The sequence below is a fragment of the Massilia sp. BSC265 genome (assembly GCF_000740675.1).
GTDB lineage: Bacteria > Pseudomonadota > Gammaproteobacteria > Burkholderiales > Burkholderiaceae_D > Telluria.
Map to the genome: position 1 here is coordinate 1 of NZ_JPXI01000037.1, position 226,568 is coordinate 226,568.

General features: G+C 65.6%; 198 protein-coding genes, 1 tRNA gene and 1 pseudogene. 90 read left to right on the plus strand and 110 right to left on the minus strand.

The window, feature by feature from the left end; genetic code table 11:
• Window positions 1-248: 248 nt before the first annotated feature.
• From MA09_RS16865 to MA09_RS16905, 9 genes and pseudogenes are all read right to left on the minus strand, one after another.
• The gene (locus MA09_RS16865) at window positions 249-1,274 is read right to left on the minus strand and encodes an IS110-like element ISMass1 family transposase (RefSeq protein WP_036251053.1); all 1,026 of its coding nucleotides are present in this window, start codon (window positions 1,272-1,274) and stop codon (window positions 249-251) included.
• 126 nt (window positions 1,275-1,400) lie between these two features.
• Window positions 1,401-2,504, minus strand: a complete 1,104-nt coding sequence (locus MA09_RS16870) for a ribonucleotide-diphosphate reductase subunit beta (RefSeq protein ID WP_036251056.1) — start codon at window positions 2,502-2,504, stop codon at window positions 1,401-1,403.
• A gap of 115 nt (window positions 2,505-2,619) precedes the next feature.
• On the minus strand, window positions 2,620-5,544 hold the full coding sequence (locus tag MA09_RS16875; protein ID WP_036251059.1) for a ribonucleoside-diphosphate reductase subunit alpha: 2,925 nt from the start codon (window positions 5,542-5,544) through the stop codon (window positions 2,620-2,622).
• Between the two features lie 504 nt (window positions 5,545-6,048).
• A complete protein-coding gene (locus MA09_RS16880) occupies window positions 6,049-7,503 on the minus strand; it encodes a sigma-54 dependent transcriptional regulator (protein WP_036251060.1) in 1,455 nt (484 codons plus the stop codon).
• A 35-nt stretch (window positions 7,504-7,538) separates the two neighbouring features.
• Window positions 7,539-9,191, minus strand: coding sequence for a nitrogen regulation protein NR(II) (locus tag MA09_RS16885; RefSeq protein ID WP_036251065.1), 1,653 nt, complete (start codon window positions 9,189-9,191; stop codon window positions 7,539-7,541).
• A gap of 8 nt (window positions 9,192-9,199) precedes the next feature.
• Window positions 9,200-9,451, minus strand: coding sequence for a PP0621 family protein (locus MA09_RS16890; protein ID WP_036251068.1), 252 nt, complete (start codon window positions 9,449-9,451; stop codon window positions 9,200-9,202).
• Entirely contained in the window at window positions 9,448-10,251 is an 804-nt protein-coding gene (locus MA09_RS16895; protein ID WP_036251070.1) for an inner membrane protein YpjD, read from the minus strand. Before MA09_RS16895 ends, MA09_RS16890 begins: the two co-directional genes overlap by 4 nt.
• Before the next feature lie 70 nt (window positions 10,252-10,321).
• Window positions 10,322-10,552: pseudogene (locus MA09_RS16900) on the minus strand (ABC transporter ATP-binding protein); the annotation flags it as partial.
• 90 nt (window positions 10,553-10,642) lie between these two features.
• Window positions 10,643-11,608: an ABC transporter substrate-binding protein gene (locus MA09_RS16905; RefSeq protein WP_036251075.1), complete on the minus strand. Its 966-nt coding sequence runs from the start codon at window positions 11,606-11,608 to the stop codon at window positions 10,643-10,645.
• A 221-nt stretch (window positions 11,609-11,829) separates the two neighbouring features.
• Here MA09_RS16905 and MA09_RS16910 point away from each other — a divergent pair, with 221 nt between their 5' ends.
• The 3 genes from MA09_RS16910 (at window position 11,830) to MA09_RS24220 (ending at window position 15,182) form a co-directional block, all read left to right on the plus strand.
• Window positions 11,830-13,065, plus strand: a complete 1,236-nt coding sequence (locus tag MA09_RS16910; protein WP_036251078.1) for a hypothetical protein — start codon at window positions 11,830-11,832, stop codon at window positions 13,063-13,065.
• Between the two features lie 132 nt (window positions 13,066-13,197).
• Window positions 13,198-14,565, plus strand: coding sequence for a signal recognition particle protein (ffh, locus tag MA09_RS16915; RefSeq protein ID WP_036251080.1), 1,368 nt, complete (start codon window positions 13,198-13,200; stop codon window positions 14,563-14,565).
• 233 nt (window positions 14,566-14,798) lie between these two features.
• Window positions 14,799-15,182 (plus strand): SWIB/MDM2 domain-containing protein, encoded by a 384-nt coding sequence (locus MA09_RS24220; RefSeq protein ID WP_081897653.1) that lies wholly within the window; start codon window positions 14,799-14,801, stop codon window positions 15,180-15,182.
• A 200-nt stretch (window positions 15,183-15,382) separates the two neighbouring features.
• Here the strand turns inward: MA09_RS24220 and MA09_RS16925 are convergent, their stop codons facing one another.
• From MA09_RS16925 to MA09_RS16940, 4 genes are all read right to left on the minus strand, one after another.
• Window positions 15,383-16,762: an alkaline phosphatase gene (locus MA09_RS16925; RefSeq protein WP_036251085.1), complete on the minus strand. Its 1,380-nt coding sequence runs from the start codon at window positions 16,760-16,762 to the stop codon at window positions 15,383-15,385.
• 10 nt (window positions 16,763-16,772) lie between these two features.
• Complete coding sequence (locus tag MA09_RS16930; protein ID WP_036251088.1) at window positions 16,773-18,263, minus strand: alkaline phosphatase; 1,491 nt, start codon at window positions 18,261-18,263, stop codon at window positions 16,773-16,775.
• An 81-nt stretch (window positions 18,264-18,344) separates the two neighbouring features.
• Complete coding sequence (locus MA09_RS16935) at window positions 18,345-18,956, minus strand: lytic transglycosylase domain-containing protein (protein ID WP_036251090.1); 612 nt, start codon at window positions 18,954-18,956, stop codon at window positions 18,345-18,347.
• Between the two features lie 11 nt (window positions 18,957-18,967).
• Window positions 18,968-20,686 (minus strand): proline--tRNA ligase, encoded by a 1,719-nt coding sequence (locus tag MA09_RS16940; protein ID WP_036251092.1) that lies wholly within the window; start codon window positions 20,684-20,686, stop codon window positions 18,968-18,970.
• Window positions 20,687-20,902: 216 nt separating this feature from the next.
• Between MA09_RS16940 and MA09_RS16945 the strand changes: the two genes are divergently transcribed.
• The 3 genes from MA09_RS16945 to MA09_RS16950 all read left to right on the plus strand — a co-directional run bounded on the left by MA09_RS16945 (window position 20,903) and on the right by MA09_RS16950 (window position 22,284).
• The gene (locus MA09_RS16945) at window positions 20,903-21,547 is read left to right on the plus strand and encodes an RNA pyrophosphohydrolase (RefSeq protein WP_036251095.1); all 645 of its coding nucleotides are present in this window, start codon (window positions 20,903-20,905) and stop codon (window positions 21,545-21,547) included.
• Between the two features lie 101 nt (window positions 21,548-21,648).
• The gene (locus tag MA09_RS24895; RefSeq protein WP_161783233.1) at window positions 21,649-21,819 is read left to right on the plus strand and encodes a hypothetical protein; all 171 of its coding nucleotides are present in this window, start codon (window positions 21,649-21,651) and stop codon (window positions 21,817-21,819) included.
• A 36-nt stretch (window positions 21,820-21,855) separates the two neighbouring features.
• Window positions 21,856-22,284, plus strand: coding sequence for a DUF1841 family protein (locus MA09_RS16950; RefSeq protein ID WP_036251097.1), 429 nt, complete (start codon window positions 21,856-21,858; stop codon window positions 22,282-22,284).
• 68 nt (window positions 22,285-22,352) lie between these two features.
• Here the strand turns inward: MA09_RS16950 and MA09_RS16955 are convergent, their stop codons facing one another.
• The 3 genes from MA09_RS16955 to MA09_RS16965 form a co-directional block, all read right to left on the minus strand.
• Window positions 22,353-23,882, minus strand: coding sequence for a SulP family inorganic anion transporter (locus MA09_RS16955; protein ID WP_036251100.1), 1,530 nt, complete (start codon window positions 23,880-23,882; stop codon window positions 22,353-22,355).
• Between the two features lie 102 nt (window positions 23,883-23,984).
• A complete protein-coding gene (locus MA09_RS16960) occupies window positions 23,985-24,335 on the minus strand; it encodes a cytochrome c (protein WP_036251103.1) in 351 nt (116 codons plus the stop codon).
• A 9-nt stretch (window positions 24,336-24,344) separates the two neighbouring features.
• Window positions 24,345-24,692, minus strand: coding sequence for a cytochrome c (locus MA09_RS16965; protein WP_036251105.1), 348 nt, complete (start codon window positions 24,690-24,692; stop codon window positions 24,345-24,347).
• 177 nt (window positions 24,693-24,869) lie between these two features.
• Here MA09_RS16965 and MA09_RS16970 point away from each other — a divergent pair, with 177 nt between their 5' ends.
• The 5 genes from MA09_RS16970 to MA09_RS16990 all read left to right on the plus strand — a co-directional run bounded on the left by MA09_RS16970 (window position 24,870) and on the right by MA09_RS16990 (window position 29,990).
• Window positions 24,870-25,724 carry a MoxR family ATPase gene (locus MA09_RS16970; protein WP_036251107.1) on the plus strand — a complete coding sequence of 285 codons (855 nt, stop codon included), beginning with the start codon at window positions 24,870-24,872 and terminating at the stop codon, window positions 25,722-25,724.
• On the plus strand, window positions 25,721-26,326 hold the full coding sequence (locus MA09_RS16975; protein WP_036251109.1) for a GNAT family N-acetyltransferase: 606 nt from the start codon (window positions 25,721-25,723) through the stop codon (window positions 26,324-26,326). The genes MA09_RS16970 and MA09_RS16975 overlap by 4 nt, the downstream gene beginning before the upstream one ends.
• A gap of 11 nt (window positions 26,327-26,337) precedes the next feature.
• Window positions 26,338-27,507: a VWA domain-containing protein gene (locus MA09_RS16980; protein WP_036251110.1), complete on the plus strand. Its 1,170-nt coding sequence runs from the start codon at window positions 26,338-26,340 to the stop codon at window positions 27,505-27,507.
• A 151-nt stretch (window positions 27,508-27,658) separates the two neighbouring features.
• Entirely contained in the window at window positions 27,659-28,855 is a 1,197-nt protein-coding gene (locus tag MA09_RS16985) for a cation:proton antiporter (protein ID WP_036251113.1), read from the plus strand.
• Window positions 28,845-29,990 carry a YbdK family carboxylate-amine ligase gene (locus tag MA09_RS16990; RefSeq protein ID WP_036251115.1) on the plus strand — a complete coding sequence of 382 codons (1,146 nt, stop codon included), beginning with the start codon at window positions 28,845-28,847 and terminating at the stop codon, window positions 29,988-29,990. Before MA09_RS16985 ends, MA09_RS16990 begins: the two co-directional genes overlap by 11 nt.
• 52 nt (window positions 29,991-30,042) lie before the next feature.
• Here the strand turns inward: MA09_RS16990 and MA09_RS16995 are convergent, their stop codons facing one another.
• The 3 genes from MA09_RS16995 to MA09_RS17005 all read right to left on the minus strand — a co-directional run bounded on the left by MA09_RS16995 (window position 30,043) and on the right by MA09_RS17005 (window position 32,532).
• A complete protein-coding gene (locus tag MA09_RS16995) occupies window positions 30,043-30,390 on the minus strand; it encodes a hypothetical protein (RefSeq protein WP_036251117.1) in 348 nt (115 codons plus the stop codon).
• Between the two features lie 97 nt (window positions 30,391-30,487).
• Window positions 30,488-31,489 (minus strand): gamma-glutamyl-gamma-aminobutyrate hydrolase family protein, encoded by a 1,002-nt coding sequence (locus tag MA09_RS17000; RefSeq protein WP_081897654.1) that lies wholly within the window; start codon window positions 31,487-31,489, stop codon window positions 30,488-30,490.
• Window positions 31,490-31,659: 170 nt separating this feature from the next.
• Window positions 31,660-32,532, minus strand: coding sequence for a hypothetical protein (locus MA09_RS17005; RefSeq protein WP_036251119.1), 873 nt, complete (start codon window positions 32,530-32,532; stop codon window positions 31,660-31,662).
• 153 nt (window positions 32,533-32,685) lie between these two features.
• Here MA09_RS17005 and MA09_RS17010 point away from each other — a divergent pair, with 153 nt between their 5' ends.
• Both MA09_RS17010 and parC read left to right on the plus strand, forming a co-directional pair.
• On the plus strand, window positions 32,686-34,683 hold the full coding sequence (locus tag MA09_RS17010; protein ID WP_036251750.1) for a DNA topoisomerase IV subunit B: 1,998 nt from the start codon (window positions 32,686-32,688) through the stop codon (window positions 34,681-34,683).
• A gap of 11 nt (window positions 34,684-34,694) precedes the next feature.
• Entirely contained in the window at window positions 34,695-37,055 is a 2,361-nt protein-coding gene (parC, locus tag MA09_RS17015; RefSeq protein WP_036251122.1) for a DNA topoisomerase IV subunit A, read from the plus strand.
• Window positions 37,056-37,146: 91 nt separating this feature from the next.
• Here the strand turns inward: parC and MA09_RS17020 are convergent, their stop codons facing one another.
• Window positions 37,147-37,635: a hypothetical protein gene (locus MA09_RS17020; protein ID WP_036251125.1), complete on the minus strand. Its 489-nt coding sequence runs from the start codon at window positions 37,633-37,635 to the stop codon at window positions 37,147-37,149.
• 148 nt (window positions 37,636-37,783) lie between these two features.
• On the minus strand, window positions 37,784-39,223 hold the full coding sequence (locus MA09_RS17025) for an IgA Peptidase M64 (RefSeq protein ID WP_036251752.1): 1,440 nt from the start codon (window positions 39,221-39,223) through the stop codon (window positions 37,784-37,786).
• Between the two features lie 116 nt (window positions 39,224-39,339).
• Here MA09_RS17025 and MA09_RS17030 point away from each other — a divergent pair, with 116 nt between their 5' ends.
• Window positions 39,340-40,383, plus strand: coding sequence for an alpha/beta fold hydrolase (locus MA09_RS17030; protein ID WP_036251127.1), 1,044 nt, complete (start codon window positions 39,340-39,342; stop codon window positions 40,381-40,383).
• A gap of 3 nt (window positions 40,384-40,386) precedes the next feature.
• Here MA09_RS17030 and MA09_RS17035 read toward each other — a convergent pair whose 3' ends face one another.
• The 3 genes from MA09_RS17035 to MA09_RS17045 form a co-directional block, all read right to left on the minus strand.
• Window positions 40,387-41,682, minus strand: a complete 1,296-nt coding sequence (locus MA09_RS17035) for a cyanophycinase (RefSeq protein WP_051933545.1) — start codon at window positions 41,680-41,682, stop codon at window positions 40,387-40,389.
• Between the two features lie 68 nt (window positions 41,683-41,750).
• The gene (locus MA09_RS17040; RefSeq protein ID WP_036251130.1) at window positions 41,751-42,188 is read right to left on the minus strand and encodes a GNAT family N-acetyltransferase; all 438 of its coding nucleotides are present in this window, start codon (window positions 42,186-42,188) and stop codon (window positions 41,751-41,753) included.
• A gap of 107 nt (window positions 42,189-42,295) precedes the next feature.
• Window positions 42,296-42,883 (minus strand): hypothetical protein, encoded by a 588-nt coding sequence (locus tag MA09_RS17045; protein ID WP_229440770.1) that lies wholly within the window; start codon window positions 42,881-42,883, stop codon window positions 42,296-42,298.
• A gap of 142 nt (window positions 42,884-43,025) precedes the next feature.
• Between MA09_RS17045 and argH the strand changes: the two genes are divergently transcribed.
• Window positions 43,026-44,423 (plus strand): argininosuccinate lyase, encoded by a 1,398-nt coding sequence (argH, locus tag MA09_RS17050; RefSeq protein WP_036251132.1) that lies wholly within the window; start codon window positions 43,026-43,028, stop codon window positions 44,421-44,423.
• Between the two features lie 117 nt (window positions 44,424-44,540).
• Here the strand turns inward: argH and rsgA are convergent, their stop codons facing one another.
• The gene (gene rsgA, locus MA09_RS17055; protein ID WP_036251134.1) at window positions 44,541-45,575 is read right to left on the minus strand and encodes a ribosome small subunit-dependent GTPase A; all 1,035 of its coding nucleotides are present in this window, start codon (window positions 45,573-45,575) and stop codon (window positions 44,541-44,543) included.
• A gap of 328 nt (window positions 45,576-45,903) precedes the next feature.
• Here rsgA and MA09_RS17060 point away from each other — a divergent pair, with 328 nt between their 5' ends.
• Both MA09_RS17060 and MA09_RS17065 read left to right on the plus strand, forming a co-directional pair.
• Window positions 45,904-46,587 (plus strand): HAD-IA family hydrolase, encoded by a 684-nt coding sequence (locus MA09_RS17060; protein WP_036251137.1) that lies wholly within the window; start codon window positions 45,904-45,906, stop codon window positions 46,585-46,587.
• 70 nt (window positions 46,588-46,657) lie between these two features.
• Window positions 46,658-46,885, plus strand: a complete 228-nt coding sequence (locus tag MA09_RS17065; protein ID WP_036251760.1) for a hypothetical protein — start codon at window positions 46,658-46,660, stop codon at window positions 46,883-46,885.
• Window positions 46,886-46,889: 4 nt separating this feature from the next.
• Here MA09_RS17065 and MA09_RS17070 read toward each other — a convergent pair whose 3' ends face one another.
• The 13 genes from MA09_RS17070 to paaA form a co-directional block, all read right to left on the minus strand.
• Entirely contained in the window at window positions 46,890-47,363 is a 474-nt protein-coding gene (locus MA09_RS17070; RefSeq protein ID WP_036251139.1) for a cupin domain-containing protein, read from the minus strand.
• A gap of 45 nt (window positions 47,364-47,408) precedes the next feature.
• Complete coding sequence (paaZ, locus tag MA09_RS17075) at window positions 47,409-49,460, minus strand: phenylacetic acid degradation bifunctional protein PaaZ (RefSeq protein WP_036251141.1); 2,052 nt, start codon at window positions 49,458-49,460, stop codon at window positions 47,409-47,411.
• A gap of 25 nt (window positions 49,461-49,485) precedes the next feature.
• Window positions 49,486-50,085 (minus strand): phenylacetic acid degradation protein PaaY, encoded by a 600-nt coding sequence (gene paaY, locus MA09_RS17080; protein ID WP_036251144.1) that lies wholly within the window; start codon window positions 50,083-50,085, stop codon window positions 49,486-49,488.
• Window positions 50,086-50,087: 2 nt separating this feature from the next.
• Window positions 50,088-51,293 carry a 3-oxoadipyl-CoA thiolase gene (gene pcaF / locus MA09_RS17085; RefSeq protein ID WP_036251146.1) on the minus strand — a complete coding sequence of 402 codons (1,206 nt, stop codon included), beginning with the start codon at window positions 51,291-51,293 and terminating at the stop codon, window positions 50,088-50,090.
• Window positions 51,294-51,323: 30 nt separating this feature from the next.
• Entirely contained in the window at window positions 51,324-52,637 is a 1,314-nt protein-coding gene (paaK, locus tag MA09_RS17090; protein WP_036251147.1) for a phenylacetate--CoA ligase PaaK, read from the minus strand.
• Between the two features lie 28 nt (window positions 52,638-52,665).
• Window positions 52,666-53,115 (minus strand): hydroxyphenylacetyl-CoA thioesterase PaaI, encoded by a 450-nt coding sequence (gene paaI / locus MA09_RS17095; protein WP_036251150.1) that lies wholly within the window; start codon window positions 53,113-53,115, stop codon window positions 52,666-52,668.
• Complete coding sequence (paaH, locus tag MA09_RS17100) at window positions 53,108-54,658, minus strand: 3-hydroxyacyl-CoA dehydrogenase PaaH (protein ID WP_036251153.1); 1,551 nt, start codon at window positions 54,656-54,658, stop codon at window positions 53,108-53,110. Before paaH ends, paaI begins: the two co-directional genes overlap by 8 nt.
• Window positions 54,659-54,660: 2 nt before the next feature.
• A complete protein-coding gene (gene paaG / locus MA09_RS17105; protein WP_036251154.1) occupies window positions 54,661-55,452 on the minus strand; it encodes a 2-(1,2-epoxy-1,2-dihydrophenyl)acetyl-CoA isomerase PaaG in 792 nt (263 codons plus the stop codon).
• A gap of 58 nt (window positions 55,453-55,510) precedes the next feature.
• Window positions 55,511-56,587, minus strand: coding sequence for a 1,2-phenylacetyl-CoA epoxidase subunit PaaE (paaE, locus tag MA09_RS17110; RefSeq protein WP_036251156.1), 1,077 nt, complete (start codon window positions 56,585-56,587; stop codon window positions 55,511-55,513).
• A 1-nt stretch (window position 56,588) separates the two neighbouring features.
• A complete protein-coding gene (paaD, locus tag MA09_RS17115; protein ID WP_036251158.1) occupies window positions 56,589-57,101 on the minus strand; it encodes a 1,2-phenylacetyl-CoA epoxidase subunit PaaD in 513 nt (170 codons plus the stop codon).
• A complete protein-coding gene (paaC, locus tag MA09_RS17120) occupies window positions 57,101-57,871 on the minus strand; it encodes a 1,2-phenylacetyl-CoA epoxidase subunit PaaC (protein WP_036251161.1) in 771 nt (256 codons plus the stop codon). The genes paaD and paaC overlap by 1 nt, the downstream gene beginning before the upstream one ends.
• Before the next feature lie 11 nt (window positions 57,872-57,882).
• Entirely contained in the window at window positions 57,883-58,167 is a 285-nt protein-coding gene (paaB, locus tag MA09_RS17125; RefSeq protein WP_027865558.1) for a 1,2-phenylacetyl-CoA epoxidase subunit PaaB, read from the minus strand.
• 74 nt (window positions 58,168-58,241) lie between these two features.
• A complete protein-coding gene (gene paaA, locus MA09_RS17130) occupies window positions 58,242-59,231 on the minus strand; it encodes a 1,2-phenylacetyl-CoA epoxidase subunit PaaA (protein ID WP_036251162.1) in 990 nt (329 codons plus the stop codon).
• Between the two features lie 91 nt (window positions 59,232-59,322).
• On the opposite strand from paaA, the gene paaX reads away from it, so the two are divergent.
• Window positions 59,323-60,249, plus strand: a complete 927-nt coding sequence (paaX, locus tag MA09_RS17135; RefSeq protein ID WP_036251164.1) for a phenylacetic acid degradation operon negative regulatory protein PaaX — start codon at window positions 59,323-59,325, stop codon at window positions 60,247-60,249.
• On the opposite strand, the gene MA09_RS24900 is transcribed toward paaX, so the two are convergent.
• Window positions 60,222-60,398, minus strand: coding sequence for a hypothetical protein (locus MA09_RS24900; RefSeq protein WP_161783234.1), 177 nt, complete (start codon window positions 60,396-60,398; stop codon window positions 60,222-60,224). The genes paaX and MA09_RS24900 overlap by 28 nt on opposite strands.
• Window positions 60,399-60,491: 93 nt before the next feature.
• Here MA09_RS24900 and MA09_RS17140 point away from each other — a divergent pair, with 93 nt between their 5' ends.
• The gene (locus tag MA09_RS17140) at window positions 60,492-61,634 is read left to right on the plus strand and encodes a M14-type cytosolic carboxypeptidase (protein ID WP_036251167.1); all 1,143 of its coding nucleotides are present in this window, start codon (window positions 60,492-60,494) and stop codon (window positions 61,632-61,634) included.
• Between the two features lie 2 nt (window positions 61,635-61,636).
• Entirely contained in the window at window positions 61,637-61,873 is a 237-nt protein-coding gene (locus tag MA09_RS17145; protein WP_036251170.1) for a hypothetical protein, read from the plus strand.
• A 61-nt stretch (window positions 61,874-61,934) separates the two neighbouring features.
• On the opposite strand, the gene MA09_RS17150 is transcribed toward MA09_RS17145, so the two are convergent.
• Complete coding sequence (locus MA09_RS17150; RefSeq protein ID WP_036251173.1) at window positions 61,935-62,174, minus strand: hypothetical protein; 240 nt, start codon at window positions 62,172-62,174, stop codon at window positions 61,935-61,937.
• Between the two features lie 19 nt (window positions 62,175-62,193).
• Entirely contained in the window at window positions 62,194-63,558 is a 1,365-nt protein-coding gene (pmbA, locus tag MA09_RS17155; RefSeq protein ID WP_036251175.1) for a metalloprotease PmbA, read from the minus strand.
• A 107-nt stretch (window positions 63,559-63,665) separates the two neighbouring features.
• Between pmbA and yjgA the strand changes: the two genes are divergently transcribed.
• The 3 genes from yjgA to MA09_RS17170 are packed head-to-tail and all read left to right on the plus strand — an operon-like array spanning window position 63,666 to window position 65,545.
• Window positions 63,666-64,268, plus strand: coding sequence for a ribosome biogenesis factor YjgA (yjgA, locus tag MA09_RS17160; RefSeq protein WP_036251178.1), 603 nt, complete (start codon window positions 63,666-63,668; stop codon window positions 64,266-64,268).
• Entirely contained in the window at window positions 64,246-64,863 is a 618-nt protein-coding gene (mog, locus tag MA09_RS17165; protein ID WP_036251180.1) for a molybdopterin adenylyltransferase, read from the plus strand. The genes yjgA and mog overlap by 23 nt, the downstream gene beginning before the upstream one ends.
• A gap of 16 nt (window positions 64,864-64,879) precedes the next feature.
• Window positions 64,880-65,545, plus strand: coding sequence for an alpha/beta hydrolase (locus MA09_RS17170; protein ID WP_036251183.1), 666 nt, complete (start codon window positions 64,880-64,882; stop codon window positions 65,543-65,545).
• Between the two features lie 156 nt (window positions 65,546-65,701).
• On the opposite strand, the gene MA09_RS17175 is transcribed toward MA09_RS17170, so the two are convergent.
• Window positions 65,702-67,027 carry an aspartate aminotransferase family protein gene (locus MA09_RS17175; protein ID WP_036251186.1) on the minus strand — a complete coding sequence of 442 codons (1,326 nt, stop codon included), beginning with the start codon at window positions 67,025-67,027 and terminating at the stop codon, window positions 65,702-65,704.
• A 121-nt stretch (window positions 67,028-67,148) separates the two neighbouring features.
• On the opposite strand from MA09_RS17175, the gene MA09_RS17180 reads away from it, so the two are divergent.
• Window positions 67,149-67,703 carry a carboxymuconolactone decarboxylase family protein gene (locus MA09_RS17180; protein ID WP_036251189.1) on the plus strand — a complete coding sequence of 185 codons (555 nt, stop codon included), beginning with the start codon at window positions 67,149-67,151 and terminating at the stop codon, window positions 67,701-67,703.
• A 4-nt stretch (window positions 67,704-67,707) separates the two neighbouring features.
• On the opposite strand, the gene MA09_RS17185 is transcribed toward MA09_RS17180, so the two are convergent.
• The 4 genes from MA09_RS17185 to MA09_RS17200 form a co-directional block, all read right to left on the minus strand.
• Window positions 67,708-68,556: a fumarylacetoacetate hydrolase family protein gene (locus tag MA09_RS17185; RefSeq protein WP_036251192.1), complete on the minus strand. Its 849-nt coding sequence runs from the start codon at window positions 68,554-68,556 to the stop codon at window positions 67,708-67,710.
• Between the two features lie 224 nt (window positions 68,557-68,780).
• On the minus strand, window positions 68,781-70,094 hold the full coding sequence (locus MA09_RS17190) for a sorbosone dehydrogenase family protein (protein ID WP_081897656.1): 1,314 nt from the start codon (window positions 70,092-70,094) through the stop codon (window positions 68,781-68,783).
• A gap of 84 nt (window positions 70,095-70,178) precedes the next feature.
• Window positions 70,179-71,462, minus strand: coding sequence for an MFS transporter (locus MA09_RS17195; RefSeq protein ID WP_051933546.1), 1,284 nt, complete (start codon window positions 71,460-71,462; stop codon window positions 70,179-70,181).
• A 44-nt stretch (window positions 71,463-71,506) separates the two neighbouring features.
• A complete protein-coding gene (locus MA09_RS17200) occupies window positions 71,507-72,940 on the minus strand; it encodes a KamA family radical SAM protein (RefSeq protein ID WP_036251195.1) in 1,434 nt (477 codons plus the stop codon).
• A gap of 384 nt (window positions 72,941-73,324) precedes the next feature.
• On the opposite strand from MA09_RS17200, the gene MA09_RS17205 reads away from it, so the two are divergent.
• Window positions 73,325-73,783 carry a cache domain-containing protein gene (locus tag MA09_RS17205; RefSeq protein ID WP_036251197.1) on the plus strand — a complete coding sequence of 153 codons (459 nt, stop codon included), beginning with the start codon at window positions 73,325-73,327 and terminating at the stop codon, window positions 73,781-73,783.
• A 36-nt stretch (window positions 73,784-73,819) separates the two neighbouring features.
• On the plus strand, window positions 73,820-75,559 hold the full coding sequence (locus MA09_RS17210; protein WP_051933547.1) for a methyl-accepting chemotaxis protein: 1,740 nt from the start codon (window positions 73,820-73,822) through the stop codon (window positions 75,557-75,559).
• 17 nt (window positions 75,560-75,576) lie between these two features.
• On the opposite strand, the gene MA09_RS17215 is transcribed toward MA09_RS17210, so the two are convergent.
• Window positions 75,577-76,146: a DNA-3-methyladenine glycosylase gene (locus MA09_RS17215; RefSeq protein WP_036251200.1), complete on the minus strand. Its 570-nt coding sequence runs from the start codon at window positions 76,144-76,146 to the stop codon at window positions 75,577-75,579.
• 165 nt (window positions 76,147-76,311) lie between these two features.
• Here MA09_RS17215 and MA09_RS17220 point away from each other — a divergent pair, with 165 nt between their 5' ends.
• Both MA09_RS17220 and MA09_RS17225 read left to right on the plus strand, forming a co-directional pair.
• Window positions 76,312-77,169, plus strand: a complete 858-nt coding sequence (locus tag MA09_RS17220) for an HDOD domain-containing protein (RefSeq protein WP_036251202.1) — start codon at window positions 76,312-76,314, stop codon at window positions 77,167-77,169.
• A 74-nt stretch (window positions 77,170-77,243) separates the two neighbouring features.
• Window positions 77,244-78,422 carry a tetratricopeptide repeat protein gene (locus tag MA09_RS17225; protein WP_036251205.1) on the plus strand — a complete coding sequence of 393 codons (1,179 nt, stop codon included), beginning with the start codon at window positions 77,244-77,246 and terminating at the stop codon, window positions 78,420-78,422.
• Window positions 78,423-78,725: 303 nt separating this feature from the next.
• Here MA09_RS17225 and MA09_RS17230 read toward each other — a convergent pair whose 3' ends face one another.
• The 7 genes from MA09_RS17230 to MA09_RS25075 form a co-directional block, all read right to left on the minus strand.
• The gene (locus tag MA09_RS17230) at window positions 78,726-79,268 is read right to left on the minus strand and encodes a DNA-deoxyinosine glycosylase (RefSeq protein WP_051933548.1); all 543 of its coding nucleotides are present in this window, start codon (window positions 79,266-79,268) and stop codon (window positions 78,726-78,728) included.
• A 52-nt stretch (window positions 79,269-79,320) separates the two neighbouring features.
• The gene (locus tag MA09_RS17235) at window positions 79,321-80,595 is read right to left on the minus strand and encodes an alpha-amylase C-terminal beta-sheet domain-containing protein (RefSeq protein ID WP_036251208.1); all 1,275 of its coding nucleotides are present in this window, start codon (window positions 80,593-80,595) and stop codon (window positions 79,321-79,323) included.
• Window positions 80,596-80,876: 281 nt separating this feature from the next.
• On the minus strand, window positions 80,877-82,361 hold the full coding sequence (locus MA09_RS17240) for an efflux transporter outer membrane subunit (RefSeq protein WP_036251210.1): 1,485 nt from the start codon (window positions 82,359-82,361) through the stop codon (window positions 80,877-80,879).
• Between the two features lies 1 nt (window position 82,362).
• Complete coding sequence (locus MA09_RS17245) at window positions 82,363-85,554, minus strand: efflux RND transporter permease subunit (protein WP_036251212.1); 3,192 nt, start codon at window positions 85,552-85,554, stop codon at window positions 82,363-82,365.
• A 4-nt stretch (window positions 85,555-85,558) separates the two neighbouring features.
• Window positions 85,559-86,770, minus strand: coding sequence for an efflux RND transporter periplasmic adaptor subunit (locus MA09_RS17250; RefSeq protein ID WP_036251214.1), 1,212 nt, complete (start codon window positions 86,768-86,770; stop codon window positions 85,559-85,561).
• 343 nt (window positions 86,771-87,113) lie between these two features.
• Window positions 87,114-87,950: an alpha/beta hydrolase gene (locus MA09_RS17255; protein WP_036251217.1), complete on the minus strand. Its 837-nt coding sequence runs from the start codon at window positions 87,948-87,950 to the stop codon at window positions 87,114-87,116.
• Entirely contained in the window at window positions 87,947-88,165 is a 219-nt protein-coding gene (locus tag MA09_RS25075) for a hypothetical protein (RefSeq protein ID WP_036251221.1), read from the minus strand. Before MA09_RS25075 ends, MA09_RS17255 begins: the two co-directional genes overlap by 4 nt.
• Window positions 88,166-88,305: 140 nt before the next feature.
• Between MA09_RS25075 and MA09_RS17265 the strand changes: the two genes are divergently transcribed.
• From MA09_RS17265 to MA09_RS17280, 4 genes are all read left to right on the plus strand, one after another.
• Window positions 88,306-89,265 (plus strand): LysR family transcriptional regulator, encoded by a 960-nt coding sequence (locus tag MA09_RS17265; RefSeq protein WP_036251223.1) that lies wholly within the window; start codon window positions 88,306-88,308, stop codon window positions 89,263-89,265.
• Between the two features lie 49 nt (window positions 89,266-89,314).
• Complete coding sequence (locus MA09_RS17270; RefSeq protein ID WP_036251225.1) at window positions 89,315-89,758, plus strand: DUF962 domain-containing protein; 444 nt, start codon at window positions 89,315-89,317, stop codon at window positions 89,756-89,758.
• Between the two features lie 165 nt (window positions 89,759-89,923).
• Entirely contained in the window at window positions 89,924-90,862 is a 939-nt protein-coding gene (locus tag MA09_RS17275; RefSeq protein ID WP_036251227.1) for a DMT family transporter, read from the plus strand.
• A complete protein-coding gene (locus MA09_RS17280; RefSeq protein WP_036251230.1) occupies window positions 90,859-91,347 on the plus strand; it encodes a GNAT family N-acetyltransferase in 489 nt (162 codons plus the stop codon). Before MA09_RS17275 ends, MA09_RS17280 begins: the two co-directional genes overlap by 4 nt.
• A gap of 322 nt (window positions 91,348-91,669) precedes the next feature.
• Here MA09_RS17280 and hutI read toward each other — a convergent pair whose 3' ends face one another.
• The 9 genes from hutI to ada form a co-directional block, all read right to left on the minus strand.
• Window positions 91,670-92,902 (minus strand): imidazolonepropionase, encoded by a 1,233-nt coding sequence (gene hutI / locus MA09_RS17285; RefSeq protein WP_036251233.1) that lies wholly within the window; start codon window positions 92,900-92,902, stop codon window positions 91,670-91,672.
• Window positions 92,895-93,500, minus strand: coding sequence for a HutD family protein (locus tag MA09_RS17290; RefSeq protein ID WP_036251235.1), 606 nt, complete (start codon window positions 93,498-93,500; stop codon window positions 92,895-92,897). Before MA09_RS17290 ends, hutI begins: the two co-directional genes overlap by 8 nt.
• Entirely contained in the window at window positions 93,497-94,876 is a 1,380-nt protein-coding gene (locus tag MA09_RS17295) for a formimidoylglutamate deiminase (RefSeq protein WP_036251238.1), read from the minus strand. The genes MA09_RS17290 and MA09_RS17295 overlap by 4 nt, the downstream gene beginning before the upstream one ends.
• On the minus strand, window positions 94,873-95,661 hold the full coding sequence (gene hutG, locus MA09_RS17300; protein WP_036251240.1) for an N-formylglutamate deformylase: 789 nt from the start codon (window positions 95,659-95,661) through the stop codon (window positions 94,873-94,875). The genes MA09_RS17295 and hutG overlap by 4 nt, the downstream gene beginning before the upstream one ends.
• 18 nt (window positions 95,662-95,679) lie before the next feature.
• Complete coding sequence (hutH, locus tag MA09_RS17305) at window positions 95,680-97,227, minus strand: histidine ammonia-lyase (protein ID WP_036251242.1); 1,548 nt, start codon at window positions 97,225-97,227, stop codon at window positions 95,680-95,682.
• A 23-nt stretch (window positions 97,228-97,250) separates the two neighbouring features.
• The gene (gene hutU, locus MA09_RS17310) at window positions 97,251-98,942 is read right to left on the minus strand and encodes a urocanate hydratase (protein WP_373887853.1); all 1,692 of its coding nucleotides are present in this window, start codon (window positions 98,940-98,942) and stop codon (window positions 97,251-97,253) included.
• A 234-nt stretch (window positions 98,943-99,176) separates the two neighbouring features.
• Window positions 99,177-100,847 (minus strand): amidohydrolase, encoded by a 1,671-nt coding sequence (locus MA09_RS17315; protein WP_036251247.1) that lies wholly within the window; start codon window positions 100,845-100,847, stop codon window positions 99,177-99,179.
• A 95-nt stretch (window positions 100,848-100,942) separates the two neighbouring features.
• A complete protein-coding gene (locus tag MA09_RS17320) occupies window positions 100,943-101,641 on the minus strand; it encodes a 2OG-Fe(II) oxygenase (RefSeq protein WP_036251249.1) in 699 nt (232 codons plus the stop codon).
• Window positions 101,641-102,705 carry a bifunctional DNA-binding transcriptional regulator/O6-methylguanine-DNA methyltransferase Ada gene (gene ada / locus MA09_RS17325; RefSeq protein ID WP_036251252.1) on the minus strand — a complete coding sequence of 355 codons (1,065 nt, stop codon included), beginning with the start codon at window positions 102,703-102,705 and terminating at the stop codon, window positions 101,641-101,643. Before ada ends, MA09_RS17320 begins: the two co-directional genes overlap by 1 nt.
• A gap of 152 nt (window positions 102,706-102,857) precedes the next feature.
• Here ada and hutC point away from each other — a divergent pair, with 152 nt between their 5' ends.
• From hutC to MA09_RS17365, 8 genes are all read left to right on the plus strand, one after another.
• A complete protein-coding gene (gene hutC / locus MA09_RS17330) occupies window positions 102,858-103,574 on the plus strand; it encodes a histidine utilization repressor (protein WP_051933549.1) in 717 nt (238 codons plus the stop codon).
• A 93-nt stretch (window positions 103,575-103,667) separates the two neighbouring features.
• Complete coding sequence (locus tag MA09_RS17335; protein WP_036251254.1) at window positions 103,668-104,087, plus strand: response regulator; 420 nt, start codon at window positions 103,668-103,670, stop codon at window positions 104,085-104,087.
• 239 nt (window positions 104,088-104,326) lie between these two features.
• Window positions 104,327-104,653: a thioredoxin TrxA gene (gene trxA / locus MA09_RS17340; protein WP_036251255.1), complete on the plus strand. Its 327-nt coding sequence runs from the start codon at window positions 104,327-104,329 to the stop codon at window positions 104,651-104,653.
• Window positions 104,654-104,795: 142 nt separating this feature from the next.
• Entirely contained in the window at window positions 104,796-106,058 is a 1,263-nt protein-coding gene (gene rho, locus MA09_RS17345) for a transcription termination factor Rho (RefSeq protein WP_005665081.1), read from the plus strand.
• Between the two features lie 184 nt (window positions 106,059-106,242).
• On the plus strand, window positions 106,243-106,512 hold the full coding sequence (locus MA09_RS17350; RefSeq protein ID WP_036251257.1) for a type B 50S ribosomal protein L31: 270 nt from the start codon (window positions 106,243-106,245) through the stop codon (window positions 106,510-106,512).
• Between the two features lie 127 nt (window positions 106,513-106,639).
• Window positions 106,640-108,361, plus strand: a complete 1,722-nt coding sequence (locus MA09_RS17355; RefSeq protein ID WP_036251259.1) for a glycosyltransferase family 39 protein — start codon at window positions 106,640-106,642, stop codon at window positions 108,359-108,361.
• Window positions 108,362-108,609: 248 nt separating this feature from the next.
• Complete coding sequence (locus tag MA09_RS17360; protein ID WP_036251260.1) at window positions 108,610-109,077, plus strand: hypothetical protein; 468 nt, start codon at window positions 108,610-108,612, stop codon at window positions 109,075-109,077.
• Between the two features lie 133 nt (window positions 109,078-109,210).
• Window positions 109,211-109,295 (plus strand) — tRNA-Leu (locus tag MA09_RS17365).
• A 219-nt stretch (window positions 109,296-109,514) separates the two neighbouring features.
• Here the strand turns inward: MA09_RS17365 and MA09_RS17370 are convergent.
• On the minus strand, window positions 109,515-110,219 hold the full coding sequence (locus MA09_RS17370) for an ABC transporter substrate-binding protein (RefSeq protein WP_229440771.1): 705 nt from the start codon (window positions 110,217-110,219) through the stop codon (window positions 109,515-109,517).
• Window positions 110,220-110,540: 321 nt separating this feature from the next.
• Between MA09_RS17370 and MA09_RS17375 the strand changes: the two genes are divergently transcribed.
• Together MA09_RS17375 and MA09_RS17380 are read left to right on the plus strand one after the other, a co-directional pair.
• Window positions 110,541-113,861 (plus strand): MHYT domain-containing protein, encoded by a 3,321-nt coding sequence (locus MA09_RS17375; RefSeq protein WP_036251261.1) that lies wholly within the window; start codon window positions 110,541-110,543, stop codon window positions 113,859-113,861.
• A 20-nt stretch (window positions 113,862-113,881) separates the two neighbouring features.
• A complete protein-coding gene (locus tag MA09_RS17380; RefSeq protein ID WP_036251263.1) occupies window positions 113,882-114,874 on the plus strand; it encodes a two-component system response regulator in 993 nt (330 codons plus the stop codon).
• Between the two features lie 45 nt (window positions 114,875-114,919).
• Here the strand turns inward: MA09_RS17380 and MA09_RS17385 are convergent, their stop codons facing one another.
• The 5 genes from MA09_RS17385 to MA09_RS17405 all read right to left on the minus strand — a co-directional run bounded on the left by MA09_RS17385 (window position 114,920) and on the right by MA09_RS17405 (window position 121,905).
• Entirely contained in the window at window positions 114,920-116,089 is a 1,170-nt protein-coding gene (locus MA09_RS17385; RefSeq protein WP_051933550.1) for a glycosyltransferase family 4 protein, read from the minus strand.
• A 9-nt stretch (window positions 116,090-116,098) separates the two neighbouring features.
• Entirely contained in the window at window positions 116,099-117,232 is a 1,134-nt protein-coding gene (locus tag MA09_RS17390) for a glycosyltransferase family 1 protein (RefSeq protein ID WP_307183950.1), read from the minus strand.
• A gap of 2 nt (window positions 117,233-117,234) precedes the next feature.
• Window positions 117,235-118,167, minus strand: coding sequence for a GDP-mannose 4,6-dehydratase (locus MA09_RS17395; RefSeq protein WP_051933579.1), 933 nt, complete (start codon window positions 118,165-118,167; stop codon window positions 117,235-117,237).
• Between the two features lie 12 nt (window positions 118,168-118,179).
• On the minus strand, window positions 118,180-119,223 hold the full coding sequence (gene gmd / locus MA09_RS17400) for a GDP-mannose 4,6-dehydratase (protein ID WP_036251268.1): 1,044 nt from the start codon (window positions 119,221-119,223) through the stop codon (window positions 118,180-118,182).
• A 369-nt stretch (window positions 119,224-119,592) separates the two neighbouring features.
• Window positions 119,593-121,905, minus strand: a complete 2,313-nt coding sequence (locus MA09_RS17405) for an NADP-dependent malic enzyme (protein WP_036251271.1) — start codon at window positions 121,903-121,905, stop codon at window positions 119,593-119,595.
• Between the two features lie 207 nt (window positions 121,906-122,112).
• On the opposite strand from MA09_RS17405, the gene thiL reads away from it, so the two are divergent.
• On the plus strand, window positions 122,113-123,075 hold the full coding sequence (thiL, locus tag MA09_RS17410) for a thiamine-phosphate kinase (protein ID WP_036251782.1): 963 nt from the start codon (window positions 122,113-122,115) through the stop codon (window positions 123,073-123,075).
• Window positions 123,076-123,151: 76 nt separating this feature from the next.
• Here thiL and MA09_RS17415 read toward each other — a convergent pair whose 3' ends face one another.
• Both MA09_RS17415 and MA09_RS17420 read right to left on the minus strand, forming a co-directional pair.
• Entirely contained in the window at window positions 123,152-125,779 is a 2,628-nt protein-coding gene (locus MA09_RS17415; protein WP_036251272.1) for an EAL domain-containing protein, read from the minus strand.
• Entirely contained in the window at window positions 125,776-127,818 is a 2,043-nt protein-coding gene (locus MA09_RS17420; protein ID WP_036251274.1) for an ATP-binding protein, read from the minus strand. The genes MA09_RS17415 and MA09_RS17420 overlap by 4 nt, the downstream gene beginning before the upstream one ends.
• Before the next feature lie 480 nt (window positions 127,819-128,298).
• On the opposite strand from MA09_RS17420, the gene MA09_RS17425 reads away from it, so the two are divergent.
• Genes MA09_RS17425 through MA09_RS17435 form a run of 3 tightly spaced genes read left to right on the plus strand, consistent with a single transcriptional unit; the run spans window position 128,299 to window position 132,596 of the window.
• Window positions 128,299-128,781, plus strand: a complete 483-nt coding sequence (locus MA09_RS17425) for a CinA family protein (protein ID WP_036251785.1) — start codon at window positions 128,299-128,301, stop codon at window positions 128,779-128,781.
• Window positions 128,782-128,803: 22 nt separating this feature from the next.
• Window positions 128,804-129,721, plus strand: a complete 918-nt coding sequence (locus MA09_RS17430) for a metallophosphoesterase (RefSeq protein WP_051933551.1) — start codon at window positions 128,804-128,806, stop codon at window positions 129,719-129,721.
• Between the two features lie 52 nt (window positions 129,722-129,773).
• Window positions 129,774-132,596 carry a pitrilysin family protein gene (locus MA09_RS17435; RefSeq protein ID WP_036251277.1) on the plus strand — a complete coding sequence of 941 codons (2,823 nt, stop codon included), beginning with the start codon at window positions 129,774-129,776 and terminating at the stop codon, window positions 132,594-132,596.
• Between the two features lie 22 nt (window positions 132,597-132,618).
• Here MA09_RS17435 and MA09_RS24905 read toward each other — a convergent pair whose 3' ends face one another.
• Window positions 132,619-132,777 carry a hypothetical protein gene (locus tag MA09_RS24905; protein WP_161783235.1) on the minus strand — a complete coding sequence of 53 codons (159 nt, stop codon included), beginning with the start codon at window positions 132,775-132,777 and terminating at the stop codon, window positions 132,619-132,621.
• Window positions 132,778-133,151: 374 nt separating this feature from the next.
• Between MA09_RS24905 and MA09_RS24225 the strand changes: the two genes are divergently transcribed.
• Together MA09_RS24225 and MA09_RS24230 are read left to right on the plus strand one after the other, a co-directional pair.
• The gene (locus MA09_RS24225; RefSeq protein WP_081897659.1) at window positions 133,152-133,787 is read left to right on the plus strand and encodes a bifunctional 2-polyprenyl-6-hydroxyphenol methylase/3-demethylubiquinol 3-O-methyltransferase UbiG; all 636 of its coding nucleotides are present in this window, start codon (window positions 133,152-133,154) and stop codon (window positions 133,785-133,787) included.
• A 140-nt stretch (window positions 133,788-133,927) separates the two neighbouring features.
• Window positions 133,928-134,734, plus strand: coding sequence for an IS5 family transposase (locus MA09_RS24230; protein WP_081897660.1), 807 nt, complete (start codon window positions 133,928-133,930; stop codon window positions 134,732-134,734).
• Here the strand turns inward: MA09_RS24230 and MA09_RS24675 are convergent.
• Window positions 134,731-134,973, minus strand: coding sequence for a hypothetical protein (locus tag MA09_RS24675; RefSeq protein WP_152594696.1), 243 nt, complete (start codon window positions 134,971-134,973; stop codon window positions 134,731-134,733). The two genes, MA09_RS24230 and MA09_RS24675, sit on opposite strands and share 4 nt — an antisense overlap.
• Window positions 134,974-135,908: 935 nt before the next feature.
• Here MA09_RS24675 and soxC point away from each other — a divergent pair.
• The 4 genes from soxC (at window position 135,909) to MA09_RS17465 (ending at window position 139,139) form a co-directional block, all read left to right on the plus strand.
• Window positions 135,909-137,129 carry a sulfite dehydrogenase gene (gene soxC / locus MA09_RS17450; RefSeq protein ID WP_051933553.1) on the plus strand — a complete coding sequence of 407 codons (1,221 nt, stop codon included), beginning with the start codon at window positions 135,909-135,911 and terminating at the stop codon, window positions 137,127-137,129.
• On the plus strand, window positions 137,122-137,658 hold the full coding sequence (locus MA09_RS17455; RefSeq protein WP_036251284.1) for a c-type cytochrome: 537 nt from the start codon (window positions 137,122-137,124) through the stop codon (window positions 137,656-137,658). The genes soxC and MA09_RS17455 overlap by 8 nt, the downstream gene beginning before the upstream one ends.
• Before the next feature lie 159 nt (window positions 137,659-137,817).
• The gene (locus MA09_RS17460; protein WP_036251287.1) at window positions 137,818-138,144 is read left to right on the plus strand and encodes a helix-turn-helix transcriptional regulator; all 327 of its coding nucleotides are present in this window, start codon (window positions 137,818-137,820) and stop codon (window positions 138,142-138,144) included.
• Complete coding sequence (locus MA09_RS17465) at window positions 138,141-139,139, plus strand: cation diffusion facilitator family transporter (protein ID WP_036251290.1); 999 nt, start codon at window positions 138,141-138,143, stop codon at window positions 139,137-139,139. Before MA09_RS17460 ends, MA09_RS17465 begins: the two co-directional genes overlap by 4 nt.
• A gap of 171 nt (window positions 139,140-139,310) precedes the next feature.
• Here MA09_RS17465 and cysK read toward each other — a convergent pair whose 3' ends face one another.
• From cysK to tcdA, 3 genes are read right to left on the minus strand one after another with little or no spacing between them, the layout of a single operon-like run.
• Entirely contained in the window at window positions 139,311-140,243 is a 933-nt protein-coding gene (cysK, locus tag MA09_RS17470; protein WP_036251302.1) for a cysteine synthase A, read from the minus strand.
• Between the two features lie 28 nt (window positions 140,244-140,271).
• Window positions 140,272-140,811, minus strand: a complete 540-nt coding sequence (locus tag MA09_RS17475) for an FKBP-type peptidyl-prolyl cis-trans isomerase (RefSeq protein ID WP_036251305.1) — start codon at window positions 140,809-140,811, stop codon at window positions 140,272-140,274.
• A gap of 35 nt (window positions 140,812-140,846) precedes the next feature.
• On the minus strand, window positions 140,847-141,752 hold the full coding sequence (gene tcdA, locus MA09_RS17480; RefSeq protein ID WP_036251306.1) for a tRNA cyclic N6-threonylcarbamoyladenosine(37) synthase TcdA: 906 nt from the start codon (window positions 141,750-141,752) through the stop codon (window positions 140,847-140,849).
• Between the two features lie 89 nt (window positions 141,753-141,841).
• Between tcdA and pdxH the strand changes: the two genes are divergently transcribed.
• Together pdxH and MA09_RS17490 are read left to right on the plus strand one after the other, a co-directional pair.
• Window positions 141,842-143,035, plus strand: a complete 1,194-nt coding sequence (gene pdxH, locus MA09_RS17485) for a pyridoxamine 5'-phosphate oxidase (RefSeq protein ID WP_036251308.1) — start codon at window positions 141,842-141,844, stop codon at window positions 143,033-143,035.
• Window positions 143,036-143,097: 62 nt separating this feature from the next.
• On the plus strand, window positions 143,098-144,279 hold the full coding sequence (locus MA09_RS17490) for a cyclopropane-fatty-acyl-phospholipid synthase family protein (protein WP_036251310.1): 1,182 nt from the start codon (window positions 143,098-143,100) through the stop codon (window positions 144,277-144,279).
• Between the two features lie 133 nt (window positions 144,280-144,412).
• On the opposite strand, the gene msrA is transcribed toward MA09_RS17490, so the two are convergent.
• Window positions 144,413-144,952: a peptide-methionine (S)-S-oxide reductase MsrA gene (gene msrA / locus MA09_RS17495; RefSeq protein ID WP_036251313.1), complete on the minus strand. Its 540-nt coding sequence runs from the start codon at window positions 144,950-144,952 to the stop codon at window positions 144,413-144,415.
• Between the two features lie 119 nt (window positions 144,953-145,071).
• On the opposite strand from msrA, the gene MA09_RS17500 reads away from it, so the two are divergent.
• From MA09_RS17500 to MA09_RS17520, 5 genes are all read left to right on the plus strand, one after another.
• Window positions 145,072-145,578 (plus strand): flavin reductase family protein, encoded by a 507-nt coding sequence (locus tag MA09_RS17500; protein WP_036251315.1) that lies wholly within the window; start codon window positions 145,072-145,074, stop codon window positions 145,576-145,578.
• Between the two features lie 133 nt (window positions 145,579-145,711).
• Window positions 145,712-146,548 carry an SDR family NAD(P)-dependent oxidoreductase gene (locus MA09_RS17505; RefSeq protein WP_036251793.1) on the plus strand — a complete coding sequence of 279 codons (837 nt, stop codon included), beginning with the start codon at window positions 145,712-145,714 and terminating at the stop codon, window positions 146,546-146,548.
• A gap of 43 nt (window positions 146,549-146,591) precedes the next feature.
• Complete coding sequence (locus MA09_RS17510) at window positions 146,592-147,581, plus strand: AraC family transcriptional regulator (protein ID WP_051933580.1); 990 nt, start codon at window positions 146,592-146,594, stop codon at window positions 147,579-147,581.
• Between the two features lie 173 nt (window positions 147,582-147,754).
• The gene (locus MA09_RS17515) at window positions 147,755-148,948 is read left to right on the plus strand and encodes an acyl-CoA dehydrogenase (RefSeq protein ID WP_036251317.1); all 1,194 of its coding nucleotides are present in this window, start codon (window positions 147,755-147,757) and stop codon (window positions 148,946-148,948) included.
• 196 nt (window positions 148,949-149,144) lie between these two features.
• Window positions 149,145-151,250 (plus strand): bifunctional diguanylate cyclase/phosphodiesterase, encoded by a 2,106-nt coding sequence (locus MA09_RS17520; protein WP_229440772.1) that lies wholly within the window; start codon window positions 149,145-149,147, stop codon window positions 151,248-151,250.
• Here MA09_RS17520 and MA09_RS17525 read toward each other — a convergent pair.
• The 6 genes from MA09_RS17525 to MA09_RS17550 form a co-directional block, all read right to left on the minus strand.
• Window positions 151,247-152,179, minus strand: a complete 933-nt coding sequence (locus MA09_RS17525; protein WP_036251800.1) for a cupin-like domain-containing protein — start codon at window positions 152,177-152,179, stop codon at window positions 151,247-151,249. The two genes, MA09_RS17520 and MA09_RS17525, sit on opposite strands and share 4 nt — an antisense overlap.
• An 85-nt stretch (window positions 152,180-152,264) precedes the next feature.
• Entirely contained in the window at window positions 152,265-153,164 is a 900-nt protein-coding gene (locus MA09_RS17530) for an SMP-30/gluconolactonase/LRE family protein (protein ID WP_373887854.1), read from the minus strand.
• Window positions 153,164-154,588, minus strand: coding sequence for an MFS transporter (locus MA09_RS17535; RefSeq protein ID WP_307183961.1), 1,425 nt, complete (start codon window positions 154,586-154,588; stop codon window positions 153,164-153,166). The genes MA09_RS17530 and MA09_RS17535 overlap by 1 nt, the downstream gene beginning before the upstream one ends.
• Before the next feature lie 100 nt (window positions 154,589-154,688).
• Window positions 154,689-156,266 carry an aldehyde dehydrogenase (NADP(+)) gene (locus MA09_RS17540; RefSeq protein WP_036251323.1) on the minus strand — a complete coding sequence of 526 codons (1,578 nt, stop codon included), beginning with the start codon at window positions 156,264-156,266 and terminating at the stop codon, window positions 154,689-154,691.
• Window positions 156,267-156,269: 3 nt separating this feature from the next.
• Window positions 156,270-157,187, minus strand: a complete 918-nt coding sequence (kdgD, locus tag MA09_RS17545; RefSeq protein ID WP_036251325.1) for a 5-dehydro-4-deoxyglucarate dehydratase — start codon at window positions 157,185-157,187, stop codon at window positions 156,270-156,272.
• A 119-nt stretch (window positions 157,188-157,306) separates the two neighbouring features.
• Entirely contained in the window at window positions 157,307-158,035 is a 729-nt protein-coding gene (locus MA09_RS17550) for a FadR/GntR family transcriptional regulator (RefSeq protein ID WP_036251327.1), read from the minus strand.
• A gap of 191 nt (window positions 158,036-158,226) precedes the next feature.
• On the opposite strand from MA09_RS17550, the gene MA09_RS17555 reads away from it, so the two are divergent.
• The 8 genes from MA09_RS17555 to MA09_RS17595 all read left to right on the plus strand — a co-directional run bounded on the left by MA09_RS17555 (window position 158,227) and on the right by MA09_RS17595 (window position 170,710).
• Window positions 158,227-158,946, plus strand: a complete 720-nt coding sequence (locus MA09_RS17555) for a rhamnogalacturonan acetylesterase (protein WP_036251330.1) — start codon at window positions 158,227-158,229, stop codon at window positions 158,944-158,946.
• The gene (locus tag MA09_RS23800; RefSeq protein ID WP_051933554.1) at window positions 158,943-162,161 is read left to right on the plus strand and encodes a pectinesterase family protein; all 3,219 of its coding nucleotides are present in this window, start codon (window positions 158,943-158,945) and stop codon (window positions 162,159-162,161) included. Before MA09_RS17555 ends, MA09_RS23800 begins: the two co-directional genes overlap by 4 nt.
• Window positions 162,162-162,264: 103 nt before the next feature.
• Window positions 162,265-162,687, plus strand: a complete 423-nt coding sequence (locus MA09_RS17570; protein WP_200883086.1) for a BlaI/MecI/CopY family transcriptional regulator — start codon at window positions 162,265-162,267, stop codon at window positions 162,685-162,687.
• Between the two features lie 93 nt (window positions 162,688-162,780).
• Complete coding sequence (locus MA09_RS17575) at window positions 162,781-163,479, plus strand: FadR/GntR family transcriptional regulator (RefSeq protein WP_051933555.1); 699 nt, start codon at window positions 162,781-162,783, stop codon at window positions 163,477-163,479.
• Window positions 163,480-163,904: 425 nt separating this feature from the next.
• Window positions 163,905-166,727, plus strand: a complete 2,823-nt coding sequence (locus MA09_RS17580) for a TonB-dependent siderophore receptor (RefSeq protein ID WP_036251335.1) — start codon at window positions 163,905-163,907, stop codon at window positions 166,725-166,727.
• 106 nt (window positions 166,728-166,833) lie between these two features.
• A complete protein-coding gene (locus MA09_RS17585; RefSeq protein ID WP_036251337.1) occupies window positions 166,834-167,973 on the plus strand; it encodes a polysaccharide lyase family 1 protein in 1,140 nt (379 codons plus the stop codon).
• Window positions 167,974-167,984: 11 nt separating this feature from the next.
• On the plus strand, window positions 167,985-169,826 hold the full coding sequence (locus tag MA09_RS17590) for a glycoside hydrolase family 28 protein (RefSeq protein WP_036251339.1): 1,842 nt from the start codon (window positions 167,985-167,987) through the stop codon (window positions 169,824-169,826).
• Between the two features lie 89 nt (window positions 169,827-169,915).
• The gene (locus tag MA09_RS17595) at window positions 169,916-170,710 is read left to right on the plus strand and encodes a YdcF family protein (RefSeq protein ID WP_036251342.1); all 795 of its coding nucleotides are present in this window, start codon (window positions 169,916-169,918) and stop codon (window positions 170,708-170,710) included.
• Window positions 170,711-170,734: 24 nt separating this feature from the next.
• Here MA09_RS17595 and MA09_RS17600 read toward each other — a convergent pair whose 3' ends face one another.
• From MA09_RS17600 to garD, 7 genes are all read right to left on the minus strand, one after another.
• Window positions 170,735-171,091: a translation initiation factor Sui1 gene (locus tag MA09_RS17600; protein ID WP_036251345.1), complete on the minus strand. Its 357-nt coding sequence runs from the start codon at window positions 171,089-171,091 to the stop codon at window positions 170,735-170,737.
• Window positions 171,088-171,546 carry a hypothetical protein gene (locus tag MA09_RS23805; RefSeq protein ID WP_051933556.1) on the minus strand — a complete coding sequence of 153 codons (459 nt, stop codon included), beginning with the start codon at window positions 171,544-171,546 and terminating at the stop codon, window positions 171,088-171,090. Before MA09_RS23805 ends, MA09_RS17600 begins: the two co-directional genes overlap by 4 nt.
• A 39-nt stretch (window positions 171,547-171,585) precedes the next feature.
• Entirely contained in the window at window positions 171,586-171,963 is a 378-nt protein-coding gene (locus tag MA09_RS17610) for a cupin domain-containing protein (protein WP_036251350.1), read from the minus strand.
• Window positions 171,964-172,041: 78 nt separating this feature from the next.
• Complete coding sequence (locus MA09_RS25080) at window positions 172,042-174,489, minus strand: family 43 glycosylhydrolase (RefSeq protein WP_161783236.1); 2,448 nt, start codon at window positions 174,487-174,489, stop codon at window positions 172,042-172,044.
• Complete coding sequence (locus MA09_RS17620; RefSeq protein ID WP_051933557.1) at window positions 174,486-175,373, minus strand: aldose 1-epimerase; 888 nt, start codon at window positions 175,371-175,373, stop codon at window positions 174,486-174,488. The genes MA09_RS25080 and MA09_RS17620 overlap by 4 nt, the downstream gene beginning before the upstream one ends.
• Before the next feature lie 15 nt (window positions 175,374-175,388).
• A complete protein-coding gene (locus MA09_RS17625) occupies window positions 175,389-176,207 on the minus strand; it encodes an NAD(P)-dependent oxidoreductase (protein WP_036251352.1) in 819 nt (272 codons plus the stop codon).
• A gap of 113 nt (window positions 176,208-176,320) precedes the next feature.
• The gene (gene garD, locus MA09_RS17630) at window positions 176,321-177,862 is read right to left on the minus strand and encodes a galactarate dehydratase (RefSeq protein ID WP_036251355.1); all 1,542 of its coding nucleotides are present in this window, start codon (window positions 177,860-177,862) and stop codon (window positions 176,321-176,323) included.
• Between the two features lie 269 nt (window positions 177,863-178,131).
• Here garD and MA09_RS17635 point away from each other — a divergent pair, with 269 nt between their 5' ends.
• From MA09_RS17635 to MA09_RS17650, 4 genes are all read left to right on the plus strand, one after another.
• Window positions 178,132-179,547 carry a glycoside hydrolase family 105 protein gene (locus tag MA09_RS17635; protein ID WP_036251357.1) on the plus strand — a complete coding sequence of 472 codons (1,416 nt, stop codon included), beginning with the start codon at window positions 178,132-178,134 and terminating at the stop codon, window positions 179,545-179,547.
• 23 nt (window positions 179,548-179,570) lie between these two features.
• The gene (locus MA09_RS17640; RefSeq protein WP_081897662.1) at window positions 179,571-180,785 is read left to right on the plus strand and encodes a DUF4861 family protein; all 1,215 of its coding nucleotides are present in this window, start codon (window positions 179,571-179,573) and stop codon (window positions 180,783-180,785) included.
• A 7-nt stretch (window positions 180,786-180,792) separates the two neighbouring features.
• Window positions 180,793-182,607 carry a glycoside hydrolase family 28 protein gene (locus MA09_RS17645; protein WP_036251360.1) on the plus strand — a complete coding sequence of 605 codons (1,815 nt, stop codon included), beginning with the start codon at window positions 180,793-180,795 and terminating at the stop codon, window positions 182,605-182,607.
• A 158-nt stretch (window positions 182,608-182,765) separates the two neighbouring features.
• Window positions 182,766-185,711: a TonB-dependent receptor gene (locus MA09_RS17650; RefSeq protein WP_051933558.1), complete on the plus strand. Its 2,946-nt coding sequence runs from the start codon at window positions 182,766-182,768 to the stop codon at window positions 185,709-185,711.
• A gap of 207 nt (window positions 185,712-185,918) precedes the next feature.
• Here the strand turns inward: MA09_RS17650 and MA09_RS17655 are convergent, their stop codons facing one another.
• From MA09_RS17655 to MA09_RS17705, 11 genes are all read right to left on the minus strand, one after another.
• The gene (locus MA09_RS17655) at window positions 185,919-186,602 is read right to left on the minus strand and encodes an OmpW family protein (RefSeq protein ID WP_036251363.1); all 684 of its coding nucleotides are present in this window, start codon (window positions 186,600-186,602) and stop codon (window positions 185,919-185,921) included.
• 54 nt (window positions 186,603-186,656) lie between these two features.
• Complete coding sequence (locus tag MA09_RS17660; RefSeq protein WP_036251365.1) at window positions 186,657-188,027, minus strand: SGNH/GDSL hydrolase family protein; 1,371 nt, start codon at window positions 188,025-188,027, stop codon at window positions 186,657-186,659.
• 240 nt (window positions 188,028-188,267) lie between these two features.
• The gene (locus tag MA09_RS17665; RefSeq protein WP_036251366.1) at window positions 188,268-189,311 is read right to left on the minus strand and encodes an L-threonylcarbamoyladenylate synthase; all 1,044 of its coding nucleotides are present in this window, start codon (window positions 189,309-189,311) and stop codon (window positions 188,268-188,270) included.
• A gap of 2 nt (window positions 189,312-189,313) precedes the next feature.
• Complete coding sequence (locus MA09_RS17670) at window positions 189,314-190,510, minus strand: 5-(carboxyamino)imidazole ribonucleotide synthase (RefSeq protein WP_036251369.1); 1,197 nt, start codon at window positions 190,508-190,510, stop codon at window positions 189,314-189,316.
• Window positions 190,503-191,012, minus strand: coding sequence for a 5-(carboxyamino)imidazole ribonucleotide mutase (gene purE, locus MA09_RS17675; RefSeq protein WP_036251371.1), 510 nt, complete (start codon window positions 191,010-191,012; stop codon window positions 190,503-190,505). The genes MA09_RS17670 and purE overlap by 8 nt, the downstream gene beginning before the upstream one ends.
• 15 nt (window positions 191,013-191,027) lie before the next feature.
• The gene (locus tag MA09_RS17680) at window positions 191,028-191,924 is read right to left on the minus strand and encodes a phosphoribosylaminoimidazolesuccinocarboxamide synthase (RefSeq protein ID WP_036251374.1); all 897 of its coding nucleotides are present in this window, start codon (window positions 191,922-191,924) and stop codon (window positions 191,028-191,030) included.
• 145 nt (window positions 191,925-192,069) lie between these two features.
• Entirely contained in the window at window positions 192,070-193,134 is a 1,065-nt protein-coding gene (gene fba, locus MA09_RS17685) for a class II fructose-bisphosphate aldolase (RefSeq protein ID WP_036251375.1), read from the minus strand.
• 19 nt (window positions 193,135-193,153) lie between these two features.
• A complete protein-coding gene (gene pyk / locus MA09_RS17690) occupies window positions 193,154-194,614 on the minus strand; it encodes a pyruvate kinase (RefSeq protein WP_036251377.1) in 1,461 nt (486 codons plus the stop codon).
• Between the two features lie 77 nt (window positions 194,615-194,691).
• Entirely contained in the window at window positions 194,692-195,897 is a 1,206-nt protein-coding gene (locus tag MA09_RS17695; RefSeq protein WP_081897663.1) for a phosphoglycerate kinase, read from the minus strand.
• Window positions 195,898-195,939: 42 nt separating this feature from the next.
• Window positions 195,940-196,284 carry an AzlD domain-containing protein gene (locus MA09_RS17700; RefSeq protein ID WP_036251380.1) on the minus strand — a complete coding sequence of 115 codons (345 nt, stop codon included), beginning with the start codon at window positions 196,282-196,284 and terminating at the stop codon, window positions 195,940-195,942.
• The gene (locus MA09_RS17705; protein WP_036251382.1) at window positions 196,277-197,038 is read right to left on the minus strand and encodes an AzlC family ABC transporter permease; all 762 of its coding nucleotides are present in this window, start codon (window positions 197,036-197,038) and stop codon (window positions 196,277-196,279) included. The genes MA09_RS17700 and MA09_RS17705 overlap by 8 nt, the downstream gene beginning before the upstream one ends.
• 224 nt (window positions 197,039-197,262) lie before the next feature.
• Here MA09_RS17705 and MA09_RS17710 point away from each other — a divergent pair, with 224 nt between their 5' ends.
• The 3 genes from MA09_RS17710 to MA09_RS17720 are packed head-to-tail and all read left to right on the plus strand — an operon-like array spanning window position 197,263 to window position 199,089.
• Window positions 197,263-197,457: a zinc-finger domain-containing protein gene (locus MA09_RS17710; RefSeq protein WP_036251385.1), complete on the plus strand. Its 195-nt coding sequence runs from the start codon at window positions 197,263-197,265 to the stop codon at window positions 197,455-197,457.
• Window positions 197,458-197,489: 32 nt separating this feature from the next.
• Window positions 197,490-198,497 (plus strand): YheT family hydrolase, encoded by a 1,008-nt coding sequence (locus MA09_RS17715; RefSeq protein ID WP_036251387.1) that lies wholly within the window; start codon window positions 197,490-197,492, stop codon window positions 198,495-198,497.
• Between the two features lie 4 nt (window positions 198,498-198,501).
• Window positions 198,502-199,089, plus strand: coding sequence for a DUF2946 family protein (locus MA09_RS17720; RefSeq protein WP_036251389.1), 588 nt, complete (start codon window positions 198,502-198,504; stop codon window positions 199,087-199,089).
• 18 nt (window positions 199,090-199,107) lie between these two features.
• On the opposite strand, the gene MA09_RS17725 is transcribed toward MA09_RS17720, so the two are convergent.
• Window positions 199,108-200,649, minus strand: coding sequence for a M48 family metalloprotease (locus tag MA09_RS17725; RefSeq protein ID WP_036251391.1), 1,542 nt, complete (start codon window positions 200,647-200,649; stop codon window positions 199,108-199,110).
• Between the two features lie 136 nt (window positions 200,650-200,785).
• On the opposite strand from MA09_RS17725, the gene moaC reads away from it, so the two are divergent.
• From moaC to MA09_RS17740, 3 genes are all read left to right on the plus strand, one after another.
• Window positions 200,786-201,292, plus strand: coding sequence for a cyclic pyranopterin monophosphate synthase MoaC (moaC, locus tag MA09_RS17730; protein WP_036251393.1), 507 nt, complete (start codon window positions 200,786-200,788; stop codon window positions 201,290-201,292).
• A 387-nt stretch (window positions 201,293-201,679) separates the two neighbouring features.
• Complete coding sequence (locus tag MA09_RS25550) at window positions 201,680-203,317, plus strand: methyl-accepting chemotaxis protein (protein WP_081897665.1); 1,638 nt, start codon at window positions 201,680-201,682, stop codon at window positions 203,315-203,317.
• 31 nt (window positions 203,318-203,348) lie between these two features.
• Entirely contained in the window at window positions 203,349-204,113 is a 765-nt protein-coding gene (locus tag MA09_RS17740; protein ID WP_307183977.1) for a flagellar brake protein, read from the plus strand.
• Window positions 204,114-204,444: 331 nt separating this feature from the next.
• Here MA09_RS17740 and MA09_RS25360 read toward each other — a convergent pair whose 3' ends face one another.
• From MA09_RS25360 to recA, 6 genes are all read right to left on the minus strand, one after another.
• Window positions 204,445-204,903, minus strand: a complete 459-nt coding sequence (locus MA09_RS25360) for a pilin (protein ID WP_036251828.1) — start codon at window positions 204,901-204,903, stop codon at window positions 204,445-204,447.
• A 383-nt stretch (window positions 204,904-205,286) separates the two neighbouring features.
• Complete coding sequence (gene sucD, locus MA09_RS17750) at window positions 205,287-206,168, minus strand: succinate--CoA ligase subunit alpha (RefSeq protein WP_036213214.1); 882 nt, start codon at window positions 206,166-206,168, stop codon at window positions 205,287-205,289.
• 18 nt (window positions 206,169-206,186) lie between these two features.
• Window positions 206,187-207,356 (minus strand): ADP-forming succinate--CoA ligase subunit beta, encoded by a 1,170-nt coding sequence (gene sucC, locus MA09_RS17755; protein WP_036251396.1) that lies wholly within the window; start codon window positions 207,354-207,356, stop codon window positions 206,187-206,189.
• Between the two features lie 71 nt (window positions 207,357-207,427).
• Window positions 207,428-207,991: a DUF2889 domain-containing protein gene (locus MA09_RS17760; RefSeq protein WP_036251398.1), complete on the minus strand. Its 564-nt coding sequence runs from the start codon at window positions 207,989-207,991 to the stop codon at window positions 207,428-207,430.
• A gap of 512 nt (window positions 207,992-208,503) precedes the next feature.
• On the minus strand, window positions 208,504-208,962 hold the full coding sequence (recX, locus tag MA09_RS17765) for a recombination regulator RecX (protein ID WP_036251399.1): 459 nt from the start codon (window positions 208,960-208,962) through the stop codon (window positions 208,504-208,506).
• Window positions 208,963-208,984: 22 nt separating this feature from the next.
• The gene (recA, locus tag MA09_RS17770) at window positions 208,985-210,067 is read right to left on the minus strand and encodes a recombinase RecA (protein WP_036251402.1); all 1,083 of its coding nucleotides are present in this window, start codon (window positions 210,065-210,067) and stop codon (window positions 208,985-208,987) included.
• Window positions 210,068-210,297: 230 nt separating this feature from the next.
• On the opposite strand from recA, the gene MA09_RS17775 reads away from it, so the two are divergent.
• The 6 genes from MA09_RS17775 (at window position 210,298) to MA09_RS17800 (ending at window position 217,376) form a co-directional block, all read left to right on the plus strand.
• Window positions 210,298-210,999, plus strand: a complete 702-nt coding sequence (locus MA09_RS17775) for a response regulator transcription factor (protein ID WP_036251404.1) — start codon at window positions 210,298-210,300, stop codon at window positions 210,997-210,999.
• Window positions 210,996-212,603 (plus strand): sensor histidine kinase, encoded by a 1,608-nt coding sequence (locus MA09_RS17780; protein WP_051933560.1) that lies wholly within the window; start codon window positions 210,996-210,998, stop codon window positions 212,601-212,603. Before MA09_RS17775 ends, MA09_RS17780 begins: the two co-directional genes overlap by 4 nt.
• On the plus strand, window positions 212,581-212,898 hold the full coding sequence (locus tag MA09_RS17785) for a DUF4212 domain-containing protein (RefSeq protein WP_051933561.1): 318 nt from the start codon (window positions 212,581-212,583) through the stop codon (window positions 212,896-212,898). Before MA09_RS17780 ends, MA09_RS17785 begins: the two co-directional genes overlap by 23 nt.
• The gene (locus MA09_RS17790) at window positions 212,895-214,967 is read left to right on the plus strand and encodes a sodium:solute symporter family protein (protein WP_036251406.1); all 2,073 of its coding nucleotides are present in this window, start codon (window positions 212,895-212,897) and stop codon (window positions 214,965-214,967) included. Before MA09_RS17785 ends, MA09_RS17790 begins: the two co-directional genes overlap by 4 nt.
• 133 nt (window positions 214,968-215,100) lie before the next feature.
• A complete protein-coding gene (locus MA09_RS17795; protein ID WP_036251409.1) occupies window positions 215,101-217,137 on the plus strand; it encodes a S9 family peptidase in 2,037 nt (678 codons plus the stop codon).
• A gap of 44 nt (window positions 217,138-217,181) precedes the next feature.
• The gene (locus MA09_RS17800; protein WP_036251411.1) at window positions 217,182-217,376 is read left to right on the plus strand and encodes a hypothetical protein; all 195 of its coding nucleotides are present in this window, start codon (window positions 217,182-217,184) and stop codon (window positions 217,374-217,376) included.
• 312 nt (window positions 217,377-217,688) lie between these two features.
• On the opposite strand, the gene purM is transcribed toward MA09_RS17800, so the two are convergent.
• The gene (gene purM / locus MA09_RS17805; protein ID WP_036251413.1) at window positions 217,689-218,732 is read right to left on the minus strand and encodes a phosphoribosylformylglycinamidine cyclo-ligase; all 1,044 of its coding nucleotides are present in this window, start codon (window positions 218,730-218,732) and stop codon (window positions 217,689-217,691) included.
• Window positions 218,733-218,873: 141 nt separating this feature from the next.
• Between purM and MA09_RS17810 the strand changes: the two genes are divergently transcribed.
• The 7 genes from MA09_RS17810 to MA09_RS17840 all read left to right on the plus strand — a co-directional run bounded on the left by MA09_RS17810 (window position 218,874) and on the right by MA09_RS17840 (window position 225,904).
• The gene (locus MA09_RS17810; protein ID WP_036251416.1) at window positions 218,874-219,095 is read left to right on the plus strand and encodes a hypothetical protein; all 222 of its coding nucleotides are present in this window, start codon (window positions 218,874-218,876) and stop codon (window positions 219,093-219,095) included.
• A 31-nt stretch (window positions 219,096-219,126) separates the two neighbouring features.
• The gene (hda, locus tag MA09_RS17815) at window positions 219,127-219,810 is read left to right on the plus strand and encodes a DnaA regulatory inactivator Hda (RefSeq protein ID WP_036251418.1); all 684 of its coding nucleotides are present in this window, start codon (window positions 219,127-219,129) and stop codon (window positions 219,808-219,810) included.
• Window positions 219,807-220,481, plus strand: a complete 675-nt coding sequence (locus tag MA09_RS17820; protein WP_036251420.1) for an HAD family phosphatase — start codon at window positions 219,807-219,809, stop codon at window positions 220,479-220,481. The genes hda and MA09_RS17820 overlap by 4 nt, the downstream gene beginning before the upstream one ends.
• Window positions 220,474-221,874, plus strand: a complete 1,401-nt coding sequence (pcnB, locus tag MA09_RS17825) for a polynucleotide adenylyltransferase PcnB (RefSeq protein WP_036251422.1) — start codon at window positions 220,474-220,476, stop codon at window positions 221,872-221,874. Before MA09_RS17820 ends, pcnB begins: the two co-directional genes overlap by 8 nt.
• On the plus strand, window positions 221,871-222,344 hold the full coding sequence (gene folK, locus MA09_RS17830) for a 2-amino-4-hydroxy-6-hydroxymethyldihydropteridine diphosphokinase (protein WP_036251425.1): 474 nt from the start codon (window positions 221,871-221,873) through the stop codon (window positions 222,342-222,344). Before pcnB ends, folK begins: the two co-directional genes overlap by 4 nt.
• A 10-nt stretch (window positions 222,345-222,354) precedes the next feature.
• Window positions 222,355-222,690, plus strand: coding sequence for a DMT family protein (locus tag MA09_RS17835; protein WP_036251428.1), 336 nt, complete (start codon window positions 222,355-222,357; stop codon window positions 222,688-222,690).
• A gap of 196 nt (window positions 222,691-222,886) precedes the next feature.
• Window positions 222,887-225,904, plus strand: coding sequence for a TonB-dependent receptor (locus MA09_RS17840; protein ID WP_081897666.1), 3,018 nt, complete (start codon window positions 222,887-222,889; stop codon window positions 225,902-225,904).
• Window positions 225,905-225,916: 12 nt separating this feature from the next.
• On the opposite strand, the gene MA09_RS17845 is transcribed toward MA09_RS17840, so the two are convergent.
• On the minus strand, window positions 225,917-226,405 hold the full coding sequence (locus MA09_RS17845; RefSeq protein WP_036251432.1) for a hypothetical protein: 489 nt from the start codon (window positions 226,403-226,405) through the stop codon (window positions 225,917-225,919).
• Window positions 226,406-226,568: the final 163 nt, after the last annotated feature.

The following is a 226,568-nucleotide window of genomic DNA, read 5'->3' on the forward strand; positions in this document are numbered from 1 at the left end:
GGTCACCCTCCTTTTTGCAAGCTGATTTGTATGATGTAGTTGGCTTGCTCAAATCTATCCGGCGTCATGCTGGAGACTTGCTCCGCGCCACGATGAGAGTTCGCGCCTGATGGTCCTAAAAAAACCCGCGGCTTGATGAGCCGATTTTTTTGCCAGGTTATCCATCAGGCCGGTGTGCCGTTCACGTCATCCAGTATCAGCGTCGCAAAACCAAGTAGGTGGTTAGGTACAGCAAGCTCGGGAGGCCGTCACAGCGATGTGACGGCCTCTTGCATTTTGTATTCGGTATGGTGTGCGGCCATGGCCCAGGCCGTGCGGGCCAGCTTGTACGCCAGTGCGCACGCCACGACGTTGGAGTGTCGTCGCTCCAGCATGGAGCGGGCCCACTGCGCCAGGCGGTCGGTATGCCGGTCCAAACCGCGCATGTAGGATCGCGCGCATTGCACCAGCAGGCGTCGGATATTCTTGTCGCCACGTTTGCTAATGCCCAGCAGATTCGCTCTCCCACCAGTACTGTGCTGCTGGGGCACCAGGCCAAGCGAGGCGGCGAAATCGCGTCCGCAGCCATATTGCTTGCCGTCGCCCATCTCGGCCGACAAGGCGCTCGCAGTAATCGGTCCGACGCCAGGAATCGCCATCAGGCGCTGTCCAAGGTCGTCTTCCTGCAGTTGCCTGCCCAGCTCCTTTTCGAGCTCGTCGAGCTGCTCGTCGAGATACTTGATGTGGGCACGCAGTCTCTCGATCAGGCTGACCAGCCGTACTGGCAGAGCGTGCTCTGCCAGTACGGAAGGCAGGCGCCGTATGATTGCCGGGCCTTTGGGCAGGCCGATTCCAAACTCGAGCAGAAAGGCGTGGATCTGGTTGATTGCCTTGACCCGGTCGCGCATCAGCGACTCGCGCGTTCGGTGCAGGGCCGACAGGCATTGCTGGGCTTCAGTCTTGGGCGTGACAAAACGCATTGATGGCCGGCTGGCCGCTTCGCAGATCGCTTCTGCATCGATGAAGTCGTTCTTGTTGCCCTTGACGAAGGGCCGGACAAACTGAGGGGAAATGAGTTTGGCCTCGTGGCCAAGTGCCGACAGCTGCCGCGCCATCCAGTGGGCGCTGGCACAGGCTTCCATCACGATCGTGCAAGGCTGGAAGTTGGCGAGAAACGTGATCAGGTGCTTGCGGTCGAACTTCCTGCGCAACACCGCCTTGCCGTGCCGATCCTGTCCGTGCACGTGAAAGCCGTGCTTGCCGAGATCGATGCCGATGAGAGCGACGTCTTGCATGATGGCCTCCGTCCAAAAATGAAAACACCCTACAAGCTTAGTAACTTGTAGGGTGGAGGGTGACCATCTCATTAAACCCGGCTGCCATTGCGAGCAGCCGGGTTTCATGAAGCGGATACGGGAGAATCAGTCCCAGCTCAGCGCACCGCCAGTCTGGTACTCGGTCACACGGGTCTCGAAGAAGTTACGCTCCTTCTTCAGGTCGATCATCTCACTCATCCACGGGAACGGGTTCTCTTCGTTCGGGAACAGCGGATCCAGGCCGATCTGCACGGCGCGGCGGTTGGCGATGAAGCGCAGGTAGCCCTTGAACATCGGGGCGTTCAGGCCCAGCACGCCGCGCGGCATGGTGTCTTCGGCGTAGCGGTATTCGAGGTCGACGGCCTGCAGGAACAGCGCCTTCAGCTCTTCGCGGAAGGCCGGGGTCCACAGCTGCGGGTTTTCCATCTTGATCGTGTTGATCAGGTCGATGCCGAAGTTCACGTGCATCGACTCGTCGCGCAGGATGTACTGGTACTGTTCGGCGGCGCCGGTCATCTTGTTTTGACGACCGAGCGCCAGGATCTGGGTGAAGCCGACGTAGAAGAACAGGCCTTCCATCAGGCAGGCGAAGACGATGATCGACTTCAGCAACTTCTGGTCGTTTTCCAGGGTGCCGGTCTTGAACTCAGGATCGGTCAGGACGTTGATGAACGGGATCAGGAACTGGTCCTTGTCGTGGATCGACTCGATCTCGTTGTAGGCGTTGAAGATTTCGCGCTCGTCCAGGCCCAGCGACTCGACGATGTACTGGTAGGCGTGGGTGTGGATCGCTTCCTCGAAGGCCTGGCGCAGCAGGTACTGGCGGCATTCCGGCGCGGTGATGTGGCGGTAGGTGCCCAGCACGATGTTGTTGGCGGCCAGCGAGTCGGCGGTCACGAAGAAGCCGAGGTTGCGCTTGACGATGCGGCGCTCGTCCTCGGTCAGGCCGTTCGGGTTCTTCCACAGCTCGATGTCGCGCTGCATGTTGACTTCCTGCGGCATCCAGTGGTTGGCGCAGCCGGCCAGGTACTTGTCCCATGCCCACTTGTACTTGAACGGCACCAGCTGGTTCACGTCGGTCTGGCCGTTGATGATGCGCTTGTCGTCGGCGTTGACGCGCTTGGCGACTTCGGCGGCCGGCGCTGCGGCGTCAAGAGGGGTTTGCGGAGCGCGCGGGGCGGTGCTTGGTTCGTCGTCCCAGGAGAGCATGGTGATTTCCTTCTTTCGTGGCAGCGTCCGCGCGAGGCGGACGGTCAATCTTGTTGATTCGGTAGAGTTAACGGTGGGAGCCCGCCATCCGGCCGGCTCCACCTTCATTCTTCGCTTATTGGCAGGCTTCGCATTCGTCGAAGCCGGCGTCGCCCGGACGCAGGTAGCAGGCGGCGCCTTCCACCACTTCCGGTGCTGCTGCAGGAACCGACGCCGCCGGACCATTCGCTGCCGGAGCCGCATGGCCGGCCGCCAGGCCGCCCGAGACCGGCACAGCGTTCAGGGCGCCGGTACGGGTGGTCGACTTCTCCATGTGCGTCGCCGCGATGGTGCGCAGGTAGTAGGTGGTCTTCAGGCCGCGCAGCCACGCGAGCTTGTACGTTTCATCCAGCTTCTTGCCCGAGGCGCCGGCCATGTAGATGTTCAGCGACTGGGCCTGGTCGATCCACTTCTGGCGGCGCGAGGCGGCTTCCACCAGCCACTTCGGCTCGACTTCGAACGCGGTGGCGTAGATGTCGCGCAGGTCCTGCGGCACGCGGTCGATCTTGGAGAGCGAACCGTCGAAGTACTTCAGGTCGGCGATCATCACTTCGTCCCACAGGTCGCGCGCCTTCAGGTCGCGCACCAGGTACGAATTGATCTCGGTGAATTCGCCCGACAGGTTCGACTTCACGTACAGGTTCTGGAAGGTCGGCTCGATGCAGGCCGACACACCGATGATGTTCGAGATCGTCGCGGTCGGGGCGATCGCCACGCAGTTCGAGTTACGCATGCCGAACTGCTTGATGCGCTCGCGCACCACGGTCCAGTCCATCGATTCGCTGGTGTCCTGCTCCAGGTAGCCGCCGCGCTCTTCCGCCAGCAGCTTGATCGAGTCCTGCGGGAGGATGCCGCGGTCCCACAGCGAACCTTCGTAGGTCTCGTAGCGGCCGCGCTCTTCGGCCAGTTCGGTCGAGGCCAGGTAGGCGTAGTAGCAGACGGCTTCCATCGACTTGTCGGCGAATTCCACGGCCTTCTCGGACGCGAACGGCACGCGCATCATGTGCAGGCAGTCCTGGTGGCCCATGATGCCCATGCCCACCGGGCGGTGGCGCAGGTTCGAATTGCGCGCCTTGTCCACGGCGTAGTAGTTGATGTCGATGACGTTGTCCAGCATGCGCATCGCGGTGCGGATGGTCTTCTGCAGCTTGGCGTGATCCAGGCCCTCACCCTTCATGTGCTGCGGCAGGTTCACCGAGCCCAGGTTGCAGACGGCGATCTCGTCGGCGCTGGTGTTCAGCGTGATCTCGGTGCACAGGTTCGACGAGTGCACCACGCCGACGTGCTGCTGCGGCGAACGGATGTTGCAAGGATCCTTGAAGGTGATCCACGGGTGGCCGGTCTCGAACAGCATCGACAGCATCTTGCGCCACAGGTCGAGCGCTTCGACCTTCTTGTACACGGTCATTTCGCCGCGTGCGGCCTTGGCTTCGTAGGCGACGTACGCCTCTTCGAAGGCCTTGCCGACCTTGTCGTGCAGGTCCGGGGTTTCGCTCGGCGAGAACAGGCTCCAGTGGCCCTTCTCCATCACGCGCTTCATGAACAGGTCCGGAATCCAGTTCGCGGTGTTCATGTCGTGGGTGCGGCGGCGGTCGTCGCCGGTGTTCTTGCGCAGGTCGAGGAATTCCTCGATGTCCATGTGCCAGGTTTCCAGGTAGGCGCAGACCGCGCCCTTGCGCTTGCCGCCCTGGTTCACCGCCACGGCGGTGTCGTTGACCACTTTCAGGAACGGCACCACGCCCTGCGACTTGCCGTTGGTGCCCTTGATGCGCGAGCCCAGTGCACGGACCGGGGTCCAGTCGTTGCCCAGGCCGCCGGCGAACTTCGACAGCAACGCGTTTTCCTTGATGGCGTCGTAGATGCCTTCCAGGTCGTCGCCGACGGTGGTCAGGTAGCACGAGGACAGCTGCGAGCGGCGGGTGCCCGAGTTGAACAGGGTCGGGGTCGAGCTCATGAAGTCGAACGACGACAGCAGGTTGTAGAACTCGATGGCGCGCGCTTCGCGGTCGGCTTCGCGCAGGGCCAGGCCCATCGCGACGCGCATGTAGAAGGCCTGCGGCATCTCGATGCGGGTTTCGCGCACGTGCAGGAAGTAGCGGTCGTACAGGGTCTGCAGGCCGATGTAGCCGAACTGCAGGTCGCGGTCGGCGACGATGGCCTTCGCCAGGCGCTCGAGATCGAACTTGCCCAGCTCTTCGTCCAGCAGCTCGTTCTGGATGCCCTTGGCGATATATTTCGGGAAGTAGGTGATGTATTCGGCGGCGGCGCCGGCTTGCGGCACTTCGCGGCCGAAGACTTCCTTGCGGATGGTATGCAGCAGGATGCGTGCGGTGACCTGGCTGTAGGCCGGGTCTTTTTCCATCAGGGCGCGGGCGGCCAGGATGGCCGACTTGTGCAGCTCTTCGACCGGCACGCCGTCGTACAGGTTCTTCAGGGTCTCGGCGACGATGGCGTCGGCATCGACGTGCTTTTCCAGGCCCGAGCAGGCGGCGTTCACGAGGGCGTGGACGTCGTTGATGTCCAGCGGACGGCGCTCGCCGCCGTCGACCACGTGGATCTGCGGCGCGGCGACCGGGGTACCGCCAGCGGCTTCCTTGGCGGCGCGGCGCTCTTCCATGCGCTTGGCGCGGTACAGCACGTATTCGCGCGCGACGTCATGCTCGCCCGAGCGCATCAGCGACAGCTCGACCTGGTCCTGCACGTCTTCGATGTGGAAAGTGCCGCCGTTCGGCTGGCGGCGCACGAGGGCGGCCACCACGTTGTTGGTCAGCTGCTCCACCAGTTCGCGGATACGGGCCGATGCGGCGCCCTGCCCGCCGGCGACGGCGAGGAAGGCCTTGGTCATCGCGACCGAGATCTTGTGCGGCTCGAACGCGACCACGGCGCCGTTACGGCGAATAACCCGGTAGTCACCACGCGCGACGATCTCTGCGGGCGTGGCGTTGGCCGACGCGCCTGGGGTGACGTGCGGATTGATCGAAATGTCTTGTGCTGTTTGCATTGAGCCTCCAGTGAGCAGCGGGTACCTGCCGTCGTTTGTCTTGAGCCGGACTTGTCAACCCGACAAAATTTTAAGCAAAGCGATGCCCCGCCAGCTGGACGTTCTTACTGGCAACCAAGCAAGAGATCAATGCGGCAGGGCGGAAATCGCTGTTGAATCAGTGGCTTGCAGAGCAAGCTTCAAGTCGAACGTGAATCTAGTTGCTTTTGGGTCACTACCACTACATCTAGTGTTCGAACTTGATATGAGACTAATTGTAGTGCCTGACCTAGGTCACGGCAAGTGACGCGGCGGGTAATTTTTTGCGTTTTTTTTGGTGCGCAGGCTTGACAAGCCCATATGGCCAGAACGACGGGCGGTATGCGGTGAGTGGACACTAACCTTGTTCCAGAACGCTGCACAAGGCTTCATCAGCCACATGCGCGACGCATCAGGCTTGTACATTTTGCACTGGCGAAAAGACAACAGGATGACATGCCGTCTACCACTTTGGCAGGTAGCCGATCACGTGTGGTCGTCCGGCGCGCAGATCTCCAGTTTCTGCATCTGGTAGCGCAGCTGGCGCACGCTGATGCCGAGCAGGCTGGCTGCCTGGGTGCGGTTGAACTGGGTCTGCTGCAGGGCCCGCCCGATGATGTCACGCTCCACCTGGCTCAGGTATTCGGGCAGGTTGCTGGGCAGGCCGTTCGGGCCGAGCATGGCGGGTGCGGGCGCCGTCCCTGCCGGAAGGGGCGCCGGCGCCGGCACCGGTTCCGGCATGGGTGCCGGCGCCGGCGCGCTCACGGCCGGTTTGTGTACGGCCGCATCACCGGGCCGCGCCGCCTTGAGCGACAGGTCGGCCACTTCGATCACGCCGTCGTTGGCAAAGGCAAGCGCCCGCTCCAGCACGTTCTCCAGTTCGCGGATATTCCCCGGAAAGGAATAGGCCCGCAACGCGTCCAGCACGCCGGGCCCGAGCGAGGCCTGGCCGGGGCCGGCCAGGCGCGCCAGGATCGCGTCGGTCAGGGGCGCCAGGTCGTTAATGCGCTCGCGCAGCGGCGGCAGCGACAGTTCGATCACGTTCAGGCGGTAGAACAGGTCCTGCCTGAACCTGCCCTGCTCCACGCACTTGGCCAGGTCCTGGTGGGTGGCGCTGATGATGCGCACGTCCACCGGCTCCTCCGTGGTGGCGCCGATCTTGCGCACGCGCCGCTCCTGGATGGCGCGCAGCAGCTTGACCTGCATCGGCAGCGGCAGGTCGGCCACTTCGTCCAGCATCAGGGTGCCGCCGTTGGCGGCCTGAAAGAAGCCGTCGCGCTCCTCGGCCGCGCCGGTAAAGGCGCCCTTGCGGTAGCCGAAGAACTCGGCTTCCATCAGGGTCTCGGGAATCGCCCCGCAGTTCACCGCCACAAAGGGTTTGTTTGCCCGCGAACTCTGGGCGTGGATCTCGCGCGCGGCCAGTTCCTTGCCACTGCCGGATTCGCCGGTGATCGAGATCGGCGCGTTCGAGCGCGCCAGCCGCGCGATCTGGGCGCGCAGCGCCCCCATCGCGGCCGACGTACCGATCATGCGCGATCCGGGCGCGGCGCCGCCGGGCTGCGCCGCCGGAGCATCAAGCAATTTCAGGGCCGAGCGCACCATCACGCGCAACGCGTCCAGGGCCACCGGCTTCGAGATGTAATCGAAGGCGCCGGCCTTGAGCGCCACCACCGCGTTCTCGGCGCTGCCGTAGGCCGTGATGACGGCGATCGGCGTGCCCTTGTGCGATGCCGTCACCTCGCGCACCAGTTCCAGCCCGAGGCCGTCCGGCAGGCGCATGTCGGTCAGGATCAACGCGTAGTCGTGTTCCTCGACCAGGGCGCGCGCCTGGCGCAGCGTGGCGGCGCTGTCGACATCCAGCCCCATCTTGAGCAGGGTGATCTCGAGCAGTTCGCGCAGGTCGGCTTCGTCGTCGACCACGAGGATGCGGGGTGCGGTCATGGTTTTCTCTAACTATATATATATACGGCTGAATCTCAGGCCGGCTGCGAGAAGCTGATCACGAAACGCCCGCTCGCCCGGCGCGGCCCCGCGGCGGTGGGGTCGAAGCGGTATTCGTAGTCGAGCTTCGCGTCGTTGTTCAGGCACAGCTCGCGCGCCAGGTACAGGCCCAGGCCCGTGCCCTTGCTCGAGGTGGTGTAGAAGGGCTCGAACAAGTGAGCGCGCACTTCCGGCGTGATGCCGGGGCCGTCGTCCTGCACGTGCAGCTCGATGCGGCCGGCGGCGTCCAGGGCCGGGAAGATGCGGATGCTGCCCGGCTCGCGGCTGGCGTAACGGATCGCGTTGCCCAGCAGGTTGAGCAGCACTTCGTGCAGGTGCAGCGGATCGAAGCGCACCGCGCTCGTCCCGGCGTCCCCTACATGGACTATATCATCCGCCAGCCCATGGGTTTCGCAGAATTCGGCCTTCAGCTCGGAGAGAAAGGCTGCCAGCTGCACCGGCTCGCCGTTCGGCTGCACCTTGCGCGACAGCTGCAGGATGTCCTCGACCATGCGGTTCACGCGCGCCACGTTGTCGCCCATGATCTTCAGCAGGCGCACCTCGGCCGGGCCGTGCAGGTCTTCGGCCAGCAGCGCGGTGGCGTGGCCGATCGCCGACAGCGGGTTGCGGACTTCGTGCGCGATGCTGGCGGTGAGGCGCCCCATCGAGGCCAGCTTGAGCTGCTGCGCCTGGTTCTCGATGGCGCTGACGTCCTGCATGAACACCACGCTGCGTCCCGGCGCGACACCCAGGGTATCCACCCGCGCGAAGCGCAGCTTCAGGTGCACCGGCTGGTCGCGCCGGCCGCGCAGCGGGCCGGCATCTTCCTGGTAGGGCTTGACCGTGACGAAGGACGCGCCTTCGCCAGGGGTGCGCAGCCAGGCACTGAAGGCCTGGTCGAGTGGCTCCAGTCCCGGCGCCTCGCCGAGCCGGAACGCCGCCGCCTCCCCTTCCAGGCCGAGCATGCGGCGCGCCGCCGGGTTCCCGGTGAAGACGGTGCTGTCGTCGCCCACCACCAGGATGCCGTCGCCGACGTCGGCGATGACGATCGCGTTGATCGCCTGCTGGATGCGCAGGTCGATGCCGCGCTGCGCGGCCAGTTCTTCCTGCTTGATCAGGCGCGCCGCCAGGCGGTTCACCACGAGCACGCCGGCGAAGAAGGCCGCGCCGTACAGGCCGGCCTGCATGAGCGAGGGCTGCCGGTCCTGCATGAAGACCTGCCAGCTGGTCTCGGCCAGCAGGAACAGGGTGGCGATCGAAGCCGAGAACAAGGCCAGCGTCAACGGCGCCAGGATGGCGGCGCCGGCCAGCGGGAACAGGTACAGGATCGCGAGGCCGCTGCGCATGCCGCCCGCTTCCAGGTACAGCAGCGAGATCACGGCCAGGTCGACCGCGATCTGGCAGCCCAGCTGCAACGCGAAGCGGTGCCGCCACCAAGCGCCGAGCGCGCCGAAGAGGAGCGCCGCCGCCAGGTAGAACAGGCAGGTTGCGGCATTGGCAGTATCCAGGCGCACGCCCGCGTCGGTGATGCGCACGCCCAGGTAGAGCAGCAGCACCAGCGCGATGACGATGCGGGTGACGGTAAAGGTCTGGAGCGAGCGCCACAGGGTCGAGCGCGCTTCGGGGGACAGCACCGCTGCTGGCGACATCGGCCGGCTTACCGCGGCGGCAGGCGCACGTGGCCCGGCGAGCAGTAGTCGTGGCCGTCGGCGTGGACCGCCTCGGAGGCCGGGAAGTGGATGCCGCAGTGCGCGCACTGGGTCATGGTTTCGATTTCGGCCGGCGGCGGCTGGCGGCGCGGCTGTGCATCCAGCGGCGGCTGCTGGCGCGCGGACAGGCCCTTGAGCTTGGCGCGGATCGCGAACACGACCAGCCCGATCAGGAGGATCCAGAACACGATGCGGCTCATGCTCCCCCCCGGTGCAGGACGACTTCGAGCACGAAGCGGCTGCCGACGTAGGCCAGCGCCAGGGTGGCGAAGCCCGCCAGCGTGAAGCGCAGCGCGGTCTTGCCGCGCCAGCCCTGCCAGCGGCGGCCTGCCAGCAGCGCGGCGAACAGCAGCCAGGACAGCAGCGCGAACACGCTTTTATGGTCGAGGCGCAGGGCCCGGCCGAACAGCTGTTCGGAGAACACCACGCCCGACAGCACGGTAAGGCTGAGCAGGATAAAGCCGATCCAGATCACGCGGAACAGCAGCTTTTCCATGGTCAGCAGCGCCGGCAGCTGGTCCAGTGCGTTGCCGAGCCAGCCGCCGCTGGCGGTGCGCGTGTGCAGCCGCGCCTCCTGCAGGGCCATCAGCACGGCGTGGAAGGCGGCGATGGTGAGCGTGCTGTAGGCCAGCACCGCGACCACGACGTGCCAGCCAAAGGCGGGCGACTGGCCGCTCAGGGGCAGCAGGCTGCCGGGGAAGATCACCGGCAAGGCTGCCGCCACGACGGCGAAGGGCATGACGAGGCGGCGCATGCCGTCGAGGGCGAAATTGCGGTTCTCGAGCCAGTAGGCGGCCACCGACACCCACAGGGCGCTCGACAGCATGATGGCGAAACCGACGCGCAGCTGGCCGGGCTCGGCCACGTCGAGCCCGAGCGCGGCGCCGTGCACCGCCCAGGCCACGGCGGTGACGCTTGAGATGACGGCGCCCCGGCGCGACGGCAGCAGGGCGCACACCGCGTACAGCAGGGTCGCGGCGAGGAAGAGGGAATTCTGCATAATAGGAGTCTACACCATCGGGAAACGCCGGTGGCAGGCCCTTCCCCGCCGCTGAGACATAATGAAGCGCCTAGTCCACCGCCGCCATCCTCAACTCCTCCGTATGATGCCGCTGCTGCTCTTCCATCACCATCACTCCCAGCTCCCGCTTGAGCGCATTGAACTCCGGCGCCGCCGGGTCGCGCATGCGCGGGATATCGACCAGCAGGTCGCGCTTGACCGTGCCCGGCCGGTAGGTCATGACGACGATCCGGTCCGCCAGGTAGACCGCCTCCTCGATGCTGTGGGTGACGAACAGGATAGCCGCCACCGGCACCACCGCGCCGACCGCCATCTCCTTCCAACGTTCACGGGAATGCTTACGCCTGTTCCGAGTGTCCATGTTCGCTCCTCACTTCACGTCCAGGCTTTTCTTGGCGGCCGCCAGCAGGTCGGTGCGCACCCAGTCCTGGGCCACCGGCGGTTTCGCCATGCGCCCTACCCCGGTCCGGGCCATGATGTCGGTGGTGACCTGGATGTGCTCGGGCGTGATGTCGAAGGAATACGGCGAGTTGCGAATCGCATCCTGGAAGTCGTCGCTGGTGATCTGGTTCTTGAAGATCGCCTCGCGCACGTATTTCTCGGCCACGGCCGGCTTGTCGATGAAGGTGCGGGTAGCCTCGACGAAGCAGCGCATGAACTTCTCGGCCAGCGGACGCCGTTCGCGGTAAAACTGCTCGGTCATGACCATGGTGCGCACCGGTTCGCCGATCGGCGTGTCGTAGGGCTTCAGGACTTCGACGCCGAGGCCCTTGTTGATGGCCTGCGAGGACTGCGGCTCGGACTGCATCATGGCGTCGATCTGCTTGCCGAGCAGGGCCTGGTTCAGGTCGGCGTAGGCCAGGTACACCAGTTGCACGTCCTTGCCGGGCGTGGCGTCGGCCTTGAGGCCGTGCTTGGCCAGTTGCGCCATCAGGAGCACTTCCTGGATCGCGCCGCGGGTCACGCCGACCTTGCGCCCCTTGAGCTGGGCCACGCTGCGGATGTTCAGCTCGGGACGCGCCACCAGCCGCGCACCGCCCCTGGCGAATCCCGCCACCACGACGATCGGCGCACCGCTGGCGCGGCCCGAGATGGCCGCCTCGGAGGCGGTGGCGCCCACGTCCAGCTCGCCCGCGATAATGGCCTGCATCACGTCGAGCCCCTTGGCGAACACGCGCTCCTCGACCTTGATGCCGCATGCCGGTGCCATCTCCTTGATATAGGAAACCGCGCCAAAATGCGCCAGCTTCAAGTTGCCCAGCCTGACCACGTCCCGGGCCTGCGCCACGCCGCACAGCGCCAGCCAGGACACCATGATGATTCCAATCAGCTTCATTCCTCTCTCCTCGTTGTGAAGGAACGCGGCGGCAAGTGCCTGCGAACCAACAGGCACGATGCATTCCTAGAGGAAATTTGTCTCTGAGAAATAGCAAACGGAACGTTACAAGCTGTATATGAATGTGTCCTTCAGCAGCGCCGCCGTGACATTTGAAGATATTTGGACGCCTGACGGCTGGGATAATGTGCGTTGCCAACCCATCCATGATTCCGAATTCCATGAAGACCCTGTCTGCCCTGGCTTTGTGCGCTTTCCTGACTGCCTGCGGCGGCAGCAGCGGTGGCGGCGATGCCGCCACCGCACCGCCGATCGGCCCGATGCCGCCCGCGCCCCCGGTCCAGCCGCCACCGGTCCCGACCGCCACCCTGAACCTGTCCAGCCCGACGTTCCGCACCCTGGCGGGCGGCAGCGCCATTCCGATCACCGCCGCGCTCTCCAGCGGCGGCACCGTGCGCTGGCAGCTAGCGCCCGGCGCGCCCGGCTCGCTCAGTGCGGACAGCGGCAACGCCGTCAGCTACCGGCCGCCGGCCGACCTTGCGGCGCACACGACTGTCACCGTGACGGCCAGCGGCGACGGCGCCAGCGCGGCAATGACGCTGGCCGTGGCGCCGGATCCGGGCCTGGCCGGCTTGACCAGGATCGCGTGGCGTCCGCCTGCGGAAGAAAACGAACCGACGATGCTCCGTCCACGCGTTGTACGGGCCGACCATGCCGGCAATGTGTACATCTTGCTGCTGATCGATGCCGCGCCGCTCAGGAGAGGGCCGCCGGAGCTGGTCAAGGTCGCGCCGGACGGGACCATCACCAAGCTCATCGGTCGTATCAATAACGAGCGCATGTGGTTTGGCCAAGCGGATACGGCAAATAACGCCCAGCGGCTGTACTTCAGCGCGGGTTACGGCCTGGATCGCGCGGGCAACCTGTACTTTGCCGTCGTGCCGGGCGCTAGCATCGTCCTGCCTGGCGTGCAAACATCGTCCGGTCCGGCGATCCTGAAGATCACCCCGGCCGGCGTGATCTCCGTGCTGGCCGGCACCGAAGGCGAACAGATCGGCGCCATGCTCGATGGCACCGGCAGTGCCGCACGCTTCCTGGAGCCTAGCATCGTCGGTGTCGACCCCGACGGCAATGTGTACGTCAGCGACCGGGGCACGCCGCGCAAGGTGACGCCCGCCGGCGTCGTGACCACGCTGAGCGCCCTGCCCGCCAGCCTGAATGCGGACATGAATGGCAATACCTACCGCTGGGACGAGGCGAGCCGCAAGCTGATGCGCGTCGCGCCCGACGGGACCGCGAGCGTGGAGACGAGCGCGCCCTACTGCTCCAGTTTCGTGCCGGCGCCGCCGTTCACCTGTCTGGACGAGCGCGCGTACTACGGTGGCGCCCCGATCGACGGCGCTTCCTATGCCTTGATCAGTGATGCCGGCGTGCACCGCCTGGTGCTGCGGCGCTGAGGCTGCAACAGTGCGGCGGCCGCGGCGGTTCAGCGCGGCCGCACTGAGGTAAAATGACGGTTTCCCCCGCCACCTGGCGCCATCGCCCGGGCGGCAGCAATCATTTCCCGAAGTTTTTCCGAAGACGCAGACATGCTAGATAACCTGACCCAACGCCTTGCCAAGGTCGTCAAGACCATGCGCGGCGCGGCGCGCCTTACCGAGGCAAATACCGCCGAGATGCTGCGCGAAGTGCGCATGGCCCTGCTGGAAGCCGACGTGGCGCTGCCGGCGGTGCGCGAGTTCATCGCCAAAGTCAAAGAAAAAGCGCTGGGCGAAGAAGTCATCGGTTCGCTCAGCCCCGGCCAGGCCCTGGTCGGCGTGGTGCAGCGCGAACTGGCCGCCCTGATGGGCGCCGACCTCGGCCCGGACGCCACCCAGCTGTCCTTCGCCCAGCAGCCGCCGGCGATCATCCTGATGGCCGGCCTGCAGGGTGTGGGTAAAACCACCACCACCGGCAAGCTCGCCAAGTACCTGAAAGAGCAGAAGAAGAAGAAGGTCCTGACCGTTTCCGCCGACGTCTACCGCCCCGCCGCGATCGCGCAGCTGGAATCGGTGACCAAGCAGGTCGGCGCCGACTTCTTCCCGAGCACTGCCAACGACAAGCCGGTCGACATCGCGCGCAACGCGCTCGACTGGGCCAAGAAGCACTACCACGACGTCCTGATCATCGACACCGCCGGCCGCCTCGGTATCGACGAAGCGATGATGCAGGAGATCGCTGCCGTGCACGCTGCCGTCAATCCGGTCGAGACCCTGTTCGTGGTCGACGCCATGCTGGGCCAGGATGCGATCAACACCGCCAAGGCCTTCAACGACGCGCTGCCTCTCACCGGCGTGGTGCTGACCAAGCTCGATGGCGATTCGCGCGGCGGTGCGGCACTCTCCGTGCGCCATGTGACCGGCAAGCCGATCAAGTTCGCCGGCGTGTCCGAAAAGCTGGACGGCCTGGAAGCCTTCGATCCGACCCGCATGGCCAACCGCGTGCTGGGCATGGGCGACATCCTGGCGCTGGTCGAAGAAGCACGCAAGGGCGTGGATGCCCAGGCCGCGACCGAGCTGGCCAACAAGATCAAAGGCGGCGGCAAGTTCGACATGAACGACTTCAAGGCGCAGCTGACCCAGATGAAGAAGATGGGCGGCATGTCCGGTCTCCTGGATAAACTGCCGGCCCAGTTCCAGCAGGCCGCGGCCGGCGCCAACATGGACCAGGCCGAAAAGCAGGTGCGCCGCATGGTCGGCATCATCGACTCGATGACGCCGGCGGAGCGCGCCAAGCCGGAACTGATCAAGGCCAACCGCAAGCGCCGCATCGCGGCGGGCGCGGGCGTGCAGGTGCAGGAAGTGAACCGCATGCTGAACCAGTACGACCAGATGCAGACCATGATGAAGAAGCTCAAAGGCGGCGGCCTGATGAAGATGATGCGCGGGATGAAGGGCATGATGCCGGGCCTGCGCTGAACTTGTAGCGCCGCCTTGAAAACCGCGCGGGCACTGGCCTGGCGCGGTTTTTTCACATTCGGCAGGTCGGTTTTTTCAATTCAAGCCCTCCTAGTGTGCGACAGCTCGCATTTCAGGGCTTATCAGAGTGAAAAAATTTCGAAAAAGACTTGCATGAACAGTAAAAGGCCACCAATATAAGCCGGTGCGTCGATAACGCAACTTTCCCTGTGATCGTTTTAGGAGGCTCGAAGATGGCAACAGCCAAAAAATCCACCGCAGCGCCAGCCAAGCAAGCCGCCAAGCCGGCAGCAGCGGCCAAGCCTGCAGCAAAAAAAGCAGCTCCAGCAAAAGCAGCAGCGAAACCAGCAGCGAAGCCGGCGGCTCGCAAGCCGAACGCCGCTTTCATGAAAGAGATGACGCCATCGGGCGAACTGGCAGCAGTGGTCGGCAACAAGCCGCTGCCACGCACCGAAGTCACCAAGAAGGTCTGGGACTACATCAAGAAAGAAAACCTGCAGGACGAATCGAACCGCCGCATGATCAACGCCGACGACAAGCTGAAGGCTGTCTTCGGTGGCAAGGCCCAGGTGTCGATGTTCGAAATGACCAAGCTCATTTCGGATCACCTGAAGTAAGCACTGGCCGGCTGTCCAGTAGCCTTGCAAATGGAAAGCCCCGGGTGACCGGGGCTTTTTGTTTTCGTAGGGTGGGCGGCTCGTGATCCAAGCCACCGGCTTGGATTACCCCACGCGGTTAAATCACGGTGATACTGCCCTTACGACTATTCATACTCCAACTATCACCGCGTGGGCGGGAGACCCGCCCACCCTACGGTTTATAGGCCCGCCGCCGCCTTCATCAGGTGGAACACCTGGGTATTCTCCATGGTCCCCTTGAACGGCGCCGAACCCGCCCCGGTCGCATACAGCTTCACGTCCCCGCCACCGTGCGACTCGTACACCGTGCGCACGCCGGCCTCCTGGCGGTAGCCGTCGCTCTGCGCCACGGCGCTGTCCACGTCGGCGCGCACGTCCGGGCGCACCTTGCCGTTGCCGAACACGAGCGCGGTAAAGGTCTTGCCGTCGGCGTCCTTTTTCGGTTCGCCGCTGGCGTAGTCGTGCACGATGTCCAGCACCTTGCTGCCGCGCTTCGGGTAGCCGTTCAGGACCATCGTGTGGTCATGGTCGGCGGTCACGACGATCAGGGTGTTCTCCAGCCCCGGATCGATTTTCCGCATGCGGTCGATGGCAGCCTGGATCGCCTCATCAAAAGCGACCGTGTCGGCCAGCGCGTTCCTGGCATTGGTGTCGTGCAGCGCATGGTCGATCTTGCCGCCTTCGACCATCAGGAAGAAGCCGTCCGGGTCTTTCGAAAGCAGCTCGATCGCCTTGAGGGCCATGTCGGTCAGGGTCGGCTGCTCCGGGCGGCGCGCCAGCGAGTAGTCCATGTGATCGTCGGCGCTGTAGATGCCGACGAACTTGCGGCCCGGGCGCGCCGACATCATGCCGGCGCGGGTGTTGGCCACGGCATAGCCCTGCGCCGCGAATTCCGCCATCAGGTCGCGCCCGTCCGCGCGGCCCTTCGGGTTGGTGGCTTTATCAAAAGGCGTGAAGTGGTGGCGGCCGCCGCCCATCAGGACGTCGACGCCGTCGCCCAGCGCGTGGTTGTAGCCCTCGCCGCCCGGCACGATCTGGCGCGCGATGGTGTAGCCGGCGTCGCGGTGGCAGACGTGCGAGAAGGTCGAGGCCGGGGTGGCGTGGGTCAGCTCGGTGGTGGTTACCGCGCCCACGGCCTTGCCACGCGCCTTGGCCAGTTCGAGGATGGTCGGCACCACCTGGCCGTTGTTCTCGCCGCACCGGTCGACGGTCGGGTTGCCGTTGGCGTCCTTGCCCGGGTCGATGGCGCGCGCATCCTTCATCGAGATGCCGTCCTGGTTGATCTTCACCCCGGTCATGTAGGCGCCCATCGAGGGCGCGCTGTCGGTGGTCTGGAAATCGTTCGAATAGGTCTTGATGCGCGCGGTGCGCTCCAGCCGTTCGAAGTTCAGCAGGCCGTCCTCGCCGTGCTTGAAGATGCGCGCGGCGGTGATCGTGGTCGGGCCCATGCCGTCGCCGAGGAAGAAGATGATGTTCCTGGCCTGCGGCGCGGCAGCTACCGCGGCCGCATTGGCGCCGAACAGGGCGGCAGCCAGGAGAAGGGAAAGTCGCTTGTTCATGGTGGTCTCCTTACAGGCCGGCAGCGGTCTTGATCAGGCTGAAGACGCGGGTGTTGTCGATGGTCCCGCGGAACAGTTCCGCGCCGGCGCCGGCGGCGCCCAGGTAGACGTCGGTGCCGCCGTGCGTTTCCGCGCCCGTGCGGGTGCGCACCACCGCTTCCTGGTGGTAGTCGTCGCGCGTGACGATCTCGTCGGTGAGCGCGGGCTGGCTGGAACGCGGGCCGTTGACGCGGTTCTCGCCGTTGCCGAAGCCGATGATGGTGAAGGGACGCCCTTCCTTGTCCAAGGTCAAGCTGCCGTCGAGCTTGCGCACCAGGCCCAGCACGCCCGGGTTGGTCGGCGTGGTCTTGCCGGTGCGGACCGTATAGCCGTTCAGGAGCAGCGTGTGGTCATGGTCGGCGGTGGCGACGACCAGGGTGTTCTTCAGCCCCGGGTCGAGCGCTTCCATCTTCTCCAGCGCGGCCTGCATGGCGGCGTTGTAGGACACGGTTTCCTGCAGCGCGCGCTTGGCCAGAGTGGCGTGCAGCGCGTGGTCGATCAGGCCGCCCTCCACCACCAGGAAGAAGCCCTTGCCCTGGCTGCCTGCGTGCGGCGCCAGCAGGTCGATGGCCTTGCGCGTCATCTCGGTCAGGCTCGGCTGCTTGCTCGGGTCGCGCGTCGCGTCGTAGTCCATGTGGTTCTGCGCGAACAGGCCGATGGCCGGCTGCTGCGGGTTGGCGGCGAGTGCGTTCAGGCCTGCGGTATCAAGGGCGACGCGGAAGCCTTGCGCCTGCAGTTCGGCCAGCAGGTCGCGGTTGTCGGCGCGCTTGCCGCCGCGCGCGAAGGGCGTGAAGAACTGGGTGCCGCCGCCGAACATCACCTCGATGCCGCGCGGGCCGAGCGCGCCGTTGTAGCCGGCGGCGCCCGGCACCAGCATCGCCGCCAGATCGGTCTCGAGCTTGCGGTGGCAGGCGTGGCCGTACGCAGCGGCAGGGGTAGCATCGGTGACGCTGGTGTTGGTGACGATGCCGAGCGCCATGCCGCGCTTGCGCGCCAGTTCCAGCAGCGTGGTGGCGGGCGAACCGCTGCCGGGACCGACTTCGCACTTGCTGACCAGGGCGTTGCCGTTGGCGTCCTTGCCGGGTGCGACCGAGCGGGTGCCGAAGGACATCGAGACCACCCCGTTGTTGTGCTTCACGCCGGTCATGTAGGCGGCCATGCTGGCGGCGCTGTCGGTGACCATCGAGTCGTTCGAGAAGGTCTTCACGAAAGCCGATTCGGGCAGGCGGTCGATGGTCAGCTCGCCTTCCTCGCCGGCGTGGAAGATGCGCGCCGCAGTGAGCGTGTTCAGGCCCATGCCGTCGCCGAGGAAGAAGATCACGTTCTTCGCGCGCTGCTCGACCTGGGCGCGAGCCTGGGTTTGCGCGGAAGCCTGGGAGGGGGCCTGTGAAGCGGGCGGCACGCTGGTGCAGCCGGCCAGCGCGGCGGCGAGAATAGCGCCGGCAAGGAGGGACAATCGCATGGGAACCTCTACGTCTGGAAAGCGCAGAGTTTACACCTTGCCATATACATATGGCGGATGGATTTGTTGCGAGATTGTTCGTTACGCTGCGGGCTTGAACTCCCACTTCTTCCACGCCGCCAGCACCGCATTCGGATACTGCGGCTTGCCGCGGCTGCCGTTGTAGCGGCCGAGCGCCAGGTAGAGGTTGCCCTTCTCCATGTCGATGTACATGCGCAGGATCGAACAGCCGTAGCGCAGGTTGGTCTGCATATTGAACAGCATGCGGCGGTCGCTGTCGCCGATCACCTTGGTCCAGAAGGGCATCACCTGCATGTAGCCGCGCGCCCCGGCGATCGAGATCGCGTACTTGCGGTAGGCCGACTCGACCTGGATCAGGCCGAGCACCATGGCCGGCTCCAGGCCGGCGCGGGTCGACTCGTACCAGACCGTCTCCAGGAATTCGGTGCGCGACAGCTGGTCGGGGATGCGCTTGGCGAGGCGCTTCGACATCTCGTCGAACCAGGCCTGGTAATGCGCCCGCGCCGCGGCGTCGCGCAGCACGGGTTTGGGTGGCCTGGTGTCGTGGATGGCGTTGGCCAGCGCCAGCCGGACCGAGTCCGCCAGCGCTTCTTCTTTCTGGTTGCCGGCATGGGCCGCGCTGCCGAGCAGCAGCCCGGCAGCGAGCAGCGCACTCGCGGCCCAGGGAAGCATTGCTACCGGGTTCACTTGCCCAGCTTGCCCTTGATGAAGGCGACCATGCCGTCGACCGGCACGCTGGTGGCGGCTTCGTCGCGGCGGCCCTGGTATTCCAGGTTGCCTTCCTTGAGACCGCGCTCGCCGATCACGATGCGGTGCGGCACGCCGATCAGTTCCCAGTCGGCGAACATGGCGCCCGGGCGCAGGCCGCGGTCGTCGACGATGACGTCGATGCCCGCTGCCTGCAGTTCGGCGTACAGCTTCTCGGTTTGCTCCTTGACCATCTCGCTGCGGTCCAGGCCCATCGGGCACAGCACCAGCTCGAACGGCGCGATCGAATCCGGCCAGATGATGCCCTTGTCGTCGTAGTTCTGTTCGATGGCCGCGCCCAGGATGCGGGTCACGCCGATGCCGTAGCAGCCCATCTGCAGCGGGGCCGGCTTGCCGGCTTCGTCCAGGAAGGTCGCCTGCATCGCTTCCGAGTAGGCGGTGCCGAGCTGGAATACGTGGCCCACTTCGATGCCGCGCTCGATCGCCAGCACGCCCTTGCCGTCCGGCGAAGGGTCGCCTTCGACCACGTTGCGCAGGTCGGCCACGATCGGCTCGGCGCAGTCGCGGCCCCAGTTGGCGCCGGTGTAGTGGTAATCCGCTTCGTTCGCGCCGCAGACGAAATCGGCCATGTTGGCGACGGTGCGGTCGGCCACCACGGTAACCGGCAGCTTGGTATTGATCGGGCCGAGGTAGCCCGGCACGGTGCCGTAGGCTTCCTGGATCTCGGCTTCGGTCGAGAAGCGGAAGTCTTTCAGGCCTGCGACCTTGGTGACCTTGATCTCGTTGAGTTCATGGTCGGCGCGCAGCAGCAGCAGGAAGTAGGTCTTCTTGCCTTCGTTCTCGACGGTCAGGGCGATGCTCTTGACGTGGTGCTGCAGCGGGATGCTCAAGAGTTCGGCCACGGCTTCGCACTTCGTTTTACCCGGGGTCGAGGTCTTGGTCAGTGCCTGCGTCGGCGCGGCGCGTTCGCCGGCGGCCAGCGCTTCGGCCGCTTCGATGTTAGCCGCGTAATCCGAGGTCGGGCAGTACACCAGCGCGTCTTCGCCGGTGCTGGCGATGACGTGGAACTCATGCGAACCGGTGCCGCCGATGGCGCCGTTGTCGGCCGCCACCGCGCGAAACTTCAGGCCGAAGCGGGTGAAGATCTTGGTGTAGGCATCGAACATGGTCGCATAGGACTTCTGCATGCCGTCGACGTCACGGTCGAAGGAATAGGCATCCTTCATCGTGAACTCGCGGCCGCGCATCAGGCCGAAGCGCGGACGGCGCTCGTCGCGGAACTTGGTCTGGATGTGGTAGAAGTTGATCGGCAGCTGGCGATAGGACTTGAGCTCGCTGCGCACGACGTCGGTGACGACTTCCTCCGAGGTCGGCTGGATGGCGAATTCGCGGCCATGGCGGTCCTTGACGCGCATCAGTTCCGGGCCCATCTTGTCCCAGCGGCCCGTCTCCTGCCACAGTTCGGCCGGCTGCACCAGCGGCATCAGGAGCTCGATCGCGCCTGCCTTGTTCATTTCTTCGCGGATGATGTTCTCGACCTTGCGGATGATGCGCAGGCCAGTCGGCATGTAGGTGTAGATGCCCGAGCCAAGGCGCTTGATCATCCCTGCGCGCATCATCAGCTGGTGGCTGACGATTTCCGCGTCCGAGGGCGCTTCCTTGAGAGTTGAAATAAAAAATCGTGAGGCGCGCATATCCGTGAATTCTTTTTAAAAAGAGAGAGTTATAATCGACCTAATTTTAAAGGATTAGCTGGCTGATGCGTCCAATCTTTCTACAAATGGGTCCGGAACAAGCAGCGGAACGAGCAGTACCTGCCTCGTCGGCTACCCGCCGACCGGGCGGGCATGGCAATTTGTGGGTAAAAATATAAGGATCGTACGGCCGGCAGAAAGTTTCGAGGTGCACTTATGCTCGATCGTGAAGGGTTCCGCCCCAACGTCGGCATCATCCTGCTAAACGCCAATAACGAGGTGTGGTGGGGCAAGCGGGTGCGCGAGCACTCGTGGCAGTTTCCGCAAGGGGGTATCAAATACGGCGAGACGCCGGAACAGGCGATGTACCGCGAGCTCGAGGAAGAAATCGGTTTGCGCCAGGAGCACGTCAAGATCGTGGGCCGCACCCGCGACTGGCTGCGCTACGAGGTGCCCGACCACTTCATCAAGCGCGAGATCCGCGGCCACTACCGTGGCCAGAAGCAGATCTGGTTCCTGCTGCGCATGATGGCGCGCGATAACGACGTCAACCTGCGCCTGACCGACCATCCCGAGTTCGACGCCTGGCGCTGGCACGACTACTGGGTGCCGCTGGACGTGGTCATCGAGTTCAAGCGCGATGTCTACCAGCGGGCGCTGCAGGAGCTATCGCGCTTCATCACCTGGCCTGCCAGGGGCCAGAACGGCGAACGCCGTCACAGTGCGCGCTACCTGCGCCAGCCGCACGGCCGCTCGCAGGGCGCCGGCGGCAAGGCGCAGCAGCAGTCGGCATTGGCGGCGGCAGCCACCGCAGCCAAGCCGGCCACGCCGGATTCGCTGGTGCTGTTGCCAGACGAGTAAGTTTGCCTTACGGTGGGGAGCGATGCTCCCCGTCTTCTTCGCTCCCGCCGCCCCCGCGGTGGCTGCCATCCCTCGTCCTGCGCTTCGCGGTCCACGCGTTCATGCCGGCGGAATTATCAAAAGCGCACATCGGCGGCTGGAGCCGCATCTACCGCACCCGTTTCAAGGAGTTCCGTGCCGGCCCGGCCACCGCGAAGAACGGCACCCTCAGGGTACTCGCCGATTTCCGGCATCCGAAGCAGAGGGCGGCAAGAACCGGCAGGAAGCGCTAGAATGCCCGCTTCCTGCCCTTTTCTGCTCCCCCAGCCATGTTCACTCCGTCATCGCACGACGTGCGCCGCTTTTTCTGCGAAGCCCTGCGCAAGCAGCGCAACGGCGAGATCCTGAGCCCGATGGACGCCATCGCGGCCGACTGGATCGTCCAGCATCCCGAATACCACGCCGAACTCGAGGACGTGGAAGCGGCGATCGCCTGCGACTACTCGGTCGAGGGCGGCAAGCCGAATCCTTTTCTGCACCTGTCGATGCACCTGTCGATCGCCGAGCAGGTCTCGATCGACCAGCCGCGCGGCATCAAGGCGGCGCACGACCTGCTGGTCAGCCGCATCGGCGAGCACGACGCCCACCACGAGATCATGGAATGCCTCGGCGAGATGATCTGGAAGTCGCAGCGGGGCGGCGTGCCGCCGGATACCGAGGCCTACATCGAATGCGTGCGCCGACGCGCGACGCGCTGACGGCAAGCACGGCAACGTGATTCGAAAATGCGGCACGTGCCGCATTTTTTGTATCATGTTCTGCCGATTCAGCCCAGCTTGTCGTCGGCGACGTGGTAGCGCGGGTCCTCCGGCAGGTTCACTTCGATCATGTCCTTCGCCTTCTCCAGCAGTTCGCGGCAGTCCCGGCTCAGGTGGCGCAGGTGCAGGCGCTTGCCCAGTGCGCGGTAGCGCTCGGCCAGGGCGTCGATGGCCTGGATCGCCGAGTGGTCGGCCACGCGCGCGCGGCGAAATTCGATGACCACGTCCTGCGGGTCGTCCTTCGGCGTGAACAGCGCCTGGAAGCCGGTCACGGAAGCGAAGAACAGCGTGCCTTCCAGTTCGTAGACCTTCCATCCCTGCGCATCCAGGCTTGTCGCAACGCGGATCTGCTTCGCATGCTGCCAGGCGAACACCAGGGCCGACACGATTACCCCAAGCAGCACCGCCACCGCCAGGTCGAAGGCCAGGGTGGTGCCCGCCACCAGCACGATCACCAGCGCGTCGGCGCGCGGCACCTTGCCGAACAGGCGGAAAGTGCCCCACTCGAAGGTCTTCTCGCAGACCACGAACATCACACCGATCAGCGCCGCCAGCGGGATCTGCTCGATCCAACGGGAGCCGACCAGGATGAAGGAGAGCAGGAACAGGGAGGCCACGATGCCCGACAGGCGCCCGGTACCGCCGCTGTTCACGTTGATCATGCTCTGGCCGATCAGCGCGCAGCCGCCCATGCCGCCGAAGAAGCCGGTGACGACGTTGGAGGCGCCCAGCGCCAGGCATTCGCGGTTCGGCTGGCCGCGGGTGTCGGTGATCTCGTCGATCAGGGTGAGCGTCAGCAGCGACTCGATCAGTCCGACGCCGGCCAGCACCAGCGCATAGGGGAAGACGATGCGCAGGGTCTCCAGGTTCCAGGGCACCTCCGGCACCGCGAAGCTGGGCAGGCCGCCCGCGATCGAGCCGAGGTCGCCTACCGTCCTGGTGTCGATGCCCAGCAGCGCGCAGCCGGCGGTGGCCGCCAGGATGCCGACCAGGGTGCTTGGTAGCGCCCTGGTGAAGCGCGGCGTGATGTAGATGACCGCCATGGTGGCCGCGACCACGGCCAGCATCGTGGCCAGTTCAGGGCCGCCCATCCATTGCATGCTGCCGTCCGGACCAGCTGTCTTGAAATGGCCGAACTGGGCGACGAAGATCACCAGCGCCAGGCCGTTGACAAAGCCGAGCATGACCGGGTGCGGCACCATGCGGATGAACTTGCCCAGGCGCGCGGCGGCGAACAGCAGCTGCAGCACGCCCATCAGCACAACCGCGGCAAACAGGTATTGCGGCCCGTGCTGTACCACCAGCGCCACCATGACCACCGCCAGCGATCCGGCCGCGGCCGAGATCATGCCGGGACGGCCGCCGAAGGCCGAGGTAATGAAGGAGACCAGCACCGCCGCGTACAGGCCGGTGAGCGGCGAGACCTGGGCGACCAGGGCGAAGGCGATTGCCTCGGGAACGAGTGCGAGGGCGACGGTCAGGCCGCTGAGCAGGTTGGTTTTGATGTGGGATGGGGACGGCATGGACAGGGACGGCATCGGGGCTCCAAAAAACAAAATCCCCCGCCGGCTGCCCGGTTCGGGGGGATCGACAGTTTACCAGCCCCAGGCTGGAACCGCTTTGATGCTGTTACTTGCTGATTATTTGCTGACCACGAGTTGCGACGGCAGGCTGGCGAGATAGGCGCCGATGTCCGCCATGTCCTTGTTCGACAGCGGCTGCACCTGTCCTGCCATGATCGGATTGGCGCGGCCGTTGGAGCCGGCGCCGCGCTTGTAGGCGCGCAGGGCGTGGGCCAGGTAGTCGGCGTGCTGGCCGGCCAGCTTCGGATAGCTCGGGTCGATCGGCTTGTTATAGTCGGCGCCATGGCAGGATGCGCAGTTGTATTTCTTGGCGAGCGCTTCGCCGCGCGCGACGTCGGCCGCCGAAGCCACTGCGGCGCTACCCATGCAGAATGCGCCGGCAAGCAGCGCGGAGAACAGTTTTTTCATGGCTGGTCCTTAGCGTTTGGCGGTGGCTGGGGTCTGCTGCGCATAGTAGGCAGCGACGTCGGCGATGTCCTGGTCGCTCAGCGAGGCGGCAATGCCCATCATCGACGGGTTCTTGCGCTCGCCCTTGCGATAGGCCTTCAGTGCGCTTTCGATGTACTTGGCCGACTGGCCGCCGATCATGGGAACGCGGTAGACCTCGGGGAAGCCCGATTTGTAGCCCGGGATACCGTGGCAGCCGATGCACATCTCGATCTTGGCCGGCGCAGCCTTGGGATTGCCGACAATGTCCGCCGCGGCGGCCGCAGTGGTGGTGGCGGCACACGCTGCCACTACCAGTAGTGCTAAAGATTTTTTCATGGGTGTGGCTCGTTAGTTGTAATTCGAATACCGCAAACGCACAAAAAGTTAGCAAATGGACTACCAACCTGTCGATTCTATCTGAAGAGTTGTCACCAGTCTACAAACGCGCGCAGCCTGTCCACACGCGCGTTCTGGCATATACTCGGCTTCATTTCATTCCGATCCAGAACGCCCATGCACGCTTCCCCCCGCTTCGAAGGCAGCGACAACTACGTTGCCACCGCCGACCTGAAACTGGCCGTCAACGCCGCGCTCACGCTCGGCCGCCCGCTCCTGATCAAGGGCGAGCCGGGCACCGGCAAGACCATGCTGGCCGAAGAGGTCGCGGCCGCGCTCGACATGCCGCTGCTGCAGTGGCACGTGAAGTCGACCACCAAGGCCCAGCAGGGCCTGTACGAGTACGACGCGGTGTCGCGCCTGCGCGACTCGCAGCTGGGCGACGAACGCGTGCGCGATATCCACAACTATATCGTCAAAGGCGTGCTGTGGCAGGCGTTTACCGCACCGGAACCGACCGTCCTGCTGATCGACGAAATCGACAAGGCCGACATCGAGTTCCCGAACGACCTGCTGCGCGAACTGGACCGCATGGAGTTCTACGTCTACGAGACGCGCGAGATGGTGGTGGCCAGGCACCGTCCGCTGGTGATCATCACCTCGAACAACGAGAAGGAACTGCCGGACGCTTTCCTGCGCCGCTGCTTCTTCCACTACATCAAGTTCCCGGACCGGGACACCATGGCCGACATCGTCAAGGTGCACTTCCCGACCCTGAAGCAGGACCTTCTGGCCGCCGCCTTGCAGAGCTTCTACGAGCTGCGCGAGGTCGCCGGCATCAAGAAGAAGCCCTCGACCTCGGAATTCCTCGACTGGCTGAAACTCCTGCTGGCCGAAGATATCCCGGCCGAGGCCCTGCGCAGCCAGGATAGCAAGGCCATCGTGCCGCCGCTGCACGGCGCCCTGCTGAAGAACGAGCAGGACGTGCACCTGTTCGAGCGCCTCGTCACCATGTCGAGGACCAACCGATGAGCAAGCCGATTCGGGTGGAGCCGGTGACGCTCGAGTTCAACGGCCTGCGCCTGGAGCCGCTGGCGCCCCACCACGAGGACGGCCTGCGCGCAGCCGCCAGCGACGGCGAACTGTGGAAGCTGCGCGTGACCAGCGTGCCGGAACCGCACAATGCGGCGCAGTACATCGGCACCGCGCTGGACACGCGCGACCGCCTGGCCTTTGCCGTCATCGATGCGCGCAGTAGCACTCTGTTGGGCACCACCAGCTACCACGACATCCTCCCGCAGGTGGACCGTGTCGAGATCGGCTATACCTGGTACGCCAAGAGCGTGCAGCGCACCCACGTGAACACCAGCTGCAAGCTGCTCCTGCTGTCGCATGCCTTCGATACGCTCGGCTGTGGCGTGGTCGGGCTGCGCACCGATTGCGAGAACTTCGCTTCGCAGGCCGCGATCGAACGCCTGGGGGCGAAGAAGGATGGGGTCATCCGCCACCACGCCCTGCGCCGCGACGGCACGGTACGCGACACCGTCATGTACAGCATCCTGCGAGGCGAATGGCCGCTCATCAAGCGCGCCCTGCACGAGCGGCTGGAGCGGCACGCACGGGCTTGCGCTTAAAGCTCAACCTTATGTTGATCGATTTCTTCTACACCCTGCGTGACGCCAAGGTTCCGGTCACGATCAAGGAATTCCTGACGCTGCTGGAAGCCCTGCAGCAAGGCGTGACCGCGCCCTCGCTCGACGAGTTCTATTACCTCGCGCGCCTGACGCTGGTGAAGGACGAAGCCCACTTCGACAAGTTCGACCGCGCCTTCGGCGCCTACTTCAAGGGTGTCGATGCGGTGTTCGACGAGAAGGCCGACATCCCGCTCGACTGGCTGCTCAAGCGTTTCGAGCGCGAGCTCACGCCGGAACAGCGGGCGGCCCTGGAGAAACTCGGCTACGACAAGCTGCAGCAGCGCCTGGAAGAACTGCTGAAGGAGCAAAAAGGGCGCCACGAAGGCGGCAGCAAGTGGATCGGCACCGGCGGCACCTCGCCCTTCGGAAATGGCGGCACCAATCCGGAAGGCATCCGCATCGGCGGCCAGGGCCGCAACCGCACGGCGGTGAAGGTGTGGGAGCAGCGCAGCTACCGCGACTACGACGACGAGCGCGAACTCGGCACCCGCAACATCAAGGTGGCGCTGCGCCGACTGCGCCGCTTCGCGCGTACGGGCGCGGCGGAAGAGCTGGCGCTCGAGGACACCATCCGCGCCACCGCCAGCAACGCGGGCTACCTCGACATCCGCATGCAGCCGGAGCGCAAGAACCGCATCAAGGTGGTGATGCTGCTGGACGTCGGCGGCTCGATGGACGACCACATCGAGCGCGTGGAAGAGCTGTTCTCGGCCGCCAAGAGCGAATTCAAGAACATGGAGTTCTACTACTTCCACAACTGCGTCTACGACTACCTGTGGAAGAACAACCGGCGCCGCCACAGCGAGCGCTTCCCGACCTGGGACGTGCTGCGCACCTACCCGAACGACACCCGCGTGATCTTCGTCGGCGACGCCACCATGAGTCCTTACGAGGTGCTGGCGCCGGGCGGCTCGGTCGAGTACAACAACGAGGAAGCCGGCGCGGCCTGGCTGGCGCGCTTCACCAATGCCTTTCCCAAGTTCGCCTGGCTCAACCCGGAGCCGGAACACCTGTGGGAATACCGGCAATCGATCGCCGTCATCCGGCAGATCATGAATGGCCGCATGTTCCCGATCACCCTCGAGGGGCTGGAACGGGCCATGCGTCTGCTCAGCAAGTAGGAGCTTTCGCACATCAATCGTGCGCAGGAAGCCCTCTTGTAGAATTGCCAACACATTGTAGGGTGGTCGGGTTCCCCGACCACGCGTTCGACCAAAGCACGCGTCGTTACCATGCGTCCGGAAGTTGGACTGCTGACGAGAGGGAGAACCGATGCCGGACCTGCTGCCCATCCTGACCAGCCTCGCATGGCCGATCGCGCTTGCCGTCGCCTGGCTGGCCGGCGAATTCGGGCAGCGGTTCACCGGCCTGCCCCGCATCAGCTTCTATGGCCTGGTCGGCTTCGCACTGGGCAGCACCCAGGCCGGCGTGCTGCCGGCGCCCGATGCCGGTCCGGTGGCGCTGCTGGCCGACATCGCCTTCGGCCTGATCCTGTTCGAACTGGGTTACCGCATCAACCTGCGCTGGCTGCGCACCAATCCCTGGATCGGGGCCGGCGGGCTCGCGGGCGCCCTGCTGACCTTCGTGGCGGTCTTCCTGGTCGCCCTCGCCTTCGGCACCTCGCAACTGGTCGCGCTGATGATGGCGGCGCTGTCGATGGGCACCTCGCCCGCCACCGTCGTGCGCATCATCAACGAACAGCGCAGCTCAGGGCAGGTAACCGAGCGCGTACTGCACCTGACGGCGATGAACTGCGTGCTGGCGATATTCGCCTTCAACGCCATCGTCGGCTTCTGGATCTTCCATACCTTCGACGCGCTGGGCGACGCGCTCTGGCAAAGCCTCGTCATGCTGGCCGGATCCGCACTGGTGGGCGCCGTGTTCGGCGTGGCGGTGCCGGCGCTGCTGCGCGCCATTGGCAATCCGGACCGGGATGCGACCGTGGCCTTCGCGCTGTCCGTGCTGCTGCTGGTGGCGATCTGCGACGCCGGCGCGCTGTCGCCCTACGTGGCCACGCTGGCCTTCGGCCTGGCGGCGCGCCACCGCCGCATCGCCTTCAGTCACGCGCAGCGCAACTTCGGCGCCCTGGGTGAACTGTTGACCGTATTGCTGTTCGTTTACGCTGCCTCGACCCTCGACTGGCGGCAGCTCGCCATCGGCAGTGCACTCGGCCTCGCCGTCATCGCCGTCCTGCTGGGCGCAGGCACCAAGGTGCTCGGGGCGACGGCATTCGCCTACAAGTCGGGCATTTCGTGGCGCAAGGGTGCCCTGACAGGAATCGGTCTCGCCCCCTTGTCGGTCTTCGTGATCCTCCTGATCGAGCATGCGCGCCAGGCTGGCGTGCACGTGCCGGAGGAACTCCGTGCCATGGCGGCGGTCACGATGCTACTCGAAGTGTTCGGCCCGATCATCATCCAGCGCGCCCTGGTCTGGGCGCGCGAAGCCCCGGAGAATCCCCATGCCGCTTGAAGCCTTCAATTCGTCGCAACCGCTGACCTTCGGGGTCGAGCTGGAACTGCAGCTTGTCAGCCTGTCCGATTTCGACCTGACGCCGGTCTGTCCGGACCTGATCAGCCTGCTCAGGCGCAAGCCCTTCCCCGGCAACGTCACGCCCGAGATCACGGAAAGCATGGTCGAGATCAACTCGAGTGTGCACTCGTCCTATTCGGCGCTGCTGGCGGAACTGCACGAGATCCGCGATACCCTGGTAGCGGCCGGCGACAAGCTCAATATCGGCATCGCAGGCGGCGGCACGCACCCCTTCCAGGACTGGTCCGAGCGCCGCATTTCGGACAAGCCGCGCTACCAGTACCTGTCGCAGCTGTACGGCTACCTGGCCAAGCAGTTCACCGTCTTCGGACAGCACGTGCACATCGGCTGCGCCAATGGCGACGATGCGCTGTACCTGCTCCATGCGCTCAACCGCTACCTGCCGCACTTCATCGCGCTGTCGGCCTCCTCGCCCTTCGTGCAGGGGCAGGACAGCGGCTTCGACTCGGCGCGCCTGAATTCCGTGTTCGCCTTCCCGATGAGCGGGCGCGCGCCCTTTGTGCTGGACTGGCAGGAGTTCACCGACGTGTACTTCGCCAAGATGGAGCGCACCAACATCATCAAGAGCATGAAGGACTTCTACTGGGACCTGCGGCCCAAGCCGGAATACGGCACCATCGAGCTGCGCGTGTGCGACACCCCGCTCACGGTGGAGCGCGCGGCGGCGCTTGCCGCCTACCTGCAGGCGCTGTGCCGCCACCTGCTCGAACGCAAGGAAGAGCCGCCGGCGGAAGACGATTACCTTGTCTACAACTACAACCGCTTCCAGGCCTGCCGCTTCGGGCTGGACGGCGCCATCACGCATCCCAAGACCTACGACAGCATCGTGCTGCGCGACGACATCCTGGCGACGCTCGAAAAGATCATGCCGCATGCCGAAGCCCTCGGCAGCGCCGAGGCATTGCAGCACCTGGCGGCCGCCGCCACGGAGGGCAGCGATGCCACGCGCCTGCGCCGCTGTTACGAGCGAGAAGGCAGCGTCGAGGGAATGGTCAATGCCGCCATCCAGCAGTTCCGCGGCGAACGACGGATGCGCCCGACGCACCCATCCTGAACTCCTGGGGTAGCAGCGCAACAGCTGCCATGGCAAGCGGACCGCGCCTGACTTACTGCGCCACCGCCGCCTTGCCGCCCCGGCTTCCTTTCATGAACCTGGCCAGCAGCGGCTGCTTCACCGGCTGAGGCGGCGGCAGCTGCTCATCCACCAGCCCCGCCCAGCGCTCGGCCAGCTGTTCGCAGGTGGCGCGCAGCACCGGATCCACGTCCGGCAAGCGCGACAGCGCGCACAGGTGGCGCTCGATCACGGAAGCCAGCTTCACGCAAGGCTGCTCGCCGTCGCCGCGCGCGGTGTAGTGCGACATCAGGTGCAGCGTTGACGCCACCAGCAGCACGTGCTGGCTGCGCGCTTCCGGTGATGGCTGCGGCAACGCCGGGTCTGCGAAAGGAATAGTCATGCACGCCCTCCTCACGAATAAGATCGAATGAATGAGAATGATTCTCATTCATTATTGTCTCGTCGCGGGATGAAAGCAAGTGTTTTCGCGTGAAGGATCAGAGCCTTGTTTCGCGGGCGGCGCGCAGGAATTCGTCCAGCACCGGCGTACAGTCGAGCAGCTCGGTACCGCCGGCACGGTGGAATTCCGGGTGCCACTGCAAGCCCATGACGAAGTCGGCCCGCTCGTAGCGGATCGCCTCGACGATGCCGTCCGGGTCGGAATAGGCTTCGACGCGGATGTCGCGCCCCAATTCCTTGACTGCCTGGTGATGAATCGAATTGACGATCGGTCGCTCCAGGTGGCCGAACATCTTGCCGAGCGAGGAGCCCGGCGGGAAGCGCACCGCATGGCGGTGGGCGTCATAGATGTCGTGCACGTGGGCCAGCGCTTCCGGCACGTTGGTGGCGACATCCTGGTACAGCGTACCGCCGAAGGCGACGTTGATCAGCTGGCAGCCGCGGCAGACGCCCAGCACCGGCTTGCCGGCATCGACGAATTCATGCAGCAGCTCGAGCTCGTAGACGTCGCGCGCGCGGTCGCCCCCCCACTCCGGCCGGGTCGGGACCTCGGAATAGGTTTGCGGCGCCACGTCTGCCCCGCCCTGCAGCACCAGCCCGTCGAGGTGGCGCGCGTAGTGGCGCAGAGTGATGTTACTAGGATGAAACATTCCGTTGGTGTTCACGGTCGGAATCATGAATACCAATACGTCGCGCGACATCACCCACTGGGCAATCGATTCTTCGAGGTATTGCAGGTTCTTGCTGAGCAGGCCACGGGCGCCCGGCTCCGGATGGTAGATGCGCGCCGACACCCCGATGTGCAGGGTGCGGTTCATGAAGTCGCGGCTGAAGCGCTCGCGCAGGGCGCGCCAGCGTGAGCCGATGACCCGCCCTGCCAGCGCCAATGGCGTGTCGCCATCACGCTGGTACCTGGCATGCCCACGCATCGCCTTGCCCTCTGTCGCGCGCCGGTCCGGCACCCGCACCGGCGCCTCGGGGCGCTTTTCGATCGGGGGGCCGGGCACTTCCGGAGTTGGTTTGGGTTCGTCTTCCGCCATGACTACCAATATAGCCGCGCTATGGCCGCGCACGATTTGAAATTGTTACAAAATTCATCACCCGGCCGGACATGTTGCAAAACGTCAGCTTGCGGGATTTCCCGTTTCGGTTAATACTGTATGCAATTACAGTAGTCTTTGATGAAAGCGTGCCTTGGGGCTTTCGGCGCCTAGGTCCGGAGGGCGAGCAGCTTCTGGAAGGTAGCCAGCAGGTGGCGGTCGGCTATCGGTTTGTCGAGCAGCCCACGCACGCCGGCATCGCGGGCGCGCAGGCTGTCGTACTTGAACGATTGCCCAACAAGAAGGAGCACGGCGGTACGCCCTGCTCCTTGCTGGGACTTGATGGCGCTGCTCAGGCTGTATGGTTCGATGCCGGAAGCGCAGGTGTTGATCATCACGAGCGACACCGGCGTCTCGTCGCATAGGCGCACTGCGGCGCGGCTGCTGTCGGTCCATTCGACCGGCCGGGCGGCGGTGCCGGATGCCGAGACAGGCGTAGTACTGAAGGTATTACCGATGGTATTTGCAACGACCCGCGCCACATGGTCGCGGAAGGCGCCGCCCTTGTCGATGATGAGCACGGCGCCGTCGGGCGGTCCCTGGCGCAGGCGGGAGTAGTACTCCGGCGCCTCGGTGTCCGGCGCCAGCCTCGGCCTTCGACGCCGCTCGGGCAGGCAGCGTTCGCCCCGCGCGGCCAAGGACGCCAGCGCCTGTACACGGGTATCGAGCAGTTCGGCCAGGGCCTCGTACAGGCTGGCAGGGTTGATGGGACGCGGCAAGGTACGGCGGCTGCAGGCACCGTCGCCGCCGATCAGGAGGATCGGCTGTAGTGCGCCGGGCGGCAGGCAGGCCAGGCGCGCCAGGGCGGCCGGGTTGGCGCCATCGGCGATGTAGAGGTCGGGTTCTTGCAAACTGTCGTCGTGGAGGCAAAAATACGACGGCCCCGGCAACGGAGCCTGCGCCAGCAGGCTCTCGAGCAGGGCGCATTCAGCAGGTGCAAAGCCGACCATGCGGACGGTGAACGGATATCTGGTTGCGGGCATCGCTTTTCCAGCCTTTCCAAGGGCACTTCCGGGTCACATCGTTTTAATCTAGCACAATGGTGCGGACTAACAAGCACGTTTGGCATCTCAAAAAGGCCAACTTTCCGCGCGACAAGATAGAATGCGCAAGCATTGAACACCACCAATATCAGCATGGCTTCCAAGAAACCCGCATCTGACTACAGCGAATCATCCATCCGCGTCCTCAAAGGACTCGAGCCCGTGAAACAGCGTCCGGGCATGTATACCCGGACCGAAAACCCGTTGCACATCATCCAGGAAGTGATCGACAACGCCTCCGACGAGGCGCTGGGCGGGCACTGCAAGAACATTGCCGTCACCCTGAATACGGACGGCTCGGTCACGGTCGAAGACGACGGCCGCGGCATCCCGGTTGGACTGCACCCGGAAGAAAACGTGCCGACCGTCGAGATCGTGTTTACCCGCCTGCATGCGGGCGGCAAGTTCGACAAGGGCTCGGGCGGCGCCTACGCCTTCTCGGGCGGCCTGCACGGTGTCGGCGTGTCGGTGACGAATGCGTTGTCGACGCGCCTGGAGATCACCGTCTGGCGCAAGGACGAAAACGGCAATGGCGTGCACGAACTGGCCTTCGAGAACGGCGACCTGGTCGAGCCCCTGAGCTCGCGCCCGGCGGATCGCGGCGGCAAGAAGAACGGCACCCGCGTCACGGCCCGCCCCGACCCGAAATACTTCGATTCGCCAGCCATTCCACTGGCCGAGATGCAGCGCCTGCTGCGCTCGAAAGCCGTGCTGCTGCCGGGCGTGACCGTCACGCTCACCAACGCCAAGACCGGCGACGTCCAGACCTGGCGCTACGACGAAGGCCTGCGCGGCTACCTGCTCGAGGCCCTGAACCAGACGGCGAACGGCCAGACCGTGATTCCGCTGTTCGAAGGCGCCCAGTACGCAGGGAGCGGCGATGAAGGTTTCGCCGAAGGCGAAGGCGCGGCCTGGGTGGTGGCCTGGACCGAGGAAGGCAGCGTGGTGCGCGAGTCCTACGTCAACCTGATTCCGACCGTGAGCGGCGGCACCCACGAGTCCGGCCTGCGCGACGGCCTGTTCGGTGCCGTGAAGAGCTTCGTCGAGATGCACTCGCTGCTGCCCAAGGGCGTCAAGCTGCTGCCGGAAGACGTGTTCGCACGCGTCTCCTTCGTGTTGTCTGCAAAAGTGCTGGACCCGCAGTTCCAGGGCCAGACCAAGGAACGCCTGAACTCGCGCGACGCCGTCAAGCTCGTCTCGACCTTCACGCGGCCCCCGCTCGAACTGTGGCTGAACCAGCACGTCGAGTACGGCAAGAAGCTGGCCGAGCTCGTCATCAAGCAGGCGCAATCGCGCCTGCGCTCGCTGCAGAAGGTCGAGAAGAAGAAGTCCTCGGGCGTGGCCGTGTTGCCGGGCAAGCTGACCGATTGCGAATCGACCGATATCACCCGCAACGAGCTGTTCCTGGTCGAGGGCGACTCGGCGGGTGGCTCGGCCAAGATGGGCCGCGACAAGGAATTCCAGGCCATCCTGCCGCTGCGCGGCAAGGTGCTGAACTCCTGGGAGACCGAGCGCGACCGCCTGTTCGCGAACAACGAGATCCACGACATCGCGGTGGCGATCGGCGTCGATCCGCACGGCCCGGACGACAATCCGGACCTGAGCGGCCTGCGCTACGGCAAGATCTGCATCCTGTCGGACGCGGACGTGGACGGCTCGCACATCCAGGTGCTGCTGCTCACTTTGTTCTTCAAGCACTTCCCGGCCCTGTTCCGCAACGGCCACATCTGCGTGGCGCGCCCGCCGCTGTACCGCGTCGACGTGCCGGCGCGCGGCAAGAAGCCGCTGCAGAAGCTGTACGCACTCGACGACGGCGAGCTGCTGGCCATCGAGGACAAGCTCAAGAAGGAAGGCCTGAAGGAAGGCACCTGGAGCATCTCGCGCTTCAAGGGCCTGGGCGAGATGAACGCGGAACAGCTGTGGGAGACCACCATGAACCCGGACACCCGCCGCCTGCTGCCGGTCGCCTTCGGCGAATACAACCTGGCCGAATCGGCATCGCGTTTCAACATGCTGATGGGGAAGGGCGAAGCCGCCGCCCGCCGCGCGTGGCTCGAGGAACACGGTAACGAGACCGAAGCGGATATCTGATACGAACGACTATGACTCAAGCAAGCCTTTTTGAACAAACCAACCCAGCGGGCGGCGGTGGCGGCGACGACGACGTCGAAAAGCTCACCCTGTCCACCTTCGCCGAGCGCGCCTACCTCGACTACGCCGTCTCGGTGGTCAAGGGCCGCGCCCTGCCGGACGTCTCGGACGGCCAGAAGCCGGTCCAGCGCCGCATCCTGTATTCGATGCACGAATTGGGCCTGGGCCACACCGCCAAGCCGCGCAAATCGGCTACCGTGGTCGGCGACGTCCTCGGCAAACTGCACCCGCACGGCGACCAGTCGGTGTACGACGCGCTGGTGCGCATGGCCCAGGACTTCTCGCTGCGCTACCCGCTGATCGACGGCCAGGGCAACTTCGGCTCGCGCGACGGCGACGGCGCCGCGGCGATGCGTTACACCGAAGCGCGCCTGACGCCGGTGTCGCGCCTGCTGCTCGACGAGCTCGACATGGGCACGGTGGACTTCCAGCCGAACTACGACGGCTCCACCACCGAACCGCGCCAGCTGCCGGCGCGCCTGCCGATGGTGCTGCTCAACGGCGCCTCCGGCATCGCGGTCGGGATGGCCACCGAGATCCCCTCGCACAACCTGCGCGAAGTGGCGAGCGCCGCCGTGGCCCTGATCCGCAACCCGAAGATCACCCACGCCGAACTGATGACCCTGATCACCGGCCCGGATTTCCCGGGCGGCGGCCAGATCATCACCCCGGCCTCGAACATCGCCGACATGTACGCCACCGGCCGCGGCTCGCTCAAGGTCCGTGCACGCTGGAAGATCGAGGAACTGGCGCGCGGCCAGTGGCAGGCCGTGGTCACCGAACTGCCGCCGGGCACCTCGGCCCAGCGCGTTCTGGAAGAGATCGAGGAGCTGACCAACCCGAAGATCAAGGCCGGCAAGAAGACCTTGCTGCCGGAGCAGCTGGCGCTCAAGCAGACCATCCTCGGCGCGCTCGACACCGTGCGCGACGAATCCGGCCGCGAGGCGGCGGTGCGCATCGTGTTCGAGCCGAAGTCCAAGAACCAGGACCAGGGCGAGTTCATGCTGATGCTGCTCGCGCATACCTCGCTGGAAACCTCGAGCCCGATGAACCTGGTGATGATCGGCGGCGACGGCCGTCCGCGCCAGAAGGGCCTGCTGGAGGTCCTGCAGGAATGGATCGACTTCCGCTTCGTCACCGTCCGCCGCCGCACCGAGTTCAGGCTGGGCAAGGTCAACGACCGCATCCACATCCTGGAAGGCCGCGAGACCGTCCTGCTGAACATCGACGAAGTCATCGCCATCATCCGCAATTCGGACGATCCCAAGGCCGCCCTGATCGACCGCTTCCGCCTGTCGGAGCGCCAGGCCGAGGACATCCTCGAGATCCGCCTGCGCCAACTGGCGCGCCTGGAGGCAATCAAGATCCAGCAGGAGCTGGCCGAGCTGCGCAGTGAAAAAGAGAAGCTCGAAGACATCCTCGAGAACCCGTCCTCGATGAAGCGCCTGATCATCCGCGAGATCGAGCAGGACGCCAAGCAGTACGGCGACAACCGCCGCACCCTGATCGAGGAAGCCGAGCGCGCCGTGGCCGAGCAGAAGGTCATCGACGAGCCGGTGACCGTGATCGTTTCGGAGAAAGGCTGGGTGCGCGCGCGCACCGGCATCGGCCACGATCCGGCCCAGTTCACCTTCAAGGCGGGCGACTCGCTGCTTCAGGCCTTCGAATGCCGCACCGTCGATTCCCTGATCGGTATCGGCAGCAACGGCAAGTCCTTCTCGGTGCCGGTGGCCGCGCTGCCTGGAGCGCGCGGCGATGGCGTGCCGATCACGACCCTGGTCGACCTGTCGGGCGGCGTGGCTGGACGGCCCGTGCGCATCCTGCACTACTTCGCGGGCAATCCGGAGACGCGCCTGCTGCTGGCGACGTCGAACGGCTTCGGCTTCATCGCCAAGGCCGGCGACATGATCAGCCGACTGAAGGGCGGCAAGTCCTTCATCACGCTGGACGAGGGCGCAGTGCCGCTGCCGCCGCGCATGGTGAGCGACAGTGCCGGCGCGATCGCCTGCCTGTCCGAGAAAGGCCGCGTGCTGGTCTTCGGCATCGACGAGATGAAGGTGCTGACCAACGGCGGCCGCGGCGTGACCCTGATGGAACTGGAGCCGAAGGAAACCCTGCTGGCGGCGCAGCCGATCAACCAGAAAGGCGTGAACGTCATCGGCACCTGGGCCGGCTCGAAGCCGCGCACGGTGGAGCTGTTCGCATCGGGACTGGAGCCGCACTTCGGCAAGCGTGCGCGCAAGGGCAAGCCGCTGTCGGCGAAGCTCAAGGCGCAGGACCTGGCGATGCGGTCGACCGAGGCCAGCACGTAGCACATTAGGTAGCGTAGGGTGGTCGGCTCTGCCGACCACCCTACAACAACGCCGGCGCAAAGCCGGCGTTGTCACTTGAAGCGGCGTGAGATTAGTTCTTCGCAGCCGCCTTGTGCACCTCGGCCACCGCCTCGGCACGCGCCTGCTCGGTCTTGGCCGCCGCAGTCGCCTTGTCGGCCGCCGCCTCGACCTGGGTCTTGAGCAGCTTCTCGTCCGCCTTGATCATCTTCTTGTCGGCCTTCAGGTTGGCGTCGGCGATTTTTTCCTGTGCCTTGGCGGCCACTTTCAAACGGTCTTCCGGGTCGGCCTTGGCCACCTTCTCGACCGCATCGGCGTGCGTCTCGGCAGCCTTGTTATAGGCCTTTTCCTTTTTCTCGGTGGCGTCGGCCACGGCCTTGTTCACCTCCTTGTCGGCCTTTTCGACGACCTTCATTTCCTTCTGTTCCGCCTTGGCGATGTCTTTCTCGGCGTCGGCTTCCGCTTTCACGACAGCCTTGGTGGCGATAGGAGTGGCCGTGGTCTGGGCGTTAGCGGCGGTGGCCAGCAGGCCGGCGATGAGGGTGGCGATCAGTTTGTTCATGATGGATCCTTTCCGGTGAGTGGTCGCGCAGTCCAGCTTCTTGCGCTCATGTTTTTTGTCTGGCTACGAATCCAGAATACGGACTCACCACCCGCCGGGTCTGTTAGCCAAGCCACTTAGACCCTTGACATTTTGTAAGCAATTTTTACTATCGGGCTGCCCCCGCATACAAGTCGATGATCTCGGTAATCCCATCCTGGCACACCGGGCAGAAGGCTCCGCTGCGGTCGAACATCAGGCACTGCATTGCCGGCCGGTAGTAGCCCGTGGCTTCGTAGTTTGCCCCTTCGAAGGCCCCCACATCATGGCGGTGCGGCAGTGGCCGACCAGGCTTACCGGCGAACAGCGCGTTCGTCGCTTCGAGGTCGTCGTGGAACAAGGCATTCATCTCGCTCTCCGGCCGGTTCGCCGCGCGCAGCGCCGCACGTTTTTTCTGGTAGGCGCGCGAAGCCTCTTCATACTCGGCCTTGGGCCATGGCGTCGGCAGCGGCGTGCCCGCCTTCACGTGGCGCTTCCATTTGATGTTGGCCGGGTCGCGCAGCGCGGTGACATTGGGTTCCCACGGCTCCATGCGCGTAGAGGCGGCGGCGTAGGCGACCGGCGAGGTGTAGTACTCGTCGGCCAGGCCCGCGAAATGGTGGCCGAATTCGTGCACGAACAGGTAGTTGGCCCAGGCGTTGCCGGCCGCCGCGGTGCTGAACTGGCCGAAGATCCCGCCGCCGCCGTAGGTTTCGTTGTTGACCAGGATTTCGATGAACTCGTAGGGCGCATGCTGGGCGATGTCGCGCAGCGCGCGGTTATCCAGGGTCAGCACATAGCGCTCGCTGCCGAAGATGTCGTAGCGGGTGCCCAGCTTAGATGCACGATGGACGCCGGTGGAGGGACGGCTGATGCCGGATTCCGCGGTCGGCACGGCCAGCGCCCACACGTTGAAGTCCTTGGCGCGCTCCTTGAAGGGCGAGACCGAAAACAGGTACTTGCTCAGGCGGCGCGCATCCGCCTCGAACTTATTCAGCTCCGCAGCAGTGTAGCCGTCGCCCATGATCAGGAGGTCGACCTTGTCGCTCGAGGGGCCGCTCACGTGGACCGGGATCGGTTTGACGGGCAGGGCCGGCTGCTTCCTGACGACCTCCTGCGCATCGGTGTCCACGTCGACGCTCCAGGCTACCGAGAACTGATTGCGCTCGTCGCGCTCGAGGATGCGCACGCGCACCGGGCGGTCCGGCTTGGGAAAGCGCACCGATTCCTGGAAGCTGCGGCTCATTTTGCCCGCCTCTTCCGTCGTGCGCCATTCGCCGAAGACGGTCGAGAAGCCGCGCGAGTACAGCAGGTCGCCGGTCTTCGCATCCACCACTTCGACCCGGTTCTGGCCGCGATTGGTGTCGTCGAAGTTGCGCGCCGTGCTGCCGGGCCAGGGCAGCGGCTCGATCACCACGCGCTCGAGGGCATACTGGTCGGACAAGGCATTGCCGCTGTGGGTATAGTCGACGCGGACGGTAGCCGGCTGGGCCGCGTGCGCCGCATTTGCCAGGGCCGCGGCGGCCAGCATCAGCACGGCGGCGAAGAATCGGAATGGCAGTCGGAACATGGTCATCCTTATTCGAGCGAAAGCTGCATTGTAAAACGGCCCAGCGCTGTCAGAAATGACAGTTGTGGCGCTGATGGCCATGGAACAGAATCGCTTGACCACATACGGAGAACGACATGCACCCGTTCGACAAGCACATCCTGGCCGCGCTGGCCCTGGCTTCCCCACTGGCGCAAGCGGCTCCGCCTGCCGCCTGCAAACCGGGCCAGCCGATCCACGAGAGCGGCTATGTGAAGCTCGGCGGCATCGAGCAATGGATCTCGATCGACGGCGCCGACTGCGCCAAGCCCGCGCTGCTGCTGGTGCACGGCGGTCCGGGCAATCCGATCTCGGTCTATGAACACGATCCGTATGCGTCCTGGACCAGGGATTACGTCATCGTCCACTGGGACCAGCGCGCCGCCGGGCTGACCTGGTCGCGCAACGCTCCCGCCGAAGACACGCCCCTGACCCTGGCGCAAATGCGCGACGACGGCATCGCGTTGTCGCGCCACCTGCTCGAACGCCTGGGCAAGCGCAAGCTGGTCCTGCTGGGCAGCTCCTGGGGCTCGATCCTGGGCGGGCACATGGCCGCGCGCAGTCCGGAACTGTACTGCGCCTGGATGCCGGTGGCGCAGGTCGTCAACAGCACCGAGACCATGCGCGCCTCGCGCGAGATCATCCTGGCGCGCGCCCGCGCAGCCGGAGACGAGGCCACCGTCGAGAAAGTCGAGGCGCTCGGCACGCCGCCATGGACCAACCCGCGCAACTTCGGCATCCTGCGCCGCGCCATCCGCAAGTACGAGGCCATGGTGTCCGATCCGGCGCCCGCCGCCTGGCTGGAATGGAAGGCGGCGCGCAGCACGCCGCAGGCGCGTGCCGACTACACGGCGGGCGAGGACTATTCATACATCCAGTTCATCGGCATGAAGGGCGAGGGCATGGCCTCGCGGGTCGACATGGAGCGCCAGGCCGCCAGCTTCAGGCTGCCGGTCTACATGGTGCATGGCGAGCAGGACCTGCTGGCGCCCAAGGAGATCGCGCAACGCTACTTCGACCGGATCTCGGCGCCGCGCAAGCAGCTGGCGATCGTCCCGCGTGCCGGACACGATCCGAACCTTCCCCTGATCGATGCGCAGGCGCGCATGCTCGCCAGCCAGCTCGGCGGCCGCTGCGAATGAACCTCACCTGGCGGCATCGACCCGGCTGGCGCCGGCGCCGCCGCCCGCAATGCTCTCCCCCTGCCGGTAATGGTACAGCGGCCGCTGCACCAGGATCGGGCGGATGTCGAGCCGCATGTTGTAGACCGAGTACTGCTCGGTGAACGTGGACTGGTAGCCCACGCTGTCGCCCGTGCGGGTGAGCTTGAACTCGAAGCCGAGGTCGGGCTGGATGCCCTTGGGGCTGTCGAGCGAGAGGCCGATGGCTTCCGGCTGGTCGCTGTCGATCAGCTTGGCCATCAGGTCGACCACCGTGCTGTTGCCGAGGATGTCGGCCGAGAACAGCGGTTCGCGGTAGTAGGGCCTGGCCGGGTCGATCCGGTTGTCGAGCTTGTCGGGAGAAGGCGTGAAGGTTTGCGTGAGCAGGTTGAACCGGTCGCCGTTGTCCAGGTAGCTCAGGCGCACGTTGCTGACATGGAGCGGTCCTTCCTGCGGCACTGCCTTGGACAGGTCGACCAGCAAGGCGCCGCGATAGCCGACCACCTCCACTTCGCGGCCCGGGCCCACCACCATGGCCGTGTTCTCGTCGATGCCGAGGCCGAGCTTGTAGCCCTTCTTGAGCATGGCCGGCACCATGCGCGCGAAACGGCCGCGCACCAGCAGGTGCTGGTCGATGAAGACGTCGTCGCCGATGAAGCCGAGGCCGGGCGCGATCTCCTTGCCCTCGTCGACACCGAGCTTGAGCGTGGCGAGCACCGTCTTGGGACGGCCGAACATGGTGCTGCTCATGATGGCGGCGCCGGCGCTGGAGCCGGCGATCATGCCGCCGCCCCGGTACATGTCCCACAGGGCGTCGAGCACGCGGGTATTGCTGCCGTCCTCGCGCCGCAGGGCGCGCGTGATGCGGCCCTGGTCGCCGCCGGCGAAATAGGCGCCGCCGGCCGAGCGCACCGCGGCAGCCAGCGCCGGATCCTCGGCGGCCGCCTGGTAGTCGATGCCGGTCAGGCGCACGGCCACCGGCACGAAGAAGGCCCTGGCGCCATAGTGGTTGAAGCGCTCGACCAGGAATTTGCCGGCCTTCTCGGGGCTGGCCGATGCCGAGGCGAAGACGGCGATGCGGGCGCCCTTGCCCCCTGCCAACCGGACCATGCGCTCCCATACGGCGGCATTATCGGCACGCAAGGCCCCACCGATGATGACGAGCGAGCCCTTCGTCTGCGGAGCCTCGGCTGCAGGGAGCGACGGACTGCCCAGCAGCGCAAACGCAAGCAGGACAGGAACAACAGCGCGGATGACTGCACGGACGACGGCGCGAAGCATACGACTTCCTCCCGGTTCAGACCAATCGTAAGCCTGATTCGAGAAGCGCGTCGCCGTGTTGAGTATGCTCAGGACAAATATATGTTCGGAAAGTACCGTTCCATCATCGTATCGGGACGCTGGGGCGTGGTAAAACCGAAGCGTTCGTAGAGACTGTGCGAATCGCTCGTATGGAGCGTGAAGCGGCGCAGTTTCTGCAGGCTGGGGTGGCGCAGGACGACACCGATCAGCTGCTTGCCGTAACCGTGGCCGCGGTACTCCGGCACCACGAACACGTCCACCAGGTTGGCGAAGGTTGCGTAATCGGTGATGACGCGTGCGAAGGCGATCTGGCGCCCGTCGAGGTAGCCGCCGAAACACAGCGAATTCTCGATGGCGCGCTCGACGACCGGCCGCGAAATGCCGACTGCCCAGGTGGACTGCTCGCTCAGGAAGCGGTAGATCATCGGGATGTCCAGCCGCGACTGGTCGGTACTGACCTGGAAGCTCGAATCGTTGGTAATCATGGAAGCGATGAACCTGATTTTAATGGCTTAAAAACCAATTCTAGCGCCGTTTGCATGATGCATAATTTTCAATTGGACGGCGTCCCCGGGTATTCCCGCGCTACTGCTCAGCCGTTGCGCAGGTAGCGTTCCGGCAGTTGCAGCTTCGCGTCTTCGGCGCGCCAGATCAGGCTCAGCACATACCAGCGCTTGCCGTCGTGGATCAGCTGGATGCTGTTGATCCCGCGCATGAAAGGCTTGGCGTCATCCTTGGCGTGGCGCGCCTCGTAGGTGCTGAACACGTGGGCGATCTGGCCGAAGACCTCGAGGGTGCGTGCCTTTTCGGTTTCGAAGAAGCCTTGGGTGGCGAAGGTCTTGCTGCTGCGGGCGATGTAGTCGTCCGGCGTCATCGTGCGCAGGGCAAAGCTGCCGTCCGGTCGCGCACCCACCACGCCCATCCGTCCCTCGGATGCGAACAGCGAACGCATGCGATCCCAGTCGCGCGGCGCGCCGGCCGGGCCCGAGATCACATCGTAGAGCGCGGCGATGATGGCGTCGATCGAGGCGACGTCCGCCGCCCGAGCTGCCGGCATGCCGGCGGCTGCCGGCGCGGCCGGTGCGGCCACGGCGGTCGGCGTGGCGGGTGCCGCCTGCTGGGCCAGTGCTGCCGGCGCGGCGAATGCCAGTGCGAGGCCGAGTTGGGCCAAACGGTTCATGTCTCCCCCTTATTGTTGTCATTTGATGAATAGTGAGCACATCATTGCGCATTTCTGGTCGCTTGTCATCCACCATGGATGGGGGCCGGTCAGGATGACAAGCGTCCAGTTATAATCGTGGGATACCAAAAGGGATCCCACCATGACCGATCAATTCTCCAAGAAGGCCGAAGCCTGGTCTGCCCGCTTCACCGAACCCGTCTCCGACCTCGTCAAGCGCTACACCGCCTCGGTGTTCTTCGACAAGCGCCTGGCCCCGTTCGACATCCAGGGCTCGCTCGCCCACGCCGAGATGCTGGCCGCGCAAGGCATCATCAGCGAACAGGACCGCGCCGAGATCGAGCGCGGCATGGCCCAGATCAAGGGCGAGATCGAGGCCGGCAGCTTCGAATGGCTGCTCGACCTGGAAGACGTGCACCTGAACATCGAGAAGCGCCTGACCGAACTGGTGGGGGACGCCGGCAAGCGCCTGCATACCGGCCGTTCGCGCAACGACCAGGTCGCGACCGACATCCGCCTGTACGTGCGTGCGGCGATCGACGACATCCTCGGCCTGCTGGGGAGCCTGCGCGGCGCGCTGACAAGCCTGGCCGAGCGCCATGCGGACACCATCATGCCGGGCTTCACCCACCTGCAGGTGGCACAGCCCATCACGTTCGGACACCACATGCTGGCCTACGTCGAGATGTTCGGCCGCGACGCCGAGCGCATGCAGGATGCGCGCCGCCGCGTGAATCGCCTGCCGCTGGGCGCCGCCGCACTGGCCGGCACCACCTTCCCGATCGACCGACTGCGCGTGGCGAAAACCCTGGGCTTCGAGGACGTGTGCCACAACTCGCTGGACGCCGTGTCGGACCGCGATTTCGCGATCGAATTCACGGCCGCCGCCTCGCTGATCATGATGCACGTGTCGCGCTTCTCGGAAGAGCTGGTCATGTGGATGAGCCCGCGCATCGGCTTCATCGACATCGCCGACCGCTTCTGCACCGGCTCGTCGATCATGCCGCAGAAGAAAAACCCGGACGTGCCGGAACTGGCGCGCGGCAAGACCGGCCGTGTCTACGGCCACCTGAACGGCCTGCTGACCCTGATGAAAGGCCAGCCGCTGGCCTACAACAAGGACAACCAGGAAGACAAGGAACCGCTGTTCGACACCATCGATACGGTCACGGACACGCTGCGCATCTTTGCCGACATGGCGGGCGGCATCACGGTCAAGGCCGAGAACATGCGCGCCGCAGCGCTGCAGGGTTACGCCACCGCCACCGACCTGGCCGACTACCTGGTCAAGAAGGGCCTGCCCTTCCGCGACGCGCACGAAGCCGTGGCGCATGCGGTGCGCGCCTGCGACATCGCCGGGTGCGACCTGTCGGAGATGCCGCTCGAGAAGTTGCGCGAGTTCTCGCCGCTGATCGAGCAGGATGTGTTCGCGGTGCTCACGCTGGAAGGCTCGGTGGCGGCCCGCGACCACGTCGGCGGCACCGCGCCGAACCAGGTGCGCAAGGCGATCGAGCGCGTGCGCAAGCAGCTCGAGGGGTAATCCATAGGGTGGGCGGCTATGCCGCCCACGCGGTCAACGTCCGCCGGCACGACCGAGACATATCGTATGTCGGCGATCACCGCGTGGGCAGGAAACCTGCCCACCCTACGAAAAGCCTCATCCGCCTCGTTTATCGCGCCCGCGCTGCTTCGCTTCCTTCATCAACACCTTCCACTTCCCCCGCTCGGCAATGCGCTCCAGCGCCGTCTGCTCCGCCCGCCCCACCTCGCGCAACAGCTTGCGGTAGTTCTGCAGGCGATCGGCATCGACCACCCCGCGCACCGCGCATCCCGGTTCGCTCGCATGGCGGCAGTCGCGAAATTGGCACTGGTCCGCCAGGGCCGTGATGTCGTTGAAGGACAGTTCCAGCTCCTCCTCGTCCGCATCCGGCTGCCACGCGCGCAGGCCGGGCGTATCGATGATGCAGGCGCCGCCCGGACAGCGGTGCAGCGAGCGCGCCGTGGTGGTGTGGCGCCCGCGGTCGTCCCCATGCCGCGTGCCGCCGGTGGCTTGTCGGCTGCCGCTCAAGGCATTGGTGAGCGTGGACTTGCCCACGCCCGAGGAGCCCAGCAGCACCAGGGTCTGCCCTGCCCCCAGCCACGGGGCCAGCACGCCGGCGTCAATCTGTTCAGAGGGAATCAGCTGCAGCAGCGGCACGTCGCCGGGAATGCGCTGGCGCAGCTGCGCGATCCTGTCCTCGACCCGGCTGCCGATATCGGGCTTGGTCAGGACCATCACCGGCTCGACGCCGCAGGCCCGCACCAGCGCGATATAGCGTTCCATGCGGCGTGGATTGAAGTCGTTGTCGAGGCCCATCAGCAGTAGCGCCGTGTCTACGTTGCTGGCCAGCACCTGGCTTCCCGACGGGGTTCGCCGCGACAACCGGGTGAGGGCATCGAGGGTATGGTCGATCCACCAGTCGCCCAGGCTGGGCGAGGCAAGTACCCAGTCGCCGACCACGGGCTGGCCGCTGGAAACGAAGCGCGCGCTGCGCGCCGGGAATGCCTCGCGACCGTCGTCGAGCGTGAACCAGTCGCGCTGGACGGAGGTTACGCGGGCGAGGCGCCCGTGCGGCGATGCCGCCGCGATTTGTTGGACAAAATGCTGCTTGAAGCCGATCCCGTGCAGGGTCGGGAAATCGATGTCGATCATGACGATATGTTTTCCGATTCAATGGCGCAACAGGCGTGCGCAGGCAGCCGCACCGATGGCGCGGCAAGGTCAAGGAATGGAAGGTCGGGCGCGCTGGCGCGCTCAATGCATCGTCGTGATGCGTGTCGTGCTGGACGAGCAGGTCAGGCGGCCGACCGGAGGGCGGTATCAGGCTGGTTCATGCGGCGTCTCCTCGGATCGGTGAATGGGACCGATAGTCTCGCAGCGCACCGCTGCAAGGTCAAGGCCTGCAGAAGGAGTAGGGAGCGGAACGCTCCGCCCTTTTGCGCTATGCTGGACGATTCGATTCCCCAATGAGAGCGCATCCGTGACACCGACCAACCCATCCGTCCTGCCCTCGCGCGAATATGCCGCCTTCCTGTTCGACATGGACGGCACCATCCTCACCTCGATCAAGTCCGCCGAGCGGGTCTGGAGCGCCTGGGCGCTCCGGCACGGGCTCGACCCGGAAACCTTCGTGCCGACCGTCCACGGCAAGCGCACCGAGGACACCATCCGCCAGCTCGGCCTGCCCGGCGTCGATCCGGTGTCGGAGGCGCTGGGCATTGCGCTGGCCGAGATCGAGGATGTGGGCGACATCGAGGAAATCGCCGGCGTGGGCCGCTTCCTGGCCAGCCTGCCGCTTGAGCGCTGGGCCATCGTGACCTCGGCCTCGCGCGCGCTGGCAACGGCGCGCATTGCGGCCGCCGGGTTGCCCTTGCCGCCGCTGCTGGTGTCGGCCGACGACGTCAAGCGCGGCAAGCCGCATCCCGATCCTTTCCTGCTGGGCGCGCAGAAGCTGGGCGTGGCGCCGCAGGATTGCCTGGTGTTCGAGGACACGACGATCGGGCTGGCCGCGGCAGAAAGCGCGGGCATGGACAGCGTCGTCGTCACCGCTACGCACACGCATCCGGTCGAGACACGCTCGGCGCCGGTGGCGGACTATCTGGACCTGGTTGCCGTGCGTACGGAAAGCGGGCTGCTGAAGGTGCAGCGCAAGATCGGCCACTGAGCGCTGCCGTCTTGTCTTGCGGCGCTTGATACCCACATGTCAGGTATCGACGACAACCATGGAGGTGCACATGCACCGCTATCGCAACACGAGCGGCGAATCCGGCGTGGTCGCCTACGACATCGACAAGGACTCGATCACCATCCAGTTCACCGGCGGCGACCGCTACCTGTATACCGAGCGCAGCGCCGGGGCCGAGAACATTGCCAGGATGCAGGAACTGGCGCGCGAGGGCCGGGGGCTGTCCACCTTCGTGAGCCAGCACATCCGCAGCCGCTACGCGCGCAAGTTGAACTAATGCCTCAGCCGCGCGGTTCGCGCGGTGGATAAGGTGAGCCATCCTTGTGCAGGAAGGTCTTGGTGTCGCCGTCGTAACGCAGGTCGATGTCGGGATAGACTGCCGAATCGCCCGGGATGCGCGAGCCGACGCACAGGAACACGCCCGGCCCCCAGCTGCGGTTGATGAGATGGTGCCCGTTCGGCTTTCCTGCTGGAAAGGCTGCGCAGTCCCCTGCCCGCATGAGGGTCTCGCCTTCGTCGGTGACCAACACCAGTTCGCCCGACACGACCATCACGAATTCATCCTCGTGCGAGTGCCAGTGGCGCTGCGACGAAGCCGCACCCGGCTGCAGCTCGACCAGGTTGACGCCGAACTGGGTCAGGCCGCCGGCGTCGCCCAGGGCCTGCTTGGTGCGGCCCTCCACCAGCTCGGCGAAGGGCTCGGGATAGCCCGTGCCGCCCACCACGGGAATGCTGTTCAGGTCCAGTCTCGACATGCAAAGGGTCTCCTTGGTTGTGGTGGACGACGCACTTTCGCCATCCTAGCTGCGCTTTTGCACCAGCGTCAGGATATCGTAACTCGCCACGAGTTCGTCGTGTTGATTGGTGACTTGCACGTCCCAGGCCACCACGCCCTGGCCGCGGCCCTGCTCGTCCGTGCGGTTGCGGTCGACCTTGCGCTTGCAGGTCAGGCGGGCACGGATGGTGTCGCCGATCGCCACCGGCGCCACGAAACGCAGGTTGTCCAGGCCGTAGTTGGCCAGCACCGGACCCGGCGCCGGCGACACGAACAAGCCCGCCGCCGCCGACAGCACGAAGTAGCCGTGCGCGATACGCTTGCCGAACTGGGTGTCCTTGGCCGCGATCTCGTCGAAGTGCATGTAGAAGTAGTCGCCCGAGACGCCGCCGAAGTTGACGATGTCGGCCTCGCTCACGGTGCGGCGGTGGGTCAGCAGCGAGTGGCCCACCTCGAGGTCTTCGAACCAGCGGCGGAACGGGTGGATGTCCGTTTCCTTGACCGCGCCGCCGCGCACGTACTCGCCGGTGACGGCGGTCAGCATGGTGGGCGAGCCCTGCACCGCGGCGCGCTGCAGGAAGTGCTTGACGGCGCGGATGCCGCCCAGCTCTTCGCCGCCGCCGGCGCGGCCCGGGCCGCCATGCTTCAGTTGCGGCAGCGGCGAGCCGTGGCCGGTGGAATCCACCGCCGATTCGCGCTCGAGGATGTGGACGCGCCCGTGCGATGCGGCAGCGATCGGCACCGCGTGGGCGGCGATCGCCGGGTCCTTGGTCACCAGGGTGGTCACCAGGCTGCCCTTGCCGCGCGCGGCCAGGTGCAGCGCCTCGTCGATGTCGCGGTAGGTCATCACCGTGCTCACCGGGCCGAAGGCCTCGATGTCGTGGACGGCATCGTTGATCAAGGCGTTACGGCACAGCAGCAGGGTCGGTGCGAAGAAGGCGCCGTTGGCACAGCCCTCGCCCACCGGATTGAAACCGTCGCGGGCGCTGAACAGGATTTCGTTGCCACGTGCAAGCATCTCGACGCGCTCGGAGACGTCGCGGTGCTGGTCCATCGAGGCCAGCGCGCCCATGCGCACGCCCTCGACCTTCGGGTTGCCCACCGTGATCTTGGCTAGGCGCTCGCGCAGGCGCATGCCAACGGCCTCGGCATGCTGCTCGGGCACGATGACGCGGCGGATGGCCGTGCATTTCTGGCCGGCCTTGCCGGTCATCTCGCGCGCGACTTCCTTCACGAACAGGTCGAATTCCGGATCGCCAGGTGCGACGTCCGGCGCCAGGATGGCGCAGTTCAGCGAGTCGGCTTCGGCGGTGAACGGCACCGCTTCGCGGATCAGGTTCTGGTTGGCCTTCAGCTTGGCGGCGGTGTCGGCCGAGCCGGTGAAGGTGACGGCATCGAATCCCCCAAGGCGGTCGAGCAGGTCGCCGGTGCTGCCAATGACGAGCTGCAGCGCGCCTTCCGGCAACAGGCCGGAATCCATCATCATTTTCACGGTGGCGTGGGTCAGGTAGCTCGTCGCGGTGGCCGGCTTGACGATGCAAGGCATCGCGGCCAGGAAGCTCGGCGCGAATTTTTCCAGCATGCCCCAGATCGGGAAGTTGAAGGCATTGATGTGCACCGCCAGGCCGCCGCGCGGCACCAGGATGTGGGTGCCGGCGAAGCCGCCGCGCTTGCCCAGCGCCATGGCCGGGCCTTCGTGCAGCACGTTCGAGGACGGCAGCTCGCGCGAGCCCATGCTGGCATAGGCGAACAGGGTGCCGATGCCGCCCTCGACGTCGACCCAGCTGTCCGGGCGGGTGGCGCCGGTCAGGTGCGAGATCTCATACAGCTCTTCCTTGCGCTCCATGAGGTAGAGGGCCAGGGCCTTCAGGCGCTGGGCGCGCTTCTGGAAGTCGAGCCCCATCAGCTGCTTGACGCCGGTTTTACGCGCATAGGTGACGGCCTCGTCGAAGTCGATTTTTTCGGCGTGGGTGTGGAAGATCAGTTCGTTGTTCAGCGCGCTATGCAGCGGCATGTGTGCTTCAAGGCCGTGCCAGCGGCCGGCGATCAGGCTTTGCAGGGTTGCGATGTTGCCCATGTCGTTCGTCTCCGTTCTTGTCTCTTCAGGTTTTCGGTTTGTGCATGCCGTTCGGGTCGAACTCGATGCCTTTCCGGCCCGGCTCGGCCTCAGGCAGGGCCTCGACCTCGCGCATCGTCTGCAGCGAGCGCACATTCAGCTCATGGTACTGGCGCGTCCCGAAACTCTTCCACTTCACATCCTCCTCGAGCAGCTCGCGCATGACCTTGGCCGGCGTGCCCATCACCATGCTGCGCGGCGGGATGATCATGCCCGCCTTCACGAAGCTCATCGCGGCGACGATCGATTCCTCGCCGACGACCGCCTTGTCCATCACGACGGCATTCATGCCGACCATGGCATTGCGCCGGATGCGGCAGCCGTGCAGCACCGCGCCGTGCCCGATGTGCCCATCGACCTCGACCACGGTGTCCTCGCCCGGGAAGCCGTGCATCACGCAGGTATCCTGCAGGTTGGCGCCCTCTTCCAGGATCAGGCGCCCGAAGTCGCCGCGCATCGAGGCCAGCGGGCCGATGTAGCAGCGCGGGCCGACGATCACGTCGCCGATCAGGACGGCGCTCGGATGCACGTAGGCGCTGGGATGGACCACCGGCCGCACGCCGTCGATCTCGTACACCTTGACCATGCTTACACCCGCTCGACGATCAGGGCGATGCCCTGGCCCACGCCGATGCACATGGTGCACAGGGCGTAGCATCCCTTGATCCGGTGCAGCTGGTTGACGGCGGTCGTCACCAGGCGTGCGCCGGAGGCGCCCAGCGGGTGGCCGAGCGCGATCGCGCCGCCGTTCGGGTTCACGTGATCCGCGTCGTCGGGCAGGCCGAGGTCGCGCATCACGGCCAGGCCCTGGGCGGCGAAGGCTTCGTTCAGCTCGATCACGTCCATCTGGTCGAGGCGCAGGCCGGTTTGCCGCAAAAGCTTCTTCACGGCCGGCGACGGACCGAAGCCCATGATGCGCGGCGCCAGGCCGGCGGTGGCCATGCCGACCACGCGGGCGCGCGGAACCAGGCCATTGCGGACGGCAGTCGCTTCCCCCGCCAGCAGCAACGCGCAGGCGCCGTCGTTGAGGCTCGATGCATTGCCGGCGCTGACCGTCCCATCGGGCATGACCACGCCCTTCAGTTTCGCCAGGGCCTCGATGCTGGTGTCCGGGCGCGGCTGCTCGTCGGTGTCGAACACGCGCGACTCGCCTTTCTTCGAATGCAGCGTGACCGGCACGATCTCGTCCTTGAAGAAGCCCTCCGCATGGGCGCGTGCCCAGCGCTGCTGGCTGCGCAGTGCGAAGGCATCCTGGTCGGCACGGTTGATGTTGAATTCGGCTGCCACGTTCTCGGCGGTCTCCGGCATCGAATCGATGCCATATTTCGCCTTCATGAGCGGATTGACGAAGCGCCAGCCGAGGGTCGTGTCCTCGATCCTGGCCGCGCGCGAGAAGGGGCTGTCGGCCTTGGCCATCACGAAAGGCGCGCGGGTCATGCTCTCGACGCCGCCGGCGATGATCAGGTTCGCTTCGCCGGCCCGGATCGCGCGCGCGGCGGTCCCGACGGCATCCATGCCGGAGCCGCACAGGCGGTTGATGGTGTTGGCCGGCACCTCTTGCGGCAGGCCCGCCAGCAGCGCGGCCATGCGGCCGACGTTGCGGTTGTCTTCGCCGGCCTGGTTGGCGCAGCCGTAGAACAGGTCGTCCACGGCGCCCCAATCCACGTCCTTGTTGCGGGCGATGAGCGCGGCGATGGGCAGCGCGCCCAGGTCGTCGGCACGGACGCTCGACAGCGAGCCGCCGTAGCGGCCGAAGGGGGTGCGGATGGCGTCGCAGATGAATGCGTCAGTCATGGTGTCTCCTCGGTATTCGTATTCGGTTCTTCAGTTCTTGGGGCGCCTGTCGACCACGCGCCGGGCCTTGCCGGTCAGCGTGCGCTCGATCCCGCCGGGCGGGTGCAGGGTCACGCGCGTAGTCACGCCCACATGGGTCTTGATGCAATGCTGGAGTTCGCGGCAGAGGACGTCCACCTCGCTCGTCGACAGGGAGCCGTCGCGCAGCTCGCCCAGTATTTCGAGGGTGTCGAGGTGGCCTTCGCGGGTGACGACCAGCTGGTACTGTGGCGCCAGCGCCGGCATTTTCAATACCAGTTCTTCAATCTGGCTCGGGAACACGTTCACGCCACGGATGATCAGCATGTCGTCCGATCGTCCCGTGATGCGGCCCATGCGGCGCATCGAGCGCGAGGTGGGCGGCAGGAGCCTCGTCAGGTCGCGCGTGCGGTAGCGGATGATCGGTAGCGCTTCCTTGCTCAGCGAGGTGAACACCAGTTCGCCCTCCGCGCCGTCCGGCAGCACGTCGCCGGTGTCCGGGTCGATGATCTCGGGGTAGAAATGGTCTTCCCAGATGACCGGGCCATCCTTGCTCTCGATGCACTCACTCGCCACGCCCGGACCCATCACTTCCGACAAGCCATAGATGTCGACCGCGTCGATGCCGGCGCGGGTCTCGATCTCGCGGCGCATGGCGTCGGTCCAGGGCTCGGCCCCGAAGATGCCGACCTTCAGCGAGGACGTCGCCGGGTCGATCCCCTGGCGCGTGAACTCCTCGATGATGTTCAGCATGTACGAAGGTGTGACCATGATGATCGCGGGCTGGAAATCCTGGATCAGCTGCACCTGCTTCTCGGTCTGGCCACCGGACATCGGGATGACGGTGCAGCCCAGCTTCTCGGCACCGTAGTGGGCGCCCAGGCCGCCGGTGAACAGGCCGTAGCCGTAGGAGATGTGCACCATGTCGCCGGAGCGCCCGCCCGCGGCGCGGATCGAACGCGCAACGACGCCGGCCCAGGTGTCGATATCGTGCCGGGTGTAGCCGACCACGGTGGCCTTGCCCGTGGTGCCGCTCGATGCGTGGATGCGCACCACCTGCTCGCGCGGCACGGCGAACAGGCCGAAGGGGTAGTTGTCGCGCAGGGTCTTCTTGTCGGTGAAGGGGAACCTGGCCAGGTCGCTCAGCGTCTTCAGGTCGCTAGGGTGCACGCCGGCCTCGTCGAACGCTGCGCGGTAGTGCGGCACGTTCTCGTAGGCGTGGTGCAGCGACCACTTCAGGCGCCCGAGCTGCAAAGCCTGCAGCTCGTCGCGGCTCGCGCGTTCGATCGGTTCCAGCTCATTCGGATCCGGATTGCGTTGGACCATCTCGACCTCCTCCTCGTCTTGCGGTACCTTAAGCGCCGACCTCTGCCACCATTCCGGCAACACGATGCGACTTCCCGCGGAACAGCGCCACCGTGCGTGCGTCCTGGTTAGTCACCTTGATGTCGTAGACGCCGGTTTTACCTTGTAGCGCCTGCTCGACCGCTTCGGCCACCAGCACGTCCCCTTCACGGCCCGGCGCCAGGTAGTCGATGGTGCAGCCGGCGCCCACGGTGTTGAAGTTGTGCGAGTTGCAGGCGAAGGCGAAGGCGCTGTCGGCGAGCATGAAGATATAGCCGCCGTGGCAGGTAGCGTGCCCGTTGAGCATGTCGCCGCGCACCCGCATCGACATGCGCGCATAGCCCGGGCGGATCTCGTCGAGCGTCATGCCCAGGGCCTGGCTGGCCGGGTCGCGCTCGTACATGGTCTTGCCGGCCAGTTCGGCCAGCGCCTGCAGTTCGCCATTCCGATCGCTATGCATGGAACCTGGCTCCGTGCGGATTGGCAGCGATCTTCCGGCGCAGCAGCGGCGAGACGCGGTAGCGGTCTTCGCCATAGGCGGTCGCCAGGTTGGCCAGCACCGCCACGATGTGCTCCAGTCCGACGCTGTCGGCCCAGGCGAGCGGCCCGCGCGGGTAGTTGACGCCCTTCTGCATCGCGATGTCGACGGCGCGCGCGCTGCACACGCCCTGGTTGACCGCGTCGGCGGCCTCGTTGGCCAGCATGGCGACGGTGCGCATCACCGCCATGCCGGGCACGTCGTCCAGGCGCGTGACGGCAAAGCCGGCAGCCTGGAACATGCCGACCACGGCGTGGTAGGCGGCGTCGCTGCACTGGTCGGCGCGCGCCAGTGCGATGCGGGTGGCGCCTGCAGGGTCCAGCAGCAGGTCGTAGATGACGGTGTTCGGGTGCCAGTTGGCCGCGGCGCGTTCGGTCGCGGTGCGGCCGTCGGTCAGGTACACGGCCGCGCCCTGGCACAGGAAGCCGGGCGTGCCGTCGAATGCCTCCTGGCGCGGCAGCTCGAAGCCGGCCTTCGACAGGCGCGCGGCCAGGGCTTCGATCGGGGCGGTAGCGCCGCCGATGATGGCCACGTGTTCCGGACGCGCCTGTGGCGCTTCTTCCTGCACGGCAGGCTTGTCGACGCCTTCGCCGTAGCGGTAGAAGCCGCGCCCGGTCTTGCGGCCCAGGAAGCCGGCATTGACCAGTTCCTGCTGCAGGACCGAGGGCGTGAAGCGCGGATCGCCGAAGTAGGCGTTGTAGACCGAGTTCGTCACCGAGAAGTTGACGTCGTGGCCAATCAGGTCCATCAGCTCGAAGGGCCCCATGCGGAAACCGCCGCAGTCGCGCAGCACGGCATCGATGGTGGCCGGTTCGGCGGCCTGTTCCAGCAGCAGGCGCAGCGCTTCGGCGTAGTAGGGACGGGCGACGCGGTTGACGATGAAGCCGGGCGTCGACTTCGCGTGCACCGGGTTCTTGCCCCAGGCCTCGGCGGTGGCGTAGACGGTGTCCGCCACCGCCTTCTCGGTGGCGATGCCGCTGATGACTTCCACCAGGGCCATCAGGGGCACCGGGTTGAAGAAGTGCATCCCGACCAAACGTTCCGGACGGCGCAGCGTTGCTGCGATGGCGGTGACGGAAATCGACGAGGTGTTGGTGGCCAGGATGCAGCTATCCGTCACGATGCCTTCCAGTTCGGTGAACAGGGCGCGCTTGGCATCCAGGTTCTCGACGATGGCTTCGACCACCAGCGATGCTCCGGCGGCTTCCTGCAGCGTGCCGATGCGCTTGAGGCGTTCGCGCGCCTGGTCGGCGTCAAGCGCGTCCATGCGGCCCTTCTCGACCAGCTTGGCGTAGGCCTTGCCGATCTCCGCGACGGCCTTGTCGGCGGCATCCGGGCGGGTATCGAACAGCAGGACCTCATGGCCGGCGGTGGCGGCCACTTGTGCAATGCCGGAGCCCATGGCGCCGCTGCCGATGACCGCGACGACGCTGCCGCGGGGAAGTACTGCGGGGAGTGCTCCCATGCTTACTCTCCCTTGAAGTGCGCCGGACGCTTGGCGATGAAGGCGGCGACGCCTTCGCGGTAGTCGTGGCTGTAGCCCAGCTCGCGCATCATTTCAGCTTCGAGCTTGAGCTGTTCCGGCAGGGTATTCGACCAGCTGGCCTGCAGGGCTTTCTTGGTAAAGGCCAGTCCTTTCGTGGGTGCGGCGGCGAAGTGCTCGGCCATGGCGATGGCCTGGTCCATCAAGGCTTCGTCCGGCACGCAGGCCCAGATCAGGCCCCATTGCTCGGCCTTCTCGGCGCTCAGCTTTTCGCCCAGCATGGCCAGGCCGGTGGCGCGCGCCTGGCCGATCAGGCGCGGCAGGTGCCAGGTGCCGCCGGTGTCGGGAATCAGGCCCAGCTTGCAGAAGGCTTCGATGAAGCTGGCCGATTTCGCCGCCAGCACGATATCGCAGGCCAGGGCCAGGTTGGCGCCGGCGCCGGCGGCCACGCCGTTGACGGCGCAGATGACGGGCATGGGAAGAGACTTCAGCGTCATGACCAGCGGCGCGTAGAACTTGTCGACCGATTCGCCCAGGTCGACACCGGGAGCGCCCGGTTCGACGGCGCGGTCGGACAGGTCCTGGCCGGCACAGAAGCCACGGCCGGCGCCGGTCAGCACCAGCACGCGCACGCTTTTGTCGGCCTGGAGTTTGTCGAGGGCGTCGCGCACTTCGAGGTGCATGGCCTGGGTGAAGCTGTTCAGGCGATCGGGACGGTTCAGGGTCAGGACGGCGATGCCCTTGTCGATCTTGAACTGGATGGATTCGTAGCTCATGGTTGTCTCCAAGTCTTCTTGTTGTATTGCGGCGCCAGCCCGGGTTCGGGCCGGTGGCCTATTCGGCGATGTCGAAGTCCACGACCACCCTGTCGGTGACCGGGAAGCTCTGGCAGCTCAGCACGAATCCACGCGCTACTTCGTAATCCTCGAGCGCATAGTTCACGTCCATCTCCACCTGCCCATCGAGCACCTTGCAGCGGCAGGTCGAGCACACGCCGCCCTTGCACGAGTAGCGCATGTCGATGCCCGCGCGCAGGCCGGCGTCGAGGATGGATTCCTTGTCCTTGTCCATCGTGAAGCTGGCCGCGTTGCCGTCCATGATGACGGTGACTTCGGTCTGGTGCTGCTGTCCTGCTTCGACCCGGCGCGGCTTGTGCTCGTGCTTCGGGATGCTGGCGGCGAACAGCTCGATGCGGATCTTTTCCTTCGCCAGCCCGGCCGCCTGCAGCGAACGCGACACGCCGTGCATCATGTCTTCCGGACCGCAGATGAAGGCAATGTCGATGTCCTTGACGTCGATCCAGTGGCGCAGGAAGAGGCCGCACTTCTCTTCGGTGATGCGGCCGTTGAACAGTTCGATGTCCTGCTGCTCGCGGCTCATCACATACACCAGCTTGAGCCGGTCCATGTAAGTGTCCTTGAGGTCGGTCAGTTCATCACGGAAGATCACGCTCGACGAGGCGCGGTTGCCGTAGACGATGGTGAAGCGGCTCTTCGGCTCGGCCTGCAGGGTCGTCTTCACGATCGACAGGATCGGGGTGATGCCGCTGCCGGCCGCGAAGGCCAGGTAGTGGCGTTCGCTCTCCGGGTCGAGCGGCACGTTGAAGTGGCCCATCGGCGGCATCACTTCGAGCGTGGCGCCCGGCTTCAGGTGTTCGTTGGCCCAGGTCGAGAACTGGCCGCCGTTCACGCGCTTGATGGCCACGCGCAGTTGTTCGTCCTGCACCGCCGAGCAGATCGAATAGGAACGGCGCACGTCCTCGCCATCGATCATCGCGCGCAGGGTCAGGTGCTGGCCCTGCTGGTAGGCGAATTGCGGTTTCAGCTCGGGCGGGACGTCGAAGGTGACGGCGATGGCGTCGCGGGTCTCGTGCTTCACCTTCGCCACGGTCAATGGATAGAATTTGCTCATCTTAGTGACACTTGAAATAGTCGAAAGGCTCGCGGCAGTCGAGGCACTTGTACAGCGCCTTGCACGGGGTCGAGCCGAACTCGCTGGTCAGCTGGGTGTGCGGCGAGCCGCAGTGCGGGCATGCCACCTCGGGCGCCGCGCGGCGGCGGATGCCGGCGTGCAGGCCGCTGATGTCGATCGCCTGCTGCACCGGGGGCGCAATGCCATAGCCCTTCAGGGCGGCCTTGCCGGCCTCGCTCATCCAGTCGGTGGTCCAGGCGGGCGACAGGCGGCTGACGATGCGCACCTCATCCAGGCCGTGGGCCTGCAGGGCTTCCTTTACCGCGTCCGCGATGACCTGCATCGCCGGGCATCCCGAATACGTTGGGGTGATCGTCACCACACAGGTGTCGCCGTCGAAGACGACGTCGCGCACGATGCCGAGGTCCACCACCGAAATGACCGGGATCTCCGGGTCGGCGACTTCGCCGAGCCAGGCCCAGACCTGGTCGACCGTGGCAACCACAGCGTTCATTACCACTGTGCTCCCGGATAGGCGCGCTGCAGGAACTGCATCTCGGCCAGGATGTAGCCCAGGCGCTCGGTATGCCGGCCCTGCTTGCCGCCGCGCTGCATCCAGGCGTCCACCGGCGGCATGGTGAGGGTGGCTTCGTTCAGCACGTCTGCCAGGTGGTCGAGGTAGTTCTTGCGCAGAGAATCCACGCTTGGTGCGACGCCCTGTTCCACCATGGCGTCGTCGACGGCGTCGTAGATGAACATCTCGCCGCTGTACATCCACAGCTCGTCCAGCGCCGCCTGCATCCTGGCGTGACTCAGCTCGGTGCCGTCGCCCAGGCGCACCACCAGGTCGCCCGAGCGGCGCAGGTGGTAGGTGACTTCCTTGATCGATTTCTGGGCGATCTCGGCGATGCGCGCATCCTTGGCGCGGGTCAGGCCGTCCATCAGGAAGTAGTGCCAGGTATCGAACAGGAACTGGCGCATCACGGTGTCGGCGTAGCTGCCGTTCGGCTGCTCGACCAGCAGGCAGTTGCGGTAGTCGTGGGCGTCGCGGTGGAAGGCCAGGCGGTCTTCGTCGCGGCCCTTGCCTTCGAGCTCGCCGGCATAGGTCAGCCACATGCGGGTCTGGCCCAGCAGGTCGAGCGCGACGTTCGACAGCGCCATGTCTTCTTCCAGCGCCGGGCCCTTGCCGCACAGCTGGCACAGCTGCTGCGACAGGATCAGGGCGTTGTCGCCCTGGCGCAGCAGGTAGTCGATTTTTGCGGTATTGGCGTCCACGACCTTCATCTCCCACTGCGTCACAGGTTCTTGACTTCTTCCGGCATCGGGAAGAAGGTCGGGTGGCGATAGACCTTGCTGTTGGCCGGCTCGAACAGGGCTTCCTTGTCGTTCGGGCTGCTGGCCACGATGTCCTGGGCGCGTACCACCCAGATGCTGACGCCTTCGTTGCGGCGGGTGTAGACGTCGCGCGCGTTGTTGATCGCCATCTCGGCGTCGGGCGCGTGCAGGCTGCCCACGTGCTTGTGGGCCAGGCCGTGCTGGCTGCGGATGAAGACTTCCCACAGCGGCCATTCTTTGCTCATTCTGTATCTCCGTAGTTCTTGTGGTGTGCAAGTGCCGGTTGACCGCGTGGGCGGCGGAGCCGCCCACCCTACGATCAGGCGGCTGCCTTGCGTGCGGCTTGCTTTTCGGCGTGGGCGACCAGGGCGTCGCGGAACCATTCGCCGTCTTCATAAGCCTTCACGCGGGTGCGCAGGCGCTCGCGGTTGCAGGGGCCGTTGCCCTTCAGGACGTTGTGGAATTCGCTCCAGTCGATCTCGCCGAAATCGTAGTGGCCGCGCTCTTCGTTCCACTTCAGGTCGGGGTCGGGAATGGTCAGGCCCAGGTACTCGGCCTGCGGCACGGTCTGGTCGACCATGCGCTGGCGCAGCTCGTCGTTCGAGAACAGCTTGATGCGCCAAGCGGTCGACTGCGCGCTGTTCACGGACTCGGCGTCCGACGGGCCGAACATCATGAGCGAAGGCCACCACCAGCGGTTGAGCGCGTCCTGGGCCATCGCCTTCTGCTCGGGCGTGCCCTTGCACAGGCTCATCATGATGTCGTAGCCCTGGCGCGCGTGGAAGGACTCTTCCTTGCAGACGCGGATCATGGCGCGCGCATACGGACCGTACGAGCAGCGGCATAGCGGGATCTGGTTGATGATGGCCGAGCCGTCCACCAGCCAACCGATGGCGCCCATGTCGGCCCAGCTCAGGGTCGGGTAGTTGAAGATGCTCGAGTACTTGGCCTTGCCCGAATGGAGGGCGGCGAGCAGCTCGTCGCGCGACACGCCCAGCGTTTCGGCGGCGCTGTACAGGTACAGGCCGTGGCCGGCCTCGTCCTGGATCTTGGCCAGCAGCACCGACTTGCGCTGCAACGTCGGCGCGCGCGTGACCCAGTTCCCTTCCGGGAGCTGGCCGACGATCTCGCTGTGCGCGTGCTGCGAGATCTGGCGGATCAGGGTCTTGCGGTAAGCCTCGGGCATCCAGTCCTTCGGCTCGATCTTGATGCCGGCGTCGATGCGCGCCTGGAACGCCGCTTCATCAAGGCTCATGTCTTCTTCGGTACGGACTTTCTTGAGTCCGGTCTCCACCATTTGTGCGTACATGCTGGTCTCCGTTGCAAACCTCTCCAAACCATAATACGATACAAAAAATCGGATGTACACCAAAATTTTGAATCATATTGAGGCGTTACCAATGGCACAACTCACCAGCGCAGAGTGGATCGACCGCTTCCTGACGACCGACCCGCCGCGCCACAAATCGCTGGTGATGACCCTGTGCGGCGATGCCATCGCCCCGCACGGCGGCGCCTTCTGGCTGGGCAGCATGATCGAACTGCTGGGTCCGCTCGGCGTGACGGACCGGCTGGTGCGCACCAGCGTGTTCCGCCTGGTGCAGGAAGGCTGGCTGACCGCCAGCCGCGAGGGCCGGCGCAGCCGCTATGCGCTGGAGCCCAAGGCCCTGCCGCGCTTCGAACGTGCCAACCGCCGCATCTATTCACCGCCGGGACTGGCCTGGGACGGCCGCTGGACCTTCGTGCTGGCCCCCAACGGCAGCATCGACGGCGACCTGCGCGCGCTGCTGCGCAAGGAACTGGAGTGGGAAGGTTTTGCCATGCTGGCCACCGGGGTGATGGCGCACCCGGCGCCGGATCGCGACACGCTGCGCGAGATCCTGGCGCGTGCGGAGGCGGAAGGAAAACTGTTCGTGTGCGATGCGGCCGAGCTGCCTGGCGTCGGCTCGCGCCCGCTGCCCGAGCTGGTGGGCGACGCCTGGGATTTGTCGGGCGTGGTGGCCGGCTACCGCGGCTTCATCGACAGCTTTACGCCGCTATTGGCGCTGTTGCGGGAAGGCCCGTCGGTCGCTGCCCAGGACGCGTTCGCGATCCGCGCCCTCTTGATCCACGCCTACCGCCGCGTGCAACTGCACGACCCGATGCTGCCGGTCGCGCTGCTGCCCGAACCCTGGCCGGGCAGCGACGCCTACGAACTGGCAAAGGCCATCTACCGCCTGACCTGGACCGGCGCCGAAGAGCATGTGATGGCCATGCTGCGCAAGGAAGACGAGGGCACGCCACCCGCCGACGGCGATTTCTACGGGCGTTTCGGCGGATTGGCCTGATGCCGCTTGCGAACTAGCCGCTGCCCCAGCACCAGGACCGCGGCGACGATCGCGCCCACCAGCAGGCCCACCAGGGGGTCGTCCGCGATGCGCGCGCTCAACAAGAAGGCGACGACCGTCGCTACGATAGCCAGGACCCGCATCAGCATTCCTCCGCCAGGACGCGCCGCCGAAATCCGGTAGCGCTTGTAAAAACTAGTATTATCAGCGTTTTCCGCAACAAACCAAGGACAGGACACCCCATGTCTATCAAGATCAGCAGCCAGTTCGACGCTGGCGCCATCGAGGTCGTGAACGCCACGAGCGCGAACGCCATCGACCTGAACATCCGCAAGGATTCGCACGCCGACATCATCCAGTGGTTCTATTTCCGCCTGCAGGGCGCGCAAGGCCAGGCCTGCACCATCCGCTTCCTGAACGCCGGCCAGGCCGCCTATCCGGCCGGCTGGGAAGGCTACCAGGCCATGGCCAGCTACGACCGCATCAACTGGTTCCGCGTGCCGACCTCGTACGACGGCCAGGTCATGACGATCGAGCACACCCCGGGCATGGACAGTGTCTACTACGCCTACTTCGAGCCTTACTCGTGGGAACGCCACCTGGAGCTGCTCGACCGCGCCCAGATGTCCGAGCACGTGCGCATGCTGGACCTCGGCTCCACCGTCGACGGCCGCGACCTGAACATGCTGGTGATCGGGGAACCCTCGCCCGAGAAGAAAAAAGTCTGGGTGATCGCACGCCAGCACCCGGGCGAGACGATGGCCGAGTGGTTCGTGGAAGGCATGCTCGACGCCCTGCTGGACCCGGCCCACCCGTTCGGGCGCCAGTTATTGAAAGAATCGGTGTTCTACGTGGTGCCGAACATGAACCCGGACGGCTCGGTGCGCGGCAACCTGCGCACCAACGCGGCCGGCGCCAACCTGAACCGCGAGTGGATGAACCCGTCGATGGAACGCAGCCCGGAAGTCTTCCTGGTGCTCAAGAAGATGCACGAAACCGGTGTCGACCTGTGCCTGGACGTGCACGGCGACGAGGGCCTGCCCTACGTGTTCGTGGCCGGCAGCGAATCCCTGCCGACCTGGACCGAAGCCCAGGCGGCCCAGCAGCAGCGCTTCATCGAAGACTTCAAGATCGCCAGCCCGGACTTCCAGGACGTGCACGGCTACGGCAAGACCCCGTTCACCGACGAAACGCTGACCATGGGTTCGTCGCACGTCACCCACGCCTTCGGCTGCCTGTCGCTGACCCTGGAACTGCCGTTCAAGGACAACGCCAACGACCCGGATCCGCAGGTGGGCTGGGACGGCGCCCGCAGCGCCCGCCTGGGCGCTGCAGTGCTGCAGCCGGTGCTGAACGCGGTGCGCGCGCTGCGTCATCAGGAGTAAGCATGAGCATCTTCTCCGCCCCCGTATTCGACGCCACCGTCGTTTTCGACGGCCAGGAACTGTTCAAGGGCCGCGGCGCGGCCCAGACCTGGGCCGAGAAAGTGGCGAAGGAAATCGAAGCCGAGGTGACGGTCGAGAAGATCGGCACCGGCTGGGCCCTCAAGGCCACGGTGGACGGCGAGGCCGTCAGCTGGGGTATCTACGGCCAGCGACTGAGCCGCATCGAGCAGGCTGGCTGAGCGCAGCCCGACCAGGACAGCGCACTGGATCATCCGGTCCAGTGCGCTTTTTTTCAGCCGTTTAAAGTTCCACGCCCAGGTGCTTGTGGACCCAGGCATTGGCGTCGGCGACGGCGTCGAAATGCAGGGTGGCGATGGTGGTCTTGTCGGGCGCCAGGAAGGTGACGTAGGCCTTGCGCGCTTCGTTGCCCGAGCTGAGCAGGTCGGACGGCTGCGACAGCTCGACGGTGGCCACGAGGTCGAGGTTGAGCAGGACGCTCTTCTGGCTGCTTTCCTTGTCGATGCGAATGAACTTGCTCATGTATCTCTCCGGTTGTTTCTCAGGACCCGGCAACGACCATCTTCTCGATCAGGATCGAGCCGGTCGACTTATTGCCACGAGCAAGAACGTCGTTGCCGACTGCCACGATCTGCTGGAACATCTCGCGCATATTGCCGGCGATGGTGATTTCTTCCACCGGATACTGGATCACGCCGTTCTCGACCCAGTAGCCTGAGGCGCCGCGCGAATAGTCGCCGGTGACGTAGTTGACGCCCTGGCCCATCAGCTCCGTGACCAGCAGGCCGGTGCCCATCTTGCGCAGCATGCCTTCGAAGTCGTCGGCACGCTTGGTCCCCTTCGAGACGATGTTGAGGTTGTGCGATCCGCCGGCGTTGCCGGTGGTTTGCATGCCCAGTTTGCGCGCCGAGTACGAGGACAGGAAGTAGCCCTGCAGTACGCCATTCTCGACCACCTTGCGGCGGGTGGTGCGCACGCCTTCCTCGTCGAAGGGCGCGGAGCCGACCGCGCCGATCAGGTGCGGGTCTTCGACGATGGTGATGTGGTCCGGGAAGATCTCCTTGCCCAGCGAATCGAGCAGGAAGCTCGACTTGCGGTACAGCGAACCGCCCGAGACGGCCTGCACGAAGGCACCGAGCAGGCCGGCGGCCAGCGGCGCTTCGAACAGCACCGGGCAGGTGCGGGTGTCCAGCTTGCGTGCGTTCAGGCGTGCCAGCGCGCGTTCGGCGGCATAGCGGCCTACCGCTTCCGGATTGGCCAGTTTCTTGGGATCGCGCGCCGAGGTGTACCAGTCGTCGCGCTGCATCTTGTTGCCCTTGCCGGCGATCGGTGCGACCGAGATCGTGTGGCGCGAGAACGGATAGCCGCCGATGAAGCCGCGCGTATTGGCGCCGACGAAGTGCGACTGCTGCACGTAGACGCTGGCGCCTTCGCTGTTGCTGATGCGCGGATCGACCTCGAAAGCCGCGTTCTCGCAGCGCTGGGCGAGCTCGACGGCTTCCTCGGTCGAAATCTGCCAGGGATAGAACAGGCGCAGGTCGCGCGGGTTGGTCTCGAGCAGCTCGGCGTCGGGCAGTCCGGCGCAGTCGTCTTCGGCAGTGAAGCGGGCGATGTTCCAGGCCGCTTCCACGGTGTCCTTCAGGGACTTGGTGGAGAAGTCGGAGGTATTGGCATTGCCGCGCCGCTGGCCGTAGTAGACGGTGACGCCGATGCCCTTGTCCTTGTTCTGCTCGATGGTCTCGATCTTGCCTTTACGCACGGAAACCGACAGGCCGCTGCCTTCGCTGATCTCGACCGATGCATCGGTGGCGCCCTGCTCTTTCGCGAAGGCCAACACGTCGCGGGCAAGCTGTTTCAGCTGGTCCTGGGTATGGGTAAAAGCGGAAGTGATCGCGGAGTCGTTCATGTCGTGTTTTTCGTAGCGAGCCCTAAAACAGTTATCATAGCAGCCGTTTACTATTTTCACTGACCGGCTCCACGCCAATCGGATCGATCCGGGTCAATCCATAGATCATGCCTAATCCAAACCGCGGCTCCGTGGGCTTCCAGTCCAACGAGTTCGACCAAGAATACGAACGTCCTTCCAAGTCCGAAGCCAAGCGCCAGTCGAACGAGCTGCAGAAGCTCGGCGAACAGCTGGTCGATGCGCCGCGCGACCGCGTCAAGCGCGTCGAGATGCCGGAAGACGTCAAGGAAGCCATCCTCACCTGCCAGAGCATCACCAACCACGAAGGCCGCCGCCGTGCGCTGCAATTCGTGGGCAAGAAGATGCGCACGCTGGACGAGGAAGAAGTCGAGGTGATCAAGCGCACCATCGAGGGCTGGAAAGGCGCTTCCAAGGCCGAGACCGCCGCGCTGCACGCCCTCGAGCGCCGCCGCGAAAAGCTCCTCAGCGACGACAAGGCCCTGACCCAGCTGCTGGAAGAGCATCCGGAACTGGACGTGCAGCAGCTGCGCACCCTGATCCGCAACGCGCGCAAGGAACAGGCCGAGAACAAGCCGCCGAAAGCCTACCGCGAGATCTTCCAGATCCTGAAGGACCTGGGCAAGAAGCCGAAGCAGGCGCAAGCCGATGACGAGGAAGAAGCCGGCGATGACGAGTCCGACGACGAGTAAGGAAGTCATCATCGGCCTGGTGTCGGTCTCGGACCGCGCCAGCGGCGGCGTCTACGAGGACAAGGGCATTCCTGCCCTCGCCGACTGGCTGGCGCAGGCGATCACCACGCCTTACCGCATCGAGACCCGCCTGATCCCCGACGAACGCGCAGAAATCGAACGCACCCTGGTCGACCTGGTCGACAATGTGCGCTGCCACCTGGTGCTGACCACCGGCGGCACCGGTCCGGCACGGCGCGACGTCACGCCCGAGGCCACGCTCGCCGTCGGTACCAAGGAAATGCCGGGCTTCGGCGAGCAGATGCGCCAGATCAGCCTGCGTTTCGTGCCGACCGCGATCCTGTCGCGCCAGACCGCGGTAATCCGTGAGACCGTCGACCATGCAGCCTTGATCATGAACCTGCCGGGCCAGCCCAAGTCGATCAAGGAAACGCTGGAAGGCTTGAAGGACGACGCCGGCAACACGGTCGTCGGCGGGATTTTTGCCGCCGTCCCCTACTGCATCGACCTGATCGGCGGCCCCTACATCGAAACCAATCCGCTCGTGAGCAAGACCTTCCGCCCGAAGTCGGCGCTGCGTCCTCCGGCTGCTTGAACCTATAAGGAAACACATGGAGCTGCTGCAAAACATCGAGATCGAAACCGCGCCGAACCCGCAAGCAGCGGTCATCTGGCTGCACGGCCTGGGCGCAGACGGCAACGACTTCGTGCCGCTCGTGAACGAACTGGACTTGTCTGGCCTACCGGGCATCCGCTTCGTGTTCCCGCATGCGAAGACGATGCCGGTCACGATCAACGGCGGCTACGTGATGCGCGCCTGGTACGACATCACCGGCGCGGAGCTGACCCGCCGCGAGGACGAAGGCGGCCTGCGCGCTTCGCAGCGCGACGTGGAAGCCTTGATCGCCCGCGAAAAGGCACGCGGCATCCCGGCCTCGCGCATCATCCTGGCCGGCTTCTCGCAGGGCTGCGCCATGACGCTGCAGACCGGCATGCGCCATCCGGAAAAGCTGGCGGGCATGCTGTGCCTGTCCGGCTACCTGCCGCTGGCCAATGTGGTCATCAATGAACGCACCCAGGAAAGCCTGGCGACGCCGATCTTCATGGCCCACGGGACCCACGACAACGTGGTGCCCTTCGCTCGGGCACGCGAGTCGAAGGACGTGCTGGTGTCGCTGGGCTACGGGGTCGAGTGGCACGAGTACACCATGCAGCACTCGCTGTGCCTGGAAGAGGTGCAGGATATCTCGAAGTGGCTCAGGAAGGTGCTGGGGTAGGTAGGCGTGATCTGGTCCAGTGGACCAGATCACGCTTTGCCGAACGCGCGTTCAAATCACGCTTGAATCAACGCTGCGGCTGATCTTGCACTGGTTGAACGCGCGGACGGCATCCGCGCTGACGATCATTCCAATTTCAAGGTGGAGCCGTCCACCCTACTGTTTCAACGCCGCCTCCACCGCATCCGCCAGCCGCGACACGATCTCCGACAGGTCGGCCGCCGTCGCAATGAAGGGCGGCGCCAGCAGCACGTGGTCGCCGTATTGCCCGTCGATCGTCCCGCCCATCGGGTAGACCATCAGCCCGTTTTCCATCGCCTTGGCCTTGATCGCCGCATGCAGCTTGCGCTCGGGCGCGAAGGGCCGCTTGTCGGCGCGGTCCTGCACGAACTCCAGCGCCAGGAACATGCCGCGCCCGCGGATGTCGCCCACGTGCTCGTGCGTCCCGAACACGTCGCCCAGCATGCGCCGCAGCGTGGCGCCGCGGCTGCGCACGCGCCCCAGGAGGCCGTCGCGCTCGATCACCTTCTGCACTTCCAGGGCCGCCGCCGCCGCCACCGGATGCCCCATATAGGTGTGCCCGTGCTGGAACATGCCGCTGCCGCCCCGCAGGCAGTCGACGATGGTCTGGTGCGCCAGCACCGCGCCGATCGGCTGGTAGCCGGCGCCCAGGCCCTTGGCGATCGCGATGATGTCCGGCGCCACGCCGTCCTGCTCGATCGCGTACATGGTGCCGGTGCGGCCCATCCCGCACATCACTTCGTCGGCGATCAACAGGATGCGGTAGCGGTCGCAGATCTCGCGTACGCCCTGGAAATAGCCCGGTGTCGGGGGGATCGCGCCGCCGGTAGCGCCAACCACCGGCTCGGCGACGAAAGCGATGATGTTCTCGGGCCCGGCCTTGAGGATGTTGGTTTCCAGCTCGTCGAGCAGCCCGGCGGTATAGTCGTCCACGCTCTGGTGCGGGGCGCGGCCGCGGTATTCATAGCAGGCACTCACCCGCAGCGTGTCCATCAGCAGCGGCGCGAAGGCCTTGCGGCGCCATTCGTTGCCGCCCACCGCCAGCGCGCCCAGGGTGTTGCCGTGGTAGCTCTGGCGCCGCGCCATGAACAGGTGGCGCTGCGGCTCGCCCGCTTCCACCCAGTACTGGCGCGCCAGCTTGAGCGCCGTCTCCATCGCCTCCGAGCCGCCCGAGACGAGGTAGACGCCGCCGATGTGCTGCGGCGCGCCGGCGATCAGGCGGTCGGCCAGCTCCTCGGCCGCGTCGGTGGTGAAGAAGGCGGTGTGGGCATAGGCGCAGCGGTCGATCTGGCGGTGCATCGCGGCGATCACGTCCGGATGCCCGTGCCCCAGCGAGGACACGGCGGCCCCGCCGCTGGCGTCGATGTAGACCCGGCCGGCCCTGTCGCGGATACGGATACCGTCGCTCGAGACCGCGGTCGGCGGCACCTGGCGCAGGTTGCGGTGGAGGATATGGCTCATCTCAACTCCCTTGGTCGGAACAAGAGTTTGACAATAAGCGTGCTCGGCGCCGGTTCTTTTGATTTTCGACGGACGCTGTGCAATTATTTTCTAATTACAACACGCTGCCCTCACGCATCCCATGACCGACCGCCTCGGACCGATTGCCCTTGACGCCATGACCCCGGCCCAGCGCGCCGCCGCCCAGGCCATCGTCGACGGGCCGCGCGGCGCCGTGTACGGGCCTTTCGTGCCACTGCTGCGCAGCCCGGAGTTGATGGAATACGCCCAGCGCATGGGGGAGTACCTGCGCTACCGCAGCGCGATCGGGGTGCGGCTGTCGGAGCTGGCCATCCTGGTCACCGCGCGCCAGTGGAACCAGCAGGTGGAATGGGCGATCCACGCGCCGATCGCGGCCCAGGTGGGCATCCCGGCCTCGGTGATCCATGCCATCGCCGAGCGGCGCCGGCCGGACGACATGCTGGTGGACGAAGCGGTGGTGCACGACTTCTGCATCGAACTGCACGAGGGGAAGTCGGTCTCGGACCGGCTGTACGCGGATGCGCTCGCGCTGTTCGGCGAGCACGGCGTGGTCGATCTCATGGGGATCAACGGGTATTACACCTTCCTGGCCATGGTGATGAACACGGCCAGGACGGCGGTGCCGGCAGGGTGTGCAGCGCGCCTGCCGGACTAGTTGCTTACTTGGGGAAGGCCACGACTTCCTGCTGTTGCTCCCCCAGGCCGGCGATGCCCAGGCGCAGCTTGTCGCCCTTCTTCAGGAAGCGCTGCGGCGAACGTCCCATGCCCACGCCCGGCGGCGTGCCGGTGGTGATGATGTCGCCCGGCTCGAGCGTCATGAAGCGCGACACGTAGCTGACGATTTGCGCCACCGTGAAGATCATCTTCGAGGTATTCCCGGTCTGCATGCGCTTGCCGTTCAGTTCCAGGTAGAGATCCAGGTCCTGTACGTCATAGATTTCGTCGCGCGTCACCAGGAAGGGGCCGACCGGGCCGAAGGTGTCGCAGCCCTTGCCCTTGTCCCATTGCGAGCCCATCTCGAACTGGAAGGCGCGCTCGGACACGTCGTTGACGACGCAGTAGCCGGCCACGTACTTCAGGGCCTCGTCTTCGCTCACGTATTGCGCACGCTCGCCGATCACCACACCCAGCTCGACTTCCCAGTCGGTCTTCTTCGAGCCTTTCGGCAGCTGGATCGGGTCGTCCGGGCCGTTCAGGCAGCTGATGGCCTTGGTGAAGAAGATCGGTTCCTTGGGCACCGCGGCGCCGGTCTCGAGCGCATGGTCGGCGTAGTTCATGCCGATGCCGATGAACTTGCCGACGCCCTTGACCGGCACGCCCAGGCGCGGATTGCCGCGTACCAGCGGCAGGGTCTTCCAGTCGATCTTCGCCAGCTTGCGCAGCGCCTTGCCGGACAATGCCGACGCGTCGATGTCGTCGATGATCCCGGACAGGTCGCGCAGGCGGCCCTCTTCGTCGAACAGGCCCGGCTTTTCCTTGCCCGAGCGGCCATAGCGCACCAATCTCATTGTTGTCTTTCCCCGTTTGTAAATCCAGAACGCCCAGGATGGGCAAGCGGGCGATGATACCAAGGATCGGCGGGGAAGGCTTCGGTCTCTCTTGGTAAAAGGGTGTGCGTAGGGTGGACGGCTTCGCCGACCGCGTTCAAACTACGATCGCGTTCAACAAACACATTTCGGTCCGCCGGCGCTTGCTGAACACGCGGTCGGCAGAGCCGACCACACCCTACGGTTTAACGAGCCGGCGTCACCCGCCAGATCACATTCCCGACATCGTCCGCCACCAGGATCGCCCCCTTCCTGTCCACCGCGACGCCGACCGGGCGGCCGTACGCATCGCCATCCTTGTTGACGAAGCCGGTGAGCAGCTCGACCGGTTTGCCGGCCGGCTTGCCCTCCTTGAACGGCACATAGACCACGTTGTAGCCGGACAAGGGCCTGCGGTTCCAGGAACCGTGCTGGCCGATGATCGCGCCGTTCCTGTACTGGGGCAGCAGCTCACCGGTATAAAAGGCCAGCCCCAATGCCGCCACGTGGGCGCCGAGCGCATAGTCCGGCACGATCGCCGTGGCCACCAGGTCGGGGCGTGGCGGCCGGACGCGCTCGTCCACGTGCCTGCCGTACCAGCTGTAGGGCCAGCCATAGAAGCCGCCGTCCTTCACCGAGGTCAGGTAGTCGGGCACCAGGTCGCTGCCGATCTCGTCGCGCTCGTTCACCACCGTCCACAGCACGCCGGTTTCCGGGTTCCAGGCCAGGCCGTTCGGATTGCGCAGGCCGGAGGCGAAGAGGCGTGTCTTGCCGGTGGCGATATCCACTTCGAGGATGGCGGCGCGGTTCACCTCCTGGTCCATGCCGTGTTCGGCGACGTTGCTGTTCGAGCCCGAGGTCGCGTATAAGCTGCGTCCGTCCTGGCTGGCGATGATGTTCTTGGTCCAGTGGTGGTTCAGCGGCCCGCCCGGCAGCGGCGCCACCGGTTCTGCCTTCGCGGTGATGAGGGTATCGCCCTCACGGTAGGGGAAGCGCACGATGCCGTCGGTGTTCGCCACGTACAGCATGTCGCCGACCAGCGCCATGCCGAAGGGAGAGTTCAGGCCGTTCAGGAACACGTTCTTCAGCTCCGCCACGCCGTCCCCGTCCGCGTCGCGCAGCAGGGTGATGCGGTTCGCGCTCGGCACGCCCGCACCCGCCCGTTCCATCACCTTTTTCTGCACAAACGCCTTGATCCCCTTCTTCGCCGGCCGCTGCGGCGCATTGCTCTCGGCGACCAGCACGTCGCCGTTGGGCAGCACGTGGAGCCAGCGCGGATGGTCGAGGCCGGAGGCATAGGCATTCACCGCCAGTCCCGCCGCCGCCATAGGCCGGGCGCCCTGCGGCCAGCCCTTGGCGGGAGCGATGTCCACGGTCGGGATCAGGGACTTGACCGGCGACACGAGCGTCGGGTGGGTACCGACGTCCGCACCGGGAGACAGCGTGGACCGGTCGCCGCAGGCGGCGAGCAGCAACAGCATGGCGCAGCTGGATAGGCGAGGCAGGAGGTGGTCGCGCATGGTTTTCTCCCTGTAAGGACAGACGGCACGATACTAGCCAATCCGGCAAGATCGCGCCATCCCTTCCAGCAAGGAGAACCGGCTTCAGGTGGGAACCGCCTGGACCTCCTCATCGTCCTTGGGCGCCAGCGCAGCCTCGCGCCGCCGTCGCCGCACGAAGCCAACCAGGCCAGGCAGCTGCGCCAGTACCAGCACGGCAAACGCCGCACGGTAGGCCATGGCAGGGACCTGTCCCGCGTCGTCGAGGGGCCACAGGCCGACCAGCAGGCCGAAACCCGCCTGCACCACGAAGGCGCCGATGAAGATCAGGAGGTTCAGGCAGGTCGCCGCGCGTCCGGTCAGCTCGCGCGGCATCGACTGCGCAATGATCGCGTACTCGATCCCGGTGATCGTCCCGACCAGCGTGAACAGTACCGACAGCAGCTGGAAGCTCGGCTTGTAGTTGAGCACGAAGGCGGCCTGCACCAGCAGGAAGATAGCGATGCCGGCGGCGGCCACGTCCAGTGGAGCGATGCCGCGTCGCCCTGCCCACTCGGTAATCATGCCCACCGCGATGGCGCCGAAGATCACCGATGCCATTCCCATGTAGAGCAGGTAGGCGACGGCGTCGTCGGGAAAGCGCGCGACGTCCGATAGCCAGCGCCCGATCCATAGCCCCTGGATGCCGAAGAACACCGCATGCGGGAGCAGGACCAGCGAGGCCGTGGTGCGGAACACCGGCGCCCGGAACACCTCGCGCAGCGCCTGCCCGAGCGGTCCGCGCTTGGGTTCGGGCCCTTTGTCGCGGGGGTACACGAGTGCGATCAGCAGGCCGGAGCACGCGGTCAGCCCGGCCAGGATGACGAACAGGCCGCGCCAGTCGGTGTAGTCGAGCACGAGGCGCACGGGCATGGTGGCGGAAGCGGCGCCGAGTCCTCCTACTGCGATCAGGTAGCCGTGCACCGAGGGCAGCCTGCTCGGTGTGATCCAGGTGGAGACTGCCTTGACCGCCGCCATGAAGCAGCCGCCCAGGCCCAGGCCCATGATGGCGCGCGCCACCACGAGCTGCCCGAAACCGGTGCCGCGCGCGAACAGCAGCGCCCCGATGGCGCCGACCAGCATCATCGCCAGCTGCACCCTGCGCGGTCCCCAGCGGTCGAGCGCGATCCCGACCGGCAGCTGGACCAGCGCGAAGGCGAAGAAGAAGGCGCTGGTGAGCAGTCCCAGCTCGCCCGGGGTGAGCGCGAGCGCCCCCACCAGGTCGGGAGCGAGCACCGCGTTCACGTTGCGCAGCAGCGTCGACAGGTAGTGTCCCAGCGCGAACGGCAGGAACACGTAGAAAAAAACCGCCACGCCGGACAGGCATGGCGTGGTGGCGGAGTCCTGCATGGCCGGGTCCCGGATGGGGTCGCGTGCGCGTGTCCGGCCCGGCTTCAGGCGGCGTCCTGGGCAGGGTTCTTGCCGCAGCTTCCGCCGGCTTCGCCGCCCAGCAGCTGCGCGGCCGGCACCAAAGGGATCACGCGCCCGCCCGGTCCGCCAGGTTCACGTAATGGGCCCGCGCTCTCCTGCTCGAAGAAGAACTTGTCGCGCCCGAAGGCCGGCTTGAGATGGTCCAGCCAGGTGGCATCGGGATCGTACTTGGCGAAGAAGGGACGGCGCACCCATTCCGGATTGCGCGCCTGCAGGAACTGCAGCGCAAACAGCTTCTCGCCGTTGATCGTGACCACGCCGTCGATCACCACCTTGCCGGGAAAGGCGCTCATCGAAGGACCGCGCACGGTGCGCGACAGGCCCGACACCATCGAATAGGCTTCCTGGAAGATCTGGTGCGCGCGCGCCAGCGGCAGCGAAAAATAGTCGCGCGGGCCGGTGTCGCGCTCGACGAACATGTAATACGGGATGGCGCCCAGGCGTACCCCGGTGGTCCACAGCTCGGCCCAGCTCTTCGGGTCTTCGTTGATGTGGCGGATCAGGGGGCCCTGCATGCGCAGTGTGGCGCCGGTGCCGACGATGCGCTTGACCGCCTGCTGGGCGATCGGGTGGCGCAACTCGACCGCGTGGTTGTAGTGGCCCATGATCGCGAGGTTTTTGCCGGACCTGACGACCTTCTCGAACAGGCGCATCAGGTCGTCGCTGTCCTTGTCCGACACGAAGCGCTGGGGCCAGTAGGCCACCGACTTGGTGCCGATGCGGATGTTCTGGATATGGGCCAGGTTGGGCTCGAGCAGCGGCTCGAGGAATTCGGCCAGCGAACGCGTGTTCATGATCATCGGGTCGCCGCCCGTGATCAGGACGTCGGTGACGTCCGGATGGGTTTCGAGGTAGGACACCAGTTCACTGCACTCGCGCGCATCGAACTTCATGTCGTCCATGCCGACGAATTGCGGCCAGCGGAAGCAGAAGGTGCAGTAGGCGTGGCAGGTCTGGCCCGAGCTTGGGAAGAACAGCACGGTTTCCTTGTACTTGTGCTGCAGGCCCTTGAGCGGCGCGTCGTTGACGCGCGGGACGTTGTGCGTCATCTGCCCGGCCGGGTGCGGGTTCATGCGCATGCGAATGCCGTGCACCAGCTTGGCGACGGCCGCCTCGTCCTTCCTGTACAGCACCAGGTCGCGCAGCTGCTCATATTCGCTGGCGGGCAGCATGTCGCGGTGCGGGAAGGTGAGCCGGTAGATCGGATCGTCCGGCACCTTGTCCCAGTCGATCAACTCCTCCAGCACGTAGGCGTTCACACGGAACGGCAGCACATGGGACACCACCTGCACGGCTTCCTGCAACTCTGGCGTCAGCCATTGCCATTGGCGCGCCGTGTGGATCGTCTGCCGGGTGTAAGGCTTGAACTTGGAGGGCGTCGATTCGGTCGTGGTCACGGGAATTCTCCAGGAAACGTAGGATGAAAGAACCGGCGGCGGGAAAAGTTGCGTGTGCAATGTTGCCGGGAAGAATCCATCTTACGTTACGGAAATTATGGAGAATTGCCGTCAATCAATCGGATTGGTCCTATAGCGGGAGGTAAAACAAGGAAGGTGCGAACGCTTCGATTCCTGGACAGGCATAAGCGATGTAACGCTTCCGACACGCGCGCAGAAGCTCGGTGACGCAAGCCTCGGCATCAACTGACACCAATGCGCAACGTTCCTACCCCACTACGCAATGCAGTTGCGCGACCGCAACTCCTCGCCATCTTAGCCCGGTACATTTACCAATGCACTTTAGCAATATTGATCCCAGAACATTCCACTCAAGGAGTCAACATGAAACTGTTCGCCACCACTGCCGCCGCCCTGTGCCTGGCCATCGCCACCACGCCCGCCCTCGCCAATGGCCCGACCGAGAAGGACGCCATCGCGATGGTCGAACGCGGCATTGCCCTGGTCAAGGCCAAGGGCAAGGACGAAATGATCAAGAAGATCAACGCGAAGGATGCGGAATACGTCCAGGGTGAGCTGTACATCGACATGCGCGACCTGAAGACCGGGATCGTGCTGGCCCACCCCTACAACCCCTCGATCGTCGGCAAGGACCTGACCGATGTGCCGGATGCGAACGGCAAGAAGTACCGCCGCGAGATCATCGAACTGGCAGCCGCCAAGGGCAAGGGCTGGGTCGACTACCAGTACAAGAACCCGACCAGCGGCAAGATCGAGCCGAAGACGACCTTCATCCAGCGCGTCGACGACGTGGTGCTGGAAGCCGGCATCTACAAGAAATAATCCCGCTCAACTTCCTGTCCAAGCCCGGAGTCAAGCATGCTGAACAAACTGCGGATCGGCCCGAAACTCCTGCTGGCCCCGGGCCTGGTGCTGGTGCTGCTGACGTTGCTGTCGGCAGCCGCCTATTACGGCATGGTGCGCCAGAATGCCTCGCTCGAACACATGGTGCAGGTGCGCGCCGCGCGCCTGCAGGCCGTTGCCGACGTGGCGGGCGAAGCGCGTTTCGCGCATGCCAACATCTACCAGTTGCTGGCCTGGGTGAACGGCAGCTTCGCAAAGGAACGCCTGGACGCCCTCACCGCCGACATCCACAAGAAGCACGCGGCGATTGCAGCCAAGCTGGGAGAACTGTCGAAGGGCGCCGCGCCGGGCGAGCGGGCGCCGATCGACAGCGCACTGGCGGGGCTGGCGAGCTACCGCAAGATGGTCGTCGAGACCATCGAACTGGCCCAGGTCGACCAGTCGATCGCCACCAATTCGATGCAGAAGGCCGAGAAGCAGTTCGTCGCCCTCGACGGCGGCCTGCAGAACCTGGCGGCGCTGGAAAAGAAGCTGAGCGTGGAAGCGCACGCCGCCGCCAAGGCCGAGTTCCGCATACTTGGCCTCAGCATGGCCGGCCTGGTGCTGCTGTCGATCGGCCTGTCCCTGGTGGTGACGATGCTGGTGCGGCGCGCCATGCTGGCCGATATCCACTCGATCGCCACCGTGGTGAATGACCTGGCCGAGGGCCGCCTGCGTCCGTCCGGCACCCCGGGCGGCGGGCGCGACGAGATCGCCGACACCTCGCGCGCCCTCGACCATTCCATCTCGCGCCTGAACGGCGCCCTGCACAGCATCCTGAACTCGGTGCGCTCGATCGATACCGCCTCGAAGGAAATCGCGAGCGGCAACCTGGATCTGTCGACCCGCACCGAGCTGCAGGCCGGCTCGCTCGAACAGACCGCCAGCACCATGGAAGAACTGACCACGGCGGTGAAGGAAAACGCCAACAACGCACGCCTGGCATCGGACCTCGCGGCCGAAGCGGCCCAGCTGGCCGCGAACGGCGGCCAGGCCGTCGGCCGCGCGGTAGCGACGATGGAATCGATCCAGGCCAGCTCGCGCAAGATCGTCGAGATCACCAGTGTCATCGACGGCATCTCCTTCCAGACCAACCTGCTGGCCCTGAACGCTGCGGTGGAAGCGGCGCGCGCCGGCGAACAGGGACGCGGCTTCGCGGTAGTGGCCGCCGAGGTGCGCACGCTGGCCCAGCGCTCGGCGGCCGCGGCGCGCGAGATCAAGGGCCTGATCGCCGACTCGGTGAAGATTATCGAGGATGGCAGCGCCTCGGTGAGCGAAGCCGGCTCCAGCATGGGCGACATCGTCGCCTCGGTGCGCCAGGTGAGCGACATCATCGGCCGCATCAGCATCGCCAGCACCGAGCAGGCCGACGGCATCGCCGAGGTGAACAAGGCGGTCGGCCAGATGGATGGCATGACCCAGCAGAACGCGGCGCTGGTGGAAGAAGCCGCAGCCGCGGCCGAGAGCCTGCACGAGCAGACCGTCAACCTCGCCAAGGCGGTGTCGATCTTCAAGATCGACGGCATGGAAGATGCGGACATCGCCGCTGTCCATGCCGGGGACGAGGAGGCCGGGGAAGACGAAGGCGACGAAGGCTTCCAGGGCCTGCACGAGCGGCGCGCGGCGGGAAGCCCGATGCGCGGACGCGCGGTGGCGGCCCTGCCCGCGGCCAGCACGAAGGGAGCGCAGCGGCGCCGTAGCGCCCGAGGCGCCTGACGAAAGAACGCCTGCGCTCAGCGGAACGGGCGGCTGACGTAACGCGAGCCGGCCAGCCCAAAGCGCCAGGGCACATCCATCGCCTTGGAGATGCCGATACGCGGTCCGGTCACCACCTCCAGCCCCGGCGGTCCGGGCAGGATTTCGAACGGCGGGGTTGATAAGGCCATGCCGTTGTGGGCGCGGGTCACGCCTAGGGCCTGGCACAGCTTGCCCGGACCCGAGCACAGCAGCCACGCATTGTCCGCATCGCGGCGGCGGCGCATCTCGTCCAGACCGACCAGCGGCTCCAGCGCGCGGATCAGGACCCCGGCCCCATGGCCCTCTTCGCGGCACACGAAGTTCAGGCACCAATGGATCCCATAGGAACGGTAGACATAGGCGTGGGCGGGCGGACCGAACATCGAGGCATTGCGCTCGGTCGGGCCGGAAAAGGCGTGCGAGGCCGGGTCTTCGCGGTCGTAGGCTTCGGTCTCGACGATCCTGCCGCCGACGCCGTCCACCAGCACCGTCACGCCGATCAGTTGGCGCGCCACGATCTCCGCCGGTTGGGAAAAATCGATTCCTGCTATTGTCGAAATGGCCATATCCCGATTCTAACCCGGCCTGATTTTCGCTGTCGCGTTGGTGTAGTGATACAAAATATGGTCTGAAGGATAAGCCTTTCCGATTGCTCTGCTGCAATAAAATAAGTGCTGGGGTATAGTGATACGTTGTCAGTTTCCCTTCCGCAACCCCTCCGTCCCGCGCTCATGAATACCGTCGCCGATCCCGTCCCGCAACTCGACCAGGTCGATGCCCTGATCAAGTCGATCCGCATCCCCCCTCGGCCGAGCCTGCTCGCAGACATGCAGCGCGAACTGGCTTCGGAAGACCCGTCCCCCGAGACGATCGGCAAGATCGTCGCGAGCGACGTCGGCATGTCGGGCGCGTTGCTCAAGCTGGCCAACTCGGCGATCTACGGGGGCCGGCGCAAGGCCAAGTCGATCGAGCAGGCGATCCTGTTCCTGGGCATCAACCAGGTCGCGGCCCTGATGACCGGCCTGCTGGCGCGCCAGGCGATTCCTGCCAACAGCGCGGCGCTGGCCAGCTTCTGGGACATCTCGACCCGCCGTGCCCAGGCCATGGTGTTCCTGTCGCGCCGCCTGCGCATCGGCGAACCGGACGTCGCCCACACCTTCGGCCTGTTCTGCGACACCGGCGTGCCGCTGCTGATGGAGCGCTTCCCCGATTACGGCGCAACCTACGCCGCCGCGTCGCTGGAAGTGGAGCGCCCGTTCACTGCGCTGGAGGATGAACGCCACAGCACCAATCACGCGGCGCTCGGCTGCCTGCTGGCGCGCAACTGGGGCCTGTCGGGCGACGTCGGCTGGGCCATCCTGCACCACCACGATTTCGCCGTGCTCGACGACGCCTCGAGCGCCGGCACGGTGCGCTCGCTGGTCGCCCTGTCGGTGCTGGCCGAAAGCGCGATCTGCCGCTACCAGGGCCATGCCGAATCGCTGGAGTGGAACAAGGGCGGCGCCGCCGCCTGCGCCTACCTCGGGCTGGCGGACGAGGAAACCGCCGAGCTGCTGGACGAACTGGTGGAAGCCTTCCACGAAGAATAAAGCAAGTAAGTACACATCTTTACATCACTCCTGCACAGGCAGATACTGCCTGTAAGTACACCCGGGAGTGAACCATGAAGTACTTCGCCATCCTGCTGTCCCTGTCGCTGTCCCTGCTGGCGGGGTGCGCCAGTGTGCAGCCGCCCGCCGCGCCCCTCCCTCCCTTCGCCGATGCGCGCTTCGCGCCGCCGTCCGAGCCGGTCGGCGCCACCGACCTGTTCACCCTCAGTCCGGCGATGCGCTCCTACCTGAGCAGCCCGTCCTTCACCAGGCACCTGCGCCAGAGCGGCCTGCGCCACGGCCTGGTCGACGCGCTGTACAGCAAGACCGACCTGAAGCTCGAGTACGAGTCCTCGAAGACCCGCACCGCCGCGGAAACCTACGCCGACCGCTCGGGCAACTGCCTCTCGCTCGTGATCATGACCGCGGCCTTTGCCAAGGAACTGGGCATGCCGGTGCGCTTCCGCAGCGTCAATGTAGGCAATGCCTGGAGCCGCGAGGCGGGCTTGTACCTGGGCAGCGCCCATGTCAATATCGCCGTCGCCGAACCGGTCGACAGCGGCTTCCGCAGCAGCGGCCTGGCTGAATTCCTGATCGTCGACTTCATCCCGCAGGACCAAGCCGCACGCCTGCGTGCCCGCGAACTGGACGAAGACGACATCGTCGCGCTCTACATGAACAACCGCGCGGCCGAGATGCTGGTGCAGGACCGCATCGACGACGCCTACTGGTGGGCGCGCGCCGCGGTAGACAAGCGCCCCGGGCTGATCTCGGCGCTCAACACCCTGGCCGTGATCTACAACCGGCACGGCGAACTGGCGCTGGCCGAGCAGACCTACCGCGTGGCACTGGCGCGCGAGCCGGAGAACGTCATGGTCATGCGCAACCTGCAGCCGGTGCTGGCCACGCTCGGCAAGCACGCCGAGGCCCAGACGCTGGCGCAGCGCGTCGCCAGCATCGAACCCTTCCCGCCCTACCACCACTTCGACCAGGGCATGCTGGCGCTGCGCGCGGGCGACTTCGAAAAGGCCAGGAGCCTGTTCGAGCGCGAGCTCAAGCGCGCGCCCTACAACGACGAGTTCCTGTTCTGGCTCGGGGTGGCCCACTTGCGCCTGGGCGACGTCAAGCATGCGCGCGAACAGATCGCCAGGGCGATCGAGAACAGCACGCGGCAGGAGATGCGGCAGGTGTATTCGGCGAAGCTGGCACACCTGCGCCGGACGGGGGCGGCGACGGGGACGATGATCCGCTGATGTAATCGGCTACCGCATCGACGTTCGGGCGGCGCCGTGGCGGATAAGTTTGGCAAGCCGATTCCGCGCCCGGTTCACTTCCCGCATCGATCCTGTGCCAACAGTATTCAGCGCGAAAACAACCACTCTCCATTTGCTTGTTTCCGCACCTCGGGATAGCTCTTTCCGCTTTCGCCACTCGAGTCGGACACGTAGACGACTTCGAAACGCAGCGTGTTCGCGGATGGCATGGTCCAGCCATGGATCCGCTGTACCGTCAAACAAGAGGATTTATCGAGACATTACTCGACGCAAATTGCTGAATCAAAAGAATGAATGCTGCACTGGCGCCGGCACCGATTCCGGATCCGCAGGCCGGTTTAATGTCGCCCAAACCTCCAGCTTCTGCTCGAACGTCATCGCCATATGCGCCGGCGAACTCGACGGCAGCACGACGGTGCGATATCCGGCAGCCGCGAACTGCGGCGCGAACTTGCCGGAAGCCTGGCCGTTGAAGCCGACCGTTTCCAGTTTCGGACACAGGGTGCGCAGGCGTTGGAAGTCATTGGCGGCAGGCTTGCGGATGGCCGAGTCCAGGCTGCCTTCGCGCTCGCAGCCGGCCAGCACGTCCCACAGGCCCACGTGATGGACGAGCAGGCGCGGCAGGCGTTCGGCATAGGGAAGCGCAGCCAGGTCCTCCTTGACCACCGCCGAGATCAGGCGCCAGAACTGATTACGCGGGTGGGCGTAATACTGCGCGGCTGCGAGCGATGCCGCGCCGGGAAAGCTGCCCAGCACGAGGATACGCACTTCAGGATCGATGACCGGCGCAAGGCCGCTCAGGGTCGGGGATGGTACTGTCGTCATGCCCGCATTGTAGCGGCGCCATGATCGGCGCCGCGCTTTCTTGCCCGGCTGCTTACTTCATCCAGACCGCGTAGTTGGTGCCCGAGGTCTGCAGCGTCCAGCCGGCGCCCGGGCTCCAGCTGTTCGGGCCGATCTTCATCGCCAGCTGGCGCGCGCTGCCGGTGACGATCGCCGCGTATAACCCTTGGGTGGCGGCCTGGATCGCGACGGGCGAGGTCGAATGCACGCCCGCCGTGCGGCGCGCCGCCATCAGCGCGCTGATCGGCGTCTTCAGGTTCCAGTTGTAGATGTGCGGATAGTAGACCGTCGGGATGCCCGGATGGCTCAGGATATAGGCATAGCCCTGCATCACCGCGCCGCACGGCACCGGCCAGTGGTTCTGCCCGACGCCGCAGCTCTCGGAAGGCCCGGTGTCATGGTTGTCGACGAAGGTCACCGCCATCGCCGGCCACCAGCCGACCGCGCCCTGCGGCTTGCCGGAGGAATCGCGCAGGCGCCAGTAGTTGCCGTTGGCCAGGGCGTCGTTGAGCAGGCCTTTGGTCGTGAAGTCGAAGGCGCCGCAGCTGCTGCCGGTGCCGTTGATCCAGTTCATGATCTGCTGGCGGTGGGCGTCGATGTTGTTCAGGTCGAGGTCGGTCCACAGCTCGCCCACGCAGAACTGGGCGCCGAAGGCGTTCGCGTACTGCCCGGCGTACTGGGCGCCGAAGCCCTTCACGTAATCGAAGCGCAGCCCGCTGAAGCCGACCGGCTTGATGGTGTAGTTGAGCCAGTTGATGATGCCGTTCTGCGTTTCGCCGACATTGGTATGGTCGATGTCGCGGCCGGCATTGAAGCCCGAACCGGTATCGCCATTGCCGAGACCGCAATTGCACTCGTCGTTGTTGGCGATCGTGTAGCGGGTCCAGTTCGGGTTGGTGAAGTCGGACCAGCCGGTCGAGCCGACGCGGTGGTTGACGACGACGTCGGCGATCGCCCGGATGCCGTTGTTGGTGAAGGCACGCACCACGTTGGTCAGCTCGGCCGAGCTGCCGTAGCTGGAGCTGAGGTTGTTCAGCTGGCGCGGCAGATAACCCTCCCTCGCCGCCGAGTCGGACGACGGCGGCAGCCACACATGGCTGAAGCCCATCGCTTTCAGGTCGGCGACATTGCCGGCCAGGGTGTTGTACCAGTTCGGGTTGCTGTATCCCGCCGAGTTCCAGTGGAAGCCTTGCAGCAGGACGGCAGGACTATTGCCGGCCTGGGCCGGCGGCGTGGCGGCGCCGGCATGGGCCGACAACATGAGGGCACTGGTTGCGAGCAGGGCTGTAACGCTGACTTTCTTCTTCATGTCTCCTCCGGGTCGGTATTGCGGATTGGGTGATGAATCTCATTTTTTTCAGAAGCGGCAACCACGGTCAACAGCCATGCAAAACCAGTAGTTTAACTACGAAGTACGGTAACAAAGTCGTGCATACATGGAATTGCCTGGTACATTTTCTGCTCGACGTATATGCATGTCAATTGAATCATGGGAAAGTTATGTAGTTCCGCTACTTGAAAAAAAACGGCGAGTACTTACGCACTCGCCGCAAAGGGCAAAACGCCTGGAGAGGTGGACTACAGGGTCTACTACTTCATTGCGATGGCATTGCCATCTGCTTGGGCGGCGTCCCAGCCGCCGCCCAGTGCGCGGATCAGCGCGACCGTCGTTACCGCACGGTTGCCGCGCAGCTGGACGGCTGTACGCTCGACCGCCGCCAGGTTGCGCTGGGCATCCAACAGTTCCAGGTAGCTGGAACGGCCGGCGTCATACAGCTTCTGCGCCAGGTCGGCCGAACGACGGGCCGCTAACCGCGCCGCGTCGATCTGCTCGGCCTGGCCGGACAGGATGCGCAGGCCGGCCAGGTTGTCCTCGACCTCGGCAAAAGCGTTGAGCACGCTCTGGCGGTAGGTGCCCACTGATTCTTCCAGCACCGCGTAGCTAGCCTCGACGTTGGCGCGGTTGCGGCCGCCGTCGATCAGTGGCATCGAGGTGAGCAAGCCCAACACCCAGGAACGGCTGCTCCACTTGAACACTTCCGACATCGCGCCGCCGACACCGCCGCCGGCCGCGCTGATGGTCAAGGCCGGGAACATGGCGCCGCGCGCCACGCCGATGCGGGCATTCGAGGCTTCCATCGCACGCTGGGCGGCGGCGATGTCGGGCCGGCGTTCCAGCAGCGAGGACGGCAAGCCGGCCGGTATCGCGGGCAGCGCGGCGGCGTCCAGCAGCGGGCTCTTGCCGGCCACGTAGTTCGACGCCGGCTTGCCCAGCAGGACCGCCAGCGCATGCTCGGCGGTTGCGCGCTGGCGCTGCAGGCCGATCGCCTCGGCACGCGCCGTCGCCAGTTCCGTGCGGGCGCGCGACAGGTCGAATTCGCCGATGTCGCCCAGGTCGAAGCGGCGCTGCGTCACTTTGACGCTCTCCTCGCGCAGGCGCACGGCCTGCGCCACCGTCTCCAGCTCGGCATCTAACGCGCGCAGGCGGAAGTAGGTCTGCGCCACGTCCGCCTGCAGCGCCAGCAGCACCGAGCGGTAGTTCGCTTCCGAGGTCGCCGCATCGCTGCGCGCCGCCGACACGCCCGCTGCTACACGGCCGAACAGGTCGACCTCGTAGCTGGCGGTGAGGTTGGCCGTATAGGTGCTCACCGGCTGGGTCGGCGTGCCCTGCGGCAGGTTTGCTTCCAGCGCCGACGGGCGGGCACGCTGGGCACCGATGCCGACGCCGACCTGCGGTGCCCGGTCTGCCGCTGCGATGCCGGCGATCGCCCTCGCCTGCTTGACGCGGCTTGCCGCCACCGCCAGGTTGGCGTTGTTGGCCCCGGCTTCCTCGATCAGGGAGGCCAGCGCCGGGTCATTGAAGGCCAGCCACCACTGGCCGCGCGGCTGCTGCTCGGCCGGCTGCGCGGGCTTCCAGCGTGAGCCTTCCATACCCTCCACTTCGGTCGGCAGCTGGGAGTTACGGAACGCGGTCGGCGTCTCGACTGCCGGCTGTTTGAAGTCCGGGGTGGCGCAGGCGGTGAGCAGCAGGGCCGCCAACAGCGGGGCCACGCCCCGCGCAATCATGCTTTTCATCTCAATGCACTCCTTCCAGGTCCAGGACCGGGGCCTTGGCTTGCGCCACCGGGGCTTTTTTCTCGAAACGCTTGGCCAAGGACCGCAGCAGGACATAGAACACCGGCGTCAGGAACAGGCCGAAGAAGGTCACGCCCAGCATGCCGGCGAACACCGCCACGCCCATTGCATGGCGCATCTCGGCGCCCGCACCGGTCGAGAACACCAGCGGCACCACACCCATGATGAAGGCGATCGAGGTCATCAGGATCGGACGCAGGCGCAGGCGGGATGCTTCCAGTGCGGCCTCGACGACACTGCGGCCGTGGTCTTCCAGCTCGCGGGCGAATTCCACGATCAGGATCGCGTTCTTCGAGGCCAGGCCCACCAGCACGAACAGGGCGATCTGGGTGAAGATGTTGTTGTCGCCGCCGGAGAGCTTGACGCCCACCAGCGCGCACAGGATCGACATCGGCACGATCAGGATCACCGCCAGGGGCAGGGTCCAGCTTTCGTACTGGGCGGCCAGCACCAGGAACACCAGCAGCACGCACAGCGGGAACACATAAATCATGGTGTTACCGGCCAGGATCTCCTGGTAGGTCAGCTCGGTCCATTCGTAGGCGATCCCTTTCGGCAGCGTTTCCTTGGCCAGCTGCTCCATGATGGCCTGGGCCTGGCCCGAGGACACGCCCGGCGCCGCGCCGCCATTGATGTCGGCGGCCACGTAGTTGTTGTAGCGCTGGACGCGGTCCGGGCCGTAGCTGTTCTTCACCTGCATCAGGCTCGAGAGCGGGATCATCTCGCCCTTGTCGTTGCGCACCTTCAGCTGGGCGATCTGCTCCGGCTGCGAGCGGAACTGCGCATCGGCCTGCACGCGCACCTGGTAGGTGCGGCCGAACTGGTTGAAGTCGTTCACGTACAGCGAGCCCAGGTTTACCTGCAGGGTCTGGTAGATGGTCGCCAGCGGCACGCCGAGCTGCTTGGCCTTGACGCGGTCCACGTCCGCGAACAGCTGCGGTACGTTGATCTGGAAGCTCGAGAACACACCCGCCAGTTCCGGCGTGCCCCAGGCCTTGGCCTGCAAGGCCTGCGTGGCCTTGTACAGCTCGTCGTAGCCGAGGTTGCCGCGGTCTTCCAGCATCAGCTTGAAGCCGCCGGTCGTGCCCAGGCCGTTGACCGGCGGTGGCGACAGCACCATGACAAAGGCGTCTTCGACGGTGCCCATGCGCTTGTTGATTTCGGCGGCGATGGCTTCGGCCGACTGCTCCGGCTTGCCCTTGCGCTCGCTGAACGGTTTCAGGCCGGTGAACACGATGCCGGCGTTCGGCGCATTGGTGAAGCCGTTGATCGACAGGCCCGGGAAGGCGATCGAGGACTCCACGCCCGGGATCTCCTTGGCGATGGTCGACATCTTGCGGATCACTTCATCGGTGCGATCCAGCGAGGCGGCATCCGGCAGCTGGGCGAAACCGATCAGGTAGCCCTTGTCCTGGGCCGGCACGAAGCCCGGCGGCACGACCTTGAACATGAACACCGCGGCAATGCCCAGCACCAGGTAGACGCCCAGCGTCGCGCTCTTCCTGCGCAGGACGGTCTTCACGCCGCCTTCGTAGCTGTGCGAGGCACGGCCGAAGAAACGGTTGAAGGCGGCGAAGAAGCGGCCCAGCACCTTGTCCATGGCGCGGGTCAGGCGGTCCTTGGGCGCATCGTGGGCTTTCAACAGGGCGGCCGACATGGCCGGGGCCAGGGTCAGCGAAACGAAGGCCGAGATCACGGTCGAGATCGCGATGGTCAGGGCGAACTGGCGGTAGAACTGGCCGGTCAGGCCCGACACGAAGGCGATCGGCACGAACACGGCGCACAGCACCAGGGCGATGGCGATGATCGGGCCCGACACTTCCTTCATGGCCTGGATGGTCGCGTCATGCGGCGACAGGCCGTTGCCGATGTTGCGCTCGACGTTCTCCACCACCACGATGGCATCGTCGACCACGATGCCGATTGCCAGGACCAGCCCGAACAGCGACAGGGTATTGATCGAGAAGCCGAACATCAGCATCACGGCGAAGGTACCGACCACCGACACCGGCACCGCCAGCAGCGGGATGATCGAGGCACGCCAGGTCTGCAGGAACACGATGACGACCAGGGCCACCAGCACCACGGCTTCCAGCAGGGTCTTGATCACCGAGTCGATCGACTCGCGCACGAACTGGGTCGGGTCATACACGATGCTGTACTCGACGCCTTCCGGGAAGTCTTTTGAGAGCTCTTCCATCTTGGCGCGCACGTCGCTTGATAACTGCAGCGCATTGGCGTTCGGCGCTTCGAAAATCGGGATCGCCACCGCCGACTTGTTGTTCAGCAGGGAACGCAGCGCGTACGAGCTCGAACCCATCTCGAGGCGTGCCACGTCCTTCAGGCGCGTGACGGCGCCGTCCTCGCTGGCCTTGACCACGATCTCGCCGAATTCCTCGACGGTCGACAGACGGCCCTGGGTGTTGACGGTCAGCTGGAACTCGGCATCCTTGCTCGGCCCCTGGCCGATCACGCCGGCCGCGACCTGCACGTTCTGCTCGCGGATGGCGGCAACGACATCGCCGGCGGTCAGGTTGCGCGCCGCCACCTTCTGCGGGTCGAGCCAGACGCGCATGGCGTAGTCGCCCGAACCGAACAGCTGGACGTCGCCCATGCCGTTCAGGCGCGCCAGCTGGTCCTTGATGTTCAGCACCGCGTAGTTGCGCAGGTACAGGTCGTCATAACGGCCGTCCGGCGAATTCAGGTGCACCACCATGGTCAGGTTCGGCGAGCTCTTCACCGTGGTGACGCCGATCTGGCGCACTTCCTCGGGCAGGCGCGGCAGGGCGCGCTGCACCCGGTTCTGCACCTGGCTCTCGGCGCGGTCGATGTCGGTACCGATCGCGAAGGTCAGGGTCAGGGCCAGGGCGCCGTCCGAGGTGTTCTGGGAGCTCATGTAGAGCATGTCCTCGATGCCGTTGATCTGCTCTTCCAGCGGCGCGGCGACGGTTTCCGCGATCACCTTCGGGTTCGCGCCCGGATACTGGGCACGCACCACCACCGAAGGCGGCACCACCTCGGGATACTCGGACACGGGCAGCTGGAAGATCGAGATCAGGCCGCCCACGAAGACGATCACCGACAGCACGACCGCGAAAATCGGCTTGTCGACGAAGAAGCGTGAAAAGTTCATGGCCTCACTCCTTGGCGGCGGTGTTCAGCGCCAGCTTGGTGCCGGCCTTGGCCGCAGCTGCAGCGACGACGGCATCCATCGGCACGATCTGCGGCGTGACCGGCGCCCCGGGGCGCACGCGCTGCAGGCCGTTGACGACGATCTTCTCGCCCGCCTTCAGCCCCGAACGCACCACGCGCATGCCGTCGACCACCGGGCCGAGAGTGACCGGACGGTACTCGGCCTTGCCGTCGGCGCCCACTACCACCACGAACTTGCGGCTCTGGTCGGTGCCCACCGCGCGGTCGTTGATCACGATGGTGTTGCTGGCCACGCCGCTGCCCACCTGCACGCGAGCGAACAGGCCGGGGGCAAGCGCACGGTCCGGGTTGGCCAGGGTGGCACGCATGCGTACGCTGCCGGTGCGGGCGTCCAACTGGTTGTCGACGAATTCGAGCTTGCCTTCGTGCGGGAAGCCTTCCTCGTTGGCCAGGCCGACCTTCACCACTGCACCTTCTGCGCGCTGGGCGCGGGTGCCGACGCGCAGGTAGGTCTGCTCGTCGCCGTCAAAGCTGGCGTAGATGCGGTCTAACGAGACCACCGAGGTCAGCACGGCGCTGGCGTCGACCAGGTTGCCGAGGGTGATCTCGGCCTTCGACACGCGGCCGTCGATCGGCGCGGTGACGCGGGTATAGGCCAGGTTCAGGCGCGCCGCCTCGAACTGGGCCTGGGCAGCGCGGGCATTGGCGTCGAGCTCCTTCTGGGCGGCCGCCTTCTCGTCGAACTCGCGCTGGGCGATGGCTTTATCGGCGAGCAGGCGCTCGGCGCGCTGCAGTTCCAGGCGCGCCAGGTCGGCACGGGCGCGGGCCGCGTTGGCGGTTGCGCCGGCGCGGTCGGCTTCGGCCTGGTAGGGACGCGGGTCGATCACGAACAGCACGTCGCCCTTCTTCACTTCGGCGCCCGGCTTGAAGTTGACAGCGGTGATGTAGCCGCTGACGCGCGAACGGATCTCGACGGTTTCCACCGCTTCCAGGCGGCCCGAGAATTCCTGGGTCTCGGCCACCGGCTTTTCGATGACGACCGCGGCCGAGACCGGCGGTGCCGCGGGTGCTGCGGCGGCTGCGTCGTCCTTGCTGTTGGCGTCGGCGCAGCCGGTGAGCACGGCGCCAGCCAGGCCGGCGGCGGCGAGCAGGCCGACGAGTGTTCTTACCTTGCCCACGGTTTGTTGGTTATTCATGATCAACCTTTCTTATTGAGGAGACAAAAACTTCCCTGTCGACGCCGGGTGCGAGCCGGAGTCGAAGAAAAAAGAGGGCCTGTCCACGCCTGCAGGCGTGGATGCCGGATTCGTTACTGGTCAGGAGGCCGCGCCCTCAGCGCGGCCGGGGCGATGGCGTCAACAGCGCATGCTGCGCAGGCAGACGCCGGTGTCGGCAGGTGCTCGTTTCATGGCTCACCTCTCTCTGAAGACGATCCCTCACGTCGCCGAAGCGACGGATTTTGGGAAAAAACGGGCCCTCCCCGTGCTCGCGGCACGTGGTTCATGGAAGGCAATGATTGTTAGGCTTGGTGCTGGCTGGTCAGCGATCCAGTCCCGCAAGGAAGGTTGCGATCTCGCCAAGCGCGTGCACCTTGCATGCACATTCGTTGCGCCCGTCGGGTTCCTGCAGGGGAGCCGGCGGCATGCGCCGCACCGTGGTGCGTACGCCGGCGTTGATCAGTTTGGCGCCGTATTGTTCGGCCTCGTCGCACAATGGGTCGTCCTCGGCGGAGAGGATCAGGGCCGGCGGCAGGTTTTTCAGCCGGGTCGAACGCAGCGGCGAGGCGTACGGATGCGCGCGGTCTGCGGCGTGCGGCAGGTAGCCCCGGTAGGCGGCGGCGCAGTCGCTGGTGACCTTTTCGCGGTCCGGGCAATGGTTCATCTGGCGCATCGAGCACGTGGACAGGCCGGGGTCGAGCATCGGCATGATCAGGATCTGCCCGGCCAGCTTGGGAGCGGCGCGGTCGCGCGCCATCAGGGCGCAGACGGCAGCCAGGTTGGCGCCGGCCTCGATGCCCATCACCACCAGTTTCTTGCCGGACCAGCCGAGCTTGGCCTTGTTCTTCGTGGTCCACAGCAGCACGGCATGCGCATCTTCCACCGCAGCCGGGAAAGGCTTCACCGTCGCCAGCGTGTAATTCGAGGCGAGCACCACGCGTTCTTCGCTGCACAGGGCCAGGTGGCGCAGCACGTCGTCCGCTTCCTGCAGGTCGCCGGACACGAAGCCGCCGCCGTGGAAGAACACGATCAGCGTGTCGCGCTTGGTGGCAGTGCCAGCCGTGTAGAGGCGCGCCGCCAGCGGACCTTCGGCGCCGCCGACCTGGAGCTCGCGTACCTCGACCGCGCCCGCCCGGACGTCTTCCAGCACTGCGCTCATGGGCGGCCTCCTTCGTTGGCCACGGCCCAGCGGCCGGCTCCGCCGTCGACGCATGGCTCGCCACAACGCATCTCGACCTGCATCGAGAGCGCCTTCAGGCCGCGCGCTTCCGCGCCGGCAGCCTGCGAATAGGCGTCGGTCCCCAGCAGGCCTGCCAGCGCTACCCCGCTCAGGGCCACTGCTACCGTGGTGAAGATTCCGTCCCGAATGCGCATGTCCAGCTCCGTTGTGTGTTTACTTTTTGTTGCGATGCACACACTATAGCCATGGACTACAATCAGATAAAGATGTCAATAACGAATTGATTGTTCAGATTAACGAACAATCGGCCAAATCAGGAAATGGGAGGGCTCTCATGAACAAGCTCCAGGCCATGGAAGTGTTCATCCAGGTGGTCGACTGCGGCAGCTTCACCAAGGCGGCGGAAATGCTGAACCTGCCCAAGGCGACGGTCTCGACCCTGGTCCAGACGCTGGAATCGGCGCTGTCGGTCAAGCTGCTGCACCGCACGACACGCCAGGTGATGATCACCTCGGACGGCGCGGCCTACTACGAGCGCTGCGTGCAGATCCTGTCGGACGTGCGCGATGCCGAGGAATCGCTGTCGCGCCACCGCCTCAGCCCCAACGGGCGCCTGCGTGTCGATACACCGACCGGCCTAGCGTCGGAAATCCTGATTCCCGCCCTGCCTGCGTTTTTCGAGCGCTACCCGGACATCACCCTGGAACTGGGCAGCACCGACCGTCCGGTCGACCTGGTCGAGGAAGGGGTGGATTGCGCCGTGCGCGGGGGCGAACTATTCGATACGAACCTGATCGCCCGCCGTATCGGCGTGATCAACTTCGTCACCGCCGCCGCCCCCAGCTACATCGAACGCTACGGCATGCCGCAGCACCCGCGCGACCTGGAGCGCCACCGCTGCGTCAACTACTTCTCGGCCAAGACCGGCAAGATCTCCAAATGGGATTTCACACGCGACGGCGAACGCATCGAGGTGGCGCTGCCCGGCTCGATCGCCCTGAACGACTCGAACGCCTACGTGCAGGCGGGGCTGGCCGGCCTTGGCGTCATCATGATGACGGACTACCTGCTGGCCCAGCACATCACGGCCGGGCGCATGGTGCAAATACTGCCCGAATGGAGCAGCGACCCGCTGCCGGTGCACGTCGTGTACCCGCAGAACCGCCACCTGTCGGCCAAGGTGCGCGTGTTCGTCGAATGGATTTCCGAGCTGTTCGCGGCGCATCCCAACTTGCGCCTGCAGGCGCCGCGGCCTGCATTGCCGATAGCGGAAACCGAGGCGGAGACAGTGTAGAATCGACGCAAAAACGTCGGGCAAAACAAGAGAGCACACGGAGACAGACATGGACCACCGCTCACCGCGCAACATCGACCTGCTGCTGGCGCGCTACGCCGAAAGCCACCGCAACCACACCAACGAGATCATCCACTTCGTGTGCATCCCGCTGATCGTCCTGAGCCTGCTGGGCATCCTGTGGGCGATCCACCCGGTAGTGGCGCTCGCGGCGACGCTCGCCTCGCTCTACTACTACACGAAGCTGTCGCGCGGGTTTGCCATCGGCATGGGCGTGATGAGCGCCGTGATGCTGGGCTTGCTTGCGCTGATGCCGGACATGACGGTGCTGCCGGTGTCGATCGCGATCTTCGTGGTGGCCTGGATCGGGCAGTTCATCGGCCACAAGATCGAGGGCAAGAAGCCCTCCTTCTTCGAGGACCTGCGCTTCCTGCTGATTGGGCCGCTGTTCGTGCTGTCTTTCCTGTACCGCCGCATGAATCTCGCTTATTGAGCGTAGCGTGGGCGGGTCTCCCGCCCACGCGGCGATCGTTAACGGATGAAGAGACGTGCGGACCGATCTCGCGTCGTTTGACCGCGTGGGCGGCAAAGCCGCCCACCCTACAAAAACCGCATATCCTACGGTGCGGGAAAGCGCGGGAGCACGTATACTCGCGCGATGCCTTCTTCCGTCCTCTTTACCGTCGCCTCCCTGATCTGGGGCTCGACCTTCTTTGCCATCACCCTGCAGCTGGGCGAAGCGCCACCCGCCGTCTCGGTGGCCTACCGGTTCTTCCTGGCCGCGGCCACGCTGTTCCTCATCTGCCTGGTGCGCCGCGACAGCCTGCGCCTGCCGCTGCGCACCCATGGCTGGATGGCGCTGCAGGGCGTGCTCACCTTCTGCATCTCCTACCTCTGCACCTATCAATCCGAGCAGTACGTGGTCTCTGGCCTGGTGGCGGTGGTGTTCGCGCTGATGGTGTTCTGGACGCCGCTCCTGAGCAGCCTGTTCTTCGGCACCGGCATCAGCCGCCGCACCGTCGCCTGCGGGGTGGTCGCGATCGCCGGCGTCGCCCTGCTGTTCTGGCATTCGATCGGCACCGCCTGGCGCGATTTCCAGGCTGGCGGCAGCCCGGCCTTCATCGCCGGCGTGATCCTCGCCCTGGCCGCGACCATCGCCAGTTCGGCCGGCAGCATCGTGGTCACCAAGGTGAAGGAACAATGCGACAACCTGCCGCTCACCATGGCCTGGTCGATGCTGTGGGGCGCCTGCCTGGTCACCGTGTGGTCGCTGGCGCACGGCGACCGTTTCGTGATCCCCAGCAGCGCGACCTACTGGGCCGGCCTGGTCTACCTGTCGATCTTCGGCTCGGTCATCGCCTTCTTCGCCTACTTCACCCTGATCGGGCGCATCGGCGCGCAGAAGACCGTCTACATCGGCGTCATCACGCCGGTACTGTCGGTACTGCTGTCGGTCAAGCTCGAAGGCTACCGTCCCGGCCCGGTCGAATTCGCCGGCATGGTCCTGTGCCTGGCCAGCGTGGCCTGGGCCCTGCGCGCACCCGCAGCCAAACCTGTGCAATCCGCAAACCTGAACAATCCACTCGAGACACCATGAGCACTTTTACTATCCGTCCCGCCCAGCCGCTTGATGTCACCCACATCCATTCCATGATCGTGGAGTTGGCCGTGTTCGAAAAACTCGAGCACCTGGTGGTGGCCACCGAAGACCTGCTGCACGAAGGCCTGTTCGGCGAGCGCCCCTCGTGCGAAGCCATCATCGGCGAGGAGGACGGCGAAGTGGTGTGCTTCGCGCTGTTCTTCCATAACTTCTCGACCTTCCTGACCAGGAAGGGCCTGTACCTCGAAGACCTGTATGTGCGCCAGTCGCACCGCGGAAAAGGCTATGGCACGAAGATGCTGACCCGCCTTGCTCGAATCGCGGTCGAGCGCAACTGCGGCCGCTTCGAATGGTCAGTGTTGGATTGGAATGAGCCGGCAATCCGGTTCTACAAGCAGATGGGCGCGGACATCCTGCCGGACTGGCGCATCTGCCGCCTCACCGGCGAGACCTTGACGGCACTGGCCGAGCGCCGCACCTGAACGCACGCACAAAGAAAAACCCACGGGGCCGGGAGGCGCCGTGGGCGAACCCATTTTCGTCAAATGGGGAGGGGAGATGGTGAATCACACGCTTGACACTATAGGCGTGGATTCTTAATGATCAATTAAGCCTTACAACTGCTTACCCTTGTTACGATCAGGTCGCGCAGCGCGCGTTTTCTGCCGCCGTTGAGGTAATAATTCCCGAGACGGAATCTCGCGGTTTGACGCGAGTCAAGCGAATCGGATTCAGAAAGGGTTTGCTTGTGTATGCGTAAGGGATACAGGCCTTCCCGTCTCCATTACGCCTCACACGCAGGTCTCACACGCTGATGTGCGCGGGCCGTACGGCGCCGCCATTGACGACGCTGCGGCAAGGATTCGAACCCATGGCATACGCCAGGTCGGCCGGGCGGGCAATGTCCCACAGGGCCAGGTCGGCCTGCTTGCCCACTTCCAGCGAACCGATGTCGCCATGCAGGCCAAGGGCGCGCGCCGCGTGGATCGTTGCGCCTTGCAGCGCCTCCTGCGGCGTCAGGCGCCACAAGGTGCAGGCCATGTTCATGGCCAGCAGCAAGGAAGTCATCGGCGAGGTGCCGGGGTTGCAATCGGTGGCAATGGCCATCGCTACTTTCGCTTCGCGCAGCGCGCCGATCGGCGGCGGCATCGTCTCGCGCAGGAAGTAGTAGGCCCCCGGCAGCAGCACGGCCACCGTCCCTGCGCGCGCCATCGCATCGATGCCGGCCTGGCTCAGGTATTCGAGGTGGTCGGCCGACAGGCCGCCGTAGCGCGCCACCAGTTCGGCGCCCTGCTGGTCGGACAGCTGTTCGGCGTGCAGCTTGACGGGCAGGCCGAGCGCGCGTGCCGCAAGGAAGATGCGTTCGGTCTGCGCATTGCTGAAGCCGATCCGTTCGCAGAAGGCGTCCACCGCATCGACCAGCCCTTCCCCTGCCAGCGGCGGCAGCATGCGTTCGCACACCTCGAGCACGTAGTCGTCGGCCCGCCCCGCGAACTCCGGCGGCAGCGCATGGGCGCCGAGGAAGGTGGTGGCGACCCGCACCGGCAGGCGCTTGCCGACCTCGCGCGCCGCACGCAGCATGCGCGCCTCGGCATCCAGCGCCAACCCATAGCCCGACTTGATCTCGAGCGTCGTCACGCCCTCGGAGAGCAGCCTGGCCACGCGCGGCAGGCTTTGCGCCAGCAGCGTCTCCGCGTCGGCTTCGCGGGTGGCGCGCACGGTCGACATGATGCCGCCGCCCTGGCGCGCGATGTCCTCATAGCTGGCGCCGTTCAGGCGCGCTTCCCATTCGTTGCTGCGGTTGCCGGCGTGGACGACATGGGTGTGGCAGTCGACCAGCCCCGGCGTCATCCAGGCGCCGCCGCAGTCGTGTTCCGCGGCGGCTGGCGGCGCGTCGCGGCGCGCGCCGAGCCAGGCGATGCGGCCATCCTTGACGGCCAGCGCGGCGTCAACCATCTCGCCGTAGCCATCCACGGCGGTAGGCACCATGGTCGCCAGGTGCACGTTGGTGAACAGCAGGTCCACGGCTTCACTCATAGTGTTCTTCGTCTTCTTCGTCCTGGTGGTACCAGACGTCCACGATGTAGATCATGCCCTGCCCTGCTTCGAGCTTCCATACCGAACCCGGCTCCAGCACCACCGCGTCGAAGCGCACCAGGCCGATGCGCTCGTTTTCGTTGCGCAGCTCGAGCACATCGCCTTCGGCCAGGAACAGCACCGTCACGTCGGCGCGCGCCACGAAGGTGGAACCGCCGGACAGCCGACGCCGGCCGAAAGTGTGGTAGCAGCGCTCGCTGCGCGTCATGGCATTGAAGTCGGTGCTGGCGCCGCGGCCGAGTCTTGCGATGACCTGCGAGCTGCCGTCGAAGGCTGCCACCGGCTCGGTGTCGGTCACCATGAGAGGCTCGCCATCGATCTCGAGCGTCATGCCGTGGCCCTCCACCAGGGCCAGCGTACGGTCGACGCCGGGAAAGCTGGAAAAGGCGCCATCCTTCTCGATGGTGGCCAGGCTCACGCGCCAGTCGAAGTCCTCGAAGCCGGAGTCTGGCGGGCCGATGGCGATTTCGGTCGTGCTGCCGCCGCCGTTCTTCCACGGCACCGGCGACAGTCCCGCAAATGGGATCAGTACGGTCATTGGCTCACCTCTCGCAGTTCATTCATCGCCTGGCGGTAGCGCTGCGTGACCGCGTCCTGCACCACGTGGCGTCCGCCCTGCACCACCCAGCGTCCGCCGCACAGCACATCGCGTACCAGGTTGTCGTTACCGCAGAACAGGAAGCGGCCCAGCACGTCCTCGTCGAGCACGCCGTCCAGGTTCGGATGGTCCCCGTCCAGCACCAGGAGGTCGGCACGCTGGCCTTCCGCGAGCGCCCCCACCTTGCGGCCGGCCGCCTGGGCACCGCCGCGCAGGGCAGTCTGCCACAAGTACTGGCCGACGTCGCGCTGTTGACGTGCGGGTTGGCTCGATACGGCAATATTGCGGCGCTGGTGGAGCAGGCGCTGCCCATACTCGAGCCAGCGCAGCTCCTCGACCGGGCTTTGCGATACATGGCTGTCGCTGCCGATACCGAAACGCCCCCCAAGCTCGATGAAGGCCTGCAGCGGGAACAGGCCATCGCCGAGGTTGGCCTCGGTGGTCGGGCACAGGCCGGCGACGGCGCCGCTGCGGGCGATCGCCGCCACCTCGGCGGCGTCCAAGTGGGTCGCATGCACCAGGCACCAGCGCTCATCGACCGCGACCTGTTCCATCAGGTACTCCACCGGACGCCGCCCGGAGAACGCGATGCTCTGCTCGACCTCGGGCATCTGCTCCGCGATATGGATGTGCAGCGGGCGCCCTGACGGCAGGCCGGCCGCCAGTTCGCGGACCTGGGCAATGCTTGCCGCGCGCAGCGAATGCGGCGCGGCGCCGACTTCGAGCTGGCCGCCGCGCAGGGGCTGCAGCGCTTCGACGATCCGCATGACGTCGTCGACACCGGTGCGGAAGCGCCGCTGCTCGGAACGCAAGGGCTGCTCGCCGAAGCCGGCATGGCTGTACAGCACAGGCAGGAGGGTCAGCCCCATGCCGGTGGCCTGGCCCGCGCTAGCGACGCGCTCGGCGGTTTCGGCCGGCCGCGCATAGGCTTCGCCATCCGGGCCGCGCTGCAGGTAGTGGAATTCGCATAGCGAGGTATAGCCGTGGCGCAGGCATTCCACGAACAGCTGGGCGGCGATGGCCTCGATCTGCTCGGGCGTGATGCGGGCGGCGAAACGGTACATCAGGTCGCGCCAGGTCCAGAAGCTGTCCGGTCCCTCGCCGGCACGCTCGGTCAGACCGCCAAGCGCACGCTGGAAGGCATGCGAGTGCAGGTTGACCATGCCCGGCAGGACGTAGACGGCGCGCGCCACGCCCAGGGGGGCTGCCGCCTGCACGTCGACGCGGGTCAGGTCACCGTGCGCATCCCACTCGAGCAGCACGTCGTGCCGCCAGCCGTCCGGCAGCAACGCGTGGCGGGCGAACAGGGCCCTCATGCGCGCACCCAATGGATGGCGCTGCCGATCATGTCCTTCAGGAGCGGCTGCACCTGTGCCGCGACCTCGGGACGGTACTCGAAGGGCGCCGCTTCGTTCATGTACAGGCACTGGCACATCTCGAGCTGGATCGCGTGCACGCCGTGCTCGGGCTGGCCATACTTGCGCGTGATGTGGCCACCCTTGAAGCGGCCGTTGACCGCGATGCTGAACTGGTCCTGGGCGCGGGCGACGTTCACCACCGCCCCTTCCAGCCCCGGAGCGCAGGACTTGCCGTCGGCGGTGCCGAAGTTCAGGTCCGGCAGGCGGCCTTCGAAAAAGCGCGGCACGATCGATGCGATCGAGTGCGCGTCCCACAAGACCACGCGGCCGAATTCGCGTTTCAGGCGCTCGAGCTCCGCACGCAGCTGACCGTGATAGGGCATCCAGTAAAGCTCGAGGCGCCGCCGCACCTCGGCTTCATCCGGCGTCCTGCCCGGCAGGTAGAGGCTCTCGCGCCCGAAGGTGTCGACCGGGCACAGCCCCGTCGTGTCCATGCCCGGATACAGATTCGTGTTCTCGGGCGGGCGGTTCAGGTCGATCAGGTAGCGCGACCAGCGCGCCGAGATGGTGGACACGCCCATCTCTTCCAGGAAACCGTACAGTTCGGGCAGGTGCCAGTCGGTGTCGGCGCGCGCCGTGGCGCAGGGCGCCATGGTCGCTGCGACCTCGTCCGGGATGTCGGTGCCCGCGTGGGGCATCGACACGAGCATGGGGAGCCTGCCTGCCTTGAACCGGAAATCCATTGCCTCTCCTGATACTTGTTACGGGTGCAGTACGGTGAACAGTTCCTTGCACGAGGCCGACAGCTCGCCGTTCACGACCATCAGGCGCGCGGCCTCGATGTCGGGAGCGAAGAAGCGGTCCGCATCGTAAGGGGCGACACGCGCGCGCAGTTGGGCATGCACATGCTCGAGGTGCTCGGAGCTCCGCAAGGGACGGTGGAACTCGATGCCTTGTGCCGCCGCCAACAGTTCGATGCCGACGATCACGGACGTATTGTGCGCCATCTGATCCAGACGGCGCGCCGCGAAGGTGGCCATGCTGACGTGGTCTTCCTGATTGGCCGAGGTCGGCAGGCTGTCGACGCTGGCCGGATGGGCCAGCGACTTGTTCTCCGAAGCCAGCGCGGCGGCGGTGACGTGGGCGATCATGAAGCCGGAATTCAGCCCCGGCTCTTTCACCAGGAAGGCAGGCAGGCCGGACAGGTTGGCGTCGATCAGCAGCGCGATGCGGCGCTCCGACAAGGCGCCGATCTCGGCGATGGCCAGCGCCAGCGTGTCGGCGGCGAAGGCGACCGGCTCCGCGTGGAAATTACCGCCAGAGATGATCGCCCCGTCCTCGGGGAACAGGAGCGGGTTGTCGGTGACGGCATTCGCTTCGATCAGCAGGGTGCGCCCGGCATTGGCGATCAGGTCCATGGCTGCGCCCATCACCTGCGGCTGGCAGCGCAGGCTGTACGGGTCCTGCACGCGCTCGTCGCCCACCAGGTGCGAGGCGCGGATGGCGCTGCCCGCCACCAGCTCGCGGTAGATCGCGGCGGCGGCGATCTGACCCGGCTGGCCGCGCACCGCATGGATGCGCGCATCGAAGGGAGCGTCGCTGCCGCGTGCGGCATCGACCGACAAGGCACCCGCCACCATGCCCGCTTCGAGCACGCGCTCGGCCATGAACAGGCCGTGCAGGGCCAGCGCGGTCGAGACCTGGGTGCCGTTGATCAGGGCCAGGCCCTCTTTGGCAGCCAGGGTCACCGGTTCGATGCCGGCGGCGCCCAAGGCCTGCTTCGCATCCATCAGTTCTCCACGATAGCGCACCGGACCGACGCCCAGCATGGCCAGGGTCATGTGGGCCAGCGGCGCCAGGTCGCCCGACGCGCCGACCGAACCCTGGCTCGGGATGGCCGGCATGATGCCGGCGTTGTACAGGGCGATCAGGGTCTCGATGATCAGGGGGCGCACGCCCGAATAGCCGCGCGCCAGGCTGCCGATCTTGGTCAGCACGATCAGGCGCACGATGTTGTCGGCGATGAGTTCGCCGGTGCCCACCGCATGCGACAGGATCAGGTTGCGCTGCAGCGCTTCCAGCTGGTCGTTCGGGATATGGGCCTTGGCGAGAATCCCGAAGCCGGTGTTGATGCCGTAGGCAGGGTCGCCCTTGGCGGTGATCTGGTCGACCAGCGCGCAGGAGGCGTTGACGGCCTGCCAGGCTTCCGGCGCGAGGCTCAAGGGCACGTGGGCGGCCCAGACGGCGCGCAGGTCGCGCAGTGTCAGTGCGCCCGGTTGCAGGGTGAGGTGATAGTGCGAGTCGTTCATTTGCTTGCTCAATTCGTGCTCTGTCATTTGATCATCGGGAGATTCAGGCCATTGCGCTTGGCTGTCTCGACCGCGCTTTCATAGCCGGCGTCGGCATGGCGCATCACGCCCGAGCCGCTGTCGTTCACCAGCACGCGTGCCAGGCGGCGTGCCGCGGCCTCGGTGCCGTCGGCAACGATGACCACGCCCGAGTGCTGCGAATAGCCCATGCCCACGCCGCCGCCGTGGTGCAGCGAGACCCAGGTCGCGCCGCCGGCCGTGTTCAGCAAGGCGTTCAGCAGCGGCCAGTCGGACACCGCATCGGTACCGTCGCGCATGGCCTCGGTCTCGCGGTTCGGACTGGCTACCGAGCCGGTGTCGAGGTGGTCGCGGCCGATCACGATCGGCGCCTTCAGCTCGCCCGTGCGCACCATCTCGTTGAAGGCCAGGCCGGCCAGGTGGCGCTCGCCCAGGCCGAGCCAGCAGATGCGCGCCGGCAAGCCCTGGAAGGCGATCCTGCTGCGCGCCATGTCGAGCCAGCGGTGCACGCGCGCATGCTGCGGGAACAGCTCCTTGATCTTGGCGTCGGTCTTGTAAATGTCTTCGGGGTCGCCCGACAGCGCCACCCAGCGGAACGGACCGCGGCCCTCGCAGAACTGGGGACGGATGTAGGCCGGCACGAAACCCGGGAAATCGAAGGCATTCTCGACGCCCTCGTCCTTGGCCACCTGGCGGATGTTGTTGCCGTAGTCGACGGCATAAGCGCCCATGGCCTTGAAATCGAGGATGGCGCGCACGTGCACGGCGCAGGACGCTGCCGCCGCGGCTTTCAGGCGCGCGTGCCGGGCCGGGTCCTGCTGCGCGGCCTTCCATTCCTCGACCGTCCAGCCGGAAGGCAGGTAGCCGTTGATCAGGTCGTGGGCCGAGGTCTGGTCCGTGACCAGGTCGGGCACCAGGCCCCCTAGCCTGGCGCGGCGCACCAGTTCCGGCAGCACGTCGGCCGCATTGCCGAGCAGGCCGATGGAGACCGCTTCGCGCTTGGCCGTGTATTCCTTGACCATCGCCAGCGCCTGGTCGATGTCCTTCGCCTGCTTGTCGAGGTAGCGGGTGCGCAGGCGGAAGTCGATGCTGCTCTGCTGGCACTCGATGTTCAGCGACACCGCACCGGCGAAGGTGGCGGCCAGCGGCTGCGCCCCGCCCATGCCGCCCAGGCCGGCCGTCAGGATCCAGCGCCCGGCCATGTCGCCGCCGAAGTGCTGGCGGCCGGCCTCGGCAAAGGTTTCGTAGGTGCCCTGCACGATGCCCTGGGTGCCGATGTAGATCCAGCTGCCGGCGGTCATCTGGCCGTACATGAACAGGCCCTTGCGGTCCAGCTCATTGAAATGTTCCCAGTCGGCCCATTTCGGCACCAGGTTGGAGTTCGCCAGCAGCACGCGCGGAGCGTCCGCATGGGTGCGGAACACGCCGACCGGCTTGCCGGACTGGATCAGCAGGGTCTGGTCGTCTTCCAGCTCGCGCAGCGAGGCGAGGATCTGGTCGTAGCATTCCCAGTTGCGCGCGGCGCGCCCGATGCCGCCGTAGACGACCAGCGCCTGCGGGTTTTCCGCAACCTCGGCGTCGAGGTTGTTCTGGATCATGCGGTAGGCCGCTTCGGTCAGCCAGCTCTTGCAGGTGAGCTGGCTGCCGCGCGGTGCGCGGATGACGCGCGATGGGTCGAAGCGGGGATCAATGGGCATCGGTGAGTTCATGGCGGCTCCTGGGTTGGAATCAGCAACGAGTCTAGGTTGTCTATACAACCAAGTCAATCCATTTTATCGACGAGCTTGATGCCGTTGCAGGGTGGGCGGCTTTGCCGCCCACGCGGTGATAGTCAGCAGCGAGATCATCCGGCGCGAGAGCGGAGCCGTTTCCTCTCACCGCGTGGGCAGGAAACCTGCCCACCCTACAGTTACCTCAACTCCCCTGCCACCTTATTTCTTGAACACCTGCTTCCCGCCGACCCAGGTCTCCAGCACGCCGGTCTTGAAGATGTCGTAGGTCGGCATGCGGAACAGGTCGCGGTCGATCACGATGAAGTCGGCGTGCTTGCCCGGCTCCAGCGTACCCAGGCTGTTTTCCTGGTGGCCGGCCCAGGCGGCATCCAGGGTGAAGCAGCGGAATGCTTCCTTCAGCGACATCGCCTGGTTCGGGTACCAGCCCGCCACCGGCTGGCCGGCGTGGTCCATGCGGGTGACGGCGGCGTGGATGCCGAAGAACGGATTCGGCGACTCCACCGGGAAGTCCGAGCCGCAGGCGATGCGCGAGCCCTGGTGCAGGAAGCTGCGGCAGGCATAGGCGCCCTTGATGCGCTCGGGGCCGACGCGGGTCTCGGCCATGTTCTTGTCCGAGGTGGCATGGGTCGGCTGCATCGACGGAATGATCCCGATCGACTTGAAGCGCGGGATGTCCGACAGGGCCACGACCTGCGCGTGCTCGATGCGGTGGCGCTGCGCCGAACTCTTCGTGTCCGCGACGCGCTTCTGGTAAATGTCGAGCAGCTGCTTGTTGCCGGCGTCGCCGATCGCATGCACGTTGAGCTGGTAGCCCTTGCGCATGGCCTTGGTCATCATGGCGTCCATCTGCGCCTGCTTGAAGAACAGCAGGCCGTGCGAATGCGGCTCGTCGCTGTAGGGCTTGAGCAGGGCGGCGCCACGGCTGCCCAGCGCGCCGTCGGAATACAGCTTGACGGAGCGCAGCGCGTACATGCCGTCGGCGTAGTCCTTCAGCGGGCCGTTTTTTGCCAACTGGTCAAAATCCTCGCCGGTGCCGCCGATCATGGCATAGACACGGGTGGTGAGCTTCTTCCTGTCCGCATAGTCGCGGTACAGGCGGTCTTCGGCCACGCCGATGCCGGCATCGTGCACGGCGGTCAGGCCCATGCGCGCGAGTTCCTGCAGCGAGCGGTCCAGCATCACGCGGCCCTCTGCCTCGGTCTGGGCCGGCATGACCTTGGTCACCAGTTCCTGCGCCGCATCGACCAGCACGCCGGTGGCTTCGCCGTTCGCATCGCGCACGATCTTGCCGCCGACCGGGTCGGGCGTCGACTTGGTGATGCCGGCCAGCGCCAGCGTGCGGCTGTTGGCCCAGCCGGCGTGGCCGTCCACGCGCTCCAGCCAGACCGGCCGGTCGGACACGATCGCATCGAGTTCGGCGGCGGTCGGGAAGCGGCCCAGCTTCCAGTTTTCCTGGTTCCAGCCGCGGCCGCGGATCCAGGCGTGGTTGGCATTGGCCTTGGCATAGCCGGCGATCGCCTCCATGGCGCCTCCCAGCGAGGTGGTGGCGGACAGATCGAGCTGGGTCAGTTGCTGGCCCAGGCCGAACACGTGGCCATGGGCGTCGATCAGGCCCGGCAGCACGGTGCGGCCCTGCATGTCCACCTGACGTGCGTTCTTCACCTTGGCGCTCACCTCGGCATTGCTGCCGACGGCGAGGATACGTCCGCGGTCGTCAAAAGCCAGCGCGCTGAACTGCACCAGGTCGCCCTTGGCGTTCAGGGTGTAGCCGTTGGCGTTGGTGATGACGGTGTCGGCATGGGCCGACGAAAGAACGCCAAGGCCGGCAAGGACAATCAGGGAAGACAGGGGGATCTGGCGCGCGCGCATGCTTATCAATTCTCCGTTTTTTGTTGGGGCTTTCCGCTCCTTGTGGGCGCGGCACGGAGGAGTGTATAGAAATTTAAGGCCAGGGCATAGCCGCCCTAGCCTGCATCGTGGAAGATGACCCCCAGGGTGTGCCGCGTGCCGCGCCGCAGCCGGCTGACGCCATGGCGCATCGCCACCCGGTACACGCCGCGCGTGCCCTGCACCGGACGCACGTTCACCGGGAACACGACCGCGTCGCCCTGGCTAAGGGGCACCACCTCGGCACGCGACTGCATGCGCGGGCGCTGCTCCGTCAATACGAATTCGCCGCCCTCGAAATCGATGCCCGGCCTGGACAGCAGCACCGCCACCTGCAGCGGGAACACCAGCTCGCCGTACAGGTCCTGGTGCAGGCAGTTGTAGTCGCCTTCGCGGTAGCGCAGCAGCAGCGGCGTCGGTTTCAACTGCCCCGCCGCGTGACAGTGCGCCAGGTAGTCCGCATGCTCCGCCGGGAAGCGGGTATCGATGCCGAGCGCGGCTTGCCAGCGGTTGGCGATGGTGGCCAGCGGCGGATACAGCGTCCTGCGCAGCGCTGCGAGCGAGGCGGGCAGCGGATACGCGAAATACTGGTACTCGCCGCGCCCGAAGCCGTGCTGCTGCATCACGACGCGGCTGCGGAACAGCGCGGGCCGCTCGTACAGGGCGCTGGCAGCCTCGCAATCCTGTGGGGCCAGCAGGCCGGGAATCACGGCGCAGCCGAAGGCATCCAGTTCTTCGGCCACGCGCTCCCAGTCGATCTCCTTCAAGCTAGTCATTACGATGCTGCCTCGCGGTCGAGCAGCGTGCGCTTGCGTTCGATCCCCCAGCGGTAGCCCGACAGCGCGCCATCAAGCCGCACCACGCGATGGCAGGGAATCGCCACCGCCACCGGGTTGGCCGCGCAGGCTCCCGCGACGGCCCGGGCTGCCGCAGGCATGCCGAGGCGCTCGGCCAGTTCGCTGTAGCTCACCGTGGCGCCGGCCGGAATCGCGCGCAGCGCTTCCCACACACGGCGCTGGAAGGCGGTGCCGCGCACGTCGAGCGGCAGGTCGAGGCCGAGGCGCGGCGCTTCCACGAAGCCGACCACCTGCGCCACCGTGCGTTCGAAGTCGGGTTCCGCGCCCACCAGCTCCGCCTGCGGGAAGCGTTCGTGCAAATCCCGCACCAGCGGTTCCGGCTCGTCGCCGATCAGGATCGCACAGATGCCCCGCGCCGTACTCGCCACCAGGATGGCGCCGAGCGAACAGCCGGCGACGGCGAAGCGGATGGTCTCGCCCTGCCCGCCCGTGCGGTAGCGGCCGGGCGTCATGCCCAGCGCGCCGCTGCTGGCTTCGTAGAAGCGCCCGCTCGAGCCGAAGCCGGCCTCGTACAGCGCATCGGTCACGCTCGTCGCCACCGCCAGCCCCTGCTGCAGGCGCGCGGTGCGGCGCGCGCTGGCATAGGCTTTGGGGGTGATGCCGGTATGCGTCTTGAACATGCGGTGGAAGTGGAAGCGGCTCATGCCCACCGCCTGCGCCAGGCTGTCGAGGTCAGGGGTTTCCTCCGCTTCGTCGATCAGCCGGCAGGCCTGCGCCACCGCCGCCGCCTGGCGCTGCGCGAGCGGCGGCTCGGCCGGCCGGCAGCGCCGGCAGGCGCGGAAGCCCGCGGCTTCGGCATCCGCGCAGCTGGCGTGGAAGGCGACGTTGGCGCGCAGCGCCGCACGCGAGGGGCACGACGGCCGGCAATACACGCCGGTGCTGCGCACGGAATAATAGAACTGCCCGTCGGCGTCGCGGTCGCGGGGCTGCACCGCGGCCCAGCGCGCTTCGTCGGTATCAAAGATGCTGGTCATGGCTGTCATGATGAATCCCGGTTCGGTAACAAGATGGAGAGGTACAGCCTAGCCGTGCTGCTACTCCGAGACACTCCGGGTCTTGCTTTCAATTCTCTTTCGACTGCGATGCTAGAATTTGGTGTCGCGGCTTTGCCGCCCATGCCTTCCCGGAGAGTAGTTTGGAAGAACCGATCACGCAAGACAGCACCCCCATTTTCCAGCGCATCAAGGATTACCTGGTCGGCGAGATCGCGTCCGGCCGCTGGAAAGAAGGCGACCTGGTGCCGTCCGAGCAGGCGCTGGTACGCCAGTTCGGCGTCTCGCGCATGACCGTCAACCGTGCGGTGCGCGAACTCACCGCCGAGCAGGTGCTGACCCGGCGCCAGGGTTCCGGCACCTACGTGGCGCCGCAGAAGTACCAGGCGACCCTGGTCGAGATTCGCAACATCGCCGACGAGATCCGCGCGCGCGGCCGCGCCCACCGCAGCCACCTGCGCCTGCTGCGTGCCGAAATTTCCACCGACGAGCTGTCGGCCGAATTCGAGCTGGCGCCCGGCGCCACGCTCTACCACTCGATCATCGTCCACTTCGAGAACGACGTGCCGATCCAGGTCGAAGACCGCTGGGTCAATCCGGAGTGTGCGCCGAACTACCTCGACCAGGACTTCAGCGCCATCACCCCGAACGAGCACCTGATGGCGGCGGCGCCGCTGCAGGGCGCCAGCTATACCATCGAAGCCCAGCCGGCGCCGGGCGAGGTGGCCGCGATGCTGGCGATCGGCGCAGGCCGGCCCTGCCTGGTGCTGCATCGCCGCACCACCTCGGGCGGACGGGTCGCTTCGGTCGCCACAATGTGGCATCCTGGCCACTTGACGCGCTTTACCGGCAGCGTTTGAGGCCCTTGTTCTTCAATCGGTGTTCAATATCTCCACGGGCGTGGAAAACTTCGCCATAATGGCTTCCTTCGAACCGCCATCGACCACGCCCGCATGAAGCCCCCTTCCTTGCCCGCATTGCATGCCGCGCCCCGCCGCGTACTGCTGCTTGACGATGACCGTTTCATGCTCGAGGTGCTGCGCGAGATGCTCGACATGCTCGACGTGGGCGATGGCGCCGGCCCCTTCGACGTCCATGCCGAACTCGACGCGCGGCGCGCGCTGGCGGTCCTGCCGCGCCACGCGCCCGACCTCTTGATCTGCGACCTGGCGATGCCGGAGATGGACGGCATCGAGTTCCTGCAGGCGGCGGCCGGCCAGGGATACAACGGCCGGGTCATCCTGGTATCGGCACTGGAAGACGGCGTGCGCGACGCTGCAACCGAGCTGGCGCGGGCCCTCGGGCTGCAGGTGGCGGGGACCTTCCGCAAGCCCTTGGGGATCGAGCAATTGCGCCTTGCGGTGCAATGTTGAGGTTTTGTACAAACCGGTCCACACTTTTTGAAAAAATGGGGTATTATTCGGCACATCCCCGCCTGACACCCCCTGCCGTCTTTCCATATTGAATTTTGCACACAGTGCCTCCACCATTGTGTAGCAGCTAGTTATTTGATGAGACTGCGCGATAAGCAGTACGCGGAAGTCGGCCAGGCACGCAGGTTTTGGCACTGGCCACAGGCGTTAATTGATCCTTACCTCTTTTGAGGAACATAATGAGCGAAAACATTAAACACATCACCGATGCAAGCTTCGATGCCGAAGTGCTCAAGTCCGAGCTTCCGGTCCTGGTCGATTTCTGGGCCGAGTGGTGCGGCCCGTGCAAGATGATTGCACCGATTCTGGAAGAAGTTGCCCAACAATACGCGGGCAAGCTGGTGGTGGCCAAGGTCGACGTCGACGCCAACCAGGCCGTGCCGGCCCAGTTCGGTATCCGCGGCATCCCGACCCTGATCCTGTTCAAGAACGGCGCCGCTGCTGCACAGAAAGTCGGCGCCATGGCCAAGGGCCAGTTGGTTCAGTTTGTCGACAGCAATATTTGATACTGACACCATGAGCGGCGGCAGCGCGCCCGCGCTGCCGTCATTGTCGGGAAGCGAACCGGCTCCGGTGCTTCCAGTTTAAAAAACCCACGTAGTTCCCTCCCCTACCTTTACTTTCCCGTCACGGGACACCCACACAAACATGCATTTATCTGAACTGAAGGCAATGCACGTCTCCGCGCTGCTGGAGATGGCCATCGGCCTCGACATCGACAACGCAGCCCGCCTGCGTAAACAGGAACTGATGTTCGCGATCCTGAAGAAGCGCGCCAAGCAGGGCGAACAGATCTTCGGCGACGGCGCCCTCGAAGTCCTGCCGGACGGCTTCGGCTTCCTGCGCTCGCCAGACGCCAGCTACATGGCCTCGACCGACGACATCTACATCTCGCCGTCGCAGATCCGCCGGTTCAACTTGCATACGGGTGACTCGATCGAAGGCGAAGTGCGTACGCCGAAGGATGGCGAGCGCTACTTCGCGCTGGTCAAGGTGGACAAGGTCAACGGCGAGTCGCCGGAAGCCTCGAAGCACCGCATCCTGTTCGAAAACCTGACCCCGCTGCACCCGAACGAGCCGCTGCGCCTCGAGCGCGACATGAACGGCGCCGAGAACATTACCGGCCGCATCGTCGACCTGATTTCGCCGATCGGCAAGGGCCAGCGCGGCCTGCTGGTGGCCTCGCCAAAGTCGGGCAAGTCGGTCATGCTGCAGCACATCGCCCACGCGATCACCGCCAACCACCCGGACGTGACCCTGATCGTCCTGCTGATCGACGAGCGTCCGGAAGAAGTGACCGAGATGCAGCGCTCGGTGCGCGGCGAAGTGGTCGCCTCGACCTTCGACGAACCGGCTACCCGCCACGTGCAGGTCGCCGAGATGGTGCTGGAAAAGGCCAAGCGCCTGGTCGAGATGAAGAAGGACGTCGTGATCCTGCTGGACTCGATCACCCGCCTGGCGCGCGCCTACAACACCGTGATCCCGGCTTCGGGCAAGGTGCTGACCGGCGGTGTCGACGCCAACGCCCTGCAGCGTCCCAAGCGCTTCTTCGGCGCGGCGCGTAACGTCGAGGAAGGCGGCTCGCTGACCATCGTCGCGACCGCCCTGATCGAGACCGGCTCGCGCATGGACGACGTCATCTACGAAGAATTCAAGGGCACCGGCAACATGGAAGTGCACCTCGAGCGCCGCCTGGCCGAGAAGCGCGTCTACCCGGCGATCAACCTGAACAAGTCGGGCACCCGCCGCGAGGAGCTGCTGATCAAGCCGGACCAGCTGCAGAAAATCTGGATCCTGCGCAAGCTGCTGTATTCGATGGACGAGATCGAGGCGATGGAGTTCATCCTCGACAAGATGCGCGCGACCAAGAACAATGTCGAATTCTTTGACATGATGCGCCGCGGCGGTTAACGCCGGCGTAGTGTATCGCGCGACAGAGGGCGGCCCACGGGCCGCCCTTTTTCTTGCCGGGAGCACCGAACCGGCTTATAATCGCCGGTTCAGTCCAACCCTGGCAAGTGATCGGCAATCGGGTCAAGAAGCAAGACGACCGACGAAGTGCCGTTTGGCTACCGACTATAGAGAAAGCAACATCATGAAGACCGATACCCATCCGGATTACCGCGAAGTCCTGTTCCACGACGTGTCCTGCGACTTCAAGTTCATCACCCGTTCGACCATCAACACCCGCGAAACCGCTACCTACGAAGGTAAGGAATACCCGCTGGTCAAGATCGAAGTCTCGGCTGAATCGCACCCGTTCTACACCGGCAAGCACAAGATCGTCGACACCGCTGGCCGCGTCGAGAAGTTCCGCCAGAAGTTCGGTTCGGTCGGTTCGAAGACCTCGGTTGCCAACGGCTAATTTGCCCAGGCACCACGCAAGCTCCGGGTCCGCAGGGCCCGAAGTTGCCAGAAAAGAAGCCGGTTCTCCGGCTTCTTTTTTTTTCGCAGCTATACTACGCGACTATTCTTACCCGCTGCACTGAACGATGAAACCCGTCCGCCTTCCCGCTGCCGCCACACTGGCACTGCCCCGCTGGGCCCTGCTCGCGCTGGGCATGCTGTACATCCTGCCGGGCCTGATCGGCCGCCACCCGTGGAAGGAAGACGCCGGCCCCTTCGGCATCATGTGGACCATGGCGCATGGCGGCCTGGACGACTGGCTGTATCCGAACATCGCCGGCCTTGCCGCCGCCCAGGAAGGGCCGCTGGCCTTCTGGCTCGGCGCGCTGTGCATCAAGCTGTTCGGCTGGATCCTGGGCGACGTGCTGGCGGCGCGCGTCTCCACCATCGGCATTTTTGTTACCGGCGCCATGTCGCTCTGGTACACCGCCTTCCACCTCGGCCGCCGCGCCGAAGCGCAGCCGCTGCGCCTGGCCTTCGGGGGCCAGCCCGAGCCCGACGACTACGGCCGCACGCTGGGCGACACCGCGGTGCTGATCTACCTCGGCTGCCTCGGCCTGCTGGTGCAGAGCCACCTGACCCTGGCCGCCACCCTGCAAGGCGCCCTGCTCGCCTATTTCCTGTACCGCGCGGTGCGCTATGTCGAGACATCGTCGACCCGCAATGCCGTGCTGGTCGGACTGTCGCTGGGCCTGCTTTCGCTCACGCGCGGCGTCGTGGTGCCGGCGGTGCTGGTGCTGGCGCTGTACGCCTGCACCACCTACCTGAAGCTGGCCACCCGCGACACCCTGCGCCACCTGGCCATCGCGGCAGGTGTCGGATTTCTTATCACCCTGGTCTGGATCGTGCCCGCCGCGCTGGTCCAGCCCTACGGCCTGTCGCCGGTCGGCGAGTGGCTGGAATGGAACGCCGGCCAGCTCGGCCTGCCCGGCCTGGCTTCGCTGAAGGGCTTCTTCCGCATCGGCGTGTGGTTCTTCTGGCCGGCCTGGCCTTTTGCCCTGTGGGCGATCTGGGCCTGGCGCCGCCAGCAGCACCTGCTCCACATCGTGATGCCGGTGATGTTCTTCGTCGCCCTCACCTTGCTGCTGCTGTGCGACCCGGAGCCGGAGAACGGCGACTTCCTCAAGATGCTGGCGCCGCTGGCGCTGATGGCCGCCTTCGGCCTGCCGACCATGAAGCGCGGCGCGATCAATGCGATCGACTGGTTCTCGGTGATGGTGCTGACCATGCTGGGCGCGCTGGTCTGGCTGTTCTGGATCGCCAAGCTCACCGGCTGGCCGGCCCAGCTGGCCAAGAACGCGCTCAAGCTGGTGCCGGGCTTCAAGCCCGAAGTCGGCATCATCGCCTTCCTGGTGGCGGCCGCAACCAGCATCGGCTGGATCATGCTGGTCCACTGGCGCCTGTCGCGCCAGCCTTCGGTGCTGTGGCGTGCGGTGGTCCTGTCCTCGAGCGGGCTGATCCTGCTGTGGGTGCTCCTGATGACCTTGTTCCTGCCGGACCTGAACTACAGCAAGAGCTACGCCGGCGTGGCGCAGCAGATCGCGGCCAAGCTGCCGCATGACGCGGACTGCATCGAAACCAATGTCAACCCGGCCCAGCGCGCTTCCTTCGCCTACTTCGGCCGGCTGCCTTTCACCACCCTGGCGGGCGGCGCTTGCCGCTACGTCCTGCTCCAGGACAGCATCAGGAACCGCGACGACGACAAGCTGGCACGCCGCTACGGCGTCCGCGGCAGTACCGTGCTGTGGGAAGGCAGGCGCGCTTCCGACCGCGACGAACGCTTCCGCCTGTTCCAGCGCAGCCGCTGATCCTCCCCTTTCCCCGCAGTCATCCCAAGGCCGCCGTCATCCCGCCGGCGGCCTTTGTCTTTCTGGCACGATTCCTGCATCTTTTTCATCGGTGCGCAGTACACCAGCCTGATGTGAGAACCTATGTATGCATGAAAGCGCGCTTGAGCGGAATCAATTGCCTCGTAAACTGGACCGGCACAATGAAACAGGTCGTTTTTTGTTGCCATACGGGCGCAACCGATCGAGCAGCGCTGCGAGGAGATACCATGAAAAGCGTTACCTTTTCGGAAATTGTTCGTATACGCGAGCGGCCCTACTTCCTGCGTCGCCCCGCTACCTGGCGGCAGCTGTTCCCCTGGGCCCTGACCGTCGCGGTCGGCCTGCCGCTGCTGATGCTGGCGCTGCACCTCATCGACCCGGAAACCCCGCTGCCCTACATCGTGCTGCCGGCGCTGGTCGGTGGCCTGATGCCGGTCGCCATGATGGGTCCCGGGCGCTTCGAGATGCGCACCCGCTTCGATGCCCACTACATGATCAACACGCTCGACGAAGCCCTGGTCTCCCTCGGCTACCTCCGCAGCAAGTCCGATGCCGACCGCATCAGCTACTTCCGTCCGCTGCCCTGGCTGCGCGGCCGCGAGGGCTCGATCGAAGTGGCGGTACAGCCGCACACGCTGCAGGTGGTCGGCCCGGTGGGCAGCCTGCGCCTGCTGCAGCAGCGCATCTCCGCCTGAGGGGACTGTCGTACGCCGGCGAGGGCCTGCGCAGGCCCTTTCCAGCCCTGCTCGCCCCCTCTTTGCAGCAGAGTTGGTCCGCAGTACTGGCCATTCGTGCAATCGATGTGCTAAGATGCGCCCCTGCTATTGGGCCTCTGTGGCGGAATTGGTAGACGCACTTGACTCAAAATCAAGCGCCGAAAGGCGTGCCGGTTCGATTCCGGCCGGAGGCACCACCCACCAGCATGGCAGCTTGCGTTGCCGTGATCGAATGATCGATCATCGGCGCTTGGCGCAAGCCTCAGCGCTTTCCGCATCTTCCTGATTCTCTTCCTGATTCCCGTCGGAAAACTTTACACCTCATCGCGCCTGGTCGGCGATGCAGGCGCTCGCATGCCTCTACCTGAGGCGGGGGCCTGTGCACTCTTGCTTCGCCGGTGCGCTGGCGACCGTAGTCAGTGCTGCCTGAGCGGCTGCCCCCAGTTCTCGTAACTGCGCTCGATGCGCCGCCCAGTACCGTCCCGGGCAATGGCCTCGAAGGCCGCGTTCAGCCGCGCCACGACGGCATCCGGCACACCGGGGTTGCAGGCCAGGTAGAGTTCGATGCGGTTAAACACCAGCAGCGGCACGATCTTCTTGTCGTAGCCGTAGCGGGTCAGAATGGTGCTGCCGCTGCGCAGGCTGGCCGCCCACAGGTCGATGCGGTCGAGCAGCAGCTTGCCGGCGTTGGCAAGATCTTCATTCGCGGCATCGACACGAAAACCCCGTGCCCGCAGGTAGGCGTCGCGGGCGTCGCCGTTATAGGTGCCGATGCGCAGGCCGCGCGCATCCTCGAGGCTGCGCAGCTTCAGCTTGCTGTCGGCACGGGCCATCATCACCCAGTGGCCGGTGTCGGTCGGCCCCACCCATTTGAACAAGGCTTCGCGCTCGGGCGTGCGCGAGGTCGAATAGACGCAGGCATCGCTGCGCTGCTGCGCGGCCAGGTAGGCGCGCTTCCAGGGCAGCAGTTCGATGGTGTAGTCGATGCCGGCGCGCTGCATGGCTTCGCGCACCTTGTCGGTGGCAATGCCGATCACGCGCGTGCCTTCCAGCATGCTCGACGGCGCCGAGGTTTCGGTCGTCAGGTAGAGCCGCGGCCTGGCGGCGGGCGCCGTCTCCACGGCGGCGCTAGCAGCACCGCTGATTACAGCGAATGCTATCGCGAGAGTTCGAGTGAGCAAGCTTGTTCCCTGGCTGGATCGCCTGCCGGTCGCGCTGGACGGCGGACTTGTTTTGTTTGTGATTGCAGAGTAGCACTACAAGGAATTTTTCCGCAATGCATGTCGCCGCCGATGTCATGACAGGTGGCGCTCGCGCGACACATCAGCGTGTCAAACCCGCATGATTCCTGCCCTCAACGAGACTTTCCCTTACGAAAATGCGATACTGCCGAGACCATTCCTGGGCGCTTTTCACTGCCCAATCACCGCAAAAGCCGCCCCATGCTGCAATTATTTTCAGTTCCGGACGATCCGTCGCTGCTCACTTTTGGCGTCTATGAACCGCGCTTGGTCCTGCTGTCGGTCCTGATCGCCATTTTCTCGTCCTGGATGGGCCTGCAGGTCGCAGGCCAGGCAGCCGCCAGCCGCACCCACCGCGTCCTGGTGCTCGGCAGCGGCAGCCTTGCTCTCGGCGCCGGCGTCTGGGCCATGCACTTCATCGGCATGCTGGCATTCAACCTGTGCACGCCGATCACCTACGACCCGAAGGTCACCATCCTGTCGGCCCTGCCCAGCATCGGCGCATCGGCGGTGGCACTGTCGCTGATCTCGCGCCAGCGCCTCGGGCCGCTCGGCCTGCTGATCGGCGGCGTGCTGGTCGGCGCGGGCATCGGCGCGATGCATTATTCCGGCATGGCCGGCATGCAGATGCGCCTGCAGCTGCGCTACGACCCGACCATGTTCGCCCTGTCGATCGTGGTGGCCGTGGTACTGGCCACGCTGGCGCTGGGCGTGCGCTTCGGCCTGACGCGCTTCCGCTCGTTGAGCGAATCGCGCCGCCTGCTGCTGGCGGCCATCGTGATGGGCTGCGCCATCGCCGGCATGCACTACACCGGCATGGCCGCCGCCCGCTTCGTCGGCCAGGTGACGCCGGGCGGCACCGGCTCCTCGAACAGCGAGTTCCTGGCCCTGGCCATCTCGCTTACCACTATCGCCTTCACCGGCCTGGTGGTCGCGGCCAACGGCCTGCTGCGCTACCGCATGATGTTCCTCGAGCTGCGCCGCAGCGAAGCCTGGATGCGCGCCCTGCTCACCACCACGGTGGACGGCGTGATCACCATCGCGCGCGACGGCACCATCAGCGAATTCAACGCCTCGGCCGAGCGCATCTTCGGCTGGCGGCGCGAGGAAATCGTCGGACGCAGCGCCAGCCTCCTGATCGCCGACGACGATGCCGCCTCGCACAACGGCCTGCTGGGCCTCATCATCGAGGGCTACACCCCGGCGATGTCCGGCAGCAGCGAGATTATGGGCAAGCGCAAGGACGGCAGCCTGGTGCCGATCCGCCGCGCCATCGGCCATGCGCGCCTCGACACGCAGGACCTGTTCGTCTGCTTCATCACCGACATCAGCGAGCGCCGCGCCATCATGCAGGCGCTGCACGCCAGCGAAGCGCAGTTCCGCTCCCTGATCGCCAACATCCCCGGCATTTCCTTCCGCTGCGCCGTGGATGGCGACTGGCCAATGGCCTTCATCAGCGATGCGGTCGAGCGCCTCACGGGCTACCCGGCGGCCGACTTCCTGGGCGAGGCGCCGCGCCGCACGTTCGGCAACCTGATCCACGCCAGCGACCGCGTGGAGATCACAGCACAGATCCAGGCCGCCCTGCGGGAGGATCGCACCTACCTGATCGAATACCGCCTGCTGCACCGCGACGGCAGCGTGCGCTGGATGTGGGAAAACGGCGGCGGCGCGCGCAATGACGCGGGCGAAGTCGTCTGGCTCGACGGCGTCATCCTCGACATCACGGAACGCCGCATGATGGAAGAAGCACTGCGCGAGGCCAAGGACAAGGCCGAGCAGGCCGCCGCCGCGCGCGCGACCTTCGTCGCCAACATGAGCCACGAGATCCGCACGCCGATGAATTCGATCCTCGGCTTCACCGACGTCCTGCTCGACGGCGAACTGAACAAGGAGCAGCGGCGCCACCTCGACACCATCCGCAGCGCCGGCCGCTCGCTGCTGCGCCTGCTCAACGAGATCCTCGACACCGCCAAGCTGGAGAAGGGCGCGGTGGAGCTGGAGCAGCACGACTACAACCTGCTGTCCCTGATCGACGAGCTGTCGTCCACGCTGTCCGCGAATGCGCGCGCCAAGGGCCTGCACCTCGACATCCACTACGACCCGGCGCTGCCGACCGGGCTGCGCGGCGACGAGCTGCGCGTGCGCCAGGTGCTCACCAACCTGCTCGACAACGCGATCAAGTTTACGGAGAAAGGCACGGTCACCTTGCGCGTGCGCGCCGAGGGCGACCAGCTGTGCATCGTCGTCAGCGACACCGGTATCGGGATCGCCCCGGAACGCCTGCAGGCGATCTTCGACCCCTTCACCCAGGCCGACGCCTCGATGACGCGCCGCTTCGGCGGCACCGGCCTCGGCACCACGATCAGCAAGCAGCTGGTCGAGCTGATGGGCGGAAAGATCTGGGCCGAGAGCGAACTCGGCAAGGGCACCAGCTTCCACGTGCACCTGCCTCTGGTGCTGGCGCGCTTTGCGCAGCAGGCGCCGCGCGTGCGCAGCGCCGCCGTGCTGCCGCCGCTGCGCGTGCTGGCCGCCGACGACGTACCGCAGAACCTGGAACTGCTGCAGCTCCTGATGGCGCGCCGCGGCCACACGCTCACCGCCGTCGCGGACGGCGCCGCGGTGCTGGAACAAGCCAAGGAAGGCGACTTCGACCTGGTGCTGATGGACTTCCAGATGCCGACGCTCGATGGCTTGAGCGCCACGCGCGCGATCCGCGCCCATGAAGCCGCCACAGGCAAGCGCCGCACGCCGGTAATCGCGATGACCGCCAGCGTGCTGCCCGAGCACCGCCGCGCCAGCGTGGAAGTAGGCATGGACGGCTTCGCCACCAAGCCGGTCGACTGGTTCTCCCTGTCGCACGAGATCGCGCGCGTGCTGGGCCTCGGCCAGCAGGCGCAGGCGAACCCCGACCTGGCGGCGATCCCGGCGCCGGCGCGCGAAGTATTGAACCGCCGCGCCGGGCTGCACCGCTGGGCCGACAAGGCCGACGTGTATGCCGAGGCGCTCGACCATTTCGGCCGCCAGTACGCCGGCCTTGCCACCACGTTGAAGATGCATGCGGCGGGCGGCTCGCACCAGGAGTTGCGCATGCTGGCGCACAAGGTACGCGGCGTGGCCGCCAACGTCGGCCTGGAGCAGCTGTCGGACGCGCTGTCGAGGCTCGAGCGGGCCACCAATACCGTGCCGACCGACGAGCGCGAGGCCGCCCAGGCGCTGGATACCGCCGCCGTGGCGCTGGGAGAGGCGCTGGCCGCGATCCGCGCGGGCAGCCCGCAGCCGATCGTCGCGCCGGAGGCTGCCCCTTATGACTTGGCGCGCGCGCGCCGTGCCGGCGGCGTGCTGCTGCAGGCCCTGCGCCGCGGCGCCCTCGACGATGCCGCCCTCTCCGGCCTGGCGGCGGCGCTGGCCGGCCACCCGGTCGCGCCCCGCGTCGCCCAGGTCCAGGGCGCGATCGGCGACTTCGAATTCGACTCCGCCCTGGAACAGCTGGAAGCCGTGATGGCCACGCTGGGCGAATAGGCTTCACAGGATTGACCCGTATGACGCAACCGAACAACCGCCCGCTGATCCTCGCGGTCGACGACGAGGCCAGCAACCTGCAGCTGCTGCGCCAGATCTTGCAGGACCACTACCGCCTGCTGTTCGCCAAGGACGGCGCGCGCGCGCTCGAGCTGGCGCGGCAGGAAGCCCCCGACCTGGTGCTGCTGGACGTGATGATGCCGGGGATGTCCGGCTATGAAGTGTGCGCCTCGCTCAAGGCGAATCCGGAAACGGCGGCGATCCCGGTGATTTTCGTCACCGCCCTCACCGAAACCGCCGACGAGCTGGAAGGCTTCGAGGCCGGCGCGGTCGACTACATCACCAAGCCGGTGAGCCCGCCGATCGTGCGCGCCCGCGTGCGCACCCACTTGTCGCTGGTGCGCATGGAAGAGCTGCGCGCGACGCGCCTGGAGATCGTCCAGCGCCTCGGCCTGGCCGCCGAGTACAAGGATAACGAGACCGGCCTGCACGTGATCCGGATGAGCCACTTCTCGCGCATCCTCGGCATCGCCGCCGGCATGAGCGAAGTGGAAGCGGACGACCTGCTGCATGCCGCGCCGATGCACGACGTCGGCAAGATCGGCATCCCGGACCGCATCCTGCAGAAGCCCGGTCCGCTCGAGCCGGACGAATGGAAGATCATGCAGAGCCATGTGACGATCGGCGCCGAGATCATCGGCGAGCATGAAGGCGGCATGCTGGCACTGGCTGCGCAGATCGCGCTCACCCACCACGAGAAGTACGACGGCAGCGGCTACCCGCGCGGCCTGCGCGGCGACGATATCCCGCTGGCCGGGCGCATCGTGGCGATCGCCGACGTGTTCGACGCGCTGACCTCGAAGCGGCCGTACAAGAAGGCGTGGACCGAAGAAGAGGCGCTGGACTTCCTGCGCGAGCAGAAAGGGCGCCATTTCGATCCGGGGCTGGTGGACCTGTTCATCGAACAGATGCCGGCGGTGCGGGCGGTGCAGCAGCGCTGGGCGGAAGCCTGATTCACAACATACTGTAGGGTGGTCGGCAAAGCCGACCACCCTACTTTATCTTGTCGGCGGCACGCCCGCCAGTCCCACGCTCTGCCCCGCATTCGCCGTCGCCCTGCGCGCCACCAGCTCCTTGTACAGGTCCGTGTAGCTCGCCGCCATCTGCTCCGACGTAAACAGCTCGTGGTAGCGCTGTTCCGCGCATACGCCCATGCGGCGCGCCAGTTCGGTGTCGTTCCACAGCGTCTGCATCGCGGCACGCAGCGCCGCCGGATCGGACGGCGGCACCACCAGCCCGGTCTCGTTGCCACGGTTGATGTAGGTGGTGCCGGTGCCGATCTCGCATGAAATCATCGGCTTGCCGTACATTGCGCCTTCCAGCAGCGAGATGCCGAAGGCTTCCGAGCGCAGGTGCGAGGGGAACACGAGGCCGTAGCACAGGCTGAGCAGGGCGGCCTTGTCTGCCTCTTCCAGCGCGCCGGTGAAGACCAGGTGCGTCAGTCCCAGGCGCGCAGCCTGCTCCTTCAGCGCCGCTTCTTCCGGGCCGGTGCCGACGATCACGATCGGATAGTCCAGTCCCCTGGCCGCTTCCAGCAGGATGTGCAGGCCCTTGTAGTAGCGCAGCACGCCCACGAACAGGAAGAACTTCGGGCCGACCTTGGCGCGCCAGTGCGCCAGGCGGCAGGGCTCGACGCTCGGATAGGTTGCCTTGTCCAGGCCGTAGGTGATGACGCGGGTCTTGTCGCGATAGCGCTGCAGCACCGTGGACGAGGCCAGGTAGTTGGGCGAGGCCGCGACGATGGCGTCGACGCTGTCGAAGAAGCGGTGCTTGAGCGGCTGGTACAGGCGCAGCCAGCGCTTCTGGCGCACGATGTCGGAGTGGTAGCTGACGACGGTCGGCTTGTCCACGCGCGCCATGAAGTGCGCCAGGTCCATGAAGGGCCACGGGAAGTGGTAGTGGACCACGTCGGCCTCGCGCGCCATGCGCGACAGCGCGCCAATCGCCTGCAGCGAGCAGGCATTCGAGGCGATCTCGAAGTTCAGCGGCACACGGTGCACGGTGTGGCCATCGAAGGCAAAGGGGGCCAGGGACTTCTGGCGCGACAGGGACAGTACGGTGTTGGTCACGCCGATGCGCGACGTGCCGACGCACAGCTGGCGGATCACCTGTTCGATGCCGCCGACCGAGTCCGGAAAGTACGTCTTGTAGAAATGAAGGACACGCATGTTGGAAGCTTACTGCGAAAGTAGCGCACGGTACACCTCGGCAGTTCGCCGTGCGGTGGCATGCCAGGTGAGTTGTTCGGCGCGCGCGCGGCCGGCGGCGATGCAACGCGCGCGCTCGCGGCTGTCGCCGATCAGGGTCTGCAGCGCAGAGGCGAGTTCGCCGGTGTCGAGCGGGTCGACCTCGAGCGCGGCGCCCTGGCTGACTTCGGGCAGCGAACTGGCGTTCGAGGTCACTACCGGCACCTGCGCGGCGAAGGCTTCGAGCACCGGGATGCCGAAGCCTTCGTACAGCGAAGGAAAGGCGAATACGCCGGCGCCCGCGTACAGCAGGCGCAGCTCGCCTGGGTCGGTGACCTGGTCGAGCCAGGCGATGTTCTCGCCTTCGGCCTGCGCCGCCTGCAGGCGCTCCACCAGGTCCTCGCAGCGCCAGCCGCGCGCGCCGACCACCACCAGGGCGCGCTCCTGGCGCACGGGCTTGGGCAGCATCAGCCAGGCGTCGAGCAGGCGGGCGATGTTCTTGCGCGGCTGCAGGGTGCCGACGGTCAGGACATAACCCGGCCTGAGCCGGTAGCGCGCCATCGCCGCGTCCACCTGCTGCGGGTCGGCCGGGGCCAGCCACTCCTCGTCGACGCCGTTGGGCACCACCGAGATGCGGCGCGGGTCGACGCCGAAGCAGTCGACCAGCTCGCGGGTGGCGAACTGCGACACCGCGATCACATGGTCGGCTTTGGCGATGGCCTTGCGCTGCAGCCAGTTCTTGGTGCGGCGCAGCCGCGGGCTGCACCACTCGGGATACTTGATCGGCAGCGCATCATGCAGGGTCGCCACCACCGGGCAGTCCATGCGCACGATGCGGTAGTCGGTGGCGTGGTACACGTCGGCCGGCATGTGCACGCGGTGCGCCGCGGGCGTGAGCAGGTCCACCAGGGACGCGTGCTCGAAGGATTGCGGCATCGGCTGGCCGATGCTGATGCCCTGCTCTCCTGTGCGCGGGCGCGGCCAGGCATAGGGGGCGACGGTACAACCGGCGCGCGGCAGGTGGCGCAGCAGCGCCCGGGTATAGACGCCGATACCGTCCAGGCGCCCCCCGGTCAGGCCCGGTTCGATCATGGTCGTTCCGAGACCGATGGTGAGACCGCCCACGCTCACGCCAGGTACATCCAGCGCAGCGTCTCGGACAGCGGCGTCGGGTCGAGTTGGCCGATGACGGCGGTGAGCTTGCTGTTGCTACCCGAAAGCGTGAGCACGTCGTTGGCGCGAACGAAAGCCGGGTTGACATGCACGTCGATGTGGTAGCCGGCGATCTCGCTCATCATGTCGATCAGGTTGGCCAGCGAGTGCGAGCTGCCGGAGCAGACATTGAATGCCTCGCCGGCGGGCGCCACGGCCAGCAAGCGGCGGTAGGCGCGCGCCACCATGCGCACGTCGGAGAAGTCGCGCGCGATCGCCAGGTTGCCCAGCTCGATGCGCCTCTCGTTGCGGCGGAAGTGGGACACGATCTTCGGCAGCAGGAAGTTCTCGGTCTGGCCCACCCCGGTATAGTTGAACGGGCGCGCGATGGTGATCGGCAGCTTGTCCATCCACAGCCGCGCCATGTATTCCATGGCCAGCTTGCTGACGGCGTAGTCGTTGGCCGGGTTTGGGGGCACGTTCTCGTCGATGACGGGCACGCTGGCATTGCCGTAGACATTGGCCGAGGAGGCCAGCAGCACGCTGGTTGGGCGATGCTTGCCATTGGCCAGCGCCTCCAGCAGGTTGCGCGTGCCGACCACGTTGACGCGGTAGATCAGTTCGGTGTCCGCGTGGGCCACGAAGGCGATGCCGGCGAGGTGGGCAACCACGTCGGGTGCTACTGCCTCGACCAGGCGCGCCACGGCCGCGCGGTCGCACAGGTCGACCGGGAAGATGTCGGGGCCGAGCTCTTCGCCGGGCATGACGGTGCCGTAGACACGGTAACCGGCCGCGGTCAGCTCCTGCGCCATGTAGTAACCGGTGAAGCCGCGCAGGCCCGTGATGAGCGCGCGGCGTCCCTCGCCTTCCCTCCCGCCGATGAAGGCCGGGATGTCGTCCGTGGCCATGCGTTCCATGATTTAGAACGAGAATCCGGTTTCGTTGCGACGCAGGTCGGCGTCGACCATCATCTGGCACAGTTCTTCGAGCGTGGTCTTGGGCTCCCAGCCGAGCATGCGCCTGGCCTTGGCCGGATCGCCGATCAGGAGGTCGACTTCGGCCGGGCGGTAGAACTTCGGCGACACGCGCACCAGGGCCTTGCCGGTCCGGGTGCAATGGCCCACTTCGTTCTCGCCCTCGCCGCTGAATTCGATGGCGATGTTGGCGCCCTTGAAGGCCATGGTGACGAAGTCGCGCACGGTCTCGGTACGGTTGGTGGCGAGCACGAAGGTATCGGGTTCGTCGGCCTGCAGCATGCGCCACATGCCTTCGACGTATTCCTTGGCAAAGCCCCAGTCGCGCTTGGCATCGAGGTTGCCCAGTTCGAGCACGTCGAGCTTGTTCAAGACGATCTTGGCGACCGAATCGGTGATCTTGCGGGTGACGAACTCGCGGCCGCGCAGCGGCGACTCGTGGTTGAACAGGATGCCCGAGGAACCGAAGATGCCGTAGGACTCGCGGTAGTTAACGGTCATCCAGTGCGCATACAGCTTGGCGACGCCATAGGGGCTGCGCGGGTAGAAAGGCGTTTCCTCGACCTGGGGGATGGCCTGCACCTTGCCGAACATCTCGGAGGTGGAGGCCTGGTAGAAGCGGATCTTCGGATTGACGATGCGGATCGCTTCGAGCAGGTTGACGGCGCCCAGGCCGGTGATCGAGGCGGTGGTGACTGGCTGCTCGAAGGACACGCCGACAAAGCTCTGCGCTGCCAGGTTGTAGACCTCGTCGGGCTGGCTGCTGTCGACCAGGCGGATGCTCGACGACAGGTCGGTCAGGTCGTATTCGACCAGATCCAGGTTCGGATGCTTGTCGATGCCGAGCTCTTCGATACGCCAGAAGTTGACCGAACTGGAGCGGCGGAAAGTGCCGGTCACGTGATAGCCTTTTTCCAGGAGAATCTGCGCCAGATATGCGCCATCCTGGCCGGTAATACCAGTGATCAAGGCTCTTTTTGTTGTTTGCATGTTCTTGGTTCTAGAAGATGGTCTTGCAGGCAGCCAGACTCAGGAAAGCCCGGATTGTATCAGAGAGGAGATGGAGCCCAGCCTTGCACAACAGAAACCGGTGCAATAAATGCAACATTTATTCGGACATTATGCCCTGAAATCGGAGGAGCTCGTCGCCCGCTTACGGTTTGTTACCGTTGTATTTGTGCGAAGACAAATGGCGAAACCCGGAGACAAATACGCCTGAAGCAACGCAAGACGCCGCTTCAGGCGTATGTTCCGTAGGGTGGGCGGCTGTGCCGCCCACCGGTGATAGTTTGCAGCAAGATCATCGGGCCCGATAACGGAACCGATAACTATCGCCGCCTGGGCGGAAACCCGCCCACCCTACCTTTGCGATACCGCATCCACAACACACAAGGCCGTCATGTTCACGATGCGGCGCACCGTCGACGATGGAGTCAGGATGTGCACTGGACGTGCGCAGCCCAGCAGGACCGGGCCGATCGCGATACCGTTGCCGGCGGCGCTCTTGACCAGGTTGTAGGAGATGTTGGCGGCGTCGATGTTCGGCATGACCAGCAGGTTGGCGTCGCCGGTCAGCGCCGAGTTCGGCATGATCTTCATGCGCACCTTGGCTTCGATCGCGGTATCGCCATGCATCTCGCCGTCGATTTCCAGGCCCGGCTTGGCCTGCTGCACCAGCGGCAGCACCGCGCGCATCTTCTGGGCCGAGGCGCTGTTGTAGGTGCCGAAGTTCGAATGCGACAGCAGGGCCGCGCGCGGCTGGATGCCGAAGCGCTCCATCTCTTCGGCGGCCATGACGGTGATCTCGGCCAGTTCCTGCGCGTTCGGGTTCTCGTTGACGTGGGTGTCGACGATGGCCAGCTGGCGGTCCGGGGTGATCAGGAAGTTCATCGCCGCGTACACGTTGCTGCCCTCGCGCTTGCCCAGCACCTGGTCGATGTAGTGCAGGTGCATCTGGGTGGTGCCGTAGGTGCCGCAGATCAGGCCGTCCGCGTCGCCCTTGTGGACCATCATGGCGCCGATCAGGGTATGGCGGCGGCGCATCTCGAGCTTGGCCATGTCGATGGTCACGCCCTTGCGCATGCCCATCTCGTAATAGGCTTGCCAGTAATCGCGGTAGCGCTCGTCGAAGTCCGGGTTGATCACGTCCACGTGCTGGCCCAGTTTCAGGCGCAGGCCGAACTTCTCGATGCGCTTTTCCAGCACGGCCGGGCGGCCGACCAGGATCGGGCGCGCCAGCTTTTCGTCGACCACCACCTGGACCGCGCGCAGCACGCGCTCATCCTCGCCTTCGGCGTAGACGATGCGCTTGGCTTCCATCGGCGCGGCCTTGGCCACCGAGAACAGCGGCTTCATGAAGGTGCCGCTGCGGTACACGAACTGCTGCAGGCTTTCGGCGTAGGCGGCCAGGTCTTCGATCGGGCGGGTAGCGACGCCGCCGTCCTGCGCCGCCTTGGCCACGGCCGGGGCGATGTGGGTCAGCAGGCGAGGATCGAAGGGCATCGGAATCAGGTATTCCGGACCGAAGGACAGGTTATTGATGCCGTAGGCCGAGGCCACGATGTCCGACTGCTCGGCGTGGGCCAGGTCGGCGATCGCGTGCACCACCGCGATTTCCATTTCGCGGGTGATGGTGGTCGCGCCACAGTCCAGCGCGCCGCGGAACATGTAGGGGAAGCACAGGACGTTGTTGACCTGGTTCGGGTAGTCCGAGCGGCCGGTGGCGATGATGGCGTCGCTGCGCACCGCCTTGACGTCTTCCGGCAGGATTTCCGGGTTCGGGTTGGCCAGGGCCAGGATCAGCGGGTTGGCGGCCATGGACTTGACCATGTCCTGCTTCAGCACGCCGCCGGCGGACAGGCCGAGGAAGATGTCGGCGCCGGGGATCACTTCAGCGAGCGAGCGGTGCGGGGTGTCCTGGGCGAAGCGTTCCTTGTCCGGATCCATCAGCTCGGTACGGCCCTTGTAGACCACGCCGGCCAGGTCGGTAACAAAAATGTTCTCGATCGGGAAGCCGAGGTCGACGATCAGGTCGAGGCAGGCCAGCGCGGCGGCGCCGGCGCCGGACACCACCAGCTTGCAGTTCTTGATGTCCTTGCCGACGACCTTCAGGCCGTTCAGGATGGCCGCGCCGACGATGATCGCGGTGCCGTGCTGGTCATCGTGGAAGACCGGGATCTTCATGCGCTCGCGGAGCTTGCGCTCGATGTAGAAGCACTCCGGCGCCTTGATGTCCTCGAGGTTGATGCCGCCGAAGGTCGGTTCGAGCGAGGCGATGATGTCGACCAGCTTGTCCGGGTCGTTCTCGGCGATCTCGATGTCGAACACGTCGATCGCGGCGAACTTCTTGAACAGCACGCCCTTGCCTTCCATGACCGGCTTCGAGGCCAGCGGGCCGATGTTGCCCAGGCCGAGGACGGCGGTGCCGTTCGAGATCACGGCGACCAGGTTGCCGCGCGCCGTGTACTTGTACGAATTGGCCGGGTCCTTGACGATTTCCTCGCAAGGCGCGGCCACGCCCGGCGAATAGGCCAGCGCCAGGTCGCGCTGGTTCAGCAGGCCCTTGGTCGGGGTGACGCTGATTTTGCCGGGGCGGGGAATCTGGTGGTATTCGAGCGCTGCAGCACGCAGTTGTTGACGCAATTCTTCTTTCTTGTCCGATGACGAGTCCATGCCGGGCAGCCTTCCTGAAACTAGAGGGGAACCTCCAATTTTATCAGACGAACAGTTGACAAAGGCTACGTATTTTCAACAAGCAGTTTTTGATTCATAAGCCAAGCTTATATTGCTGAGCTATTTAGATGCTCAGCCGATACTATGACAGAAAAGCTCGGCGCACCGACAATGCTGGCGCCGGCCCGTGCCCGGTACAATCTGCGGATGCTCTCCGAATTCGACCTCATCAAGCAGTTCTTCAAGCGCGACCGCCCAGGCAGGGCCGACCTCGGCATCGGCGACGACTGCGCCCTCCTCACACCTTCCCCGGGCCGCCAGCTGGCGATCTCGAGCGACATGCTGGTCGAGGACCGGCATTTCTTTGCCGGCGCCGATCCCGTCAATCTGGGCCATAAAAGCCTGGCGGTGAACCTGTCGGACCTGGCGGCGATGGGCGCGCGCCCGGTCGGCTTCACGCTGGCCCTTGCGCTGCCGGCCGCCGACCCGGCCTGGCTGGAGGGCTTCTCGCGCGGGCTGTTCGCGCTGGCTGACGCTTACGGCTGCGAGCTGGTCGGGGGCGATACCACCAAGGGACCGCTCAACATCTGCATCACGGTGTTCGGCGAGCTGGCGCCGGGGCATGCGCTGCGCCGCGATGCGGCGCGCGTGGGCGACGATATCTGGATTTCGGGAACGCTGGGGGATGCGCGGCTGGCCCTTGCCGGGTACTGGAAGGAAGTGGCGCTCTCCGCCGAGGATCACGCGCAGGCGGCGCAGCGCATGCACATGCCGACGCCGCGCGTGGCCCTGGGCCTGGCGCTGGCCGCGCAGCCCATTGCCCATTCGGCGCTCGACATCTCGGACGGGCTGGTGGGGGACCTGGCCCACATCCTGGCCGCGTCGCGGGTCGGGGCAACGCTGGACGTCGATGCGCTGCCGGCCGGGCCGGTGCTGGCGCGGCAGTCAAGCGAGCTGCGGCGGCGCTTCACGGCGGCCGGCGGGGATGATTACGAGTTGTGCTTCACGGCGCCCGTCGAACACCGCGAGGCGGTGCTGGAGGCGGGACGCGTGAGCGGCACTGCGGTGACGCGGGTGGGTACGATAGAGGCGGAGCCGGGGCTGCGCTTCGTGGATGCGCAAGGCGCGCCCCTCGACCTGAAGCTGAGCGGGTGGGATCACTTCAGCTGACCGCGTGGGCGGGAGACCCGCCCACCCTACGGTAAAACGGGGTTTCGTAGGGTGGGCAGGTTCCCTGCCCACGCGGTCAAGCAGCACTTGATTTATCGGTTTCGTCCCGCGGCGTCTTCCGGTCATCATACGGCCCGTTCGTCAGCCAGTAATGGCGGAACGCCAGCCGGATGTTCTCCCGCAGCTGCAGGTCGTGCCAGGGCTTCGTATAGAAGCGGTAGATCGCCCCGCGGTTGATCGAATCGAGTACCGTCTCCACCCCCGTGTAGCCCGACAGGATGATGCGGATGGTCTCCGGATACATCTCCTTGACCTTGCTGAGGAATTCGGTGCCGCTCATGACCGGCATGCGCTGGTCGCACAGGATCACCTGCACCCGGTACAGCGCCAGCAGCTCGAAGCCTTCGGCCGGCGAGGATGCGGTCAGCACCCGGTAGTTGTCGCGCCTGAACAGGCGGTGCAGCGCGGTCAGGACGTTGACGTCGTCGTCCACGATGAGCAGGGTCTGGAGCTTGTCGTCCTGGGCCGGCGGCTGGTCGGGCTGGGCGCGGTTGTCCTGTACCAGGCGCGCCAGCTCGTCGGCGGGCAGCGCGCGCGAGAAGTGGAAGCCCTGGATCTCGTCGCAGCGGTTGCGGCGCAGGTAAGCCATCTGCGCGCGGGTCTCCACGCCCTCCGCGATCACCTGCATGTGCAGGCTGTGCGCCATGCTGATGATGGCCAGTGCGATCGCCGCATCGTCCGGGTTGGTCACGATGTCGCGCACGAAGGCGATGTCGATCTTCAGCTTGTCGATCGGGAAGCGCTTGAGGTAGGCCAGACTCGAATAACCGGTGCCGAAATCGTCGATCGCGATGCGGATGCCGAGCTCCTTCAGCCGCCCCAGCACGGCGATGGTGTGCTCGGCATTCGACATCAGCGCGCTTTCCGTCAGCTCCAGCTCCAGAAGCCCCGGTTCGACCCCGTGGCGTTCGAGCGCCGCGCGGATCACGCCTTCCAGGTCGCCCTCGACGAACTGGCGGCTCGACACGTTCACCGCCACCCGCACGTCGCGCACCCCGCTAGCATTCCAGGCCGCGATCTGGCGGCAGGCTTCGTCGACGATCCACTCGCCGACCCGCACCACCAGCCCGGTCTCCTCCATCAGCGGCACGAATTCGGCCGGGTAGACCAGCCCGAAGCCGGGACGGTTCCAGCGCAGCAGCGCTTCCACGCCCGAGATGCGGCCGGTGTTCAGTTCCAGCTTGGGCTGGTAGTACAGCACGAACTGGTTGCCCTCGAGCGCGCTGCGCAGCGCCAGCTCGAGGTCCAGGCGCGCCAGCACCTGCACGTTCATCCCGGCGGTGAAGAAGCGGTAGCCGTCGCGCCCCGCTTCCTTGGCGCGCACCATCGCGGTGTCGGCGTACTTGATCAGGGTGCCAGGCTCGGTCGAGTCTTCCGGATACATGGCGATGCCGATGCTGGCCGTCAGCGCAGCCTGCTGGCCGTGCAGGTCGAAGGGCGCACGCAGCGACTCGCGGATCTCGTTGGCGACGTTGACTGCTTCCTGCTGGTCGCGCGTCATCGTCAGGATCAGCGCGAACTCGTCGCCGCCCAGGCGCCCGGCCGTGTCGCGCAGGCGCACCACGCGCACCAGGCGCGTGCTGAACTGGCGCAGCAGCTCGTCGCCGAGCGTGGTGCCGAGCGAATCGTTGATGATCTTGAAGCGGTCGAGCGTGATGCACAGCACCGCCACGCGCCAGTTCTTGTCGCGCGCCAGCTCGATCGCGTCGCGCAGGTTCTGGAAGAACAAGGTGCGGTTCGGCAGGCCGGTGAGCGCGTCGTAGCTGGCCATGTGGCGCATGCGTTCCTGCGCGTGCAGGCGCTCGCTGATGTCGCGCGCCACCGCGATCAGCATGCGGCTCTTGCCGAGGTCCTGCAGCTTCCAGCTGATCTCCACCGGCACCGCGCCCTGCCCCCCGGCGCGCAGCAGCTCGGTCTCGACGATGTCGCCCGGCAGCGGGCCGAATTCGGTCTTGCCATCCTGCGCGCCCGCGCCGCCGTGAGCCAGCGCATCGGCCGCCAGATGGCGCTCGAGCAGCTCGCGGGTGGCCAGGCCCAGCGCCACCGGGTCGATGCGCAGCAGCGCCTCGCGCGAGAAGCCGAGCATGCGGCAGGCGCCGTCCGACACGTCCACCATCGCCATCGAGGCGGTATCGATCAGGAAGATCGCATCCGGGGTCGCATCCATCGCCCCGCGGAAGCGCGCCAGCTCGGCAGTGCGCTCGCGTACCTCGCGTTCCAGCTGCACCCCGTAGTCCTGCGATTCGCGGTGCAGCAGGCGCACCTCCAGCAAATTGCGGATGCGCGTCATCACCTCGACCGTGTCGAAAGGCTTGCCGATGAAGTCGCGCGCGCCGGCTTCCAGCGCGGCCAGCTTCTTGTCCGGCTCGGCCGTCACCACCAGCACCGGCAGCCAGGAATCGCTTTCGAGCGGCTTGAGCGCCTCCATCACGTCGAAGCCGTCCATCCCCGGCATGTGCAGGTCGAGGATGATCAGGTCGAAGCGGTGCTTCAGGTGCATCGACACCACCTGGCGCGGGTCGTAGGTAGCCGAGACGTTCTCGTACCCGGTAGTCGTCAAGAGGTATTCGAGCAGCTGGACGTTGACGGGTTCGTCGTCCACGACGAGGATGCGCGCGCGGCGGATGTCGGAGAGTGTAATCATTCGGCCTTCCTTTCGGCCGGCACCGCTCCTGTTCCAGGTAGCTGCGCCAGCGTACTGTTGATCGCTTCGGTGAACTTGTCGATGTCGATCGGTTTGGTGAGGTAGCGGGCAAAGCCCGCCGCCATGCCGCGTTCGATGTCGCGCTGCATGGCGTTGGCGGTCAGGGCGATGACCGGGATACTGCAGGTGAGCGGATCGGCGCGCAGCTGCCTGAGCACCTCGGTGCCGCTCATGCCCGGCAGGTTCAGGTCCATCAGGATGATCTCGGGAAGGTAGCTGCGCGCCAGCGACAGGCCGATATGGCCGTCGTGCGCCGACAGCAGGCGCAGGTCGGAACGGAAGCGCACGATCTCTTCCACCAGGCGCAGGTTGGCCGGGTTGTCCTCGACATACAGGAGCAGGTGCGGGTTCAGCTGTGATACGCCCTCTTCCGCCACCGCATGGACTTGCGGCGCCGCGCCGGCGGCGTCCTCCGCCTGCTTCGCCAGCGGCGCGGTGGTGGCCAGCTCGATCCAGAACACGCTGCCCACGCCCGGACTGCTGGACACGCCGATCTCCCCACCCATCAGCTCGACCAGGCGCTTGGTGACAACCAGGCCGATGCCGGTGCCTTCCTGGCTGCCGCCCTCCTGGCCGAGCCGGTTGAAAGGCTGGAACAGGCTTGCCACCTGCTCGGCATCGAGGCCGGCGCCGGTGTCCCGCACCGACAGGCGCAGCCGGGTCGGGGCGACCTGCTCGCAGGTGACTACCACGGCGCCGGCCTCGCGGTTGTATTTCACCGCGTTGGAGAGCAGGTTGAGCAGGACCTGTTTCAGGCGGGTGCGGTCGGCCAGCACCACCGCCCCCGGCGTCTGCGGGAACAGCACGCGCACACCGCGCCCGGCGGCGATCGGCTCGACCATGGTACGTGTTTCCAGCAGCGTGTCGCTCAGCGCCACCGGCTCCATCGACAGCGTCACCGTGCCCGATTCCACCTTGGCCAGGTCGAGGATCTCGTTGATCAGGGTGAGCAGGTGGCGCCCGCTTTTCAAGATGTGGTTGGCGAACTCCTTCTTCTGCTCGAGGGTCGAAGGCAGCGTGTCGGAGGTGAGGATCTGGGCGAAGCCGAGGATGGCGTTGAGGGGCGTGCGCAGCTCATGGCTCATCGAAGAGAGAAAAGCCGACTTGGCCTGGTTGGCGCTGCGTGCCTCTTCGATCGCATTGGCCAGTTCGGCATTGGCCAGGGCCAGCTGCAGGGTGCGTTCGTCCACGCGCTGCTCCAGCTGCTCGTTCAGGCGCATGACCTCCTGCTGCGCGCGCGAGCGCTCCGCCGCCTCGCGTGCGATCTCGCTGCTCGAGGTCTCCAGCTTGCGCGTGCGCATCTCGATCTCGGTCAGCATGGCGTTGAAGGAATCGACCAGCTCCCCGGCCTCGTCGTTGCTGATGCGCGGCGCGCGGCGCGAGTAATCCCGCGTGGCGACGACCTCGCGCGCGATCTCGGTGATGGCAACGATCGGCGCGGTCACCACCCGGCCCATGCGGCGCATCAGGAGGTAGGCGACGGACATGGCCAGCAGCGTCACCCCCAGGGCGATGCTGAGGTAATCGCGGGTGCGCGCCAGCAGCTGGTTCTCGGCGCGCAGGTACACCGTACCGAGCGCCTCGCCGTCCTCGACGATGCGCTGCCGGATGACCAGCTTGTCGCGGTCGGCGGCAGGGACGGCGGGCAGGACCTCGGGCAGCCCGCGCGTCTCGCCGGCCGCCTGGTAGGAAGCGAACAGCTCGCCGTCGGCGTCGTAGATCGCGGCGGCGCGCACCTGGGGGCGGGTGCGCAGCAGCGCCAGGTTCTCGTTGGCCAGGCGCGGGTCGTCGAAGGTCAGCGCGGCGGAGGTCATGTGGCCGACCAGTTCCGCCTGGGTGGCAAGGTCGTTCAGCAGGCTGCGGTGATAGCTGCGCAGGTCGTAGATAATGATGATCGCCACCGACACCAGCAGGGCGACGAACGTGGTCGTCATCACCGCCCGCACCAGCTTGCTGCGGATCGAACGGCGCTGGGTCATGCGGCCTCCGGGATCATGTGGCCTCCGGCGAGGCCCGGGAAGGCGTGCGGACGCCACCGGCGCGGCAATGCCGGTCCACCGGCCGGAAGGCTGGGAGCGCTACGGCAGGCATGCCGCAGGTTTGCGCCGGCCCCATCCGGTCACGCGCATGTGATTCGAGCGGCATCCAAGAGTCCTACGGAAAACGGAATGTCAATACAGATGCCGCCGTGTAAATGCGGCGGCGCTGACAGGATAGCGGACGGCTTCGTGTCATGTCGCACGGAACTTTTCACGATTCATTCATTCGGCCTTCGTCCACATCCCCACCCACCACGGGTAAAACATGCGGGGAGCTTGAAGTGCACGCTTTCCGTGTCAGTACGGCACGGACCGCGCTAGAATGAACTGTGCGCCGCTCGCGTGCGCCACATCGGCCTCGGCCTGGTCATCGCGCTCATCGGTCAGCAGCGCGGTCAACCGCATTCAAAGGAGCTTCACGTGACGAACGATATCCTAGATCTTGCTACCCAAGTCGGCCGGGCGCTCGAGGCCAAGCGCCTGGTGCTGGCCACCGCCGAATCCTGCACCGGGGGCGGCGTGTCCCAGGCGATCACCGAAATCCCGGGTTCCACCGGCTGGTTCGACTGCGGCTTCGTCACCTATTCCAACGCCTCCAAGACCGAACTGCTGGACGTGCCGGCCGCGCTCATCGCGCAGTTCGGCTCGGTGAGCGAGGAAGTGGCCGGCAAAATGGCCGAGGGCGCGCTGTCGAACAGCACGGCCGACATCGCGGTATCGACCACCGGCATCGCCGGCCCGACCGGCGCGGTGCCAGGCAAGCCGGTGGGCACGGTCTGTTTCGGCTGGTCGCGCGGCGACACGACCTATACGGAACGCCTGGTGTTCCAGGGCGACCGCAAGGCGGTGCGCGAGCAGACCGTCGCGCATGCGCTGCGGGGCCTGCTGCGCTTCCTCGAGTAAGCAACAAGCGACAGTGCCCGCGATGATCCGGATGGCGCCGCGCCTGCTGGGTGGCCTGGCACTGCTTGCAGCCGCCGGGCCGGCGTTTGCCCAGACCGTTTTCCCTGCCGCCTACACCGTGTATGCGGCGGGCGACATCGCACGCTGCAAGCATCCCGACCCGCGCTGGTCCGGCGCCGCCGCTACCGCCAGGCTGGTAGAGCCGCTGCTGCGCGCCAATCCTCATTCCGCGGTGCTGTCGCTGGGCGACCATACCTACCCGGTCGGAGCGCAAGCCGAGTTCGAACACTGCTACCACCCGACCTGGGGACGCTTTCGCGAGCGCACCTGGCCGACGCCCGGCAACCACGAATATGCGACGCCAGGGGCCGCGCCCTACTTCGCCTACTTCGGCGCACGGGCCAAACCGCAAGGAAAAAGCTGGTACAGCCTGCGATTGGGCAGCTGGCTGGTGGTGTCGCTCGACAGCAACCTGACCGGCGCGCTTCACGCCGAGCAGATCGGCTGGCTGCGCGACACACTGGCCCGCGAGAAGGCGACCTGCACGCTCGCCTTCTGGCACCACCCGCTGTACACCTCGGGCGGCCACATCGGCGAACAGGGACGCATGCGCGACGCCTTCGCGCTGCTGCACGCGGCCGGCGCCGAGCTCGTCCTGTCGGGCCACGACCACGACTACGAACGCTTCGCGCCGCAGGATGCCGACGGCCGGCTCGACCGGGCGCGCGGCGTGCGCCAGTTCGTGGTCGGCACCGGCGGCGCCTATGCCACGCCCTTCCTGCAGTTCACGCCCAATAGCGAGGTGCGCGAAGCCAGCTACGACGGCGTGCTGGAGCTGCGCCTGCTGGACGGCGCCTACGAATGGAAATTCCTGCCGGCTGCTCCAGAGCGGGTACCGGCGGGCGCCACGCTCGACCACGGGCGCAGTAGTTGCCACTAGTTCCATTGAATTACCACCGGCCTGCCATTGAGCGCCACTGAAGGAGCACCACATGAGATACTTCCGGCTGCTCGCCTTATTATTGATAATGACCACATTCGCTCCACCCTCCGGCGCCCAGACCGCGCCGCCGTCCCTGCCCACCGTCGCCTTCGAAAAAACCACCCTGCCCAACGGCCTGCAGCTGATCCTGGTCGAGGACCGGCGCCTGCCGATCGTGGCGGTCAACATCTGGTACCACGTCGGCCCGGCCAACGAAGCGCCCGGGCTGACCGGCTTCGCCCACCTGTTCGAGCACATGATGTTCGCGCAGACGCGCCACATCCCGCGCGGCATGGCCGACCGCCTGCTGGAAGGCGCCGGCGCCACCGACAGCAATGGCGGCACCGGCTACGACCAGACCAGCTACTACGACACCGTGCCCTCGAACCAGCTGGAGCTGGCGTTGTGGGTGCACGCCGACCGCATGGGTTACCTGCTCGACGTGCTCGACCAGAAGGCGCTCGCCAACCAGCAGGACGTGGTGCGCAACGAGCGCCGCGAGACCGTCGAGGACGAACCCTACGGCCTGGTGCAGGAAGCGCTGGCGCACGCGCTGTTCCCGAAGGGCCACCCCTACTACGCCTCGATCATCGGTTCGCACGCCGACATCCAGAATGCGAAGCTGGAAGATGTGCGCGAGTTCTTCCGGCGCTACTACGGGCCGAACAACGCCAGCCTCGTGATCGCCGGCGACATCGACAAGGCCAAGACACGCGCCCTGGTCGAGCGCTACTTCGGGAGCCTGCGCCGCAGCCTTCCTGTGGCGCGCCCCAGCGTGACGACGCCGCCCATCACCAGCGAACGCCGCGTGGTCGTGCACGACCGCGTGGAACTGCCGCGCGTCTTCATGGGCTGGCTCACGCCGCCCGCGTACCAAGAGGGCGACGCCGAGCTGGCGGTGGCGGCCGAGATCCTTGCCGGCGGCAAGTCGAGCCGTTTGTACAAGAAGCTGGTGTACGAGCGCCAGATCGCGCAGGACGTGGACGCCAGCCAGAACTCCCAGGGTCTCGCCTCGACCTTCGTCATCGACGTCACCGCACGCCCCGGACACGAAGCGCGCGAACTGGAAGAAGCGATCGACGCCGAGCTGGCCCAGCTGCGCGAGCACGGCCCTTCGCAGCGCGAAGTCGAGCGCGCCCGCAACAGCCTCGAGACCGCGCTCCTGAGCACCATCGAGAAGCTCGGCGGCGACGGACTGGCGGACCAGCTCAACCACTACAACCAGTACACCGGGGATCCCGGCTACCTGACCAAGGACCTGGCGCGCCTGCGCAGCATCACCCCGGGCGACGTGCAGCGCGCGGTACGCGGTTACCTGCGCCAGCAGGCGCGCGCGGTGGTCACCGGCCTGCCCGGCAAGCCGGTGATCGACGACCCGCGCATTCCGCCTGCGCCGAAAAAGAGCAAGGCTGCCAAGGCGGGCACGGCGGCCGAGACCGAAGCGATCAATCCGCCCGAGCCCTGGCGCGCGCAGCAGCCGAAGGCCGGGCCGGCGCCGCGCTTCACCCTGCCGCAGGGCGAGTCCTTCAAGCTCGCGAACGGCTTGACCGTCATCCACCACTACAAGCAGGGCCTGCCTCTCGTGTCGGCCCAGCTGGTGGTACGCAGCGGCAGCGCCGACAATCCCGCCAACTTGCCGGGCCTGGCCGGCTTCACGGCGCAAATGCTGGAGGAAGGCACGGCCACGCGCAGTGCGCCGCAGATCGCCGACGAGATCGCGCAGCTCGGCGCCTTCCTGGACACGGGCACCAGCGTCGACGCCTCCGTGGTGTCGCTGCTGGCGCTGCGCGGAACCTTCGCCCCTGCGCTCGACGTGCTGGCGGACATCGTGCTGCGTCCGGCCTTCCCCACGGCGGAAGTCGAGCGCCAGCGCGCCGACCGGGTCGGGGAACTGATCCAGCAGCGCGACGATCCGGAAGCCGTGGCGTCCGTGGCCGCGGCCGGCGCGCTGTACGGCAACAGGCACCCGAAGGGCCATGGCCAGCTCGGCACCGAACCGGCGATCCGCGCCGCGACGCGCGACGACCTGGTGGCATTCTGGCGCCGCCATTACGTGCCCGGGAATGCCGCGCTGGTGGTGTCGGGCGACATCTCGCGCGGCGAACTGAAGGCGCTGGCGGAGTCGCGCTTCACCGCCTGGCCGCGTGCCGATGTTCCCGACGGCGGCGCGGGCGAGCCCGCGGGCACGCGCGCGCGCCTGGTAATGGTCGACCAGCCGGGCGCAGTCCAGACCGCGCTGCGCGTGACCGGCATTACGGTGGCGCGCACTACCCCGGATTTTCCCGCGCTGCAGGTCCTGAACGCCGCGCTCGGCGGCATGTTCTCCAGCCGCCTGAACAACAACCTGCGCGAGACCAAGGGCTACACCTACGGCATCTCCTCGTACTTCCGCTACGACCGCACGCCGGGCCCCTTCGTCATCGCGGGCAGCGTGCGACGCGACGCGACCGGTGATTCGGTGCGCGAGATCTTCCGCGAGCTGGGCGAGATCCGCGACGCGCCGCTGCCGGCTGCCGAGCTCGATGCCGCCCGCGACGCGCAGGTGCTGTCGCTGCCGGGGGCGTTCGAGACCAATGCCGATATTGGCGCCAGCCTGGCCGAGATCTTCGTCTACGGCCTGCCGCTCGACTACTACGCGCGCCTGCCCGGCCAGCTGAATGCCGTCACGGCGGCGCAAGTACAGGCCGCCGCGCGCAAGCACCTGGCGCCGGAGCGGATGACGGTTGTCGCCGTGGGCGACCGCAAACGCATGCTGCCGCAACTGCAGGCGCTCGGGATGGGTGCCGTGGAGGTGCGCGACAGCGATGGGCAGCTGCCGCGCCCGCGACAATGAATCCGCGCGCCCGCGCAGGTGCTTACGGGGCAGTCCTGTCGCCGGCCAGCTCCTTCTGATTGAGCGCCAAGCGGATCAGTTTTACCTCGGCATGAATTTTCGCAAGCTTGCGGACAATCGCCCACAACCCGCCGGCAATCGCCACCAGGAACAAAAAAACCAGGAATCCCATATCGTTCATTTTCATCGCCGGCCGGGCAGTGCGACCGGTCTGCTCGATGCATCGCCGCGTCGAGCGCGGCCCGGGCCCGGCTGGATTTTTTACTTGTTTTGCAAGCCTTGCTCGATGTGCTCCCAGAACGCTTCCGGCAGCGCCGGAATATCCATCCTGTATTCGGAGATAGCCAGGCAATTCAATATCACGCGCATCGACAAGGTCACCTCTTTCCCCTTAGAGCGCCTAACAAAACCCTCTAGTTGCTCAGCAGGCAACAGCCGAGTACACTGAGCCGCGTTGACCGTCCGCTTTCGGCCAAAAGCGGCCATAAAGTGCTTGGCCGACCAAGATATTCTGTCCAACTCCGGCCGTGGGAGCCAGTCGCATCAGCCCAATTTATGACGATCGAAATTAGACCCAATGCATCTGCTGAGGTACCAGGCACCGAGGGATATGTCGATGACGCAGAGTTGCTTATACCCCGTTATGAGAGTGTCAACCCGAGTGAAAAGTATCGAGCTGTTACTCATCTATTTCCGAAGGTCCCTAGTTTGGTTCTTGACGTCGGCGCAGGGACTGGAGTTGACGCTGCGTGGTTTGCACAAGCGGGGCATCAAGTTCTAGCTGTCGAGCCAGTTTCAGCCTTCCGTGAAGCAGGTATCAGGCTCCACCCGTCCCCTCAGATTGAATGGCTAGAAGACAGTCTTCCGAGACTATCGGGTGTTGTGCATCGGAAAAAGCTTTTTGATGTTGTGCTCGTTAGCTCTGTATGGAACCATCTTGCACGTGATGAACGGGGAGTGGCAATCGCCGCATTAGGCACATTACTCGCCCCAGGTGGCGTGCTTATCATTTCATTGCGGCACGGCCCGTCGCCTTCTAATCGACGTGTATTCGAAGTACCTATCGATGAGACGGTCAACCTCGCCAGCAACCATCAACTGATGCTAATCGCAAGCGCAGAAACCGCGTCGGTACAACTGCTCAACAAGCAGGCCGGGGTTAATTGGTCCTGGCTAGCGTTTAAGAATTAGGTGCTGTGCCTTTACTACCGTTGGCCAGCTGCCACGCTGCGGTACGGGAATGGCAGCGGCGGCTTTGGGTCGATAGCGGACCTAAGCAGGCTCAGTCCGGGCACTAACATAGGGTCCGTGTTCGTAGACGGACTGATGCCATGGTCCGAGCACTACTTCCTGAAGACCTGTGGTCGCTTATAGCAGCTCATCTTCCGGCCCATCACCGATCGCCGAAAGGCGGACGCCCACGTATTGATGATCGCGCGGCCCTAACTGGGATCCTGTTTGTCCTCAAGACTGGAATACCGTGGGAGTACCTGCCGCGCGAACTCGGCTGCGGCAGCGGCATGACATGCTGGCGTCGCCTGCACGAATGGATGCTTGCCGGCGTTTGGCAGCGTAGTATCCACGAGGCGATTTTGCGAAGACTCCGAGAGCATGACCAGATCATGTGGGATCGAGCTTGCGTTGACGCTGCAAGCGTACCGGCACCTGCCGGAGGCGAGCACACCGGCCGAAACCCAACCGATCGCGGCAAACTCGGAAGCAAACATCATTTGCTGGTGGATGAGCGTGGGCTTCCGCTAGTAGCCCAGATCTCGGGCGCGCAGGTACACGACTCGCGTTTTCTCATCCCGCTAATAGAGTTAATCCCGGCAGTTAAGGGGCTGGCAGGCCGTGCGCGCAAACGTCCAGGTAAGCTGCATGCCGATCGAGCGTACGCTTCAAGAGCCCATCGGGCCTGGCTGCGCAGTCGGGGCATTGCAGCTCGGATCGCGCGTTACGGCGTAGAGTCACGCGAAAGGCTTGGCCGGTGGTGTTGGGTCGTCGAGCGCACCTTGGGTTGGCTACACCGCTTCCGCAGATTGCGCATCCGACTTGAGCGGCGAGCAGACGTGCACCAGGCGTTCCTTTCGCTTGCCTGCTCGCTCATCTGCTGGCGGTACGTCGAGCGGTTTTGTTAGGCGTTCTTAGCGTCGTTCAGCACGTAGCGACCACTTGCCATGCTGCGGATCGTGCAGTCCTTGTCGTTGAAAACAAAGCTTACGGGACTATCCACTGGCGCGCTCATGCCCTTTGTTTCGCTGAGATGGTTCCCCTTCAGCCGGTTGAGAGCACGTTTGGACATTGCCATGGTATGTTTTGGACGAGAATGGGTACAACAGATGTTGTGAGGAGTGGCTGGTTGGGACTTGTTGTACATCTTCTTTCCTGATGCTGGGCCCGGACGATTACAGCGGCACGCGTTTCCGATAAGTGAGTTCAGCGCGAACAGAATTGCCCGTGCATCCAGCGACGGGGAACGTTGATTATGCGAGTAACGAGAGCAGGCAAAGCGCCTGCAGTGAAATAGCCGGCGACTATAGCAGTGGCGATGTGGCCTTTTTTCGTAAATTTGTACCACGCATGTATGCATTTGTAGCGCCCTAGCATTTGTAGCATCCGCTGTCCGTCATGCGTGTTTTGCCCCGTTATAGCGGACAGTGGTAACGCACGACTTCCGATGGCCGGCACAGCATGCCGAGTGGCGTGACGACGGACGGGCGTGATGACTCCTTTTCAACTCAGGCGAACGGCAAGCGCGCACAGGGCGACAAAGAGGATCGGCAGCGTCAGCAGCAACCCACGCGCAAGTTCGGGCCGGCCATCGCGGCCCCAGTCGGACAGGCTTATTCACACGACTCTTCGAAATATATCGAACCTCATTGACCGTGTGACGGCATTCTTGTATTCTTCATTCGTCGAATAACGAATAGAACTGTCTGGACACCTTGAGTGCTGCCCTCCGGCAGATTTGTAAACGCATCGAGCAAGGACTGATTCGTATTCGAAAACCTTAACCTCATGCTTGGTTCCTGACTGACGAGCTGCTGTGGCAACCGGTGTGTTCAGCTTCTGCTGCCGCCCCTGGCCGCCCAAGCAATCGGCCGAACTCGACGTGATGAGGTTACCGGTATGTGGAAAACGCTGGCCCGTCCGTCATGCATCAAGCTGCTCAAGTATTGCGTCGTCAACGGGGCGGCTATTTCCGCGATCGACATCCTGCCGCCGGCTCCAGGAGCACGTACGGCAGGCGTGCGGGATCCGGGTAGTTGGACCGCGGAAGAATCGTCTTTTTTCGTCAATGTGTGATCGTTCATGAAAACAAAAAAATCTCACAGCATCGTCTCCGACGCCGCGCGCCGCTTTCAGCGGCGCAGCTTCCTTGGGTTCAGCTCGGCGGTTGCTACCGGGCTTGCGGCCCTGCCCGCGAAGGCGCGCGAACTCGGAACCCCTCGCAGCGCCTACGGACAGCGGGCCGCCACCGAAACCTCGGAACGCTTGTTCGTACCAGGCGCAACGCCGGGGACCGGCGCTAGCCGCACGCCCCTGCAGGACCAGATCGGCATCATCACACCATCATCGCTGCATTTCGAGCGCCACCACTCTGGCGTGCCGCAGATCGCCCCCGCGAGGCACACCCTGATGCTTCACGGCCTGGTCGAGCGCCCCCTGCTGCTCTCCATGGACCAGATCCGGCGCCTGCCGTCGACCTCGCGCATCCACTTCATCGAATGCGCAGGAAACACCGCTATGGACCACATGGGACAGCCCGGTGTGAATCCGCAGCGCAGCCACGGCTTGCTGAGCTGTTCGGAGTGGACGGGCGTGCCGCTCAAGGTTTTGCTGGAGGAAGTCGGCGTCAAACCCGGCGCGAGCTGGGTGCTGGCCGAAGGTGCCGATGCGTCGCGGCTGAACCGCAGCATCCCGCTCGAAAAGGCGATGGACGACGTGCTGGTTGCCTACGGCCAGAACGGCGAGGCACTGCGGCCGGAGCAGGGATACCCGTTACGGCTGCTGGTGCCGGGCTGGGAAGGCAACGTCAGCATCAAATGGCTGAGCCGCCTGGAGGTGGTCAACCAGCCATATATGACGCGAGACGAGGCGGCGTATTACACCGACCTGATGCCGGACGGTAAAGCCCGGCGGTTCAGCTTCGTGATGGAAGCGAAGTCGGTCATTACCCGTCCGGCCGGCGAACAGCAACTGGATGGCCCGGGCTACTACGACATCACCGGTTTCGCATGGTCGGGCCGCGGCGCGATTACGCGCGTGGAGGTGTCGACCGACGACGGCAAGACCTGGCGCGATGCGGAGCTGACCGGTCCAGTGCTGCCGAAGGCTCTCACCCGCTTCCGTTGCCCATGGCGCTGGGACGGCAAACCGACCAGCCTGCGCTCGCGCTGCACCGACGACACCGGCTACGTCCAACCGACGCGTGAGCAGCTGCTCGCGGTGCGCGGTGCGTTTGGAAGCGACCATTACAACGCAATCAAGGTTTGGCACGTCAAGGCCGATGGAAAGGTGAGCCATGTATAAGGCAAGCAGTTTGATTCTGGTCTTGGCGTTCGCTGCGGATGGTTCTCACGCCGCGGAACGCTATCACCTCGGGCGGCCCGCTAGGCCGGCCGAAATCGCCCATGTTTCCATTTCCGTCGCCCCTGACGGAACCGGGCTGCCGGATGGTCGCGGTAACGCCACAACCGGGCGCGCTGTGTACGAGGCCAAATGCGCGGCCTGCCACGGTGCCAAGGGTGAAGGTAACGCAGCCGCCGCGTTCCCGCGCCTGGTTGGCGGCGTCGGCAGCCTGACAAGCAAGCTGCCGGTCGGGACGATCGGGAGCTACTGGCCTTACGCGACAACGGTCTGGGACTACATCAACCGCTCCATGCCCTATCAGGATGCCGGCTCGCTGCGGCCAGACGAAGTCTACGGCGTGACCGCCTACCTGCTGTATTTGAACGGGATCATCAAGGAAAACGCCGAGCTCAACAAACGCACGCTGCCGAAGGTCGTGATGCCAAACCGGGACGGTTTCGTCGACGACCCGCGCCCGGACGTGAAATAGCTACAGCCGGCCGGTCCTCTTTCCAACGGCCTCCTTAATCGATCAACGGCGCCGGCATGGACACGGCCATACATTGGCTATTCGGACGTAAGAACACTGCGGTGCTTGCGGCGCACAGCTATTTCGCCTAACATGTGAACAAATCTTCACATGTTGAATATGACAAGCACATCCGAATTCGAACACGCGGCCGGCGCCGTGGAAGAACTGGCCGACCTGTTCCACCTGCTCGGCGACGCCACCCGCCTGCGCATCGTGCTGGCCTGCCTGGCGCAGCCGACCGCGGTGGGCGACATCGCCGCCTCGCTCGACTTGTCCAGTTCGCTGGTCAGCCACCACTTGCGCCTGCTGCGTGCTGCCCGCATCGTCAAGGCCGAGCGCCAGGGCAAGCAAGTCTTCTACTCGGCAGCCGACGCCCACATCAGCAGCCTGCTCGCCAACATGTTCGAGCACATTGCCGAACCAGCCAACGGAATGGACGCATGAGCACCACCCACACGCACGACCACCATGGCCACGACCACGGCCACCATCATGGCTTTGGCCACCACCATCACCACATGCCCGACCCGGCCGGTCACGGCCGCGCCTTCGCGCTGGCGATCGGCGTGAACGCGCTGTTCGTGGCCATCGAATTCATCTACGGCTTCATCGCCCACTCCACCGCCCTGATGGCGGACGCCGGCCACAACCTGTCCGACGTGCTCGGCCTGGTGCTGGCCTGGGGCGCCGCGACGCTGGCCAGGAGCGCGCCGACGCACCGCTACACCTACGGCCTGCGCGGCTCCTCGATCCTGGCGGCGCTGGCCAACGGCCTGCTCCTGATGGTGGCCTGCGGCGCCATTGCCTGGGAAGCGGTGCAGCGCTTCACCGAGCCGGCACCCGTGCAGGGCATGACGGTGTCGATCGTCGCGGCGATCGGCGTCGTGATCAACGGCTTCTCGGCCTGGCTGTTCCTCGCCGGCAGCAAGGGCGACCTGAACCTGCGCGGGGCCTACCTGCACATGGCGGCCGATGCGGCGCTGTCGCTGGGCGTGGTGATCGCGGGCCTCGCCATCATGGGCACCGGCTGGACCTGGATCGACCCGGCGGTGAGCCTGGCAATCGTGGTCGTGATCGTGCTCGGCACCTGGTCGCTGCTGCGCGAATCGGTGCTGCTGTCGATGGCGGCGGTGCCGCCCGGTATCGATGCCGGCGGGGTACACGACTACCTGGCCGGGCAGCCGGGGGTGAAGGAAGTGCACGACCTGCACATCTGGGCGATCAGCACGACCGAGAACGCGCTGACGGCGCACGTGGTGATGCCGGGCGGGTATCCGGGAGACCGGGTGCTGGACGAGATGGTGGCCAAGCTGAGGAGCGACTTCGGGATCCACCACTGCACGCTGCAGGTGGAGGAAGGGACGACGCATCATGGCTGTGCGCTGGAGGGGTATGATCATGGGCACGGTCATGACCATCATCATGCGCATGCGCACTGAATGCGTTCAGGCGCTAACGGGACGCGAGGCAATCGGGTTCCCGCCTGCGCGGGAACGACGGTTTGGCGGCTAGGTGAATAAAAGTAGCCCCGCGACCCTGCCTGCCGCTTGACCACGTCATCCCCGCGAAGGCGGGGACCCAATTCCGAAGCACAGTGGCAACGCCCGCGTTCAACCCGCCAAGTTGGCGTACAGTGCAGTACTCAAGTACCTCTCGCCAAACGACGGAATGATCGTCACGATCATCTTCCCCGCGTTCTCCGGCCGTTGCGCCACCTGCACCGCAGCCCACAGTGCCGCCCCCGACGAAATCCCCACCAGCAGTCCCTCTTCGCGCGCCGCGGCGCGCGCCGTCTCGAAGGCATCCTCGTTCTTCACGGTGATCACTTCGTCGTAGACGCCGGTGTTGAGCACGGCCGGCACGAAGCCGGCGCCGATGCCCTGGATCGGGTGCGGTCCCTTGGTCCCCTTCGACAGCATGGGCGAGGCTTCCGGCTCCACGGCGATCGCCTGGAAGCCCGGTTTGCGCGCCTTGATCACTTCGCTGACGCCGGTGATGGTGCCGCCGGTGCCGACGCCGGCCACCAGGATGTCGACCCGGCCGTCGGTGTCGCGCCAGATTTCCTCGGCGGTGGTATTGCGGTGGATGTCCGGGTTGGCGGGATTGTTGAACTGCTGCGGCATGAAGTAGTTCGGGTTCGATGCGACTAGCTCCTCGGCGCGGCGGATCGCGCCCAGCATGCCTTCGCTGCCCGGCGTGAGCACCAGCTCGGCGCCATAGGCGCGCAGCAGCATGCGCCGCTCGTTGCTCATGGTCTCGGGCATGACCAGCTTGCAGCGGTAGCCGCGCGCGGCGCACACCATCGCCAGCGCGATGCCGGTATTGCCGCTGGTGGGTTCGACGATGACGGTGTCGGGCTTGATCATGCCGGCCCGCTCGGCGGCCTCGATCATGGCCAGGCCGATGCGGTCCTTCACGCTGTGCGCCGGGTTGTGGTACTCGAGCTTGCCGAGGATCTCGGCGCCGCCGTTCGGGGCCAGCCTGCGGATTCGTACGAGGGGGGTGTTGCCGATCAGTTCAGTAACGTCGTTCGCGATGCGCATACCGGTCTCCCGATGGTGTTGATTGGACTTACTTGACGTTCACCAGTTCCACGTCGAAGATCAGGTCGGCGTCGGGCGGGATCATGCCGCCGGCGCCGCGCTTGCCGTAAGCCAGCGCGCTCGGGATGACCAGGGTGCGCTTGCCGCCCACCTTCATGCCTTGCACGCCCTGCTCCCAACCCTTGATGACCATGCCGGCGCCCAGCTGGAACTCGAGCGGATCGCCGCGGTCTAGCGAGGAGTCGAACTTCTTGCCGCGCTGCTTGGGCGCGAGCGGCTTGTGCAGCCAGCCGGTGTAGTGGACCAGGACCTTGCTGCCGACGCTGGCTTCCTTGCCCTTGCCGACCACGCGGTCGATGATCTCGACCTGCGGGGTGGGCGCAACCGGAACGACCGGCTCCGCCTCCGGCTGCACGGTCTGCGGCTGGGTCGCCTGCGGGACGTTCTGCTGCTCGGGCGCAGGCTGGGTGGTGGGCTTGGACGCGTCCTGCTGCTGGGTGGCGGTGTCCTGGGCGGCGGCGCCTGCGGCGGCCAGCAGCAGTGCTGCAAATGCGGTACGACGGATCATGTGGGTTCTTCCATCAAAGTGATCAATAACTGATCCTATGATAGCAAGGCCTCTTCCGCTTGCACAGTTTGTGCGTTAGCAACAGGTTCTACGACATCCACCGGCTCTGCGTTCGCGGCGTCGGCCAGCTTGCGCAGCAGGTGGCCGGCCGCCACCATGCCGAAGGTAGCCGTCACCACCATGCTCGAGCCGAAGCCGGCGCAGTTCAGGCCGGTGATGCCGTTCGGATCCACAGAACATACTTCGCCGGCTTCCGGATAGCGCAGCGGCTCCATCGAGAACACGGCATCGATGTGGTACTTGTTCTTCTCGCCCTTGGCGAAACCGTAGTGGGCACGCAGGATCTTGCGCACCTTCTTCAGCAGCGGCTCCTGCTCGGTGCGGGCCAGGTCGCGCACTTCGATCTTCGTCGGGTCGGTCTGGCCGCCGGCGCCGCCGATGACGATCAGGGGCAGCTTGTTGGCGCTGCAGTAGGCAATCAGCGCCGCCTTCGACTTGACGCCGTCGATGGCATCGACCACGTAGTCGAACCGCGGCGCGCCAGGCGTTTTACCGGCGATCATCGTCTCGATGTTGTCCGGGTCGATGAAGTCCTCGACCAGGGTCACTTTGCAGAACGGATTGATCTGCGCGATGCGTTCCTTCAGCGCTTCGATCTTCGGCATGCCGATGGTCGACGTCAGGGCCTGGAGCTGGCGGTTGATGTTCGACTCGGCCACGTTGTCGAGGTCGATCAGGGTCAGGTGGCCGACGGCGCTGCGAGCGAGCGCCTCGACAATCCAGGAACCGACGCCGCCGACACCGATCACGCAAACGTGCGCCGCACGGAAGCGTTCGAGTGCACGCTCGCCGTAGAGGCGCGCGATCCCGCCGAAGCGGCGCGCAAAGTCGACTTCGTCATCCAGGGTGGCTGCAAGAGTGGGAGTATCGATCAGGTTCATCCCGCCATTTTAGCGGACCTCGCTTGCGCATCTGCACTAAAATAGCTTCCAGTCAATCAAATTCTTCTTGTGTGTCAATAAAACGCCCCATGACCCAACTCCTTCACGACACCGCCCCCGACTTCGACCAGCCGATCGCCGTCCTCAAGCATTGCCATGACCGCATTCGCAAGCAACTGGCGACCCTCGACAAGCTGCTCGCCCACCTGCCGGAATTCGGCGCCGACGAACAGGCGCGCCAGGCGGCAGGAGCGGTGCTGAAATACTTCGAGAAAGCGGCCCACCTGCACCATGACGACGAGGAGCTGGACCTGATCCCGATGCTGCGCGCCGTGGCGCAGGGCGAGGATGCGGCCACCCTGCAGGCGCTGGCGCCGGTGATCCTGCAGGACCACAAGGACATGGACGCGCTGTGGCAGGATTTGCATGAGCAATTGACTGCCATCGCCGAGGGCCATGCGGCGACGCTGTCGGCCAGCGCCGTGCAGCGCTTCAGCCAGCGCTATCTTGCGCACATGGAGCGCGAGGAAAGCACGATGGCGCCGATGGCCCTGCGCCTGTTCAGCCCGGAGCAGATGGCCCAGCTGGGCAAGGCGATGCAGGCGCGCCGCGGTATCGGGGATACGGCGCCGAGCCCGTCGATCGGCCAGGCCGTCGCCGACCTGCGCAAGGACTACGGCCAGGCCAGCCTGAACGAGGACGACGTGATGGACGACCCGATGCTCCAGTTCACGCAATGGTTCGAGCAGGCCCTGAAGGCCGAGGTGAACGAGCCGAACGCCATGTCGGTGGCCACCGTGGCCGCCAACGGCCGCCCGAGTTCGCGCATCGTGCTGGTCAAGCAGTTCGACGAGCGCGGCTTCACCTGGTACACCAACTACGACAGCCGCAAAGGCCAGGAGCTAGAGGATCATCAATATGCAGCTTTGTTGTTCTTTTGGAGCGAACTCGAACGTCAGGTTCGCATCGAAGGACGAGTAGAGCGCACTTCAAACGAGGAAAGCGACCGGTATTTCCGCAGCCGGCCGCTCAAAAGCCGTTTGTCGGCCATTGCCTCGCAACAAAGTGCTCCGATCGGCAGCCGTGCCGAGCTCGAACAGAATTACGAAGCCGTGGCACGGCAAGCCGGTGAGGACCCGGCGCGACCGGGCAACTGGGGCGGTTACCGCCTCGTGCCCGAGCGCCTGGAATTCTGGCAGGGGCGCCGCTCCCGCTTCCACGACCGTATCGTGTACGAGCGGCAGGAGGACGGCAGCTGGACGCGCCTGCGTTTGCAGCCCTAGGCCGGCCGCAGCGCGAGCCTGTATTTGCGCGGCACACCGGCCACCGACGCCGGAGGTGAACCGTGTTCGAGCAGATGGTGTTGTCGGCCTGGAACGAAGGCCTGCGTGACAAGCTGTCCCTGCCCTTGCGGGTGGAACTGTGGGACGGCCGCCAACTCGCGTTTTCCTCCGGGCCGCCGCGCGTGACCATCCGCGTCCCCGACCGCTCCGCCCTGCGTTACCTGCGCTCGCCCTCGCTGTACAACCTCGGACGGGCCTATGTCGAGGGTGCGATCGACATCAAGGGGCGGGCCGCCGACATCATCAACGTCGGCAACGCCCTGGCGGCCAGCCTGGACAAGGGGCGCAGCCGCCTGGGCGAGATCTTGCGCCGTGCTGCGCCGCACACGCGCGAGACCGACGCCGAAGCGATCCGCTACCACTACGACGTTTCCAACGACTTCTACGCGGCCTGGCTCGACCCGGCCATGGTGTATTCCTGCGCCTACTTCGAGAACGGCATTGAGGACCTGGCCACGGCGCAGCAGCAGAAGATCGACCACATCCTGCGCAAGATCGACCTGCGGCCCGGGCAGACCTTGCTCGACATCGGCTGCGGCTGGGGCGCGCTGGTGCTGCGCGCGGCGCAAGCCTTCGGTGCCCGCTGCGTCGGCGTCACGCTGTCCGAGAACCAGGCCGCGCTTGCACGCGAACGGGTCGAACGGGCCGGATTGCAGGGCCAGGTCGAGATCCGCCTGCAGGACTACCGCGACGTCGCAGGCAGCTTCGAGCGCATCACCAGCGTGGGTATGTTCGAGCACGTCGGCGTGCAGCACCTGCCGGAATACTTTTCACGCGTGAACCGGCTGCTGGCGCCAGGGGGCCTCGTGATGAACCACGGGATCACGACCACCAATGTCGACAATGGCGCAGCAGCCTACGGCGCCGGCGAATTCGTCGGCCAGTACGTGTTCCCCGACGGCGAGCTGGCCCACCTGTCCACCGTGGTGCGGGCGATGCAGGAAGGCGGGCTGGAAGTGCACGACGCGGAAAACCTGCGGCGCCATTACGCGAAGACCTGCGCGATCTGGACCGACAATTTCGAAAGCAATGCCGAGCACATCCGGCTACTGACGGACGAGAAACGCTTCCGGATCTGGCACGTCTACCTGGCCGGCTGCGCGTATGCCTTCGCGCACGGGAGGATCAGCCTGTACCAGATCGTGTGCGGCAAGGCAGATGGAGAGGTCGAGCGATTGCCATGATCACGGAAGTATATGTACCCCAGCTGTTGAGCACTCTTACACCGTAGGGTGGGCGGGTTCCCCGCCCACGCGGTGATCGTTAGCGGCCGAAATGCCGTACGCGATGACCTCGCTGCTGGACAAACCGCCCACCCTACTTCAGGCGTTCAGAAAAGGTCTTGCGGAACTTCGCCACCTTCGGCGCCACCACGAACGCACAGTAGCCCTGCAGCGGATGCTGCGCGAAATAATTCTGGTGATAGTCCTCGGCCTTGTACCAGGTCTCCTGCGGCAGCAGCTGGGTGACGATCGGCGCATCCCACACCGCCGCCATCTCGGCCATCACCTTGCGCGCCGTCGCCTCCTGTTCCGGCGAGGTAGTGAAGATCACCGAGCGGTACTGCGGACCGACATCGTTGCCCTGGCGGTCAGGCGTGGTCGGATCGTGGATGGTGAAGAAGACCTCGAGGAGGTCGCGGTAGCTGATCACTGATGGATCGAATTCCAGCCGCACCACCTCGGCATGGCCGGTCGTTCCGGAGCACACTTGTTCGTAAGTTGGCTTGTCGACGTGGCCGCCCATGTAGCCCGATTCCACGCGCGTCACGCCGCGCGCCTCCAGGTAGACCGCCTCCAGGCACCAGAAGCATCCGCCGCCCAGGATGGCGACCTCTTTCCCTGTTTGCTCGCTCATCACAACACCTTGAATTCATCAGTTTCAATAGTTCTTAATGTAACGCAAAGCGAGTTTTCGTGCAGTGCGCCCGGGATGAGACCCGGCCGAACGCCCGACAGTGGCATAATGGCGATCCAATGAATACACGTTCTCCCCGCGCCACGACGCGTGGTTTCGATTCGGCGCATTTTCGCCACGCCCTGTCGCAATTCGCCACCGGTGTCACCGTCATCACCACGCGCCTTGCCGACGGCTCTTTCCGCGGGCTGACCGCCAGTTCCTTCAACTCGGTCTCGCTCGAGCCTCCGCTCGTCCTGTGGAGCCTGGGCGCGGGCGCCAACAGCCTGCCCATCTTCAGCGGCAATTCTCACTACGTCATCAATGTACTCGCCGCCGGCCAGCAGGAACTGGCGCTGCGCTTCTCGCGCCGCAGCACCGACGATCCCTTCACAGGTGTCGAATACGAACTGTCGCGCACGGGCCTGCCGATCCTGAAAGGCGTCTCGGCCTGGTTCGAATGCCACAACCGCAGCCGCTATCCGGAAGGCGACCACGTCATTTTCGTGGGCGAAGTCGAGGAATGCGCCGTGCATCCGCAGTCGGCACTGCTGTTCCACGGCGGACGATTCGGCAGTACCGGTTAATCAGCGCCAGATTACAGCTGGCGAGGATTGCGCCAGCTCTCCGGATTTTCAGGCAAATCCCGGTGGGTCCAGGGCCCTACCATTCTCTTCACCTTAACGCCGCATCGGGCGGCACATCATGGGAGAAGAGATCATGTCCAAAGTCTGGTTCATCACGGGCGCCGGTCGCGGCATCGGGGCAGAAATCGCTCACGCAGCCATCGCCGCCGGCGACTGCGTCGTCGCCGCGGCCCGCAACCTTGCACAGCTGAAAGCCACCTTCGCCTCGGCTGATCCGGCACGCGTCGCGTTGGTCGAGCTCGACGTTGCGCAGGAAGCACAGGCCCCAGTTGCCATCGAGGCCACTGTGGCGCGCTTCGGCCGCATCGACGTGCTCGTCAACAATGCCGCCTATGGGCTGCTGGGCAACTTCGAGGAACTGTCGCCGCAAGAAATCCAGCAACAGTTCAGCGTCAACGTATTCGGCGTCATGCACGTGCTGCGTGCAGCCCTGCCGGTGTTGCGCAAGCAGCGCGCGGGCCACATCATCAACATCGCCTCGATCGCCGGGGTCACCGGCTTCGACGGTGCCTCCGTCTACTGTGCCACCAAGTACGCGATCGAAGGCCTGTCGTCCTCGCTGTCGCTGGAACTGGCCAGGTTCGGCATCAAGATCACTACCGTCGAGCCGGGCTTCTTCCGTACCGACTTCCTCGACCAGAGCTCGGTTCGCTACGGCCAGAAAGTCATCGATGATTATGCCGCCCACGGCTCGGTCGAAGACGCCTACGGCGCTTACCACGGCAAGCAGTTGGGCGACCCGGTCAAGCTCGGCGCCGCCGTGGTCCGCCTTGCCGGCATGGAGCATCCACCCAAGCAGTTCCTTGCCGGCAGCGATGCCCTCGCCATGGCAAGCGCCGCCATCGACGCGCGCTTGAACGAGCTGCACGGCATGGCCGAACTGTCGCGCTCGACCGACCACGCTGCCTGAGCAGAGGTTTGGCCGCCTGGTGTATCCTGCAATCGACAAGGCCATGAACTCGCCCGACCAGCTCCCCATCCTTGCCGGCGCCCATGCAACCCAGCCGGCCCAGCAGTCCGCCATGCCGGCGCTCGCGCGGCTGGCGCGCCTGCTGCTTGCGCACGCGCCGCAGGACGGTTCCTTCGAGACCTGCATCCCCGGGGTACATGCCATCCGCGCCTCGACCACCAGCGCGGAGCTGGTCCACGGCCTGCACCGCCCTGCGCTGTGCATCGTCGCGCAGGGCGCCAAGACCGTCATGCTGGGTGACGAATCCTACGAGTACGATCCCTCGCGCATGATGGTCTTCTCGCTGGACCTGCCGATCGCCGCCATGATCCGCCAGGCCAGCGTGGCCGCACCCTACCTGTCCTTCCGGCTCGACTTCGACCAGCAGCGGCTGGCTGAACTGATCCTGAAGGCCTACCCGGAGGGTGTGCCGGCAGTGCGAGGAGGGGAAACTGAGCGGCGCGCGGTCTACGTGGCGCAGGCGGGCGAAGCCATCGTCGATGCCGCGGCGCGCCTGATGGCGCTGGCAGGCCAGCCCGAGGAGGCCGCCCTGCTCGCCCCGTTGGCCATCGACGAGATCGTGCTGCGCCTGCTGCGCGGCCCCTTCGGCGCCCGCCTGGCCCAGCTCGGCCGCGTCGAATCGCACCGCATTGGCAAGGTGGTAGCCTGGATTCGCCAACATTACGACCAGCCGATCCGCATCGATGACATGGCCGAGCTGGCACACATGAGTCCTTCCTCCCTGCACGAGCACTTCAAGTCGCTGACCTCGATGAGCCCTCTGCAGTTCCAGAAAACCCTGCGCTTGCAGGAAGCGCGCCGCCTGATGTTATCGAGCGGCATGGATGCCGGCCTGGCCTGCCAGCGCGTCGGCTACGCCAGCCCCTCGCAGTTCAGCCGCGAATACGCACGTCATTTCGGTTCGGCTCCGACAAGGGACATGCAGCGCCTACGCAATGCCAAGCTGGCGCAGGCCGTGTCATTTACGCAATAAAACTGGCTTGCTGGGCTGTCATTGCCAACCGAGCAAAAATGAAAATGGCTGTCGCAGATTCAAAAGATACGGCGGCGCAGCATTCCTATAATGGTCTGGCTATGGCGTGGCCCAGGGACGGGCGCGCGTCTTCGTTTTCGTAAGAAAAAACCCCTATCGAGACAGGAATATCCATGAGCCATTCCGATTCGCCCCGCAAAGCCGCCTTTCACTGGGACGACCCCCTGCTGCTGAACAGCCAGCTCACCGACGAGGAGCGCATGGTGCGCGAAGCCGCGGCGAGCTACTGCCAGGACAAGCTGAAGCCGCGCATCCTCGAGGCCTTCCGCCACGAGCGCATGGACACGGCGATCTTCCGTGAAATGGGCGAACTCGGCTTGCTGGGCCCGACCATCCCGGAACAGTACGGCGGTCCCGGCCTGGATTACGTTTCCTACGGCCTGATCGCGCGCGAGGTCGAACGCGTCGATTCCGGCTACCGCTCGATGATGAGCGTGCAGTCCTCGCTCGTCATGGTGCCGATCTACGAGTTCGGCAACGAAGCGACCAAGCAGAAATACCTGCCGAAACTGGCCACCGGCGAATGGATCGGCTGCTTCGGCCTGACCGAGCCGAACCACGGTTCCGACCCGGCCTCGATGGTCACCCGCGCCCGCAAGGTCGAGGGCGGCTATAGCTTGAGCGGCTCCAAGATGTGGATCACCAACTCGCCGGTCGCCGACGTGTTCGTGGTCTGGGCCAAGGACGACGAAGGCGCGATCCGCGGTTTCGTGCTGGAAAAGGGCTGGAAGGGCCTGAGCGCCCCGGCCATCCATGGCAAGTTCGGCCTGCGCGCCTCGGTGACCGGCGAGATCGTCATGGACGAAGTCTTTTGCCCGGAAGAGAACGCCTTCCCGGACGTGCGCGGCCTGAAGGGCCCGTTCACCTGCCTGAACTCGGCGCGCTACGGCATCGCCTGGGGCGCACTGGGCGCGGCCGAAGACTGCTGGCACACCGCGCGCCAGTACGTGCTCGACCGCAAGCAGTTCGGCAAGCCGCTGGCTGCCAACCAGCTGGTGCAGAAGAAGCTGGCCGACATGCAGACCGAGATCACCCTCGGCCTGCAAGGCTGCCTGCGCCTGGGCCGCATGAAGGACGAGGGCACCGCCGCCGTCGAGATCACGTCGATGATGAAGCGCAATTCCTGCGGCAAGGCACTGGACATTGCCCGTGCAGCACGCGATATGCTTGGCGGCAACGGCATCTCGGACGAGTTCGGCATCATCCGCCACATGGTCAACCTCGAGGTGGTCAACACCTACGAAGGCACCCACGACATCCACGCGCTGATCCTCGGCCGCGCACAAACCGGCATCGCCGCGTTCTGATTCTCCAGGCGCGCCGTCCCGCGGCGCGCCTTCCTAGCGGCAGCGCCCGCCCTGTTACAACATTCCCTTTTCAATTTCAATCGCGCGACGTCAATACGTCGTGTTTTTGCGTTACGATAAGAATTAGCTTCACATAAACGTTTTTGGCTTCCAGACCACATCGAGAGACCCGATGAGTGCTCCTGATGGACTGCAATTGCCTGCTGTCGCAGACAAGCACACGGACGACGCCCAGCTTGGCAATGCCCATACCTTGTCGCTCGAGCTCCTGCTCCAGAACTTGCCTGGTGCAGCCTACCGCTGCCGGAACGACAGCCATTGGACGATCGAATTCGTCAGTGGCGGCGTCGAGCAGCTGACCGGCTATCCGGCGGCCGCCTTCATGGCCCGGCCCGGCGTGAGCTTTGCCAGCCTGATCCATCCCGACGACCAGCTCGCGGTCGAACGCGGGGTAGCCCTGGCGGTGCAACAGGGGCGCGCTTTCCAGCTGACCTATCGCATCCGCTGCGCCAACGGCGAGCTGAAATGGGTCCATGAACAAGGAGCGGCATTGCCACAGGACGGTGGCCAGGTGCTGGAAGGCTTCCTGTTCGACTACACGCAGATGCGCAATGCCAATATGCTGGTGAGCGAACAGGCTTCCTACCTGCAGCAAGCGCGCGATGCCATCATCGCGATGGACCTGAACTCGCGCATCACCTATTGGAACAACGGCGCCGAACGGTTGTACGGCTGGAGCGCTGCCGAGGCACGCGGCAAGAAGTTTTCCGAGCTACTGTGCGAAAACCTGCCGGCCTACCATGCGGCCTATGAAAACACGCTTGCCAACGGCGAATGGACGGGTGAGCTGTCGCACCTGCGGCGCGACGGGGTCTGCATCGAGACCGACACCCGCTGGACCCTGCTGGCCGCCGACCGCGAAACGGGCGCGCCACAAAAGATTCTGGTGATCAGCACCGACATCAGCGAGCGCAAGCACAACGAAGCGAAGATCTACCGGCTCGCCTTCTTCGACGCGCTGACTGACCTGCCGAACCGCGCCAGCCTGCTCGACCACTTGCGCCGCGCCCTGCTGGGCAGCGCGCGCACGCGCAAGTGCGGCGCCCTGATGTTCTGCGACCTCGACAACTTCAAGTACCTGAACGACTCGCACGGCCACGCCGCCGGCGACATGCTGCTGCAGGCGGTGGCGCGCCGCCTCGAGCACTGCGTGCGCGAAGCCGACATGGTGGCGCGCCTGGGCGGCGACGAATTCGTGATCCTGATCCAGCCGGTCGAAGATACGCGCGAGAGCGCGGCGGCCCAGGCCGAGACGGTGGCCGGCAAGGTGGTGGCCGCGATGGCGGCGCCCTTCCAGCTGGCCGACCTGATGTACTCGGTATCGGTCAGCGTCGGCGTGACCACGCTGTGCGGCACTGTGGACACGGTGGAGACGACCTTGCGCCAAGCCGATGCCGCGATGTACCAGGCCAAGGCCTGCGGCCGCAACACCTACCGTTTCCACGACCCGGCGGTGCAGGCCGCATGGTCGGCCAGGGCCGAGCTGGAAGGCGCGATGCGGCGCGCGCTGCGCGACAACGAGTTCGTGCTGCATTACCAGCCCCAGCTGGACCGCAGCAGCCGCGTGATCGGCGCCGAGGCACTGCTGCGCTGGCGCCTGCCCGACGGCCGGCTGCTGTACCCGGCCGAGTTCATCCAGGCCGCCGAAGAGAGCGGACTGATCATCGACATCGGGCGCTGGGTGCTCCGCAGCGCCTGCGCCGAGCTGGCGCACTGGCAGCGCTACCCCGACACGGCCGGACTGACGCTCTCCGTGAACGTCAGTGCGGGCCAGTTCATCGAGCCGGACTTCGTGCCGATGCTGCAGCAGGTATTCGAGGAGACCGGCGTGCAGCCGTCCAGCCTCAAGCTCGAGCTGACCGAAAGCCTGGTGGTGAGCGACTTCACCCACACCGCGCACACCATGGCCACCCTCAAGCAGCGCGGCATCAGCTTCTCGCTGGACGACTTCGGCACCGGCTACTCGTCGCTGGCCTACCTGCGCAAGCTGCCGCTCGACCAGCTCAAGATCGACCAGTCCTTCATGCGCGACGTGCTGACCGACCAGAACGACGCGTCGATCGTCCGCTCGATCATCGCGCTGGGCGAGAGCCTGGGCCTGCAGGTGATTGCGGAAGGCGTCGAGACGCCGGGCCAGCGCCAGTTTTTATCCGACGCCGGCTGCTACATCTACCAGGGTTTTCTATACCAGCACGCGCTCAGCGCGGAGCACTTCACGCAGTATGCGCGCACGGTGCACTAAGCCTCGGCGCTTGCAGCTCGTCGCACCGAAGGATCGTCGTGCAGCGCCAGCGGCACGCCACGCGCCCAGCGGTTCGAGGACAGCGAAAAGCTCAGCGCGCGCACCTGGTGGTACCACCCCGCCGGCACGTACAACAGCTCGCCCGGCTTGACGATGCACTCGATGAGACTTGCCCGGCGCGCCAGCGGGAAGCGCTCGACATCCGGCGCCTCCGGATCGACCGGAGAACCGAACAGCACCGGATTCGCCTCGCGCACGTACAGGAACTCGTCATGGTGGGGCGGCGCCAGGAAGATGCGCTTGGTGCCCCAGATCTGGGCGAAGATGTTGTCGTCGAAGTCGCAATGCAGGGGCGTTACGGTGCCGGTGGGGCCGAGCCAGAAACGCGGCGGCCCCATCTTGCGAAAGTACGTCGGCCAATGGCACAGGGTGTTCAGCTCGCGCAGCTCCAGGTTGCCGACATAGGGCGGCGGCAAACTGCCGCTGCCGCATGCGACCAGCTCCAGGTATTCGCCCATCGACATATCCTGCATCGGGCGATCGGCGCGGAAGGCATTGTTGATGTAGTCGCCGGTCCGGGCCCGCACCCGCAGCTCGCTGTAGCGGTCGCTCAGCACCTGGGGCGACAGGCTGCACAGGGGCCAGCGTCCGACCAGGCCGGTCATCAGGAAAGGCAGTCCCTGCAGGGCGCGCGCATGGAAGGCCGCGGCGCTCAGGGGACCGGTGCGCGGTACTTCGGAAATCGCGGGGAGTGTGCGCGCGGCGCGCTTGACGGCCTCGCGCATCGCGGGAATCGAGGCGACGCCGCGCACGGCGGCATCGCGCTCTTCCTGCGCCTGGCGGCGGGCGGCTTCCTCCTCCAGCGAGGCGGGCAGGGTGGGCAGCGGCGGGAGCCGCGGCTTGCTTGAATCACTACCGTTACCAGACATCTTCAGACCGTTCACGAAATCGCGGACAGCTTACTGCCTGGAAGCCGAAAAGTCGACTGTAGGGTTGTCGGCTCTGCCGACCACCCTACGAACGGCTGAAGCCGAACGGCGTTTCCGCCACACCCTGCACGCCTGGGCGCAGCAGCACGACCGAGCCCGCGTCGCCGCCTGTACCCGGGTCGATCGAGGTCACCAGCAGGGTATCGAGCTGGGGACCGCCGAAAGCGCACATCGAGGGCTTGGCCATCGGCAGTGCGATCTCGCGGTCCAGCTTCCCGGCCGGGGTGAAGCGCTGCACCAGGCCGGCGTCGTTGGCGCAGGTCCAGTAGCAGCCGTCGGCATCGACCGCGGCGCCGTCCGGGCGGCCCCCCTGCCCGGTCAGGTCGAGGAATACCCGCTTGTTGTGCGGGATACCCTGCTCGATGTCGTAGTCGAATGACCACACGGTGCGGCGCTGCGGATGCGAATCCGACAGGTACATCGTACGCCCGTCGGGCGACCAGGCCAGGCCGTTCTGCGTGAGCAGGCCGCTAACGACCGGGCCATGCAGCCCGTCGTCGGCGCTGTAGCGGTACAGGCCGCCGACGGCGCGCGCCGCGCCCATGTCCATGAACATGGTGCCGCTCCAGAAGCGCCCCTGGCGGTCGCAGCGTCCGTCGTTGAAGCGCATGCCCTCGCCCAGTTCGGACGCCGGCGGCGCGGCCAGGCGCGTGGCCTCGGCCTTGCCATCTTCACCCAGGACCAGGCGATAGATGCCGGTTTCCATGCCGGCCACCAGGCTGCCGTCGGCGGCGCCTGCGACGCAGGCCACCATCTCTGGCGCTTCCCAGTGACGCACCGCGCCGCCGGCATGGTCCAGGCGCCAGACCCGGCGCGCCGGGATGTCGACCCAGTACCACGCCCGTTCAGCCGCGTTCCAGGTCGGACTTTCGCCGGTGGCGCAGTGCACGCCCTCGATCCGATGGATCTCCATGCCCGCTCCCATTACAGGTCGGTGATCTCGCGGTGTGCCGGCACCAGGGCCTTCATCACCAGCCAGGCGACCATGTAGGCCAGGGCGCAGATCGAGAACATGATCAGGTAGCCGGTTTCCAGCTTGCCCAGCGCGCCGTAGTAGTCGAACAGCCAGCCGCCCAGCTTGGTGAGCAGCACGCCGCCCAGGCCGCCGGCCATGCCGCCGATGCCGACCACCGAACCGACGCTGTGTTTCGGGAACATGTCGGAGACGGTGGTGAACAGATTGGCCGACCAGGCCTGATGCGCCGAGGCGCCGATGCCGATCAGGATCACCGGGATCCAGAAGCCGAGGTAGCCGAGCGGCTGCGCCAGCAGCACCACCAGCGGGAACAGGGCGATGGTGAACATGGCGCGCATGCGGCCCTGGTAGATGCTGTGGCCGCGGTCGATGAACCAGGTCGGCAGCCAGCCGCCGCCGATACTGCCCACCATCGTCATGCTGTACAGGACGGCCAGCGGCACGACCATTTCCGGACCCGTGAGGCCGTACTGCGCCGACATGTACTTCGGCAGCCAGAACAGGAAGAACCACCACACGCCGTCGGTCATGAACTTGCCGAAGGCGAAGGCCCAGGTCTGGCGGTAGCCGAGCAGCTTGAACCACGAAGCTTTCGGCTTGGCCGCTGCCGCGGCCGGGGTCGCGTCCGCAGGTGCGCTGTCGCTGTTGATGTAGGCCAGTTCGCCCGCGCTCAGGCGCTTCTGGCGGTCCGGCGTGTCGTACAGCCAGATCCAGATGCCCATCCAGACGAAGCCGATGGCGCCGACCGCGATGAAGGCCATCTGCCAGCCATAGAACTCGGCGATCAGCGGCACCGTCAGCGGCGCCAGGATCGCGCCGACGTTGGCGCCGGAGTTGAAGATGCCGGTGGCGAAGGAGCGCTCGCGCTTGGGGAAGTACTCGGCGGTCGCCTTGATCGCGGCCGGGAAGTTGCCCGCCTCGCCGATCGCCAGCACCGCGCGGCCCACCATGAAGCCCACGATCGAGACCGGCACCGCAGCCAGGCCGAGGGTGGTGAATACGCTGTTGACGGCGGTACCGATACCGATCGCGTAGGCGTGCGCGACGGCGCCGATCGACCATACGACGATCGCGAGGACGAAAGCGCGCTTGGTGCCCATGCGGTCGATCACGCGGCCGGCGAACAGCATGGAGATCGCGTAGACGAACTGGAAGACCGCCGTAATGTTGGCATAGTCGGTGTTCGACCAACCGAACTCCTTGGTGAGCAGCGGCGCCAGCAGGCTCAGGACCTGGCGGTCGAGGTAGTTGATGGTGGTGGCGAAGAACAGCAGGGCGCAGATGGTCCAGCGATACTTGCCTACCGTCGAAGCGAGTTGCGGGGCCTGCCCTGCGCCTTGCTTCGCATTTGCACTCATGACTTGCTGATTCATGGGATCAGTTCTTTTCAAAACGGAACAGCCGGTGTCTCCCCCGGCTGGTGCTTCAATCGGTCAAAAGGGGCGCAAAGTCGAACCTTGCGCCCCCTGTTTACTAAGCGACCTTCAGGTCACCATCCATCACGCGCGCAAGGCGCAGTGGATTGTCGTCGCGAAGTGCTTCCGGCAGCAAGCCCTCAGGCACGTTCTGGTAGCACACCGGACGCAGGAAGCGGTCGATCGCGCTCGCGCCCACCGAGGTGGTGCGGCTGTCGCTGGTGGCCGGGAACGGGCCGCCGTGGACCATCGCGTGCGACACTTCGACGCCGGTCGGGAAGCCGTTGAACAGCACGCGGCCCGCCTTGCGTTCCAGGATCGGCAGCAGGCTCGCGGCCAGTGCATGGTCGGCCGGCTTGACGTGCACGGTCGCGGTCAGCTGGCCGTGCAGCTGCTCGGCTGCCTGCAGCATCTGCTCGGCGCTGTCGAACCGCACCACCAGTGCGGCCGGGCCGAAGACTTCGTCCTGCAGGTCCGGGTTGGCCAGGAAGTCGGCAGCCTCGCATTCGTACAGCGCGGCCTGCGCAGCGCAGCCGATTCCCTCGGTGCTGCCCTGGGCCACCAGGCGCACGCCGCTGGTGCTGGTGAGTCGTCCAATGCCGCTGTTATAGGCTTCATGGATGCCGGCGGTGAGCATGGTGCCCGCGCCCTTGGTTGCCAGCGCCGTGGTAGCCGCCGCGGTAAAGGCGTCCAGTGCCGCGCCCTTGACCGCAAACACCAGGCCAGGGTTGGTGCAGAACTGGCCGACGCCCAGGGTCAGCGAGTCGACGAAACCGTTCGCCAGCGCGGCGCCGCCCTCTTCCAGTGCGGCCGGGAGCAGGAACACCGGGTTCACGCTGCTCATCTCGGCGTAGACCGGGATCGGTTCCGGACGGCTTGCCGCGGTGCGCATCAGCGCGGTGCCGCCGCCACGCGAGCCGGTAAAGCCCACCGCCTTGATGGCCGGATGGCTGACCAGCTGCTGGCCGATGGTACGGCCGTCGCCGAAGACCATCGAGAACACGCCTTCCGGCATGCCGCACTCGATTGCCGCGCGCTGGACGGCACGGCCGACCAGTTCCGAGGTACCGAGGTGGGCGCCGTGGGCCTTCACGATGACCGGGCAGCCTGCTGCCAGCGCCGAGGCGGTGTCGCCGCCCGCGACCGAGAAGGCCAGCGGGAAGTTACTGGCACCGAAGACCACGACCGGGCCGAGGCCGATTTTGGCCAGGCGCAGGTCGGGACGCGGCGGGGTGCGTTCCGGCAGCGCGGTGTCGATGGTCGCGCCCAGGAAGCGGCCGTCGCGCACCACTTTCGCGAACAGGCGCAACTGGTTCACGGTGCGCATGCGCTCGCCTTCCAGGCGCGCTTGCGGCAGGCCGGTTTCCTGCTGGGCGCGTTCGATCAGGCTTGATCCGATGGCCAGGATCTGTTCCGCCACCGCTTCCAGGAAGCGGGCGCGCTGTTCCAGCGGCAGGGCACGATACTTGTCGAAGGCCACGGCTGCGAGTTCGCAGGCACGTTCCACGTCGGCGCCGGTGGCTTGGCCGAAGCCCGGCTCGAACTCGGCGCGGGTGGACGGGTTGTAGGCTTTCACCTCGCCCGCGCTGCCGCGGACGAGCTGGCTGCCGATGATCATTTCACCAGTAATCTTCATGGCTTACACCGGGTTCTTCTGCTTCTGGATCAGTTCCAGCAGCATTTCGTCTTCGGCCGGGGTCAGGTCGGTCAGCGGCGGACGCACTGGACCGGCGCCGTGGCCAACCACGCGGGCGCCTGCCTTGATGATGCTGACCGCGTAGCCGCCCTTGCGGTTGCGGATCTCCAGGTACGGCAGGAAGAACTCGTCGATCAGGCGGTTGGTGGTGGCGGTGTCGCCCGAAGCGGTGGCGTTGTAGAAGTCCATCGCCAGCTGCGGCACGAAGTTGAACACGGCCGACGAATACACCGGGGTGCCCAGTGCCTTGTAGGCGCCGGCATACACTTCCGCGGTCGGCAGGCCGCCCAGGTAGCTGAAGCGGTCACCCATCTTGCGATAGATCGAGACCATCAGTTCGATGTCGCCGATGCCGTCCTTGAAGCCGATCAGGTTCGGGTTACGGTCGGCCAGCTTGGCCAGCGATTCCGGGGTCAGGCGGCAGGCAGCGCGGTTGTACACCACGACGCCGATCTTCACGGAGCGGCACACCGCTTCGACGTGGGCGATCAGGCCGTCCTGGTTGGATTCGGTCAGGTAGTGCGGCAGCAGCAGCAGGCCCTGCGCGCCCTGGCGCTCGGCTTCCTGTGCGTGGGCAATGGCCGCGCGGGTCGGGCCGCCGCAGCCTGCCAGGATCGCGACGCCGGTGCCGGCGCAGGTGTCGACTGCGGTCTTGACGATGCGGCTGTACTCTTCGCCGTACAGCGAGAAGTATTCGCCGGTGCCGCCGGCGGCGAACAGCGCGGTGGCGCCGTAAGGTGCCAGCCATTCCAGGCGCTTGGCGTAGCTGGCCTGGTCGAATTCAAGCTGCTCGTCGAAGTCGGTGATCGGGAAGGACAGCAGGCCGTGCGACAGGACTTTTTGTAGTTCGAGAGGTTGCATTACAGAGTCTCCAGGACAGGTGTTGTATGAAATACGGAGTGGCGAAGGGATGCTGCGTTAAGTTGTATGTCATCGTACAACTGAACCGATGACGTCGCAAGTAAAAATTGCGACTTTTTTTAATTGATCATGGATTCGATGCGGCGCTGCGCTTCCACCAGCCGCTCGCGGCTGTTGGACAGGTGGGTACGCATGGCCGCGCGTGCGGCTTCCGGATCGCGGCGCTCGATGGCGCGATAGATGTCGTCGTGCTCGCGGCCGACGCGTTCGTTGAAGTTGGCCGGCTTGTCCTGCTCCAGCTCCACCGTGTTCAGGCGCGCACGCGGGATGATCGCGTTGCCGAGCTGGGTGAGGATGTCTTCGAAATAGCGGTTGCCGGTGGCCTGCGCGATCAGGAGGTGGAAGCGCTTGTCGGCTTCCACCGCCGACCTGCCGACCGCCATCGCCTCATGCATCTCGTCCAGCGCAGCACCCAGTTCCTGCACCTGTTCGTCGGTGCGGCGCGCGGCGGCCAGGCCGGCCGTCTCGGTCTCGACACCGATGCGCAGTTCCAGGATCGACAGCACGTCGCGCAGGGTCAGGATGCTCTCGGCATCGATGCCCAGCCCTGCCTGCGGGCGTTCCAGCACGAAGGTCCCGATGCCGTGGCGCGTCTGCACCAGCCCGGAAGCCTGCAGGTGCGAGATGGCCTCGCGCACCACGGTGCGGCTGACGCCATGCTGCGCCATCATCGAGGATTCGGTCGGCAGTTTCTCGCCGGGCTTGAGGATGCCCTGGCGGATGCTGCTGCTGATCTGTTCGACGACACCCTGTGCGAGATTGCGGGGCTTGCGCTGCGTAGGGATCATGTGGCGAATAAAGGATGGAATGCGAGATAAGACAATTATATATCAATACAAGTTGTATGACGTCTTATGACAAGACATCCTTATTCGGTGAGGTTTTTACTCAGGCAATGAAGCCACGACGCACCCGGCCTGGCCGCTTGATAAATTGGTCAGGCCAAAATAGAATCTGCCCAACCTTTAGGAGCCCCGTCATGCCTCGTCCTGTCCGTTCCCTCGCCTGCCTCGTTCCCCTGCTGTTCGCAGTCCACGCCAACGCTGCCCCTCCACTGCCGGATCGCGTGATCCTGGTCGGCGACTCCACCATGGCCAGCACCACCGGCTACGGCGACGCCCTCTGCGCGCGCTTCACCCCGGAGACGGCCTGCCACAACCTGGCGCGCGGCGGTCGCAGTTCGGGTAGCTTCCGCGCCGAGAAGCGCTGGGACGAAGTGATGGAACTGCTGCGCAGTGGCGCGGGATTTCGCAAGACCTATGTACTGATCCAGTTCGGCCACAACGACCAGCCGGGCAAGCCGGGCCGCTCCACCGACTACGTCACCGAATTCCCCGCCAACATGAAGCGCTACGTGGACGAAGCCCGTTCGCTTGGCGGCGAACCGGTGCTGGTGACGCCGCTGACGCGCCGCATCTTCAAGGACGGCTACGTGCACAACGACCTGGCGCCCTGGGCCGCCACCGTGCGCGATATCGCGCGCGGCACGAAGACCCCGCTGGTCGACCTGAACGCGCTGTCGCTCGCAGCCGTGCAGAAGATGGGATCGCAGGAAGCGGACAAGCTGGCCCGCACCGGCGCGAACTTCGACCACACCCACCTCGGCCCGCTCGGCGCGGAGCGCTTCTCCGGCATCATGGCAAAGGAACTGGTGCGCAAGGTGCCGGCGCTGTCCGCATCCATGCGGGGCGCACAGTGAAGGCGCCGTTCACCCCGCTGTTTGCCCTCGCGGGACTGGCTGCGGCCGGCACCCTGGCCGCGCCTGCCGCGCCGCCGCCGTTCCGGCCCGCGACCGTCGCCGTGCCGATCCCCACGGCCGAGCGCCAGCACGCGCCCTTCGACGGCTGGGCCGCACAGGAAGGCGGCACCCGCGGTGGCGCCCTGGCCAGTCCCGCCCATGTCTACACCGTGCGCGACCGCGCCCAGTTGCTGGCGGCATTGACTGCGCCGGCGCCGGCACGCATCGTGCGCGTGGCGGCAAGCATCGACATGAGCGAAGGCCGCACTTTTAGTAACAGCGACGACCAGGCCAAACGCGGCACGGTGCACATCCCGTCGAATACCACGCTGATCGGCGTGGCCCCGGGCGCAGGCTTCATCAACGGCTCGCTGGCAGTGGCGAACGTGTCGCAGGTCGTCATCCGCAACCTCGCGCTGCGCAATCCCTGCGACGTCGCGCCGCGCTGGGATGCGAAGGACGGACCAAAAGGCAACTGGAATTCGCTGTTCGACGCCATCACGGTATCGAACGCGCACCACGTCTGGATCGACCACAACAGCTTCACCGACGCCCCAAGCACCGACGACAAGCACCCGGTCGAAAACGGCAAGCTGAAGCAGTGCCACGACGGTGCGCTCGACATCAACCAGGCCTCGGACTTCGTCAGCGTCACCTATAACCACTTCGCCCTTCACGAAAAGAACCTCCTGATCGGCTCGAGCGACCGTGCAACGGGCGACCAGGGCCATCTGCGTGTCACGCTCAAGGGCAACCTGTTCGAGCACGTCGCCGAGCGCGCCCCGCGCGTGCGCTACGGCCAGGTCCACCTGCTGAATAACTACTACGTCGGCGACCGCAAGCACCCGACCTACGCCCACGGCTACAGCGTCGGCGTGGCCCACGCCTCGCGCATCATCTCGGACGCCAATGCGTTCGACATCGCCGGCGCCGCGACCTGCAGGCAGGTGGTGCGCGATCCGGGTGCTAGCCCGGGCATCTTCAGCGACAAGGGCTCGCTGCTGAACGGCCAGGCACTTGAAGATTGCCCGTACGGCGGCGACCCCGGCTGGCGCGTGCCCTACGGCTTCAGCGCCCTGCCCGCAGGTGAAGTAGCGCGCCACGTGCGCGAGCATGCCGGCCCGCGCCCCCTCGAGGCGGGCGCGGACGGCTATGCCGAGGCCCGCTTCGTGCCGGTCGCGGGCAGCCCCTTCCTGCTGCGCGCCCGCCAGGACGCGAACGGCGACTGGCAGGGCGCCAGCCTGCAGCTCACCGACGACCGCAAGGTATGGGTAGTGGACCTGCTGGAATCGCGTGCCGGCGAGGTCAAGCGCATCAAGCAAGTGCGCCGCAACGCCTCGCTGCCAGGCGTGCCGGTCGTGTTGCGCTATGCGGCCGAGCCGGGGCCGCAGGGCAACCTGCTGAACGTCTCGGTGGACGGCGACCGCGCAACCTGGCTGGTGGCGCCCCCGATCCCCGCCGCGCAGCCCGTCAGCTGGGATGCCGGCGCGAATGCGCTGCTCGACCTGCGCGGCGGCCCTGCCGGCACGCCGCCACAGCGCGTGACCGTGCATGTCGGCGCCGATCGCATTGCGCTGCAGGCCGGCGATACGCCGGAAACCGTCCGGGTCGGTAGCGTCAGTGGCAATGCGCGTATCACTGCCGTCTCCTCCGATCCCCGCATCGTCGGCGCCGAAGCGGCAGGCGGCGTGCTGCGCCTGGCACCGCAAGCAGAAGGCCGCACAACGGTAACGGTACGCAGCCTGGACGACCCGTGGGCGCAAGCCGTGTTCACGGTCGACGTGGGCGCATCCTTCGCGGCACCCGGCGGCGCCACCCTGCCCGCTTCCGCCACCGCCCATCCCGCCAATGGCGAGCGCGGGGTGCCGCCGGACACGCCGCTGCGCCTCGTATTCGCCGAAGAACCGGTGCTCACCGGCGAAGGCAGCGTGCGCATCTACCGCAAGCGCAGTAAAGAGAAAGACGGGGCCCTGGTCGCGGTCATCCGCCCGGGAGAAACCATCATTGCGCTGGCCCCGCAGGGTCGCCGGCGCCAGGTGCGCCAGCATCCGATCACGGTGCAGGGCAAGGAACTGCGCGTGCGGATGCCGCAGCTGCTGGAATACGGCGTCGACTACGAAGCCGTGATCGATAGCAGGCTGGTGCGTGTTGCGGGGTTCAAGGGCGCACGCTGGTCCTTCCGCACCACGCCGTTCAAGCCGGTCGGCGACAGCGTGACCGTGGACGCGGTCGGGCGCGCCGACTTCCGGACCGTGCAGGCCGCGCTGGACCACGCCATGTCCCTGCCGCGCGACAAGGCGGTCACGGTAAACGTGCGCGATGGCGTCTATCCGGAGCTGCTCTACCTGCGTGACAAGGACAATGTCACCCTGCGCGGCCAGAGCATCGATGCGACCATCATCCGCGCCGCCAACAGCGAGACCCGTAATCCGGGTTCGGGCAGTGGACAGCCTGACGGCACGGCCGGCATCGATGGCGGCCGCGCCCAGTTCCTGGCCCAGGAGGTCGACCTGCTGGAAATTCGCGATATCGCCCTGCACAACAGCACCCGCCGCAGCGACGGCCACTCGGCCCAGGCCGAAACGATCTTCTTCAGAAGCGAGCAAGGCCGCCTGGTCGCACGCAACGCGCACTTCATCAGCGAGCAGGACACGCTGCAGCTGCACGGTTACGCCTGGTTCTACAAGTCGCTCATCGAAGGCAATGTGGACTTCGTGTGGGGGAACAACCGCGCCGCCCTGTTCGAAGAGAGCGAACTGCGTACCGTCGGCGACAGCGCCAACCCGCAAAGCGGCGGCTACATCGTGCAGGCGCGCACCGTGGGCAAGGACGACCCGGGCTTCGTGTTCCTGCGTTCGCGGCTGACGCGCGGCCCCGGCCCGGCGGGCAACCTGCCGCCCGATGGCGCGACCTACTTCGCGCGCTCGCCGGGCACCGCCAATACCTGGGACAACGTGGCCTTCATCGAATGCAGTGTCGGCCCGCACATCGCCGCGGATGCCTGGTACCGCAAGCCGGCACCGAATCCGCTCGAAGGCGGCTGGCGCGAATACGGCAACCGTTCGGAAGACGGACAGCCGCGCAGCTATGGCGGCTTCCAGATGGATCGCGCCCAGGCCGAACGCCTGTCGACCCGCGCCGCGGTGTTCGCGGGCCGCGGCTGGAACCCGCAGTGACGAGCATCCCCGCGGCCCGTAGGTGTAAAGGATCGCACCGCGCTTGACAGTGCCGTTTACAGGCGTAATCATCTTTGAGATTACAAAAGTAAATGGCACTGTCATGTCGAGTACCCCAGCAATCAATATCAGCGACGCCGAGTCGCACGTCATGGAGGTGCTGTGGCGCGCCCCAGGCCCGGTGGTGGCCGAACAGGTCGTCGTCGCGCTTTCCGAGAGCCAGCACTGGCAAACCGCCACCGTCAAGACCCTGCTCAACCGCCTGCTCAAGAAGGGCGCGATTGCCGCCCAAAAGGATGGGCGGCGCTTCCTCTACACCGCGGTGCTGCCGCGCCAAGCCTGGGTGGCGCGCGAAAGCGAAAGCCTGCTGCAGCGCCTGTTCGGCGGTCGCGTCGCGCCGCTGGTCGCGCAGCTCGGCAAACAGGACAAGCTGTCGCCCACGGACATCCGGGAATTGCGCGAGCTGCTCGACAGTCTGGATGACGATCAAAAAGCACAGTCGCAAGCGGCATTACCACACTGTTGACTTATAATTGGTTGGTCCACTTGCAACATTACCCGCACCAAACTAAGATTCGCTGTTTGGCATCGGCCAACCAATATTACGACGGACCCATCGATGAAAAAAACCGCTGCGCTGAACGACAACAGCGTCAACGAGCCACGGCTGTACCGGGTGGTCTCGGCCAAGATCGAGGAGCTGATCCGCGCCGAAAACATCCGCCCGGGCGAGCGCCTGCCGGCCGAACGCGAGCTGGCTACCAAGCTCGGCGTCAGCCGCACCTCGCTGCGTGAGGCCCTGATCGCCCTGGAACTGGGTGGCACGGTCGAGGTGCGCGGCGGCTCGGGGGTCTACGTCAGCGAACAGCCTAAGGCGCAGGCCGAGGTGCCCACGGCCGGTCCCGGTCCCTTCGAAGTGCTGGCCGCGCGCCGCCTGATCGAAGTCGAGGTCGCGGCGCTGGCCGCCAAGCATGCCAGCGACTCGGCCATCGACGCCATCCTGCGCGCGGTCGAAGAGATGGAGCAGCACCACGAAGACCGCAGCGGCAACGAATCGGCCGACCGCAACTTCCACCTGGCGATCGCGCGCGCCACCGGCAACAGCGCGATGGTCGGCGTGATCGAGTACCTGTGGAGCCAGCGCGGCTCGCTCTGGCACAAGCTGAAGGAGCATTTCCAGACCGAGGAACTGCGCCAGCAGACCCTGATCGACCACCGCAACATCTTCGCCGCCATCGCCTCGCACGATGTGGCCGGCGCCCGCACCGCCATGCGCGCCCACCTCGACCGCGTCACCCGCACCTTCTCGCGCGGCTGATCCCTCCATCAGGCCCGGGCCTGGCCCCTGGCCCGCCGGGCCTGCTCTCGCTTCCTGCTCTCTCTTCCGTTGCCTCGGGGCCGCTTGCCCCGGGCCCACCGTCCCTTGTGCGTCAAGCTTATCCTTCCGCCAATTGGTCTGGCCGCCTACAATTGTAATGACACCAATAAAATAAGTGGCACGTCCAGATTGCGAAAGCGGCCAGACCAAAGTAGAATCGCCAGCAAGCCAATGATTGCTGAGTCCCCCGTTCGCCTTCGTCTCAAGTCAAGGCCCTCCGCGGACAACAGCGCTGTGCATTGGTCGGCAGTGACCTCGGCCGGCAGGCTTCGTCACCACCGCGCGGATACCCGTCGTATCCATTCGCGCGATCCAGGGAGACAACTGGACGCACCCGATTTGAGCAGTTGAGCAGGAGACTTGCAGTGAAACACCAACAAATCACCGGGCCACGCCTGGCCGAACCGCGCTTCCTTCTGTCGGCAATCACTGCCGCAGTCCTGACCATGACGAACACCGCTGCGGCGCAGGAAGCGCCGATGCAGCGTGTCGAAGTCACGGGTTCCTCGATCAAGCGCCTCGCTACCGAGAACGCACTGCCGCTGACCACCTACAAGGCGGAAGAGCTGACCAACCAGGGCCTGACCACGATGACGGAAGTCGCGGTCGCCCTGACCGTCGCCGCCACCAACGAGCCGGTCGGCGGCGGTGGCGGCGGCACCATGATCAACATGCGCGGCCTGAACACCAACCGTACGCTGGTCCTGCTGAACGGCCGCCGCCTGGCCAACGAGGCACTGGGCGCCAGCTCGGTCAACGTCGACGTGATCCCGATGGCCGCCATCGAGCGCGTCGAAGTCCTGCGCGACGGCGCATCGGCCCTGTACGGCACCGATGCGATCGCCGGCGTGGTCAACTTCATCACCAAGAAATCGGTCAAGGACGTGACCGTCCACGCCAGCACGGTGCAGCCTGAAAAATCCGGTGGCGGCGACCAGAAGCGCGTGACCCTCATCGCCGGCAAGGGCGACATGGCGACCGACGGCTGGAACGTCTATACCGCGTTCAGTGCCCAGCGCCGCGAGTCGCTGATGCAGAAGGACCGCCCGAACATCTGGGATCCGGTGAAGCTGGCTGCGCTCGGCGGCACCCCGTTCACCTCGAACACCTCGGGCGGCTCGGCATCGCCTGCGAACTTCACCATCTACCGCAACGGCCGCTCCGCCAACATCACCGGCAACCCGTATTTCGCTTCCGGCTGCGTTGCGCCGGGCCTGCCCCAGACCACGGTGCCCTCGACCCGCACCAACGCCAACGGCGGCAAGACCTGCATCACCGACCCGACCATCTACCCGCAGCTGCTGCCGGAAAACCAGCAGGTCACCCTGTTCACCAAGGGCAGCCTGGCCCATGGCGACGGCAGCGTGCTGTCGGTGGAACTGAACCTGTCGCGCTCGTACATCGACGCCATCAGCCCGCCGCAGCCCTTCGGTGCGAACACGAACTATGACGTCCTGACCGCCTCGCGCAGGCCGTTGATGATCACCAGGGCGAGCAAGTGGTACCCGGGCGGCAGCGGCGGCGTGCCTGCCGTGGCCGGCCTGAACGGCGAAGACCTGGCGCTGACCTGGAGCCTGGACGAGCTGGGCGCAGCCAAGCTGCACGATGTGCAGAAAAATGCCCGCCTGGTCGTTGCCGACGAAGGCCAATTCAAGAGCTGGGACTACCGCGTCGGTGCGTCCTACGGCTACAGCCACCGCGACACCGGCTTCAAGGAAAACTTCGTGCGCACGCCGGGCGTGTACGCAGGTGTTGCCAACGGCATCCTGAACCCGTTCGGTGCGCAGGATGCGGCGGGCCGCGCTTACCTCGAGAGCATCTCGGCCGACGGCGAGGACTTCCGCGTGGCCGACGTGCGCCACTACGGTGTCGATTTCAACCTCTCCCGCACCCTGATGGACCTGCCGGGCGGCTCCCTGGGCCTTGCCATCGGCGGCGACTGGCACCGCGAGACCTATGAGGAAGACGCGCGCATGATCGCCAACGAGGTGGTCTGGCGGGTCTCCGGCTCGCCGGGCAACAACCCGAGCGGCCAGCGCCGCGTCGCCGGCCTGTATGCCGAACTCGACGCGCCCGTCACGAAAGAGCTGAACCTGAACGTCGCGGTGCGCGGCGACCATTTCAGCGATTTCGGCTCGACCTTCAACCCGAAGGCCAGCTTCCGCTACCAGCCGATCAAGCAGCTGATGGTGCGCGGCACGGTCAGCACCGGCTTCCGTGCCCCGACCCTGCCTGAACTGTACGGCGTGCCGCGCACGTTGACGCCGTCGACCTCGAGCTGGGACGATCCGCTGCTGTGCCCGAGCCGGACCCCGAACGTGGCCGGCTCCGGCACCCTGACGACCGACCCGCGCTTCGCCGGCCTGGGTCTCGACGCCGAGCGCGTCTGCAACACGCGCCTGACCACGCTCGTCGGCGCCAACCCGGACCTGCAGCCGGAAAAGTCGAAGACCTACACCGTCGGTTTCGTGATCGAACCGGTCAAGAACCTCGTTGCCACCGTCGACTTCTGGAAGATCGACATGAAGGGCACGATCGCCCAGATCAACGAAGATTCGATCTTCAACAACCTGGCGCGCTACCAGGACCTGTTCGTGCGTAACCCCGACGGCACGCTGCAGTACATCCAGAAGACGCGCCTGAACATGGGCGGCCTGAAGACCCAGGGTATCGACCTCAGCCTGGACTACTCGTTCCCGACCAAGAACTGGGGTCGCTTCGGCTTCTCGATGGACGGCACCTACACCGACAAGTACGAAGGCCAGAACGACGTCGGCAGCCCGTGGGTCGACAGCGTCGGCAGGATCGGCGCCCTGTCCACCGGTTCCACCTCGGCCAACACCTACATCTTCAAGTGGAAGCACCAGGCGCGCGTGAACTGGAACTATGGTCCGTTCTTCGCCCAGCTGACGCAGCAGTACTCGTCGACCTACGAAGACACCAACGCACTGCCGACCCAGCAGCCGGGCCAGCCGTTCTACAACGTGATCGCGCCGTACCGCGTGTACAACCTGTCGACGACTTACAAGTTCTCGAAGAAGTTCAAGGTCGGCCTCGGCGTGAACAACCTGTTCGACACCGATCCGCCGCTGTCGAACCAGCGCCTGTCTTCGCGCGTCGTGTTCGCGCAAAACATCGCCAAGCCGATCGGCCGTGCCTTCACGGCGCGCGCGGACTACACGTTCTAAGCGTCTTTTAGAGCGTAACCAACGCAGGGCGGACGAGGACCTCGTCCGCCCTGCGCACATTCACCCCACGCGGTGCGCCGGCGTGCCGCCAACGCGAGCGATCTCCATGAAGCATCTTCCTCTTGCCCTGATCCTGTCGGGTGCCCTGGCGGGCCATGCGCTCGCGGCTTCTCCGGATTTTTCCATTTACCAGGTCGCACCTCCGGACGGCTGGGCGGCGCAGGCGGGCGGCACCCGCGGCGGCGCCGATGCCCCTGCCGCCAACGTCTTCACCGTCACCAACGCCGCGCAACTGCGCAAAGCGCTCGGCAAGGGCATCCAGGGCAGCCGGATCGTGCAGGTGGATGGCATCATCGACATGAGCGAAGGCCGCCCCTATGTCGGCAAGGCAGACCAGGCCAAGCGCGGACAGGTATCGCTCCCCGCCAATACCACGCTGGTCGGCCTGGGTTCGCATGCAGGCTTCATCAATGCGCACCTGAAGGTGTCAAAGGTCTCGCAGGTCATCATCCGCAACCTCAAGCTGCGCAACCCCTGCGATGTCGAACCCGCATGGGACCCGCGAGACGGCGATGAAGGCAACTGGAACGCCGAGTTCGACGGCGTCTCCATCGTCGCCTCGCACCACGTCTGGGTCGACCGCAACAGCTTTACCGACGCGCCAGTCACGGACGACACGCTGCCGGTCGAAAACGGCAAGACCAGGCAGTGCCACGACGGCTCGCTCGACATCCGCGAGGGCAGCGACTACGTGACCGTCTCGTACAACCATTTCGCGCTGCACGCCAAGAACATGCTGATCGGCGCCAGCGACCAGGCCATGGAGGATGCCGGCCGCCTGCGCGTCACCATCAGCAACAACCTGTTCGAGCATATCGCCAGCCGCTCGCCGCGCGTGCGCTTCGGCCAGGTCCACCTCTTCAATAACTACTACGTCGGCGACCGCAAGCATCCGATCTATCGCCACGGCTACAGCGTCGGCGTCGCCAAGCACGCGCGCATCGTCTCGCATGCGAATGCCTTCGAGATCGCGGGTAGCCGCTCCTGCCTCGATGCCGTGCGCCCGTTCGCCACAGGTGCGGATGCCGGCAGCTTCCTGGATACCGGCTCGCTGCTGAACGGCGCGCCGCTGGCGCCCTGCGGCGCCGCAGAATTGCCATCCTGGACCGTACCCTACCCCTTCAACCCGCTCCCGGCCGATGCCGTGCCCGCCCATGTGCGTGCGCATGCCGGCGCCGGCAAATAAAAGGAAACATCATGAAAACGCGACACATCAATCCGCAACGCCGCTCGCTGCTGCATGCTGCTTCGGCCTCGGTGGCAGGCATGGCCGTAGGACCGGCACTCGCCGCAAGCGGAGGGAAGACGGCGGCACAAAACGACCCCTGGGCGCGCGCCCGAAGCATCGTCGAGCAGTTCAGGAAGCCGCTCGGCTTTCCCAAGCGCGACTTCCTGATCACCGCTTATGGCGCCGAACCCTGCGAGGCGGTCATGGTGACCGGTTATGTGGCCGACCACGAAGAGGGCAAGGTCGGCACCCCGGCGCCGGGCGCCAAGGACTGCTATGCCGCGATCGCGGCGGCCATCGCGGCGTGCAGCGCGGCGGGCGGCGGCCGGGTCCTGATCCCGGCCGGTAACTGGCTGGTGAAGGGCCCGATCGTCCTGAAGTCGAACGTCAACGTGCACCTGGCCAAGGGCGCCCACGTCTACTTCAGCAACGATCCGGAAGACTTCGCCAAATACGGCGACTATGACTGCGGTCCGAACGGCAAGCTGGTGATCTCGCGCTGGCAGAGCAACGACTGCCTGAACTATTCGCCGATGGTCTACGCCTACGGCCAGACCAACATCGCCCTCACCGGCGAAGACTGGACCAGCATCCTGGACGGACAGGGCGGCGTGCCGCGCGCCGACGGCGAGACCTGGTGGGACTGGAAGGGCAAGCGCAAAGGCGTGGCAGGAAAGATCCCGAACCTGCAGCGCACGCAGATCGCCGTGAACCCGCTCAATCCGACCTCGATCCGGGCGGTCGCCCCGCACCTGAATGACGCGCAGGTCGCCCTCATGGAGGGCAAGAACGACAAGTGGCGCACCGACGAAGCCTACCTGCCGACCCTGTCGGAAGCGGGCGTTCCGGCCGCCAAGCGCGTGTTCGGCCGCGGCCACTACCTGCGCCCCTGCATGGTCGAATTCATCGGCTGCACCAACGTGCTGCTGCAGGGCTACCAGCTGAACCAGTCGCCGTTCTGGCAGCACCACCCGGTCAACTGCAGCAAGCTGGAGATCCGCGGCGTGCACATGGACAGCATGGGGCCGAACAGCGACGGCTTCGATCCGGAAGCCTGCAACACCGTGCTGGTCGATGGCTGCACCTTCAACAGCGGCGACGACTGCATCGCGATCAAGGCCGGCAAGAACCTCGATACCCAGTTCGGCCCAACCCAGAACGTGGTGATCCAGAACTGCGTCATGAACAGCGGCCATGGCGGGGTGACCCTGGGCAGCGAGATGGCGGGCGGCATCCAGCACGTGTATGCGCAGGACATCGAGTTCCGCAACACGCATTGGGCGACCGACCCGCTCAACACTGCCATCCGCCTGAAGACCAACATGAACCGCGGCGGCTTCCTGCGCCACTTCTACGTGCGCAACGTGACCATGCCCAACGGCGTGAACCTGAAGCCGCAGTTCTACACCCCGCTCCCGGGCTCGCCGATCCAGCCCAAGTCGGTAGGGGCCGGGGCAGGCGCCGTGATCACCTTCGACTGCGACTATGCTCCGAACGCCGACAACGTGCGCACCCGTCCGCCGGTGGTGGAGCACATCCATATCTCGGGCGTCAAGGTGGGCAACGTCGCAACGGAGAACGGCCCGCGCTCGTGCTACCAGGCGCTGCTGCTGCTCGGTCCGGTCGCCTTCGACTACAACGGCGACAAGCCGGTCGACATCCTGCCGATCCGCGACGTGACCATCACCGACTGCGACTTCGGCACCCCGGTGAACGCGGCCCAGCCCTGGTTCATCTACAACGTCCGCAACGTCAAGCTGAGCAAGGTAACCATCGCGGGCAAGGTCTACAACACCACCCTGCAGGCTTGATGAGCAGGATGAGCTAGGATGTCGGATTTGCGGCCCGCCCTCGCATCCCGAGGGCGGGCTTCCACGCTCTTGTTCCGACCCTGACACCGATGCTCGACCTGATCAACGCCATCCCGCGCAGCCTGATTCTTCCCCCCGCCAGCCTGTTCCTGCTGATCCTGGCGGGATTGGCGATGTGGCGGCGCTGGCCGCGCACCGGGCGCGCCTTCGCGGGAGCCGGGGTGGCGGCACTTGCCCTGCTGTCGATGACCGGGGTAGCCGACCTGTTCATCAGGCCGCTGGAGCGCATGACCCGGCCGCTGCATGCGCCGGAGCGCACCGGCGCCCAGGCGATCGTGGTGCTCGCCGCCGGACGGCTGCGCAATGCCCCCGAATACGGCAATCGCGACATCCCCGACCATACCGCCCTGGCGCGCCTGCGCTATGCGGCCCACCTGCAACGGCGCACGGGGCTGCCCGTCCTCGTCAGCGGCGGCACCGTCGGCACTCCCATGGCAGGCGAGCGCCCTTATTCGCTGGCCGATGCGATGGCCACGGCCCTGCGCGAGGATTTCGGCGTTCCGGTGCGATGGGTCGAAGCACGCTCGCGCGACACCGCCGAGAACGCCGCCTTCAGCGCGGCGATGCTGCGGGCCGACCGGGTCCGGCGTGTCCTGCTCGTGACCGATGCCATGCACATGGCGCGTTCCCGCGCCGTCTTCGAGCGCGCCGGGCTCGAGGTGGTCGACGCACCGACCATGTTCTTTAGCGGCCAGGCCCGCTCTGTCCATGCCTGGATTCCGAGCGCCGAGGGCTTGCGCCGCTCCTGGTACGCGATGTACGAACTGATCGGCTCAGTGTGGTACAGGCTGCGTTCGGGCGGCGCCCAGGCCGCTGGCGGCTGAGCGCCTGCAACAGGGCGCCAGCCTTCAGCCGCCGGCCCGCTTCGGCTGGTGGCCGAGCTTCCTCAGCGTTTCGAGGACCAGGTCGCAGTGATCGCCCTGCACTTCGATCACCCCATCCTTCACGGTACCGCCCGAGCCGCATGCCGTGCGCAGCTGCTTGCCCAGCTGGGCCAGTGCCGTGGCATCGAGGGCGAGCCCCTTGACGATCGTCACGCTCTTGCCGCCACGGCCCTTGGTCTGGAGCGACACGCGTACCACGCCGTCGCCCTTGACGGCGGGCTTGGTCTTGCACGCGCAGGCCGAGGCCGGTTGACGGCATACGGGGCACATGCGGCCGCTCTCGGTTGAATAGACGAGGCCGCTGTTAGAACTGCTCTTCATGTTTTGATCAATACCCGTTCCATGGAACAGCCAGCGATGTAATACCGGCCCTGCTCTTGCGTCACCTCGACCCTGAGATAGGTCCCCTTGTCGAACCTGTCGGTCTTGACATGGTAGCGGTAGGTGACGATACGGAGCCATTCGCCTTTCACGCCTCGCACCCCATGTTCCGTGTTGTGATAACGGTATTCCTTGATGTTCCCGAAGCCTTTCTGCATCACCTGCAGAGACCCGATCAACACCTCGCGCGAATAGGCAGCCTTGAGCTTGGGCGACATAGCAGCGTACACCGCCGCCATATCCTTGTGCACGATCTTGCCAGCCGCCTGGTCGGCCAGCGCCCGGATAGCGGCGTCTGCGGACGGGTTCGGGGCCGCCGAGGCCATTACCTGCGGCATGGCCAGGAGCGGCGCAGTGGCCAGGAGCTTCGGTACGATGTGCCAACGTGATTTCATGTGTTCGACAAGCAGATGTAAAGGATGCGCGCATCCTGGTTAAACCGGTCGCGTCTCTGTCCCTTCGCCGCGGGTTACGTGCAGCATGCGGCTAGGCAGGCGCAGCTTGGCAGTATGCCAGACGCCACGCGGAACCACGACTGCGCCGCTGCCTTCCAGCACGATCGTCTCGACCTCGCTGCCGCGGTCGAGAAGCAACTCGACAGCGCCGGATAGCAGATACACGAACTCATCGCCCTGCGGATGCATCTCCCAGGTCGGCCAGTCTTCCGTAAATGCAAATTCGCTGAGCAGCCAGCCTTTGCCGAAAGCATCGAGTTCGGCGGGCGGCAGCTGCCAGAAGGACTCGCCTGGAACGCTGCGCGCGTTGCCGTCCTCGGCAAGGTGGACGTAGGTATGCTGCGGGTTGATGCCCATGACGGCTCCTTCGTCGAGAGCGGAAGTCGGGCAATACTATCACCGGAATGCGGACTGCCGCGGCAGTCCGCATCGGCATCAAGGCGTGATACGCAGGTAGTCGATGTCGGCGAAGCTGCCGGACGCGCCGGTAGCGAACAGGCCGATCTGCGCGCCGACCCAGCGGCCCATGGTGGCATCGAAAGGCGCGCCCATTTGCGTGTAGCGCAGGCCATCCGCGCTGTACGAGAAGGCAACCCGGGCCCCGGCCGTCACATGGATGCGCAGGTGGGCCGCGAAGCCGGGCAGTGCCTCGCCCAGCTCCTCGCTGCACTTGCCGTTTTGGGCGCAGCGCACCTGCACCATGCGCGGCCTGCCCTCGACGCGGCGCAGGCCGAACCAGTGGCTGGCCAGGCCCATCGTGCCGAGGCTGACCTGGTCGCCGTCGCGCTGTGCCTGTAGTTCCACCTTTGCAGTGACGCCAAAGGCTGGCGCCGGGAACTTCTGCGTCAGTACCGACGGCAGCGACCGCACCGGCACATCGGGCTGCGCGAGCAGGCGCAGGTGGTCTGGACGGGCATCGAGCGCATACCAGCGCGCGTCCGGGTTGGCCGCCCATTGCCACTGCGGGCCCAGCACCTTGCCATCGAATTCGTCGCTGGTAGCGGGAACACGTTGCAGGAAGCTGCCGGCAACCGGCTTGGCGTGCTCCACCACCGGCTGCCCCACGCCCGGCTTGCCGGAGGGCTCGCCGATCAGCGGCCAGCCATCCTCCCAGCGCATCGGCTGCAGGTGCACCACGCGTCCGTAGGCGCGCTTGTCCTGGAAGTGGAAGAACCAGTCGGCGCCTTGCGGCGTCCTGACCCAGGCGCCCTGGTGCGGTCCGTTGATGTTCGTCGCGCCCTGCTCCATCACGATGCGCGACTCGTAGGGTCCTTCGATGCTGCGCGAGCGGAACACCGATTGCCAGCCATGCTCGACACCGCCAGCTGGCGCGAACACGTAGTAATAACCGTTCGCCTTGTACAGCTTCGGGCCTTCCAGCGTGCGGTAGCCGGGCAGCTTGTCGCCGTCGATGACCACCTTGCCCTCGCTGTCCAGCAGGCTGCGCCCATCCGGGGCCATTCGGCGCAGCGTAAGCACGTTGTTGAAGCCGGCCCGGCTCTTGGCCCAGGCGTGGATCAGGTAAGCCTTGCCGTCGTCGTCCCACAACGGCGTCGGGTCGATGATGCCCTTGCCCGGCAGGAGCAGGTGCGGCGTGCTCCAGGGACCGTTGAAGTCTTTCGCGGTGGTGACGTAGACGCCGTTGTCGGGGTCCGGGTAGAAGAGCCAGAACTTGCCGTCGTGGTAGCGCAGGCAAGGCGCCCAGACGCCCTTGCCGTGCTGGGGCGCCGCGAACTGCGCGCTAGGGACCAGCTGGGGCAGCGCATGGCCTTTCAGCTCCCAGTTGACCATGTCCTTCGAGGTCAGCAGCGGCAGGCCGGGCGCGTTGGCGAAGCTCGAGGACACCATGTAGTAGGTGTCGCCGACGCGGATGACGTCCGGGTCCGAATAATCCGCGTGCAGGATCGGGTTGCGGTAGCGGCCATCGCCGAGGTCGGGCGACCAGGGCGCGCGTGGCGACACGGGGCCGAGCACGCGCTCCAGGAAACCCGCCATGGCGTCGACGGTCGGCGATACCCAGGGGTCGAACAACCAGAACGAATGCGGCGTACCGGCCAGCGCCACGGTATCCGAATGGATGCCATGCGAGGCCAGCTTGGCCGCCATCGCTTCGCGCCCCACCGAGAAGCGCGGCACGCTGCTGGTAATGAAGAGTACGGGCGGGCTGCTCCTGCCGACGTGGTTGATGGGCGAAGCCTCGCGCCACAGCGCTTCCTTCTCGGCGTAGCGGCCGCCGAACCAGGCGCCCGCTGCGGACGGGTTCTTCCTTGGATCGTCCTCGTGCTTGCGCGCCTCTTCCGAGGTGAAGTCCGACAGGCCATCGATGTTCACCACGGCGCGGATCGCTTGCGGCTCGAGCATGCCGACCAGGGAGGCGATCTGGCCGCCGGCCGAGCCGCCGGCAATGGCAAGCTTCGCGGGGTCGATGCCGAAGCCGGCCGCCCCCTTGCGCAGCCAGCGCACCGCGTCCTTCACGTCCTCGATGGCCGCCGGGTAGCGCGCCTGCCCGGACAAGCGGTAGCTGACGGTAGCGGCCGCGTAGCCGCGCGCAGCAAGCCGGGCCGCCAGCGGCGCCATGTTGGCGCGTTCACCCGTGCCCCAGCCCCCGCCGTGCACCAGGACCACCAGCGGCGCCGGCTTGCCGGTCGGGCCGGGCAGGTAGAGGTCGAGCCCCAGGGCCAGGTCGCCACGCTGCGCGTAGACGAGGTCCTTGCGCACCTGCACCGGCGCCGGCGCCTCGGCGCTGGCGATGCGGATGTCGGGATAATCGCGGATCAGCTTGCGGTAGGTGGTCTCGGCGTTGTACGGCGCCTGGGCGAAGGCTGCACTCACCGCCAGTGCCGGCAGCAGGCCGAGCAGGCCACGCAAGGGCGGGCGCTTCACAGCGCCGCTCCGCGGAACACGCAGCGGCGGCGCAGCGTGGCGCCCGGCGCCAGCACCGTCAGGCCCGGGTAGCCCGGCAGGTTGTGCGCATTGATCGGGTGATCCACCGGCTCGAAGCAGAAGAAGTCGCGTCCCGATGGAACGTAGAGGATGAAGTAATCCATGTCGGCCTGTACCTCCAGCGCAAGGCCGCGTTGCGGCCAAGTGATGCGGGCGGCACCATGCCAGCCCTCGAATGCGTTGTCGACGCCGTCGTGCGGCAAGGGGGCGGGATGGTCGAAGCGCCAGTGCGCCGGAATGTCCTGGCGCATGACCGGCAGCTTGTCTGGACCGGCCATCCAGACGCTGTTGGCGCCGGCTTCCAGCCGCGCTCCCTGCGGATCGGGCATCCACGGATGCAGGCCGATCCCGAACGGCAGCGCGATGCGGCCCGCGTTGCGCACGCTGAGTTCGACGACCAGGGCGTCACTGGCCAGGGTGTAGTGCAGCTCGGCCGTGTAAGCGAAAGGTTCCGCGTCCCAGCGGTCGAGACTCAGGATGAGCGAAGTATCGCAGTGGGCGGCGACGCGCCAGGGCTGCTGCCAGCCGTCGCCGTGGATCGGGCAAGGCTCGCCTGCCCGGTTGGGCGCGGGCACATGACGCTTGCCTTCGAAGGCGAAACCCGAGGGCGCCATCCGGTTCGACCAGGGCAGCAAGGGGAAACAGGCCAGCTGCCCGGGCAGCGGCATGTCGTTGACATCCGGGGGCAGGCCGCGCAGCAGGGGATGTGCGCCGTCGCCGTTCAACCAGTCCAGCCGTGCCAGCCCGCCGCCGACCTGCGGAACGACTTCGGCCAGCAGGCGGTCGTTGCGCAGCGTGAGGCGTTCCAGCACGGTCGTGGACACGAGGTTGAAACTGAGTCAGTACTGCGGGCCGTCGAGCAGGAACTTGCCGCCCTGGTACATCGTGGTGACGTCGTCCTTGGCCGGGAACTCCGAGGTGTCCGGGAACAGGTGCGCGAACTTCGACGAGCTGTCCTTCGGCTTGTAGCCCAGGTGCGAGGCCAGGCGGTTGTCCCACCACACGCTGTCGTTGTCCGACACGCCATAGACGATGGTGTGGCCGACGCGCGGCGCGAACAGCGAGCAGCGCAGCATCTCGGTCAGGTCGTCGTAAGAGAACCAGGTGCTCATCATGCGCTTGTTGGCCGGCTCCGGGAAGCTCGAGCCGATGCGGATGCAGACCGTCTCGATGCCGAAGCGGTCGAAGTAGTAGCGCGCGATCTGCTCGCCGAAGACCTTCGACAGGCCGTAGTAGCTGTCCGGGCGGGTCGGCGAATTCGCATCCAGCACGGTGTTGACGTGGTGGTAGCCGATCGCATGATTCGAGCTGGCGAAGATCACGCGCTTGGTGCCGGCCTTGTGCAGGGCCTCGTAGAGGTTGGCCACGCCGAGGATGTTGGCCTGCATGATCGGCTCGAAAGGCTTCTCGGTGGAGATGCCGCCGAAGTGCAGCACGGCGTCCACGCCTTCCAGCAGCTTGAGCACCGCTTCCTTGTCGGCCAGGTCGCACTGGACGATTTCCTCGCCCTCGCGCGCTTCGCCCATGTCGGCCACGTCGGACAAGCGCACGACTTCGGCCCAGGGCTTGATACGGTCACGCAGCACCTTGCCGAGGCCACCGGCGGCGCCGGTCAGCAGGATGCGTTTGAAGGGCTTGCCTTTTGCAGCTTCGGTCATGCTAAAACTCCTTGATCTTGTGGCGCTATCACCGCCACTCATGTTGTTCGTAGGGTGGGCGGGTCTCCCGCCCACCCTGCAAATTCATGCAGCGACAACAACGCAATATTCGTTCAGGTCACCGGCGCAGGATTGAACAGCGCCAGCGAATTGTGCAGTTTCCAGTGTTCGGCCCAGGTCTTCTTCCCGCTGGCCACGTCGAGGATCAGGCGGAACATCTCCCAGCCCACGTCCTCGATAGTAGCTTCTCCGCTGGCGATGCGTCCGGCATTCACGTCCATCAGGTCGTGCCAGCGGTTCGCCAGCTCGGTGCGGGTGGCCACCTTGATGACCGGGACCGCAGCCAGGCCGTAGGGGGTGCCGCGGCCGGTGGTGAAGATGTGCACGTTCATGCCGGCGGCCATCTGCAGGGTGCCGCAGATGAAGTCGCTTGCCGGGGTGGCGGCGTAGATCAGGCCTTTCTGCTGCAGCTTCTCGCCCGGCGACAGTACGCCGGTGATCGCCGTGGTGCCCGACTTGACGATCGAGCCCATGGCCTTTTCCACGATGTTCGACAATCCACCCTTCTTGTTGCCGGGCGTGGTGTTGGCGCTGCGGTCGACGCCGCCGCGCACCAGGTAATCGTCGTACCACTGCATCTCGCGCACCATCGCCTGGGCGATTTCCGGGGTGGCGGCGCGCGCGGTGAGCTGGTCGATGCCGTCGCGGACTTCGGTGACCTCGGAGAACATCACGGCGCCACCGGCGCGCACGATCAGGTCGGTGGCGAAACCGACGGCCGGGTTGGCGGTCACCCCCGAGAAGGCGTCGCTGCCGCCGCACTGCACGCCGACCACCAGGTCGGACGCCGGGCAGGTCTCGCGCTTGCGCGCGTTCAGCAGTTGCAGGTGCTTCTCGGCAGTCTGCATCAGGTTATCGATCATCGACATGAAACCGACGTGCTGCTGGTCCTGCAGGGTCACGACCGAGGGTTCGGCATTGCCGATCGGGATCGCGCCGGCCGGGAACAGGCGCGCCGGCGGCAGCTTCTCGCAGCCCAGGCTGACGACCATGACGTGGTCGCCGAAATTCGGATTTCTGGAGAGATTGCGGATGGTCTTGATCGGGATGTCGGCGCCCGGCGCGTCGATGGCGACGCCGCAGCCGTACACGTGCTCGAGCGCGACCACGTCCTCGACGTTCGGGTAGCGCGGCAGCAGCTCTTCCTTGATGCGCTTGACCGCGTAGTCGATCACGCCCGAGACGCACTGCACGGTACTGGTGATCGCCATGATGTTGCGGGTGCCGACCGAACCGTCCTTGTTGCGATAACCCTCGAAGGTATAGCCTTCGAGCGGTTCGCCGACCGGGCGCGCGCGCGTGCCGATCGGCAGGTCGTCGAGCGAGCGGGCGGCCGGCATGCGCAGCACGCGCTCCGAGACCCAGCTGCCGCGCGGGATCGGGCTGTTGGCATAACCGATCGTCACGCCGTAGCGGATGACCGGATCGCCTTCGGCAAAGTCCACCAACGACACTTTGTGCCCCTGAGGGACGCCTTCGACGAGCGTCAGGCCATCCGGGAAAACGGTGCCCGCGGGCAGTCCGCCGTCGTTGACGACGATGGCGACGTTGTCGCTGGCCTGCATGCGGATTGTGCGCGGAACTTGGGTGTTCATGGTGTGATGCCTTGGTCGGTAGGTTCTTTTTCAGTATGCCATACAATTTTGGGCAGTGGCTAGTCCACCTTGCGATTTTGGTCGGACCAAATTAGAATGGCCTGACCAAAAAGTAGTCAACAAGTAGCTAGACGTATAAAGAGTGCATGACGGCCCCCGGGGCAAGGCGCATCGTCGAAGACAGTACGAACGTACGGCGAGACGATGCAACGCAGCACTGGGGGATTGTCAGGCGCTCGAAGTCAGACAAATCCGCTCACTGGAGACATATGAAGACCACGCTTCTGGCAGCCTCGCTTGCCACCGTATTAGGCTGTGCACTCGCTTCCGGTCCTGCCCTGGCCCAGGGTGGCCAGTACCGCAATACCGACAACAAGAACCTGCTGGACCACTCCGAAGGCACCTACCCGGTCCCGTATAAAAAGCCAGTGGTGGCGGAAGTCACGGCCCAGCTCAAGGCGATCCGCGGCTACATGGACCAGGCCACGCCGACCCGCATCATCAACAGGAAGACCGGCGACCAGATCACCGACCTGAAGACCCCGAACGCCGACGCGATCGTCGAACCCAGCAAGGGCGACTACGGCATCCAGGTCTATGAGATGGGCGTGGTCCACTCGGGTCTGCTGAAGGCGGCCGAAGCGACCGGCGACCAGGGCTTCACGGCGATGAGCCAGCGCCACTTCCAGTTCTTCTCCCAGACCCTTCCCTACTTCCGCGCCCAAGAACAGAAGTTCCGCCTCGATCGGGCCAACAGCTTCATCCGCTTCCTCGACCCGCACTCGCTGGACGACTCCGGCTCGATGTGCGCCGCCCTGATCCGCGCGCGCCTGGCCAAGGTCGGCCCGGACCTCAAGCCCATGATCGACACCTGCAGCGACTGGGTGATCAACAAGCAGTTCCGCCTGGAAGACGGCACCATGGCGCGCAAGCGCCCGCAGGAAGTGTCGCTGTGGGGCGACGACATGTACATGAGCATCCCCTTGCTGGCCGAGATGGGCCGCCTGACGGGCGACCGCAAGCACTTCGACGACGCCGTCAACAACGTGATGGGCATGAGCAAGCGCCTGTTCAACCCGCAGAACGGCCTGTACACCCACGGCTGGCACGCCAACCACCCGGACGCGCCGCGCTTCTATTGGGCGCGCGCCAACGGCTGGGCGGTGCTGGCCATGTCCGACCTGCTCGACGTGCTGCCGAAGGACCACCCGGGCTACCAACCGGTGCTGAACCAGCTGCGCGCCGCGATCAAGGGCATCGCCGAACTGCAGTCGGGCACCGGCCTGTGGCACCAGATGCTCGACCGGAACGATTCCTACCTGGAGACTTCGGCCAGCGCCATGTTCACCTACGTGATCGCGCACGCGGTCAACCAGGGCTGGGTCAGTCCGACCACCTACGGCTCGATCGCGCAGGCTGGCTGGGTCGGCCTGTCGACCCGCATCACCGCCAAGGGTGAAGTGGAAGGTACCTGCGTCGGCACCACGCTCGCCGGCGACATGGTTTATTACTACAACCGCCCGACCAGCGTGCACGCGCTGCATGGCTACGGCCCGACCCTGTTGGCCGGCGCCGAGATCATCAAGCTGATGAACAATCCGGCTTTCGAGATCCAGCACAAGGTTCGCACGTATCATTACGTGCCCAAAGGGGGCAAGACCGACTACAACAAGCATCAGCAATGATGCGTCCATCACCGAGCGAACCCATGAAACGACTGATCCTAGCCGCTCTGCTTTCCGCATCGCTGAACGCCTACGCCGCCGAAAAACTGGGGGTGACCGTCCAGCACGACCTGTCCATCGCACGCCCGTCCGAGACCATCTCGATCCCGTGGAGCGACGTGAACGCCGCCCTGCCGGGCGCGCTGATCCAGAAGATCGCCGTCAAGGATGCCAAGGGCCGCGTGCTGCCCTACCAGGTGACCAACGTGGCGCCGCTGTCCAAGGATCCGGAGAACAAGGGCATCGCCTATGGCGAGCTGCTGTTCCAGCACAGCTTCGCCCCAGGCGAGAAGAGCGCCAGCTTCACCGTCGAGAAGATCGACACGGTGGCGCCGGTGTTCGCCCAGAAGGCCTATGCCCGCTACGTGCAGGAGCGCCTCGACGACTTCGCCTGGGAAAACGACAAGGTGGCGCACCGCACCTACGGCCCGGCCCTGGCCGCCCCGTCCCCTAGCGGCATGAACAAGGAAGTGCTGGTGACGAGCGGCCTGGACCTGTGGTTCAAGCGGGTGCCGTATCCGATCGTCGACCGCTGGTACAACAAGGGCCATGACCACTACCACAAGGACGAGGGTGAGGGCATGGACATGTACCAGGTCGGCAAGTCGCGTGGCGCCGGCGGCACCGGCGTGTGGGACGGCAAGCAGCTGTACACCAGCGTGAACTACGCCTCGTGGAAGGTGCTGGCCAACGGTCCGGTGCGTGCGGTCTTCGAGCTGCACTACGCCGCCTGGGATGCGGCCGGCAAGCAGGTCAGCGAAGTCAAGCGCTTCACGGTCGACGCCGGCCATTACCTGGACCGCATCGACTCCACCTTCCAGTACGAGGGCAACGAGCCGATTACCGTGGCGGTGGGCCTGAACAAGAACCCGAGCGACAAGGGCCAGGACCCGGTCATCACGGTCAAGCGCGAAGGCCCGGTGCTGCTGCAGTGGATCGAGCAGAAGAGCAACGGCGCCTTCGGCACCGCGGTCGTGCTGCCAGGCGCGGAAGGCTTCACCCAGGACAGCCTGAATGAGCTGATCCTGGCCAAGGCCACTTCCGGCAAGCCGCTGCGCTACTACGCCGGCGGCGCCTGGAGCCGCGCCGGCGAAATCACCACGCTCGCCCAGTGGCAGCGCCTGGCGCAGGACACCGCTGCGCGCGCCGGCAATCCGGTGCGCGTGACCCTGTCGCCTTCCCAAGCAAACAAGCAGTGAGGTAACGATGCAATTCCAACCACGCCGTCGCGCTATACTGCGCACCGTCCCTGCCGCCGGCCTGCTCCTGGGCGGAGCCGGTTGCGCCATCCCGTCCGCCAACATGACCCCTGCCGATCCGTGGCAGCGCGCCAACGACATCATCGCGCGTTTCGCCACCCCGCTGCGCTTCCGCGAAGAAGACTTCCCCATCACCTCCTATGGCGCAAAACCCTGCACCATGGTCGAGGTCAAGGGCCAGACCGCTTCACTCGTCAACGGCACCCTGCGCACCCCGGCCGCCGGCTCGCCCGATGCCTACCCGGCGATCACGGCCGCGATTGCAGCCTGCCACGCCAAGGGCGGCGGCCGGGTCGTGATCCCGGCCGGCGACTGGTACTGCGCCGGCCCGATCGTGCTGCGCTCGAACGTGCACGTGCACCTGGCCGCGGGCGCCCGCGTACATTTCTCGGCCAACCCGGAACATTATGCGCGCCACGGGGAATTCGACTGCGGCCCGAACGGCAAGCTGACCCTGTCGCGCTGGCAGGGCAACGACGTCCTGAACTATTCGCCAATGGTCTATGCATACAACCAGACCAATATCGCGCTCACCGGCGCCGACTGGACCAGCATCCTGAACGGCCAGGGCGGCGTGCCTTTCGAGGACAAGCCGGACGAGTGCTGGTGGGACTGGAAAGGCCGCGGCCTGCCAGCGCGCACCCGCACCGAGATCGCGCCGAATCCGGCCAACCTCTCGTTGGAAAAGGTGGCGCCGAACCTGCCCGAAGCACAGCGCGCCCTGATCCAGGGCGAAGGCTGGCAGACCGATTCGCGCTACCTGCCGGCCCTGTCCGAGGCAGGTGTGCCGGTGGCGCGCCGCGTGTTCGGGCGCGGCCACTTCCTGCGTCCCTGCATGATCGAGTTCATCGGCTGCAGCAAGGTGCTGATGCAGGGTTACCAGGTGAATGCGGCGCCCTTCTGGCTGCATCACCCGGTGAACTGCCGCGACCTGCACATGCGCGGCGTGAACATGGAAAGCCTGGGACCGAACAGCGACGGCTTCGACCCGGAAGCCTGCGACGGCGTGCTGGTCGAGGAGTGCACCTTCAACAACGGCGACGACTGCATTGCGATCAAGGCCGGCAAGAACCTCGATACCCAGTTCGGGCCGACGCGCAACATCGTGATCCAGCGCTGCATCATGAACAGCGGCCACGGCGGCGTGACCCTCGGCAGCGAAATGGCCGGCGGCATCGAGCACGTCTATGCGCAGCAGCTCGAGTTCCGCAACATGCATTGGGCCAAGAAGCCGCTGAACACGGCGATCCGCCTCAAGACCAACATGAACCGGGGCGGCTTCCTGCGCCACCTGTACGTGCGCGACGTTACCCTGCCGAACGGCGTCAGGATCGAACCGATGATGTACAAGCCGCTGCCAGGGGCGAAGGAAATCACGCAGCCGGTGGCCTCGACCGCGGGTGCGATCATCACCATCGACTGCGACTACGTGCCGGGCGACGATGCAGTGCGTATTCGCCCGCCGCAGGTGTCGGACATCGACATCCGGGGCGTGCGCGCCGGTAACGTCGACACCGGCTCGGGCAAGTTCTCGTGCTTCCAGGCCTTCGTGCTGCTGGGGCCCGTGGCTTCCAGCTTCAACGGCCCGGCGGGCACGCCGATCCTGCCGATCCAGCGCGTGCGCATCAGCGACTCGGACTTCGGCACGCCGAAGAACGGCGCCCAGCCGTGGTTCCTGCACAACGCCACCGCCATCACCCTCGACAAGGTCACCATCGGCGGCAAGCTCTACAACACGACCCTGTCTTCAAGCAATCCCTAAACCAGGGCAGGTCAGGCCAGTCGATTGATTTTTTTGAATTGGCCTGACCACATCTGTCAGTATTGACGTAGAATCCAGAAACTGGCCTGACCAGATATAGCACTGCGCGATGATGGCGCCTCGATGCGCCTTCGCCTGGATAAACGCATGGAGACAGCATGAAAAAAGACAAGCAGCGTGCCGCCTTACGTCAACTCACCCTGTGCCTGCTCGGCACTGCTTCCGTATCCTCCCTTTCCATCGGTGCTGCATTCGCCCAGGATGCCCCCGCCGCCCAGCCGCAGCAAGTCCAGACGGTCCAGGTGACCGGCCTGCGCGCCTCGCTCGAGAGCGCGCTGAACGCCAAGCGCCAGGACAACGGCATCGTCGACGTCATCAAGGCGGAAGACATGGGCAAGTTCCCGGACACCAACCTGGCCGAGTCGCTGCAGCGCGTGCCGGGCGTGGTGATCGACCGTGACGCCGGCGAGGGCCGCAACATCACGGTACGTGGCCTGGGCCAGGACTTCACGCGCGTGCGGATCAACGGCATCGAGGGCCTGGCCACCACCGGCGGCACCGACAGCTCGGGCGGCACCAACCGCGGCCGCGGCTTCGACTTCAACGTGTTCGCTTCGGAACTGTTCAGCTCCCTCACCGTGCGCAAGAGTTCCTCGGCCGACGTCGACGAAGGCTCGCTCGGCGCCACCGTCGACCTGCAGACCCTGCGTCCCTTCGACCTGAAGGGCTTCAACGCCACCATCGCGGCCAAGGGCAAGTACAACGACGGCTCGGAAAAGATCGACCCGCGCGTGGCCTTCATGCTGTCGAACACCTTCATGGACCGCACGCTGGGCGTGCTGGTCTCGGGCGCCTTCTCCAAGCGCCGCGTGCTGGAGGAAGGCTTCAGCACGGTACGCTGGGATAACGGCCCCTCGTCGGGCGGCTGGTGCGCGCCGCAAGGCGTCGCCAACAACCCGGCCAACTCCACCGCCACCACCTGCGGCCCGGCGGCCCAAGGCGTGGCGCGCCTGCCGAATACCCCGGCCAACGTGGCCGCCTACAACACCGCCAGCAGCGCCGGCAACTTCCACCCGCGCCTGCCCAGGTACGGCCGCCTGACCCACGACCAGGACCGCCTGGGTCTGACCGCCTCGGTGCAGTGGCGCCCGCAGCGCGGCACCCTGCTCACCTTCGACATGCTGTACTCGAAGCTGGATGCGACGCGCCAGGAAGACTTCCTGCAGGCGATGTCGTTCAGCCGCAGCGCCACCCAGGGCGGCAAGCCGCAGATGAGCGTGGTCGAGGCGCAATATGCGCCGAACGGCGCGCTTCTGTATGGCCGCTATAACGGCGTGGACATCCGCTCGGAATCGCGCTTCGACGAACTGAACACCACCTTCAGCCAGCCGACCCTGACGCTGGAACACAGGATCAGCGACACCTGGAGCATGAGCGCCAAGGTCGGCCGCGCGAACTCGAAGTTCCGCAACCCGGTGCAAACCACCGTCACGCTGGATGCGCTGAACGTGAACGGCTACACCATCGACTTCCGCAACAACGAGCGCCTGCCGGCAGTTAGCTACCCGTTCGACCCGAACGCAACGGGCGGTGCGCTCGGCATCATCGGCGTGCCGCTCGTCGCCAGCGGCACCCAGCCAAACACCGTCCCGAACACCACCACCAGCGAAATCCGCATCCGTCCGCAGGGCGCCACCAACGTCAACGACGTCGGCCAGTTCGACCTGGCCTGGGAAGCCAGCGACAACCTGACCTTCAAGGGCGGCATCAACCGCAAGAAGTACGAGTCGGACACCTACGAGTTCCGCCGCGTGAACCAGAACGACACGATCTTCGCACCGCCCGCGGGGTCGACCGGCCTGAGCACCACCCTGAGCGGCTTCGGCAAGGGCCTCGACATGCCGGCCGGGAACCCGACCGGCTGGGTGATCCCGAACCTGCGCGCCATCGCCGCCGCCTACGACATCTACTGCAACTGCATCAAGGCCGGCCCTGCCGGCGGTCCGGGCGACTTCACGCTGTCCTCGATCACCAACGGCAACGCGCGCGGCAACAACCGCACCGTCACCGAGCGCGACGACGGCTTCTACCTGATGGGCGAGTTCAAGGTCGACCTGTGGGACATTCCGGTGCGCGGCAACTTCGGCGTCCGCCACGTGAAGACCGAGCTGGAAGCGATCGGCTACCAGGCGGCCGGCGGCGGTACCGCGGTCAAGGTAAACCACGAGTACAAGGACACCCTGCCCTCGATGAACATCGCCGCCAACCTCACCCGCGACTTCATCGTCCGCTTCGGCGCGGCCAAGGTGATGACCCGTCCGCAGCTGGGCTTCCTGTCGCCCGGGGGCGCCATCGCCACCACCGGCACGCTGACCATCAACACCGGCAACCCGCTGCTCAAGCCCTTCCGCGCCAAGACCTTCGATTCCAGCTTCGAGTACTACTTCGGCAAGAACGCCTTCGTGGGCCTGGGCCTGTTCCAGAAGAACATCGACACCTACATCCAGTCGCTGCGCACCAACGTGCCGTTCCGCGAGACCGGCCTGCCGCTGTCGCTGCTGCCGGCGAACTTCAACGGCGAAGAGGTGTTCCAGGTGACGGCGCCGATCAACACCGATGGCGGCAAGCTGAAGGGCTTCGAACTGAACTACCAGCAGCCGTTCACCTTCCTGCCGGGCTGGGGCCGCAACTTCGGCACGGTGCTGAACTACACCAAGGTAAGCTCGAAGATCGAGTACGCGGTTTCGCCGACCAGCAACGAGCGCATCGTCGACGACCTGCTGAACCTGTCGCCGAAGTCCTGGAACGCGACCTTCTACTATGACGACGGCAAGTTCAGCGCACGCGTCTCGGGCGCCAAGCGCTCCTCCTTCCTGACCCGCGTGCCGGGCCAGAACAACAACGACGTCGAGGGCAAGAACGAAACCTTCAACGTGGACGTGTCGCTCTCGTACAAGTGGAACGAGCGCCTCGAGTTCACGCTGGAAGGCGTCAACCTGACCAACGAGCCGAACGACCAGTTCATCAGCCGCGCACGCAACAGCGTGGTGGTGAACAACGTGACCGGCCGCGAGTTCCTGGCGGGGCTGCGCTACAAGTTCTGACGCTTCCACGCCCAGGATGGCTTTGCTGGCCCGCGCTTGCGCGGGCTTTTTCATGTCAGCTCCAGCGCGAACAGAGACAGCGGCTGCTCATCGTCTGTTTGAACGCGCGGTCGGACAAGCCGACCACCCTACGAAAATGCGGACTCGTCGAAGCTGAAAACGAACAGGCCCGCACGCGGCGGGCCTTCGGGCAGCGCGAATCGCTGCTTAGAACTTGTAACCGACAGCCAGCACCACCGCCACCGGATCCAGTTTCATGTGCTGGGTCTGGCCGGTCGAGAAGTGCACGTCGGTGCGCAAACGGGCCTTGTTGACGGTCACATCGGCGAACCACCTCTCATGGAAGTTGAAGGCCATGCCGACCTGGGCGGTATAAGTGAACTTGTTGTCGATGCTGAAGGTGGTCGGCACGCCGCGGCCCGGGTTGGTGATCGCGGTCATCCTGGCCGAACCACGCTCCTTCATGAAGTAGGCGTAGGTCGCGCCGATGCCCACGAAGGGACGGAACAGCGCGTTCGGTGCGCCGAAGCGGTATTGCGCGAACAGGGTCGCCGGCAGCGCCTCGACGGTGCCGAGCTGGCCGGTGCCGGCGATGGCGCCGGCACCGTAGATCTTGTGCTTGTACGGCGTGCCCAGGGCGGTTTCGAGCGAGATGTTGTCGGTCAGGCCGTAAGCGAGGATCAGTACCGGCTGGGTGTCTTTTTCGACGTCCGCCTTGGTGCCCGGCAGGGCCGGCGCGCTGATGTCGCCGCTCTCGACCTTCGGGGTCAACTGGTCGACGCCGAACTTGGCGGTGAGCTGGCCGGCCGATTGGGCCGATGCCGTCGAGGCGCAGGCCAGCGCAGCCGCCACACCCAGCACTTTGACCAGACTGTCAAAACGTACTTTCATTTTTTCTCCCGATTATTGTTGAGGCCCGCCCTTCGGACGGACCTCGCAGCAGTTTTACAGCCAGCCCTTGACGGCCATTTCCTTGAGGACGTAACGCGCCACCAGGTTGTTCTCGAACGGCGTCGGGTGGATGTCGTCCGCGAACATGTAGCGGCTGACGTCGCCGGCCACCGTGTTGCTGTTCGTGCAGATCAGAGAGGTGGTACCCAACGAGTTTGGACCGCAGGCCGGAGTCGTGGTGTTGGTGAGACCGTACGGCGCCGGGTTCTTCACCTGGTCATTGCTGATGGTGTAGAGGTCGACGTACAGGACACGCGGGTCGTCGGCGCCCAGGCCGGTCTTCAGCTGGGTGTTGAAGGCGTTGACCATGGCGGCGATCAGCTGCTGGATGTCGGCGGTCTTCGACTTGGCTGCCGGGGTGCTGGCCACGTCCGGCAGGTTGGCGACGATGACGTACTTGGCGCCCTTGGCGACGATCTCGTTCTTCACCAGGGTCGCCATCTGCGCCCCGGCGGTGCCCAGCTCCTGGACCAGCTTCGGACCATTGGCAGTCAGGAAGTCGGCGCCTGCCTTGTTGCCGGCAGCGGTGGCGTCGGCCTGGGCCTTGGTCACCATCGGGCCATGCACCGACGCCTGGGCCACGGCGGCATTGCCCGGCTGGATCGCAGCTGCGCCGACTGCCGCCGCGACGATGGTCTGGGTGGTGCTGCCCTGGCGTGCGCTCTCGGTCAGGATCGCTGCGCCGATGGCCTGGGCGGCGGCCTGCGGATTGGTGGCGCCGGCCGCCAGCTGGGCGGTCAGCGAGGTGGCGAAGGCTTGTTGGCCGGCGGTGTTGCCGGCAGCGCTTGCCTGGGCCTGCAGGGTGCTCAGGGCCATCAGCACATCGTTACCGCCCGACAGGACGGTGACCAGCTCGGTGCCGCTGAACTTGTTGCCGCTGCGGGACAGGTGGTTGGCGACCTGGGTCACCAGCGGCACGGTCATCTCGCCGATCGGCGAGCCGGTGGCCGCATTGCCCGGGCCGATCGGGTTGGTCACGCGCGAGCCGCCCTGGGCGTAGTTGAAGCAGTTCAGGTTGTTCGTGATCGGCACCGAGAAGCCTTGTGCCGCATTGCCCTGCAGGCCGGTCTGGGCGGCGCACGGCGCCGGCAGTTTCAGCTCGGCTGCCAGAAATTCCACCCAGATCTTGCCGTTCAGTTCAGGATTCTTGGCAGTGCCATCGCCGTTGATGGTGAACTTGCCGCCGCCAGCCTGCTTGACCGCGCCCACGGCATACGTGCCGACGTCGGACAGGCTGTCGCCGAAGGAGACTTGCTGGGTAAAAGTGACTTTCTGCGTTTGGTCGCCGCCACTTGGGCTGGTTCCGCCGCATGCCGCCAGCACCGCTGCCGTCAGCAGGGCGAGCGCGAGTTTGGTTTGACGCATTGTGTCTCCTAATATGAATTATTCTGAAACGAACGGGCGTGCTATTCGTCTCACAATAATATGCCAGTGTTGAACTCCCTTGTATACGGAATGGTTGCCTGGATGTCCGTTTTTAGTGACAAGTGACAAACACGTCGGGGGCCGATGATAGCCCTGCCGTCGAGCCGGCATGAAGCGCTTGTTGAAGGCTGTGGTTTTGCAGAACGCCCGTACCTACGGGCGTTCTGCCTGATGAGGCCCTTAAGCTGCCGGGCTATGCGGAGTGGATTGATTCAGCAGGCCATGGACAATGCCGGTCGAGCCGTGGGCGGCGCGGCGCAGGCGGTCGTTGACGCCCAACCAGGCCCCGCCCTGCGGTGGCGCTTCGACCAGGATCACGTCCGCCCCATGGCCGTCCATCGCGCGCAGCGCGGCGTACAGCGCATGGGCGAAGCCGTCCGGGGTGGCCGGCAGGCGCAGCGCGGCATGCGTGCTGGGCATATCCGAGTAATGGATGAGCGCAACCTTGCGCCCCGCAGCGGCCAGTTCAGCCAGGGTCTGGTGCAGCGTGGCGCTGTCCTGCATCGCTACCGGCGTATGCGGCGCATAGTGCGATTCGAGCGTGCCCGAGGCGCGCGGGGCGGCGGCATCGGGTGCCGCCGGGACCCGGTCGATCACCGCGGCGATGGCATCAAGGCTGATGTGGCCCGGGCGCAGCAGCACCGGGCCATGCGTGGCCAGGCGCGACAGGTCGACGATGGTCGACTCGATGCCGACCTGCGAGGCGCCGCCGTCCAGCACCATGGCCACCGTGCCGTCCTGGCCGAATTCGTCGCGCACGTGCTGGGCCAGGGTCGGGCTGACCGCGCCGAACTTGTTGGCGGAAGGAGCAGCCACGCCGCCTTTGCCGCCCTTGAAGGCGCGCAGCAGCGCGATCGCCACCGGGTGCGAGGGGCAGCGCAGGCCGACCGTGTCCTGGCCGCCGCTGACGGCGTCCGGGATGTTCGGTGCGCGCTTGAGGATCATGGTCAGCGGGCCGGGCCAGAAGGCCTCGGCCAGCGCATGGGCCTCGACCGGGATATCGATGGCCCAGTAGTCGAGCGGCGCATCCGGCGCCAGGTGCACGATCACCGGGTGGTCCTGCGGACGGCCCTTGGCGGCGTAGATGGCCGCGACCGCGGCCGGGCTCTCGGCATCCGCGCCGAGGCCGTACACGGTCTCGGTCGGGAAGGCGACCAGCGCGCCGGCTTCCAGCGCGCGTGCGGCAGCAATGATGGCGGCCTGGTCGAGGTTCTCGCTTGCCATCCTTACTCCGGGATTCCGAGGATGGCGCAGGCCTGGCGCAGGCCGGCCTGCGCTTCTTCCAGGGTCGGCGCCACGAAGGTGAGGTGGCCCATCTTGCGCGCGCGGCGCGGATCGTCCTTGCCGTACAGGTGCAGGTTCGCGCCCGGCAGCGCCAGGACGCGGTCCCAGGCCGGTTCGCGCGCCGCAGTTGCGTCACCTTCGCTGCCGCCTTCGAACCAGACATCGCCCAGGATATTGAGCATGACGGCGGGCGAATGCTGGCGCACGTCGCCCAGCGGCAGGCGCGCCATTGCGCGCACCTGCTGCGCGAACTGGCTGGTGACGCAGGCGTCGATGGTGTAGTGGCCGCTGTTGTGCGGGCGCGGCGCCATCTCGTTGACCACCAGCGTGCCATCCTGCAGCACGAAGAATTCGATGCAGAGCACGCCCACATAGCCCAGCTGGGCCACGATGGCGCGCGCCGCATCCTGCGCCTGCTTGGCACAAGCTTCGGACACGTTCGGTCCCGGCACGGTGGTCGTGAACAGGATGCCGTCGCGGTGCACGTTCTCGGCGATCGGATAGACCACGGAAGCGCCGTCATGGCCGCGCGCGGTCAGGACCGAGACCTCGTAGGCCAGGGGCAGCATCTTCTCGAGCAGGCAGGTCACGCCCTGCATGGCATCGAAGGCGGCGCGCACGTCCTCGCGGGTGCGCACGCGCACCTGGCCCTTGCCGTCGTAGCCCATGCGCACGGTCTTCAGGATGCCCGGCAGCAGTTCGTCGTCGATGGCGTCGATGTCGGCGTGCGAAGCGATGGTCTTGTGCGGGGCCGGCATCACGCCGGAGCTCGGCGCACATTCGACGAAGAAGCGTTTTTCGGCGATACGGTCCTGGGCGATCGACACGCAGGACGCGCTTGGTGCCACGAAGCTGCGTTCGCCCAGCCAGGCCATGCTGTCGGCCGGGACGTTCTCGAATTCGGTGGTGACGGCGACGCAGGCCTGCGCCAGTTCGGCCAGACCGTTCGCGTCAAGATAGCTGGCCTTGATCAGGCGCTCGGCAACCTGCCCTGCCGGGCAGTCCTGGCTCGGTTCGAGCACCGCGACCTTGTAGCCCATCGCCTGGGCGGCGTGGGCGAACATGCGGCCGAGCTGGCCGCCGCCCATCACGCCGAGCCAGGCGGATGGATTGGCGGTAGGAAGAAACGATTCACTCATGCGTCAACACGGGAAGAGTCATGGCCTGGGCGGCCGCGGTCTGCTCGGCGCGGAAAGCCAGCAGGCGCTGCGCCAGCGCTTCGTCGGTCGCAGCCAGGATCGCCACTGCGGTCAGGGCCGCGTTGGCGGCGCCGGCCTCGCCGATGGCGAAGGTCGACACCGGCACGCCCTTCGGCATCTGCACGATGGAGAGCAGCGAATCCTCGCCGCGCAGGTACTTCGAGGGCACCGGCACGCCCAGCACCGGCACGATGGTCTTGGCAGCCACCATGCCCGGCAGGTGAGCGGCGCCCCCTGCTCCGGCGATGATGGCGCGCAGGCCGCGCTCGCGTGCGGTTTCGGCATAGGTGAACATCTCGTCCGGCATGCGATGCGCCGAGATCACTTGCGCTTCGAAGGGCACGCCGAACTGCTTCAGGATGTCGACCGCATTCTTCATCACGTCCCAGTCCGAGGACGAACCCATGATGACGCCGACGACCGGCTTGTCGCTTTTACTCACTGCGTCACTCATCGTTCAGGCCTTCAGCTTCTCGCCGGTGAGGCGTTCGATGGCTTCGAAATACTTGGCCTGGGTCTTCTCGATGACGTCCTGCGGCAGGGCCGGGGCCGGGGCGGTCTTGCCCCAGTCCTTCAGGGTTTCGAGGTAGTCGCGCACGAACTGCTTGTCGAAGGACGGCGGCGACATGCCCGGCGCGTACGAGTCGGCCGGCCAGAAGCGCGAGGAGTCGGCGGTCAGCACTTCGTCCATCAGGTGCAGGGTGCCGTTGTCGTCCAGGCCGAATTCGAACTTGGTGTCGGCGATGATGATGCCGCGGGTCGCCGCGTATTCGGCGGCGGTGGTGTAGAGCTGGATGCTGATGTCGCGCATCTTGGCGGCGAGTTCCTTGCCGATGCGGTTTTCCATCTCTTCGAAGGAAATGTTCTCGTCGTGTTCGCCGATGTCGGCCTTGGCGGCCGGGGTGAACAGCGGCTGCGGCAGCTTGTCGGCCTGGCGCAGGCCGGCGGGCAACTGGATGCCGCAGATGGCGCCGCTTTCCTGATAATCCTTCCAGCCCGAGCCGATGATGTAGCCGCGCACGACGGCTTCGACCAGGATCGGCTTGAGGCGCTTGGCCACGACGGCGCGGCCGCGGACCTGCTCCACTTCTTCCGGTGCGACGACCGATTCCGGCGCCACGCCGGTCAGGTGGTTCGGCACGATGTGGCCGAGCTTCTCGAACCAGAAGTCGCTCATCTGGTTCAGCACCATGCCCTTGCCCGGGATCGGCTCGTTCATGACCACGTCGAAGGCCGACAGGCGGTCGGTGGTGACGATCAGGATCTTGTCGTCGCCGACAGCGTAGTTGTCGCGCACCTTGCCATGACCGAGCAATGGCAGGGACTTGATGGTGGATTTGTAGAGGCTGTTCATAGAAGGGATATCAGGGAAACAGAGCCGGAGAAGGCCTCCGGTAAAGGTGTCCAGACCGGGGATGGCCTGGACCGAATGCGTAATTTTACGTCAATTCTCATCGCGCCGCCGCAGGAGGTGCAGCAGCGCAATGCGATGTCGATGCTTACTGGACGATCTGCGCCAGCTCGCCTGCCTTGTAGCGCTCGGCCATCTTCTCCAGCGGCACCGGCTTGATCTTGGCTGCCATGCCTTCGCAGCCGAAGGACAGGTAGCGTGCCTTGCAGATCTCGGTGGCGGCTTCGCGGGCCGGCTTCAGGTAGTCGCGCGGGTCGAATTTCGACGGGTTCTGGAACATGTACTTGCGGATCGCAGCGGTCATGGCCAGGCGGATGTCGGTGTCGATGTTGATCTTGCGAACGCCGTGCTTGATGCCTTCCTGGATCTCTTCGACCGGCACGCCGTAGGTCTCTTTCATGTCACCGCCGAATTCGCGGATGATGGCCAGCAGTTCCTGCGGTACCGAGGAGGAGCCGTGCATCACCAGGTGGGTGTTCGGGATGCGCGCGTGGATTTCCTTGATGCGGTCGATCGCCAGGATGTCGCCGGTCGGCTTGCGGGTGAATTTATACGCGCCATGCGAGGTGCCGATCGCGATGGCCAGGGCGTCGCACTGCGTCTTGGCGACGAAGTCGGCAGCCTGGGCCACGTCGGTCAGCAGCTGCTCGCGGGTCATGGTGCCGTCGGCGCCGTGGCCGTCTTCCTTGTCGCCCTTCATGGTCTCGAGCGAACCGAGCACGCCCAGTTCGGCTTCGACCGTCACGCCGATCGAGTGCGCGAACTTGACGACTTCACGCGAGACTTCCACGTTGTATTCGTAGGAAGCGACCGACTTGCCGTCGGCCTCGAGCGAACCGTCCATCATCACCGAGCTGAAACCCGAACGGATCGCAGCCATGCAGACCGCCGGCGACTGGCCGTGGTCCTGGTGCATGACGACCGGGATGTGCGGGTAGGCTTCGACGGCGGCGTCGATCAGGTGGCGCAGGAAGGCTTCGCCTGCATATTTGCGCGCGCCGGCCGAGGCTTGCATGATGACCGGGCTGTTGGTAGCGTCGGCGGCGGCCATGATGGCCTGCACCTGCTCCAGGTTGTTGACGTTAAAAGCCGGCAGGCCATAACCGTTTTCGGCGGCATGGTCCAGCAGTTGACGCAGCGATACGAGTGCCATGGTTGATTACTCCAAACAATTAAGAAACTATTTCGTCCAGCTCGCCCACGCGCACGATCTTGAGCGCATTGGTGCCGCCGGCCTGGCCCATCGGTGAGCCCCAGGTCACGACGATCAGGTCGCCCTTGCGCACCATGCCTTCGCGAATCAGGACTTCTTCGGCCTTGCGCAGCACCGCGTGGCTGCCACCTTCCTGCAGGAGGTGGAATGCTCGCACGTTCCGGTACAGGGACGCCTTGCGCTGCGTCGTCTGCAGCGGGGTCAGGGCGAAGATCGGGGTGTCGATCGAGTGGCGGCTCATCCACAGTGCGGTCGAGCCCGATTCGGTCAGCGCCACGATCGCCTTCACCTTCAGGTGGTGGGCCGTAAACAGGGTGCCGTAGGCGATCGACTGGTCGATGCGGGTGAACTGGACATTCAGGAAATCTGCGTCCTGCTTGTTGTATTCGGACTGTTCCGCTTCCAGACAAATGGCGGCCATCATCTCGACGGTTTCGACCGGGTACTTGCCCGATGCGGTCTCGGCCGAGGCCATGACGGCGTCGGTGCCGTCCAGCACGGCGTTCGCCACGTCCGAGACTTCGGCGCGGGTCGGCACGGCGTTGACGATCATCGACTCCATCATCTGGGTCGCGGTGATGGCCAGCTTGTTGGAAGCGCGCGCCATCTTGATCATGCGCTTTTGCAGCGCCGGCACGGCCGCGTTGCCCACTTCCACCGCCAGGTCGCCGCGCGCCACCATGATGCCGTCCGAGGCGTCCAGGATTTCCTGCAGCACGGGGATGGCTTCGGCGCGCTCGATCTTGGCGATCATCATCGGCTTGTGGCCGTAGGGCTCGCCGGCGATATTGGCCAGCTGGCGCGCCATTTCCATGTCGGTGGCGTTCTTCGGGAAGGAGATCGCCAGGTAGTCGGCCTGGAAGCTCATCGCGGTCTTGATGTCTTCCATGTCCTTCGAGGTCAGGGCCGGCGCCGTCAGGCCGCCGCCCTGGCGGTTGATGCCCTTGTTGTTCGACAGCTCGCCGCCCACCTTCACGGTGGTGCAGATCTCGTGGCCGATGACCTTGTCGACGATCAGCACGATCAGGCCGTCGTTCAGCAGCAGCTTGTCACCCGGCTTGACGTCGCGCGGCAGGGCCTTGTAGTCGAGGCCGACGCGCTCCTGGTTGCCCAGTTCGCCGTTCTCGCCCCATTTGGCGTCGAGGATGAACTTGTCGCCGTTGTTCAGGAAGATCTTGCCTTCTTCAAACTTACCGACGCGGATCTTCGGCCCCTGCATGTCGGCCATGATCGCTACTTCGACACCGCATTCTGCGGCCGCGCGGCGCACCAGGGCGGCGCGATCGATGTGGTCCTGCGCCTTGCCGTGCGAGAAGTTCAGGCGCACGACGTCGACGCCGGCGCGGATCATTTTGACGAGGATGTCGAAGTCGGTCGACGCAGGGCCGATGGTGGCGACGATCTTGGTGGCGTTGTACATGGGGCGCGCAGCTTGCATGTGGTTGAAATCCTTGTTCTGAAAAGAGAAGCGCAGCCTCGGGGCTGCGCTGGTACTGATTATTTGGCGTTACGCTGGAGCAGGATCTCGACTGCAGGCAGGGTCTTCCCTTCCAGGAACTCGAGGAAGGCGCCGCCGCCGGTCGAGATGTAGCCGATCCGGTCGCCGATGTCGTACTTGGCGATCGCGGCCAGGGTGTCGCCGCCGCCGGCGATCGAGAAGCCCGTAGAGGCGGCGATGGCCATGGCCAGGGTCCTGGTGCCTTCGGCGAACTGGTCGAACTCGAACACGCCAACCGGGCCGTTCCAGACAATGGTGCCGGCCTTGGCCACCTGCTCGGCCAGCATGGCGGCGGTCTTCGGGCCGATATCGAGGATCATGTCGTCGTCCGCCACGTCGGCCACGTCTTTCACCGTGGCGGCAGCAGTCGGGCTGAATTCCTTGGCGCAGACCACGTCCACCGGAATCGGCACCTGGGCGCCGCGCGCGGCCATCATGTCGATGATTTGCTTGGCTTCGCCGACCAGGTCGTTCTCGACGAGGGACTTGCCGATGTTCAGGCCGACCGCCTTCATGAAGGTGTTGGCGATGCCGCCGCCGACGATGAGGTTGTCCACTTTACCGGCCAGGCTTTGCAGGATGGTCAGCTTGCTCGACACCTTCGAGCCGGCCACGATGGCCAGCAGGGGACGGTCCGGCTTGCCGAGGGCCTTGCCCAGCGCGTCGAGTTCGGCGGCCAGCAGCGGGCCGGCCGCAACGATCGGTGCGAACTTGGCGATGCCGTGGGTGGTGGCCTCGGCGCGATGCGCGGTGCCGAAGGCGTCGTTGACGTAGACGTCGCACAGCTTGGCCATCTTATCGGCCAGCTCGTCCGCATTCTTCTTCTCGCCCTTGTTGACGCGGCAGTTCTCGAGCAGCACCACCTGGCCCGGCGCCACATCCACGCCATCGACCCAGTTCTGCTTGAGTTCCACCGGCTGGCCGAGCAGCGCGGACAGGCGCGCGGCGACCGGCGCCAGGCTGTCCTCCGGCTTGAACTCGCCTTCGGTGGGACGGCCCAGGTGCGACGTGACCATCACGGCGGCGCCGGCCTTCAGGGCCGCCTGGATCGCCGGCACGGAGGCGCGAATGCGGGTGTCTTCAGTGATATTGCCAGCGTCATCCTGCGGCACGTTCAGGTCGGCGCGGATGAATACGCGCTTGTTCGTAAGCAGCTCGCGGTCGATCAGGTCTTGCAAACGGGTGAAACTGAGAACGTCGTCCATTGGCTAGTCAACAGTAAAATAGTGAAAAAACGTCATTGTACATTAGGGGACCTGTCCAAAAACGTGTAGTACGCGCAACAGTGTGAATACCATCATGCCGAAGATGATCGTCATCAGCATGCTGCGGCGCCAAAGATAGACAGCCAGCGCCGCGAGAGCTGCGATCAGCTTGGGATTGGCCAGCGTGAGCTGGGCCTGGCCCTGGGTGTCGATCAGCAGGTCCGGGCCGATGATGGCCGCGAGCGCGCAGGCCGGCGCATAGCGCAGCATCTCCTGCACCCGCGGCGGGATGGTGACGCGGTGGCCGATCAGCCAGAACGAACTGCGGGTGGCGGCGGTAGCAATGCACAGCACGCCGATGGTGACCCATATTTCCCAATCAGCCATGCTTGGCCTTCCGTTTTTCAAGGGACTCTTCGACAAGCATCGAAGTGACCATGCCGACCACCACGGCGAGCAGCAGCCCGAGCTTGTACGGCAGGCCGTAGGCCAGCACCGAGACCACGATGGCGACCGCGACCCCGCACAATGCCGCGTTGTTGATGATGAGCGGCACCATGATGCACAGGATCGCCAGCGTGCCGGCAAAACCCAGCCCCCATTCCGTCGGGATGGCGCTGCCCAGGAAGATGCCGATCAGCGAACCGGCCTGCCAGGCAAACCAGTTCGGGTACATCAGCCCCTTCAGGTAAGACAGTTTGCCGGCGACGCGTTCGGCGGTCGGATAGCGCTGCAGGAACATCGCCACGGTCAGGTCGCCGGAGACGTAGCCGAGCAGGAAGCGCTGCTTCCACGGCAGGTGCGCGAAGTGCGGCCCGAGCAGTGCGGAGAAGATGACGAAGCGCAGGTTGACCACCAGGGCGGTGGCGAAGATGACCCAGATCGGCGCGGCGGCCGCGATCAGGGGAAGTGAGGCGAGCTGGGCGGAGCCAGCAAAGACCAGCAGGGTCATGCCGACCGCCTGCGCTGCCGTCAGGCCGCTCTTGACCATTGCGATGCCGACGACCAGACCCCAGGCGCCGATGCCGAACAGGGATGGCAGGCCGGTCTTGAAGCCTTCACGCCAGGCGGCGGGGTCGTGGGCTTCAGCGGGTTCCATGGTGACAGCGGGCTGCTGGCCTGGCGGCGAGGCCAGGCTCATGTTGATTTCCTGCAACGGCCGTAAGCGGCGGATGCGGCGTCGAGCTTGAAACGGTCGGGCATGAAACGCATGTAAGGGTACGGCGGCGGGCTGGCAGCAGACTGGCAAAGACGGCGCCCGCGCTCTATTATGATCAGCTTGATATTCTACCGATCATTTCGATATGCAGGGTGAATCCGGTAGAATCGTGTTTTTTGCTAACTATCCTTGACGGAGCAAACCAGATGAACCAAAAGACGATGCCTGTGGTGGAACTCGAGGCCAAAGACCTGCCGGCACATTGCCCGAATCCGGCAATGCCGCTGTGGTCCTCGCACCCGCGCATCTTCCTCGATTTCGACCACCACGGCGATGCGAAGTGCCCGTATTGCGGCACCCAATACCGCCTGGCCCCGGGCGTCGAGCTCAAGCACCACTGATCTTCCGGTGCGGCTAGTGCCGCACCATTCCCATGCCCTACCGCGCGCCCGCGTGGCTGCCTGGCGGCCACCTCCAGACCATCTATCCGGCGACCTGTACGCCCAAGCCCCCCGTCGCCTACCGGCGCGAGCGCTGGACGAGCAGCGATGGCGATTTCGTCGATGTCGACTTCGTCGACGGCGAGCCGGGCAAGCCGCTGGTCGTGCTGTTCCACGGCCTGGAAGGCTCTTCCAACAGCCATTACGCGCGGTCCCTGATGGCGGCGCTGCGCGAGCGCGGCTGGTCGGGCGCGGTGCCGCATTTCCGCGGCTGCTCGGGCGAAGCCAACCTGATGCCGCGCTTCTACCATTCCGGCGACGCCGCAGAGGTCGACTGGATCGTGCGCAAGCTGCATGCGCGTCGCAGTTTGGAAATGCGTGGCCCCCTGTTCGTGGCAGGCGTGTCCCTGGGCGGCAATGCGCTGCTGCGCTGGCTGGGCGAATCGGGCCACGGCGCCGAAATCGTCGAGGCGGCCTGCGCGGTGTCCGCACCGCTCGACCTGGCGCGCGGCGGCGAGGCGCTCTCGTCCGGCTTTAACATGCTGTACACGCGCATGTTCCTGCAGTCGCTCAAGCCCAAGTGCCTGGCCAAGCTGGAACGCTATCCGGGCCTGTTCGACCGCGCTGCCCTGCTGGAAGCGCGCGACCTCTACGCCTTCGATAACGTAGTGACGGCGCCGCTACACGGCTACAAGGACACCATCGATTACTGGCACCGCGCCAGCGCCCGCCACGTGCTGCACGAGATCACCGTGCCGACGCTGGTGCTCAATGCCCGCAACGATCCCTTCCTGCCCGGCCGGCATCTGCCCCAGTCCGCATCGAAAGCGGTGACGCTGGAGTATCCTGACGAAGGTGGGCACGTCGGTTTCCCCGCGGGCCCCTTCCCCGGGCGGATCGACTGGCTGCCGCGGCGCATCCTGGGTTTCTTCGACGAGGCCGCACCGCTTGCCACCCACGCGACCCGCGCGCCTGGCGCGCACCAACCATGCGAAGCTTGAGACTATGGACGACATCGTAAAACAGGCAATGGCCAAGTGGCCGAACGTACCGCACTGCTACGGCTGGCTGGCGCTGGATGCGCGCGGCAACTGGCGCATGCGCGACGAAGCGGCGCAGCGCGCGGGCGCGCCGGGCGACAAGCTGACGAACGCGGCGCTGGTGGGCTTCATCAACCGTAACTATGGGCACGACGACAAGGGCCGCTGGTATTTCCAGAACGGACCGCAGCGTGTGTATGTGAACCTGGAAGCGACGCCCTTTATCGCGCGCACCGACCCTACGCAGGGCTTCATGCTGCAGACCGGACAAGCGCTGGCGACGGTGGAAACGGTGTTCATGACGGACGCCGGAGCGGTGATCCTGCAGGCGGGCGAGGTCGTGGCCCAGCTCGACGACCGCGACGTGGCGCAGGTGCTGGCACGCATGGAGCTTGGCGGCCGGCCGGCCTCGGTGGAAGCGATCATGGCCTGGCTGGAGGATGACGCGGCCGAGCTGGCGCTGGCTTTGCCGAACGGGCGTGTCCGCGTCGAACGCCTGTCGGCCGATGCGCTGCAGCGCCGCTTCGGCTACGTGCAGGCGCCGGGAACGTAGCGGCTGCGCCGCCCAACATCAACGCTCCTTCGCTTCTTCCTTCTCCGCCTTCTGCCGCGCCTTCAGCTCGCGCTCGCGCGCATCGATGACGGCCTGGTCGTAGAACGACACGTCTCCCGCCTTGCGTGCCAGGTCGAGCTGCGCCACCGCCGCCGGCAGCGCGCCCGCCAGCGCATACGATTCGGCCAGCGCCATGTGCTGCAGGGCGATCTTGCCCTGCTTGGCGTAGGTCCGCGCCAGCATATCGTGCAGCTTCGGTTCCCCGCGGTAGAGCTGGGTCTGGTCGCGCAGGTAGCGGGTCGCCTCCTCGTGCTTGCCGGCCGCGATCAGCGCCTCCCCGTACTGGCGCGCGATGGCCCGCGACAGTGGATAGCGCTGGCGCGCCGCGTCCGCTTCCTGCACCGCCTCCTCCACGACCCCCGGCGCCTGCCCCGGCGCCAGCTTGATCTCGATGGACAGACCGGCGAACATCGCCGCGCCGTCGCCTCCGTTGGCTTCGGCCGACAGCACGCCCTCTTTTGGCTTGACGGTCGCGCGCGCCTTGTCGAGCCAGCTCTGGGCCTCGGCGACGTTCCCCTGGCGCAGCGCCAGCAGGGACAGGCCGTAGTGCGCGCCGGCCTGGAGGTGGCGATGCGATTCCCTGAGCTGGGTTTCGAAGGCCGTCTTCGTATCGCGGCGGCCGCTGACGCTCTCGTCCTGCAGCACGCGGGCACGCGCGCGCACCAGCTGGAAGTCGAGGTTGTCCACGCGCGGCTTCCTGGGAATCTCGCGGATGCGCGCCTGCATGTCGGTGATGCGCTCGGCCGTCAACGGGTGGCTGCTCAGGTGGGCCAGGTGCGCCGGAATCTCGCCCGAGAGCCTGGTGGCGCTTTGCAGGCGCTTGAAAAAGCCGACGATGCCGGTGACGTCATAGCCGCCGGCGGCCATGATCTGGAAGCCCACGCGGTCGGCCTCGCGCTCGGCCTCGCGGCTGAAATTCAGCTGGCGCTGCACGGCCAGGCCCTGCCCGCCCATCAGAACGCCCATCGCGGCATCCGAACTCGCCTTGGCGGCAAGGGCCGCCAGGATCATCGAGGCCAGCGGCAGCAGCACGTCCTGCTTCTGCTGCCCGATCATGCGCGCAATGTGGCGCTGCGACACGTGGCCGATTTCGTGCGCCATGACGCCGGCCAGCTCCGATTCCTTCTGCGCCGCGACGATCAGGCCCGTATGCGCACCGATGAAGCCGCCCGGCAGGGCGAAGGCGTTCAGGTTCGGGTCGCGCATGGCGAAGAAGCTGAAATCGGCGTTGGTCTCGCCACGCGCGCCGGGGACCGACGACAGCAGCGTATTGCCGAGGTTGTTCAGGTACTCGGTGATCTGGTCGTCGTCGAGATAGGCCGGGTCGCGCCGGACGTCGCGCATGATCTCTTCGCCGAGCTTGCGCTCGAGTACGGGCGACAGGTCCTGGCGTGCGGCATCGCCGAGCGTTGGCAAACGCAGGTTGTTGGGCTTCTGGAGTGGCTCGGCGGAGGCGGCAATGGCGAGAGCGGCCGCCGTGCACAGGGCAATGGCGGTCAACGCAGGGCGCCAGCGGCGCGCCGATGCTGGGCGGGGAGCGTAGTTCACAATGCTATGATAACCCCATCCGCCGCCGCGTTGCTGCACGGCGAAACACTTTGTTCCACAACCTTGCTGACCTGGCAATGAGCTAACGATGAGCACTTCCACCCCTCCCGCAGACCACCTGACCCACTTCGACGCCACCGGCCAGGCCCACATGGTCGACGTCGGCGCCAAGCAGGACACCCACCGCATCGCCGTCGCGGCCGGCACCATCCGCATGAAGCCGGAGACCCTGGCGCTGATCCAGTCGGGCACTGCGAAAAAGGGGGATGTGATCGGCATTGCCAGGATCGCCGCGATCATGGCCTCGAAGCGGACCAGCGACCTGGTGCCGCTGTGCCATCCGCTGCCGATCACGCGGGTGGCGGTGGATTTCGAGGTGGACGCAAGCACCAGCAGCGTGCACTGCCGGGCGCAGGTGGAAACCATCGGCAAGACCGGGGTCGAGATGGAGGCGCTCACTTCCGTGCAGGTGGGGCTGTTGACGATCTACGACATGTGCAAGGCGGTGGACCGCGGCATGGTCATGACCGATGTGCGGGTGCTGGAGAAGCACGGGGGCAAGAGCGGAGACTGGTCGGCACAGCTGAATCGCTGAGAGCCGATACGAAATACATGTCGGTGGCTTGAGGAGGATTCGGATTCCCCCCGGTGGACTGCGGCACCGGGCTACCCATGCAATCAAGAACCGGCAAGGCCGTGGCGCTGCATCCGCAGCCGGGATCGCATTACCGGGCCTGAACGACGCGTCGCTGCAAACTGTGACGGAGTCGCCTTCAGCATAATTCACTGAAAAGTAAGCCAGCAGTAAATTTTCCTACATAAACTTCTGTTTGCTCAGTTTCATTTGCTGAAAAGAGCTCCTCGGCCCGTCAGGGGCAAGCGGGAGCCGTCCCCTCACTAGAACAATGGGCGCATACCGCCAGTCGCAGCAAGCCACAGCAGACTTCAGCCGTATGCGGCCTTCCTTTGTAGAAGAGAACACATGCTTCAGGACTTGAAAGTCGGGACCCGTCTGCTTCTAGGCTTTTTTATTGTTTCGCTCATTGGCGCCATGGTGGCCGGGATCGGCATCCGCAACATGGGCAAGATCAATGATCGAACCGACCTCATGTATCACCAGGAGTTGCTTGGCATTTCGGCAATCAAGGAAGCCAATCTGAACCTCTCCAACCTCGGCCGATCGTTGCGCAATGCGCTTCTCGCTCCAACTCAGGAGGCGCGTGATCAATACCTCGCTGATGCACAAGCAACGAGGGAACTCATGCAGCGCAATCTTGCAACAGGGCGTCAATTGATCGTCACGGAACGCGGCAAGGCAGTCCTGCTGGAGCTCGACAATCAGTTGCAGCCTTACTTGCCGATGATCGATGAGCTGGTCAACAAGATCCGCAGTGAACCGTTGCAGGCGAACAGCAGCACGATCGATTACATGTTCAATATCTACGCTCCAGCGCTGGCGCCAGTCACGCACAAGCTCACCGAACTGAGCCGACTGAAGGAGGATTACGCAAAAGAGATTTCGGAAGAAAGCAAGGCGCTGTATGCCAGCGCCCGCGGAACCATGGTCTTCCTGGTCATGTGCGCGATGGCTGCAGGCCTCGGGCTGGGCGTGATGTTCACCCGTAGCCTGACGCGCCAGCTGGGTGGCGAACCGGCCTACGCCGTCGCAGTGGCCGGACGTATCGCAAGCGGCGACCTGGCTACCGATGTGGAGCTGCGTCCGGGTGACGATTCGAGTCTGCTGTTTGCAATGCGAACGATGCGCGACAGCCTCGCGACCATCGTCAGCCAGGTACGCGGAGGTACCGAATCCATCGCATCCGGATCACGCCAGATCGCAAGCGGCAACCTTGACCTGTCTGCGCGCACGGAAGAACAGGCCAGTTCACTGGAGGAAACGGCCTCGTCGATGGAGGAACTGACCTCGACCGTCAAGCACAATGCCGATAATGCGCGCCAGGCGAACCAGCTAGCCGTGGCGGCGTCGGAAGTCGCGGGCAAGGGCGGGGCCATGGTGGCGCAGGTGGTGCAAACGATGGGGTCGATCAACGAATCGGCACGCAAGATCGTGGACATCATTGGCGTCATTGACGGCATCGCGTTCCAGACCAACATTCTCGCGCTGAACGCAGCTGTCGAGGCTGCGCGTGCCGGCGAGCAGGGTCGCGGTTTCGCGGTTGTCGCCAGCGAAGTGCGCAACCTGGCCCAACGCTCCGCCTCGGCCGCGAAAGAGATCAAGGCGCTGATCGACGAGTCCGTGAGAAATGTGGACTCGGGCGCCAGGCTGGTGGACGAGGCAGGCGATACCATGAAGGACATCGTCGAGCGTGTGGTCAGTGTGGCCGGCATCATCGGCGAGATCACGGTGGCCAGCCAGGAACAGGCAGGCGGGATCGACCAGATCAACCAGGCGATCAGCCAGATGGACCAGGTCACCCAGCAAAACGCCTCGCTTGTCGAAGAAGCAGCGGCCGCCTCGGACGCGCTGCAGGACCAGGCCAGGAAGCTCGCCCAACTGGTCAGCATGTTCAAGCTCGGCGCCCAGACGCAGCCGGGTAAGCCCGCTGGTTCAGCCGCACAAGCCGCGCCACCTCAATCTCTCCAATATTCGCCACTCTGATATGTCGCAATCGACATACATATAAACTGATATGATGCCGCCTCTCGCCGTCTTCCCGACGGCGAACCAGGCCCAGCATGTGATGAACACCGGACAAGCACGCGAACTCAAGCCCCAGGAATTCGAGTTCGAAACCATGAACCTGCAGGTCGGCGTCCGCCTGCAGGTGATGACGCACCGACACCTCAAGCCGGCCCAGTATTTCTCGATTCTGATCGGCTACGTCAAGGACGAATACCTCATCATCAAGATCCCCACGGAAAACGGCGCACCGATCGCCATGACGGAAGGCGACCCGTTGACGATCCGGGTGTTTTCGGGGGTAAACGTGTGCTCGTTCGCCTGCTCGGTCGAGCGGGTGTTCCCGCGGCCGCTGAACTATGTGCACCTATCGTTTCCTACCTCGATCCAGGGCACCAGCCTGCGCGGTGCGATGCGGGTCAAGGCCGAGATTCCGGCGCGCGTGTCGAAGGTCGGCAGCAACGCCTTGCCGATCGCCTGCACGCTGGCGAACGTCTCGGTAACGGGAGCCAGGATCGATTCAAGCTATCCACTGCCGGCCGACAGTGAATTGGTCACGCTGGCGTTCGCGCTGGCGACCCCGCCTGCCAACGAGGAGGTGCCGGTGGAAACCCTGGCCGCGGTTCGAAACATGACGGTCGCCCGGCCGGCGCCGTCCAAGCCCGATGTCTACAGCTACGGCGTCCAGTTCGTCGACCTGGATCCCGTGCATTACACGCTGTTGCAGAACATGACCTACGAGGCGCTGCTGGCGGACCGGTTCAAGATCGTCTAGGTCCGCGCGTTTGCGCCAGGTCGACGCCGGCCTTGCGGGCTATCCCACAGTGACGAGGCCGAGGGCGAAACCTTGTTCGACAGCCTGGCACTCGATCCACGCCCAGCGGATACCGGCGTTGCAGCCGCCAGCCTACAGCCATGCAGCGACAACCGGTCTGCGTCCGGCCGGAACATTCGACGCATGTAGGTTCCGCCCCGGGGCGGTCTTGAATTTGGCCTGCTTCATGAAGGCCGAGGCGATCGTCGCGAGACTGATGCGGAAATAAAAAGAGACCGCCGGGGCGGTCTCTTCTGTTGCTGGCCGCATGCACGGCCAGGCATCTCGATGATTACTGTGCAGCAGCAGGGGTGCAACCTGCCGGGGTGTACTTGGTGTCACCATCCGGGAAACCGGTGGTCTTGCAGCTGTAGATGCCGTCGTTGTTACGATGCAGTGCAATGGTCGGGGCGGTGCCGATACGGCCTGGGCTCGCGATGGTGCAGGTCAGGACGGCGGTATCGTTGCCTGGGGCAGCAGCAGTGATAGCGCTGCAGTTACCGGTCTTGTCAGCCAGACCAGCTTTTGCGCGATAATCGTCAGCATCCGCGTCTGCAGGCATGCCTTCGACCACGGCCATTTCGTAGCCGGTCTTGCCCGAAGCAATGTCGGCGTAGGCGGCAGCGGCCTTCGACTTGGCGATGTAGTCCTGGTAGGCAGGAATTGCCACGGCAGCCAGGATGCCGATGATCGCGACGACGATCATCAGTTCGATCAGGGTGAAACCGCCTTCGGCTTTTTTGGTTTGCATTTGCTTGAAGTTCATTTCTATCTCTCCAGGTGGTGTTTCAGGTGATTGGGGTACTGCTTGTTGCCACGCTTTCTTATATGCAAGCCGCGTGCCAGCCCCAAAAATGCTGATTTTATTAGTAGGGAGACAAGGAAATGACGTGCCAGGACAGGTTTTGGCTTGAGCAGTGACAAAATTTGTCACCCAAGCTCAGCAATTTTTGTCAGGTGAACATGTTGAGTAACGCAATTTGTCATGCATAAGGGAACATGCATGACGTGCGTGCCAAAGATTGGCAATAGCGAAACCGTTCAGCCAAAACGTCGAGCTTTCAGAAATTTACCAGTTGGTAAAAAAAACGGGGAGCTTTCGCTCCCCGCTTCTTCGACCAAAACGTCGTCAGATTACAGCATGGCCTTCAGCAGGCGAGCCATTTCCGACGGGTTCTTGGTGACCTTGATACCGCAGGCTTCCATGATTTCCAGCTTGGCTTGCGCGGTATCGGCGCCGCCCGAGATCAGCGCGCCGGCATGGCCCATGCGCTTGCCCGGAGGCGCAGTGACGCCGGCGATGAAGCCGACGACCGGCTTCTTCATGTTGTCCTTGATCCACTGAGCAGCGTTCGCCTCGTCCGGGCCGCCGATCTCGCCGATCATGATGACAGCGTCGGTGTCCGGATCGTCGTTGAACATGCGCATCACGTCAATGTGCTTCAGGCCGTTGATCGGGTCGCCGCCGATGCCGACTGCCGACGACTGGCCCAGGCCCAGTGCGGTCAGCTGGCCGACTGCTTCATAGGTCAGCGTGCCCGAACGCGACACGACGCCGATGCGGCCCTTCTTGTGGATGTGACCCGGCATGATGCCGATCTTGATTTCGTCCGGGGTGATCAGGCCTGGGCAGTTCGGGCCCAGCAGCAGGGTCTTGGAGCCGGCCTTGGCCATGCGGTCCTTGACTTCCATCATGTCACGGACAGGGATGCCTTCGGTGATGCAGATCGCCAGGTCCAGTTCGGCTTCGACAGCTTCCCAGATCGCGGCGGCTGCGCCTGCAGGCGGAACATAGATCACCGACACGGTGGCGCCGGTTTCCGACTTGGCTTCCTTGACCGATGCGTAGATCGGGATGCCTTCGAAATCTTCACCGGCTTTCTTCGGGTTCACGCCTGCCACGAAGGCTTCACGGCCGTTCGCGTAGTCACGGCACATGCGGGTGTGGAACTGACCGGTCTTGCCGGTGATACCTTGGGTGATGACTTTGGTGTCTTTATTAATCAGAATCGACATTTTTATTTCCTTCGCGAATTAGGCTTGGCCAGCGGCAGCGGCAACGACCTGCTTCGCTGCGTCTTCCATGGTGTCTGCGGAGATGATCGGCAGGCCGGAGTCAGCCAGCATCTTCTTGCCCAGGTCTTCATTGGTGCCCTTCATGCGGACGACCAGCGGCACCTGCAGCGAGACCGCTTTCGATGCGGTGATGACGCCTTCGGCGATCACGTCGCAGCGCATGATGCCGCCGAAGATGTTGACCAGGATGGCTTTCAGGCCCGGGTTCTTCAGCATGATCTTGAATGCTTCGGTAACCTTTTCTGCGGTTGCACCGCCGCCCACGTCCAGGAAGTTGGCCGGCTCGCCGCCGAACAGCTTGATGGTGTCCATGGTGGCCATGGCCAGGCCGGCGCCGTTCACCAGGCAGCCGATGTTGCCGTCGAGCGAGATGTAGGCCAGGTCGAACTTCGATGCTTCGACTTCAGCCGGATCTTCTTCGTCCAGGTCGCGGTAGGCGACGATTTCCGGATGACGGAACAGGGCGTTCGAGTCGAAGTTGAACTTGGCGTCCAGGGCGATGACCTTGCCCGAGCCGGTCAGGATCAGCGGGTTGATTTCGGCCAGCGATGCGTCGGTTTCCCAGTATGCCTTGTACAGGCCCTGCAGGTTGGTGCGGGCGTCGACAACGGATTCTTCCGGCACGCCGATCTTGCGGGCGACGTCGTCTGCCTGCTCATCGGTCAGGCCGACCGACGGTTCGATCACGACGTTGTGGATCTTTTCCGGGTTGGTGTGCGCGACTTCTTCGATGTCCATGCCGCCTTCCGACGAGGCCATCAGCACGACCTTCTGGGTGACGCGGTCGGTCACCAGGGAAACGTACAGTTCTTTCTTGATGTCGGCGCCTTCTTCGATCAGCAGGCGGCGGACTTTCTGGCCTTCGGGGCCGGTCTGGTGGGTCACCAGCTGCATGCCCATGATCTGGTCGGCGTATTCCTTGACCTGTTCCAGCGACTTGGCAACCTTGACGCCGCCGCCTTTACCACGGCCACCGGCGTGGATCTGCGCCTTGACAACCCATACCGGGCCGCCCAGCTCTTCAGCGGCCTTGACGGCCTCTTCCACCGTCATGCACGGAATGCCGCGCGGAACGGTCACTCCGAATTTTCGGAGGATCTCTTTGCCCTGATACTCATGGATTTTCATGCTGGCTTCCCTTCTTATCTATGTACTGAATGAGTAATACGGTTGAATTACAAAATGACAAACAGTGAATCCTAACCCGACACGGCTTTGATCGACCAGCGGGGATAGTAGGTGGCCACGGCCGGTCCGTCGCTGCGCAGCGCATGGCAACGGTCGAGCTCGAAGGGCCGTTCGGCCGAGTTGTCTTCGGCACCGCCGCGCGTGTCGAACACGTCGTCGGCGTAGGCCTGCAGCGCTGCGGTGGGCAGCACCTGGGCCAATTCGGTCAGGTGGGTGCAGCCGAGCACGCCCGAGAGGCGGTCTTTCAGGTGCAGCCGGAAGTGGTTCATGAGGGACAGACCGACCAGCTTTTTGTAAGCAGGGCCAATGGTCTCGCAAAAACCGGGATACGGAACGGAATCGGACGCGGCTTCGGCGTCCACGATGGTCAGCTTGCGGTCGATGGTCACACGCAGCTTGAGGTCGTGTACGGGGGTGCCGCCCGGACGAGTGCCGGAGGCGAGCGGGATGTCCTGGGTTTTGACATCGCGGATACTGGCGTCCAGATCCCACAGGCCATCGTCGCGCGCATAGGCTTCAACGGTGATGGCGCGCGTATGCCGGAGCGAGCGCGATACGGGAGGAGACAGGGGCATAAAAACCAATGCCGCTTGCGCGGCGGTTAGTGGTGCAGCCAGTGTGCGTCATGCACGTTGACGTAGCTTCTACGACAACAACCGCTCATGCGGCGCTGCTTAAACCGTGAAAGTTTAGCACAGGGCGTTGGCAGTTGCACTGCAACGAAGGCTTTTTGCCGCGTTGCAGCGACAGGGCAGACAGATTTATTGCTGAGTAGTCAAGCTTGCAGGCGGCTGGACGAGTTGGAGGGGTGGCAAGACCAATCCTGAGTCACAACGCGCTGGACGGGAGGGGCGTAAACGCACAGCGCCAGCGTGCAGCGCCATCGTCCGTTGAGGAATATGCCGTGGCATATCGGCGATGACGCTCCACGCTGGCGCCGGAGCAGGGCTTCTCTATTTCTGCATAGAGTAGAGAGCGCAAGAATCGGGGGTGATACATCAGGCCTGCGGCCAAGCCTGGCATATCGTCAGAGCAAACCTGGGGCCAGGCCTGCTCATCGGGACAGCAAGCTTACACTCCAGCCTGCCTACAGCTCGTCGTCGTCGGGAGCGCCCTGCATTGCGGTCCGTGCAGCGCGTTGGGAGAAACCACGCTGCAGCAGGAAGCGCATCTGCTTGGCTCGCTCGGCCGCATCGACGGCGACGGTGCCGAACTTGCGCCGCCACACTTCGGTGGCGCGTGCCGTTTCACTGTCGACGAGCGCGGCCTTGATCTCATCCAGCGCTTCGCCGTTGACGCCGTGGCTTTGCAGCTCGGCCATCACGCGGCTGTTGCCGAAGCGGCTAGCCTTCCTGTTGATCAGGGATTCGGCAAAACGCTCCTGCGACAGCCAGTTATTCTTTTCAAGGAAATCCAGGAGGGCTTCCACGTCATCGCCCTCCTCGGCATAACGGGCCAGCTTGCGCCCCAGCTCGAGCCGGCTGTGCTCGCGCAGCGAGAGATAACGCAGCGCGCGCGCTTTCAGGCTCAGCTGAGGTGCAGGCATGGGCACTCTACAAGCTCAGCGATTACTCGCCGACTGCCTTCAGCTTGTCCTTGCCGCTGTCTTCGACAGCAGCGAGGACCGGCGGCAGTTCACGCACGCCCAGCGCAGCACGGACCTTGTTCTCGATTTCGCGTGCCAGTGCCGGACGCTCTTTCAGGAACAGACGGGCGTTGTCCTTGCCCTGGCCAATGCGTTCGCCGTTATAGCTGTACCACGAACCCGACTTCTCGACGATCTTGTTGTCGGCGCCCAGATCCAGGATTTCGCCTTCGCGCGAGGTGCCTTCTCCGTACAGGATGTCGAAGTGGGCTTCCTTGAACGGCGGCGCGATCTTGTTCTTGACGACCTTGACCTTGGTTTCGTTACCGATCACTTCGTCACCCGACTTGATCGAGCCGGTACGGCGGATGTCCATGCGCACGGAGGCGTAGAACTTCAGCGCGTTACCGCCGGTGGTGGTTTCCGGGCTGCCGAACATGACGCCGATCTTCATACGGATCTGGTTGATGAAGATGACCAGCGTGTTGGTGCGGTTGATCGAGGCGGTCAGCTTGCGCAGCGCCTGGGACATCAGTCGCGCCTGCAGGCCCGGGAGCGAATCGCCCATGTCGCCTTCGATTTCGGCGCGCGGGGTCAGTGCCGCCACCGAGTCGATGACCACGAGGTCGACCGAACCCGAACGCACCAGTGCGTCGGTGATTTCGAGGGCCTGTTCACCGGTGTCCGGCTGCGAGATCAGCAGCTCGTCCAGCTTGATGCCCAGCTTCTGCGCGTAGCCCACGTCGAGCGCGTGCTCGGCGTCGATGAAAGCGCAGGTGCCACCCAGTTTCTGCATCTGGGCAATGGTCTGCAGCGTCAGGGTGGTTTTACCCGACGATTCCGGACCGTAGATCTCGACAATACGGCCGCGCGGCAGGCCACCGACGCCCAGCGCGATGTCCAGGCCCAGCGAGCCGGTGGAAACAGTCTGCACTTCCTCGACCGGCATGTTGGAATCCATGCGCATGACCGAGCCCTTGCCGAACTGCTTTTCAATTTGCGCCAGGGCGGCTGCCAGCGCTTTGCCCTTTTCAGCGGCGTTTACTGCGAGTTTTTTGTCGTCCATGGTGTACTTTCAGCTGTGGAGTAGGCAAGGTAGGGGCGCTACCGCTAAAATCAAGAGAACTACTGTATATAAATCCAGTTGTCCAAGCAAGCAAAATCAAGCCACTACTGTATATAAATCCAGTAGTTTAGGCAAGCGAAAAATGGGAGTGTGGTAGGCTCGCATTATTGCGATAAATCAAACACAATAGGGGCCTGACAACGGTTTAATGTTCTAGTTAGGTGGCCCCCATGCGAATTCTGCTCGCCGAAGATGATAGCGTACTTGCCGATGGGCTAACGCGTTCCCTGCGCCAGTCCGGCTATGCCATCGATTGCGTCAAGAACGGCCAGGATGCCGATACGGCCCTGTCCACCCAGGAGTTCGACCTCCTGATCCTTGACCTCGGCCTGCCCAAGCTGTCCGGGCTGGAAGTGCTGCGCCGCCTGCGCGCGCGTTCCTCGCTGCTGCCGGTGCTGATCCTCACCGCTGCCGATTCGGTCGAGCAGCGCGTCGAGGGCCTCGACCTCGGCGCCGACGACTACATGGCCAAGCCCTTCGCCCTGTCCGAGCTGGAGGCGCGGGTGCGCGCCCTCACCCGGCGCGGCGCCGGCGGCGGCCCCACCGTGGTGCGCCATGGCCCGCTGGTCTACGACCAGGTCGGTCGCAGCGCCTACATCAATGACCAGATGCTCGACCTGTCGGCGCGTGAGCTCGGCCTGCTCGAAGTGCTGCTGGCCCGCACCGGGCGCCTGGTGTCCAAGGAGCAGCTGGTCGACCACCTGTGCGAATGGGGCGAGGAAGTCTCGAACAATGCCATCGAGGTCTACGTGCACCGCCTGCGCAAGAAGATCGAGGTGGGCGGCGTGCGCATCGCCACCGTGCGCGGCCTCGGCTACTGCCTCGAGAAATACTCCGACGCTCCGCGCGCGGCCGTCCCAGAGAACAAGTGAACGAACACGAGCGCGGACTTGCCGACGCGCCACGGGGCGCGGGGCAGGACGCGTCCCAACCCTTCCAAGGGGCGGAATACCGGCCCTACGTTCCTCCCAACCCCGAGCCCGACGAGAACATCCGGCACTCCCTGTTCGGCGAGATCCTCGACTGGATGCTGGCCCCGCTGCTGCTGCTGTGGCCGATGAGCATCGCGATCACCTACCTGGTGGCGAAGTCGATCGCCAACCAGCCGTTCGACGATGCGCTGGAAGACCGCGTGACCGTGCTGTCGCAGCAGATTCGCACGGTGGCCGGCCGACCCGTGGTGCAGCTGCCCGGCAGCGCGCGCGACGTGCTGCGCGCGGATGACGTCGACAGCGTTTACTTCCAGATCAGCGGACCGGACGGCGCCCACCTCGACGGCGACCGCGACCTGCCGCGCCCGCGCATGGCCGGCCCGGACGCCGAAGAACGCGCCCGCAGCGGTAGCGTGGTGTTCCGCAACGACAGCATCCACGGCACGCCGGTGCGTGTCGCCTATTCGTGGGTGAACCTCGACCCGCTGCGCGAGCAACCGGCGGCCCCAGGCACGGCGCAAGGCCAGGCCCAGGGGCCGGCCCCGGCGCTGGCCCTGGTGCAGGTCGCCGAAACCCTCGACAAGCGCGCCCACCTGGCAAACGAGATCATCAAGGGCGTGATCCTGCCCCAATTCATTATCCTGCCGGTGATCCTGGCCCTGGTCTGGTTCGCCCTGTCGCGCGGCCTGTCCCCGTTGGCCGAGCTGCAGCAGCGCATCCGCGCGCGGCCGCAGGACGACCTGTCGCCGATCGACCCGCGCCAGGTGCCGGAAGAGATCTCGCCGCTGGTCGGCTCTTTCAACGACATGCTCGAGCGCCTGGCCCAGACCGTCGAGATGCAGAAGCGCTTCATCGCCGACGCTGCGCACCAGATGAAGACGCCCCTGGCCGGCATGCGCATGCAGTCCGAGCTGGCGCTGCGCCAGGTCGACCCCGGCGAAATCCACCGCTCGCTCGAACAGCTGGCCAAGAGCTCGGAATCGGCCACACGCCTGGTCAACCAGTTGCTGGCCCTGGCCCGCGCCGAGAACCAGCCGCATGCCGGCCTCGCCTTCGACGAGATCGACCTGGCCCAGCTGGCCCGCGCCACCGTGCAGGACTGGGTGCAGGCCTCGTTCGCGCACGGCATCGACCTCGGCTTCGAGCCCTCGGAAGAGCCCTTGCTCATCGCAGGCAATGCCCTGATGCTGCGCGAGCTCCTGTCGAACCTGATCGACAATGCGCTGCGCTACACCCCGCACGGCGGCAGCGTGACGGTGCGCGTGCGGCGCGACGGCGAGCACGCCCTGCTCGAGGTCGAGGACACCGGCCCCGGCATCGCGCCGAGCGAGCGCGCCAACGTGTTCGAGCGCTTCTACCGCATCCTCGGCAGCAACGTGCAGGGCAGCGGCCTGGGGCTGGCGATCGTGCGCGAGATCGCGCAGCAGCACGGCGCCGAGATCGACATCTTCAACAACCCGCGCAGCCACTCGCCCAAGTACCCGGGCAGCCTGTTCCGCCTGACCTTCCCGCCTCCTGTCCATGAACCCGAAGACGCCGCTTGACCCCTCGCCTCCTTCCAGCGATCCGCACGCGCGGCTGGCCGCGGCCCGCGCCGCGCACTGGCAGGCGACGCGCCGGCTGACCTTCGTCCTGATGGCGCTGTGGCTGTGCACCGGATTCGGCACCGTGTTCTTCGCACGCGAGCTGTCGCACTTCACCGTGTTCGGTTGGCCGCTGTCCTTCTACATGGCGGCGCAGGGAGCCTCGCTGGTATCGCTCGTGGTGATCGTGTTCTACGCCTGGCGCATGCGCCGGCTCGACCGCCTGCACCCTGACGCGGCCCGGGAGGCCGCATGAGCATCAACAAGCCGCCGTACTTCCGCAAGCTGTCGCGCTACTATCTCTGGTACACCGCCTGCTTCGCCCTGTTCCTGGTGGCGCTGGCCCTGCTCGAGCAGGAAGGCATGCCGCGCCTGTGGATCGGCTACATCTTCATGTTCGCGACCATCGTCCTGTACGCCACCATCGGCGTGGTGGCGCGCACCTCGAACGTCACCGAATACTACGTGGCGGGACGGCGCGTGCCGGCCCTGTTCAACGGCATGGCCACGGCGGCCGACTGGATCTCGGCGGCCAGTTTCATCAGCCTGGCCGGCGGCCTGTACCTCTACGGCTTCGACGGGCTGGCCTACATCATGGGCTGGACCGGCGGCTTCGTGCTGGTGGCCCTCCTCATCGCACCCTACCTGCGCAAGTTCGGGCAATACACCATCCCCGACTTCCTGGCGGCGCGCTACGGCGGCGGCGCGGGCGGGCGCGGCGGACCGGTGCGGGCGCTGGCGGTGGCCGCCACCATCCTGGTCTCCTTCACCTACGTGGTGGCGCAGATCTATGCGGTCGGCCTGATCGCCTCGCGCTTCACCGGCGTGGATTTCTCGGTCGGCATCTTCCTGGGCCTGGCCAGCATCCTGGTCTGCTCGTTCCTGGGCGGGATGCGCGGCATCACCTGGACCCAGGTGGCCCAGTACATCATCCTGCTGGTGGCCTTCCTGATCCCGAGCATCTGGCTGGCGGCCAAGCACGCCGACAACCCGGTGCCGCAGGTGGCCTATGGCTCGCTGCTGCCGAAGCTGGCCGCGCGCGAGCAGCAGCTGGAAAAGGACCCGCGCGAGGAGCAGGTGCGGGCCGAGTTCCGGCGCCGCGCCGACGAATACGTGGCGCGCCTGGCCGCCTTGCCAAGCTCGTGGGAGACGGGCAAGCTGGAAGCGCAGCGCAAGCTGGCCGCCGTACGCGCCAGCAATGCCTCGCTGGTCGAGGTGCGCCAGGCCGAACGCGCCCTGAACACCTATCCGGGTTCGGTCGACGAGGCACGCGTCCTGTGGATTGAACAGCGCGACGCCAACCTGGCGCGTGCCCGCCCGCCGGTGCCGCACACGGTGCCCTTCCCCGGCGCCACCGAAGAAGAATCGGACAAGCGCCGCAACAACTTCCTGGCCGTGGTGTTCTGCCTGATGTTCGGCACCGCCGCCCTGCCCCACATCCTGATGCGCGCCTACACCACGCCCTCGGTGAACGAGACGCGGGTATCGGTGTTCTGGACCCTGTTCTTCATCCTGCTGATCTACCTGACCATCCCGGCGCTGGCGGTGCTCGCGAAGTACGACATCTATACCGCGCTGGTGGGCAGCGATTTTTCATCGCTGCCCACCTGGGTCTCGTACTGGGCCAGCGTCGACAAGGTCAATCCTCTTCTCAGCATTGCCGACATCAACCGCGACGGCGTGGTGCAACTGGCCGAGATCGCGATCGACGCCGATGTGCTGGTGCTGGCCACGCCCGAGATCGGCGGCCTGCCCTACGTGATCTCGGGCCTGGTGGCGGCCGGCGGCCTGGCGGCGGCCTTGTCCACGGCGGATGGCTTGCTGCTGGCGATCTCCAATGCGCTGTCGCATGACGTGTACTACAAGATGGTCGATCCGGGCGCCTCGACCCAGAAGCGGGTGACCATCTCCAAGCTGCTGCTGCTGGCGGTGGCCTTCATCGCGGCCTATGCCGCCTCGCAAAAGCCCGCCGATATCCTCTCATTGGTCGGCGCCGCCTTCTCGCTTGCCGGTTCTACCCTTTTTCCGGTGCTGGTGCTGGGCGTGTTCTGGAAGCGCGCCAACCACATGGGTGCAATGGCGGGCATGGTCACCGGCTTCCTGGTCTGCCTGTGGTACATGCTGCGCGCCAGCCCCACCCTGGGCGGCAGCCTGGACCAGTCCTGGCTCGGCATCCAGCCGCTGGCGGCGGGCGTGTTCGGGGTGCCGGCGGGCCTGCTGGCCACCGTCATCGGCAGCCTGCTGAGCGCACCGCCCAGCCATGCGAGCCTGGGCATGGTCGACTACATCCGGGCGCCCGAACAGGAGAGCTCGGGCAAGCCCTGAGGCGCGTACGCCACGGTTGCCATGCGGCATGCATGACATCTGCATGGCAGCGTGCCTTTCGGTGACTGGACTGTTATTGTCGAGCGGCTGCGGGAACGCACCCCGCGCCCATTTCGACAACCAAACAGAGATCATGCATACCTTGTTACTCCGCTCGCTGCGCGGCGCAGCACTCGCTTCTGCGCTTGTATTCGCCTGCACCCTGCCGGCTCATGCCGATGCGCAGGCCCAGGCCGCACTGCCGCCCATTGCCAGCTTCTTCGGCAATTCCTCCTTCGGCGGCGCCGTGCTGTCGCCGGACGCCAAATTCCTGGCCGTGCGCCTGGGCGCCCCGGGCAAGCGCGACTCCCTGGCGGTGGTCGACCTGTCGAACAACAGCGCCAAGGTCATCGCCTCGTACGACAATGCGGACGTCGGCGATATCCGCTGGATCAACAACGAACGCCTGGTCTTCACCACACAGGAAAAGAACGTCGGCCTCGGCAACAAGCGCTACGCGCCCGGCCTGTATGCGATCAATCGCGACGGCCAGAAATTCGTCGAACTGGCAGATCGCACCGGCTTTGGCAGTACGCACGGCACCCGGACCACCCGCAAGGTCCTGCCCTGGCATACCTACCTGCTCCCCCAGGCCGGCACGCGCGACTCCGACTACGTATACGTCACCAGCCCGAATTTCGATACCGCCGGCGAAGTGCGCAGCGTCGACCTGCTGCGCCTGAACACCTTGACCGGCTTTACCCAGACCGTGCCGCGGCCGGGCAACGTGCAGGGCTGGATGCTCGACCACAAGGGCGAGCCGCGCCTGGCATCCAGCTTCGAGAAGGACACGGTCACGCTGCATTACCGCGATCCGGACAGCGGCGCCTGGCGCGTGCTGGCCAGCTATCCGGCCTACGGCGACGGTAGCAAGGCGCTGCAGCCGCTCGGCTTCACCCCGGAAGGAAACCTGTACGTGCTGGCGCGCAGCGGCGGACGCGATACGACTTCGCTCCACGTCTTCGATATCGCCAGCGGCAAGATCGACCCGCAGCCGCTGGTAGTGACCACGGGCTTCGACTTCGACGGCGGCCTGATCGTCAACCGCGACAAGGTACTGGGCATGCGCTTCCGCACCGATGCGGTATCGAACGAATGGTTCGATCCGGGCATGAAGGCGGTGCAAGCCGAGTTGGACAAGCTGCTGCCCGCCACCATCAACATGGTCACCGTACCGGCCAAGAGCGAATCGCCATGGGTGCTGGTGTGGTCCTATTCAGATGTCATCCCCGGCACCTATTCGCTGTACAACATCCAGACCAGGCAGCTGAACAAGATTGCCGATGTCAAGCCGGACATCAAGCCGTCCCAGATGGGCCGCCAGCAGTTCCTGCGCTACAAGGCGCGCGATGGCCTCGAGATCCCGGCCCTGCTCACCCTGCCGCCCGGGGGCGCGAAGAAGAACCTGCCAATGGTGATACTGGTGCACGGCGGCCCTTACATGCGCGGCGCATCATGGGGTTGGCACCCGGTGTCGCAGTTCCTGGCTTCGCGCGGCTACGCCGTGCTGGAACCTGAATTCCGAGGCAGCCTGGGCTTCGGCATCAAGCACTTCAAGGCCGGCTTCAAGCAGTGGGGCCTGGCGATGCAGGACGACATTGCCGACGGCGTACGCTGGGCGGTCGGCCAGGGCATCGCCGACGGGTCGCGCGTATGCATCGCCGGCGCCAGCTACGGCGGCTACGCCACCCTGATGGGACTGGTGAAAGACCCGGACCTGTACAAGTGCGGCGTCAACTGGGTAGGCGTCACCGACATCAATCTGCTGTACAACGGCGGCTGGAGCTTCACCAACGACACCTCGGACGAGTACAAGGCCTACGGCATGCCGGAAATGATCGGCGACCCCGTCAAGGACGCGGCCCAGTTCCAGGCCACCTCGCCGCTCCGGCAGGCGGCCCGCATCACCCAGCCGGTGCTGCTGGCCTACGGCGGCGTCGACCGGCGCGTGCCCATCAACCACGGCACCGAATTCCGCAATGCGCTTCGACAGACCAACAAGAACGTCGAATGGGTCGACTATCCGGAAGAAGGCCACGGCTTCGCGCTGGAGAAGAACAACTTCGACTTCTGGGGCCGGGTCGAGCGCTTCCTCGACAAGCACATTGGCCCGGGTGCAGCGAACAAGTAGCACAATCGCGACATCCCACCTACGGCGACCAGCGCGAGGCGTTCATGCCGGTCGGCTTCGGTCCCGGCGGCACCCTCGACGTCGAGGCGCATGCCGGTCGGGATACCTCCTCGCTGCACACCGTCGACCTTGCCACCGGCAAGCTCAATCCGGAGGCGCTGGTGAGCACTCCCGGTTACGACTTTACCGGCGAACTGGTCACGGGCGCGGCAAGCTGCTGCCGCACACCGTCAACCTGATCGCCGATCGAGCAGGCGGCCCGCATCACGCAGCCGGTGCTGTTGGCGTATGGGGCGGTCGACCAGCGGGTGCCGCTCTACCATGGCAACAAGTTCCGCGATGCGGTCACACCCATAACAGCCAGGTCGAGTGGGTGGTGTATCCGGATGAGGGGCATGGCTGGTCGAAGGTCGCGACCAGGGCCGATTTCTGGGGACGCGTGGAGAAGTTCCTGGGCAAGTACATCGGTAACGGGGCTGTGCGATACGCCTCAATGCAGACAAAAACGGGCGCCGCGCGGCGCCCGTTTTCGCATGCCCGGAAAACCGCCCTTACTGCACGACGGTCTGCGCCTGGCCTTCCTCGCGCGCACGGATCTCGCCGATGCGGTACACGGTCTCGCCGGCCGCCTGCAGCTGGGCCATCGCCGCATCCGCGTTTTCCTTCGACACGATCACAGTCATGCCGATGCCGCAGTTGAACACGCGGTGCATTTCTGCGTCAGCCACGCCGCCGTGCTGCTGCAGCCACTGGAACAGCGGTGGCATGGTCCACGACTTGGCGTCGAGGACGGCGGTGAGATGATCGCCCAGCACACGCGGGATGTTCTCGACCAGGCCGCCGCCGGTGATGTGCACCAGGCCCTTCACTTCCATCGACTGCATCAGGGCCAGCAGCGGCTTGACGTAGATGCGGGTCGGCGCCATCAGCACGTCGGCCAGCTTGCGGCCGTGGAAGTCGGCATCCAGGTCCGGCTTGGCCACTTGAATAATCTTGCGCACCAGCGAGTAACCGTTCGAGTGGATTCCCGACGACGCCAGGCCCAGCACCACGTCACCCGGGGTGATCTTGGAACCGTCGATGATCTGCGACTTCTCGACCGCGCCGACGGCGAAGCCGGCCAGGTCGTATTCGCCGTCCGGGTACATGCCCGGCATCTCGGCGGTCTCGCCACCCAGCAGGGCGCAGCCGGACTGTTCGCAACCCTGGGCGATGCCCTTGACCACGGCGGTGGCGGTCGGCACGTCCAGCTTGCCGCAGGCGAAGTAGTCGAGGAAGAACAGCGGCTCGGCACCCTGCACCAGGATGTCGTTGACGCTCATGGCGACCAGGTCGATGCCGACCGTGTCGTGGCGGTTCAGCTCGAAAGCGAGCTTGAGCTTGGTGCCGACACCGTCGGTACCCGACACCAGGACCGGTTCCTTGTACTTCTTGCTGATCTCAAACAGCCCGCCGAAACCGCCGATGCCGCCGAGCACGCCTTCGCGCATGGTGCGCTTGGCAAACGGCTTGATCGCTTCGACCAGGGCATCGCCCGCGTCGATGTCGACACCGGCGTCGCGGTAGGAGAGGGAAACATTAGATGGTTGGCTCATGGTATTTGGCAGCGGAGGCGGTAAAATAGGGGGCGGCAGACCGTCAAACCTTGGTCAATCCGCTATTTTAGCAAAACGGCCCCTTTCCAACCCGTTTCTGCCCTTTTCGTTGGCAAAACCGCAAAGATAACAAGAACACGCATGCCATTTTTCCTGAGCCCGGAGCAAAAACAATCCGCATTCTGGTTGGCGCTCGGGCTGATGGTGGCGCTGCTGTTGTACACCCTCGGGCCGATCCTCCCCCCTTTCATGTTCGTGGCGGCCGTTCCGGTCGTGCTAGCGAGGGTGCGCGTGGCGGTGCTGGAAGCGGTTTGCCGCTACGCGCGGTCCCACTACCTGGGCAGCAGCTTTTATAATGCCTGACGTATGCTTTATTTAACATGATCCCGACGCCATGAAACAGCTGGTGCTCGATTTAGGCGCCGAACCGGCGCACAGCCTCGACACCTTCCAGGTGGGCGAGAATGCCGAGCTGGCGCACCTGATGCACCAGTTCGCGCAACGTGCTTCGCGCGAGCATTTCGCCTACCTGTGGGGCGACACCGGCGCCGGCAAGACCCATTTGTTGCAGGCGCTGGCGGCCAGCCCGGCCTCGCGCTACATCCCTTTCGATGCGCCGGAAAACCAGTTCGTGCACAGCCCGGACGTCACGCTCTATCTGCTGGACGACTGCGACCGCCTCTCGCCGCAGCGCCAGATCGACGCCTTCGCCCTGTTCAACCAGATCCGCGAGCACGGCGCCTACATGGTCAGCACCGGGCCGGTGCCACCGGCGGTGCTGGGAGTGCGCGAAGACCTGCGCACGCGCATGGGCTGGGGCCTGGTGTACCAGATCAAGGGCCTGTCGGACGACGAGAAGATCGCTGCCCTGACCCAGGCGGCCGAAGCGCGCGGTTTGACGCTGTCGGCCAGCGTGTTACCCTATTTGTTGTCTCACTTCAAGCGCGACATGCGGTCGCTGGCGACGATGCTGGACGCCCTCGACCAGTATTCGCTCGAGACCCAGCGCCCGGTCACCCTGCCGCTGCTGCGTGATTTATTGCTGCAAGAAAACCAGCAGTCGGAAACCAAAGAATGAAAAACCTTGCGCTGTTCGACCTCGACCATACCCTGCTGCCGATCGATTCGGACTATGAATGGGGCGAGTTCCTGGTCCGCATTGGCGCGGTAGACGAAACCGCCTTCCGCCGCCGTAACGACGAATTCTTCGCCCAGTACCAGGCCGGGGTCCTCGACCCGGTCGAATACCTCGAGTTCGCCCTCGGCACCCTGGCTCGCTTCCCGCGCGCCGAGCTGGACGGCCTGTACGCGCGCTACATGGCGGAAGTCATCGAACCGGCCATCAAGCCGAAGGCGCTGGCGCTGGTGCGCCAGCACCAGGAAGCCGGCGACCTGGTGGCCATCATCACCGCGACCAACTACCACATCACGGCGCCGATCGCGGCGCGCTTTGGCGTGGAGCACCACATCGGCGCCGTGCCGGAATATGACGCCGCAGGGAACCTGACCGGCAGGCTGCTCGGCACGCCCACTTCGGGCCCCGGCAAGATCACCCACATGCACGCCTGGCTGGAGCGCTTGGGTGCGCGCTTCGAGGAGTTCGAAAGCTGCCACTTCTACAGCGATTCGCACAACGACCTGCCCCTGCTGTCGATCGTCAGCCACCCGGTCGCCACCAACCCGAGCGCCAAGCTCGCCGCCCACGCGCAATCGCAGGGTTGGCCAACTATCCATCTCTTCAATGATTAAGAAATTCATCCGCAAGATCCTGGGCGTCAAGGAAGACGGCCGTGACCCGACCCAACCGGTGATCCTGGGTCCTGAAGAGCACAAGATCGACCCGCGCAACGTCTCGCGCAATGCGGTCACGGTCACCCAGACCCTGCAGGAAGCCGGCTTCAAGGCCTTCGTCGTCGGCGGCGCCGTGCGCGACCTGCTGCTGGGTGTAAAGCCAAAGGACTTCGACATCGCCACCGACGCCACGCCCGAGCAGGTCAAGCGCCTGTTCCGGCGTGCCTTCATCATCGGGCGCCGCTTCCAGATCGTGCACGTGATGTTCGGCCAGGACCTGCTGGAAGTGACCACCTTCCGCGGCAACGGCAGCGACAACGCCCCGAAGGACGAGCATGGCCGCGTCCTGCGCGACAACAACTTCGGCCCGCAGCACGAGGACGCGGCGCGCCGCGACTTCACCATCAACGCCATGTACTACGACCCGGCCACCCAGACGGTGCTGGATTACCACGGCGGCATCGAGGACATCCGCGCCAAGACCCTGCGCATCATCGGCATGCCGGAAGCGCGCTACCGCGAAGACCCGGTGCGCATGCTGCGCGTGGTGCGCTTCGCGGCGAAACTCGGCTTCACCATCGAGCCGACCACGCGCGCCCCGATCCCCGTCATGGCTCCGCTGATCGACAACGTGCCGGCCGCGCGCGTGTTCGACGAGATGCTCAAGCTCCTGCTGTCGGGACACGCGCTGGCCTGCCTGAAGGAGCTGCGCTCGGCCGGTTTGCACCACGGTTTGCTGCCGCTGCTGGACGTCGTTTTGGAACAGCCGATCGGCATGAAGTTCGTCACCCTGGCGCTGGAATCGACCGACGGCCGCGTCAAGGCCGGCAAGGGCGTATCGCCGGGCTTCCTGTTCGCGTCGCTGCTGTGGCACCAGGTGCTGGAGAAATGGAATGCCTACCGAGCCGCCGGCGAGTCTCCGATCCCGGCCCTGCACCTGGCCGCCGACGACGTGCTGGACACCCAGACCGAGAACCTGGCCCTGCAGCGCCGCATCGCCACCGACATGCGCGACATCTGGGCGATGCAGCCGCGCTTCGAGCGCCGCACCGGCAAGGCGCCGTACAAGCTGCTCGAACACCCGCGCTTCCGCGCCGGCTACGATTTCCTGCTGCTGCGCTGCGAATCGGGCGAGCTGCCGGGCGAGATCGGCGAATGGTGGACCGCGTTCTATGCGGCCGAAGGCGGCGAGCGCGAAGCTCTGCTGGCGGCCGCCAATGCCCGTCCCCGCGACGGCGAATCGGGCCAGAAGCGCAAGCGCCCGCCGCGCCGTGGTCCGCGCCGCCGCAACGAGGGTGAAGGCGATCAGGCACCCGCGACAAATTCGGCACGGGGCGGCGGCGAGGAATGATCGCCTACGTCGGCATCGGCGCCAACCTGGGCGACGCCCGGGCCAACGTGCTCGACGCGCTGCGCCGGCTTGCCCTGCTGGACGGCACCATGGTGATCGAGACGTCGGGCCTGTACCGCACCGCGCCGGTCGACTCCAGCGGGCCCGACTACATCAATGCGGTCGCCTGCATCGACACCAGCTTCGATCCGCACCAGCTGCTGGCGGCGTTGCAGGACATCGAACAGGCGCACGGCCGCGAACGCCCCTACCGCAATGCGCCGCGCACGCTCGACCTCGACCTGCTGCTGTACGGCGACCAGCAGATCGCTACCGACACCTTGACGGTGCCGCACCCGCGCATGCACGAGCGCGGCTTCGTGATGGCGCCGCTGGGCGAGATCGCGCCCGATCTCGTGATTCCCGGCCTGGGTGCCGTCCACGACTACCTGCCGCTGGTCGCCAGCCAGGCCGTCGAGAAGATCGGCTGACGTCCAGCCGATGACCACCTTCCTGCTGCTCGCCGCCTCGAACATCTTCATGACGATCGCCTGGTACTGGCACCTGAAGGGCGGCATGCACAAGCCCCTGCTCACCGTCATCGTGATCAGCTGGGGCATCGCCTTCGTCGAATACTGCCTCGCCGTCCCGGCCAACCGCATCGGCTTCGCCAGCGGCTGGAGCGCCGGCCAGCTGAAAGTCATGCAGGAGGCGATCGCCCTGGTCGTGTTCGGCGTCTTCATGGTGACCGTCCTCGGCGAACCGGTCTCGTGGCGCCACCTCGGCGCTTTTGTCTGCATCATGGCGGCTGTGGGTTTCCTGTTTGTCGGCAAATAGCCGACGAATCGATCGATCATCTGATTGTTTCCCCCGAAACAATCGTCAATACGATTCATCCTGGATAATCAAGATCAATCGCTTGAGCGATTGGCGCCCGCTGCTCATCAAGCTCTCCGATCTGCCTGAGAATAAATACGCACAGTGACGCTACGTGACGGCACTGCAGGCAGACTACGATAACTCCGGAGACACTATGAGCCACCCTGAGCGCCGCCCCCGTCGGCATGCACATCCATTCCCCTTGACCGCCACCGCGCTTGCCGTGGCTGCCCTGTTCGGCCAGGCCCAGGCGCAGGCGCAGTCACAAGAATCTGCACAGACGCAGCAAGCAGCGCAGGAACAGCCCCCGGCGGACAACACCAGCACCGTGGTCGTGACCGGCTTTCGCGCCAGCCTGAACAGCGCACTGAACGTCAAGAAGAACAGCGACGGCATCGTCGACGTCATCAAGGCCGAGGACATCGGCAAGTTCCCGGACGCGAACCTGGCCGAGTCGCTGCAACGCGTGCCGGGCGTCGCGCTGCAGCGCGGCGACGGCGGCGAGGGCAAGCAGATCAGTGTGCGCGGCCTGAACGCCGGCTTCACCCGCGTGCGCATCAACGGCATCGAAGCCATCTCGGCCACCGGCGCCTCGGACATCAACGGCAGCACCAACCGCTCGCGCGCCTTTGACTTTTCGGTGTTCGCCGCCGAGCTGTTCAACAGCCTGGAAGTGCGCAAGACCTCGGAAGCGGCGATCGAGGAAGGCTCGCTGGGCGCCACCGTCGACCTGCGCGCCGCGCGCCCCTTCGACTTCAAGGGCGAGACCATCACGGTGAGCGGCCAGCAGGCCTACAACACGCTGGCGCACCGCTCCGCGCCACGCGCCACCGCCCTGTATTCGAACCGTTGGGACACCGGCATCGGCAAGCTGGGCTTCCTGGTCTCGGGCGCCTATTCGAAGCGCCATGCCACCGAAGAAGGCTACGAGGCGGTGGAAATGCTGTCGGCGAACGCAGACGGCGGCTTCTGCTCGCCACTGGGCGCCGTCCCCCAGAATCCAGCCAATTCTGCGGTAAAGGGCATCAGCGCCGCCAACTGCGGATTCAACCTGCCGCGCACCTCGACCAGCGCCGCCTACAACGACGTGTTCGGCCGCACCGACAATTACGGCGGCACGGTCGCCAACCCGGCGCCGGGATCGGGCGCCTTCCACCCGCGCATCCCGCGCTACCGCCGCTCGGTGGCCGACTACGAGCGCGCCGGCCTGACCGCGGCCTTCCAGTGGCGCCCGCGCGCCGGCACCGAGCTCAACCTCGACCTGCTGGGCGGCGACTTCAAGAACGACCGCTACGACAACTACATCTCGGCCATCTCCTTCGGGCGCAGCCTGGCCGCCGCCAACGGCAAGCCGCAGACCTCGATCGTCGAATCCTCGTTCAACGGCAACGGCAGCTGGGAGTACGGCAGGTTCAACGGCGTGGACATCCGCTCGGAAGGCTTGCTGGACGTGAACAACACGAAGTTCCGCCAGCACGTGTTCTCGGGTAGCCACAAGCTCACCGACACCATCAAGCTCGACTTCATGAGCGGCATCTCGCGCTCGAACCTCGACTCACCGATGCGCGCGACCGTGCAGATCGATTCCCCGAACGCCAACGGCTTCGTGTTCGACTTCCGCCAGAACCGCAACGTCCCGACCCTGAACTTCGGCATCGACGTCGCCAACCCGAACAACTTCAGCTGGGGTCCGGTCGATCCGGACGGCACCGTGCACGGCCAGTTTGTCGGCCGCAAGCTCCAGACCGGAAACAAGCTCAAGACCAATGCCGTCAACGCCAGCTGGGAGCTCAACCAGAACCTGACCCTGCGCTCGGGGCTCTCGATGCGCGAGAACACCTGGACCAACCTCGAGCTGGGCTCGGGCGCGCCGAACGGCCTGCCCAATCCGCCCGGCTTCCAGATGGGCAGCGTAACGCGCATGATCAGCAATTTCGGCCGTGGCCTGGAAGGCTCGGGCTATCCGAGCCAGTGGGTGGCGGTCGACCTGGACAAGTTCAGGAAGGTGTGGGACATCGAGTGCCACTGCGCCGCCGTGCCGGGCTCCGAATACCAGCTGCTGACCCAGTCGAACCGCCGCGTGGTCGAGAAGATCGATGCGCTCTACCTGTCGGCCGATTTCAACTACGACATCGGCCCGGTCACGCTGCGCGGCAACGCCGGCGTGCGCGCCGCCGAGACCCGCGCCACCGCGGCCGCACTGGTGAACGGCGGCGGCACCCTCACCGAAGTCAGCTTCGACAAGAAGTACCGCGACTACCTGCCGGCCCTGAACCTGACCGCGCAATTGCCGAACGACGTGTTCCTGCGCTTCTCGGCGGGCAAGACCCTGTCGCGTCCCGAGTACGTCGACCTGGCGCCGTCCGCGACGGTCAACGTGCAGGCACAGACCGTCAGCATCGGCAGCCCGGGGCTCGACCCGATCCGCGCCAAGACCTACGACCTGCAGGCCGAGTGGTACTACGACAAGAATGCGATGGTCTCGGTGGGTTTCTTCCGCAAGGACATCGACACCTATATCCAGCGCATCAGCGAGCGCCTGCCCTACAACAGCCTGGGCCTGCCGGATTCGCTGCTCACCGGCGGCGGCTGCTCCTTGAGCGGCGGCACCCCGGCCTGCCCGACGCTGCCGGGCACGGTGGTGACGGTGAGCCGCGCGGCCAATACGCCGGGCGGCCCGCTCAACGGCTTCGAGTTCAACCTGCAGGCGCCGTTCAACTTCCTGCCAGGGATGTGGAGCAACTTCGGCCTGCTGGCCAACTACACCCGCGTGAAGTCGACCATCACCTACGTCACACGCACCGCCACCGCCACCCTGCCGGCGCTGACGATGGACGCCAACCTGGTGGGCATGTCGCCGAAGGCCGGCAACCTGACCCTGTACTACGAAGACCCGAAGTTCAGCGCGCGCATCTCGGCGGCGCACCGCTCGTCCTACCTGTTCAACGTGCTGGGCGACGTGAACGGCCACGACACCACCTTCGTGGACGCTGCGACCAACCTGGACTTCTCGATGTCGTACAACCTGACGCCGAACCTGCGCGTCAGCCTGGAAGGCTCGAACCTGACCGACGAACCGCTGCGCTATGGCCGCGATTCGCGGCGTAACGATACGCTGCTGTACGCCCACTCGGGCCGTACCTTCGCGCTCGGCATGTCGTACAAGTTCTAAGCCTTTCCTCCCTCAGTCCGGCGCGACGACGCGCCGGCGCTGAACAAGCGGCGTTACGACGACCCGGCCATCGTCCCCGGCGACGGTGATCTGCGCCTTGTCGACCAGCGCCTCGTCGTAGCGGATCGCCAGCACGAAGCGGCGCACCCTGCCGTCGGGGCCGATGTCGCGCTGGTCGTAGCTGAATTCCCAGCCGCGCCGGCCCCATGAGATCGCGATGCCGATGACACCGTCGCACTCGCCGCGACGCCAGGGGATGCCGTGTTCGCCCGCCGGTCCGGATGCGGCGGCGATCTTCAGGTAATCGACCAGCCGCGCAAGGTCGAACACTTCGAACACCCGCGCCAGGGTCCGGTTGCGGAAACCGCGCCACCCCGGCACCAGGAACCAGTGCGGGCATGGCAGCTCGTCGAGATAGGTGTTCAGCGCCGTCCCGCACAACACGCACTGGTTGTGGCGCATGCCTTCGCGGATGACGCTACTCAGGGAAGCAAAGTCCATCCGGCTACCATACAGCAACGTCAATACAGTTCCATCCCGGGCACTGAAACGATCAGCTCCCTGAGCGATTCCCCCGGGCCGGCGCCGCCGGGTGTCCACTTCCCGCAACACCGCACGCCGCGCGAATTTCTGACGAAGCTCCTGCGCGTTTGCGTCCGCCGCA

What these genes read in the sequence shown, in the direction of transcription:
- MA09_RS16865 (WP_036251053.1), bottom strand. Translation starts at nt 1,274, where the DNA reads ATGCAAGACGTCGCTCTCATCGGCATCGATCTCGGCAAGCACGGCTTT.
- MA09_RS16870 (WP_036251056.1), bottom strand. Translation starts at nt 2,504, where the DNA reads ATGCTCTCCTGGGACGACGAACCAAGCACCGCCCCGCGCGCTCCGCAA.
- MA09_RS16875 (WP_036251059.1), bottom strand. Translation starts at nt 5,544, where the DNA reads ATGCAAACAGCACAAGACATTTCGATCAATCCGCACGTCACCCCAGGC.
- MA09_RS16880 (WP_036251060.1), bottom strand. Translation starts at nt 7,503, where the DNA reads ATGACCGCACCCCGCATCCTCGTGGTCGACGACGAAGCCGACCTGCGC.
- MA09_RS16885 (WP_036251065.1), bottom strand. Translation starts at nt 9,191, where the DNA reads ATGTCGCCAGCAGCGGTGCTGTCCCCCGAAGCGCGCTCGACCCTGTGG.
- MA09_RS16890 (WP_036251068.1), bottom strand. Translation starts at nt 9,451, where the DNA reads ATGAGCCGCATCGTGTTCTGGATCCTCCTGATCGGGCTGGTCGTGTTC.
- MA09_RS16895 (WP_036251070.1), bottom strand. Translation starts at nt 10,251, where the DNA reads ATGCAGAATTCCCTCTTCCTCGCCGCGACCCTGCTGTACGCGGTGTGC.
- MA09_RS16905 (WP_036251075.1), bottom strand. Translation starts at nt 11,608, where the DNA reads ATGAAGCTGATTGGAATCATCATGGTGTCCTGGCTGGCGCTGTGCGGC.
- MA09_RS16910 (WP_036251078.1), top strand. Translation starts at nt 11,830, where the DNA reads ATGAAGACCCTGTCTGCCCTGGCTTTGTGCGCTTTCCTGACTGCCTGC.
- ffh (WP_036251080.1), top strand. Translation starts at nt 13,198, where the DNA reads ATGCTAGATAACCTGACCCAACGCCTTGCCAAGGTCGTCAAGACCATG.
- MA09_RS24220 (WP_081897653.1), top strand. Translation starts at nt 14,799, where the DNA reads ATGGCAACAGCCAAAAAATCCACCGCAGCGCCAGCCAAGCAAGCCGCC.
- MA09_RS16925 (WP_036251085.1), bottom strand. Translation starts at nt 16,762, where the DNA reads ATGAACAAGCGACTTTCCCTTCTCCTGGCTGCCGCCCTGTTCGGCGCC.
- MA09_RS16930 (WP_036251088.1), bottom strand. Translation starts at nt 18,263, where the DNA reads ATGCGATTGTCCCTCCTTGCCGGCGCTATTCTCGCCGCCGCGCTGGCC.
- MA09_RS16935 (WP_036251090.1), bottom strand. Translation starts at nt 18,956, where the DNA reads ATGCTTCCCTGGGCCGCGAGTGCGCTGCTCGCTGCCGGGCTGCTGCTC.
- MA09_RS16940 (WP_036251092.1), bottom strand. Translation starts at nt 20,686, where the DNA reads ATGCGCGCCTCACGATTTTTTATTTCAACTCTCAAGGAAGCGCCCTCG.
- MA09_RS16945 (WP_036251095.1), top strand. Translation starts at nt 20,903, where the DNA reads ATGCTCGATCGTGAAGGGTTCCGCCCCAACGTCGGCATCATCCTGCTA.
- MA09_RS24895 (WP_161783233.1), top strand. Translation starts at nt 21,649, where the DNA reads ATGCCGGCGGAATTATCAAAAGCGCACATCGGCGGCTGGAGCCGCATC.
- MA09_RS16950 (WP_036251097.1), top strand. Translation starts at nt 21,856, where the DNA reads ATGTTCACTCCGTCATCGCACGACGTGCGCCGCTTTTTCTGCGAAGCC.
- MA09_RS16955 (WP_036251100.1), bottom strand. Translation starts at nt 23,882, where the DNA reads ATGCCGTCCCTGTCCATGCCGTCCCCATCCCACATCAAAACCAACCTG.
- MA09_RS16960 (WP_036251103.1), bottom strand. Translation starts at nt 24,335, where the DNA reads ATGAAAAAACTGTTCTCCGCGCTGCTTGCCGGCGCATTCTGCATGGGT.
- MA09_RS16965 (WP_036251105.1), bottom strand. Translation starts at nt 24,692, where the DNA reads ATGAAAAAATCTTTAGCACTACTGGTAGTGGCAGCGTGTGCCGCCACC.
- MA09_RS16970 (WP_036251107.1), top strand. Translation starts at nt 24,870, where the DNA reads ATGCACGCTTCCCCCCGCTTCGAAGGCAGCGACAACTACGTTGCCACC.
- MA09_RS16975 (WP_036251109.1), top strand. Translation starts at nt 25,721, where the DNA reads ATGAGCAAGCCGATTCGGGTGGAGCCGGTGACGCTCGAGTTCAACGGC.
- MA09_RS16980 (WP_036251110.1), top strand. Translation starts at nt 26,338, where the DNA reads ATGTTGATCGATTTCTTCTACACCCTGCGTGACGCCAAGGTTCCGGTC.
- MA09_RS16985 (WP_036251113.1), top strand. Translation starts at nt 27,659, where the DNA reads ATGCCGGACCTGCTGCCCATCCTGACCAGCCTCGCATGGCCGATCGCG.
- MA09_RS16990 (WP_036251115.1), top strand. Translation starts at nt 28,845, where the DNA reads ATGCCGCTTGAAGCCTTCAATTCGTCGCAACCGCTGACCTTCGGGGTC.
- MA09_RS16995 (WP_036251117.1), bottom strand. Translation starts at nt 30,390, where the DNA reads ATGACTATTCCTTTCGCAGACCCGGCGTTGCCGCAGCCATCACCGGAA.
- MA09_RS17000 (WP_081897654.1), bottom strand. Translation starts at nt 31,489, where the DNA reads ATGGCGGAAGACGAACCCAAACCAACTCCGGAAGTGCCCGGCCCCCCG.
- MA09_RS17005 (WP_036251119.1), bottom strand. Translation starts at nt 32,532, where the DNA reads ATGCCCGCAACCAGATATCCGTTCACCGTCCGCATGGTCGGCTTTGCA.
- MA09_RS17010 (WP_036251750.1), top strand. Translation starts at nt 32,686, where the DNA reads ATGGCTTCCAAGAAACCCGCATCTGACTACAGCGAATCATCCATCCGC.
- parC (WP_036251122.1), top strand. Translation starts at nt 34,695, where the DNA reads ATGACTCAAGCAAGCCTTTTTGAACAAACCAACCCAGCGGGCGGCGGT.
- MA09_RS17020 (WP_036251125.1), bottom strand. Translation starts at nt 37,635, where the DNA reads ATGAACAAACTGATCGCCACCCTCATCGCCGGCCTGCTGGCCACCGCC.
- MA09_RS17025 (WP_036251752.1), bottom strand. Translation starts at nt 39,223, where the DNA reads ATGTTCCGACTGCCATTCCGATTCTTCGCCGCCGTGCTGATGCTGGCC.
- MA09_RS17030 (WP_036251127.1), top strand. Translation starts at nt 39,340, where the DNA reads ATGCACCCGTTCGACAAGCACATCCTGGCCGCGCTGGCCCTGGCTTCC.
- MA09_RS17035 (WP_051933545.1), bottom strand. Translation starts at nt 41,682, where the DNA reads ATGCTTCGCGCCGTCGTCCGTGCAGTCATCCGCGCTGTTGTTCCTGTC.
- MA09_RS17040 (WP_036251130.1), bottom strand. Translation starts at nt 42,188, where the DNA reads ATGATTACCAACGATTCGAGCTTCCAGGTCAGTACCGACCAGTCGCGG.
- MA09_RS17045 (WP_229440770.1), bottom strand. Translation starts at nt 42,883, where the DNA reads ATGAACCGTTTGGCCCAACTCGGCCTCGCACTGGCATTCGCCGCGCCG.
- argH (WP_036251132.1), top strand. Translation starts at nt 43,026, where the DNA reads ATGACCGATCAATTCTCCAAGAAGGCCGAAGCCTGGTCTGCCCGCTTC.
- rsgA (WP_036251134.1), bottom strand. Translation starts at nt 45,575, where the DNA reads ATGATCGACATCGATTTCCCGACCCTGCACGGGATCGGCTTCAAGCAG.
- MA09_RS17065 (WP_036251760.1), top strand. Translation starts at nt 46,658, where the DNA reads ATGCACCGCTATCGCAACACGAGCGGCGAATCCGGCGTGGTCGCCTAC.
- MA09_RS17070 (WP_036251139.1), bottom strand. Translation starts at nt 47,363, where the DNA reads ATGTCGAGACTGGACCTGAACAGCATTCCCGTGGTGGGCGGCACGGGC.
- paaZ (WP_036251141.1), bottom strand. Translation starts at nt 49,460, where the DNA reads ATGGGCAACATCGCAACCCTGCAAAGCCTGATCGCCGGCCGCTGGCAC.
- paaY (WP_036251144.1), bottom strand. Translation starts at nt 50,085, where the DNA reads ATGGTCAAGGTGTACGAGATCGACGGCGTGCGGCCGGTGGTCCATCCC.
- pcaF (WP_036251146.1), bottom strand. Translation starts at nt 51,293, where the DNA reads ATGACTGACGCATTCATCTGCGACGCCATCCGCACCCCCTTCGGCCGC.
- paaK (WP_036251147.1), bottom strand. Translation starts at nt 52,637, where the DNA reads ATGGTCCAACGCAATCCGGATCCGAATGAGCTGGAACCGATCGAACGC.
- paaI (WP_036251150.1), bottom strand. Translation starts at nt 53,115, where the DNA reads ATGCATAGCGATCGGAATGGCGAACTGCAGGCGCTGGCCGAACTGGCC.
- paaH (WP_036251153.1), bottom strand. Translation starts at nt 54,658, where the DNA reads ATGGGAGCACTCCCCGCAGTACTTCCCCGCGGCAGCGTCGTCGCGGTC.
- paaG (WP_036251154.1), bottom strand. Translation starts at nt 55,452, where the DNA reads ATGAGCTACGAATCCATCCAGTTCAAGATCGACAAGGGCATCGCCGTC.
- paaE (WP_036251156.1), bottom strand. Translation starts at nt 56,587, where the DNA reads ATGAGCAAATTCTATCCATTGACCGTGGCGAAGGTGAAGCACGAGACC.
- paaD (WP_036251158.1), bottom strand. Translation starts at nt 57,101, where the DNA reads ATGAACGCTGTGGTTGCCACGGTCGACCAGGTCTGGGCCTGGCTCGGC.
- paaC (WP_036251161.1), bottom strand. Translation starts at nt 57,871, where the DNA reads ATGAAGGTCGTGGACGCCAATACCGCAAAAATCGACTACCTGCTGCGC.
- paaB (WP_027865558.1), bottom strand. Translation starts at nt 58,167, where the DNA reads ATGAGCAAAGAATGGCCGCTGTGGGAAGTCTTCATCCGCAGCCAGCAC.
- paaA (WP_036251162.1), bottom strand. Translation starts at nt 59,231, where the DNA reads ATGTACGCACAAATGGTGGAGACCGGACTCAAGAAAGTCCGTACCGAA.
- paaX (WP_036251164.1), top strand. Translation starts at nt 59,323, where the DNA reads ATGGCACAACTCACCAGCGCAGAGTGGATCGACCGCTTCCTGACGACC.
- MA09_RS24900 (WP_161783234.1), bottom strand. Translation starts at nt 60,398, where the DNA reads ATGCTGATGCGGGTCCTGGCTATCGTAGCGACGGTCGTCGCCTTCTTG.
- MA09_RS17140 (WP_036251167.1), top strand. Translation starts at nt 60,492, where the DNA reads ATGTCTATCAAGATCAGCAGCCAGTTCGACGCTGGCGCCATCGAGGTC.
- MA09_RS17145 (WP_036251170.1), top strand. Translation starts at nt 61,637, where the DNA reads ATGAGCATCTTCTCCGCCCCCGTATTCGACGCCACCGTCGTTTTCGAC.
- MA09_RS17150 (WP_036251173.1), bottom strand. Translation starts at nt 62,174, where the DNA reads ATGAGCAAGTTCATTCGCATCGACAAGGAAAGCAGCCAGAAGAGCGTC.
- pmbA (WP_036251175.1), bottom strand. Translation starts at nt 63,558, where the DNA reads ATGAACGACTCCGCGATCACTTCCGCTTTTACCCATACCCAGGACCAG.
- yjgA (WP_036251178.1), top strand. Translation starts at nt 63,666, where the DNA reads ATGCCTAATCCAAACCGCGGCTCCGTGGGCTTCCAGTCCAACGAGTTC.
- mog (WP_036251180.1), top strand. Translation starts at nt 64,246, where the DNA reads ATGACGAGTCCGACGACGAGTAAGGAAGTCATCATCGGCCTGGTGTCG.
- MA09_RS17170 (WP_036251183.1), top strand. Translation starts at nt 64,880, where the DNA reads ATGGAGCTGCTGCAAAACATCGAGATCGAAACCGCGCCGAACCCGCAA.
- MA09_RS17175 (WP_036251186.1), bottom strand. Translation starts at nt 67,027, where the DNA reads ATGAGCCATATCCTCCACCGCAACCTGCGCCAGGTGCCGCCGACCGCG.
- MA09_RS17180 (WP_036251189.1), top strand. Translation starts at nt 67,149, where the DNA reads ATGACCGACCGCCTCGGACCGATTGCCCTTGACGCCATGACCCCGGCC.
- MA09_RS17185 (WP_036251192.1), bottom strand. Translation starts at nt 68,556, where the DNA reads ATGAGATTGGTGCGCTATGGCCGCTCGGGCAAGGAAAAGCCGGGCCTG.
- MA09_RS17190 (WP_081897656.1), bottom strand. Translation starts at nt 70,094, where the DNA reads ATGCGCGACCACCTCCTGCCTCGCCTATCCAGCTGCGCCATGCTGTTG.
- MA09_RS17195 (WP_051933546.1), bottom strand. Translation starts at nt 71,462, where the DNA reads ATGCAGGACTCCGCCACCACGCCATGCCTGTCCGGCGTGGCGGTTTTT.
- MA09_RS17205 (WP_036251197.1), top strand. Translation starts at nt 73,325, where the DNA reads ATGAAACTGTTCGCCACCACTGCCGCCGCCCTGTGCCTGGCCATCGCC.
- MA09_RS17210 (WP_051933547.1), top strand. Translation starts at nt 73,820, where the DNA reads ATGCTGAACAAACTGCGGATCGGCCCGAAACTCCTGCTGGCCCCGGGC.
- MA09_RS17215 (WP_036251200.1), bottom strand. Translation starts at nt 76,146, where the DNA reads ATGGCCATTTCGACAATAGCAGGAATCGATTTTTCCCAACCGGCGGAG.
- MA09_RS17220 (WP_036251202.1), top strand. Translation starts at nt 76,312, where the DNA reads ATGAATACCGTCGCCGATCCCGTCCCGCAACTCGACCAGGTCGATGCC.
- MA09_RS17225 (WP_036251205.1), top strand. Translation starts at nt 77,244, where the DNA reads ATGAAGTACTTCGCCATCCTGCTGTCCCTGTCGCTGTCCCTGCTGGCG.
- MA09_RS17230 (WP_051933548.1), bottom strand. Translation starts at nt 79,268, where the DNA reads ATGACGACAGTACCATCCCCGACCCTGAGCGGCCTTGCGCCGGTCATC.
- MA09_RS17235 (WP_036251208.1), bottom strand. Translation starts at nt 80,595, where the DNA reads ATGAAGAAGAAAGTCAGCGTTACAGCCCTGCTCGCAACCAGTGCCCTC.
- MA09_RS17240 (WP_036251210.1), bottom strand. Translation starts at nt 82,361, where the DNA reads ATGAAAAGCATGATTGCGCGGGGCGTGGCCCCGCTGTTGGCGGCCCTG.
- MA09_RS17245 (WP_036251212.1), bottom strand. Translation starts at nt 85,554, where the DNA reads ATGAACTTTTCACGCTTCTTCGTCGACAAGCCGATTTTCGCGGTCGTG.
- MA09_RS17250 (WP_036251214.1), bottom strand. Translation starts at nt 86,770, where the DNA reads ATGAATAACCAACAAACCGTGGGCAAGGTAAGAACACTCGTCGGCCTG.
- MA09_RS17255 (WP_036251217.1), bottom strand. Translation starts at nt 87,950, where the DNA reads ATGAGCGCAGTGCTGGAAGACGTCCGGGCGGGCGCGGTCGAGGTACGC.
- MA09_RS25075 (WP_036251221.1), bottom strand. Translation starts at nt 88,165, where the DNA reads ATGCGCATTCGGGACGGAATCTTCACCACGGTAGCAGTGGCCCTGAGC.
- MA09_RS17265 (WP_036251223.1), top strand. Translation starts at nt 88,306, where the DNA reads ATGAACAAGCTCCAGGCCATGGAAGTGTTCATCCAGGTGGTCGACTGC.
- MA09_RS17270 (WP_036251225.1), top strand. Translation starts at nt 89,315, where the DNA reads ATGGACCACCGCTCACCGCGCAACATCGACCTGCTGCTGGCGCGCTAC.
- MA09_RS17275 (WP_036251227.1), top strand. Translation starts at nt 89,924, where the DNA reads ATGCCTTCTTCCGTCCTCTTTACCGTCGCCTCCCTGATCTGGGGCTCG.
- MA09_RS17280 (WP_036251230.1), top strand. Translation starts at nt 90,859, where the DNA reads ATGAGCACTTTTACTATCCGTCCCGCCCAGCCGCTTGATGTCACCCAC.
- hutI (WP_036251233.1), bottom strand. Translation starts at nt 92,902, where the DNA reads ATGAGTGAAGCCGTGGACCTGCTGTTCACCAACGTGCACCTGGCGACC.
- MA09_RS17290 (WP_036251235.1), bottom strand. Translation starts at nt 93,500, where the DNA reads ATGACCGTACTGATCCCATTTGCGGGACTGTCGCCGGTGCCGTGGAAG.
- MA09_RS17295 (WP_036251238.1), bottom strand. Translation starts at nt 94,876, where the DNA reads ATGAGGGCCCTGTTCGCCCGCCACGCGTTGCTGCCGGACGGCTGGCGG.
- hutG (WP_036251240.1), bottom strand. Translation starts at nt 95,661, where the DNA reads ATGGATTTCCGGTTCAAGGCAGGCAGGCTCCCCATGCTCGTGTCGATG.
- hutH (WP_036251242.1), bottom strand. Translation starts at nt 97,227, where the DNA reads ATGAACGACTCGCACTATCACCTCACCCTGCAACCGGGCGCACTGACA.
- hutU (WP_373887853.1), bottom strand. Translation starts at nt 98,942, where the DNA reads ATGCCCATTGATCCCCGCTTCGACCCATCGCGCGTCATCCGCGCACCG.
- MA09_RS17315 (WP_036251247.1), bottom strand. Translation starts at nt 100,847, where the DNA reads ATGCGCGCGCGCCAGATCCCCCTGTCTTCCCTGATTGTCCTTGCCGGC.
- MA09_RS17320 (WP_036251249.1), bottom strand. Translation starts at nt 101,641, where the DNA reads ATGACTAGCTTGAAGGAGATCGACTGGGAGCGCGTGGCCGAAGAACTG.
- ada (WP_036251252.1), bottom strand. Translation starts at nt 102,705, where the DNA reads ATGACAGCCATGACCAGCATCTTTGATACCGACGAAGCGCGCTGGGCC.
- MA09_RS17335 (WP_036251254.1), top strand. Translation starts at nt 103,668, where the DNA reads ATGAAGCCCCCTTCCTTGCCCGCATTGCATGCCGCGCCCCGCCGCGTA.
- trxA (WP_036251255.1), top strand. Translation starts at nt 104,327, where the DNA reads ATGAGCGAAAACATTAAACACATCACCGATGCAAGCTTCGATGCCGAA.
- rho (WP_005665081.1), top strand. Translation starts at nt 104,796, where the DNA reads ATGCATTTATCTGAACTGAAGGCAATGCACGTCTCCGCGCTGCTGGAG.
- MA09_RS17350 (WP_036251257.1), top strand. Translation starts at nt 106,243, where the DNA reads ATGAAGACCGATACCCATCCGGATTACCGCGAAGTCCTGTTCCACGAC.
- MA09_RS17355 (WP_036251259.1), top strand. Translation starts at nt 106,640, where the DNA reads ATGAAACCCGTCCGCCTTCCCGCTGCCGCCACACTGGCACTGCCCCGC.
- MA09_RS17360 (WP_036251260.1), top strand. Translation starts at nt 108,610, where the DNA reads ATGAAAAGCGTTACCTTTTCGGAAATTGTTCGTATACGCGAGCGGCCC.
- MA09_RS17375 (WP_036251261.1), top strand. Translation starts at nt 110,541, where the DNA reads ATGCTGCAATTATTTTCAGTTCCGGACGATCCGTCGCTGCTCACTTTT.
- MA09_RS17380 (WP_036251263.1), top strand. Translation starts at nt 113,882, where the DNA reads ATGACGCAACCGAACAACCGCCCGCTGATCCTCGCGGTCGACGACGAG.
- MA09_RS17385 (WP_051933550.1), bottom strand. Translation starts at nt 116,089, where the DNA reads ATGCGTGTCCTTCATTTCTACAAGACGTACTTTCCGGACTCGGTCGGC.
- MA09_RS17395 (WP_051933579.1), bottom strand. Translation starts at nt 118,167, where the DNA reads ATGGCCACGGACGACATCCCGGCCTTCATCGGCGGGAGGGAAGGCGAG.
- gmd (WP_036251268.1), bottom strand. Translation starts at nt 119,223, where the DNA reads ATGCAAACAACAAAAAGAGCCTTGATCACTGGTATTACCGGCCAGGAT.
- MA09_RS17405 (WP_036251271.1), bottom strand. Translation starts at nt 121,905, where the DNA reads ATGGACTCGTCATCGGACAAGAAAGAAGAATTGCGTCAACAACTGCGT.
- thiL (WP_036251782.1), top strand. Translation starts at nt 122,113, where the DNA reads ATGCTCTCCGAATTCGACCTCATCAAGCAGTTCTTCAAGCGCGACCGC.
- MA09_RS17415 (WP_036251272.1), bottom strand. Translation starts at nt 125,779, where the DNA reads ATGATTACACTCTCCGACATCCGCCGCGCGCGCATCCTCGTCGTGGAC.
- MA09_RS17420 (WP_036251274.1), bottom strand. Translation starts at nt 127,818, where the DNA reads ATGACCCAGCGCCGTTCGATCCGCAGCAAGCTGGTGCGGGCGGTGATG.
- MA09_RS17430 (WP_051933551.1), top strand. Translation starts at nt 128,804, where the DNA reads ATGATCCGGATGGCGCCGCGCCTGCTGGGTGGCCTGGCACTGCTTGCA.
- MA09_RS17435 (WP_036251277.1), top strand. Translation starts at nt 129,774, where the DNA reads ATGAGATACTTCCGGCTGCTCGCCTTATTATTGATAATGACCACATTC.
- MA09_RS24905 (WP_161783235.1), bottom strand. Translation starts at nt 132,777, where the DNA reads ATGAACGATATGGGATTCCTGGTTTTTTTGTTCCTGGTGGCGATTGCC.
- MA09_RS24225 (WP_081897659.1), top strand. Translation starts at nt 133,152, where the DNA reads ATGACGATCGAAATTAGACCCAATGCATCTGCTGAGGTACCAGGCACC.
- MA09_RS24230 (WP_081897660.1), top strand. Translation starts at nt 133,928, where the DNA reads ATGGTCCGAGCACTACTTCCTGAAGACCTGTGGTCGCTTATAGCAGCT.
- MA09_RS24675 (WP_152594696.1), bottom strand. Translation starts at nt 134,973, where the DNA reads ATGTACAACAAGTCCCAACCAGCCACTCCTCACAACATCTGTTGTACC.
- soxC (WP_051933553.1), top strand. Translation starts at nt 135,909, where the DNA reads ATGAAAACAAAAAAATCTCACAGCATCGTCTCCGACGCCGCGCGCCGC.
- MA09_RS17455 (WP_036251284.1), top strand. Translation starts at nt 137,122, where the DNA reads ATGTATAAGGCAAGCAGTTTGATTCTGGTCTTGGCGTTCGCTGCGGAT.
- MA09_RS17460 (WP_036251287.1), top strand. Translation starts at nt 137,818, where the DNA reads ATGACAAGCACATCCGAATTCGAACACGCGGCCGGCGCCGTGGAAGAA.
- MA09_RS17465 (WP_036251290.1), top strand. Translation starts at nt 138,141, where the DNA reads ATGAGCACCACCCACACGCACGACCACCATGGCCACGACCACGGCCAC.
- cysK (WP_036251302.1), bottom strand. Translation starts at nt 140,243, where the DNA reads ATGCGCATCGCGAACGACGTTACTGAACTGATCGGCAACACCCCCCTC.
- MA09_RS17475 (WP_036251305.1), bottom strand. Translation starts at nt 140,811, where the DNA reads ATGATCCGTCGTACCGCATTTGCAGCACTGCTGCTGGCCGCCGCAGGC.
- tcdA (WP_036251306.1), bottom strand. Translation starts at nt 141,752, where the DNA reads ATGAACCTGATCGATACTCCCACTCTTGCAGCCACCCTGGATGACGAA.
- pdxH (WP_036251308.1), top strand. Translation starts at nt 141,842, where the DNA reads ATGACCCAACTCCTTCACGACACCGCCCCCGACTTCGACCAGCCGATC.
- msrA (WP_036251313.1), bottom strand. Translation starts at nt 144,952, where the DNA reads ATGAGCGAGCAAACAGGGAAAGAGGTCGCCATCCTGGGCGGCGGATGC.
- MA09_RS17500 (WP_036251315.1), top strand. Translation starts at nt 145,072, where the DNA reads ATGAATACACGTTCTCCCCGCGCCACGACGCGTGGTTTCGATTCGGCG.
- MA09_RS17505 (WP_036251793.1), top strand. Translation starts at nt 145,712, where the DNA reads ATGTCCAAAGTCTGGTTCATCACGGGCGCCGGTCGCGGCATCGGGGCA.
- MA09_RS17510 (WP_051933580.1), top strand. Translation starts at nt 146,592, where the DNA reads ATGAACTCGCCCGACCAGCTCCCCATCCTTGCCGGCGCCCATGCAACC.
- MA09_RS17515 (WP_036251317.1), top strand. Translation starts at nt 147,755, where the DNA reads ATGAGCCATTCCGATTCGCCCCGCAAAGCCGCCTTTCACTGGGACGAC.
- MA09_RS17525 (WP_036251800.1), bottom strand. Translation starts at nt 152,179, where the DNA reads ATGTCTGGTAACGGTAGTGATTCAAGCAAGCCGCGGCTCCCGCCGCTG.
- MA09_RS17530 (WP_373887854.1), bottom strand. Translation starts at nt 153,164, where the DNA reads ATGGGAGCGGGCATGGAGATCCATCGGATCGAGGGCGTGCACTGCGCC.
- MA09_RS17535 (WP_307183961.1), bottom strand. Translation starts at nt 154,588, where the DNA reads ATGAATCAGCAAGTCATGAGTGCAAATGCGAAGCAAGGCGCAGGGCAG.
- MA09_RS17540 (WP_036251323.1), bottom strand. Translation starts at nt 156,266, where the DNA reads ATGAAGATTACTGGTGAAATGATCATCGGCAGCCAGCTCGTCCGCGGC.
- kdgD (WP_036251325.1), bottom strand. Translation starts at nt 157,187, where the DNA reads ATGCAACCTCTCGAACTACAAAAAGTCCTGTCGCACGGCCTGCTGTCC.
- MA09_RS17550 (WP_036251327.1), bottom strand. Translation starts at nt 158,035, where the DNA reads ATGATCCCTACGCAGCGCAAGCCCCGCAATCTCGCACAGGGTGTCGTC.
- MA09_RS17555 (WP_036251330.1), top strand. Translation starts at nt 158,227, where the DNA reads ATGCCTCGTCCTGTCCGTTCCCTCGCCTGCCTCGTTCCCCTGCTGTTC.
- MA09_RS17570 (WP_200883086.1), top strand. Translation starts at nt 162,265, where the DNA reads ATGTCGAGTACCCCAGCAATCAATATCAGCGACGCCGAGTCGCACGTC.
- MA09_RS17575 (WP_051933555.1), top strand. Translation starts at nt 162,781, where the DNA reads ATGAAAAAAACCGCTGCGCTGAACGACAACAGCGTCAACGAGCCACGG.
- MA09_RS17585 (WP_036251337.1), top strand. Translation starts at nt 166,834, where the DNA reads ATGAAGCATCTTCCTCTTGCCCTGATCCTGTCGGGTGCCCTGGCGGGC.
- MA09_RS17590 (WP_036251339.1), top strand. Translation starts at nt 167,985, where the DNA reads ATGAAAACGCGACACATCAATCCGCAACGCCGCTCGCTGCTGCATGCT.
- MA09_RS17595 (WP_036251342.1), top strand. Translation starts at nt 169,916, where the DNA reads ATGCTCGACCTGATCAACGCCATCCCGCGCAGCCTGATTCTTCCCCCC.
- MA09_RS17600 (WP_036251345.1), bottom strand. Translation starts at nt 171,091, where the DNA reads ATGAAGAGCAGTTCTAACAGCGGCCTCGTCTATTCAACCGAGAGCGGC.
- MA09_RS23805 (WP_051933556.1), bottom strand. Translation starts at nt 171,546, where the DNA reads ATGAAATCACGTTGGCACATCGTACCGAAGCTCCTGGCCACTGCGCCG.
- MA09_RS17610 (WP_036251350.1), bottom strand. Translation starts at nt 171,963, where the DNA reads ATGGGCATCAACCCGCAGCATACCTACGTCCACCTTGCCGAGGACGGC.
- MA09_RS17625 (WP_036251352.1), bottom strand. Translation starts at nt 176,207, where the DNA reads ATGACCGAAGCTGCAAAAGGCAAGCCCTTCAAACGCATCCTGCTGACC.
- garD (WP_036251355.1), bottom strand. Translation starts at nt 177,862, where the DNA reads ATGAACACCCAAGTTCCGCGCACAATCCGCATGCAGGCCAGCGACAAC.
- MA09_RS17635 (WP_036251357.1), top strand. Translation starts at nt 178,132, where the DNA reads ATGAAGACCACGCTTCTGGCAGCCTCGCTTGCCACCGTATTAGGCTGT.
- MA09_RS17640 (WP_081897662.1), top strand. Translation starts at nt 179,571, where the DNA reads ATGAAACGACTGATCCTAGCCGCTCTGCTTTCCGCATCGCTGAACGCC.
- MA09_RS17645 (WP_036251360.1), top strand. Translation starts at nt 180,793, where the DNA reads ATGCAATTCCAACCACGCCGTCGCGCTATACTGCGCACCGTCCCTGCC.
- MA09_RS17650 (WP_051933558.1), top strand. Translation starts at nt 182,766, where the DNA reads ATGAAAAAAGACAAGCAGCGTGCCGCCTTACGTCAACTCACCCTGTGC.
- MA09_RS17655 (WP_036251363.1), bottom strand. Translation starts at nt 186,602, where the DNA reads ATGAAAGTACGTTTTGACAGTCTGGTCAAAGTGCTGGGTGTGGCGGCT.
- MA09_RS17660 (WP_036251365.1), bottom strand. Translation starts at nt 188,027, where the DNA reads ATGCGTCAAACCAAACTCGCGCTCGCCCTGCTGACGGCAGCGGTGCTG.
- MA09_RS17665 (WP_036251366.1), bottom strand. Translation starts at nt 189,311, where the DNA reads ATGGCAAGCGAGAACCTCGACCAGGCCGCCATCATTGCTGCCGCACGC.
- MA09_RS17670 (WP_036251369.1), bottom strand. Translation starts at nt 190,510, where the DNA reads ATGAGTGAATCGTTTCTTCCTACCGCCAATCCATCCGCCTGGCTCGGC.
- MA09_RS17680 (WP_036251374.1), bottom strand. Translation starts at nt 191,924, where the DNA reads ATGAACAGCCTCTACAAATCCACCATCAAGTCCCTGCCATTGCTCGGT.
- fba (WP_036251375.1), bottom strand. Translation starts at nt 193,134, where the DNA reads ATGGCACTCGTATCGCTGCGTCAACTGCTGGACCATGCCGCCGAAAAC.
- pyk (WP_036251377.1), bottom strand. Translation starts at nt 194,614, where the DNA reads ATGTACAACGCCACCAAGATCGTCGCCACCATCGGCCCTGCGTCGACC.
- MA09_RS17695 (WP_081897663.1), bottom strand. Translation starts at nt 195,897, where the DNA reads ATGGACGACGTTCTCAGTTTCACCCGTTTGCAAGACCTGATCGACCGC.
- MA09_RS17700 (WP_036251380.1), bottom strand. Translation starts at nt 196,284, where the DNA reads ATGGCTGATTGGGAAATATGGGTCACCATCGGCGTGCTGTGCATTGCT.
- MA09_RS17705 (WP_036251382.1), bottom strand. Translation starts at nt 197,038, where the DNA reads ATGAGCCTGGCCTCGCCGCCAGGCCAGCAGCCCGCTGTCACCATGGAA.
- MA09_RS17710 (WP_036251385.1), top strand. Translation starts at nt 197,263, where the DNA reads ATGAACCAAAAGACGATGCCTGTGGTGGAACTCGAGGCCAAAGACCTG.
- MA09_RS17715 (WP_036251387.1), top strand. Translation starts at nt 197,490, where the DNA reads ATGCCCTACCGCGCGCCCGCGTGGCTGCCTGGCGGCCACCTCCAGACC.
- MA09_RS17720 (WP_036251389.1), top strand. Translation starts at nt 198,502, where the DNA reads ATGGACGACATCGTAAAACAGGCAATGGCCAAGTGGCCGAACGTACCG.
- moaC (WP_036251393.1), top strand. Translation starts at nt 200,786, where the DNA reads ATGAGCACTTCCACCCCTCCCGCAGACCACCTGACCCACTTCGACGCC.
- MA09_RS25550 (WP_081897665.1), top strand. Translation starts at nt 201,680, where the DNA reads ATGCTTCAGGACTTGAAAGTCGGGACCCGTCTGCTTCTAGGCTTTTTT.
- MA09_RS17740 (WP_307183977.1), top strand. Translation starts at nt 203,349, where the DNA reads ATGATGCCGCCTCTCGCCGTCTTCCCGACGGCGAACCAGGCCCAGCAT.
- MA09_RS25360 (WP_036251828.1), bottom strand. Translation starts at nt 204,903, where the DNA reads ATGCAAACCAAAAAAGCCGAAGGCGGTTTCACCCTGATCGAACTGATG.
- sucD (WP_036213214.1), bottom strand. Translation starts at nt 206,168, where the DNA reads ATGTCGATTCTGATTAATAAAGACACCAAAGTCATCACCCAAGGTATC.
- sucC (WP_036251396.1), bottom strand. Translation starts at nt 207,356, where the DNA reads ATGAAAATCCATGAGTATCAGGGCAAAGAGATCCTCCGAAAATTCGGA.
- MA09_RS17760 (WP_036251398.1), bottom strand. Translation starts at nt 207,991, where the DNA reads ATGCCCCTGTCTCCTCCCGTATCGCGCTCGCTCCGGCATACGCGCGCC.
- recX (WP_036251399.1), bottom strand. Translation starts at nt 208,962, where the DNA reads ATGCCTGCACCTCAGCTGAGCCTGAAAGCGCGCGCGCTGCGTTATCTC.
- recA (WP_036251402.1), bottom strand. Translation starts at nt 210,067, where the DNA reads ATGGACGACAAAAAACTCGCAGTAAACGCCGCTGAAAAGGGCAAAGCG.
- MA09_RS17775 (WP_036251404.1), top strand. Translation starts at nt 210,298, where the DNA reads ATGCGAATTCTGCTCGCCGAAGATGATAGCGTACTTGCCGATGGGCTA.
- MA09_RS17785 (WP_051933561.1), top strand. Translation starts at nt 212,581, where the DNA reads ATGAACCCGAAGACGCCGCTTGACCCCTCGCCTCCTTCCAGCGATCCG.
- MA09_RS17790 (WP_036251406.1), top strand. Translation starts at nt 212,895, where the DNA reads ATGAGCATCAACAAGCCGCCGTACTTCCGCAAGCTGTCGCGCTACTAT.
- MA09_RS17795 (WP_036251409.1), top strand. Translation starts at nt 215,101, where the DNA reads ATGCATACCTTGTTACTCCGCTCGCTGCGCGGCGCAGCACTCGCTTCT.
- MA09_RS17800 (WP_036251411.1), top strand. Translation starts at nt 217,182, where the DNA reads ATGCCGGTCGGCTTCGGTCCCGGCGGCACCCTCGACGTCGAGGCGCAT.
- purM (WP_036251413.1), bottom strand. Translation starts at nt 218,732, where the DNA reads ATGAGCCAACCATCTAATGTTTCCCTCTCCTACCGCGACGCCGGTGTC.
- MA09_RS17810 (WP_036251416.1), top strand. Translation starts at nt 218,874, where the DNA reads ATGCCATTTTTCCTGAGCCCGGAGCAAAAACAATCCGCATTCTGGTTG.
- hda (WP_036251418.1), top strand. Translation starts at nt 219,127, where the DNA reads ATGAAACAGCTGGTGCTCGATTTAGGCGCCGAACCGGCGCACAGCCTC.
- MA09_RS17820 (WP_036251420.1), top strand. Translation starts at nt 219,807, where the DNA reads ATGAAAAACCTTGCGCTGTTCGACCTCGACCATACCCTGCTGCCGATC.
- pcnB (WP_036251422.1), top strand. Translation starts at nt 220,474, where the DNA reads ATGATTAAGAAATTCATCCGCAAGATCCTGGGCGTCAAGGAAGACGGC.
- folK (WP_036251425.1), top strand. Translation starts at nt 221,871, where the DNA reads ATGATCGCCTACGTCGGCATCGGCGCCAACCTGGGCGACGCCCGGGCC.
- MA09_RS17835 (WP_036251428.1), top strand. Translation starts at nt 222,355, where the DNA reads ATGACCACCTTCCTGCTGCTCGCCGCCTCGAACATCTTCATGACGATC.
- MA09_RS17840 (WP_081897666.1), top strand. Translation starts at nt 222,887, where the DNA reads ATGAGCCACCCTGAGCGCCGCCCCCGTCGGCATGCACATCCATTCCCC.
- MA09_RS17845 (WP_036251432.1), bottom strand. Translation starts at nt 226,405, where the DNA reads ATGGACTTTGCTTCCCTGAGTAGCGTCATCCGCGAAGGCATGCGCCAC.